The 230,686-nt window shown below is 73.7% G+C and carries 206 protein-coding genes and 1 other RNA gene (2 of these 207 cut by a window edge); 112 read left to right on the top strand and 95 right to left on the bottom strand.

Annotated elements, in window-relative coordinates:
* From O7602_RS06305 to O7602_RS06320, 4 genes are all read right to left on the bottom strand, one after another.
* On the bottom strand, positions 1–649 hold the 5' portion of the coding sequence (locus O7602_RS06305; RefSeq protein ID WP_281587274.1) for an aminoglycoside phosphotransferase family protein. It extends 317 nt beyond the left edge of the window; only the first 649 of its 966 coding nucleotides appear in the window; it begins with the start codon at positions 647–649; the stop codon falls past the left edge of the window.
* A 39-nt stretch (positions 650–688) separates the two neighbouring features.
* Positions 689–1,168 (bottom strand): hypothetical protein, encoded by a 480-nt coding sequence (locus tag O7602_RS06310; protein ID WP_281587275.1) that lies wholly within the window; start codon positions 1,166–1,168, stop codon positions 689–691.
* A gap of 182 nt (positions 1,169–1,350) precedes the next feature.
* Complete coding sequence (locus O7602_RS06315; protein ID WP_281590152.1) at positions 1,351–3,198, bottom strand: glycoside hydrolase family 15 protein; 1,848 nt, start codon at positions 3,196–3,198, stop codon at positions 1,351–1,353.
* A gap of 54 nt (positions 3,199–3,252) precedes the next feature.
* Positions 3,253–4,236, bottom strand: coding sequence for an NAD(P)/FAD-dependent oxidoreductase (locus O7602_RS06320; RefSeq protein ID WP_281587276.1), 984 nt, complete (start codon positions 4,234–4,236; stop codon positions 3,253–3,255).
* A 79-nt stretch (positions 4,237–4,315) separates the two neighbouring features.
* Between O7602_RS06320 and O7602_RS06325 the strand changes: the two genes are divergently transcribed.
* The 3 genes from O7602_RS06325 (at position 4,316) to O7602_RS06335 (ending at position 7,044) form a co-directional block, all read left to right on the top strand.
* Positions 4,316–4,894, top strand: coding sequence for an XRE family transcriptional regulator (locus O7602_RS06325; protein WP_281587277.1), 579 nt, complete (start codon positions 4,316–4,318; stop codon positions 4,892–4,894).
* 44 nt (positions 4,895–4,938) lie between these two features.
* On the top strand, positions 4,939–5,724 hold the full coding sequence (locus tag O7602_RS06330) for an alpha/beta fold hydrolase (RefSeq protein ID WP_281587278.1): 786 nt from the start codon (positions 4,939–4,941) through the stop codon (positions 5,722–5,724).
* A 93-nt stretch (positions 5,725–5,817) separates the two neighbouring features.
* The gene (locus tag O7602_RS06335; protein ID WP_281587279.1) at positions 5,818–7,044 is read left to right on the top strand and encodes an ROK family transcriptional regulator; all 1,227 of its coding nucleotides are present in this window, start codon (positions 5,818–5,820) and stop codon (positions 7,042–7,044) included.
* A gap of 357 nt (positions 7,045–7,401) precedes the next feature.
* On the opposite strand, the gene O7602_RS06340 is transcribed toward O7602_RS06335, so the two are convergent.
* Positions 7,402–7,851, bottom strand: a complete 450-nt coding sequence (locus O7602_RS06340) for a GNAT family N-acetyltransferase (RefSeq protein ID WP_281587280.1) — start codon at positions 7,849–7,851, stop codon at positions 7,402–7,404.
* A gap of 11 nt (positions 7,852–7,862) precedes the next feature.
* On the bottom strand, positions 7,863–8,198 hold the full coding sequence (locus tag O7602_RS06345; protein ID WP_281587281.1) for a hypothetical protein: 336 nt from the start codon (positions 8,196–8,198) through the stop codon (positions 7,863–7,865).
* Between the two features lie 216 nt (positions 8,199–8,414).
* Here O7602_RS06345 and O7602_RS06350 point away from each other — a divergent pair, with 216 nt between their 5' ends.
* Together O7602_RS06350 and O7602_RS06355 are read left to right on the top strand one after the other, a co-directional pair.
* Positions 8,415–9,215, top strand: coding sequence for a helix-turn-helix transcriptional regulator (locus O7602_RS06350; protein WP_281587282.1), 801 nt, complete (start codon positions 8,415–8,417; stop codon positions 9,213–9,215).
* Complete coding sequence (locus tag O7602_RS06355; RefSeq protein WP_281587283.1) at positions 9,206–9,400, top strand: DUF397 domain-containing protein; 195 nt, start codon at positions 9,206–9,208, stop codon at positions 9,398–9,400. The genes O7602_RS06350 and O7602_RS06355 overlap by 10 nt, the downstream gene beginning before the upstream one ends.
* A gap of 151 nt (positions 9,401–9,551) precedes the next feature.
* Here the strand turns inward: O7602_RS06355 and O7602_RS06360 are convergent, their stop codons facing one another.
* Positions 9,552–10,490: a phosphotransferase gene (locus O7602_RS06360; RefSeq protein WP_281587284.1), complete on the bottom strand. Its 939-nt coding sequence runs from the start codon at positions 10,488–10,490 to the stop codon at positions 9,552–9,554.
* Positions 10,491–10,706: 216 nt separating this feature from the next.
* On the opposite strand from O7602_RS06360, the gene O7602_RS06365 reads away from it, so the two are divergent.
* Positions 10,707–11,852, top strand: a complete 1,146-nt coding sequence (locus O7602_RS06365) for a polysaccharide pyruvyl transferase family protein (protein WP_281587285.1) — start codon at positions 10,707–10,709, stop codon at positions 11,850–11,852.
* A gap of 64 nt (positions 11,853–11,916) precedes the next feature.
* Here the strand turns inward: O7602_RS06365 and O7602_RS06370 are convergent, their stop codons facing one another.
* Positions 11,917–12,123: a hypothetical protein gene (locus O7602_RS06370; RefSeq protein ID WP_281587286.1), complete on the bottom strand. Its 207-nt coding sequence runs from the start codon at positions 12,121–12,123 to the stop codon at positions 11,917–11,919.
* Positions 12,124–12,206: 83 nt separating this feature from the next.
* Here O7602_RS06370 and O7602_RS06375 point away from each other — a divergent pair, with 83 nt between their 5' ends.
* A complete protein-coding gene (locus tag O7602_RS06375; RefSeq protein WP_281587287.1) occupies positions 12,207–12,728 on the top strand; it encodes a DinB family protein in 522 nt (173 codons plus the stop codon).
* Positions 12,729–12,731: 3 nt separating this feature from the next.
* Here the strand turns inward: O7602_RS06375 and O7602_RS06380 are convergent, their stop codons facing one another.
* Positions 12,732–13,007 (bottom strand): PfkB family carbohydrate kinase, encoded by a 276-nt coding sequence (locus O7602_RS06380; protein WP_281587288.1) that lies wholly within the window; start codon positions 13,005–13,007, stop codon positions 12,732–12,734.
* Positions 13,008–13,072: 65 nt separating this feature from the next.
* On the opposite strand from O7602_RS06380, the gene O7602_RS06385 reads away from it, so the two are divergent.
* Together O7602_RS06385 and O7602_RS06390 are read left to right on the top strand one after the other, a co-directional pair.
* Positions 13,073–16,363, top strand: coding sequence for a DEAD/DEAH box helicase (locus tag O7602_RS06385; protein ID WP_281587289.1), 3,291 nt, complete (start codon positions 13,073–13,075; stop codon positions 16,361–16,363).
* Entirely contained in the window at positions 16,360–17,382 is a 1,023-nt protein-coding gene (locus O7602_RS06390; RefSeq protein WP_281587290.1) for an SWIM zinc finger family protein, read from the top strand. The genes O7602_RS06385 and O7602_RS06390 overlap by 4 nt, the downstream gene beginning before the upstream one ends.
* A 51-nt stretch (positions 17,383–17,433) precedes the next feature.
* On the opposite strand, the gene O7602_RS06395 is transcribed toward O7602_RS06390, so the two are convergent.
* Complete coding sequence (locus O7602_RS06395) at positions 17,434–17,691, bottom strand: DUF3040 domain-containing protein (RefSeq protein WP_281587291.1); 258 nt, start codon at positions 17,689–17,691, stop codon at positions 17,434–17,436.
* Between the two features lie 502 nt (positions 17,692–18,193).
* On the opposite strand from O7602_RS06395, the gene O7602_RS06400 reads away from it, so the two are divergent.
* From O7602_RS06400 to O7602_RS06420, 5 genes are all read left to right on the top strand, one after another.
* Positions 18,194–20,266 (top strand): DUF1800 domain-containing protein, encoded by a 2,073-nt coding sequence (locus tag O7602_RS06400; RefSeq protein ID WP_281587292.1) that lies wholly within the window; start codon positions 18,194–18,196, stop codon positions 20,264–20,266.
* Positions 20,267–20,280: 14 nt separating this feature from the next.
* A complete protein-coding gene (locus tag O7602_RS06405) occupies positions 20,281–21,654 on the top strand; it encodes a DUF1501 domain-containing protein (protein ID WP_281590154.1) in 1,374 nt (457 codons plus the stop codon).
* Entirely contained in the window at positions 21,651–23,066 is a 1,416-nt protein-coding gene (locus tag O7602_RS06410) for a ferredoxin reductase family protein (protein WP_281587293.1), read from the top strand. The genes O7602_RS06405 and O7602_RS06410 overlap by 4 nt, the downstream gene beginning before the upstream one ends.
* Positions 23,067–23,079: 13 nt before the next feature.
* Positions 23,080–23,679 (top strand): FMN-binding protein, encoded by a 600-nt coding sequence (locus O7602_RS06415; protein WP_281587294.1) that lies wholly within the window; start codon positions 23,080–23,082, stop codon positions 23,677–23,679.
* 91 nt (positions 23,680–23,770) lie between these two features.
* A complete protein-coding gene (locus tag O7602_RS06420) occupies positions 23,771–24,499 on the top strand; it encodes an FAD:protein FMN transferase (RefSeq protein WP_281590157.1) in 729 nt (242 codons plus the stop codon).
* Positions 24,500–24,939: 440 nt separating this feature from the next.
* On the opposite strand, the gene O7602_RS06425 is transcribed toward O7602_RS06420, so the two are convergent.
* Complete coding sequence (locus tag O7602_RS06425; RefSeq protein ID WP_281587295.1) at positions 24,940–25,620, bottom strand: bifunctional DNA primase/polymerase; 681 nt, start codon at positions 25,618–25,620, stop codon at positions 24,940–24,942.
* A gap of 225 nt (positions 25,621–25,845) precedes the next feature.
* Between O7602_RS06425 and O7602_RS06430 the strand changes: the two genes are divergently transcribed.
* The 7 genes from O7602_RS06430 to O7602_RS06460 all read left to right on the top strand — a co-directional run bounded on the left by O7602_RS06430 (position 25,846) and on the right by O7602_RS06460 (position 32,656).
* Entirely contained in the window at positions 25,846–27,075 is a 1,230-nt protein-coding gene (locus O7602_RS06430) for a helix-turn-helix domain-containing protein (protein WP_281587296.1), read from the top strand.
* A gap of 16 nt (positions 27,076–27,091) precedes the next feature.
* Complete coding sequence (locus O7602_RS06435) at positions 27,092–27,673, top strand: flavoprotein (protein WP_281587297.1); 582 nt, start codon at positions 27,092–27,094, stop codon at positions 27,671–27,673.
* 102 nt (positions 27,674–27,775) lie between these two features.
* Positions 27,776–28,666 (top strand): Nif3-like dinuclear metal center hexameric protein, encoded by an 891-nt coding sequence (locus O7602_RS06440; RefSeq protein ID WP_281587298.1) that lies wholly within the window; start codon positions 27,776–27,778, stop codon positions 28,664–28,666.
* On the top strand, positions 28,663–29,400 hold the full coding sequence (locus O7602_RS06445; protein WP_281587299.1) for a C4-type zinc ribbon domain-containing protein: 738 nt from the start codon (positions 28,663–28,665) through the stop codon (positions 29,398–29,400). Before O7602_RS06440 ends, O7602_RS06445 begins: the two co-directional genes overlap by 4 nt.
* Before the next feature lie 5 nt (positions 29,401–29,405).
* Positions 29,406–30,635 (top strand): bifunctional RNase H/acid phosphatase, encoded by a 1,230-nt coding sequence (locus O7602_RS06450; RefSeq protein WP_281587300.1) that lies wholly within the window; start codon positions 29,406–29,408, stop codon positions 30,633–30,635.
* Positions 30,636–30,764: 129 nt separating this feature from the next.
* On the top strand, positions 30,765–31,010 hold the full coding sequence (locus O7602_RS06455; protein ID WP_281587301.1) for a DUF3311 domain-containing protein: 246 nt from the start codon (positions 30,765–30,767) through the stop codon (positions 31,008–31,010).
* The gene (locus O7602_RS06460; protein ID WP_281587302.1) at positions 31,010–32,656 is read left to right on the top strand and encodes a sodium:solute symporter; all 1,647 of its coding nucleotides are present in this window, start codon (positions 31,010–31,012) and stop codon (positions 32,654–32,656) included. Before O7602_RS06455 ends, O7602_RS06460 begins: the two co-directional genes overlap by 1 nt.
* 59 nt (positions 32,657–32,715) lie before the next feature.
* Here O7602_RS06460 and O7602_RS06465 read toward each other — a convergent pair whose 3' ends face one another.
* Positions 32,716–33,189 (bottom strand): MarR family transcriptional regulator, encoded by a 474-nt coding sequence (locus O7602_RS06465; RefSeq protein WP_281587303.1) that lies wholly within the window; start codon positions 33,187–33,189, stop codon positions 32,716–32,718.
* 56 nt (positions 33,190–33,245) lie between these two features.
* On the opposite strand from O7602_RS06465, the gene O7602_RS06470 reads away from it, so the two are divergent.
* Positions 33,246–34,469 (top strand): MFS transporter, encoded by a 1,224-nt coding sequence (locus tag O7602_RS06470; RefSeq protein ID WP_281587304.1) that lies wholly within the window; start codon positions 33,246–33,248, stop codon positions 34,467–34,469.
* Between the two features lies 1 nt (position 34,470).
* Here O7602_RS06470 and O7602_RS06475 read toward each other — a convergent pair whose 3' ends face one another.
* Positions 34,471–35,232 (bottom strand): sulfite exporter TauE/SafE family protein, encoded by a 762-nt coding sequence (locus O7602_RS06475; RefSeq protein WP_281587305.1) that lies wholly within the window; start codon positions 35,230–35,232, stop codon positions 34,471–34,473.
* 189 nt (positions 35,233–35,421) lie between these two features.
* Here O7602_RS06475 and rnpB point away from each other — a divergent pair.
* Positions 35,422–35,831, top strand: an RNA gene (gene rnpB / locus O7602_RS06480) — RNase P RNA component class A.
* 418 nt (positions 35,832–36,249) lie between these two features.
* Complete coding sequence (locus O7602_RS06485; protein ID WP_281587306.1) at positions 36,250–37,206, top strand: threonine/serine dehydratase; 957 nt, start codon at positions 36,250–36,252, stop codon at positions 37,204–37,206.
* Between the two features lie 44 nt (positions 37,207–37,250).
* On the opposite strand, the gene sigJ is transcribed toward O7602_RS06485, so the two are convergent.
* Positions 37,251–38,156 (bottom strand): RNA polymerase sigma factor SigJ, encoded by a 906-nt coding sequence (sigJ, locus tag O7602_RS06490; protein ID WP_281587307.1) that lies wholly within the window; start codon positions 38,154–38,156, stop codon positions 37,251–37,253.
* Positions 38,157–38,303: 147 nt separating this feature from the next.
* On the opposite strand from sigJ, the gene wrbA reads away from it, so the two are divergent.
* Positions 38,304–38,912: an NAD(P)H:quinone oxidoreductase gene (gene wrbA, locus O7602_RS06495; protein WP_281587308.1), complete on the top strand. Its 609-nt coding sequence runs from the start codon at positions 38,304–38,306 to the stop codon at positions 38,910–38,912.
* Between the two features lie 36 nt (positions 38,913–38,948).
* Here the strand turns inward: wrbA and O7602_RS06500 are convergent, their stop codons facing one another.
* Positions 38,949–39,410, bottom strand: a complete 462-nt coding sequence (locus O7602_RS06500; RefSeq protein WP_281587309.1) for an Lrp/AsnC family transcriptional regulator — start codon at positions 39,408–39,410, stop codon at positions 38,949–38,951.
* Between the two features lie 97 nt (positions 39,411–39,507).
* On the opposite strand from O7602_RS06500, the gene O7602_RS06505 reads away from it, so the two are divergent.
* On the top strand, positions 39,508–40,140 hold the full coding sequence (locus O7602_RS06505) for a LysE family translocator (RefSeq protein ID WP_281587310.1): 633 nt from the start codon (positions 39,508–39,510) through the stop codon (positions 40,138–40,140).
* Between the two features lie 140 nt (positions 40,141–40,280).
* Here O7602_RS06505 and O7602_RS06510 read toward each other — a convergent pair whose 3' ends face one another.
* Together O7602_RS06510 and O7602_RS06515 are read right to left on the bottom strand one after the other, a co-directional pair.
* The gene (locus O7602_RS06510; protein ID WP_281587311.1) at positions 40,281–40,766 is read right to left on the bottom strand and encodes a roadblock/LC7 domain-containing protein; all 486 of its coding nucleotides are present in this window, start codon (positions 40,764–40,766) and stop codon (positions 40,281–40,283) included.
* Complete coding sequence (locus O7602_RS06515) at positions 40,763–41,134, bottom strand: hypothetical protein (RefSeq protein ID WP_281587312.1); 372 nt, start codon at positions 41,132–41,134, stop codon at positions 40,763–40,765. The genes O7602_RS06510 and O7602_RS06515 overlap by 4 nt, the downstream gene beginning before the upstream one ends.
* Positions 41,135–41,404: 270 nt before the next feature.
* On the opposite strand from O7602_RS06515, the gene O7602_RS06520 reads away from it, so the two are divergent.
* Both O7602_RS06520 and O7602_RS06525 read left to right on the top strand, forming a co-directional pair.
* Positions 41,405–41,734, top strand: a complete 330-nt coding sequence (locus O7602_RS06520) for a helix-turn-helix transcriptional regulator (RefSeq protein ID WP_281587313.1) — start codon at positions 41,405–41,407, stop codon at positions 41,732–41,734.
* Positions 41,728–42,693: a hypothetical protein gene (locus tag O7602_RS06525; RefSeq protein ID WP_281587314.1), complete on the top strand. Its 966-nt coding sequence runs from the start codon at positions 41,728–41,730 to the stop codon at positions 42,691–42,693. The genes O7602_RS06520 and O7602_RS06525 overlap by 7 nt, the downstream gene beginning before the upstream one ends.
* Positions 42,694–42,709: 16 nt before the next feature.
* Here the strand turns inward: O7602_RS06525 and O7602_RS06530 are convergent, their stop codons facing one another.
* Entirely contained in the window at positions 42,710–43,930 is a 1,221-nt protein-coding gene (locus O7602_RS06530; protein ID WP_281587315.1) for a M48 family metallopeptidase, read from the bottom strand.
* A gap of 226 nt (positions 43,931–44,156) precedes the next feature.
* Between O7602_RS06530 and O7602_RS06535 the strand changes: the two genes are divergently transcribed.
* From O7602_RS06535 to npdG, 4 genes are all read left to right on the top strand, one after another.
* Positions 44,157–44,360, top strand: coding sequence for a hypothetical protein (locus O7602_RS06535; RefSeq protein ID WP_281587316.1), 204 nt, complete (start codon positions 44,157–44,159; stop codon positions 44,358–44,360).
* Positions 44,361–44,437: 77 nt separating this feature from the next.
* A complete protein-coding gene (locus O7602_RS06540) occupies positions 44,438–45,085 on the top strand; it encodes a histone (protein WP_281587317.1) in 648 nt (215 codons plus the stop codon).
* A 203-nt stretch (positions 45,086–45,288) separates the two neighbouring features.
* Complete coding sequence (locus O7602_RS06545) at positions 45,289–46,725, top strand: RNB domain-containing ribonuclease (protein ID WP_281587318.1); 1,437 nt, start codon at positions 45,289–45,291, stop codon at positions 46,723–46,725.
* Positions 46,726–46,907: 182 nt separating this feature from the next.
* Positions 46,908–47,621 (top strand): NADPH-dependent F420 reductase, encoded by a 714-nt coding sequence (npdG, locus tag O7602_RS06550; protein ID WP_281587319.1) that lies wholly within the window; start codon positions 46,908–46,910, stop codon positions 47,619–47,621.
* A 103-nt stretch (positions 47,622–47,724) separates the two neighbouring features.
* Here the strand turns inward: npdG and panB are convergent, their stop codons facing one another.
* Both panB and O7602_RS06560 read right to left on the bottom strand, forming a co-directional pair.
* Entirely contained in the window at positions 47,725–48,570 is an 846-nt protein-coding gene (gene panB / locus O7602_RS06555) for a 3-methyl-2-oxobutanoate hydroxymethyltransferase (protein WP_281587320.1), read from the bottom strand.
* Positions 48,571–48,702: 132 nt separating this feature from the next.
* Positions 48,703–50,463, bottom strand: a complete 1,761-nt coding sequence (locus O7602_RS06560; RefSeq protein WP_281587321.1) for an NAD+ synthase — start codon at positions 50,461–50,463, stop codon at positions 48,703–48,705.
* Positions 50,464–50,693: 230 nt separating this feature from the next.
* Here O7602_RS06560 and glnA (O7602_RS06565) point away from each other — a divergent pair, with 230 nt between their 5' ends.
* The 4 genes from glnA (O7602_RS06565) (at position 50,694) to O7602_RS06580 (ending at position 56,573) form a co-directional block, all read left to right on the top strand.
* The gene (gene glnA, locus O7602_RS06565; RefSeq protein WP_281587322.1) at positions 50,694–52,043 is read left to right on the top strand and encodes a type I glutamate--ammonia ligase; all 1,350 of its coding nucleotides are present in this window, start codon (positions 50,694–50,696) and stop codon (positions 52,041–52,043) included.
* Between the two features lie 36 nt (positions 52,044–52,079).
* Entirely contained in the window at positions 52,080–52,772 is a 693-nt protein-coding gene (locus O7602_RS06570) for a YafY family protein (RefSeq protein WP_281587323.1), read from the top strand.
* Positions 52,773–52,839: 67 nt separating this feature from the next.
* Positions 52,840–56,163: a hypothetical protein gene (locus O7602_RS06575; protein WP_281587324.1), complete on the top strand. Its 3,324-nt coding sequence runs from the start codon at positions 52,840–52,842 to the stop codon at positions 56,161–56,163.
* A 38-nt stretch (positions 56,164–56,201) separates the two neighbouring features.
* Positions 56,202–56,573 (top strand): VOC family protein, encoded by a 372-nt coding sequence (locus O7602_RS06580; RefSeq protein ID WP_281587325.1) that lies wholly within the window; start codon positions 56,202–56,204, stop codon positions 56,571–56,573.
* Positions 56,574–56,782: 209 nt separating this feature from the next.
* Here the strand turns inward: O7602_RS06580 and O7602_RS06585 are convergent, their stop codons facing one another.
* Complete coding sequence (locus O7602_RS06585) at positions 56,783–57,343, bottom strand: hypothetical protein (RefSeq protein WP_281587326.1); 561 nt, start codon at positions 57,341–57,343, stop codon at positions 56,783–56,785.
* A gap of 181 nt (positions 57,344–57,524) precedes the next feature.
* On the opposite strand from O7602_RS06585, the gene O7602_RS06590 reads away from it, so the two are divergent.
* The gene (locus O7602_RS06590) at positions 57,525–58,415 is read left to right on the top strand and encodes a virginiamycin B lyase (protein ID WP_281587327.1); all 891 of its coding nucleotides are present in this window, start codon (positions 57,525–57,527) and stop codon (positions 58,413–58,415) included.
* 85 nt (positions 58,416–58,500) lie between these two features.
* Here O7602_RS06590 and O7602_RS06595 read toward each other — a convergent pair whose 3' ends face one another.
* Positions 58,501–59,430 carry an LD-carboxypeptidase gene (locus O7602_RS06595; RefSeq protein WP_281587328.1) on the bottom strand — a complete coding sequence of 310 codons (930 nt, stop codon included), beginning with the start codon at positions 59,428–59,430 and terminating at the stop codon, positions 58,501–58,503.
* A 66-nt stretch (positions 59,431–59,496) separates the two neighbouring features.
* On the opposite strand from O7602_RS06595, the gene O7602_RS06600 reads away from it, so the two are divergent.
* Together O7602_RS06600 and O7602_RS06605 are read left to right on the top strand one after the other, a co-directional pair.
* Complete coding sequence (locus O7602_RS06600) at positions 59,497–60,264, top strand: type 1 glutamine amidotransferase (protein ID WP_281587329.1); 768 nt, start codon at positions 59,497–59,499, stop codon at positions 60,262–60,264.
* Position 60,265: 1 nt separating this feature from the next.
* Positions 60,266–63,289: a bifunctional [glutamine synthetase] adenylyltransferase/[glutamine synthetase]-adenylyl-L-tyrosine phosphorylase gene (locus O7602_RS06605; protein ID WP_281587330.1), complete on the top strand. Its 3,024-nt coding sequence runs from the start codon at positions 60,266–60,268 to the stop codon at positions 63,287–63,289.
* A gap of 63 nt (positions 63,290–63,352) precedes the next feature.
* On the opposite strand, the gene O7602_RS06610 is transcribed toward O7602_RS06605, so the two are convergent.
* Positions 63,353–65,029 carry a hypothetical protein gene (locus O7602_RS06610; RefSeq protein ID WP_281590158.1) on the bottom strand — a complete coding sequence of 559 codons (1,677 nt, stop codon included), beginning with the start codon at positions 65,027–65,029 and terminating at the stop codon, positions 63,353–63,355.
* A 252-nt stretch (positions 65,030–65,281) separates the two neighbouring features.
* Between O7602_RS06610 and mptB (O7602_RS06615) the strand changes: the two genes are divergently transcribed.
* Together mptB (O7602_RS06615) and mptB (O7602_RS06620) are read left to right on the top strand one after the other, a co-directional pair.
* Positions 65,282–66,685 (top strand): polyprenol phosphomannose-dependent alpha 1,6 mannosyltransferase MptB, encoded by a 1,404-nt coding sequence (gene mptB, locus O7602_RS06615; protein WP_281590160.1) that lies wholly within the window; start codon positions 65,282–65,284, stop codon positions 66,683–66,685.
* Between the two features lie 11 nt (positions 66,686–66,696).
* On the top strand, positions 66,697–68,193 hold the full coding sequence (gene mptB / locus O7602_RS06620; RefSeq protein ID WP_281587331.1) for a polyprenol phosphomannose-dependent alpha 1,6 mannosyltransferase MptB: 1,497 nt from the start codon (positions 66,697–66,699) through the stop codon (positions 68,191–68,193).
* A gap of 117 nt (positions 68,194–68,310) precedes the next feature.
* On the opposite strand, the gene glnA (O7602_RS06625) is transcribed toward mptB (O7602_RS06620), so the two are convergent.
* Positions 68,311–69,735 (bottom strand): type I glutamate--ammonia ligase, encoded by a 1,425-nt coding sequence (gene glnA / locus O7602_RS06625; protein ID WP_281587332.1) that lies wholly within the window; start codon positions 69,733–69,735, stop codon positions 68,311–68,313.
* Between the two features lie 193 nt (positions 69,736–69,928).
* On the opposite strand from glnA (O7602_RS06625), the gene O7602_RS06630 reads away from it, so the two are divergent.
* Positions 69,929–70,330, top strand: coding sequence for an RDD family protein (locus O7602_RS06630; protein ID WP_348651313.1), 402 nt, complete (start codon positions 69,929–69,931; stop codon positions 70,328–70,330).
* 65 nt (positions 70,331–70,395) lie between these two features.
* Here O7602_RS06630 and O7602_RS06635 read toward each other — a convergent pair whose 3' ends face one another.
* The 3 genes from O7602_RS06635 to lipA all read right to left on the bottom strand — a co-directional run bounded on the left by O7602_RS06635 (position 70,396) and on the right by lipA (position 74,022).
* Positions 70,396–71,085, bottom strand: coding sequence for a DUF4191 domain-containing protein (locus O7602_RS06635; RefSeq protein ID WP_281587333.1), 690 nt, complete (start codon positions 71,083–71,085; stop codon positions 70,396–70,398).
* Between the two features lie 112 nt (positions 71,086–71,197).
* Entirely contained in the window at positions 71,198–72,916 is a 1,719-nt protein-coding gene (locus tag O7602_RS06640; protein ID WP_281587334.1) for a DUF423 domain-containing protein, read from the bottom strand.
* A 59-nt stretch (positions 72,917–72,975) separates the two neighbouring features.
* The gene (gene lipA / locus O7602_RS06645; RefSeq protein ID WP_281587335.1) at positions 72,976–74,022 is read right to left on the bottom strand and encodes a lipoyl synthase; all 1,047 of its coding nucleotides are present in this window, start codon (positions 74,020–74,022) and stop codon (positions 72,976–72,978) included.
* Positions 74,023–74,470: 448 nt separating this feature from the next.
* Between lipA and aspS the strand changes: the two genes are divergently transcribed.
* Positions 74,471–75,757, top strand: a complete 1,287-nt coding sequence (aspS, locus tag O7602_RS06650; protein WP_281587336.1) for an aspartate--tRNA(Asn) ligase — start codon at positions 74,471–74,473, stop codon at positions 75,755–75,757.
* A gap of 51 nt (positions 75,758–75,808) precedes the next feature.
* Here aspS and O7602_RS06655 read toward each other — a convergent pair whose 3' ends face one another.
* From O7602_RS06655 to O7602_RS06665, 3 genes are all read right to left on the bottom strand, one after another.
* Positions 75,809–76,414 carry a lytic polysaccharide monooxygenase gene (locus O7602_RS06655; protein ID WP_281587337.1) on the bottom strand — a complete coding sequence of 202 codons (606 nt, stop codon included), beginning with the start codon at positions 76,412–76,414 and terminating at the stop codon, positions 75,809–75,811.
* Between the two features lie 188 nt (positions 76,415–76,602).
* Positions 76,603–77,244 (bottom strand): lipoyl(octanoyl) transferase LipB, encoded by a 642-nt coding sequence (gene lipB / locus O7602_RS06660; RefSeq protein WP_281587338.1) that lies wholly within the window; start codon positions 77,242–77,244, stop codon positions 76,603–76,605.
* Positions 77,245–77,369: 125 nt separating this feature from the next.
* Positions 77,370–79,214, bottom strand: coding sequence for a DUF2079 domain-containing protein (locus O7602_RS06665; RefSeq protein ID WP_281587339.1), 1,845 nt, complete (start codon positions 79,212–79,214; stop codon positions 77,370–77,372).
* A 145-nt stretch (positions 79,215–79,359) separates the two neighbouring features.
* On the opposite strand from O7602_RS06665, the gene O7602_RS06670 reads away from it, so the two are divergent.
* The gene (locus tag O7602_RS06670; RefSeq protein ID WP_281587340.1) at positions 79,360–80,601 is read left to right on the top strand and encodes a PHB depolymerase family esterase; all 1,242 of its coding nucleotides are present in this window, start codon (positions 79,360–79,362) and stop codon (positions 80,599–80,601) included.
* A gap of 70 nt (positions 80,602–80,671) precedes the next feature.
* On the opposite strand, the gene O7602_RS06675 is transcribed toward O7602_RS06670, so the two are convergent.
* From O7602_RS06675 to O7602_RS06685, 3 genes are all read right to left on the bottom strand, one after another.
* On the bottom strand, positions 80,672–81,571 hold the full coding sequence (locus tag O7602_RS06675; protein ID WP_281587341.1) for a TIGR01777 family oxidoreductase: 900 nt from the start codon (positions 81,569–81,571) through the stop codon (positions 80,672–80,674).
* Positions 81,572–81,664: 93 nt separating this feature from the next.
* Positions 81,665–82,087, bottom strand: coding sequence for a type II toxin-antitoxin system VapC family toxin (locus O7602_RS06680; RefSeq protein WP_281587342.1), 423 nt, complete (start codon positions 82,085–82,087; stop codon positions 81,665–81,667).
* Positions 82,077–82,346: a type II toxin-antitoxin system prevent-host-death family antitoxin gene (locus O7602_RS06685; RefSeq protein ID WP_281587343.1), complete on the bottom strand. Its 270-nt coding sequence runs from the start codon at positions 82,344–82,346 to the stop codon at positions 82,077–82,079. The genes O7602_RS06680 and O7602_RS06685 overlap by 11 nt, the downstream gene beginning before the upstream one ends.
* Before the next feature lie 36 nt (positions 82,347–82,382).
* On the opposite strand from O7602_RS06685, the gene O7602_RS06690 reads away from it, so the two are divergent.
* Positions 82,383–82,778 carry a hypothetical protein gene (locus O7602_RS06690; protein ID WP_281587344.1) on the top strand — a complete coding sequence of 132 codons (396 nt, stop codon included), beginning with the start codon at positions 82,383–82,385 and terminating at the stop codon, positions 82,776–82,778.
* Between the two features lie 22 nt (positions 82,779–82,800).
* Here O7602_RS06690 and O7602_RS06695 read toward each other — a convergent pair whose 3' ends face one another.
* The 6 genes from O7602_RS06695 to lpdA form a co-directional block, all read right to left on the bottom strand.
* Complete coding sequence (locus O7602_RS06695) at positions 82,801–83,325, bottom strand: DinB family protein (protein ID WP_281587345.1); 525 nt, start codon at positions 83,323–83,325, stop codon at positions 82,801–82,803.
* Positions 83,322–84,332, bottom strand: a complete 1,011-nt coding sequence (locus O7602_RS06700) for an aldo/keto reductase (RefSeq protein ID WP_281587346.1) — start codon at positions 84,330–84,332, stop codon at positions 83,322–83,324. The genes O7602_RS06695 and O7602_RS06700 overlap by 4 nt, the downstream gene beginning before the upstream one ends.
* A 111-nt stretch (positions 84,333–84,443) precedes the next feature.
* Positions 84,444–85,322 (bottom strand): oxidoreductase, encoded by an 879-nt coding sequence (locus O7602_RS06705; RefSeq protein WP_281587347.1) that lies wholly within the window; start codon positions 85,320–85,322, stop codon positions 84,444–84,446.
* A gap of 86 nt (positions 85,323–85,408) precedes the next feature.
* Positions 85,409–86,743, bottom strand: coding sequence for a low temperature requirement protein A (locus tag O7602_RS06710; protein WP_281587348.1), 1,335 nt, complete (start codon positions 86,741–86,743; stop codon positions 85,409–85,411).
* 91 nt (positions 86,744–86,834) lie between these two features.
* Positions 86,835–88,682 (bottom strand): 2-oxoglutarate dehydrogenase, E2 component, dihydrolipoamide succinyltransferase, encoded by a 1,848-nt coding sequence (gene sucB, locus O7602_RS06715; RefSeq protein ID WP_281587349.1) that lies wholly within the window; start codon positions 88,680–88,682, stop codon positions 86,835–86,837.
* 66 nt (positions 88,683–88,748) lie between these two features.
* A complete protein-coding gene (lpdA, locus tag O7602_RS06720; RefSeq protein WP_281587350.1) occupies positions 88,749–90,140 on the bottom strand; it encodes a dihydrolipoyl dehydrogenase in 1,392 nt (463 codons plus the stop codon).
* A 178-nt stretch (positions 90,141–90,318) separates the two neighbouring features.
* On the opposite strand from lpdA, the gene O7602_RS06725 reads away from it, so the two are divergent.
* Positions 90,319–90,648 carry a hypothetical protein gene (locus O7602_RS06725; RefSeq protein WP_281587351.1) on the top strand — a complete coding sequence of 110 codons (330 nt, stop codon included), beginning with the start codon at positions 90,319–90,321 and terminating at the stop codon, positions 90,646–90,648.
* A gap of 76 nt (positions 90,649–90,724) precedes the next feature.
* On the opposite strand, the gene O7602_RS06730 is transcribed toward O7602_RS06725, so the two are convergent.
* Positions 90,725–92,293 (bottom strand): leucyl aminopeptidase, encoded by a 1,569-nt coding sequence (locus O7602_RS06730; RefSeq protein WP_281587352.1) that lies wholly within the window; start codon positions 92,291–92,293, stop codon positions 90,725–90,727.
* A gap of 165 nt (positions 92,294–92,458) precedes the next feature.
* On the opposite strand from O7602_RS06730, the gene gcvT reads away from it, so the two are divergent.
* Positions 92,459–93,583: a glycine cleavage system aminomethyltransferase GcvT gene (gene gcvT, locus O7602_RS06735; RefSeq protein ID WP_281587353.1), complete on the top strand. Its 1,125-nt coding sequence runs from the start codon at positions 92,459–92,461 to the stop codon at positions 93,581–93,583.
* A gap of 10 nt (positions 93,584–93,593) precedes the next feature.
* Here gcvT and O7602_RS06740 read toward each other — a convergent pair whose 3' ends face one another.
* The 4 genes from O7602_RS06740 to O7602_RS06755 form a co-directional block, all read right to left on the bottom strand.
* Positions 93,594–94,886, bottom strand: a complete 1,293-nt coding sequence (locus O7602_RS06740) for a DUF2314 domain-containing protein (RefSeq protein WP_281587354.1) — start codon at positions 94,884–94,886, stop codon at positions 93,594–93,596.
* Between the two features lie 61 nt (positions 94,887–94,947).
* Positions 94,948–95,721, bottom strand: coding sequence for an adenosylcobinamide-GDP ribazoletransferase (locus O7602_RS06745; protein WP_281587355.1), 774 nt, complete (start codon positions 95,719–95,721; stop codon positions 94,948–94,950).
* A complete protein-coding gene (locus tag O7602_RS06750; RefSeq protein WP_281587356.1) occupies positions 95,711–97,867 on the bottom strand; it encodes a bifunctional adenosylcobinamide kinase/adenosylcobinamide-phosphate guanylyltransferase in 2,157 nt (718 codons plus the stop codon). Before O7602_RS06750 ends, O7602_RS06745 begins: the two co-directional genes overlap by 11 nt.
* A gap of 186 nt (positions 97,868–98,053) precedes the next feature.
* Complete coding sequence (locus O7602_RS06755; RefSeq protein WP_281587357.1) at positions 98,054–99,733, bottom strand: serine/threonine protein kinase; 1,680 nt, start codon at positions 99,731–99,733, stop codon at positions 98,054–98,056.
* Positions 99,734–99,846: 113 nt separating this feature from the next.
* Here O7602_RS06755 and O7602_RS06760 point away from each other — a divergent pair, with 113 nt between their 5' ends.
* Together O7602_RS06760 and O7602_RS06765 are read left to right on the top strand one after the other, a co-directional pair.
* Entirely contained in the window at positions 99,847–100,047 is a 201-nt protein-coding gene (locus tag O7602_RS06760) for a hypothetical protein (RefSeq protein ID WP_281587358.1), read from the top strand.
* Positions 100,044–100,841: a site-2 protease family protein gene (locus O7602_RS06765; RefSeq protein WP_281587359.1), complete on the top strand. Its 798-nt coding sequence runs from the start codon at positions 100,044–100,046 to the stop codon at positions 100,839–100,841. The genes O7602_RS06760 and O7602_RS06765 overlap by 4 nt, the downstream gene beginning before the upstream one ends.
* A gap of 48 nt (positions 100,842–100,889) precedes the next feature.
* Here the strand turns inward: O7602_RS06765 and O7602_RS06770 are convergent, their stop codons facing one another.
* The gene (locus O7602_RS06770) at positions 100,890–101,888 is read right to left on the bottom strand and encodes an aldo/keto reductase family protein (RefSeq protein WP_281587360.1); all 999 of its coding nucleotides are present in this window, start codon (positions 101,886–101,888) and stop codon (positions 100,890–100,892) included.
* A 104-nt stretch (positions 101,889–101,992) separates the two neighbouring features.
* Positions 101,993–103,300, bottom strand: a complete 1,308-nt coding sequence (locus O7602_RS06775) for a WG repeat-containing protein (protein ID WP_281587361.1) — start codon at positions 103,298–103,300, stop codon at positions 101,993–101,995.
* 3,555 nt (positions 103,301–106,855) lie between these two features.
* On the opposite strand from O7602_RS06775, the gene O7602_RS06780 reads away from it, so the two are divergent.
* The 3 genes from O7602_RS06780 to O7602_RS06790 are packed head-to-tail and all read left to right on the top strand — an operon-like array spanning position 106,856 to position 109,522.
* Positions 106,856–107,707: an ABC-2 family transporter protein gene (locus O7602_RS06780; RefSeq protein ID WP_348651327.1), complete on the top strand. Its 852-nt coding sequence runs from the start codon at positions 106,856–106,858 to the stop codon at positions 107,705–107,707.
* Entirely contained in the window at positions 107,700–108,539 is an 840-nt protein-coding gene (locus O7602_RS06785) for an ABC-2 family transporter protein (protein ID WP_281587363.1), read from the top strand. The genes O7602_RS06780 and O7602_RS06785 overlap by 8 nt, the downstream gene beginning before the upstream one ends.
* A complete protein-coding gene (locus tag O7602_RS06790) occupies positions 108,536–109,522 on the top strand; it encodes an ATP-binding cassette domain-containing protein (RefSeq protein ID WP_281587364.1) in 987 nt (328 codons plus the stop codon). Before O7602_RS06785 ends, O7602_RS06790 begins: the two co-directional genes overlap by 4 nt.
* A 25-nt stretch (positions 109,523–109,547) precedes the next feature.
* Here O7602_RS06790 and O7602_RS06795 read toward each other — a convergent pair whose 3' ends face one another.
* The 3 genes from O7602_RS06795 to nadA all read right to left on the bottom strand — a co-directional run bounded on the left by O7602_RS06795 (position 109,548) and on the right by nadA (position 112,969).
* Positions 109,548–110,156, bottom strand: coding sequence for a DUF3043 domain-containing protein (locus tag O7602_RS06795; protein ID WP_281587365.1), 609 nt, complete (start codon positions 110,154–110,156; stop codon positions 109,548–109,550).
* 68 nt (positions 110,157–110,224) lie between these two features.
* Entirely contained in the window at positions 110,225–111,628 is a 1,404-nt protein-coding gene (murA, locus tag O7602_RS06800) for a UDP-N-acetylglucosamine 1-carboxyvinyltransferase (RefSeq protein ID WP_281587366.1), read from the bottom strand.
* A gap of 165 nt (positions 111,629–111,793) precedes the next feature.
* On the bottom strand, positions 111,794–112,969 hold the full coding sequence (gene nadA / locus O7602_RS06805) for a quinolinate synthase NadA (RefSeq protein WP_281587367.1): 1,176 nt from the start codon (positions 112,967–112,969) through the stop codon (positions 111,794–111,796).
* 43 nt (positions 112,970–113,012) lie between these two features.
* Here nadA and O7602_RS06810 point away from each other — a divergent pair, with 43 nt between their 5' ends.
* From O7602_RS06810 to O7602_RS06825, 4 genes are all read left to right on the top strand, one after another.
* On the top strand, positions 113,013–114,170 hold the full coding sequence (locus O7602_RS06810; RefSeq protein WP_281587368.1) for a glycerate kinase: 1,158 nt from the start codon (positions 113,013–113,015) through the stop codon (positions 114,168–114,170).
* Between the two features lie 136 nt (positions 114,171–114,306).
* On the top strand, positions 114,307–114,678 hold the full coding sequence (gene erpA / locus O7602_RS06815; RefSeq protein WP_281587369.1) for an iron-sulfur cluster insertion protein ErpA: 372 nt from the start codon (positions 114,307–114,309) through the stop codon (positions 114,676–114,678).
* Positions 114,679–114,864: 186 nt separating this feature from the next.
* Positions 114,865–115,839: a carbohydrate kinase family protein gene (locus O7602_RS06820; RefSeq protein WP_281587370.1), complete on the top strand. Its 975-nt coding sequence runs from the start codon at positions 114,865–114,867 to the stop codon at positions 115,837–115,839.
* Positions 115,836–116,348, top strand: coding sequence for an ATP-binding protein (locus O7602_RS06825; RefSeq protein WP_281587371.1), 513 nt, complete (start codon positions 115,836–115,838; stop codon positions 116,346–116,348). Before O7602_RS06820 ends, O7602_RS06825 begins: the two co-directional genes overlap by 4 nt.
* A gap of 42 nt (positions 116,349–116,390) precedes the next feature.
* Here the strand turns inward: O7602_RS06825 and O7602_RS06830 are convergent, their stop codons facing one another.
* Positions 116,391–116,633 (bottom strand): sulfurtransferase TusA family protein, encoded by a 243-nt coding sequence (locus O7602_RS06830; RefSeq protein ID WP_281590165.1) that lies wholly within the window; start codon positions 116,631–116,633, stop codon positions 116,391–116,393.
* A 5-nt stretch (positions 116,634–116,638) separates the two neighbouring features.
* A complete protein-coding gene (locus O7602_RS06835) occupies positions 116,639–117,790 on the bottom strand; it encodes an aminotransferase class V-fold PLP-dependent enzyme (protein WP_281587372.1) in 1,152 nt (383 codons plus the stop codon).
* Positions 117,791–117,959: 169 nt separating this feature from the next.
* On the opposite strand from O7602_RS06835, the gene coxB reads away from it, so the two are divergent.
* The gene (gene coxB / locus O7602_RS06840) at positions 117,960–118,928 is read left to right on the top strand and encodes a cytochrome c oxidase subunit II (protein ID WP_281587373.1); all 969 of its coding nucleotides are present in this window, start codon (positions 117,960–117,962) and stop codon (positions 118,926–118,928) included.
* Between the two features lie 10 nt (positions 118,929–118,938).
* Positions 118,939–119,364 carry a cytochrome c oxidase subunit 4 gene (locus O7602_RS06845; RefSeq protein ID WP_281587374.1) on the top strand — a complete coding sequence of 142 codons (426 nt, stop codon included), beginning with the start codon at positions 118,939–118,941 and terminating at the stop codon, positions 119,362–119,364.
* Positions 119,365–120,124: 760 nt separating this feature from the next.
* Here O7602_RS06845 and O7602_RS06850 read toward each other — a convergent pair.
* The 4 genes from O7602_RS06850 to O7602_RS06865 form a co-directional block, all read right to left on the bottom strand.
* Positions 120,125–120,322 carry a hypothetical protein gene (locus tag O7602_RS06850; protein ID WP_281587375.1) on the bottom strand — a complete coding sequence of 66 codons (198 nt, stop codon included), beginning with the start codon at positions 120,320–120,322 and terminating at the stop codon, positions 120,125–120,127.
* Positions 120,323–120,441: 119 nt separating this feature from the next.
* Positions 120,442–121,488 (bottom strand): anthranilate phosphoribosyltransferase, encoded by a 1,047-nt coding sequence (gene trpD / locus O7602_RS06855; RefSeq protein ID WP_281587376.1) that lies wholly within the window; start codon positions 121,486–121,488, stop codon positions 120,442–120,444.
* A 91-nt stretch (positions 121,489–121,579) separates the two neighbouring features.
* Entirely contained in the window at positions 121,580–121,978 is a 399-nt protein-coding gene (locus O7602_RS06860) for a hypothetical protein (RefSeq protein ID WP_281587377.1), read from the bottom strand.
* A 53-nt stretch (positions 121,979–122,031) separates the two neighbouring features.
* Positions 122,032–122,976, bottom strand: coding sequence for a cytochrome c oxidase assembly protein (locus O7602_RS06865; RefSeq protein WP_281590167.1), 945 nt, complete (start codon positions 122,974–122,976; stop codon positions 122,032–122,034).
* A gap of 126 nt (positions 122,977–123,102) precedes the next feature.
* Here O7602_RS06865 and O7602_RS06870 point away from each other — a divergent pair, with 126 nt between their 5' ends.
* The 5 genes from O7602_RS06870 (at position 123,103) to O7602_RS06890 (ending at position 128,284) form a co-directional block, all read left to right on the top strand.
* Positions 123,103–123,702 (top strand): heme-copper oxidase subunit III, encoded by a 600-nt coding sequence (locus O7602_RS06870; RefSeq protein WP_091059316.1) that lies wholly within the window; start codon positions 123,103–123,105, stop codon positions 123,700–123,702.
* A gap of 72 nt (positions 123,703–123,774) precedes the next feature.
* Positions 123,775–124,608, top strand: a complete 834-nt coding sequence (locus O7602_RS06875; RefSeq protein WP_281587378.1) for a c-type cytochrome — start codon at positions 123,775–123,777, stop codon at positions 124,606–124,608.
* A gap of 67 nt (positions 124,609–124,675) precedes the next feature.
* The gene (locus tag O7602_RS06880; RefSeq protein ID WP_281587379.1) at positions 124,676–125,764 is read left to right on the top strand and encodes a Rieske 2Fe-2S domain-containing protein; all 1,089 of its coding nucleotides are present in this window, start codon (positions 124,676–124,678) and stop codon (positions 125,762–125,764) included.
* A complete protein-coding gene (locus O7602_RS06885; protein WP_281587380.1) occupies positions 125,761–127,392 on the top strand; it encodes a cytochrome b N-terminal domain-containing protein in 1,632 nt (543 codons plus the stop codon). Before O7602_RS06880 ends, O7602_RS06885 begins: the two co-directional genes overlap by 4 nt.
* A 217-nt stretch (positions 127,393–127,609) precedes the next feature.
* Positions 127,610–128,284: a DUF4142 domain-containing protein gene (locus O7602_RS06890; protein WP_281587381.1), complete on the top strand. Its 675-nt coding sequence runs from the start codon at positions 127,610–127,612 to the stop codon at positions 128,282–128,284.
* Between the two features lie 62 nt (positions 128,285–128,346).
* On the opposite strand, the gene O7602_RS06895 is transcribed toward O7602_RS06890, so the two are convergent.
* From O7602_RS06895 to O7602_RS06915, 5 genes are all read right to left on the bottom strand, one after another.
* Positions 128,347–128,634: an Lrp/AsnC ligand binding domain-containing protein gene (locus O7602_RS06895; protein WP_281587382.1), complete on the bottom strand. Its 288-nt coding sequence runs from the start codon at positions 128,632–128,634 to the stop codon at positions 128,347–128,349.
* A gap of 50 nt (positions 128,635–128,684) precedes the next feature.
* Positions 128,685–129,533 carry a sugar phosphate nucleotidyltransferase gene (locus O7602_RS06900; RefSeq protein ID WP_281590169.1) on the bottom strand — a complete coding sequence of 283 codons (849 nt, stop codon included), beginning with the start codon at positions 129,531–129,533 and terminating at the stop codon, positions 128,685–128,687.
* Positions 129,534–129,706: 173 nt separating this feature from the next.
* Positions 129,707–130,243, bottom strand: coding sequence for an NUDIX domain-containing protein (locus tag O7602_RS06905; protein ID WP_281587383.1), 537 nt, complete (start codon positions 130,241–130,243; stop codon positions 129,707–129,709).
* 50 nt (positions 130,244–130,293) lie between these two features.
* Positions 130,294–132,081 carry a RelA/SpoT family protein gene (locus O7602_RS06910; protein WP_281590171.1) on the bottom strand — a complete coding sequence of 596 codons (1,788 nt, stop codon included), beginning with the start codon at positions 132,079–132,081 and terminating at the stop codon, positions 130,294–130,296.
* 128 nt (positions 132,082–132,209) lie between these two features.
* Complete coding sequence (locus O7602_RS06915) at positions 132,210–133,967, bottom strand: DEDD exonuclease domain-containing protein (protein WP_281587384.1); 1,758 nt, start codon at positions 133,965–133,967, stop codon at positions 132,210–132,212.
* A 126-nt stretch (positions 133,968–134,093) separates the two neighbouring features.
* Here O7602_RS06915 and O7602_RS06920 point away from each other — a divergent pair, with 126 nt between their 5' ends.
* The 4 genes from O7602_RS06920 to O7602_RS06935 all read left to right on the top strand — a co-directional run bounded on the left by O7602_RS06920 (position 134,094) and on the right by O7602_RS06935 (position 138,846).
* On the top strand, positions 134,094–135,497 hold the full coding sequence (locus O7602_RS06920; protein WP_281587385.1) for an NYN domain-containing protein: 1,404 nt from the start codon (positions 134,094–134,096) through the stop codon (positions 135,495–135,497).
* 402 nt (positions 135,498–135,899) lie between these two features.
* A complete protein-coding gene (locus O7602_RS06925; protein WP_281590173.1) occupies positions 135,900–136,133 on the top strand; it encodes a hypothetical protein in 234 nt (77 codons plus the stop codon).
* Positions 136,134–136,465: 332 nt separating this feature from the next.
* On the top strand, positions 136,466–137,725 hold the full coding sequence (locus O7602_RS06930) for a M48 family metallopeptidase (protein WP_281587386.1): 1,260 nt from the start codon (positions 136,466–136,468) through the stop codon (positions 137,723–137,725).
* Positions 137,722–138,846, top strand: coding sequence for a glycosyltransferase family 4 protein (locus O7602_RS06935; RefSeq protein WP_281587387.1), 1,125 nt, complete (start codon positions 137,722–137,724; stop codon positions 138,844–138,846). Before O7602_RS06930 ends, O7602_RS06935 begins: the two co-directional genes overlap by 4 nt.
* A gap of 226 nt (positions 138,847–139,072) precedes the next feature.
* On the opposite strand, the gene O7602_RS06940 is transcribed toward O7602_RS06935, so the two are convergent.
* Complete coding sequence (locus O7602_RS06940; protein ID WP_281587388.1) at positions 139,073–141,199, bottom strand: MMPL family transporter; 2,127 nt, start codon at positions 141,197–141,199, stop codon at positions 139,073–139,075.
* 149 nt (positions 141,200–141,348) lie between these two features.
* On the opposite strand from O7602_RS06940, the gene O7602_RS06945 reads away from it, so the two are divergent.
* Together O7602_RS06945 and O7602_RS06950 are read left to right on the top strand one after the other, a co-directional pair.
* Complete coding sequence (locus O7602_RS06945) at positions 141,349–142,653, top strand: sensor histidine kinase (RefSeq protein ID WP_281587389.1); 1,305 nt, start codon at positions 141,349–141,351, stop codon at positions 142,651–142,653.
* On the top strand, positions 142,605–143,273 hold the full coding sequence (locus O7602_RS06950; RefSeq protein ID WP_281587390.1) for a response regulator transcription factor: 669 nt from the start codon (positions 142,605–142,607) through the stop codon (positions 143,271–143,273). The genes O7602_RS06945 and O7602_RS06950 overlap by 49 nt, the downstream gene beginning before the upstream one ends.
* Positions 143,274–143,391: 118 nt before the next feature.
* Here O7602_RS06950 and O7602_RS06955 read toward each other — a convergent pair whose 3' ends face one another.
* The 5 genes from O7602_RS06955 to O7602_RS06975 all read right to left on the bottom strand — a co-directional run bounded on the left by O7602_RS06955 (position 143,392) and on the right by O7602_RS06975 (position 150,330).
* Positions 143,392–145,044 carry a bifunctional diguanylate cyclase/phosphodiesterase gene (locus tag O7602_RS06955; RefSeq protein WP_281590175.1) on the bottom strand — a complete coding sequence of 551 codons (1,653 nt, stop codon included), beginning with the start codon at positions 145,042–145,044 and terminating at the stop codon, positions 143,392–143,394.
* A gap of 85 nt (positions 145,045–145,129) precedes the next feature.
* Positions 145,130–145,942 carry an SAM-dependent methyltransferase gene (locus tag O7602_RS06960; RefSeq protein WP_281587391.1) on the bottom strand — a complete coding sequence of 271 codons (813 nt, stop codon included), beginning with the start codon at positions 145,940–145,942 and terminating at the stop codon, positions 145,130–145,132.
* A gap of 194 nt (positions 145,943–146,136) precedes the next feature.
* Entirely contained in the window at positions 146,137–146,805 is a 669-nt protein-coding gene (locus O7602_RS06965; protein ID WP_007072219.1) for a response regulator transcription factor, read from the bottom strand.
* Positions 146,806–146,812: 7 nt separating this feature from the next.
* Entirely contained in the window at positions 146,813–148,507 is a 1,695-nt protein-coding gene (locus O7602_RS06970; RefSeq protein WP_281587392.1) for a GAF domain-containing sensor histidine kinase, read from the bottom strand.
* Between the two features lie 14 nt (positions 148,508–148,521).
* Positions 148,522–150,330 (bottom strand): long-chain fatty acid--CoA ligase, encoded by a 1,809-nt coding sequence (locus tag O7602_RS06975; RefSeq protein ID WP_281587393.1) that lies wholly within the window; start codon positions 150,328–150,330, stop codon positions 148,522–148,524.
* Between the two features lie 95 nt (positions 150,331–150,425).
* Here O7602_RS06975 and O7602_RS06980 point away from each other — a divergent pair, with 95 nt between their 5' ends.
* From O7602_RS06980 to O7602_RS07005, 6 genes are all read left to right on the top strand, one after another.
* Complete coding sequence (locus O7602_RS06980; RefSeq protein WP_281587394.1) at positions 150,426–150,881, top strand: SRPBCC family protein; 456 nt, start codon at positions 150,426–150,428, stop codon at positions 150,879–150,881.
* A 42-nt stretch (positions 150,882–150,923) separates the two neighbouring features.
* The gene (locus O7602_RS06985) at positions 150,924–151,556 is read left to right on the top strand and encodes a hypothetical protein (RefSeq protein ID WP_281587395.1); all 633 of its coding nucleotides are present in this window, start codon (positions 150,924–150,926) and stop codon (positions 151,554–151,556) included.
* A 73-nt stretch (positions 151,557–151,629) separates the two neighbouring features.
* Positions 151,630–152,577, top strand: coding sequence for an ROK family glucokinase (locus tag O7602_RS06990; RefSeq protein ID WP_281587396.1), 948 nt, complete (start codon positions 151,630–151,632; stop codon positions 152,575–152,577).
* Position 152,578: 1 nt separating this feature from the next.
* Entirely contained in the window at positions 152,579–153,280 is a 702-nt protein-coding gene (locus O7602_RS06995) for an endonuclease/exonuclease/phosphatase family protein (RefSeq protein WP_281587397.1), read from the top strand.
* A 460-nt stretch (positions 153,281–153,740) separates the two neighbouring features.
* Positions 153,741–155,153 (top strand): NAD(P)-binding domain-containing protein, encoded by a 1,413-nt coding sequence (locus O7602_RS07000; RefSeq protein WP_281587398.1) that lies wholly within the window; start codon positions 153,741–153,743, stop codon positions 155,151–155,153.
* A complete protein-coding gene (locus O7602_RS07005; RefSeq protein ID WP_281587399.1) occupies positions 155,150–155,974 on the top strand; it encodes an alpha/beta fold hydrolase in 825 nt (274 codons plus the stop codon). Before O7602_RS07000 ends, O7602_RS07005 begins: the two co-directional genes overlap by 4 nt.
* Positions 155,975–155,989: 15 nt before the next feature.
* Here the strand turns inward: O7602_RS07005 and O7602_RS07010 are convergent, their stop codons facing one another.
* The 3 genes from O7602_RS07010 to O7602_RS07020 all read right to left on the bottom strand — a co-directional run bounded on the left by O7602_RS07010 (position 155,990) and on the right by O7602_RS07020 (position 162,154).
* Positions 155,990–157,408: a trehalose-6-phosphate synthase gene (locus O7602_RS07010; RefSeq protein ID WP_281587400.1), complete on the bottom strand. Its 1,419-nt coding sequence runs from the start codon at positions 157,406–157,408 to the stop codon at positions 155,990–155,992.
* Between the two features lie 162 nt (positions 157,409–157,570).
* The gene (locus O7602_RS07015; RefSeq protein WP_281587401.1) at positions 157,571–158,404 is read right to left on the bottom strand and encodes a DUF308 domain-containing protein; all 834 of its coding nucleotides are present in this window, start codon (positions 158,402–158,404) and stop codon (positions 157,571–157,573) included.
* A gap of 267 nt (positions 158,405–158,671) precedes the next feature.
* Positions 158,672–162,154 (bottom strand): adenylate/guanylate cyclase domain-containing protein, encoded by a 3,483-nt coding sequence (locus tag O7602_RS07020; RefSeq protein ID WP_281590176.1) that lies wholly within the window; start codon positions 162,152–162,154, stop codon positions 158,672–158,674.
* 185 nt (positions 162,155–162,339) lie between these two features.
* Here O7602_RS07020 and O7602_RS07025 point away from each other — a divergent pair, with 185 nt between their 5' ends.
* A complete protein-coding gene (locus tag O7602_RS07025) occupies positions 162,340–162,543 on the top strand; it encodes a hypothetical protein (RefSeq protein ID WP_281587402.1) in 204 nt (67 codons plus the stop codon).
* 66 nt (positions 162,544–162,609) lie between these two features.
* On the opposite strand, the gene O7602_RS07030 is transcribed toward O7602_RS07025, so the two are convergent.
* Positions 162,610–163,302, bottom strand: coding sequence for a Crp/Fnr family transcriptional regulator (locus tag O7602_RS07030; protein WP_091059444.1), 693 nt, complete (start codon positions 163,300–163,302; stop codon positions 162,610–162,612).
* Positions 163,303–163,548: 246 nt separating this feature from the next.
* On the opposite strand from O7602_RS07030, the gene O7602_RS07035 reads away from it, so the two are divergent.
* The 4 genes from O7602_RS07035 (at position 163,549) to proC (ending at position 166,735) form a co-directional block, all read left to right on the top strand.
* On the top strand, positions 163,549–164,046 hold the full coding sequence (locus O7602_RS07035; RefSeq protein ID WP_281587403.1) for a polyadenylate-specific 3'-exoribonuclease AS: 498 nt from the start codon (positions 163,549–163,551) through the stop codon (positions 164,044–164,046).
* Between the two features lie 82 nt (positions 164,047–164,128).
* Positions 164,129–164,632 carry a pyridoxamine 5'-phosphate oxidase family protein gene (locus tag O7602_RS07040; protein ID WP_281587404.1) on the top strand — a complete coding sequence of 168 codons (504 nt, stop codon included), beginning with the start codon at positions 164,129–164,131 and terminating at the stop codon, positions 164,630–164,632.
* A gap of 179 nt (positions 164,633–164,811) precedes the next feature.
* Positions 164,812–165,840 (top strand): 6-phosphofructokinase, encoded by a 1,029-nt coding sequence (locus tag O7602_RS07045; protein WP_281590178.1) that lies wholly within the window; start codon positions 164,812–164,814, stop codon positions 165,838–165,840.
* A 136-nt stretch (positions 165,841–165,976) separates the two neighbouring features.
* Positions 165,977–166,735 carry a pyrroline-5-carboxylate reductase gene (proC, locus tag O7602_RS07050; protein ID WP_281590180.1) on the top strand — a complete coding sequence of 253 codons (759 nt, stop codon included), beginning with the start codon at positions 165,977–165,979 and terminating at the stop codon, positions 166,733–166,735.
* Positions 166,736–166,796: 61 nt separating this feature from the next.
* Here the strand turns inward: proC and O7602_RS07055 are convergent, their stop codons facing one another.
* The 4 genes from O7602_RS07055 to O7602_RS07070 form a co-directional block, all read right to left on the bottom strand.
* Positions 166,797–167,516, bottom strand: a complete 720-nt coding sequence (locus O7602_RS07055; protein ID WP_281587405.1) for a 5-formyltetrahydrofolate cyclo-ligase — start codon at positions 167,514–167,516, stop codon at positions 166,797–166,799.
* Between the two features lie 9 nt (positions 167,517–167,525).
* Entirely contained in the window at positions 167,526–167,990 is a 465-nt protein-coding gene (locus tag O7602_RS07060) for a hypothetical protein (RefSeq protein WP_281587406.1), read from the bottom strand.
* Between the two features lie 65 nt (positions 167,991–168,055).
* Positions 168,056–168,877, bottom strand: a complete 822-nt coding sequence (locus O7602_RS07065) for an inositol monophosphatase family protein (protein ID WP_281587407.1) — start codon at positions 168,875–168,877, stop codon at positions 168,056–168,058.
* A complete protein-coding gene (locus O7602_RS07070; RefSeq protein ID WP_281587408.1) occupies positions 168,853–169,704 on the bottom strand; it encodes a DUF5919 domain-containing protein in 852 nt (283 codons plus the stop codon). Before O7602_RS07070 ends, O7602_RS07065 begins: the two co-directional genes overlap by 25 nt.
* 266 nt (positions 169,705–169,970) lie before the next feature.
* Between O7602_RS07070 and O7602_RS07075 the strand changes: the two genes are divergently transcribed.
* The 4 genes from O7602_RS07075 to O7602_RS07090 are packed head-to-tail and all read left to right on the top strand — an operon-like array spanning position 169,971 to position 171,966.
* Positions 169,971–170,306 carry a hypothetical protein gene (locus tag O7602_RS07075; RefSeq protein WP_281587409.1) on the top strand — a complete coding sequence of 112 codons (336 nt, stop codon included), beginning with the start codon at positions 169,971–169,973 and terminating at the stop codon, positions 170,304–170,306.
* Positions 170,303–170,854 (top strand): hypothetical protein, encoded by a 552-nt coding sequence (locus O7602_RS07080; RefSeq protein WP_281587410.1) that lies wholly within the window; start codon positions 170,303–170,305, stop codon positions 170,852–170,854. Before O7602_RS07075 ends, O7602_RS07080 begins: the two co-directional genes overlap by 4 nt.
* A 46-nt stretch (positions 170,855–170,900) precedes the next feature.
* Positions 170,901–171,392 carry a helix-turn-helix domain-containing protein gene (locus tag O7602_RS07085; RefSeq protein WP_281587411.1) on the top strand — a complete coding sequence of 164 codons (492 nt, stop codon included), beginning with the start codon at positions 170,901–170,903 and terminating at the stop codon, positions 171,390–171,392.
* Between the two features lie 10 nt (positions 171,393–171,402).
* Positions 171,403–171,966 carry a PIN domain-containing protein gene (locus O7602_RS07090; RefSeq protein ID WP_281587412.1) on the top strand — a complete coding sequence of 188 codons (564 nt, stop codon included), beginning with the start codon at positions 171,403–171,405 and terminating at the stop codon, positions 171,964–171,966.
* A 10-nt stretch (positions 171,967–171,976) separates the two neighbouring features.
* Here O7602_RS07090 and O7602_RS07095 read toward each other — a convergent pair whose 3' ends face one another.
* Positions 171,977–172,810, bottom strand: a complete 834-nt coding sequence (locus O7602_RS07095) for an exonuclease domain-containing protein (RefSeq protein WP_281587413.1) — start codon at positions 172,808–172,810, stop codon at positions 171,977–171,979.
* 321 nt (positions 172,811–173,131) lie between these two features.
* Between O7602_RS07095 and O7602_RS07100 the strand changes: the two genes are divergently transcribed.
* Together O7602_RS07100 and O7602_RS07105 are read left to right on the top strand one after the other, a co-directional pair.
* Positions 173,132–173,482: a DUF2203 domain-containing protein gene (locus O7602_RS07100; protein WP_281587414.1), complete on the top strand. Its 351-nt coding sequence runs from the start codon at positions 173,132–173,134 to the stop codon at positions 173,480–173,482.
* Positions 173,483–173,766: 284 nt separating this feature from the next.
* Positions 173,767–174,573 (top strand): SGNH/GDSL hydrolase family protein, encoded by an 807-nt coding sequence (locus O7602_RS07105; RefSeq protein ID WP_281587415.1) that lies wholly within the window; start codon positions 173,767–173,769, stop codon positions 174,571–174,573.
* 61 nt (positions 174,574–174,634) lie between these two features.
* Here the strand turns inward: O7602_RS07105 and O7602_RS07110 are convergent, their stop codons facing one another.
* Positions 174,635–175,123: a glutathione peroxidase gene (locus tag O7602_RS07110; RefSeq protein ID WP_281587416.1), complete on the bottom strand. Its 489-nt coding sequence runs from the start codon at positions 175,121–175,123 to the stop codon at positions 174,635–174,637.
* Positions 175,124–175,267: 144 nt separating this feature from the next.
* On the opposite strand from O7602_RS07110, the gene O7602_RS07115 reads away from it, so the two are divergent.
* The 4 genes from O7602_RS07115 (at position 175,268) to O7602_RS07130 (ending at position 180,117) form a co-directional block, all read left to right on the top strand.
* A complete protein-coding gene (locus O7602_RS07115; protein WP_281587417.1) occupies positions 175,268–176,911 on the top strand; it encodes a glycosyl hydrolase family 18 protein in 1,644 nt (547 codons plus the stop codon).
* Between the two features lie 207 nt (positions 176,912–177,118).
* Positions 177,119–177,604, top strand: a complete 486-nt coding sequence (locus tag O7602_RS07120) for a hypothetical protein (protein ID WP_281587418.1) — start codon at positions 177,119–177,121, stop codon at positions 177,602–177,604.
* 79 nt (positions 177,605–177,683) lie between these two features.
* Complete coding sequence (locus tag O7602_RS07125; protein ID WP_281587419.1) at positions 177,684–179,090, top strand: 3-deoxy-7-phosphoheptulonate synthase class II; 1,407 nt, start codon at positions 177,684–177,686, stop codon at positions 179,088–179,090.
* Positions 179,083–180,117, top strand: coding sequence for a GntG family PLP-dependent aldolase (locus O7602_RS07130; protein ID WP_281587420.1), 1,035 nt, complete (start codon positions 179,083–179,085; stop codon positions 180,115–180,117). Before O7602_RS07125 ends, O7602_RS07130 begins: the two co-directional genes overlap by 8 nt.
* 257 nt (positions 180,118–180,374) lie before the next feature.
* On the opposite strand, the gene O7602_RS07135 is transcribed toward O7602_RS07130, so the two are convergent.
* Entirely contained in the window at positions 180,375–181,253 is an 879-nt protein-coding gene (locus tag O7602_RS07135) for a deoxyribonuclease IV (RefSeq protein ID WP_281587421.1), read from the bottom strand.
* A gap of 114 nt (positions 181,254–181,367) precedes the next feature.
* Positions 181,368–183,353 carry a Stk1 family PASTA domain-containing Ser/Thr kinase gene (gene pknB / locus O7602_RS07140; protein ID WP_281587422.1) on the bottom strand — a complete coding sequence of 662 codons (1,986 nt, stop codon included), beginning with the start codon at positions 183,351–183,353 and terminating at the stop codon, positions 181,368–181,370.
* 143 nt (positions 183,354–183,496) lie between these two features.
* Here pknB and O7602_RS07145 point away from each other — a divergent pair, with 143 nt between their 5' ends.
* On the top strand, positions 183,497–183,877 hold the full coding sequence (locus O7602_RS07145; RefSeq protein ID WP_281587423.1) for an Rv2175c family DNA-binding protein: 381 nt from the start codon (positions 183,497–183,499) through the stop codon (positions 183,875–183,877).
* 161 nt (positions 183,878–184,038) lie between these two features.
* Here the strand turns inward: O7602_RS07145 and O7602_RS07150 are convergent, their stop codons facing one another.
* Entirely contained in the window at positions 184,039–185,121 is a 1,083-nt protein-coding gene (locus O7602_RS07150; protein WP_281587424.1) for a polyprenyl synthetase family protein, read from the bottom strand.
* Between the two features lie 900 nt (positions 185,122–186,021).
* Between O7602_RS07150 and metF the strand changes: the two genes are divergently transcribed.
* Positions 186,022–186,939 carry a methylenetetrahydrofolate reductase [NAD(P)H] gene (gene metF / locus O7602_RS07155; RefSeq protein ID WP_281587425.1) on the top strand — a complete coding sequence of 306 codons (918 nt, stop codon included), beginning with the start codon at positions 186,022–186,024 and terminating at the stop codon, positions 186,937–186,939.
* 44 nt (positions 186,940–186,983) lie between these two features.
* Positions 186,984–187,673, top strand: a complete 690-nt coding sequence (locus tag O7602_RS07160; protein WP_281587426.1) for a CDP-alcohol phosphatidyltransferase family protein — start codon at positions 186,984–186,986, stop codon at positions 187,671–187,673.
* A 64-nt stretch (positions 187,674–187,737) separates the two neighbouring features.
* On the opposite strand, the gene crtI is transcribed toward O7602_RS07160, so the two are convergent.
* From crtI to O7602_RS07210, 10 genes are all read right to left on the bottom strand, one after another.
* Positions 187,738–189,225 carry a phytoene desaturase family protein gene (crtI, locus tag O7602_RS07165; RefSeq protein WP_281587427.1) on the bottom strand — a complete coding sequence of 496 codons (1,488 nt, stop codon included), beginning with the start codon at positions 189,223–189,225 and terminating at the stop codon, positions 187,738–187,740.
* Between the two features lie 12 nt (positions 189,226–189,237).
* Positions 189,238–190,365, bottom strand: a complete 1,128-nt coding sequence (locus tag O7602_RS07170; protein ID WP_281587428.1) for a glycosyltransferase family 2 protein — start codon at positions 190,363–190,365, stop codon at positions 189,238–189,240.
* Positions 190,362–191,204: a carotenoid biosynthesis protein gene (locus O7602_RS07175; protein WP_281590182.1), complete on the bottom strand. Its 843-nt coding sequence runs from the start codon at positions 191,202–191,204 to the stop codon at positions 190,362–190,364. The genes O7602_RS07170 and O7602_RS07175 overlap by 4 nt, the downstream gene beginning before the upstream one ends.
* 56 nt (positions 191,205–191,260) lie before the next feature.
* A complete protein-coding gene (locus O7602_RS07180; protein WP_281587429.1) occupies positions 191,261–191,815 on the bottom strand; it encodes a GNAT family N-acetyltransferase in 555 nt (184 codons plus the stop codon).
* Positions 191,812–192,543 carry a monooxygenase gene (locus O7602_RS07185; RefSeq protein WP_281587430.1) on the bottom strand — a complete coding sequence of 244 codons (732 nt, stop codon included), beginning with the start codon at positions 192,541–192,543 and terminating at the stop codon, positions 191,812–191,814. The genes O7602_RS07180 and O7602_RS07185 overlap by 4 nt, the downstream gene beginning before the upstream one ends.
* On the bottom strand, positions 192,540–193,028 hold the full coding sequence (locus O7602_RS07190; protein ID WP_281587431.1) for a YbaK/EbsC family protein: 489 nt from the start codon (positions 193,026–193,028) through the stop codon (positions 192,540–192,542). Before O7602_RS07190 ends, O7602_RS07185 begins: the two co-directional genes overlap by 4 nt.
* Before the next feature lie 263 nt (positions 193,029–193,291).
* The gene (locus O7602_RS07195) at positions 193,292–194,062 is read right to left on the bottom strand and encodes a TetR/AcrR family transcriptional regulator (protein ID WP_281587432.1); all 771 of its coding nucleotides are present in this window, start codon (positions 194,060–194,062) and stop codon (positions 193,292–193,294) included.
* Between the two features lie 36 nt (positions 194,063–194,098).
* Positions 194,099–194,896: an FAD:protein FMN transferase gene (locus O7602_RS07200; RefSeq protein WP_281587433.1), complete on the bottom strand. Its 798-nt coding sequence runs from the start codon at positions 194,894–194,896 to the stop codon at positions 194,099–194,101.
* Positions 194,893–195,411 carry an FMN-binding protein gene (locus O7602_RS07205; protein WP_281587434.1) on the bottom strand — a complete coding sequence of 173 codons (519 nt, stop codon included), beginning with the start codon at positions 195,409–195,411 and terminating at the stop codon, positions 194,893–194,895. Before O7602_RS07205 ends, O7602_RS07200 begins: the two co-directional genes overlap by 4 nt.
* 20 nt (positions 195,412–195,431) lie before the next feature.
* Complete coding sequence (locus O7602_RS07210) at positions 195,432–196,829, bottom strand: ferredoxin reductase family protein (protein ID WP_281587435.1); 1,398 nt, start codon at positions 196,827–196,829, stop codon at positions 195,432–195,434.
* 544 nt (positions 196,830–197,373) lie between these two features.
* Here O7602_RS07210 and O7602_RS07215 point away from each other — a divergent pair.
* The 9 genes from O7602_RS07215 (at position 197,374) to O7602_RS07255 (ending at position 208,315) form a co-directional block, all read left to right on the top strand.
* Positions 197,374–197,862 (top strand): SAV_6107 family HEPN domain-containing protein, encoded by a 489-nt coding sequence (locus O7602_RS07215; protein WP_281587436.1) that lies wholly within the window; start codon positions 197,374–197,376, stop codon positions 197,860–197,862.
* Between the two features lie 169 nt (positions 197,863–198,031).
* Positions 198,032–198,787 (top strand): hypothetical protein, encoded by a 756-nt coding sequence (locus O7602_RS07220; RefSeq protein ID WP_281587437.1) that lies wholly within the window; start codon positions 198,032–198,034, stop codon positions 198,785–198,787.
* 162 nt (positions 198,788–198,949) lie between these two features.
* Positions 198,950–200,638: a DNA polymerase Y family protein gene (locus O7602_RS07225; RefSeq protein ID WP_281587438.1), complete on the top strand. Its 1,689-nt coding sequence runs from the start codon at positions 198,950–198,952 to the stop codon at positions 200,636–200,638.
* Between the two features lie 132 nt (positions 200,639–200,770).
* The gene (locus O7602_RS07230; RefSeq protein WP_281587439.1) at positions 200,771–204,151 is read left to right on the top strand and encodes an error-prone DNA polymerase; all 3,381 of its coding nucleotides are present in this window, start codon (positions 200,771–200,773) and stop codon (positions 204,149–204,151) included.
* Between the two features lie 97 nt (positions 204,152–204,248).
* Positions 204,249–204,431, top strand: a complete 183-nt coding sequence (locus O7602_RS07235; RefSeq protein ID WP_281587440.1) for a hypothetical protein — start codon at positions 204,249–204,251, stop codon at positions 204,429–204,431.
* A gap of 150 nt (positions 204,432–204,581) precedes the next feature.
* Complete coding sequence (locus tag O7602_RS07240; protein WP_281587441.1) at positions 204,582–205,331, top strand: methyltransferase domain-containing protein; 750 nt, start codon at positions 204,582–204,584, stop codon at positions 205,329–205,331.
* Complete coding sequence (locus O7602_RS07245) at positions 205,328–206,491, top strand: nucleotide pyrophosphatase/phosphodiesterase family protein (protein WP_281587442.1); 1,164 nt, start codon at positions 205,328–205,330, stop codon at positions 206,489–206,491. The genes O7602_RS07240 and O7602_RS07245 overlap by 4 nt, the downstream gene beginning before the upstream one ends.
* A 41-nt stretch (positions 206,492–206,532) precedes the next feature.
* Positions 206,533–207,795 (top strand): DNA polymerase IV, encoded by a 1,263-nt coding sequence (locus O7602_RS07250; RefSeq protein ID WP_281587443.1) that lies wholly within the window; start codon positions 206,533–206,535, stop codon positions 207,793–207,795.
* A gap of 115 nt (positions 207,796–207,910) precedes the next feature.
* Positions 207,911–208,315 carry a DUF3040 domain-containing protein gene (locus tag O7602_RS07255; protein ID WP_281587444.1) on the top strand — a complete coding sequence of 135 codons (405 nt, stop codon included), beginning with the start codon at positions 207,911–207,913 and terminating at the stop codon, positions 208,313–208,315.
* Positions 208,316–208,437: 122 nt separating this feature from the next.
* On the opposite strand, the gene O7602_RS07260 is transcribed toward O7602_RS07255, so the two are convergent.
* The 3 genes from O7602_RS07260 to O7602_RS07270 are packed head-to-tail and all read right to left on the bottom strand — an operon-like array spanning position 208,438 to position 213,259.
* Positions 208,438–210,891 (bottom strand): DUF3488 and transglutaminase-like domain-containing protein, encoded by a 2,454-nt coding sequence (locus O7602_RS07260; RefSeq protein ID WP_281587445.1) that lies wholly within the window; start codon positions 210,889–210,891, stop codon positions 208,438–208,440.
* 15 nt (positions 210,892–210,906) lie between these two features.
* Positions 210,907–212,205, bottom strand: coding sequence for a DUF58 domain-containing protein (locus tag O7602_RS07265; RefSeq protein WP_281587446.1), 1,299 nt, complete (start codon positions 212,203–212,205; stop codon positions 210,907–210,909).
* Position 212,206: 1 nt separating this feature from the next.
* Entirely contained in the window at positions 212,207–213,259 is a 1,053-nt protein-coding gene (locus O7602_RS07270) for a MoxR family ATPase (RefSeq protein WP_281587447.1), read from the bottom strand.
* A 350-nt stretch (positions 213,260–213,609) separates the two neighbouring features.
* On the opposite strand from O7602_RS07270, the gene leuS reads away from it, so the two are divergent.
* Positions 213,610–216,450, top strand: coding sequence for a leucine--tRNA ligase (leuS, locus tag O7602_RS07275; RefSeq protein ID WP_281587448.1), 2,841 nt, complete (start codon positions 213,610–213,612; stop codon positions 216,448–216,450).
* Positions 216,451–216,848: 398 nt separating this feature from the next.
* Here the strand turns inward: leuS and O7602_RS07280 are convergent, their stop codons facing one another.
* The 3 genes from O7602_RS07280 to O7602_RS07290 are packed head-to-tail and all read right to left on the bottom strand — an operon-like array spanning position 216,849 to position 219,521.
* A complete protein-coding gene (locus tag O7602_RS07280; RefSeq protein WP_281587449.1) occupies positions 216,849–217,565 on the bottom strand; it encodes a VTT domain-containing protein in 717 nt (238 codons plus the stop codon).
* Positions 217,562–218,284 (bottom strand): glutamine amidotransferase, encoded by a 723-nt coding sequence (locus O7602_RS07285; protein ID WP_281587450.1) that lies wholly within the window; start codon positions 218,282–218,284, stop codon positions 217,562–217,564. The genes O7602_RS07280 and O7602_RS07285 overlap by 4 nt, the downstream gene beginning before the upstream one ends.
* Positions 218,274–219,521, bottom strand: a complete 1,248-nt coding sequence (locus tag O7602_RS07290; RefSeq protein ID WP_281590184.1) for a MurT ligase domain-containing protein — start codon at positions 219,519–219,521, stop codon at positions 218,274–218,276. Before O7602_RS07290 ends, O7602_RS07285 begins: the two co-directional genes overlap by 11 nt.
* Positions 219,522–219,877: 356 nt before the next feature.
* Between O7602_RS07290 and mraZ the strand changes: the two genes are divergently transcribed.
* The 9 genes from mraZ to murG all read left to right on the top strand — a co-directional run.
* Entirely contained in the window at positions 219,878–220,309 is a 432-nt protein-coding gene (gene mraZ, locus O7602_RS07295) for a division/cell wall cluster transcriptional repressor MraZ (RefSeq protein WP_073831045.1), read from the top strand.
* A 205-nt stretch (positions 220,310–220,514) separates the two neighbouring features.
* Positions 220,515–221,573: a 16S rRNA (cytosine(1402)-N(4))-methyltransferase RsmH gene (gene rsmH / locus O7602_RS07300; protein ID WP_348651314.1), complete on the top strand. Its 1,059-nt coding sequence runs from the start codon at positions 220,515–220,517 to the stop codon at positions 221,571–221,573.
* Entirely contained in the window at positions 221,570–222,148 is a 579-nt protein-coding gene (locus O7602_RS07305) for a hypothetical protein (RefSeq protein WP_281587451.1), read from the top strand. The genes rsmH and O7602_RS07305 overlap by 4 nt, the downstream gene beginning before the upstream one ends.
* Before the next feature lie 3 nt (positions 222,149–222,151).
* The gene (locus O7602_RS07310) at positions 222,152–224,377 is read left to right on the top strand and encodes a penicillin-binding protein 2 (RefSeq protein ID WP_281587452.1); all 2,226 of its coding nucleotides are present in this window, start codon (positions 222,152–222,154) and stop codon (positions 224,375–224,377) included.
* Between the two features lie 52 nt (positions 224,378–224,429).
* A complete protein-coding gene (locus O7602_RS07315) occupies positions 224,430–225,992 on the top strand; it encodes a UDP-N-acetylmuramoyl-L-alanyl-D-glutamate--2,6-diaminopimelate ligase (RefSeq protein WP_281587453.1) in 1,563 nt (520 codons plus the stop codon).
* Entirely contained in the window at positions 225,989–227,395 is a 1,407-nt protein-coding gene (murF, locus tag O7602_RS07320; protein WP_281587454.1) for a UDP-N-acetylmuramoyl-tripeptide--D-alanyl-D-alanine ligase, read from the top strand. The genes O7602_RS07315 and murF overlap by 4 nt, the downstream gene beginning before the upstream one ends.
* Positions 227,392–228,519 (top strand): phospho-N-acetylmuramoyl-pentapeptide-transferase, encoded by a 1,128-nt coding sequence (gene mraY / locus O7602_RS07325; RefSeq protein ID WP_281587455.1) that lies wholly within the window; start codon positions 227,392–227,394, stop codon positions 228,517–228,519. Before murF ends, mraY begins: the two co-directional genes overlap by 4 nt.
* A 231-nt stretch (positions 228,520–228,750) precedes the next feature.
* On the top strand, positions 228,751–230,166 hold the full coding sequence (locus O7602_RS07330) for a putative peptidoglycan glycosyltransferase FtsW (RefSeq protein ID WP_281590186.1): 1,416 nt from the start codon (positions 228,751–228,753) through the stop codon (positions 230,164–230,166).
* Positions 230,166–230,686, top strand: the start of a protein-coding gene (gene murG / locus O7602_RS07335; RefSeq protein WP_281587456.1) for an undecaprenyldiphospho-muramoylpentapeptide beta-N-acetylglucosaminyltransferase. The gene runs 586 nt beyond the window's last position; the window shows 521 of its 1,107 coding nt (coding positions 1–521); the start codon lies at positions 230,166–230,168; its stop codon lies beyond the right edge, outside the window. Before O7602_RS07330 ends, murG begins: the two co-directional genes overlap by 1 nt.

Here is a 230,686-nt window from a genome sequence, read left to right on the forward strand (position 1 = left end):
CGTCGCCGTCGGCGATCAGGTTGCCGGGGTGGATGTCGGCGTGGCAGATGACGTGCGGGGCCGGCGGCACGCTCGCGGCCAGCTCGTCGACCGTCTCCGCCAGCCGGTGCAGCGGATCGCCGTACCGGTGCCAGAACGCGCCGAGGGTCGCGCTCGTCGCGGCCTGCCCGCCCAGTGTCCGCAGCCGCTGCCCGGCCCGCGACCGGTAGGTCTCGACCGGCAGGACGGCGGCGATCTCGGGGCTGGGCGGGACCGCGTGCAGGTGGGCGAGGAACTCGCCGTACTCGATCCACTGGCGGTCGGTGAGACCGCGACCCCAGAGGCTGCCGCCGTCGCGGTACGGGTAGAGCAGGAGCTGGTAGTCGCCGAACCGGTGGGCGGTTCCGCCGCCGGCCAGGTCCACCGGCGCCACGACCTGCCGGACGCCGCGGGTGCGGAGGAAGCCGGGCAGCCGGACGGCGGCGGAGGTGAACTCGCCGCGCCGCAGTTTCAGGAACCACCGCCCGCCGTCGGACGTGTCCACCCGGTAGGCCCATGCCTGCCCGTCCAGCCCGACCGGGAGGAACACGAGGTCGGCGACGTCCACGGCCCAGGCGTCGGCCACCTCGGCCGCGAGGAGCCGCTCGTCCACGCCCGGCTTGTCGATCATTGCCGGAGCGTCCCAGGTCATGGCTTCTTCGGCAAGGCATCAGGCGAGCGGGTCGACGACGCGGACGCCGTGGTCGCGCAGCGCCGCCTCGATCCGCTCGCGGCTCTCCGGGTCGGGCTGCCGCCACAGCCAGACCTGCCCGACCATGACCGCGCTGTTCGGGCCGGGCACGTCCCACCGGCCGCCGTCCGGGTACACGGCGAGCGCGAGCCGGCCGAAGCCGGGACGGGCGAGCCCGGCCTGGTGGATCTCGGACCACCGGTAGCTCCGGGTGACAGTGCCCCGATGTCGGACCAGCAGCCCGGTGGCGTCGGCGAGCAGCGCGCCGTCCCGGTGCAGCCAGGCCGAGACGACGGTGGCGGCGGTCGTCCCGATGAAGACGATGAGGGAAGCGGCGTGCAGCCGGACGCCGATCGCGACCGCCACGGCGAGCAGGCCGAGCGGTACGAGCACCGCCGGCCACCACCGGGACGCGAACAACACCACCGGCTCCGCGCCGGCCCCCCGTTCCTCCGCCACAACGCTCTGGTGCCCACATCGGCGGTGATCGACACCACTACGCCGACATGGCGGCATCGGACCGACCGGGACCCCGCCACCTCACCGGAATGGAGTCGATCAAGCGCCCGAGCCCGAGCCGGAGCCCGAGCCCGAACCGGAGCCCGAGCCGGAGCCCGAGCCCGAGCCCGAGGCGAGCCGGGCTACTGGCGGCGGCGGGCGTCGGCCTCGGCGTCGATCAGGTCGTTCAGCGCCAGCGCCGAGTTGATCAGGGAGAGGTGGCTGAACGCCTGCGGGTAGTTGCCGATCTGCTCACCCGTCGCGGCGATCTCCTCGGCGTACAGGCCGAGGTGGTTGCTGAACGTGATCATCTTCTCGAAGGTGAGGCGGGCGTCGTCCAGGCGTCCGGTGCGGGCCAGCGCCTCGACGTACCAGAAGGTGCACATGTTGAAGGTGCCCTCGTGGCCGGGGAGGCCGTCGGGGGAGTGCACCGGGTCGTAGCGGTGGACCAGGCTGTCCGAGACCAGGTCCCGTTCGATCGACGCCAGGGTGGAGCGCCACAGCGGGTCGCTCGGCGTGACGAAGCCGACCGACGGCATGGCCAGCAGCGCGGCGTCGAGCACGTTCTCGTCGTACGCCTGCACGAAGCTTTCGCGTTCCCGGTGGTAACCACGGGCCATGACCTGGTTGTAGATCCGGTTCCGCTGCTCGATCCAGCAGCTCATGTCTCCGGGGCGGCCGGTGCGGGTGGCCAGCCGGATGGCCCGGTCAAGCGCCACCCAGGACATCACCCGGCCGAAGGTGTAGTTGCGGGGGTGGTGCCGGCTCTCCCAGATGCCGGCGTCGCGCTGGTCCCAGTTGTGGCAGAGCCAGTCGACCATCCGGACGGTGCTCTTCCACACCTGGTGGGACACCCGGATGCCCTGCTCGTCGGCGAGGTGCATGGCGTAGAGCGCCTCGCCGTGGATGTCGAGCTGGAGTTGGTCGGCCGCGCCGTTGCCGATCCGCACCGGGCGGGAGCCGCGGTAGCCCTCCAGGTGGTCGAGCACCTCCTCGTGCAGGTCGGAGGAGCCGTCCACCCGATACATGATCTTCAACGGGTCCTGGTGGTCGCCGGCCTCGCGGATCCGCTCGTCGAGCCAGTTCATGTAGCTGCTGACCTCGTCGGTGAAGCCGAGGCCGAGCAGCGCGTGCACGGAGAACGAGGTGTCGCGTACCCAGGTGTAGCGGTAGTCCCAGTTGCGCGTGCCGCCGACCAGCTCGGGCAGCGCGGCGGTGGGCGCGGCGATCATCGCGCCGGTCGGCGCGTACGTCATGAGCTTCAGCGTGATGGCGGAGCGTTCGACCATCTCCCGCCACCGGCCGGTGTAGCGGGAGCGTTCGACCCAGCGCCGCCAGTAGTCCCGGGTCCACTCGAACATCCCCTGGACCTCTTCCGGGGAGATGATCCGTGGTTCCGTGCCGGCCGTCTCCAGGACCACCCCGCCGGTGTCGCCCTCGTTGAGCGTGCCGTACGCGACCAGGTCGTCGTCGTCCAGGCGGATGTCGCCGCCCTGGGCGATGAGCTGCCGCACCGGGTCGACCGGGTTGAACGTGAGGGTCTCCGACGGGCTGCGGAAGACGTACCCGTTGCGGTGGCGTTCGAGCTGGTGCTTCTGCCGGGCGTAGTCGAACCGGGGCCGGCACTCGACTTTGAAGCGCATGCTGCCCCGGACCATGTTGACCATGCGGACCAGGCGGTGCGCGTCGGTGATCCGCTCGCCGGTGACCGGCATGAAGTCCATCACCTCGGCGACGCCGTCCGCGCTGATGAACCGTGTGATCAGGATCGGGGTGCCGGGCAGGTAGAGCTGCTTGGTGACGTACCTGACGTCGTGCGGGGCGATCCGGAAGTAGCCGCCCTTCTCCCGGTCCAGCAGCGCGGCGAAGATGCTCGGCGAGTCGAAGCGCGGCGCGCAGAACCAGTCGATCGTGCCGTCGCAGGTCACCAGCGCGGCGGTTTGCAGGTCGCCGATGAGCCCGTGATCCTCGATCGCCGGATAGCTCTCCACGTCGCCCCCCGCGCTCGACTGCCTCCTGCGCATTCCAACCTAGGGGAAGAATTGTCAGGTTAGGGCCGTTTCGCGCGGTCGGTCGCCCCCGCGACGTGCCTCGACCGCCGCGCGCGTCTCCGCGGCCACCAGATCCGCGTTGATCATCGCGGCCGTCCGGGCGCCGGCCGCCGCCGCGGCGCCGACCTGCGCCGACAGGTCGGTCACGTTGCCCGCCACCCACACCCCGGGAACCTCGGTACGCCCCGCCGGGTCGGCCGGCACGTACTCGCCCGACCCGCTCTCGTGCGGCACCGCGCGCAACCCCAGCGCCGCCAGGAACCCGGCCCGCGCCACCATCCGGGGCGCGACGGTCAGCACCTCGCGGGCGACCGTGCGACCGTCGCGCAGGCGTACCCCGGTCAGCCGGTCCCCGACCACCTCGACGGCCGCGACCTCGCCCTCGACCACCGGCACGCCGCGCGCGGCGAGCTGCTCGGCCTGCTCGTCGGTGAGCGGCGGCGCGGCGTGGCGGAAGAGGACCACGTCGTCGCTCCACTGCCGGAACAGCAGCGTCTGGTGCACCGACATCGGGCCGCTGCCGATCACCCCGATCGGCCGGTCGCGCACCTCCCACCCGTGGCAGTACGGGCAGTGCACCAGGTCCCGGCCCCAGCGCTCGCGCAGCCCGGGCACCTCCGGCAGCTCGTCCACCAGACCGGTGGCCACCAGCACCTGGCCGGCGCGCACCCGGCGGCTGTCGGCGAGCGTCACGTCGAACCCGTCGCCGTCGCGGCGTACCGCCTCGACCTCGCCGGTGAGCAGGTGCCCGCCGTAGCGGCGGACCTCGTCCCGCCCGCGCGCCAGCAGCTCGGCCGGCGGCACGCCGTCGAGGGCCAGCAGCGCGTGCACCCCGTCGGCCGGCGCGTTGCGCGGGTTGCCCCCGTCGACCACCAGCACCGACCGGCGGGCCCGGGCCAGCATCAGCGCCCCGCTCAGCCCGGCCGCGCCGCCGCCGATCACCAACACCTCGTAGCCGTCTTCCCTCAGTTCGGTCATCGTGACCACCTCCGAGCCAAGCGTGCGACGGTCCCTGGCAAAACCGCAAGCCTTGTTGCCGTTGTGGCAAACTGGGGGCATGGATGACGACCTCGACCAGGCCCTCGACGCGGTCGGCCCCCGGCTGCGCGCCCTGCGCCGCGAGCGGGAGACCACGCTCGCCGACCTCTCCGCCGCCACCGGCATCTCGGTCAGCACGCTGTCCCGGCTGGAGTCCGGTGGCCGCCGGCCCACGCTCGAGCTGCTCCTCCCGCTGGCCAAAGCGCACGGCGTCACCCTCGACGAGCTGGTCGGCGCGCCACCCACCGGCGATCCGCGCATCCACCTGCGGCCGGTCGCCGCGTTCGGGATGACCATGCTGCCGCTCACCCGACGGCCCGGCGGCATCCAGGCGTACAAGCTGATCATCCCGGCCGGCGGCCGGGCCGAACCCGAGCCGAAGACCCACGAGGGGTACGAGTGGGTCTACGTGCTCAACGGACGGCTGCGCCTGGTGCTCGGCGAACACGACCTGGTGCTCGCCCCCGGCGAGGCGGCCGAGTTCGACACCCGGGTGCCGCACTGGTTCGGCCGCGCCGACGACCAGGGGGTGGAGTTCCTCAGCCTCTTCGGCAGCCAGGGCGAGCGCGCCCACCTGCGCGCCCGCCCCCGCGGCTGAGCGAACGCACCCGCCGACGCGGCCCGCGGCGGCACGATCAGGCGGTGAGCTATGCGGACGTACGCGGGCTGCGGATCTGGTACGAGGAGCACGGCGCCGGCAAGCCGCTGGTGCTGCTGCACGGCTCCTACGGCTCGACGGAGACGTTCGCGGCGGTCCGGCCCGCGCTCGCCACCCGCCGCCGGCTGATCGCGGTCGACCTCCAGGGCCACGGCCGCACCGCCGACGTGGCCCGGCCGCTGCGCCACGAGTCGATGGCCGACGACCTGGCCGCGCTGCTGGACCACCTCGACCTGCCCGAGGTCGACCTGCTCGGCTACTCGCTCGGCGGCGGGGTGGCCCTGCGTACCGCCATCCAGCACCCCACGCTTGTCCGCCGCCTGGTCCTGGTCTCCACGCCGTTCCGGCGGCGGGGCTGGCACCCGGAGCCGCTGGCCGCGATGTCCGCCCACGACGAGCGCGCCGCCGAACGGATGCGCGGCACCCCGGCCCACGAACGGTACGCGCGGGTCGCGCCCCGGCCGCAGGACTGGCCCACGCTCTGGGCGCGCAGCGGTGAGCTGCTGCGCCGCGACTACGACTGGTCGGCCGAGGTGGCCGCGCTGCCGATGCCGGTGCTGCTGGTCTTCGCCGACGCCGACGCGATCCCGGTGCGCCACATGGCCGACTTCTTCGCCCTGCTCGGCGGCGGCCGGCGGGACACGGACGACCGCCCAGCGTCCCGGCTGGCCATACTGCCCGGCCTGACCCACGCCGACGTGGTCACGTCGCCCGCCCTGCCGGCGGCGGTCCTGCCGTTCCTCACCCACAGCGCACGGGCTCCCGGCTGAGCCGCCACCCGCGCCGGATCGACCGTGCGTGCCGTCGGAACGGTGCGGTCTATCCTCGGATGACACGAGACGTGTCCGCTGACGAGGTGGTCGATGCTGAAGGATCTGGCCGCGGACCGGCAGGCGCAGGGGGACACCCGTCGCCGCAACCTCGGCGCGCTGCTCCGCCGGGTCCACCTCGGCGGCCCGGCCTCCCGCGTCGAGCTGGCCGACCGGATGGGCGTCAACCGCAGCACGGTCCTGGCCCTCACCTCTGAACTCGCGGCGGCCGGCCTGGTCCGGGAGGTGCCCGCCACGGCGAGCGGCCGGGCGGGGCGTCCGTCCTTCGTGGTCCGGCCGGAGTCGGACACCGTCTACGTCCTGGCCTTCGACATCGCGGTCGACCGGCTCGTGGCCGCCCGCGTCGCCCTCGGCGGGGCGGTGTCGGCCCGGCTGGAGGCGACCCGGCCGCGGGCGGGCGTCGACCTCGACTCGGTGGTTTCCGTGCTCGCCGGTTTCGGGCGGGAGCTGCACCGGGACGCGCCGCCGGGGGCGGTGTGCGTGGGCATCGGAGCGTCCTACTGCGGGATGATCCGGCCGGGCGACGGGATGGTCCGGTTCGGGCCGGACCTGGGCTGGGTGGATCAGGCGTTCGGCGCCGAGCTGGCCCGGCGGCTGGACCTGGGCCTGCCGGTGCTGGTCGGCAACGAGGCCCACCTCGGCGCGATGGCGGAACACCAGCGCGGCGCCGGCGTCGGTGCGCAGAACCTGATCTACCTGCACGGCGACGTCGGCGTCGGCGGCGGGATCATCGTCGGCGGGGAGCTGCTCGGCGGCGACGGCGGGTACGGCTCCGAGGTGGGGCACATGCTCGTCAACCCGTACCAGGGTCGGCCCTGCGGCTGCGGCTCCCGGGGCTGCCTGGAGGCCGAGGTCGGCGAGCGGGCGCTGCTCGACGAAGCCGGCCGCCCGGCCGACCACCGGGGACGCGACGCGGTCCGGGCCGTGGTCGCCGCCGCCGAGCAGGGCGACGCCGCCGCCCGGGCGGCCCTGCGGCACATCGGTGACTGGCTGGGCATCGGGGTGGCCAACCTGATCAACCTGTTCAACCCCGGTGTGGTGATCTTCGGGGGCACGCTGTGCGAGGTGTTCCCCGGCGCGGCCACCCAGGTGCGCAGCCGGATCGCGGCGAACGTGCTGCCTGTCTCGCGGGACAAGGCCCGGCTTGCCGTCTCGGCGCTGGGCTACGACGCCACCCTGATCGGGGCGGCCGAACTGGGCTTCTCCCCGCTGCTGACCGACCCGCTCGGCATCCCGGCCCTGGCACCGCCCCGCCGGTAGCCCACACCCGCTCGCGCCCCCGTGCCCGCTCGTGCCCCCGTGCCCGCTCGTGCCCCCGTGCCCGCTCGCGCCCCCGTGCCCGCTCGTACTCCGTGCCCCTCCGCCCGCTTCCCTCTCGCCTGTCGGGATAGATCTCTCGATAGGTGAGAGCGTAGAGATCTTGGTAGCAAAGTGCCCCTGTGGGGGCCGTTCCGTACCAAGATCTCCGACCCGCACCCGCACCCGCACCCGCACCCGCGAGCTGCGTCGATCATGGAGTTGTGGTCGTGGACGAAACGGTCGAAGGTGGCATTCCCTGGCACCGCAACTCCATGACCGGCGTGATCGCCGAGGAGGGGCGGGCGGGGCGGGGGGAGTTCAGAGGTAGCGGCGGTAGCCGGTGGCGGACGGCGTGAAGCCGGCGCTCTCGTAGAAGCGGTGCGCCTCGACGCGGCGTCGGTTCGAGACCAGTTGGACCTTGTAACAGTTGGCGGACCGGGCGCTGTCGACGGCGGACCGCATCAGCGCGCCGGCCACCCCCCGACGCCGGGCCGCCTCGTCGACGACCACGTTCTCCACCAGCATGAACGGCCGCGCCCCGTGGGTCAGGTTCGGCACGACCAGGGTGTCCACCGTGCCGACCAGTCGCGGACCGAGGAAGGCCAGCAGCAGCGTCCGGCCCGGTTGGGCGTGCAGATCCCGCCACGCGCCGGCCAGAGCGTCCGGGTCGGGGCGGTCGTCCGAAGGGGCCAACTGCCACAGCAGGTCGAAGATCCGGTCGGGGTCGTCGTCCGGCGTCGCCGGACGTACCGTCAGCTCGGCGGGCACGGTGGTCGAGCCTAGGCCGGTCCGACCACACCCCGGCGGTACGGGCCCCAACCGACGAACCTGTCGAACAGCTCGCGGGGCGTGGGCCCCGCGTGCGGGTCGAGCCGGAACAGGTCGTGGGTGGCCTCGTGATAGAGCCCGGACAGATAGACGGCCAGGTCGACGGGGCGGTCGGCGTACTCGGCCGTGAGCAGCAGCCGCGCCTGAGCGCAGGGCCACGGCGAGCCGCAGGCGCGGCAGAGCCAGAGCGGTCGGATCGGCAGGTGCGCCGGTTGGCCCGGCGGGCAGGCGCGAGGCCGGTCCGGGTGCGGCCCGAGCCGGGGTACGGGAAACGCGGCCACGTTCATCACGACCTTCCTTCGAGGCGGAGGGTGGGCCGCCCCGGCATCGGGGGGACATCGGGGCGGCCCGGTGGCGGCCGAGCGGGAATCGGACCACCGGATGACAGTCTGTAGAGGACGGCACTACGGTGGGAAGCCGCCACGTCGTTCCTGGTAGCGGCTGGGTGGGCTCGGGGCTGGGCCCGGGCGGGCGTGGGAGTTTTCGACGCGAAAGGGGAAAGCGTGGGTGGGTCGTGGTGGGACTTCATCGCCGGCGAGCTGCGCCAGGCGCGCGTGCGGGCCGGGCTCAGCCAGGAGGAACTGGCCCGGCGGATCAACTACTCCCCGTCGCACGTGTCGGGGGTGGAGACCGGTCAGCGCCCGCCGAAGATCGATTACCTGACCGCGATGGATCAGGCGCTGGAGACGGGCGGCCTGTTCCTCCGCATGCTCCGCCACGCCTCGGCTGCTGATGCGACGCCGCCATGGCTACGCGCCTGGGTGGACAGCGAAGGAGAGGCGACTCTGCTGCGGTGGTATGAACCGGCTTACGTGCCGGGCATCCTGCAGACCGAGGCTTACGCTCGGATGACGCTTGCGGAGAGCCTGCTCACCGAGGAGGAGATCGACAAACGGGTGGTCTCCCGGCTGGGCAGACAGGGGATCCTGACCCGCGCCCATCCCTGCCCGCTCATCGCCGTGCTGGACATCATGGTGTTGCGACGGCCGCTGGTGGAGCACACCGAACTGATGGGACAGCAGCTCGCCCACCTGGTGAAGATGGCGGCACTGCCCAGCGTGCAGATCCTGGTGGTGCCCGAGGAAGCTGGCCTCTACCCTGCCTTGCAGGGCGGTTTCATTCTGGCCACCTTGAGTGACGGATCAGTGTTGGCTCACCTCGATCACCAGGTTCGGGCGCAGGTCGTCAACCAGAGTGATGACCTTGCTAGCCTGCAGCGGAAGTGGGAGGCCGTCCGTGGCGAGGCACTGTCCCGCAGAGAGTCCTTCGACCTGATCAAGGAGGCCGCCGGCTCATGGATCTGACGGATGCGCGCTGGCGCAAGTCAGCCCGCTCGGGCTCGAACGGCGGCTCGTGCGTCGAGGTGGCCGACAACCTGCCCGGTGTCGTCGGCGTGCGGGACAGCAAGGACCCGTCCGGCCCGGCGCTCACCTTCGCTCCGGCGTCCTGGCGCGTCTTCGTCGCGTATACGAAAGCGGCCGGACGCTGACCTTCGGCCCGGTGTCCTGACGTCGCGTATACGAAAGCGCCCGGCGCTGGGCTTCGGGCCGGCGTCCTGACGCGTCGCGCACCCGAAGCGGCGCGACGCTCACCTTCGCGTCCTGGCGCGCTTTCGTCGCGTACACGAAGCGGGTTTGACCTCATCGACCCAGTCGGCGGGCGAGCCACGGCAACAGCGCGTCGGCCTGTAGGCGCTGGAACGCCCGGACGGTCGGGATGCCCGGCGGCGGCGGCTGCCGGGCGCCGTCGAGGAAGAAGCCGGTGAAGCCGGCCAGCGCCCCGGTCAGGTCGGCCGGGTCGACGCGCGCGGTGAGCGGCCGGGTGGCCAGTAGGGCGTCCGGGTCGTGGCCGCCGTGCACCTGGACGTTGACGACGGCGAGCAGGGTGTCCAACCAGGCCGGCCCGCGGCAGGCCCAGGGCCAGTCGACCACGGTGACCCGGCCGTCCGGGCCGAGCAGCAGGTTGTCCGCGCGGACGTCGAGGTGGCAGAGGGTGTCGCCGGCCAGGGCGGCCAGGCCCCGGTCGGCGGCGGCGCACAGCTCGGACAGGTGCGCCCGGGCCCACGGGTCGAGGTCGGCCGGCGGGTCGGCGGCGATCCGGCGCCAGCCGGCGAAGTCGTGGGCGAGCGACTCGGTCGCGGTGGCGGTGGCGACGGCGGGGGCCGGGGTGAGCGTGGCCGCCATCGACTCCAGGGTGGACAGTACGGCGGCCAGCTCGCCGGTGTCCCACGGGGTGACCGGGTGCCGGCCCTCGACGTCGGCGTAGACGAGCGCGATCCAGTCGCCGTCGTCGTGGCTGCCGAGCAGCCGGGGCGTCGGCGCGTGCGCGGGCAGCGCGGCGGCGATCCGGGCCTCGGCCCGGTGCATGGTCGGGCTGCGGTCGTTCTGCGCCGGGCTGACCGCCTTGACGAAGGCCCGCCCGCCGCGCGCGGTGCGGACCCGGTCGGCGGTGCCTGGGGAGAAGCCGCCCGGCTGCGACTCCGCCGCCACCACCCGGTCGTCGAGGATGGCCTCGACCGCGGTACGGACGTGTGCCGGCAACTCGTGCCAGCGGACGCGGATCTTCGACTGACTGCTCACCGTCCCACCGTGCGTGTCGCGCGCCCACCGGGCAACCGGGTTAGGCGGGGGCCCCTATTAACGCCTCGCGGTGAGAGGGGGCCCCTTCTCTACCGGAGGCGTTAACAAGGGCCCCCGCCTAACCCGCGCACTTTGGGGGTTGAAGGGTGCTTTGGCGGGGTTACCTGACCGGGAACGCGGGAACGCCACCGCGACGCCCCGGGGAAGGAGCCACGGATGCGGGAACGCACCGGACTGACCATCGGCGTGCTCGGCTCGTACGGCGGACGCAACCTCGGCGACGAGGCGATCCTCACGGGTCTCCTGGCCGATCTGCGCCAACACGAGCCGAACGCGCGGATCATCGTGTTCTCCCGCAACCCGGCGCACACCGCGCTGGCGCACCCCGACGTCGAGGCGGTGCCGTGGGAGGGCGTCAGCCGGGTCGACTCCTCGCAGGTGCTCCACCAGCTCGACCTGCTCATCCTCGGCGGTGGCGGGATCCTCTACGACAAGGAGGCCCGGCGCTACCTGCGGGTGGTCCGGGTCGCCCAGGAGCGGGGTCTGCCGCTGCTCACGTACGCGGTCGGGGTCGGCCCGCTCACCGACGGGGTGGACACCGGCATGGTGCGCGAGACCCTGGCGCAGGCGGTCGAGGTGACCGTCCGCGACCAGGAGTCGCGGATGGTGCTGGAGGAGGCCGGTCTGGTCAACCCGATCACCGTCACCGGTGACCCGGCGTTCCTGCTCACGCCGGAGGAGTTCCCCGCGCAGTGGCTGCGCGAGGAGGGCGTGCCGGCGGGCTCCCGGCTGGTCGGGTTGAGCGTGCGGGAGCCGGGGCGGGCCGCGGAACGCCTCGACGTCGACGGCTACCACCGGCTGCTCGCCCAGATCGGCGACTTCCTGGTGCACCGCATCGACGCGCATGTGCTGTTCGTCCCGATGGAACGCGACGACATCCGACACTCGCACGGGGTGTTGTCCCACATGATCGCCGCGGACCGGGGGCGGATCCTGCACGGCGACTACCGTCCGGCGCAGATCCTCGGCCTGATGCGCCACTTCGACCTCGCGGTCGGTATGCGGCTGCACTTCCTGATCTTCGCGGCGATGATGAACACGCCGTTCCTGCCGCTGCCGTACGCCGGAAAGGTCTTCGACCTGGCCCAGCGGCTCGGCGTGCCGGCGCTGCGCGGCATGGAGCGGGAGGTGGAGGGCCCGCTGCTGGCCGAGGTGGACCGGCTCTGGGACGAGCGGGCGGCCCGGGCCGGCGAGACCGCCCGCCGGGTGGCGGAGGTGTGCGACCAGGCGCGCGGCACCTCGCAGGTGACGCGGAGCGTGCTGGACAGCATCCGGGCCCGCACGCTGACCCCGACCGCCTGAGCCTTCCGACCGCCCAGCGGCCCGGGCGGCCCAGCGGCCGAGGCGGCTCGGTGGCCCGGCGCGGTCAGGCCGCCGGGCCGCGCCAGCTGTAGACCCACTCGTGCTCCGGCCGGTCCCCGGACTCCAACTCGTAGATCTGCGCCTCGGCCAGCCCACCCGGCCCCAGGTGGTGGTGGGTCAGCGGCGGGCGGCCGTTGGCGTCCAGCTCGACCGTGACGGTTTCGCCGTCGGCCGCGCCGCCGACCAGTGGGATGTGCACCGAGGAAGCCATACGACCATCCTGCCCCGGGCGGAGGGCACGCGCAGCGGATAGCGGGGCAGCGGGCGGCCCGGTCCGGCGACTAGGGTCCGGAGATGGCGACCCCGACGATCGATCCGACGCTCGGCCCGGTCCTCGCCCGCACGGGCGACGAACGGGCGATCCTCGACGCGTTCCTCGACTTCCACCGCGCCACCGTGCTGCGCAAGGCGCGCGGTCTCACCGACGCCGACGCCGCCCGGCGGCTGGTGCCCTCGCTGACCACCCTGGCCGGGCTGCTCAAACACCTCGCCCTGGTCGAGGGCAACTGGTTCGCCCGGCTGTTCGCGCCGGAGCCGGGCGACGTCTACCTCACCTCCCAGGCCGACGCCGACGCCAGCTACACGCTCGGTCCCGACGACACCGTCGAGGCGCTCGCCGCGGCGTACGAAGCGGCCTGCGCCCGGTCCCGGGCCATCGCCGCCCGCTTCGACCTCGACCACGTGGTGCCGCACCCGCAGCTCGGCGAGGTGTCGCTGCGCTGGGTGCTCGTGCACCTGATCGAGGAGACCGCCCGGCACGCCGGGCACGCCGACATCCTGCGCGAGCTGACCGACGGCGAGACCGGCGCGATCTGAGAGTCAGTCGCGGGGCAGTAGCCCGTCCGGATATTCCATCCCGTCGTGGGCGCACGCGGCGGCGGCCACCCGGGCGGCGTACCGGGCCGCGTCCCGCGTGCCGGCGCCGCGCAGCCGGGCGGCGATCAGCCCGGCGGCGAAGGCGTCCCCGGCGCCGGTGTTGCCGATCCGCAGATCGACCGGGGGCACGGTCAGCGAGTCTGCGGCGGGCAGCGGCAGCGCGGGCACCCGGGCGCGGACGTCCACGCCCAGCCCGCCGAGCACGAGAAGGTCGACCATGGCGCCGACGATATCCACGCCCGGCCGCCTATCCTTGCCCCGGGCGTCGTCGAGGGGGAGAGCACGTGCTGGTCATCCACGGGCTGTGGCTGCCCGGCGCCGGGCTCGCCCTGTGGGCCGAGGACAGCACGCTGCCGCCCCGGGCGCCCCGCCGGCCCGGCCGCGTCCCGCGCGAACGGCCGCACCCCTTCGCCGCCGACCACGCCACGCTGGCCGCCGCGCTCGACGCGACGTCCGGTCAGCCGGTCTCCGTACTGCTCGGCCTGCCCACCCGCGCCGGCTCGCCGGTGGACTCGCCGGAGCTGGTCCGGACCGCCGTCGCGGACCCGGCCCGCGGTCCGGTCACCCGCGCCGGTTGGCGGGTCCCCGCCCTGGCGTACGCCCCGGACGACGCCTACGCGCTGCTGCGCGCGCCCCGCCCGGACCCGATCGGGGCGAGCCTGCGGCACCTGGCCGAGTTGGCCGACTTCGCCGCCGACCTGGTGACCCGTGGCCGCCTGCTCCCCACCCTGCTCGGTAAGGCGGGGGCCCCGCTTAACGCCTCCGGTATAGGAGGGGGCCCCGCTTATCACTCGGCGGCGGACGGGCGAGGGCGGCGGGCGGCGGGCGAGGCCGGCGCGGTGGCCGCTCACTCGCCTGCCTCCCGGCGGAGGCGGCGGACGGTGGACGAGGCCACCGCGCTGGCGCTCTGGCGGCCGTTGCTCACCGGCACGGACGCGGCCTGGGCCCGCGACCTGGCGCTGGCCCTGCCCCCGGCGGCCCGCGCCGCCCGCGAGTGGCAGCCGGCGGCTTCGGGTGCATCTGTTGTTGCCCAGGCGACAACAGACGCACCCAAACCGCCGGGCAGCGCGGGTGCCACGCATCTGCTAGGGGCGACCGGGCGGGCGGACGGCGTCGGGGCGGGTGAGCTGGTGGCGGAGGCGCTCGACGCGCTTGTCGACGCCGCCGCCCGGGTGGCCCTGGCCGACACCCGGCTGTCCCGGGGGATGCGCCCCGTCGGCGCGGTGCCGGGCTGGTTGGCCGCGCTCACCGGCCCGCAGCGTGTCGTCACCGCCGACCCGGCCGCGCTGGCGACGCTTGGCGCCGAGTTGGACGCCTGGCAGCGCGATGCCGCAGGTGGTGCGGTACGGGCCACGTTCCGCCTGGTCGAGCCGGCCGCCGACCCGGTCGCCGAACTGGTCGAGGGCGGCGCCTGGCAGGTGGAGTTCGGCCTGCACCCGGCCGACGAGCCGGGGCTCGTGGTCGACGCCGGGCACATCTGGCAGCGGCCCGCACCGGCGCTCGCCGCCCGCGGGGTGGATCCGCAGGAGACGCTCCTGGCCGAGCTGGGCCGCGCCAGCCGACTGTGGCCGGAGGTGGACGCCGCCCTGCGTACCGCCGCGCCTGAAGGAATGGAGCTGGACGCCGACGGCGCGCACCGGTTCCTGCGCGAGGGCGCGCCGGTGTTGCACGCGGCCGGTTTCGGGGTGCTGCTGCCGTCCTGGTGGCGGCGCTCGTCGTCGCGCCTGGGCGCGCGGCTGCGGGCGCGCAGCCGCAGCGCCCCGGGCGCGGTCGCCGCGACCGCCGGCACGTTGGGGCTGGACGCGCTCGTCGACTACCGCTGGGAGGTGGCCCTCGGCGACCAGCCGCTTACCGCCGAGGAGTTGGCCTCGCTCGCCGACCTGAAGTCGCCGCTGGTGCGGCTGCGCGGCCGGTGGGTCGAGCTGGATCCGCAGCGGCTGGAGGCCGGGCTGCGGCTGCTCCGCTCGTCGGGCGAGCTGACCGTGGCGGACCTGCTGCGGATGGGACTCTCCGGCGAGGAGCGTGACGGCGCGGAACGCGGCGGTGAGCTGCCGGTGCTCGACGTGGTCGCCGACGGGGCGCTCGGTGAGCTGCTCGCCGGGGAGGCGGAGCGGCGGCTCACCCCGGCCGACCCGCCGCCGGGCTTCATCGGGACGCTGCGGCCGTACCAGCGGCGCGGGCTGGCCTGGCTGGCCTTCCTCCAGTCGCTCGGCCTGGGCGGGATCCTCGCCGACGACATGGGGCTGGGCAAGACCGTGCAGTTGCTCGCGTTGCTCGCCGGTGACCCGCCGGAAGCCGGGCCCACGCTGCTGGTGTGCCCGATGTCGCTCGTCGGCAACTGGCAGCGGGAGGCCGCGACGTTCGCGCCGGAGCTGCGGCTGCACGTGCACCACGGCGCCGAGCGCGCCCGGGGCGACGAGTTCACCGCCGCCGTCGCAGCGGCGAACCTGGTGCTCACCACCTACTCGGTGGCCGCCCGGGACGCCGTCGACCTGGCCGGCGTCGACTGGCACCGGGTGGTGGTGGACGAGGCACAGGCGATCAAGAACGCCGCGACCCGCCAGGCCGAGGCGGTCCGGTCACTGCCCGCGCGGCACCGGGTCGCAGTCACGGGTACGCCGGTGGAGAACCGCCTCGCCGACCTCTGGTCCATCATGCAGTTCGCCAACCCGGGGCTGCTCGGCCCGGCCGCCACGTTCCGCAAGCGGTTCGCCGAACCGATCGAGCGGCACGGCGACGCCGAGGTCGCCGAACGGCTGCGCCGGGTCACCGGCCCGTTCGTGCTGCGCCGGCTCAAGACCGACCCGTCGATCATCACCGACCTGCCGGAGAAGCTGGAGATGGAGGTGCTCTGCAACCTCACCGCCGAGCAGGCCGCTCTCTACCGGGCCGTGGTCGACGACATGATGGCGAAGATCGAGTCCAGTGACGGGATCGAGCGCCGGGGGCTGGTGCTGGCCACCATGACCCGGCTCAAGCAGGTCTGCAACCACCCGGCCCAACTGCTGCACGACGGCTCCGCCCTGGCCGGGCGCTCGGGCAAGCTGGAACGCCTCGACGAGATCGTCGACGAGGTGCTCGCGGCGGGCGAGAAGGCGCTGCTGTTCAGCCAGTACGCCGAATTCGGCGGGATGCTGCGCGGGCACCTCTCGGCGCGTACCGGAAGGGAGGTGGTGTTCTTGCACGGCGGCGTCGGCAAGGCCGAGCGGGACGCCATGGTGGCGCGGTTCCAGTCCCCGGACGGGCCGCCGCTGTTCGTGCTCTCGCTGAAGGCCGGCGGCACCGGGCTCACCCTGACCGCGGCCAACCACGTGGTGCACGTGGACCGCTGGTGGAACCCGGCGGTCGAGGACCAGGCCACCGACCGGGCGTTCCGCATCGGCCAGCGCCGGCGGGTGCAGGTACGCAAGTTCGTCTGCGCCGGCACGGTGGAGGAGAAGGTGGCCGCCATGATCGCCGAGAAGCGGAGCCTGGCCCGGTCGGTGGTGGGCAGCGGTGAGCAGTGGGTGACCGAGCTGTCCACCGACACGCTGCGCGAACTGTTCACGTTGGAGTCGGGGGCGGTGGTCGAGTGACCACGGGACGCTTCGAGGACTTCGGGCCGCCGCGGCGGGTCGAAGGTGGACTGCGGGCGCGCAGCACCCGGGGCGCGATCGGGCAGTCCTGGTGGTCCCGGCGTTTCCTGGAGGTGCTGGAGTCGTTCGCGCTCGGCTCCCGGCTGACCCGTGGCCGGGCGTACGCGCGCCGGGGCCAGGTGCTCCGGCTGGACGTCTCGCCGGGGCTGGTCACCGCCGAGGTGCAGGGGTCCCGGCCGCGCCCGTACCCGGTGCGGATCGGGCTTCCGGCGTACCCGGAGAAGGTCTGGCGGCGGGTGGAGGCGGAGCTGGCGGGGCAGGCGTTCTTCAGCGCCCGGCTGCTCGCCGGTGACCTGCCGGCGGAGTTGGAGGAGCTGTTCGACGCGGCGGGCGCGCCGCTGTTCCCGGCCGACGTCGACGAGCTGGCGCAGCGGTGCGGTTGTCCCGACTTCGCGGTGCCGTGCAAGCATCTGGCGGCGACCTTCTACCTGCTGGCCGAGGCGTTCGACGCCGACCCGTTCCAGTTGCTGCACTGGCGCGGCCGGTCCCGCGGCGACCTGCTCGACCGGCTGCGTACGCTGCGCGGTGTCCGCCCCGGCGGCACGGTTCCGGCCGCGCCGCCCGGGACCTCGGCGGACCTGGCCGCGCCGGCCGGTGTCGCGGCGGCCGGTACCGCGGCGGCCGGGACTGCGGCGGCCGGTGTCGCGCCGGCCGGGACTGCGGCGGCGGCCGGCGACGCGGCGGAGCTGGCTTCGGTTGGTGGGCCGCCGGTCGCGGCGTCGCCGGTGGCCGGCGCCGGGCGGGTGCTGGCCGGGCTGCCGGCGGTCGACCCGGCGGCGGAGGTGGACCGGTTCTGGCTCGCCCCGGTGCCGCTGCCCGACCGTCCGCCCACCCTGGACACCGGCTCGGAGTTGCTGCTGCGGCAGTTGCCCCCGCCCGGCCCGGAGATCGGCGGTCCGGGCCTGGCCGAGCGGCTGCGCCGGGCGTACCGGGAGTTCGGGCGCCTGCCGAACGGTTAAGCGGGGGCCCCTCCTATACCGGAGGCGTTAAGCGGGGGCCCCTCCTTACGCTCACATCAGGCGGCGGCGGAAGCGCCACATCACGGCGGCGTTGGCGACCAGCACCATGGCGCAGATCGCCCCGGCCAACCGCCCGGCAAGCACGGTCATCGCCGGCAGCGAGGCCCACAGCACGATTGTCAGCAGCATCATGTACCGGCCCCGGCGGCCCCGGACCCGGTTGTCCAACCGGGCGAAGAACCGCGGATCGCTCTCCCGTAGCTGGCGGGTGATCTGTGCGAACCTGCGCTGATCCTCTTGGCTGAGCATGGCGATGCCTTCCCCTCACGGCTTCAGCGGTTCGGCGGCATACCCGAATTCCCGCCCTCTCACGCCCCCCGCCCCGCGCGGCATGCGCCCTGTTTCACGGAAAGAGTGGCCATCCGCGCGCGGACAGGCACTCTTTCCGTGAATGGCCGGGGAGGGGGAGTGCGGGGCGGAGGGGTAGGAGGGGCTTAGCGGCGTCTTAAGTTTGTCTGAGGGCTTGAACGTGGGTGGGATGGGCGATGCGGGGCTGAACCGCGCGTTCGGGCGGTCGGCGGGCAGGTCGGCCCTGCTCCGGGGGGTGCCGGCCGGAGTGTGGGCCCGGGGTGGGCCGCCCCGGGGCCTGAGCACCGTCTTAAGTGCGCCCACGAGCCGGTCGGGGTCGCCTTGAGCTGCGGCGGAGGCGTGGCTACTTTCCCGTAACAACTCTCCGGCAACCGTCGCCGCCCCTCCCACCCAACCCCCGGGTGGCAGGCGTGCCGGCGCTCGAAGAAAACGGGATAGGTACATGGCCGACCTGAACGTGCCACCGCGTCGACCCCGGGACGACCGCGGCTGGGACGGATACCAGCACCCCCACCCGGACGGGTACCGCGACCTGCACCCTGCCGCGCCGTACGCCGGCGGTCACCCCGCCCCGGCGCCGCAGCCCGCCCCGGGTCCGCAGTGGGTCGGACCGAACGGCTTCGCCCAGCCCGCCGGCGGGTACGTGCCGGCGGCCGGCGGGCCCGGCTACACCCAGCCCGCCGGCGGGTACGTACCGCCGGCCGGCCCGGGACTGCCCCACTTCGACGACGACGAGGACGACGCCCCGCGTCGCGGCCGGCGTCGTGCCCTCGCCACGCTCGGCGGTGCGGCGGTGGTCGCCGGTGGCGCGGCCCTGGCCCTGTCCCCGCAGCTTCGTGGCCTGTTCACCGACGGCGCGGCGGCCGGTGACGCCACCGGCACGGTGACCACCGACGGCACCCAGGCCCGGCCCAGCGGCCAGCAGCCCAGCACGGTGCGCACCTACACCGAGCAGAACGAGAGCTACATGGGCTCCCGGGCGGGCGCGGCGCTCAAGCGCAACGCCCCGACCGGCGGCCGGCTCTTCGGCGGCCCGGCGGCAGCCGCCGCGGCGACCGAGGTGACCGTGAAGACGGTGCTCGCGAAGGACCCGATCCGGCACCTCGCCAGCCGGGCCACGTTCGGCCCAACGCCGAAGGTGATCGCCGACATCAAGAAGCTCGGCATCGACGACTGGCTGCGTCAGCAGTTGGAGCCGGAGAAGATCGCCCCGACGAAGGGCGAGCTGAAGCTGTCCGAGCTGCCCTCGCTCAAGCTCAGCCCGACGCAGCTCCGCGACCAGCGGGACCAGCTCAACGAGCGCGGCGTCGACCCGGCGCGGGAGACGGTGGACGCCACCATCGCCCGGCAGATCTGGTCCGACCGCCAGCTCTTCGAGGTGATGGTCGACTTCTGGAACGACTTCCTGCACGTGGCGGCCGACTTCGACGGCGGCGAGGTCTACCGCAACGCGTTCGACCGGGACGTCATCCGCAAGCACGCGCTCGGCAGCTACCCGGACATGCTGGTCGCCGCGAACAAGCACCCGGCGCTGCTGCTCTATCTGAACCAGGTCGACTCGCGCAAGGACGCGATCAACGAGAACCTGGCCCGGGAGAACCTGGAGCTGTACTCGGTCGGCGTCGACGGCGGCTACACCGAGAAGGACGTGCGGCAGGCCGCCATGCTCCAGACCGGGCGCGGCGTCGCCGACGGCAAGTACATGTTCTTCGGCGACCGGCACTACGTGGGCAAGGTGAAGATCCTCGGGTTCACCCACGCCAACAACTCGAACGACCCGAAGGTCGCCGACAAGGTGATCGACTCCTACATCAGGTACATCGCGCTGCACCCGTCCACCGCGAAGTACGTGGCGCAGAACCTGGCCACCCGGTTCGTCTCCGACACCCCGCCGAAGTCGATCGTGGACCGGCTGGCCAAGGCGTACACCACGAACAAGGGCAACATCCGGCCGGTGCTGGCGACGCTGTTCAGCTCCTCGGAGTTCTGGGCCGCGGTCGGCCAGAAGGTGCGCCGCCCGATGGAGTACCTGGTGGCCACGTACCGGTCGCTCGGTGTCGGGCCGGACGCGACGGCCGGGTTCGAGGGCGACAAGCGGCGCACGCCGTTCGCCCAGGGCCTGCGGCAGATCCAGGACAAGCTGCGCGAGCTGGGCCACTACCCGATGGGCAAGCCCACCCCGGACGGCTACGCCGACGTCTACCTGGCGTGGACCTCGGCCGGCACCATGGTCGACGGCTGGAACGAAGCAGGCGACCTGCTCGGCGGCTGGCGCAAGCAGTTCACCTACGTCAAGCCGGAGAAGCTGGTGGCGAAGCCGCCGACGACCGCCGGGGCGTACGTGGACGCGCTGGCCCAGAAGCTCGTGCACCAGAAGCTCAGCGCCAAGGAGAAGAAGCTCGTGCTCGCCGTGGCCGGGGTGTCCGAGGGCGCCAAGGTCGACGCCACCTTCGACGGGGCCATCGCCGCGGTCGCGCGGACGATCCTCGCGTCCCCCCAGCACCACCTCCGGTGAGGCATTCGATGGAGATGACCGTGAACCCGTACCCCCTGCACCCCGAATGCCCCGACCTGCGGCGGCTGGCCGACCACCCGGCCGAAGCGCTGCTGCGCGCGGAGGCGGACATCGTCGCGGCCGAGAGCGCGGCCGAGACTGACCGGTACCGCCGGCTGGAGGAGGTCGAGGAGGCCCAGCAGGACGGCCGGGGCGTCACCCGGCGTACCTTCGTGGCCGGCGCCGCGGCGACCGCGACCGCGCTCGCCACCGCGCAGTTCGTCACCACCTCCGCGTCGTTCGCGGCGACCAAGACCGGCACCCTGATCCACGTCTTCCTCTACGGCGGGCTGGACGGGCTGAGCCTGGTCGCGCCGGCCAGCGACCCGGTGCTCGGCAAAGCCCGCCCGGACCTGCTGCTCGGCAACGATTCGCTGGCCCTGGACCGTGGGTTCAAGCTGACGAGCGCGTTCGCCCCGCTGGAGAAGTGGCTCAAGGCCGGGCAGCTCGGCTTCGTGCCGGCGGTGTCCGACCCGCGGCTGTCCCGCAGCCACTTCCAGGCCGCCGACGCCTGCAACCTGGGCGGCCTGCCCGGCGAGACCGGCGGCCGGGGCTGGCTGGACAGCCTGGTCGACGCGCTCGGCAAGGGCACCGCGTTCCGCAGCGTCGGCATCGGCAGCACGCTGCCCCGGTCGCTCGTCGGCGTGAACGGCGCGCTCGCCCTCAACAGCGTCGGCGAGCTGCGGCTCAACGGCGCCGACAAGTACCGCGCGGCCACCGAGAAGGCCATCCGCGGCCTGTTCACCGGGATCAACCACCCGGTGGAGGACGCGGTCATCGAGGGCATGGGCGCGCTCGCCACCGCGCAGAAGCTCGCCGCGAAGCCGTACGCCGCCGCGGCCGGCGTCAAGTACGAGGGCGTCGGCAACGCGTTCAAGCAACTCGCCCAGCTCATCAAGGGCGGGGCGAACGTGCGGGTGGCGACCGTCGGCATGGGCGGCTACGACACCCACGAAAACCAGGGCACCGCCCAGGGCGGCCAGCTCTGGCGGCGGCTCAACGAGCTGGCCAACGCCATGGCGGCGTTCTTCACCGACCTGGGCGACCAGGCGTCCGACGTGACGATCATGGTGTCCAGCGAGTTCGGCCGGCGGGTCGCCTCGAACAGCGGCGGCACCGACCACGGGCACGGCGGTGTGGTCACCGTGCTGTCCGGGCGCAAGCTCACCGGCTCGCTGCTCGGCACCTGGAACGGGTTGGACAAGTTGGACAGCGGCGACGTGCCGGAGTACAACAACATGTTCAACGTCTACGGATCGGTGGCCCAGGGCCGCTTCGGCCTCACCGCCGCCCAGGTGGACAAGGTCTTCCCCCGGCAGAAGTTCACCCCGATCAAGATGTACGCGTGACATACCAGGACACCCACGCCGCCGGCCGTCGTACCGGGCATCCCGCCCCGTACGGCGGCCGTCCGGCTGCTCCCGTACCACCGGGCCGGCCGCGCCGCGGACCCGGCGGCCGGCGGGTCCTGACGGCGGCCTTCTGGCTCGGCCTGGTCGCCGCCGTGCTGCCGTGGTGGCTGGACACCCCGGCCGGCTCGCTCGCCGACACCGCCGACCTGCTCACCGCCGGCGGCCGGATCACCGGCCTGATCGCCGGCTACCTGCTGCTGGTGCAGGTGCTGGCGATGAGCCGGCTCGGCGTGCTGGAACGCACGCTCGGCGGCGAGCGGATCTCCCGACTGCACCGGGACGTCGGCGCGACGCTGCTGGTGGCGGTGCTCACCCACATGTCCCTGCTGGTGGTGGGCTACGCCCGGCAGGAACGCAACTCCGTGTACGGCGAGGTCGGCGCGCTGCTGACCGACTACGAGGACATGCTCTCCGCGTTCGCGGCAGCAGGCGTCCTGGTGCTCGTCGGGTTCACCGCGGTCCGCGGCGTGCGCCGCCGGCTGCCCTACGAACTCTGGTACGTCCTGCACCTGACCAGCTATCTCGCGCTGCTGCTCGGCTACGCGCACCAGTTCAGCAACGGCGCCCAGCTCTACGAGCCCGGCCCGGTGCGCATCGGCTGGATCGGCGCGTACCTGCTGGTGGTGGCCGCGCTGCTGTGGGGCCGGGTGATCGCGCCGCTGGCGTTCAACCTGCGGCACCGGCTGCGGGTGGCGGACGTGGTGGCGGAGAGCCCGGACACCATCTCGATCTACCTGACCGGGCACCGGCTCAACCAGATCGACCTGCTCGGCGGCCAGTACTTCCGCTGGCGTTTCCTCAACCCCGGCTGCTGGATGGAGTCGCACCCGTTCTCGGTCTCCGCGGCGGCCAACGGCCGGTGGCTGCGGCTCACCGTGAAGGTCGTCGGCAAGCACACCGCCGAGCTGCGGGACCTTACCCCGGGCACCCGGGCCTGGGCCGAGGGCCCGTTCGGCACGGTCACCGCCGCGCACCGCACCCGCGAGCGGGCCCTGCTCATCGCCGGTGGCAGCGGCATCGCGCCGTTGCGGGCGATGCTTGAGGAACTGCCGCCGGGCGCGGCGCTGATCTACCGCGCACGCCAGCCCGCCGACGTGCTGCTGCACCGGGAGCTGGACTGGCTCGCCCAGGCCCGGCAGACCTCGGTCTGGTACGTCATCGGCCGCCGCGACGACCCCGGGCCGCGCCAGGTGATGAACCCAGAAGGGCTGCGCCGGCTGGTGCCGGACCTGATCCGGCGCGACGTCTACCTGTGCGGGCCGAGCGGCCTGGTCGACGAGTCCGTCAGGGTGTTGCGGGCGGCGGGCGTGCCCCGCCGCCAGATCCACCTCACCGCGTTCGAGCTGTAGGAAGGCATCCACCATGCGTCGCGCGCTCCTCGCGATCACCGGACTGGCCGCCGGCACCACCGCGCTGGTGGTGCTCAAGGGCGGCCCGGGCGCCGGGCCGGCCACCGCCGGTGACGTGCCGGCCGCGCTTGCCCCGGCCACCCCGGGCGGTACGCCCGCGCCCGGCGGCGCCACCGCCGCGCCCAGCGTCTCCGCGTCGCCCGGCTCGTCGACGAAGCCGTCCGCGAAGCCGAGCGCCACCCTCTCGGCCGAACGGAAGCCGGCCAGCCGAGGCGGCACCCGGACCAGCACCGCGCCGGCCGCGCCGAAAACCACCACCAAGGCCCCGAAGCCCACCACGCGCACGGTCACCGGGTCGTCGGTCAGCTACGAGTACGGCTCGCTCCAGGTCCGGATCACGCTCAGCGGCAGCCGGATCGTCGACGCCACCGCGACGGGCATGCCGCTCGGCGGGCAGTCCGGTCAGCGCAGCGACGACGTGCAGGCCCGCTACAGCGGCAGCTCCGGCGAGGTGGTGGCCAAGCAGAGCGCCAACCTGAGCACCGTCTCCGGCGCCACCTACACCAGCACCGCCTACAAGCAGTCGCTCCAGGCCGCGATCGACAAGGCGTGACGGTTTGACCGCCGCCGCCGCTGCCGCCGCTGCCGACGGCGGCGGTGGCGCTGCCGCTGCTCGGCCCGGCCTGCGCCGGGTCGAGCACATCATGGGTACGGCGATCAGCCTCGACCTGGCCGACGACCTGCCCGCCGCCACCCTGCGCGAGCTGGCCGCGCACACGTTCGACTGGATGCGCGAGGTCGACGCGCGGTTCAGCACCTACCGGGACGACAGCGAGGTGCGCCGGCTGGACCGGGGCGAGCTGCCGCTGGCCGAGGCGTCCGCCGACCTGCGGGCCGTGCTGGAACGCTGCGCCGACCTGTGGACGGCCACCGACGGCTACTTCGACGCGTACGCGACCGGCCGGCTGGACCCGTCCGGTTACGTGAAGGGCTGGGCGGCGCAGGTCGCCTCGGACCGGCTGGTGGCAGCCGGCGCCCCGAACCACTGCGTGAACGCCGGCGGCGACGTCCGGGTACGCGGCCACTCGGCCACCGGTGCGCCCTGGCGGATCGGCGTGCGCCATCCCTGGGAGCCGGCGGCCACCTGCCTGGTGCTGACCGGCACCGACCTCGCGGTCGCCACCTCCGGGGTGTACGAGCGCGGGCACCACGTGCTCGACCCGCGCCGGGGCTCGCCCGCGGTCGGCCTGCGTTCGGTCACCGTGGTCGGTCCGGACCTGGGCGAGGCGGACGCGTACGCGACGGCCGCCGTCGCGATGGGCGCCCCCACCGGCCTCACCTACCTGGACGGCTTGCCCGCCCCGTGGCAGCACGCCGCGATCACGGACGACTCCCGCCTCCACCACTCCCGCACCCTCCCCGTAACCCCGTAACCCCTCACCCACCCACCCCACCCTTCCCGGCGGTGATCAAGGAGTTTGTGTCGGGTGTGGTCGGTATGGGTGACGCAAACTCCTTGATCAGCGGGGTGGGGCGGGAGCGGGGTGCAGTCAGCGGAGAGGGCGGTGGAGGATGGCGGGGCGGGGGCCTGGCGGGCGGGAGCCGCCTGGGGGGCGGGCGCCCCGGGGGCGGGTGAAGCCCCAGGGGTGCGGGCGGCGGCGGTGCCGTGGTGGTTCGGTGCCGCCGGTGTGGCGGGCCGCGTCGTCCTTGGACATCCTCAAACCCCCGCTCTGGCGCGTACGCGCCTCGCCAGACACAACGAGGCCGGTGCCGGGGAGGTCGCTGTCGGGCAACCGTCTCCGGCGGCGACCGGCCGCGAGCCGGCGACCGGCTGCGGGCCAGTGACCGGCCGCGAGCCGGCGACCGGCGTGGGTCAGCGACCGCGCCGGGGCAGTGGCAGGTGGCCGGGGAGCAGTTCCGGAGTGAGCGTGACCCCGGCCGCCCGCAACGCCTCGATCAGCGCGTTCTGCACCAGGTAGGAGTCGGGGAGCTGCCAGCGGGCCTGCTCCGGGGCGACCGCCCAGCGCACCGTCCCCTCCGGCAGCCGGGTCGGCGGGGCCGGGATCCACGACCCGGTGCCGTGCCGCACCACGTGGAAGCAGTGCTCCAGCTCCGGCCGCAGCGGGTCGCCGGGGCGGACCAGGAACATCCACCTCCCGGTCGGGGTGACAAGCACCGGCCCGCGTACGCCGAAGCCCGCCGGGTGGGTGGCGACCGTCGCCAGCACCCGCCGGCCCAGGTGGGCGGCGACCTCCAGCACGTCGAACGCGCGTCCGGTGGGCAGCAGCACCCCGTGCGGACGGTTGCGCCACCAGGTGGCCACCCGGGCCGGGTCGGCGCTCGCCCCGTGGTCCCAGTCCTCAAGCGCCGGATGGCAGCCGACGGTGGGACAGCCGGCCCGGCCGCAGACGAAGCGGCGGTTGGCCAGGCAGGCGCCGGGCGTGACCGGCCAGCCGTGCAGCGCGTACCGGACGGCGACCCGGCGCAGTCGCACTCGCTCCAGCGGTGTCAGGTGAGCGACGCGCGGTCGGACGTTCCCCCACATGTGTGCCATCCCCTCTCGTCCCACCGAACCGTCCACCGCCACATCGTCGAGAACCGCAATACGTCGAAAACCGTCACTGCCGTAACCCACGGTCGTTGAGTTGACGAACGGCTGGTGCAACTTGCACGAAAACTATGAGGACTGGCCGGACGGCTGACGTACAACCTGTGCGACCAGGGAAAACCTGGTGGACATCGGGTTGGCTGCCGGCGCCGACCGGGGGAGGAAGCACGGATGGACGAACTACCCATAGGCCGGCGCGTGGCCTACTGGCGGAGCCGCCGCAAGATGTCCCAGCAGGTCTTCGCGGACCGGCTCGGCAAGTCGAAGAGTTGGGTGGACAAGGTGGAGCGCGGCGTCCGCCGGCTGGACAAGTTCTCCGTGCTCTACGAGATCGCCGACATCCTCCGGATCGACGTGCAACTGCTGCACGGCAAGGACCCGGAGCGGCGCACCGACGCGCTCAACTGCATCGACCAGGTCGAGGTGGAGGAGATCCGCGCCGCCCTGGAGCGCTACGACTCGTTGAGCGCCTACTTCGACGCGGCGCCCTTCCCGCCGCCGCTCGCCGACATGCGCAAGGCGGTCAACCACGCCTGGCTCACCTACCAGTACGGCCGCTACGGCATGCTCACCCGGGCGCTGCCCAAGCTGCTGCGCGACGCGCAGGCCGCCGACGCCGTGTACGGCGGTGACGACCAGGGCCGCGAGGCCGCGCACCTGCTCGCGCAGGTTTACCAGATCGCCTCCTCGGTGCTGCGCAAGCTGGGCGAGTGCAACCTGGCCTGGCTGGCCGCCGACCGCTCGATGGCGGTGGCCCAGCGGGCCGACGACCCCCTGCTCGCCGGCATCGCCACCACCCGGGTCTGCAACGCCCTGGTCGCGATGGGCCGCCCCCGCCCGGCGCTGGAACTCAACGTGCGGATCGCCGACCGGCTCGCGTCCGGCGGCGACCAGGCCGACGATCCCAAGCGCCTCTCGGTCTACGGCATGCTGCTGCTCCAGGGCGCGATGGCCGCCGCCCGGATCGGTGACTCGGCGACCGTGGACGACCTGCTCAGCGGCGCCGCGGAGGCGGCCGTCCTGGTCGGCGGCGACCACAACCACTACTGGACGTCGTTCGGCCCGACCAACCTGGAGCTGCACCGGGCCGCCGCGGCGGTCGAGCTGGGTGACGGCGGGCGGGCGGTGGAGACGCACCAGCAGCTGAACGAGCACGCGTTCAACGCGCTGCTGCCCGAGCGGCGCGCGCACCACCTGCTCGACCTGGCCCGGGGCTACGCCCAGATCGGTGACGTCGCCAGCGCCGGCGACATGCTGTTGCAGGGCGACCGGCTCGCGCCCTCGGAGATCCGCTGCCGGCCCATCGCCCACGAGTTGATGTCGGACGTGCTGCGTCGCACACGGGGTGCGCCCCCTCTGCCGATCGCGGAGTTGGCTGAGCACATGGGAGTCGGAGTATGAGCGCGGGTCGGGTCCGATGAGCGGTCCGTACACCAGCAACGGGCACCGCGGGGTGCTCTACGTCATCGCCTGCGGTTCGCCGCTGGCCCGTCACGTCGGCCGGCTGGTCGACCTCGCCCAGTCGGACGGCTGGATGGTCTGCGTGGTCACCACGCCGGACGGCGCGAAGTTCGTCGACCGTACGGCGTTGGCCCGGCAGACCGGCAACCCGGTCCGTACGCACTACAAGAACCCGGGTGACCTGGACGTGCTGCCCCCGGCGGACGCCATGCTGGTCTGCCCGGCGACGGTCAACACGGTCAACAAGTGGGCGGCCGGCATCACCGACACCCTCGCGCTCGGGTTGCTGGTCGAGGCGCAGGGGCTCGGGGTGCCGATCGCGGCCGTCCCGTTCACGAACTCGGCGATGGCCGCGCACCCGGCGTTCCGGGCCAGCCTGGCCCGGCTCGCCGAGTGGGGGGTCCGGATGGTCTTCGGCGACGACGTCGTACGCCTGCATCCGCCCGGGACCGGCGAGCGGCACCTGGACGCCTTCCCCTGGGCGGCCGGCCTGGACGCCCTGCGCGAAGCGGTCGCGCCCGTCGCGCCGGTCGCCTGAGGTGTAAGCCGGGGCCCCTTGTTAACGCATTCGGTTGTGCCGGGGCCCCCGCTTAACCGCCGTGGACGTGCCGACCGCCGGACGCCGGTAAGCTGGCCGGCCGTGAGCACAACCGGATCGCCGCCCACGGTCGCCGACGTGGTGGCCGCCCTGGACCGCCGCTATCCGCCCGCCTGGGCCGAGGAATGGGACCGGGTCGGTCTGGTGCTGGGCGAGCCCGACCGCCCGGTGCGGCGGGTCGCCTGCGTGATCGACGTGGTCCCGGAGACGGTGGAGGAGGCGCTCGCCGCCGGCGCCGACCTGATCGTCGCGCACCACCCGCTGCTGCTGCGTGGCGTCTCCTCGGTGGCCGCCACCACGTACAAGGGGCGGATCGTGCACCGGCTGATCAAGGCGGACGTAGCGCTGTACGTGGCGCACACGAACGCCGACGTGGCCGCCCCAGGCGTGTCCGACGCGCTGGCCGCCCGGTTCGGGCTGACCGGGCTGCGCCCACTGCACCCACCCCGCCCCGCCTCACCCGCCGACGGGTCGGGCCAGGGTGCCGCCGACGGGTCGGGTCGGGGCATCGGCCGGATCGGCGAGCTGCCCGTGCCGATGACCCTGGCCGAGTTGACCCGGCTGGCCGCCGCCGTGCTCCCCGTCACCGCCTGGGGTGTTCGCGCCGCGGGGGATCCCGGGCGTATGGTTCGTACCCTCGCCGTCAGCGGCGGCTCGGGGGACGGCTTCCTCGCCGAGGCGGCTGCGGCCGGGGTGGACGCGTTCCTCACCTCGGACCTGCGCCACCACCCGGCCGGCGAACACCTCGCCGCCGGCGGCCCGGCCCTGCTGGACGCCGCCCACTGGGCGACCGAACGGCCGTGGCTGGACGACCTGGCCGCCCACCTGGCCGACGAGCTGGGCGTCGAGACCGTGGTGTCCGACCTGGACACCGACCCGTGGACCGTGCACGCCGCCGCGCCCCGACCGGACGACAAGGAGCCCCGACCGTGAAGGCTGACCCGAAGGTGCAGCGTCGCCTGCTCGACCTGCAGGCCATCGACACCACGCTGGCCCAGCTCGCGCACCGCCGCCGGAGCCTGCCGGAACGGGCTGAGCTGGAGGCGCTCGCGCGCGAGCTGTCGGCGCTGGAGGACGAGCGGGTCCGCGCCCAGGTGGCCGTCGACGACCTGGACCGGGACATCGCCCGGCTGGAGAAGGACGTCGACCAGGTGCGGGCACGCAAGAGCAAGGACGAGGCCCGGCTCGCCTCGGGCAGCGGCCCGGCCCGGGAGCTGGAGGCGCTCCAGCACGAGCTGGTCTCGCTCAACCGCCGGCAGAGCGACCTGGAGGACGCCGAGCTGGAGCTGATGGAGCAGCGGGAGACCGCGCAGGGCGTACTCGACGGCATCGAGGGACGGATCGCCGAGGCCCGGGAGCGCCGGACGGCGGCCGAGCAGCGCCGCGACGACGCGCTCGCCGAGATCGCCAAGGAGGAGGAGTTCAAACGGACCTCCCGCCAGCCGCTCGCCGGTGACCTGCCGGCGGACCTGGTCACCCTCTACGACAAGATCCGCGAGGACACCGGGCTGGGCGCCGCGCTGCTCACCGCCGGTCGCTGCGGCGGCTGCCGGCTGGAGCTCTCCGGCGCCGACCTGGCCCGGATCCGCAAGGCGGACCCGGACGACGTGGTCCGCTGCGAGGAGTGCCGGCGGATCATGGTCCGGACCAACGAGTCGGGACTGTAGCCGTCGTGGCGGTGCGCGCGGTCGTGATCGAGGCCGACGGCGGCTCCCGGGGCAATCCGGGCCCGGCCGGCTACGGCGCGGTGGTCCGGGACCCGGAGACCGGTGAGGTGCTCGCCGAACGCTCGGCGGGGATCGGTACGGCCACCAACAACGTGGCGGAGTACCGCGGCCTGATCGCCGGGCTGGAGGCCGCCGCCGAGCTGGGCGCGGCCGAGGTCGAGGCGCGGATGGACTCCAAGCTGGTGGTCGAGCAGATGTGCGGCCGGTGGCAGATCAAGCACCCCGGGCTGCGCCCGCTCGCTGCCCAGGCCGCCGGGCTGGTCGGCCGGTTCGCCGCGGTCCGCTTCACCTGGATCCCCCGGGAACGCAACCGGCACGCCGACGCCCTGGCGAACGCCGCCATGGACGCCGCCGCGGCCGGCGCCGCCGCGCCGACCGGAACCGCGCGGACCGGGACCGCGACTGTCGGTGGCGCGCCGACCGCCGGGACCGCGCCGACCGGGACCGCCACCGTCGGGACTGCGCCGAGCGGCCAGCAGGCGGCCGTCGCGAAGGCCACCGGCACCGACCCGGCCACCACCCCCGCCTCCTGGGAGCCGCGCCCGACCGAGGAGGGCACCCGGCTGATCCTGGTGCGGCACGGCGAGACCGAGCGCACCGTGCAGAAGCGCTACTCCGGCCGGGGCGACGTGCCGCTCACCGAGCGGGGCCGCGCCCAGGCCCGGGCCACCGCCGCCCGGGTGGCCGAGCTGGCGCCGTCTGTCGCGGCCGTGGTCAGCTCGCCGCTGTGCCGGTGTACGGCGACCGCGGAAGCCGTCGCCGCGCGGGTCGGCAACCCGCCGGTACGCACCGACGACGACCTGATCGAGTGTGACTTCGGCGTCTGGGAGGGGCACACCTTCGCCGAGGTACGCGAGGGCTGGGCGGGCGAGTTGGACGCCTGGCTCGCCTCCACCCGGGTTTCGCCGCCGGAGGGCGAGTCGTTCACGGCGGTCGCTGAACGCACCGGCCGGGCGGTGGACCGGCTGCGGTCGGCGTACCCGGGGGAGACTGTCGTGGTCGTCTCGCACGTCTCGCCGATCAAGCTGGTGTTGCGCGACGCGCTCGCGGCCGGCGACGCATTCCTGCACCGGCTCTACCTGGACACCGCGGGCGTCTCGGTGCTCGACCTGTATCCGGACGGCGGCGTCGCGGTCCGCTCGGTCAACGACACCTCCCACCTCGGCGATCTCTGACGGTACGCCGCCGTTCGGCGCATCCGGGCCACCGTTCGGCGCATCGACATCGATGTCTTGAACGTGACCGCGGTCACAGGGTCGTAGCCTCCGGCCGTCACATGGCTACGACTTGCCGGAGGGTGTCATATGGCCGCACCGGAACCGGAGGCGCTTGACACGGCGCGTTCCCGGGCGAAGGACAAGAGTCCCTGGAACTGGTTGCTCCTCATCCCGATCGTGGTGCCGCTCATCCCGGCCCTGTTCAACGCCGACTCGCCCCGGCTGTTCGGGTTCCCGCGCTTCTACTGGCTGCAACTGGCCTGGATCCTGCTCGGCGTCGGCACCACCACGCTCGTCTACCAGATGACGAAGAAGAAGCGGGGTGACCACTGATGTGGCGTGACCACCTCACCGAGATCATCGTCTTCTCCGTGCTGTTCCTGCTGGTGAGCGCCATGGGTTTCGTGGCGGCCCGGTGGCGCCGGCCGCAGGACATGGGCCACCTCGACGAGTGGGGGCTGGGCGGGCGCAGCTTCGGTGGCTGGATCACCTGGTTCCTGGTCGGCGGTGACCTCTACACCGCGTACACGTTCGTGGCGGTGCCGGCGCTGATCTTCGGGGCCGGCGCGGCCGGGTTCTTCGCCGTGCCGTACACGATCGTCATCTACCCGTTGGTGTTCCTGGTGCTGTGCCGGCTCTGGTCGGTGTCGCACCGGCACGGCTTCGTCACCCCGGCCGACTTCGTCCGTAACCGGTTCGGCTCGCCGGTCCTGGCGCTGCTGGTCGCGATCACCGGCATCGTCGCCACCATGCCGTACATCGCGTTGCAGTTGGTCGGCATCGAGGCGGTGCTCAAGACCATGGGCGTCACCGGCGACAGCGCGGTGGCCCGGCACCTGCCGATCATCATCGCGTTCGCGATCCTGGCGGCGTACACCTACCAGTCCGGGCTGCGCGCGCCGGCGCTCATCGCGTTCGTCAAGGACTCACTGATCTACGTGGTGATCCTGGTGGCGGTCGTCTATCTGCCCTACAAGCTGGGCGGATGGGGCAGCATCTTCGACGCCGCCGACGCGAAGTTCCAGGCCAGTCCGGCGCCGGGCGACGGCATCCTGCTCAACGCCAACAACCAGCTCCAGTACGTGACGCTGGCGTTCGGCTCGGCGCTGGCGCTGTTCCTGTACCCGCACAGCATCACCGGCGTGCTCGCCAGCCGGAACCGCGACGTGATCAAGCGGAACATGTCGGCGCTGCCGGCGTACAGCCTGCTCTTGGGGTTGATCGCGCTGCTCGGCTACATGGCGATCGCGGCGGACGTGAAGCCGCTGCCCGGCGCGAAGGCCGGCAGCGTGGACGGCAACACGGTGGTGCCGCTGCTGTTCGACAACCAGTTCCCGGACTGGTTCGCGGGCGTGGCGTACGCGGCGATCGGCATCGGCGCGCTGGTGCCGGCGGCGATCATGTCGATCGCGGCGGCGAACCTGTTCACCCGCAACATCTACAAGGAGTATCTGAAGCGGGACGCCACCCCGGCGCAGGAGGCGAACGTCTCGAAGATCACCTCGCTCGTGGTGAAGGTCGGCGCGGTGGCGTGCATCGTCTTCCTCGATCCGCAGTTCTCCATCGACCTCCAGCTCATCGGCGGCGTGATCATCCTGCAGACGCTGCCGGCGGTGGCGCTGGGTCTCTACACCCGCTGGTTCCACCGGGACGCGCTGATCGCCGGCTGGGTGGCCGGCATGGGCCTGGGCATGTGGATGCTCTACCAGGTCGGCAACCCGGCGACCGGCAAGAAGCACTTCGCCGGCTCGGCGTTCCCGCTCTCCGACTTCGGCTTCGACACCAAGAAGACGATCTACGTGGGGATCGTGGCGGTGCTGGTGAACCTGGTGGTGGCCGCGCTCGGCACGCTTGCGTTGCGGGCGGCGAAGGTGGCGGACGGGCCGGACGGCACCACGCCTGACGACTACTTCGCCGATGAGGGGACGCCGCGGGCCTCCGCCGAGCGCGCGGACTCCGCGCCGGAACCGGTGGCGTAGAAGGAGGGGCCCCCGCTTAACGCATTCTGCATAGGCGGGGGCCCCGCTTAACAACCGCCTCAGCGGCGGCGGTTGCGGGCGTCGAGCGCCTCGTTCAGGCGGTGCAGCAACTCCGCCAGGGTGTCGCGGTCGGCGTCGGACCAGGCGGCGAGCATCTCGCCGTAGAGCCGGGTGCGGGCGGCCTGCACGGCCGCCATCCGCTGAAGCCCGGCCGGCGTCGCGGAGATCACCGTGCCGCGCCCGTCGACCGGGTCGGGGGTACGCGCGATCAGCCCGTCCCGCTGAAGCGCGGAGACCTGCCGGGTGACCGTGGACCCGTCCAGGTTCAGCCGGGCGGCGAGCGCGGAGACGTTCTGCGGGCCGGCGTCGTCGAGGTGCCGCAGGATCACGTACGCGGCGCGGTCGAGCAGCCGGTGCTCGACGGAGCCGGTGCCGCGCCGGGTGGCCTCGCCCAGCCGCATCAACAACGCCACCTCGGTCTCGATCCGACCGAGTGTGATCTCTTTCGCGCCAACGTCGGCGTCATCGCTCATAGCTGTATGATACAAGGAAATTACCTGTACGATACAGCTATCTGGGAGGTTGCGGAGTGGATCGGCGATCCGAGCCCAACCGCAGTGCCATCTACGCCACCACGCTCGTGGCGTTCCTCGCCATCGCCGGCATCGCCGTGGTGGACCCCATCCTGCCCGCCATCGGCGAGGCCATCGGCGTCACCGCCTGGCAGGTCGAACTGCTCTTCACCGCGTACATCGCGGTGATGGCCGTCGGCATGATCCCGGCCACCCTGGCCAGCGGGAAGTTCGGCTTCAAACCGGTCCTCATCACCGGCGTCTCGGTGGTCGGCCTCGCCGCCATCGGAGCCTCGTTCAGCAACGACATCGTCCAACTCTCCGTGCTGCGCGGCGTCTGGGGACTCGGCAACGCGATGTTCTTCGCCACCGCCATGGTCGTGCTCGTCAACCTCGCCAACGACCGGGAATGGGTGGTCGGCCTCTTCGAGACCGCCCTCGGCCTCGGCTTCGCCGTCGGCCCGCTGATCGGCGGCCTGCTCGGCGAGGTGAGCTGGCGGCTGCCGTTCTTCGTCTGCGGCGTGTTCATGGTGCTCGCGCTCGCCGTCGCCTCCCGCAAGCTCCGCGAACCCACGAACAAGCAGGCACCGGTACGCGTCGGCCAGATCTTCGCCACCTACCGCAAACCCGCGTTCATCACGCTCTGCGTGGTCACCGCCGCCTACAACTTCGTCTTCTTCGTGGTCCTCGGCTACACGCCGCTGTTCCTGCACCTCGACGTCATCCCGCTGGGCCTCGCGTTCACCGGCTGGGGCCTCGGCCTGGCCGCCGGCATCCTGCTGATCGGCCACCGGCTCGCGCACCGCATCGGCGCCGTGCAGACCGTCGGCGTGGCGATCCTCGGCCTGCTGCTCTGCATGGTCCTGTTCGCCACCTCCACCGGCACCGCCATGGCGCTCGTCGTCCTGGTCGTCGCCGGCCTGTTCATGGGCCTGGCCAACGCCAACCTCACCGACCTGGCGCTCGGCCTCGGCTCCGCCGACCGCCGCGTCGCCACCGGCGCGTTCAACCTGGTCCGCTGGGGCGCCGCCGCGCCCGCGCCGATCATCTCCGGCAAGCTCGCCGAACACGGCCTCGCGCTGCCGTTCTGGGTCGGCTTCGGAGTGCTCGCCGTAGGCGTGCTCGTCTACCTCGCCTTCGGCCACCTGATGGCGGCCGGCTACGGCGAACGGCTGATCTGGAACCGGGCCGCCCGCACCGCCGAACACGCCCCGGAGGAGCCGGTGGGGGAGGCGTACTGACTCAGGTCAGCGCGCGCCACAGCAGGTAGAGGCCGATCGTCGTACCGAACACCACGATGACCGTCTTCAACACCACCGCTGGCAGTCGGCGGGCCAGCCGGGCGCCCGCGTACCCACCGATCAGGGTGGCCGGCGCGACCACCGCGACGGCCACCCACTGCACCGGGCCGAACAGGGCGAACACCACGAGCGTGGTCAACCCCACCACGGCCGAGAGCAGGTTCTTCACCGCCGTGACCCGGGCCAACGTGGCATCCAGCACCAGGGCCAGCCCGGCCACCAGCATCACCCCGAGCGCCGCGCCGAAATAGCCGCCGTACACCGTGCCGACCAGGACCATGGTCTGCACGGTGACGGTACGGCGGCGCGGGCTCATCCGCGCCGGATGGCCGACCAGCCGGCGCAGTGGATCCTGGAACGCCAGCACCGCCGTCGCGCCGAGCACCAGGAACGGCACCACCAGCTCGAACGCGCGGGCCGGCGTGGCCAGCAGCAGCACGCACCCGAGCACCGTGCCCACCGCCGCGGTCGGCAGCAGCGACCACAACGCCCGCCCGCGCGGCAGATCCGCCCGGCTGCCGGCAACGCTCGCCGCGTACCCCGGGAAGACCGCAACCGAGTTCGAGACGTTGGCCGCCACCGGCGGCAGGCCGGTCGCGATCAACGCCGGGAACGTGATCAGGGAGCCGCCGCCGGCGACCGCGTTCACCGTGCCCGCGGCCACGCCGGCGACGAGCAGCAGCGCGACGTCCGAGAGATCCATGATCCCCCGAGGCTAGTACGACGATGGCCTCGGTGCCGCCCTCGCTCGCGGCCTACTTCGCCAGGTCGGCGAGGTGGCGGCATCCCCGACCGTCGGATACCGCCACCTCGCCGAGCTGGCGTTGGGTCCCTGACCACCGGGGTGGAAATGGGTGCGGCGGGCACGTCGTTAGGATGAGGGCGCGACGGACGAGTCGACCGGGCGGTCGCGTCGGCGGGCCCTGCGGCCCGTCGCCGAGGAACGTCCGGACTCCACAGGGCAGGGTGGTTGCTAACGGCAACCCGGGGCGACCCGCGGGACAGTGCCACAGAAAACAAACCGCCGGCCCGTACGGGACGGTAAGGGTGAAACGGTGGGGTAAGAGCCCACCAGCACCCCGGGTGACCGGGGTGGCTCGGTAAACCCCACCCGGAGCAAGGCCAAGAAAGGGCCGTCACCGCAAGATGACGACCCGCGCAGACGCTTGAGGGCTGCCCGCCCGATGTCTGCGGGTAGGCCGCTGGAGCCTGCCGGCGACGGCAGGCCGAGATGGATGGCCGCCGCCGGCGCGCCTACGGGCGTGCCGGGCACAAAATCCGGCGTACAGGTCGACTCGTCCGTCGCCCACCAGCTCAGCGCTTTGATCACGGCTGCCCAAGTGGTAGGCAGCCACCCGCGTCGACTGCGAAATTCGCTGTCGGGTCGTCGGAGCGCGGTGATAGAAAGCCGCGCGCTCCCGGGCGGAAGCTGTTCGATCTCGTGCAACACCTGGGCATGAGCCGCCGCAAATCAGCCGCCACCGTCGCGGCAGGGCCCGCAGACGCACTTCCGGAGAAGTCGGCCTGGGACGACGGCGCGGGTGCGCCTCGGGAACGCGAGGCTTTGGGTGCACTTGTTGTCGCCAGGGCAACCAGAAACGCACCCAAAGCCGCCGCTCACGGCCACCACCCCCGCCACCAGCTCAGCCTGCCAGCTCAGCGCCGTGATCAAGGCGCGTGCCGATGGTCGCTCGACCTGCGGTGTGGCTACGCTTCGCTGATGATCGCGCTTGCGGACATCGAGGCGGCAGCCGACCGGATCGCCGGTCACGTGGTCCACACGCCGACCGTGCCCAGCCCCGGCCTGTCCGAGCTGCTCGGCGTACCCGTCACCGCCAAGCTGGAGCTGCTGCAACGTACCGGATCGTTCAAAGCTCGGGGCGCGGCGGCGAAGCTGCTCGTCCTGGACGACGCCGAGCGGGCGGCGGGTGTGGTGGCCGTGAGCGGCGGCAACCACGGCATCGCGGTCGCGGTGATGGCGGGTGCCCTGGGCGTGGCGGCGACCGTGGTGATGCCTTCGACGGCGCCGGCGCGTGCCGTCGAGGTGGCCCGCGCGGCCGGCGCCGACGTCCGGTTGACCGACGGCATGTCGGAGGCGTTCGCGCTGATGAACCGGCTGCGGGAGGACGGCCTGACCCTGCTGCACCCGTTCGACGACCCGGTGGTGCTCGCCGGGCAGGGCACGGTCGGGTTGGAGTTCGCCGACGACGCCGGTGAGTTGACCGACGTGCTGGTCAGCATCGGCGGCGGGGCGTTGATCTCCGGGGTGGCGGCGGCGCTGCGGGCACGCCGGCCGGGGGTACGGATCTGGGGTGTGGAGACCGAGGGTGCGCAGGCGATGTCGCAGGCCCTGGCCAAGGGTGGGCCGGTCGAGGTGCCGCTGTCGTCGATCGTCACCACGCTCAGCGCGCCTACCGTCTCGCAGCTCACCTACGACCATGTGACGGCGCTGGTGAGTGACGTCCTCGTGGTCTCCGACGCGGAGGCGGTGCGGGGGACGGTGGAGTTGGCCGAGCACGCGAAGGTGTGGGCCGAGCCGGCCGCCGGATGCCTGCTGCCGGCGGCACGCCTCGTCCGCGACCGCGTGGGTGACGGCGCCCGGTTGGGCCTGGTGCTCTGCGGCGGCAATGCGACGGTCGCCGACGTGGCGGCGTGGACAGGGCGCCTCGGCGTCTGACATGGGTGGACCAGGCCGGCGGCGTCTCGTGACGCTCGTCAGGGTCAGGCGGTCGTCCAGGCGCGGAGCTTGTCGGGGTTGAGGATCGTCCAGATGCTCCTGATCCGGTCACCCGCGATGTCGAACGCCAGCACCGCCCCGACGACGCCGTCCACCTGCGCCACCAGGCCGGGCTGGCCGTTGACCGTACGCTCCAGGATCGTGACGCCGGCTGCCGTGCGGGCGCGACCGGCGAAGAACCGGGCGATCTGCTCGGCCCCCTCGACCGGGCGGAGTTCGGCTCGGACGCGTCCGCCGCCGTCGCCGGTCGCGGTGGCGTCGGGGGCCAGCAGGCCGATGAGCGCGTCGATGTCGCTCGCCTCCCACGCCTGCTTGAAGGCCCGGACGATGCCGACCTGCGTGGCATCCGGCACCCCGGGGGTCTGGGCCTCGCGGACGCGGCGGCGGGCGGACGAGGCCAACTGGCGGCACGCCCCCGGCGTACGGCCGACGACCTCGGCCACCTCGGCGAAGGAGTAACGGAACACGTCGTGCAGGACGAACGCGACGCGTTCGGCGGGGGTCGTCGATTCGAGCACCACCAGGAAGGCCATGCCGATCGACTCGTCGAGGGTGACCTGGTCGACCGGGTCACCGTCCGCCCGGCCGCAAGTCCACTCCGCGCGGTCGGGCAGCGGCTCCGGGATCCATTGCCCCACGTAGCGTTCCCGCCGGGCACGCGCCGAGCGGAGCAGGTCGAGGCAGATCCGGCCGGCGACCGTGGTCAGCCAGGCGCCGGGCGCCTCGATCGCTTCCCGCCGCCCGGGCGTCAGGGCAAACCAGCGGGCGTACGTCTCCTGCACGACGTCCTCGGCGTCGGTGAGGGACCCGAGCATCCGGTACGCGAGATTGATGAGCTGACGCCGCTCGCTCAGGGCCGGATCGAGCCCTGGCCCGGTGGGTTTGGTCACGCTGCCGCCGGCTCCCTCGTCCCGCCGCTCCGACCGAGGCGTCGGGCTGCGACATCGACGCGCCGCCTGACGTTCGGCGGGGCTGTTCCGTCGTATCGGTGAACCGAACACTATCGCTTGACAGAACGCCGACGGGGGAGAGAGATCATGGAAGCAGTGCGTCTCGCGATCATCTACTACAGCGCCACCGGCACCGTCCACACCCTGGCCAGGGCCGCCGTCGAGGGCGCGGAGAGGGCCGGCGCGGACGTACGCCTGCGCAGGGTGGCCGAGACCGCCCCGGCCGAGGCGATCAACGCCAGGGCGGAGTGGGCGCAGCACGTCCGGGACACCGCCGACGTCGACGTGGCCGAAGGCGACGACCTGGACTGGGCCGACGCGGTCCTGTTCGGCACCCCCACCCGCTTCGGCAACGTGTCGAGCCAGCTCAAGGCGTTCATCGACACGCTCGGTCCGCTGTGGTTCCACGGCAAGCTCGCCGACAAGGTCTATTCGGCCTTCACCGCCTCCAACACGCTCCACGGCGGGCAGGAGTCGACCATCCTGTCGTTGTCGAACGTCTTCTACCACTGGGGCGGGATCATCGTGCCCCCCGGCTACACCGACCCGATCCAGTTCCGGTCGGGCAATCCCTACGGCACGTCCCACGTGGCCGGCGACGGGCCGCCCGGCGACATCACCCTCCAGGCGGCCCGCCACCAGGCTCGGCGCGTGGTCGACACGGCAGCCGCGCTGAAGGCCGGCCGCCCCACCTGACCCGGTCCGGTAATCGGGATGCCGCGCGCCGTCGCCCTAGCCGAGATGGGTCGGGTAGGGCCGGTCGAGCACGAAGCTTTTCATGACGAGAGTGGAGTTCAACCGCTGGACGCCGGGAAGCGCCGACAACACGTCGTCTTCGAGCCGCGCGTACGCATCCAGGTCGGCTGTCCGCACGCGCAGCAGGTAGTCCGGGTCGCCGAACAGGCGCTGGGCCAACAGGACGTTCGGGACGGCCGCGACACCCTCCTCGAAGGCGAGCAGGGTGGCGCGGTCCTCCTGCCTCATGGTGACGAACACCAGGGCCTCGAAGCCCAGCCCCAACTGCTTCGGGTCCACGATCGCCCGGTAGCCCACGATCGCCCCGGACGCTTCCAGGTCGCGCACCCGGCGATGGGTCGGAGACACCGTCAACCCGATTCGGGTGGCCAGGTCGGTCAGGCTCAGCCGCCCATCTCGCTGCAGCTCAGCAATAATCTTCCGATCCAGCGCGTCCATGATCGAGATTCTTCCACGCGCGGTGGTGTGCACCGCAAAAGAGAGAAACACATTCTGTCGACGGGCAGATAGGTTTCCCCCGTCAAAGGGAGGAATCGTGGAACTCGCCGCCGTGCTGGCCTTCTCGGCCATCGCGTTCACGCTCGTCGTCGTCCCGGGTCCCGACTGGGCGTTCGTGCTCGCCGCCGGAGCACGCGACCATGTCGTCGCGCCTGCCGTGGGTGGCCTCATGACCGGCTACGCGCTCATCACGATCCTGGTCGTGGTCGGCGTCGGTCCGCTCGTCGCCACCCTGCCCGTCGCCCTGACCGGGCTCACCGTGGCCGGGGCCGGCTACCTGGTCCACCTCGGCGTCCGCACCTTGCGGGGAAGCGGGCGCATCGATCCCGTCGACGCGTACGCCGCAGCGGCGTCGTCCCCCGGCCGTCACTTCGTGCGGGGGGTCGGCGTGAGCGCCTTGAACCCCAAGGGACTCCTGATCTTCCTGTCGATCCTGCCGCAGTTCACCAGGACCGCCGGCGGGTGGCCGGCGCCGGCGCAGCTCGCGACCCTGGGCGGCATCTTCGTCCTCATCGTCGCCCTGTTCTATCTTCCTCTCGGTCATGCCGCCGATCGGGTGCTCGGCGCCCGGCCCCGCATCGCTCGGATCACGACCGGCGTCGCCGGCGCGGCCATGGTCCTGATGGGAGCGGCGCTGCTCATCGAGCGGATCGTGGAGACGATCTCGTAGGGTCGACGGGCGCCTGGCGTGGGGGATTCCGGGCCCGGCTTCGGCCCCGTGGTGGCGCGGGGCTTCCCGCAAGGCACTGGGACGAGGTGACGCGCCGGTCACGCCGTACCCCCTCGGGGGCCGGCGCGACCGGCGGCGCGTCAGGGCGCGGTCGGGGTGACGCCGTCGAGGAGTTCGGCCAGGCGGGCCGCGGTGGTCGGTGCGTGCAGGTGCAGGCGGGCCACGTTGATGCTGTCCGTGCCGACCACGGCGAGCAGCGCCTGCTTGCTCACCGCGTAGACGCTGAGGTAGCCGCTCTCGTTGCGGACCGTGGACTGCTGGAAGTCGCCCTGGCCCAGCCGGGACCCGACCTGGCGGCCCAGCCCGAACATGGTGGCGGCGAGCGCCGCCAGGTCGTCGGGGCTGGCGTCGTTCTGGAGGTTGTGCGTGATGAGCAGGCCGTCGACGCCGCCGAGGACGCAGCCGTGCACACCGGGGATCTGGAGCCGCAGCGCGGACAGTTCCTGCCCGATGGCCGGGTACGGCAGCGCCGGGTTGCCGGCCAGTGAGGGTGGCAGGGTGCGCGGCGGGGGCAGGGTGCCCGTGCGGCCCGGGGTGCGGCGTGGGAGGTCTTCCACCCGGGTCACAGCTCCAGGCTCTCCTCGATCGCGCGCAGTTGGTGCCGGGCCATCGCCAGGTTGGCCCGGCTCTTGCTCACCATGAGGTAGAGGAACAGCCCCTTGCCGGTGCGGTCGCTCAGCGGCCGGATCAGGTGGTACTGGCTGCCGAGCGTGATCAGGATGTCCTCGATCTCGTCGTTGAGCTTCAGCATCTCGATGGTGCGCATCTTGGCGCGTACCACGTCGGTGTTGCCGGCGGCGGCGACGGTCAGGTCGACCTCGCCGTTGCCACCGGCGACGCCGAGTGTCATGCCACTTGTGTAGTCGACGAGCGCGACGCCGATCGCGCCGTCGATGCTCATCGCGTTCTTCAACGCGACGTCGAGGTTGCCCACGGTTTCTCCCCCAGGTGTCGTCCGGGTGGGCCGGTCGCCGCGCGGGTTGTCGTGCGGGCTGACAGCCGGCGCCTCCCGTGAATATGCTGCGTAGAGGCTTGCACACCGAGGTCCGGGCCGCATCCGGCCGGCTGGTGATCCACCTGTGCGGTCCCGTCCCACCGGCCGCCGGTCCCATAAGTGGGACTCGCCGGCCGATGGTCGATCGTGGAGCTTCCTGCTAAACGGGTACGCCCGGGACCCTATATAGAGATGCGATATAGTGCGGTGATGCGGCTGACGATACCCGTGATCAAAGTGCTCTCGGCGCTGCTCGCCGAGCCCGACGCGCCCCGCTACGGCCTCGACCTGATGCGGCTCACCGGCCTGCCCAGCGGGACGCTCTATCCGGTGCTGCACCGCCTCCAGGCGGCCGACTGGCTCGCCGCCGACTGGGAGGACGTCGACCCGATCGCCGCCGGCCGGCCCGCCCGCCGCTACTACCGCCTCACCGGCGAGGGCATCCGATCCGCCCGGCTGGCCCTGGCCGAGCTGCGCGCCCTCGCCCCCGCCGAACGCCCCCACGAGGGCGCCGGCCCGGCCGGGGCGCCGGCGTGGTGACCGGGCGACTCGCCGCTCTCCTGCTGCGCGCGGCGGCACGCCGCTGGCCCGCCGAACTGCGGGCCGAGCTTGGCCGGGAGTGGGCCGCCGAGCTGCACGAACTGGCCCGCACGGGCCGGCGGTGGACGATGCTCCGCTTCGCCGCCAGCCTGGCGACCAGTCGGGCCGCCACGCCGATCGTCGACCGGACCGCGGTGCCGGCGCGCCTGTGGCGTACCGCCGGGGTCCTGCTGCTCGCGCCGCCGGCCTGCGTCGCGGTCCTCGTGCTCGCCGCGGTGGTGATGAACGCGACCTACGGGTGGTTGTCCTTCGCCGCGGTGTGGCCCACCGCGGCGCAGATGCCGATCTGGTCCGCCGTCGTGGCCGGGCTCGGGATGCTGCTCGCGCTCGTCGTCACCCGGACCGCACGCCGGACCGTACGCGTCGGGGCGCTGCCCACGGCACTCGGCGTGGTGGTGCCGATCGCCGTGACGCTTGCCGTGGTGCTCGGCTGGTTCGCCAGCCGGGCCGAGAGCGGCCTGGCGGAGATGGCGCCCGGGCTGCTCCTCTGGCTGGCGCTGCTGGTGCCGGCCCTCTGGGCCGCCGGAGCGTTGGCCCGCCGCGGGCGGACGCGGTCGGCCTGGCTGGTCGGCCTGCTGGGCGCGCTTGTCGCGGCCGACGCGGCGGTGGTCCTCACGGTGATGTCCACCATCCCGGCGACCGCGCCCACCGCCGACCTGCCGCCGGACGCCGTCGACCGGAGCTCCGCGCCGCTGTGGCTCTTCACCTGCTGGACCGACTCGTCGTTCGGGCTGCCCCGCCCGACCGAGTGGGAACGGTTCCTCATCACCGACCGGGTGCTCGTCGAGCCGATGTTCTACCTGGCCTGCACGCCCTACGCGGTGGCCTACGCCGTCGCGGTGGCGCGTCCGGCAAGGGCAGTCGCGTCGGCGGCGGAGCCCGCGCCGGTGTCCGCCTGAGGCTCGCCTCCCCGGCTCAGGCCGACCAGCTCAACGCCCGACCGGCCCGCTCGTAGTGCCGGGCCAGCTCCGCATCGATCCGCGCGACCCGCTCCTCGGTCAGCTCCACCGCCGGCTCCCACGAGGTGCGCGCCGCCAACATCCGATGCCGCAGCCCGGCCGGCGGGTGGGAGGCGAACAGCGAGGCGTCCTCGCGGATGGTGAGCTGGCGCTCCAACGGCAGCCGGTCGGCCGCGCCGACGAGGGACCGGCTCGTCCCCGCCCGCCAGGTCCCCGGACCGTGTCCGCCGCGCACCGCGTTGCGGACCACGGTCGCCACCGACTCGGCGCGGAGCAGCACGTCGAGCAGGCGGGTCGCACCGGCCGTGCCGCCGGCCCGGGCGGCCATCTCGTCGGCCAGGTACTCGGCCCGCTGGCTGTCCCGCAACGCGGTGGCGACAAGCACCACGTGACCGGCGAACAGCAGGCGGGACAGCGTCCACGACACCAGCCGGCCCAGCCACTCGCCGACCATCACCAGCAATCCCTCGGCCCGGGTGTCGCCCCGCGGCCGGAACAGGTCGGCGGCGTTGCCGAGCATGGTCAGTGCCGGCTGGGTCACCGGGCCGCGACGGAGGTCGCCGTTGACGAAGTGGCCGAGCTCGTGGCCCAGCAACGCGACCCGCGCCGGCCCGTCCAGCGCGCCCCACAACGGCAGCCCGAGGGCGAGCACGCGCCGCCGGCGAAGGCCCACCGACATCGCGTACGCGTTGATGTCGCCGTCGACGCCGACCACGTGCGGCGTCGGCGCGCCGATGGCGGCCGCCACCTCACCGACCAGGGCGTGCAGTTCCGGCGCCTCGGCCGGGGTGAGCACCTCCAGGTCCGGGTCGATCCGGCCGAACCGGGGCCGCAGCGCCACCGCCAGCGCGATCAGCGCCACCCCGACCAGCACCGCGAAGTTCGGGAACGGGTACGCGAACAGCAGCCACACCCCGGCCACCGCCAGTCCGGCCACGCCGAGCAGCAACAGCAGGGAGATGCCGACGGTGAGCGCGCCGGCGAGCGAGCGCCCGGTCGACTCCAGCGGCCGGCCGACGAGTGTGGCGTACTGCTGGCGGGTGAGCCGTGCGGCGAGGCGGTGGGTCCGCCGGTCGACCCAGGCCCAGCCGAACTCGGGCGGTCGGCGGTCCGCGTCGTAGGCGTCGAGGTTCCAGTCGCATCCGGCGCACCAGGGCAACGCTCCGTCCAGCGACACCGGCGTCCCGCCGCATCGCGGACATGCCCCCGTGCCCGTCGTCGTGGTGATCACGAGCGGTCATCCTCGCCGCTCCGGAGCACCCGCGGTACCGGCCGTTCGGACGACGACGGCTCTTCTCCTGTTTCCCGCCGTCATCGCCCCGAACAGGTCTAATGTGGAGAACGCGGCGACTATTTGTGGCGTTCCGGTGGCGGCCGGGCGTTTCCCGGTGCACAGTGATCGCATGAGCGACGACGGAAGTGGTGGGCACTACTACTGGTGCACACGACACCACCGGGTCGAGACCGATGCCGACGTGTGCCCCGCGAAGCACGTTCTCGGACCGTACGCCTCAGCCGCCGACGCGGAGAACGCCCTGCAGAAGGTGCAGGAGCGGAACGAAGCGTGGGAGGCCGAGGACGCCCGTTGGGCCGGGGAGGGCCGATAGACGGCGCGGGACGGACCGCGTCGAGGTGATCCGTGCTCCGCGAGGGCGAGAGCACGTCCCCAGGAAAGGGAACCGAGATGGCCGTAGCACAGCAGGCCACCCGCCCGGCCGCGAAACGGACGACCGCGAAGAAGACCACCGCGGGTAGGACGACGACGGTCACCAAGGCGTCGCCGAACGCCTCGGGCGCCGGCACCGGACGGACGCCGGCCAGAAAGGCGGCCGCGAAGAAAGCGGCCACCAAGAAGGTCGTGTCGGCGGCGCGCAAGGCGCCGGCGTCGAAGACCACCGCCAAGAGCGCACCCGCCAAGAAGTCCACGGCGGCGAAGAAGACGGCGGCGAAGAAGACCACGGCCGCGAAGAAGGCGCCCGCGAAGAAGGCCACGGCGAAGAAGACCACCGCGGCCAGGAAGAGCACCGCGGCGAAGAGGACCACGGCGGCGAAGAAGGCACCGGCGAAGAAGACCACCGGGGCCCGGAAGGTCACCTCGGCGGCGAAGAAGACCACCGCGGCGAAGAAGGCACCGGCGAAGAAGACCACGGCCTCGACGCGTCCCACGGCGCGTAAGGCGGCGGCCAAGAAAGCGCCCGCGCGCAAGACCACGACGGCGCGCAAGACCACCAGCGCCGCGAAGAAGACCACCGCGGCCAAGAAGGCGCCCGCCCGCAAGACCACCACCGCGCGCAAAACCACCGCGCGCAAGGCGCCGGCCCGCCGGGCCTGAGCGTTAGGAAGGGGCCCCGGTTAACGCATTCGGTAGAGGAGGGGCCCCTTCCTAACACGGTCGCCTCCGGCCCGACCGCCGTCGCCGCGTGCGCGGCGACGACCCCCGTATGCGGCGTCGCCCGGCGAACGTCGGGAACCCGCCACGCGCGGGGTCGCCGTGCCGATGAGCGGAACGTGCCGAGCGCTGTCAGGATTGGCCGCGTGGTGATCCGACGCGTACTGGCCCCCCGCATCGACTTCGGCGCGCTGCGCCGCGAGCTGGGACTGCCCGAGAGCTTCCCGGCCGCGGCCCAGCGCGAGGCCGACACGGCGGCCACCGCGCCGCTGCCGGCCGTCGCCGACCGGACCGACATCCCGTTCGTCACCGTCGACCCGGCGACCTCCCGCGACCTCGACCAGGCCATGCACCTCACCCGCCGTCCCGGTGGCGGCTACCGGGTGCGGTACGCGATAGCCGACGTGCTCACCCACGTACGCCCCGGCGGGGACCTGGAGGCGGAGACCTGGCGGCGCGGGCAGACCGTCTACCTGCCCGACGGCAACGTGCCGCTGCACCCGCACACGCTCAGCGAGGGCGCGGCCAGCCTGCTGCCCGACGTCGACCGGGCCGCCGTACTCTGGACCATCGACCTGGACCCCGACGGCGGCACCGTCGCGGTCAGCCTCGAACGAGCGCGGGTACGCAGCCGCGCCAAGCTCGACTACGGCGGCGTGCAACGCGACGCCGACGCCGGCCGCCTGCCCGAACCGATCGCCCTGCTGCCCGAGATCGGCGCGCTGCTCACCGCCCGCGGGCTGGACCGAGGCGCGATCAACCTGCCGCTGCCCGAGCAGGACGTCGAACCCGACGGCGACGGGTGGCGACTGGTGCTGCGCGGCCCCGCCGCGATGGAGGAGCACAACGCCCAGATCTCACTGCTGACCGGCATGGCCGCCGCCGACATCATGCTCGCCGGCCGGATCGGCCTGCTGCGGACGATGCCCCGGCCCAAGCCGGAGGCGGTGGGGCGGCTGCACCTGGCCGCCGACCCGCTCGGCGTGCCCTGGCCGGAAGGCACACCGGTCGGCCGGGTGCTCGCCGGGCTGGACGCGTCGCAACCCCGGTCCGCCGCCTTCGTCGACCAGGCCGCCGAGCTGATGCGCGGCGCCGCGTACACCGCCTTCGACGGCGCGGCGCCCGAGCAGCCGGAGCACGGCGGGGTGGCCGCCGCGTACGCGCACGTCACGGCGCCGCTGCGCCGGCTCGCCGACAGGTACGCCACCGAGGCCTGCCTGGCCCTGCACGACGGCCGCGAGGTGCCCGCGTACGTCCGGGAGGCGTTGCCGAAGCTGCCGGAGGTGATGGCGACGACCGACCGGGTGGCCGGCGCGGCCACCCGCGGCGCGGTGGAACTGGCCGAGGCGGTGCTGCTGGCGCACCGGGTGGGGGAGACGTTCGAGGCGGCGGTGCTGGACGTGGACGAGCCGCGCCCAGCGGGCAACGGCCGCCCCGGTCGGCCGCCCGGTGGCACGGTCGCGGTGGACGAGCCGCCGGTGCGGGCCCGCTGCACGGGCGAGCTGCCGCTCGGCGAGCGCGTGCGGGTCCGGCTGACCGTCGCCGACCCGGCCGAACGCCGGGTCGCCTTCGAGCGGGCCTGACCGGGCCTGGCCTGAGCGGGCTTGCCTGGCCTGACCGGGGCATCGGCTCGCGCTCGCGCCTGGTTGCGCCGGGCGTTGGCGTCCGGACGCCCCGGCCCGGGGCGTCGACCGGGTGGCCCGGCGCGGGGATTCTCACAGCGCCTCGACGCGCCACGCCGGCCGCGTTTTGCGAGGATGACCGCATGGCTTACGACGTGACCACGCTGCCCGACGTATCCGGGCTGACCATCGGCATCATCGGTGGCACCGGCGACCAGGGGCGGGGTCTCGCCTACCGGTTCGCCCGGGCCGGGCAGACCGTCCTGATCGGCTCCCGTGCCGCCGACCGGGCCGCCCAGGCCGCCGCCGAGATCGCCGCGTGGCCCGGCGTTCCGGCCGGCGCCTCGGTCTCCGGTGCCTCGGTCTCCGGCGCCGACAACGACGAGGTCGCCCGGCGCAGCGACGTGGTGATCGTCGCGGTGCCGTGGGACGGGCACGCCGCCACCGTCGCCGCGCTCGCCGGGCCGCTGGCCGGCAAGATCGTCGTGGACTGCGTCAACCCGCTCGGCTTCGACAAGCAGGGCCCGTACGCGCTGGCCGTGGCCGAGGGCAGCGCCGTGCAGCAGGCCGCCGCGCTGCTGCCCGACTCCCGGGTGTGCGCCGCGTTCAACCACGTCAGCGCGCCGTTGCTGGCCGACCCGGAGGTCGACCGGATCGACCTGGACGTGCTGATCTGCACCGAGGACCGGGATCTGGTCGGCGTGGTCGCCGCGCTGGCCGCCCGGATCCCCGGCATGCGGGGCATCTACGCCGGACGGCTGCGCAACGCCCACCAGATCGAGGCGTTCACCGCGAACCTGATCGCGATCAACAAGCGGTACAAGGCGCACGCCGGCATCCGGGTGACGGATCTCTGAGCGCCCCCGCCCCGCGGTTAGGCGGGGGCCCCGCTTAACGTCGGGTGTTAAGCGGGGGCCCCGCCTCTACCGAAAGCGTTAAGCGGGGCCCCCGCCTTACATCTCAGAAGGTGTGCTCGGGGGCGGGGAAGTCGCCGCCGCGTACCTCGTCGGCGAAGCGGCGGGTGGCGTCGGTGAGCGTGCCGGCCAGGTCGGCGTAGCGCTTGACGAAGCGCGGCGCCCGGCCGGCGCGCAACCCGGCCATGTCCTGCCAGACCAGCACCTGGCCGTCGGTGTCCGGGCCGGCGCCGATGCCGACAGTGGGGATGGGCAGCTCACCGGTGACCCGCTTGGCCACCTCGCCGGGCACCATCTCCAGCACCACCGCGAACGCGCCCGCCTCGGTCACCGCCCGGGCGTCGGCGAGCACCTCCTCGGCGGTGTCGCCCCGGCCCTGCACCCGGTAGCCGCCGAGGGTGTGCTCGCTCTGCGGGGTGAAACCGATGTGCGCCATCACCGGGATGCCGGCGCCGACGATCGCCTCGATCTGGGCGGCGCAGCGCCGGCCGCCCTCCAGCTTCACCGCGTGGCAGCCGCCGTCCTTCATGAACCGCACGGCGGTACGCAGCGCCTGCGCCGGCCCCTCCTCGTACGAGCCGAACGGCAGGTCACCGACGATCAGCGAGTGCTTCGTGGCCCGTACCACGGCGCGGACCAGCGGCAGCAGCTCCTCGACGGTCACCGGCAGCGTGGTCTCGTAGCCGAAGACGTTGTTCGCCGCCGAGTCGCCGACCAGCAGCACCGGGATGCCCGCCTGGTCGAAGATCGAGGCGGTGTACTGGTCGTACGAGGTGAGCATCGCCCACCGCTCGCCGCGCTCCTTGGCGGCGATCAGGTCGCGGGTGCGGATCCGCCGGGTGGCCGGCCCGCCGTAGAGGGCGGTCACCTCGGTCGGGGTGGACTCCACCATGACAATCTCCTTCCTCGAGGCCGCGCACGCGGTCCCCGGGTTCCCCGCGATCGTCGCACCGGCCGACCGGCCGCGGGCAGGTCGGAGTGGAGGAATTCACTCCCGGCCGCCGACGGGCCGGGGAGGAGTGCCTCAGCCGTCCTCGCGCCAACGGTTGGTGATCGGCAGCCGCCGGTCCCGTCCGAACGCCTTCATGGAGATCTTGGTGCCGGGCGCGGACTGCCGCCGCTTGTACTCGGCGGTATCCACCATCCGCAGCACCTTGTCGACGACCGCCGGGTCGTGGCCGGACTCGATCAGGCCGTCGCGGCCCAGGTCGCCGTCGACGTAGCCGATCAGGATCGGGTCGAGCACGTCGTAGTCGGGCAGCGTGTCGCTGTCGAGCTGGCCGGGGCTCAGCTCGGCCGACGGCGGCTTGCCGATCGAGTTCTCCGGGATCGGCGGCGTCTCACCGCGCCGCGCCGCGTCCGCGTTGCGCCACTTCGCCAGCCGCCAGACGAGCGTCTTCCACACGTCCTTGACCGGGTTGTAGCCGCCCACCGAGTCGCCGTAGAGCGTCGAGTAGCCCACCGCCAGCTCGCTCTTGTTGCCGGTGGTGAGCACCAGGTGGCCCTCCTGGTTCGACAGCGCCATGAGGATCACGCCGCGTACCCGGGCCTGGAGGTTCTCCACCGCCACGCCGGACAGCGACATGTTGGACAGGAACGTGTCGACCATCGGCTGGATCGGCTCGATCCGGTAGTCCAGGCCGGTGCGTTTGGCCAACTCCTCGGCGTCGGTGCGGGAGTGCTCGGAGGAGTGCTGGCTGGGCATCGAGACGCCGACCACCCGCTGCGGGCCGAGCGCGTCCACCGCGAGGGCCGCCGCGACCGCCGAGTCGATGCCGCCGGAGAGGCCGAGCACCACCGAGGGGAAGCGGTTCTTGTCGACGTAGTCGCGCAGGCCCAGCACCAGCGCCTGCCACACCTCGGCCTCGTCGGCGACCGGCTCGATGATCCCGCCGGTCGCCGCCGGTCCGGCCGGCGCGGGCGGGATCGCCGGCACCTCGCGGCGGACCAGCCGCATCCCGTCGGCCAGGTCGGACGCGCCGCCGGTCGCCTCCGGCGCCGCCGGCAGCGTCACGTCGTGCACCAGCAGGTGCTCCACGAACTGCGGCGCGCGGGCCAGCAGCGTGCCGTCCGCCTCGACGATCAGCGAGTCGCCGTCGTAGACCAGCTCGTCCTGGCCGCCGACCATGTTCACGTACGCGACGGCGGCGCCCGCCTCGGCGGCGCGCCGGCGCACCAGCGGCAGCCGGGCGTCGTCCTTGTTCAGCTCGTACGGCGAGCCGTTGATGCTGAGCACCAGCCCGACGCCGGCCTGCCGGGCCACCGCGAACGGGCCACCGGCCTGCCACAGGTCCTCGCAGATGGTCAGCGCCACGTCGACCCCGCCGAGACGCACCACGGTCAGGGTGTCGCCGGGGACGAAGTAGCGGTCCTCGTCGAACACCCCGTAGTTGGGCAGGTGGTGTTTGAAGTAGGTGGCCACCACCTCGCCGCGGTGCAGCAGCGCGGCGGCGTTGCGGGCCCCCCGGCCCGGCTCGGCGTCGGCGCTGACCTGCGGCGGACCGTCCGCGTCCAGGTAGCCGACAAGCACCGGCAGGTCACCGAGGCCGTCGCCGGCCAGGTCGGCGGCGAGCCGGTGCAGCGTCGCCCGGGACGCGGCGACGAAGGACCGGCGGAAGACCAGGTCCTCGACCGGGTAACCGGTCACCATCAGCTCGGGGAAGAGGACGAGCTGGGCGCCGGCGTCGGCGGCCTTGCGGGTCCACGCGCGGACCCGGTCGGCGTTACCGGTGAGGTCGCCGACCGTCGGGTTGACCTGGCACAGAGCGAGACGCAGGGTGGGCATGTCCCCATCTTCCCCCAGTCGTCCCGGTCGAATCCGGCCGGTCGCGGGAGACCCCGGCCACTCACGGTCGGCTGACCGGCCGGCTGACCTGCCGGCGTCTCTGGGGGCGGGACACGGCAGGACGACCCGGCGGGGAAGGGCGTAACGTCGGCGTAACGAGCCCGGGGAAGACTGAGCGGTCAGCCGGGCCGACCCGACCGGTGGAAGACGTACATGTCAGAGGGGTGGCTGTGGACCGTCAGCAGGAGTTCGTCCTCCGTACGCTGGAGGAGCGGGACATCCGTTTCGTCCGGCTGTGGTTCACCGACGTGCTCGGTACGCTGAAGAGCGTCTCGGTGGCCCCGGCGGAGCTGGAGGCAGCCTTCGAAGAGGGCATCGGCTTCGACGGCTCCGCGATCGAGGGCTTCGCCCGGGTCTTCGAGTCGGACATGGTGGCCATGCCCGATCCGACCACGTTCCAGGTGTTCCCGTTCGAGGGTGGGGTCAGCGGCGAGAGCGCCCGGATGTTCTGCGACATCCTGCTGCCCGACGGCAGCCCCTCCTGGGCCGACCCGCGGCACGTGCTGCGCCGGATGCTCTCCCGGGCGGCCGACAAGGGCTTCACCTTCTACACCCACCCGGAGATCGAGTTCTTCCTGCTGGAGAACGGCCCGCAGGACGGTTCGGTGCCCACCCCGGTCGACACCGGCGGCTACTTCGAGCACACCACCCACGCGGTGGCGCGTGACTTCCGCCGCCAGGGGGTGCTGGCGCTGGAACGGATCGGCATCTCGGTGGAGTTCAGCCACCACGAGGTCGCCCCCGGCCAGCAGGAGATCGACCTGCGCTACGCCGACGCCCTCACCACCGCCGACAACATCATGACGTTCCGGCACGTGGTGAAGGAGGTCGCGCTCTCCACCGGCGTGCAGGCCAGCTTCATGCCGAAGCCGTTCACCGACCAGCCGGGCAGCGGCATGCACACCCACCTGTCGCTGTTCGAGGGGGAGCGCAACGCCTTCCACGACGGCGGTGACCCGATGAAGCTGTCCAAGGTCGCCAAGTCGTTCATCGCCGGGCTGCTCACCCACGCCCGCGAATACACCGCGGTCACCAACCAGTGGGTCAACTCGTACAAGCGGCTGTTCCCGCAGGCGCTGCCGGACCGGATCACCGAGAGCCCGGCGTACGTCTGCTGGGGTCACCTCAACCGGTCCGCGCTGGTCCGCGTCCCCGCCTACGGCAAGCCGAACTCGGCCCGGGTCGAGGTCCGGTCGCTGGACTCGGCGACCAACCCCTACCTGGCGTTCGCGGTCCTGCTCGGCGCCGGCCTGAAGGGCATCGAGGAGGGCTACGAGCTGCCCCCGGGCGCCGAGGACGACGTCTGGTCGCTGAGCAGCGCCGAGCGGCGTGCCATGGGCTACGAGGCACTGCCGGAGAACCTGTCCGAGGCGATCGACGTGATGGCCGGCTCGGAACTGGTCGCCGAGGTGCTCGGCGAGCACGTCTTCGACTTCTTCCTGCGCAACAAGCGGGCCGAGTGGGAGCAGTACCGCCGCGAGGTCACCCCCTACGAGCGGCAGCGCTACCTGTCGCTCTAGGTAACGGTGTCGTACCCCCGGGCTAGCGTCCCGGGGGTGAACCGCACCGACCGTCTCTACGCTTTGGTGGAGGAGCTGCGCGCGGTGTCGCCGCGCCCGCGCAGCGCCCGCTGGCTGGCCCGGCGGTTCGAGGTCAGCACCCGCACCGTCGAGCGCGACATCGCCGCGCTCCAGGGCGCCGGAGTGCCGATCTGGGCCGAGCCGGGCCGCACCGGCGGCTACGCCGTCGACCGGGCCCGCACGCTGCCGCCGGTCAACCTGACCCCGACCGAGGCGGTGGCGATGGCGGTGGCGCTGCACCGGCTGGGCGGCTCCCCGTTCGCCCCGGCCGCCGGCGCCGCGCTGCGCAAGCTGGTCGCGGTGATGCCGCCGGCCGCGGTGGCCGAGGCGCACCGGCTCGCCGGCCGCGTGCATCTGGTCGGCGACGGGCCGGGCACGCCGGTCCCGGCCGCCGTCGCCGACGCGGTCGCCGCCGGGCGCGTGCTGCGCCTGCGGTACGCCGACCGGGGCGGAACGGATTCGCTACGCGACGTGGAGCCGCTGGCCTACCTGGGCAACTCGACGCACTGGTATCTGGTCGGCTGGTGCCGGCTGCGCGACGGGGTGCGCTGCTTCCGCACCGACCGGATCCGCGCGGTGCACCCGCTGGCCGAGCCGGTGACCCGGGAGCTGCGTCCCGACGACATCGACATCCCGGTCGACCGGGTGCGCCCGCTGACCCTGGTCTGAAACCCGACAGCGCTTCCGTTCCGGATGGGGGAGGCTGGCGGGTCCGCCGTCCCGGGGAGGAACGCGCGTGCCCGACACGCTCAGTTACGCCGATGCCATCCGTCTGCTCGGCGGCGAGAAGAGCAAGGTCGTCGACTGGTTCGACAAGCTGACCGGCGGGGTGCTGCTGGCCGCGTCGGTGCCGGTGCCGGCGTTGCTCGGCATCTTCGACGCCAAGGCGGAGTTCGTCCGGCTCGGCCACGAGCTGGTGCGCGCCGCGTCCGAGAAGCGCTCCGGGCTGTCCCGGTACGGGCGGACGCAGCGGCTGGAGGCGGCCCACGCGGTGATCGCGGTGACCGCGTTCTTCGAGGCGCTGAACGAGATCGATCTCCCGTTCGTCGTCGGGAAGGTCGGCATCACCGCGGCCGAGCAGTTGACGCTGGCCGGTGCCAGCACGGCGCACGGCGACTACCTCGTCGATCATCTCTTCACCATTCCCGCGCCGTTGCCCGGTCCGCACCTTCCATACCCCGCGCTCCGCGAGGCGCTCGTCCAGTACTACGAAGAGCTGACCGGGCGGCTCGTGTACTTCCTGGACGGACTCGCCGGCCTGACCGGGATCAGGTGGAGTCCCTCCACCCGCCGGGCACTGCTGGGGTTGCCCGAGGCCGCCGTGGACCGGCACCGGGACCTGCTCACCCGGCTGGCCGGCGACTTCCCGGAAGTGTCGCTCTGGCTCGGCCTGCACGAGCACGAGGCGACCCGGACGGAGGTCCGTCGACTGTCGCTGGGGCTGGCCGACCTGCGGCGGGCTCTGACCGAGTTCTCCACCGGCCGTGCCCCGGACGGGCACCGGGCGGCGCTCGCCGCCGCCTACCGCTCCGAGCTGCGCCGGCCGGTGGTCCCCTCCGGCGACGTGCCGGCCAACCTGACCGTGCCGACGCTCGGCGAGGCGTACGTGCCGCCCCTGTGCCGGATCGCCGCGCTGAGCCCGTTCGCGCGGCCCGCCGACGAGACCTGGTGGGCCGAGCAGCCGGTACGGGAGGATCTGTGGCAGGCCCTCGTCGTACACCTGACCGGACCGGGCGCGACGCAGGCGCCGCTGCTGGTCCTCGGGCAGCCCGGGTCCGGCAAGTCGGTGCTCACTCGGGTCGTCGCCGCCCAGCTACCGGCGGCGGACTTCCTCGTGGTGCGGGTGGTGCTGCGGGAGGTGTACGCGGCCGGTGACCTACAGGACCAGATCGAGCAGGCGATCCGCGACGACACCGGGGAGCGCCTCGACTGGCCCGGGTTGGCCCGCTCGGCCGGGGACGCCCTGCCGGTGGTGCTGCTGGACGGCTTCGACGAACTGCTCCAGGCCACCGGTGTCAGCCACACCGACTATCTGCGCCGGGTGGCCGCCTTCCAGCGTCGTGAGGCGGGCCAGGGGCGGCCGGTGGCGGTGCTGATCACCAGCCGCACCACCGTGGCAGACCGGGCGCAGCCCCCGCCCGGAACGGTGGCCGTGCGGCTGGAACCGTTCGACGAGCCGCGGGTCGAGTCCTGGGTGCGGACCTGGAACCAGGCCAACTCCGCCATGTTTCGCGGGCCGGATGCCCGGCCGCTCGATCCGGTCAGCGTGTTGTCCCACCGTGAGCTGGCCGAACAGCCGCTGCTGCTGTTGATGCTCGCGCTTTACGACGCCGAGGGCCACGACCTGCGCCAAGCCGGGGAGCTGCGCCGCGGCGAACTGTACGAGCGGCTGCTGCAACGGTTCGCCCGGCGGGAGGTGACCAAGCATCGCGCGGGACTGCTCGGCCCGGACCTCGACCGGGTGGTCGACGAGGAGCTGCGCCGTCTCGCCGTGGTGGCGTTCGCGATGTTCAACCGGGGCGCCCAGTGGGTGACGGCCGAGGAGTTGGGGGCCGACCTGGTGGCGTTGCCCATCGCCGGCATGACGGAGAGCCGGCCGGATGGTCTGCGGAGTCCGCTGCCGGCGGCGGACGTGGTGCTGGGCCGGTTCTTCTTCGTCCACCGGGCGCGGGCCGTCGACGAGGAGCGGCACCGTGAGACGTACGAGTTCCTGCACGCGACGTTCGGTGAGTTCCTCGTCGCGCGGCTCACCGCGCAGGCGGTGGCCGACATGGTGGCCCGCGAGTCCGCCGCCAGCCTGTCCTGGGGCGGCGAGCCGGTCACCGACGACCTGCTGCACGCGCTGCTGTCGCACGGGGTGCTGAGCAGCCGGGCGACTGTCCTCGGTTTTCTCGACGAACGAGTGTCCGGCTGGGACGAGGCGCAGCGGGGCAGGTCCGCCCAGCTGCTGCTGCGGTTGTTCCGGGGCGCGGCTTACCACGCCGGGCCCCGCCGTTTCGACGGCTACCGGCCCCGGCGCCTGCGGACGGCCGCCCGTCATGCCGCCTACAGCGCCAACCTGCTGCTGCTCGTCCTGTCGGCGGTGGGGGAGGTGACCGGACGCGAGTTGTTCGGAGAACCGGCCGTCGTGGTGGACGAGTGGCGTGCCCAGGTCGGGCTGTGGCGGTCGCAGCTCGGCGCCGACGACTGGGACGGTCTCGCCGACCTGCTGGCGCTGGAGCGGACAGGGAGTGGCCCGAACCGCGACGTCCGGGTCTGGGCAGACAGCCGGTTCGCGGTGCCGCCCGAACCGGACCTCGGCTGGGTATCGGGTCTGCCGGTAGGCTCGGGCTACCGCATGCCGGTCGAGCTGCTGGTGCGTCTGCGGCGCGCCGCGCATCTGAGTTGCGACCGGGGCGAGGCGCTGTTGGTGCACACGGTGGAACCGGTGATCGATCAGCTGCACACCGCGCTCACGACCTACCAGGTCCCGGCGGACGGCACCGCGTTCTCGGCCGCCCGGGCGCTGCTCACCGCCTGGCTGTTGCCACTGCGTCCGGCGAGTCAGCGGCAGCGGCAGGACGTGTACATGCGCTGCGTACGGCTGACGGGGGACGCGGCGGGTCTGGTCGAGGACTGGGACCGGGCAGCTTTTCTGCGCCTGCTGCTGGACCGGGTGGCCGAGGACAACGAGGTGTCCCCGGAGGTGGTGGCGGAGGTGCTGCTGGAGTGTCGCGCGACGTTGGTCCAGGATTCCGGGGTCGCCACCGCGATGTTGCGGTGCGTCGAACGGGTGGCGGGCGTCGACGAGACGGTGGACGCCAGGCTCGCCATGGTGGTCGGCCAGGTGGTCAGCGCGCAGGCCGTCCCGCCCGCCGAGGCGGCGTTGGAGGTGCTGGCGCGGCTGCGGGAGCGAGGCGTCGACTCCGGGTCATCGACGATGCTGGCCAAGGTCGTCGCCGCCCGCGGGACATGGCCGGACCGGGCGGCCCGGCGGGCACCGTCGCCGGAAAATCCGCCCGGCGCGCCGGAGAAACGCCGACAGGACGCTGTCGCGGACCTGCCCGACGCTGGATCCTGACGACGTCGGCCGACCGGCCGGCGCGGTGAGGAGGCAGCATGTCCAGCACGCCCGTGACCTGGTTCGAGATCGGCTCCGACCGGCCGGACGAGGCGCAGCGCTTCTACGCCGACCTGTTCGGCTGGAGCTTCGAGGAGCAGGGTGGCCCGGGTCGGTCGTACCGGCAGACCGGGGCGGGCGGTGCGCGGGGGATCGGCGGCGCGATCCGGGGGACCGACTCCGGCGCCGACAATTACGCGATCTTCTACGCCCAGGTGACCGACGTGGCGGAGAGCTGCCGGCAGGCGGAGAAGGCCGGCGGCACGGTGGTGGCGTCGCCGGTGACCACCCCGACCGGTCTGACCCACGCCCGGCTGCGTGACCCGTCCGGCAACCTGCTCGGCGTCTTCACCCCGCCGGCCGGCGGCTGAGCGCGCTTCGGGTGCGGTTGTGGTCGCCCAGACGATAACAACCGCACCCGAACCCCAGCCCCGCTGATCCGTCGCGCGCCGGGTTGTTAAGCGGGGGCCCCGCCTATACCGAATGCGTTAAGCGGGGGCCCCGCCTTACCAGCGAGGGTGGCCCCGCCGGGCCGGCCAGGAGGGAATGAGGCCGGCGAGGGGTGGCGGGGCCACCCAGGTCACGCGCCGGCCGTGCCGGCCTCCCCGTCCGAGCCGCTCGTGCCGTTCTGGCCGGTCTCGCCGTCCTGACCGTGCCAGCCGCGGTGGCCGGCGCCGGGCTTCCCGCCGGGACCGCCCGGCATCCCGGCCGGGCCGGGGAACACGCCGGCCTCGGCGGCCTTCAACACGGCGTCGGCCTGCTCCTGGGTCAGCTTGCCGTCCTTGACGGCCTGGTCCAGCCGCTCCTTCAGGGCGGCCTGCCGGTCCTCCGTCGACGGCGGCTTCGGCCGCTCCGGACGGTCGGCCTGCCGCTCCGGGCGGTCGGCCTGGCGCTGCTCGCGCAGCTTCTCCAGCGCGGCGGTGACCTTGTCGGCCGGCACGCCCAACTCCTTGGCGAGCGCGTCGGCGAACTCGGACTGCCGGTCGGCGCGGTGGTCGGCGCGGTTGTCGGTGCTGGCGCTCGGGGCGGGGCTCGGGCTGTTGTCGTCGGCGAGCGCCACCGTCGGGGCGGCGATCCCGACGCCGAGCACTCCGGCGGCGGCCAGGCCGACCAGCAGGCGCTTCCGTGTCGTGCGGATCATGCGGGTCTCCTTCGCGGTGGTGGTGCGATGACGTCACCGACAGTGACCGCCGGAGCTGGAGGGAACCCGTGGTGAACCTGTCAGCGAGCTGGCAGTTGGCGCCCGGGACCGGGACAAATGTGGTTGCGCGCTCACCGCGACGGTGGGAAGGCTGGGCGGATTCCCGACGAGAGGTCACTCCATGACACAGCCCGTCATCCGCGAGGTCGCGCTCACCGGGCCGGGCTCCGGCCCGTACTCGATCACGGTCGGTCCGGACGGCGCGCTCTGGCTGACGTTGGCCGGCTCCGGCGGCGTCGCCCGACTGGGGCTCGACGGTGAGGTGCGGACCTACCGCACCGACCCGCCGGAGAGCCGGCCTCTGATCATCACCACCGGCCCGGACGGCGCGCTCTGGTACACCCGCTCCGGCGACCACCGGCTCGGCCGGATCACCGTCGACGGCCGGGCCGACTCGGTGGCGCTCCTGCCCGGCTGCGCCCCGTGCGGCCTGGTCGCCGGCCCGGACGGCGCGCTCTGGTACGCCGGCATGGGCGACGACACGGTCGGCCGGGTCACCGTGGACGGGGAGGTCCGCACGTTCCCGCTGCCGGTCGCCAAGGGCTTCCCGTCGATGCTGACCGCCGGGCCGGACGACGCGCTCTGGCTCACGCTCAACCAGGCGAACGCGATCGCCCGGGTCGACCTGGACGGCTCCGTGACGCTGCATCCGCTGCCGACCGAGGCCGCCGGGCCGGTCGGCATCACGCGCGGCGGCGACGGGGCGCTCTGGTTCGTCGAGATCGCCGCCGGACAGGTCGGCCGGATCACCCCGGACGGGCGCGTCGACGAGTTCCCGCTGCCGGACCGGACGGCCCGCCCGCACGCCATCGTCGCCGACCCGGCCGGCGGCTGCTGGTTCACCGAGTGGGCCGCGAACCGCATCGCCCACGTCACCCCGGACGGCACGTTCACCCACCACCCCCTGCCCACCCCCGCGTCCGAACCCCACGGCCTCACGGTCACCCCGGACGGCGCAATCTGGACCGCCCTGGAAACCGGCGCGGTCGCCCACCTCACCCCACTCGCCTGACCTCGGTGATCATGAAGTTGGCGGCGGCGCAGAGATCCACAACCGCCGCTAACTTCATGATCGACGGCCGGGGGAAGCAGGGGTGTCAGCGGACGGCGGGGGTTACCGTCAGGGTGGCTGCGGTGGTGTCCAGGACGGCGGGGGTGCCCACCGGGACGGTGAGCTGAGATGGGCCGTGGCCGATGGGGAGGCCGCCCAGGACCGGGACGCCGAGGTCGCCCAAGCGGTCGGTGAGCACGTCGACCACCGTGGTGTCCCAGCCGTCGGCGCACTCGGTGAACTGGCCGACCGCCACCCCGGCCACGCCGGCCAGGGCGCCGCAGCGACGCATGTGGGTCAGCATCCGGTCGACCTTGTAGGGCGGCTCCTGCACCTCCTCCACCAGCAGGATCGCCCCGGTCAGGTCCGGCATGTCCGGGGTGCCGATCGACGCGGTGATCAGGCACAGGTTGCCGCCGAGCAGCCGGCCCTCGGCCCGGCCGGGCACCCGTACCGGGTACGTCTCCTCCGCCTCGACCGCCGCCACCGTCACCGGCGCGGTGGTCGTCAGCGCGGCGTGCAGCGACTCCGCCGAGCGGAGCGGGGTGCGCTCGTCCCGCCAGGCGGCGCCGGGACCGTGCACCCCGGCCAGCCGGGCGCCCCGCCAGAGCGCGAACTGCAACGCGGTGATGTCGGAGAAGCCGGCCACCACCTTCGGGTCACGGCGTACCGCCGCCATGTCGATCGCGTCGACCACCCGCTGCGCGCCGTACCCGCCCCGGGTGCAGATCACGCCGCGGATCTCCGGGTCGGCGAACGCGAGGTTCAGGTCGTCGGCCCGCTGCGCGTCGTCGCCGGCCAGATAACCCCGCCGGGCGTACGCGTTCGGCGCGGGCACCGGGCGCAAGCCCCAACCGGTGAGCAGCTCCATGCCGCGGGCCACCCGCTCGGGACGGGTCGGCCCGGAGGGCGACACCAGCATCACCGCGTCCCCGGGACGCAGGGCCGGTGGGCGCAGGCAGTCGTCGGTGGGCACGTCCGCGAGCCTAGTGCCGCCGAGCCGCGCCGCCCGCGTTCGGGCGTACCGGCTAGCCTCGACGTCGTGGCGACCGCGCTGGTGATCGAGAACGACCCGACCGACGACCTCCGCCGCCTCGGCGAGTGGCTCACCGAGGGGGACCTGGAGCTGCGCGTCCTGCGTCCGCACGCGGGCGACGCGCTCCCCGCCGACCTGGAGGGGTACGCCGCGCTCGTGGTGCTCGGCGGCGAACAGCAGGCCCACCCGCTGGCCGACGGCAGCCCCGGCGCACCCTGGTTCCCGGCGGTGGAGGGGCTGCTGCGCAAGGCGGTCCGCCGGCGGGTGCCCACGCTGGCCATCTGCCTGGGCGCGCAGCTGCTCGCCACCGCGCACGCCGGCCAGGTCGACCGCAGCCCGTCCGGGCCGGAGGTCGGGCCGACAGTGGTGGGCCGGCGCGACGCCGCCGAGACCGACCCGCTGTTCCGCTACGTGCCGCTGATGCCGGACGTGCTCCAGTGGCACGCCGACGAGATCACCGAGTTGCCGCACGGCGCGACGCTGCTCGCCGCGTCCACCCGCCACCCGCACCAGGCGTTCCGCCTCGGCGACCGGGCGTGGGGGCTCCAGTTCCACATCGAGTGCGACACCGCGATGATCACCGACTGGTCCCGCGACTCGGCGATGCTGGCCGAGCTGGGCTACGACCCGGAGCTGGTGGTGGCCGCGTGCGACCGGGCGATGGCCGACGTCGAGGAGACCTGGCAACCGTTCGCGATCCGGTTCGCCGCGCTCGCGCTCGGCGAACTGGGCGACGACAACCCGCGCCGCAGCCTGCCGCTGCTCGGGGCCTGAGGTGACCCGGCCGGCCCGCGGGCGCCTGGCCCGCTACGGTTTCGCCGAGGGCGCCGGCGGGGCGCGCGCGGTCGACCTGCTCGGCCCGGACGGGCTCGGCCTGTGGCGGCCGGACACCCAGGAACCGGCCGACGACCGGGCCGCCGAGCTGCTCACCGCGCTGTCCCGGGCCGCCGACCCGGACCTGGCGCTGCGCCAGCTGCACCGGCTCGTCGAGGCCGAGCGGCGGTTCGGTGACGAGACCGCGGTCCGCGACGCCCTGGCCGGCGACCCCGGCCTGCGCCGCCGCCTGATCGCGGTGCTCGGCGCCTCCTCGGCGCTCGGCGACCACCTGGTGGCGAACCCCGGGCAGTGGGCGGTGCTGGCCACCGAACCGGACGGGCTCGCCCCGACCGCGGACGGCCGGCTCGACCTGACCGCCGCCGCCAAGCTGACCACGCTCACCGGCGCGGTGCCGCTGCTGCGACACGCGTACCGCTTGGCGTTGCTGCGGATCGCGGCGGCCGACCTGACCGGCGGGCGTGGCCTGGAGCAGACCATGGCGGCGTTGTCCCGGCTCGCCGACGCCACCATGGCCACCGCCTACGACATCGCCGTCGACGAACTGCCCGAGGGGACGGTGCCGCCCCGGCTGGCGGTGGTGGCGATGGGCAAGTGCGGTGGCGACGAACTCAACTACGTATCCGACGTGGACGTCATCTTCGTCGCCGCCGGTGACGACGACCTGACCGCCGCCACCCAGGTCGCCACCCGGCTGATCGGTGTCTGCGGGCTGGTCGCCTGGCCGGTCGACGCCGCGCTGCGTCCGGAGGGCAACCGGGGCCCGCTGGTCCGGACGCTCGCCAGCCACCTCGCCTACTACCGACGCTGGGCCCGCACCTGGGAGTTCCAGGCGCTGCTCAAGGCCCGCCCGGCCGCCGGCGACCCGGAGGTGGCCCGGGAGTGGGTCGACGCGCTCGCCCCGCTGGTCTGGACCGCGGCCGAGCGGCCGGAGGCGGTCGAGGACGTCCGGTCCATGCGCCGCAAGATCCTCGACAACGTCCCGCCGAAGGAGCTGGAACGCGAGATCAAACGCGGGCCGGGCGGGCTGCGCGACATCGAGTTCGCCGTCCAACTGCTCCAGCTCGTGCACGGCCGCGGCGACGAGTCGCTGCGCGTAGCGGGCACCGTGCCGGCGCTGCGCGCCCTGGTCGCCGGCGGCTACGTCGGCCGGGCCGACGGCGAGGCGCTCCTGCGCGGCTACCGCTTCCTGCGCGCCGTCGAGCACCGGCTCCAGCTCCAGGCCCTGCGCCGCACCCACACCGTGCCGACCGAGCCGGCCGCGCTGCGGTGGCTCGCCGCCGCGCTCGGCTACGTGGCCACCCCGGGCCGCAGCGCCGTGGAGGAGTTCCGCGCCGAGTGGGTCACCCACGCCGCCGAGGTACGCCGGCTGCACGCCAAGCTGCTCTACCGGCCGCTGCTGGAGTCGGTGGCCCGGGTGCCGGCCGAAGGGCTGCGGCTCACCCCGCAGGCCGCCCGGCACCGCCTGGAGGTGCTCGGCTTCGCCGACCCGGCCGGGGCGCTGCGCCACCTCCAGGCGCTCACCGGCGGCGTCAGCCGCACCGCCGCGATCCAGCGCACGCTGCTGCCGGTGCTGCTCGACGAGTTCGCCGACGCCCCCGAGCCGGACCGCGGGCTGCTCAACTACCGGCAGGTCTCCGACAAGCTCGGCAGCACCCCGTGGTACCTGCGCCTGCTGCGCGACTCCGGCCCGGTGGCCCGCCGGTTGGCCCGGGTGCTCTCCTCCTCCCGCTACGCCGCCGACCTGCTGGCCCGCGAGCCCGAGGCGCTGCGGCTGCTGGCCGAGGACAGCGAGCTGACCCCTCGCCCCCGGGAGACGCTCGTCGAGGGGTTCGTCGCCGCCGCGGCCCGGCACGACGACCCGGTCGAGGCCACCCGCGCGGTCCGCGCGCTGCGCCGCCGGGAACTGGTCCGGATCGCCGCCGCCGACGTGCTCAGCCGGGCCGGGTCGCTCGCCCCGCTCACCCCACGCCCGACCGGCGGCGGGGAACGCCGGCCCACCATGGTGGACGTGAGCGCGGTCGGCACCGCCCTCTCCCACGTCACCGACGCCACCCTGACCGCCGCGCTGCGCGCCGCCCGGGCCGCCCAGCCCGGCCCGCCGGGGCTGCGCTTCGCCGTGATCGGCATGGGCCGCCTCGGCGGGTACGAGTCGAACTACCTCTCCGACGCCGACGTGCTCTTCGTCTACGACCCGCCGCCCGGGGTGGAGGAGAGCGCGGCGAGTGCCGCCGCGCACGCGATCGCCGAGGAGTTGCGCCGGCTGCTCTCCGCGCCCGCCCCCGACCCGCCGCTCGGCGTCGACGCCGACCTGCGACCGGAGGGCCGGCAGGGGCCGCTCGTCCGCAGCCTGGCCGCGTACGCCCAGTACTACGCGCGCTGGTCGCGGGTGTGGGAGGCGCAGGCGCTGCTGCGGGCCCGGTTCGTCTGCGGCGACGCCGAGCTGGGCGCCGAGTTCGAGGAGATGATCGCCCCGGTGCGCTACCCGGCCGACGGGCTGACCCGCGAGCAGGTGGTGGAGATCCGCCGGATCAAGGCGCGGGTGGAGACCGAGCGGCTGCCCCGGGGCGCCGACCCGGCCACCCACACCAAGCTGGGCCGGGGCGGGCTCGCCGACGTGGAGTGGGCGGTGCAGCTCCTCCAGCTCCGGCACGCCGGCCGGCTGCCCGCGCTGCGCGGCACCCGTACCCTCGACGTCCTGGCCGCCGCCCGGGCCGCCGGCCTGCTCGACCCGGAGGACGCGGCCGAGCTGGCCGCCGGCTGGACGCTCGCCGCCCAGGTCCGCGACGCGCTGATGCTGGTGCGGGGCCGGGCCGGTGACCAACTGCCCCGGCACGGGGTGGAGCTGGCCGGCGTGGTGCGCCTGCTCGGCCACGAGGACCCGGGCGAGTTCCTCGACGACTATCTGCGCACCGCCCGCCACTCCCGCACCGTCGTCCAGCGCATCCTCGAAGCCCCCCTGTAAGGCGGGGGCCCCGCTTAACGCCTGCCGTATAGCAGGGGCCCCCGCTTAACACCGCCGGGGCGATCAGCTGGAGAGGGTGTAGGTGCCGGGGCGGGGGACCGTGACGGTGAGCCAGTCGCCGTCGGGGGAGAGTGTGGCGTCGCCGGTGACGGTCAGCCAGCGGTCGTGGCGGACCCGGATCGGGACCCGGCCGGGGGCGGACGCGCGGAACGTCACCGAGGCGCCGTCCTGCCGGACCAGCTCGCCGGGGGCGCCGACAAGCGGGGTGGGCGCGGCGACCGCGTACAGCCGCCAGTGCCGGTCCGACCAGACCTCGGTCAGGTACGGCTGACCGGCGGCCACCAGCTCCGCCTCCGGCCGCCCCACCCAGGACAGCTCGGCGTCGGGTACGGCGACGTACTGCACCGCGTTGTCGGACAGCCAGGCCCGGTAGCTGTCGGCGGTCAGCGGGACGCCGGTGCCGGGCGCGCCGGGCACGGTGGTGAAGAACAGCGGATTGCGGTCGATGTCGGCCTGCCGCAGCCAGCCCCGGGCCAGCGGCACCTCGCCGAGGCGGGCCGCCTCCCAGTAGTTACGGGTCGGCGGCACCTCCACCCGCCCGGTGAGCCCGCGCCGGCCCAGCTCCGCGCGCAGCGGCGCGAAGTACGCCGGGTCGGCCGTCGGATCGCCGGCGCTGCGCACGTCCGCCGTGACCACCGGCGGCTGCCACCAGCACACCACCGCCAGCAGCGCGGCCAGCGTGACCACCCCGAGGCCCCGCGGAAACCGTCCCGCGATCCGGCCATTCGCGGTCTGGCCAGCGCCGATCCGGGAATCCGTCCGGCCATCTACGGTCCGGTCAGCGCCGGTCCGGCCATCTGTGGTCCGGCCATCCGCGGTCCGGCCATCCGCGGTCCGGCCATCCGCGGTCCGGGCACCCGCGAGCCGGGCGGCGCGGAGTCGGGCGGCGTCCAGCCATGCGGGAGGCGTCGCGGCGGCGGCCAGCACCGGCAGCGCGAACATCACCACCAGGCGGGTGGCGTTCAAGCCGACCGGGGTGGGCAGCAGCGCCGCCGCCAGCACGCCGACCGCCGAGAGCAGCGCGCCCACCCGCACCGACCGGTACGCCACGAGCGCCGCCACCAGCAGGCTCGTCACCACGGCGTGGACCGTGTCGGCCCGGCTGATGTTCATCCAACCGCCCTCGCCGAACAGCAGTCCGGTCACGGCGAGGGGCGCGGCGGCCGGCACGGCGAGCAGCAGGCCGTCGGCCCATCGGCGGGTGAGCAGCAGCGCGACGCCGACGAGCCCGACGAACAGCCCGGCCACCGGACTGGCCGCCGAGGCGAGCAGCGCAGCCACGCCGACCGCCCCGGCCCGCAACGGGCCGGTCGGGCCGGCGGACAGCGGGCCGGTCGGGCCGGCGGACAGCGGGCCGGTCGGGCCAGCGGACAGCGGGCCGGTCGGGCCGGCGGACAGCGGGCCGGTCGGGCCGGCGGACAGCGGACCGGTCGCGCCGACCGCCCCGGCCCGCGTCGTGCGGGCGCGCAGGGTGAGGGCGAGCAGCGCGGCCAGGCCGAACGCGACGCCGAGGGCGTAGGTGACCCGACCGGAGACCAGGTTGCCGGCGATCGTGACCGCCCCGACCAGGCTGCCGAGCAGGGGCCGGGGCACCCGTACGCGGACCAGCAGCGCCGCGAACGCGGTGGCCGAGGCGAGCAGCGCGAGCGCGCCGGTGGGGCGTACCCCGAGCAGCGCCATCAGCGGCGGGGAGACGAGGCTGTAGCCCCACGGGTGCACCCCGCCGTACCAGCGCAGGTCGACCAGCGCCGGCCCGTGCGCGGCGAAGAAACCGGCGCGGGCGACCTGGGCGGACAGGTCCGAGCCGGTGGCCGGCAAGATCAGGTACAGCGCGGCGAGGACGAGCGCCGACGCGGCGGAGATCGCCACCACCCGACCGCCCCGCATGCCCACCTCCTGATCGCGGACCACCGTACTGGCAGCATGGCGAATGTGTCTCACCACCTCTCGCGCTGGACCGGCCTGGCGGGCTCGGTGCTGCTCGCCGTGGCCGCGTACCTCGGCGGCGCCCTGCCCGACGGCGAGCTGCGCCCCACCCCGGTCAGTATCTGGCAGGGCCCGGACGGGCCGCTGATCATCGCGTTGTGGCTGGTCGGCACAGCGCTGCTGGCCTGGGCGTGGTGGTCGCTGCGGGACCGGATCCCGTCCAGCCGGTGGGTGCTCGTCACGGTCGCGATCTGGCTGCTGCCGATGCTCGTCGCCCCGCCGCTCGGTAGCCGGGACGTGTACGCGTACGCCTGTCAGGGTGCCAGCTTCTCGGGCGGGATCAACCCGTACGAGCAGGGCGTGTCCGCGCTGCCCTGCCCGTGGCTGGACACCATCTCGTACATCTGGCGGGACACCCCGGCGCCGTACGGGCCGTTGTTCGTGCTGCTCGCCGGCGCGGTGGTCAAGGCCACCGGGTCGCTGTGGGGCGCTGTCGCGCTGTTCCGGGTGCTCGCCCTGGCCGGGGTGGCGCTGACCGCCTGGGCGCTGCCGGCGCTGGCCCGCCGCTGCGGGGTGCCGCCGCAGCGGGCGCTCTGGCTGGCGCTGGCCAGCCCGCTGGTGCCGGTGCACCTGGCCTCCGGGGCGCACAACGACGCGATGATGGTCGGCCTGCTCGTCGCCGGGCTGGCCGTGGTGGCGTCCCGACCGGGCCGGCCGGGTCCGCTGCTCGCCGGTGGGCTGCTGCTCGGCCTGGCCGCCGGCATCAAGGTCACCGCGCTTGTGGTGGTGCCGTTCGCGGCGCTGGCCGCGGTCGTCGGGCCGTACCGGATCCGGGCGCTGATCCGCGACGGCGGGTGGGTGGTCGGCGGCGCGTTGGCCGCGCTTGCCGCCGTCACCCTGGCCGCCGGTCTGGGCCTCGGCTTCATCAGCGGGCTGGAGCAGGGCGGGCTGGTGGTGGCCTGGACCTCGCCGCCGACTGCGGTCGGGCAGACCGTCGGCTATCTGCTGGCGCCGTTCGGGGTGCACGTCGACGCGCTGCCGGCGACCCGGGCGATCGGCATGGTGGTGCTTGTCGTGCTGCTGGTCTGGCTCTGGTTCCGGGCGTGGCGTCGGGGCGAGCCGTTCTGGCACGCGGCGCTGGCGCTTGTCGCCACGGTCGCGCTCGCGCCGCTGTTCCACCCGTGGTACTGGCTCTGGCCGCTGGCCGTGCTCGCCGCGACCGCCCGCCGGACCGGCTGGTTCTCGATCGTCACCCTGGTGTCGGCGTTCCTGGTGCTCGCCGACGGGACCGGTCTGCCCCGCTTCACCAAGATGCCCGGCGCGCCGTTGATGACGCTGTTCGTGATCGTGCTGGTCGTCCGGTTGGTACGGTCGGCTCGCAAGGTGCGGGAGCCGGTGGGGGCGGACTGAGGAGTGTGCCGGTGGGCGAGCCCGACGCGCCGGTCCGACCGGTCGCCGCCGACCTCGCCCGGTACGCCGGTCTCGCCGGTGCGGCGCTGCTCACCGTCGCCGGCTGGCTGGGTGGGGCACGGCCCGGCGCCCCACCCCGGACCACGCTCGCCGGTCTCTGGCAGGCCCCGCACGGGCCGGTAACGTTCGGCTGCTGGCTGGTGGGGACGGTGCTGCTGGTGGGCGCCTGGTGGTCGCTGCGCTGGGGCGCCCCGTCGAGCCGGTGGGCGTACCTGACCGCCGGGCTCTGGGCGCTGCCGCTGCTGGCCGCGCCGCCGCTTGGCAGCCGCGACGTCTACTCGTACGTCTGCCAGGGCTGGACCTGGACGGAGGGTGCCAGCCCGTACCGGGTGGGGGTCGCCGCGGCCGGCTGCCCGTGGACCGACTCGGTGTCGCCGATCTGGCGGGACACCCCGGCGCCGTACGGGCCGTTCTTCGTCCTGCTGGCCGGCTTGGCGGTGCTCGCCGGCGGCGGTCTGGTCGGGGCGATCGTGCTGCTCCGGGTGGTCGCGGTGGCCGGGGTGCTGCTCGTCGCGTACTGCCTGCCCGGCCTGGCCCGGGCCGCCGGGGTGCCGGCCCGGCGGGCGGTGTGGCTGGTGCTTGCGTGCCCGCTTGTCGGCGTGCACCTGGTGGCCGGCGCGCACAACGACGCGCTGGCGCTCGGCCTGATCCTGGCCGGGCTGCTGGTCCTGTGCGGGCGGCCGGGCCGGCTCCGCGCGCTGCTGGTGGCCGGGGTGCTGCTGGGCCTGGCGGTCGCGGTGAAGGCGACCGCCGTGGTGGTGCTCCCGTTCGCGGCGCTCGCCGCCGTGTCCGGCCGCCACACCTGGCGGGCCCTGGTGCGCGACGGTGGCCGGCTGGCCGTGGTGGTGCTCGGCACGTTGCTCGTCGTCTCGCTCGCCACCGGTCTCGGGTTGGGCTGGGTGGGCGGCCTCGGCCACAGCGCCGACTCCCAGCAGTGGACGTCGCCGCCGACCGCTGTCGGCTTCGTGGTGGACTACGCCGGTGGGCTGGCCGGCCGCCACCCGCACGCGGTGCCGGTGACCCGGGCGGTCGGGCTGGTGCTGCTGGCGGGGGCGCTCGTCGTGCTCTGGTGGCGGGCGTGGACGGCGCTGCGCCGGCGCGACGACCCCGGTCCGGAGGCGGCGGGTCCGGAGGCGACGGCCCGGACCCGGGTGGCGCTGCTCGGCGCCGGCCTGGCGCTCGCCGCCACCGTGCTGCTCGCCCCGGTCTTCCATCCCTGGTACGCGATCTGGCCGCTCGCCCTGCTCGCGGTGGCGGTGGCGTCGTTGGCCCGGACGGTCTGGTTCGTGGCGCCCTGCGCGGTGGCGTCGGGGCTCACGTTGCCGGACGGCACCAACCTGGCCCGGTTCACCAAGGCGCCCGGCGCGGTGCTGATGACCGTGCTTGTGGTGACCGTCCTGGCGGCCGGCGTCCGGGCCGGGCTGCGCCGCCGGCCCGCCACCCGCTGACCCGCCCTCCGACCTGCCCGACCCGGCGGGCGAATCGGCGGGCGACGAACGCCCGGGGAAACGGCCGGGCCGGCCCCGCCATCGCGGAGCCGGCCCGGCCGGTGCTGACGAGCGTGCTCAGCAGTCGTAGTACATGGCGAACTCGTGCGGGGTCGGGCGCAGGCGCACCGGGTCGACCTCGTTGGCCCGCTTCCAGTCGATCCAGGTGGAGATCAGGTCCGGCGTGAACACGCCGCCGTCGAGCAGGTAGTCGTGGTCGGCCTCGAGCGAGTCGAGCACGGCCGGCAGCGAGCCGGGGACCTGCTTGACGTCGCCCCACTCCTCCGGGGGCAGGTCGTAGAGATCCTTGTCGATCGGGGCCGGGGGCTCGATCTTGCTCTTGATGCCGTCCAGGCCGGCCATCATCATCGCGGAGAAGGCGAGGTAGACGTTGGCCGACGGGTCCGGGACGCGGAACTCGACGCGCTTGGCCTTGGGGTTGCTGCCGGTGACCGGGATGCGGGTGCAGGCGGAGCGGTTGCGCTGGGAGTAGACCAGGTTGACCGGCGCCTCGAAGCCCGGCACGAGTCGCCGGTAGGAGTTGATCGTGGGGTTGGTGAAGGCGAGCAGTGACGGGGCGTGGTGCAGGAGGCCGCCGATGTACCAGCGGGCGGTGTCGGAGAGGCCGGCGTAGCCGGTCTCGTCGTAGAACAGCGGCTCGCCGTTCAGCCAGAGGCTCTGGTGGGTGTGCATGCCGGAGCCGTTGTCACCGAAGAGCGGCTTGGGCATGAACGTGGCGGTCTTGCCGTTGGCCCACGCCTCGTTTTTCACGATGTACTTGAAGAGCTGGAGCTGGTCGCCGGCGTGCAGCAGGGTGGAGAACTTGTAGTTGATCTCCGCCTGGCCGGCGGTGCCGACCTCGTGGTGCGAGCGCTCCACGGTGAAGCCGGAGTCGACGAGCCGGCGCACGATCGAGTCGCGCAGGTCGGCGTAGTGGTCGACCGGCGGGACCGGGAAGTAGCCACCCTTGTACGCGGTCTTGTAGCCGCGGTTGCCGCCCTCTTCCTCGCGGCCGGTGTTCCAGGCGCCCTCGATCGAGTCGATGTAGTAGAACGACTGGTTGGCCGAGGTCTCGTGGCGGATGGAGTCGAAGATGTAGAACTCCGCCTCCGCGCCGAAGTAGGCGGTGTCCGCGATGCCGCTGGCGGCGAGGTACGCCTCGGCCTTCTTCGCCACGTTGCGGGGGTCGCGCGAGTATGCCTCGCGGGTGAACGGGTCGTGGATGAAGAAGTTCAGCGCGAGGGTCTTCTGCGCGCGGAACGGGTCGATGAAGGCGGTGGCCACGTCCGGGAGCAGGAGCATGTCCGACTCGTGGATGGCCTGGAAGCCGCGGATCGACGAGCCGTCGAACGCGAGGCCGTCGGTGAAGACGCTGTCGTCGAAGGACTCGACCGGCAGGTTGAAGTGCTGCATCACGCCGGGCAGGTCACAGAAACGTACGTCGACGAACTTCACGTCCTCGTTCTTGAGGTATCGCAGGAGTTCCTCGGGATTGGCGAACACACGTCCTCCTGGCAGGTCCACTCCGGTGGCTGACTTTTGGCGACGCTATGGCCGGCCGGTTGCCCGGGGGTGTCCCCCCTGTTTCCGCCGTGTTACGTCGCTCGCGGAGCGTCAGCGCCCGTACCGTCTAATGGCATTCGGGTGTATTGTCGGATTTTTCGGTGAGTGCGGAGGCGGCGTTACCCTGGCCGCTGTGACCGATACCGCCGCCGCACCGGTGCCGCCCGCCACCGATCCCGCCTTCACGCCTCCCGGCCTCGGCCGGCGCTTCGGTGCGCTCGTCATCGACTGGGTGCTCTGTCTACTGGTCGCTGGGTCCTTCGCCGACCCGGCCCGCGACGGCTGGCCGCCGGTCCTGGTGCTGATCCTGGAGTACGGCTTCTTCCTCGGCCTCTTCGCCCAGACCCCCGGCATGTACCTGACCCGGCTGCGCTGCGTGGCCTGGGCCGACGGCGGCCGGATCGGGCTCGCCCGGGCACTGCTGCGCGGGCTCCTGCTCGCCCTCGTCGTACCCGCCCTGATCATGGACCAGCACCGGCGCGGCCTGCACGACCGGCTCACCGGCGCGGTCGTCACCGACGCGCTCCGCCGCTGACCCACCCGACGGCAAAGGAGCCGGCTCCGCGGGGGACCGGCTCCTTCTTCCGCGTACGCCGAGAGTCAGCGCCCCCGCGTCTGCCGGAACGCGCCGCGCGGTGGCCGCATGTTCTTCGGCACCGCCCCCTTGGGCATCTGCGGTCGCGCGGTCAACGCCTTGAGCCGCTTGTCGAGGGCGTTCACGTCCTTCGGGGAGAGCGTGCGGGGCAGCCGCATCACGGTCATCCGCAGCTTGCGGACCGGCAGCTCACCCTCGCCCTGGCCGATCACGTAGTCGTGCAGCGGGGCCGAGCCGATCACCTTGGCCAGCCGGCGCTTCTCCTGGCCGAGCAGGCCCCGCACCCGCTGCGGGTTGCCCTCGGCCAGCAGGATCACGCCGGCGCGGCCCAGCACCAGGTGGATCATGTCCATCTGGGTGGTGGAGCTGACCGCCGGGGTGACCCGCCAGTCGCCGCGCATGCTCTCCATGATCTGCGCCGCCGCGCCCGGCTGCCCCTCGGCGGCATTCATCATCGCCTTGTTGGACCGTAGGTTGAGCACGACCAGCAGGGCGAGCAGCGCGAGCAGGATGCCGACCGGCAGCCAGATCCAGCCCCAGGCGATCACCGCGACCACGGTGAGCGCGAGCGGGATCAGCACCGCCGCCGCGGCCAGCGGCGCGAACCACTTGTCCTGCTTGGCGGTGAACTTGAACACCATCCCGATCTGCTTCAGCCGCTGGCCGAACGAGACCTTCTCCTGGGGCTTTGCCATGCCGCAGAGTCTAGTGGTCGGCGCTCAACCCGTTGATCCGTGGCTGCCTCTTCCCGCGCCGCACCCGGCCCGCTCCTCCCACGCCGCACCCGCGCCCGGCGTTCCGGCCCGCTCAGCGGCGGGGCAGGTAGATCCGCCAGCCGGCCACCGTGACCACGTCGAGCGCGCCCGGTTCGGGGCCGAGCCGCCGATCCAGCGTCGCGGCCAGCGGTGAGCCGTCCGGGGCCACCCAGGCCGCGTCCGGGTCCGCGGCCACCTCTTGCCGGTACGCCGGCAGCCGGTCGAAACCGGGGCGCAGGTGGTCGTCCACCACCGCGCAGACCACGTCCTCACCGGTGGCGAACGTGAGCCGGTTGCACGTCCAGTAGCCGCCCCGCACGTGCTGGACGCCGAGCGCGCCGAGCGTGTCGACGAGCGCCCGGTGCCGGTCGGCCTCGGCGTGCACGGCCGACGCCGCCCGGATCACGTCCACCGTGGCGGCCGTCCCGGTCCCGAGCACCCCCGCCAGCACCAGGGCCGCCCCCACCCCGACTGCCGTCGCCTTGATCGACTTCGGTTCGACGAAGTGGCAGTGTCCCGACCGGTCCGATACCGCCACCTCGCCGAGCTGGCGTCGCCTGCCGGGCCGGAGGGCGAGTCGGTCGGCGAGCGGGCGGGCGGCCTGCCACAGCGGCCAGAGCAGGGCGGGGACGGCGACCGCGAGGCAGGACAGGTAGCGGCCACTCTCGGTCGGCGTGCGCCCGGCCGCGTTGCTCGACGCGTACGCCGCCAGCACCGTCGCCGCGCCGACGAGCAGCGCCAACCGCACCCCCGCCGACACCCGGTCGGCCGCCGGACCGGCCCGACGGTTCGCGGGCAAGGCAGGCGGACCGACCCGGCGCAGCACCCGCCACGCGGCCAGCCCGGCGAGCAGCAGCAGGACGGGGAAGGCGAGCGCCCACCACAGTTGCCACGGGGCGCAGTGCCCCGGCGAGCAGAAGCCCATGGCCAGCGGCGGGCCGATGACCAGACCGCCGTGCAACCGATCGGCCCACCCCGCCGCCGCCCCCGAGCCGCTCGCCGCGAGCACCGCGGTGAGCGGGTTGCGGCCGTGCCGGAGATTGTCGAGCACCATCGGGGCCATGCCCAGCAGCAGCGCGCCGGCCAGCACCGCCCCGGCCCGCCCGGCCAGCTCCCGCCGCCGCCACGCCACCAGCAGCGCGCCGAGCGTCAGCACGTACGGCAGGATCAGCGGGTCCACCCAGAGCAGCACGCCGGCGACCAGCCCCCACGCCGCCCAGCGGGGCAGCCGCGCGCCCGGTCCGCCGGTGCACAGCCCGACCGTGAGCAGCGCCAGCGCCGCCCCGGCCGGGTTCAGCTCGGGATAGCCGCCGCCGGCGATGAGCTGGTTCTTCACCACCCGGTCCGCGCCCAGCGCGAGCACGGCGACGACGAGCAGGGCGTACCAGCGGTCGCCGCCGAGCCTGCGGGTGAGCCGCCAGGACAGCAGCAGGAAGAGCGCGTACAGGGCCAGGGTGGGCAGCCGCAGCGCGAGCACGGACGGCCCGGTGACCGCGATCAACGGCGCGGCCAGGTACGCCTCAAGCGTGCCCATGTACGCCTGGCCGTAGAACCAGACCGGGAAGTCGACACCCCGGGCGATGTGCAGGGCGGCCAGCCCCATGGTTGCCTCGTCGCTGTTGCTCGGCGGCGCGTCGGCGAGCAGCAGCGCCAGCCGGTAGGCGATCCCGGCGGACCCGACGAGCAGGGCCAGCAGCGTCGGCAGCCGGGGACGCCGGGGCGTACGCGGGCGCTCGGCCTCGCGTGGCTCCTCGCGTACCCCGGCGGTCATGCCTGGGATCATGGCATCCGGCGGGTGGCCGGCGGTGGGCGACGCGGTCGGACGCCGGCTCAGCCGGCGACGGCGACCTGCTCGCGGGCGGTGAGCGCCGCCTGGTAGAGGCGGCCGGCGCGGTAGGACGAGCGGACCAGCGGGCCGCTCATCACGCCGGCGAAGCCGATCTCCTCGGCCTCCTCGCGCAGCTCGACGAACTCCTCCGGCTTGACCCAGCGGGTGACCGGGTGGTGCCGGGGGGAGGGGCGCAGGTACTGCGTGATGGTGATCAGCTCGCAGCCGGCGGAGTGCAGGTCGCGCAGCGCCTGGGAAACCTCGGCGCGCTCCTCGCCCATACCGAGGATGAGGTTGCTCTTGGTGACCAGGCCGTCGGCGCGGGCCTGGCGGATCACGTCGAGGGACCGCTCGTAGCGGAACGCCGGGCGGATCCGCTTGAAGATGCGCGGCACGGTCTCCACGTTGTGCGCCAGCACCTCGGGTCGCGCGCCGAAGACCTCGGCGAGCTGCTCGGGCACCGCGTTGAAGTCGGGGATCAGCAGCTCGACGCCGCAACCGGAGCGCAGGGCGTGGATCTGCCGGACCGTCTCGGCGTAGAGCCAGGCGCCGCCGTCGGGCAGGTCGTCGCGGGCCACGCCGGTGATGGTCGCGTAGCGCAGGCCCATCGCGGCCACCGACTCGGCGACCCGGCGCGGCTCGTCGGCGTCGAACTCGGCCGGCTTGCCGGTGTCGATCTGGCAGAAGTCACAACGCCGGGTGCACTGGTCACCGCCGATGAGGAAGGTGGCCTCGCGGTCCTCCCAACACTCGTAGATGTTGGGGCAGCCGGCCTCCTGGCAGACCGTGTGCAGGCCCTCGCGCGAGACCAGCCCGCGCAACTCGGTGTATTCCGGGCCCATCTTGGCCTTGACCTTGATCCACGGCGGTTTGCGCTCGATCGGCGTCTCGGCGTTGCGCGCCTCGATCCGCAGCATGCGCCGCCCCTCCGGAGCGACAGTCGCGGTGGGCGCCGGCTGCTGAGTCGTCGGCGCGGAATGCTCGATCGTCACAAAATCGAGCCTACGCCGCTCGGCGGCGGTCGATGAACGTCGGGCGACCGCCGTCACCCCGGAAACGTTGTGACACCGGACACGACCAGCCAAAAAACCGGCGTCACACGCGGCGGTCGCGGTGCTAGCGTGCCCGGCAGAGCTGCGACGGAGCCGAGTAGCGGACCGACCCCGCCAGCCCAGAGAGCCGCCGATGCTGGAAAGGCGGTCTGGCGCCGGCCCGCGAAGACCCTCCCGAGCTGCGGGAAGAACAGCGCGTGTGGGTAAGGCGGGGCCCCTTCTTAACGCCTTTGGTAGAGGCGGGGCCCCCTATTAACACCCGCGCCCAGTAGAGCCCGCCCGGCTGGCCCCGGTGAAAAGGCGACGAACGAGGCTCCCGCTCCGGCGGGGGCGAAGGTGTGGTGGCACCGCGAGGACCCGCTCGCCCACACCTCCCGGGGCTGAGGCGATGCTTCGCCGCCCGAGGGCGGCGAAGGCGTTGCGATTGACCAAGGAGGTAACCACCATGCAACGCATCCTGTCCTCCCAGCTCCCCGCCCACGTCGGCGCGACCGTCCAACTCGCCGGCTGGGTCCACCGCCGCCGGCTGCTCAAGGCGGTGGCGTTCCTGATCGTCCGGGACGCCGCCGGGCTCGCCCAGGTGGTGGTCGCCGCGCCCGACGTGCGCGTGCAGGTCGAGGCGCTCACCGAGGAGACCGTCGTCGAGGTGGTCGGCACGGTGGTCGCGAACCCCACCGCGCCCGCCGGGGTCGAGGTCGTCGAGCCGACGGTACGACCGCTCGGCCCGCCCGCCGTACCGCCGCCGTTCGACCTGTACCGGCCGGTGCTCACCGCGAGCCTGCCCACCCAGCTCGACCACGCGCCGACCGCGTTGCGCCACCCGACCCGGTCCGCCGCGCTGCGGATCTCGGCGGCGGCCGTGGCCGGGTTCCGCGCCACGCTCGACCGGCAGCGCTTCGTCGAGGTGCACACGCCGAAGGTGGTCGGCTCGTCCACCGAGAGCGGCGCGAACGTCTTCGCGCTGGACTGGTTCGGCCGCCCCGCCTTCCTGGCCCAGTCGCCGCAGTTCTACAAGCAGCTCATGGTGGGGGTCTTCGAGCGGGTGTACGAGGTGGGGCCGGTGTTCCGCGCCGAGCCGCACGACACGGTCCGGCACCTGGCCCAGTACACCTCGCTCGACGTCGAACTGGGCTTCGTGACCGACCACCGGGACGTGATGGCGGTGCTGCGGGACACCCTCGCCGGGATGCTCGCGAGCGTCGTGGACCGGGCCGGCGGCGCGCTCGACACGCTCGGCGTGACCGTGCCGGAGGTGCCGGCCGAGATCCCGGCGGTGCACTTCATCGACGCGCTGACGATCGCCGGGGCGCCGGCCGACGAACCCGACCTGGCGCCGGCGCACGAGCGGGCGTTGGGGGAGTGGGCCCGAGCCGAGCACGGCAGCGACTTCCTGTTCGTCACCGGGTACCCGATGGCGAAACGGCCCTTCTACACCCACCCGGACCCGGCCCGCCCGGCGTACTCCAACGGCTTTGACCTGCTGTTCCGGGGGATGGAGCTGGTCACCGGCGGGCAGCGGCTGCACCGGTACGCCGACTACCTGGCCGCCCTGGCGGCGCGGGGTGAGGCGGTGGAGCCGTACGCCGGGTATGTGGATGCGTTCCGGCACGGGATGCCGCCGCACGGCGGGTTTGCGATCGGCCTGGAGCGGTTCGTGGCCCGGTTGACCGGCGCGGCGAACGTCCGGGAGGTGACCGCGTTCCCGCGCGACCTGCACCGCCTCACCCCTTGAAGCGGTCCGGCCCGGGACACGCGTGTCCCGGGCCGGAGTCGCGCGGTCGGATCAGGTGAAGTTCACGTCACTGCACCACATGTACGCCTGGTCGAGGTGGGATGCCTGCCAGATGACGAAGAGGATGTGGTGTCCGGTGTAGCCGGAGGTGGAGACGTTGAAGCTGATGTTCTGCGACGGCGCGTACCGACCGGTCTGCGTGATGTAGTCGAGGTTGCCCCAGCCCAGCGTCTGGGTGGTCGGGTTGAACCCCTGCTTGCTCACGTAGACCTTGAAGTAGTCGGCGCCGTGGCTGGCCTGGTCGTACAGCTGCACGGTGAAGTTGCGGCCGATGTTGCTGGTCTTCCACGCCCCGGGCCGGTTCAGGCTGTCGTTGCGGGACAGGGCGTTGCTGCACAGTTGGCCGTCGGGGGTGCGGGCCTGGAACTGCCCGCCGAGGCCATCGCGTAGGGCGCTCATCCAGTTCCACATGGTGTCGGCGTTGGCCTGGAACGCCTGCCAACACATCGGGTCCTGCTGCTGCATGGCCGGGTCGGTGTGGTGACTGCCCCAGGTCTGCCAGCACTTGTAGGCGCGGGTGGCCGGGCTGACGATCGTGCCGTGGGCCTGGGCCGCGCCGGGCACGGCGAGGATGCCGGCCAGCAGGGCGAGCGCCACGATCAGCGCGCGGACGGTTGATCGCGGTCGTCCGGATTGGTGGTGGGAACGCACGGTTACGTCCTCCTTCGGCGCATAGGATGGGAGTGGGAGCGCTTCCATACCCAGCGTCGCATTTACGACACCAAATATCAATGATTGTCTATATCTTTGTCCGAACTGAGGTGGATTCGCGCAGGTCAGGCGGGTCAGATCCGGGTCAGGGTCGGCAGGTGCCGCTCGACGACCGGCAGCACGTCGGCGACGGTGACCGGCCGGCCCAACTCGGCGGTGAGCGAGGTGACCCCGGCGTCGCGGATGCCGCAGGGCACGATCCGGTCGAAGAAGCCCAGGTCGCAGTCGCAGTTGACAGAGAATCCGTGCAGCGTGACACCGCGGGCGACCCGGATGCCGATGGCGGCCACCTTGCGCGCCGGCCCCCGGTCGTCCTCCGGCACCCACACGCCGCTGCGTCCCTCGACCCGGCCGGCGGCCAGCCCGAACTCGGCGCAGACGTCGATCAGCAACTGCTCGGTGCGGCGCACGTACGCCACCACGTCGACCGGGTCGGGCAGGCGCACGATCGGGTAGCCGACGAGCTGCCCCGGACCGTGCCAGGTGATCTTGCCGCCGCGGTCCACGTCCACCACCGGGGTGCCGTCCACCGGCCGGTCCCACGGCTCGGTCCGCTTGCCGGCGGTGTAGACGCTCGGGTGCTCCAGCAGCAGCACCGTGTCGCCCCGCTCGCCGGCCACCACGGCCTCGTGCAGCCGCCGTTGCTCGTCCCAGGCGGCCTGGTAGTCGAGCCGGCCGGCACGGACGGTGGTCAACCCGGAAGTCGTCACGCTCACCCGGCAAGCGTAGTCCCGCCGCCCGGCCCACCGACCCGTGACACTCGTCGCGTCCCGCCACCGGCGCCGGTCACGCCGCCGGCACCGCGGCAGCAGACCTCACGCCGTCGGCGCCGCGGAAGGCGTCACGCCGCCGGCACCCGCCACAGCCAGACGTCCTCGACCCGTTCCGGCGGGCCGAGCAGGGCGGTCGCGGTGCGGCGCAACGCCTCCTCGTCGACGTCGTACTTGGCGCCGTGCACCCGGTCGGCCAGCACCACCGCCCGTACCCCCCAGTAGCGCAGGTCGGCCCGGGACTCCGCGATGCTGCCCGCGGTGATGATCGGCACCAGCCCGGTGCTTCCGGCCTGGTCCATCAGGCTGTCGAAGGTGCGCGGCACCGGACCGATCCGGCCCCGGCCGTCCGGCCCGCCCGGGCCGAGGAAGAAGCCGGCCGGGATGCGGAACTCGCCCTGCCGGTGGGCCAGCGCGTACGCCTGCCAGCGCTGCCCGTCCGGATAGACGTCGACGGTCAGCGGCAGCGGGGTGAGGACCCCGTCGGGCGGGACGTAGCGCTTCCAGGCCCCGCCGGTGATGAACTCGGGGACCGGCTCGCGGACGCTCGTGAGCAGCGGGGTGGGCAGCAGCGGCAGCAGTGCGACGGCGAAGCCGACCACCCAGGCCGCGCCGGCCACCCGCCGCCGGGCCGGCCGGGCGCGCTCGTCCGGACGGGGCGTCGGGGCGCGCAGCGCGTCGATCGTGTACGCCAGCAGCAGGCCGATCACCGGCGCGACGACCAGGGCCAGTCGGGACGGCAACGCCGCGTTGACCACCGGCAGGTTGTCCAGCACCCCGAACGGCAGCAACTGGTCGGTGCGCCGGCCGTTCCACTTGACCGTCGGCCCCCAGGACAGCACCGCGAAGACCACCGCCGTCACGCCGAGCGCGAGCAGGGTGGCCCGGAACGCCCGGTCCGCGCGCCGCCACAACAGGACGAAGCAGGCGAGCGCGAGCAGCAGCAGCGGCACCCCGAAGAACGAGTTCTCCTCGGTCGGGTTGGGCGCCAGCGAGGTGCCGAACCCGGCCCAGCCGGCGAGCGACCGGCGCGGGTACGACAGGTACGCGGCGACGTCCTCGGAGTGGATCAGCGGGTCGAAGCCGGTGCCGTGGAACCGTTGCGGCCCGGCGAAGTGCAACCAGAGGGGGTACGCGAGCAGCACGCCGGCCACGAGCGCGGTCACCCCGAGCCCGGCCAGCATCCGGGGCAGCACGGCCCGCGCCTCCGCCCACCGGGCCGGGTGCGCCGCCCGGACCAGCAGGAACAGGGCGAGCGCCAGGGCGGTGAAGAACAGCCCCTCGGCGGCGATCGAGAAGGCGACCGCCACCAGGAGGCCGAGCACGATCCCGCCGGTGACCGCGCGGCCGGGCCGGCGCAGCCGGAACACGCCCCAGATGAGCAGCGGCACCAGCCAGCCGGCGGTCCAGTTCAGGTGCGCGTTGGCGTGCGACACCATGGCCGGGCAGTAGCCGATGAACAACGCGCCCACGCCGGCGGCCAGCCGGCTGCCGACCAGGTGCCGGCTGAGCAGCCAGTACCAGGCCACCGCCGTGGCGGCCAGGTTGAGCGTGAGGATGACCAGGAACGTCACGGGCGGTCCGACCAGGTACGTCAGCGGCGCGAAGACCGCCGCGTACACGGTGATCGAGGTGTTGACCGCGAGGTTCACCCCGTCCGGGACGTTGATCAGGTGGGTGAAGAACGGATTCTCGCCGTGGGTGAGCGCGTGCCCGCCGAACGCGAGCAGCCACTCGAACAGCGCCTGGTCGCTGGAGTTGACCGTGATCGTGCGGGTGTTCGGGTCCCGCCACATCCCGCTCGTCACCCAGAGCGCCAGCGCCAGCGCCGCGAGCGTCACCAGCAGGTCGGCGCGCCGGTCGCGGGCGGTGCGGGCGGGCGGCGGGGCGGTGACCGGGGACGGGGAGGACGGCACGCAGCGGACGTTACCAACCGGACCCGGGCACACCGCCCGGACGGTGAATGTGTGACCGACAGCCATTCCGGTGGATGAAACGCGGACGTAACGTCGCGGCAACTCGGAGAGTGACTCAGTTCACATTCCATGATCGGGAGGTCCCGTGTCCCGCTCCTCATCCCTCATCGCCCGCCTCGCCGGGGCGGCGGCCGGGGTCGTCCTCGCCGCCGCCGGCGTCCTGGTCGCCGCGCTGCCCGCGCAGGCCGCCTCGCTGACCCAGGTCGGCGGATTCGGCTCCAACCCCGGCAACCTGACCATGTACGCCTACCGTCCGGACGGCCTGCCCGGCAACGCGCCCGCCGTGGTCCTGCTGCACGGCTGCACCCAGAACGCCGCCACCTACTTCGCCAACTCCGGCTGGCAGAAGTACGCCGACCAGTGGAAGTTCGCGCTGATCGTGGCGCAGCAACCATCAGGCAACAACGCCAACTCCTGCTTCAACTTCTTCGAGACCGGGGACACCGCCCGCGGCCAGGGCGAGGCGCTGTCGATCAAGCAGATGGTCGACTACGCGAAGTCGAACTACGGCACCGACGCCGGCCGGGTCTACGTCAGCGGCCTCTCCGCCGGGGGCGCGATGAGCGCCGTCATGCTCGCCACCTACCCCGACGTGTTCGCCGCCGGCTCGATCATCGCCGGCATCCCGTACCGCTGCGCCACCAGCATGGTCAACGCGTTCAGCTGCATGAACCCGGGCGTGGACAAGACCCCCGCCCAGTGGGGGGACCTGGTCCGCGGTGCGTACGCCGGATATTCCGGAGCGCGCCCCCGGGTGGCCATCTGGCACGGCACCAGCGACTACACGGTGGCGACGGCGAACGCGACCGAGTCACGGGACCAGTGGACGAACGTGCTCGGCGTGTCGGCGACCCCGACCAGCACATCCTCGCTGCCGGGCGGCACCAGCCTGGAGGTCTACGGCAACGACCGGGTCCGCCTCTACCGGGTCGCCGGCATGGGCCACGGCACCCCGGTCGACCCGGGCTCGGCCGCCGACCAGTGCGGCACCGCCGGGGCGTACTTCCTGGACACCATCTGCTCGACGTACCGGGACGCGATCTTCTTCGGTCTCGGAGGCGGCGGCGTCACGCCGAGCCCGACCCCGACGGCGACCGCGACCGCGACCGCCTCACCCACCCCGACCGCGTCGCCCAGCACGTCCCCGACCACCGCGCCGGTCTGCGTCACCGCCAGCAACTACGCGCACGTCGCGGCCGGTCGGGCCTACCAGTCCGGCGGGTACGCCTACGCGCTTGGGAGCGGCCAGCGGATGGGCCTCTACAACGTCTTCTACACCACCACGCTGAAGCAGACCGCCCCCAGCTACTGGGTCATCAACTGCTGACGCCATGCAAGGAGGGGCCCCCGCTTAACGCATTCTGCATAGGCGGGGGCCCCGCTTAACGCCCACCGGCTCAGCCGGCGAGGGCGACGCGCAGCGCGCCCGGCAGGTCCGGGTGCGTCCAGGTGAAACCGGCCTTGCCGAGCACCCCGGGCAGCACCCGGGTGCTGGTGAGCGCCTCGTGCGCGAACCCGCCGAGCGCCACCTTCAACGCCAACGCCGGAATCGGCATGATCGCCGGCCGGTGCAGCAGGCGGGCCAGTTCGCGGGTGAACTCGGCGTTCGTGACAGGCGCCGGCCCGACCACGTTGACCGGACCGGCCACGTCGTCGCGGGCCAGCAGGAACGCCAGCGCGTCCAGCCAGTCCGGCATCGAGATCCACGGCAGCCACTGCCGGCCATTGCCCAGCTTGCCGCCGACACCCAGCCGGAACGGCAGCAGTTGCGGCTTGAGCAGGCCGCCGTCGCGGTGCAGCGGCAGCCCGGTGCGCAGCCGCACCACACGTACCCCGGCGTCCTCGGCCGGTCGGGTCGCGGCCTCCCAGACCCGGCAGACGTCGGCCAGGAACCCCTCACCCGCCGGCGCGTCCTCCTCCACGACGCGGTCACCGGTGTTGCCGTACCAGCCGACCGCGGACGAGTTGAGCAGTGCCGCCGGCCGATCCACGGCCGGCAGGCCGGCGACCGTGATGGCGAGGGTGGTGGTGCTGTCCACCCGGCTGGTCCGGATCAGCTTCCGGTAGTCGTCGTTCCAACGCTTGTCGCCCACCCCCGCGCCGGCCAGGTTCACCACCGCGTCCGCGTCCGCGACCACCTGCGGGTCGAGCTGCGCGGCGGACGGATTCCACCGCCGTTCGTCCGGGGTGCGCGGCGCGCGGCGGACCAGACGGGTGACCTGATGGCCGTCCGCGGTGAGCCGGTCGACCAGTCGGGTGCCGAGGAAACCGGACGCGCCGGCCATGAGGATCCGCATGCTCACATCTTCGGGTACGCGGCGCGATCCGGATGCGTGGAGCGAAATCACTCACTCGTCACGCACGCACGGCTCTCTCCCGCCGGCGGGAGATCAGTCGATCGGTCTGGCGACCGTGCGAACGGTGATCAGATCGTCGAGCCCGACGAAGTCGGCCGGGTTGGTGGTGTAAAGGGGTAGGGCAGTGGTGTGCGCGACGGAGGCAATCATGAGGTCAGCGACCCGGCGTCGGGTGCCCCGTCCGGCAGCCCGCACGGCGGCGGAGACCAGGCCGAAGGCTCGTGCCGCCTCCGCGTCGAACGGAAGCGGCTCGAACGTCGACTCCACGTGCTGCAACACGCTCATGCGACGGGCCCGTTCGCGGGGATCGTCAGTGTGATGCGGGCCGGCTGAGAGTTCCGCCAAGGTGACTGCCGTGATCACCATTTCGTCGGGTAGCTCCGCCGCGCCCAACCTGCTCAGATGGATGACGATGTTCGTGTCGATCAAGCCGCGCTGGACACTGTCACCAGTCACGATTCAACAGATCCTGGTCGAACGTGGCATCGAGATCAGCGCGGAGACGAGCCTCGTCAAGCCGGGGGGCGCTGGCGAAGGCCGCAAGCACCTCGGCGCGAGGCACGAAGGTGCGCCGTCGGATCGGGATCAGCCGCCCGATCGGCGTTCCGTTGCGGGTGATCGTGAAGGACTCGCCGCGCTCAACTCCGCGCATGATGGCGCCGGAGTCGTTTCGCAGCTCGCGTTGGGTGATCTCCCGATGGGCATGCTCAGGCATGTCGTCAGCGTAACGAAAAGTGCTACGGTGTGCTACGTGCTGCGCCGTGTGAACACCCGATCTGATCCCGCGCTGCACGAGGTCGGCAGCCGCGCACGCACACAACCGCCGCCGCCCGCGATCGTGTTCGACGCGCTCACCGACCCCGACCGGGATCCCGCCCGCCCCTGGCTGGTGCTACTCGACGACGAGCAGCGGCCCCGGGTGCTGGAGGCCGCGTACCCGGAGTTGGTCGTCTGGTCGTCGCTCTGGCCCCGCCGGCCGGACGCCCGGGTGCGGTTCGAGCTTGCGTCCGACGGCCGGGCCGGCAGCCTCGTGCGTTGGCGGCTGCTGGCGGCCGAACCGCTGCCCGACGGCTCGCTCCTCGGCCACCTGCGCAAGCGGCTCAACCAACTGGTCAACGCCGACCTCCGCTACACCTTCGGCCAGTAGGCGTACGCGAGGCCGGTCGCCCTCATTCCCCGGTGCGGCCGTCGATGGCCTCGCGCATGATGTCGGCCTGGCCCAGGTGCCGGGCGTACTCGTCGATCATGTGGGTGAGCACCCACCGCAGCGATCGTTCGGCTCCGGTGCCCGGGGTGCGGCCGACCGTGTCCAGCGAGCGGGTGGCCGCGATCCGCCGGGACGCGGCCACCTCCTCCCGCCAGAGCGCGAACGTGCCCGGGCCGGTGGCGTCGGCGACGTCGTGGAACGGCGCGTCGAAGTCGTCGGTCAGGTCGAACAGGTCACCGGGGGAGGTGCCGGCGATTACGGCCTGGAAGTACCAGCGTTCGACAGTCGCCAGGTGACGGACCAGGCCGAGCAGCGACAACGCGGACGACGGCACCGGCCGCGACCGTAGCTGCTCGTCGGACAGGCCGTCGCACTTGCGCACCAGGGCATCCCGCTGGAAGTCCAGGAACGCGTCGAGCAGGGTCCGTTCGTCTGCCGTCGGCGGCAGGGCGAAGCGCCGGTCGGACGCCTTCGGCGCGACACTCACGCGGTCGCCGGAGCGGTGCGCAGGTCCGCGAGGAGGCGCTCCACCTCGGCGAACGCCGCCTGCGGCAGAGGCCCGTACGCAAGCGCGCCCAGGTTCTCCTCGGCCTGGCCGACGGTGCGGCAGCCGGGGATGGGCAGGGTCTGCGGGCTGCGGGCGAGCAGCCAACCCAGCGCGCCCTGGGCGAGGGTGCGGCCGTCGGCGGTGAGCGTCTCGCGGACCCGGGCCACCCGGTCGGCCCACTCGGCGCGCGGCACCCCACCGGCGAACCAGGTCAGCCACTCGGGCGCCACCCCGCGCACGTCGTCGCCGCCCCGGGCGGCCGGCGCGTCCTGGTACTTGGCGGTGAGCAGGCCCATCGCCAGCGGCCCCCGGTTGAGGCTGGCCAGGTCGAACTCCTCGCAGACCGCGAGCATCGCCGCGTTGTCCCGCAGCACCGACTGGTCGTGCTGGATCGCCGTGCAGTGCGGAGCCGCCTCCGCGAACGCCCGCGCCGACGCCGGGTCGTCGGTGCTCCAGCCGTACGCCCGGATCTTGCCCTCGGTGACCAGGCCCTCAAGCGTCTCCACCAGGTCCAACGCCTGCGGCACCGGCAGGCCGCCCAGGTGCAGCTGGTAGAGGTCGACGTGGTCGGTGCCGAGCCGGCGCAGCGAACCTTCCAGGCTGCGACGCGCGTAGTCGGGAGTGCCGTCCTCACCGGCGGCCTGCCGGGTCTCCTCGTCCGTGGGGTAGCCGAACTTGGTGGCGATCACCGCCTGCTCCCGGCGACCGGCGAGCGCGCGGCCGAGCACCCGCTCGCTGTGCCCCGCCCCGTAGTTGCTGGAGGTGTCGAAGAGGGTCGCGCCCAGGTCGAGCGCCCGGTGGACGGTGCGGACCGACTCGTCGTCGTCCACCTCGCCCCAGCCGAGCGGCTGCTCACCGGCCCAGAGCGGGCCGCCGATCGCCCAGCAGCCCATGCCGATGGCGCTGACCTCGATGCCGCTGCGGCCCAACCGTCGTGTCGTCGTCATGATCCCAGTGTCCTATCTAGAGTGCGCTCGAAGTCCAGTCGTTTCCGGCGAACGTAAGGAGGGGCCCCCGCTTAACGCATTTGGTAGAGGCGGGGGCCCCGCTTAACAACGTCAGACGGCGTCGAGGAGCGCCAGGGCCTCGGGGGAGAGGCGGAGCGCGGCGGCGGCGACGTTCTGCTCCAGGTGCGCCGGGTCGCCGGTGCCGGGGATGGCGAGCACGTTCGGGCCACGGCTCAGCACCCAGGCCAGCCGGACCTGGGCCGCGCTGACGCCGTGCTCCCGCGCCACCGCCAGCACCTCCGGGTGCTCCTCGCCGGTCGCCCCGGCCTCCCGCCCGCTGGTGACGATGGAGAAGAACGGCACGAACGCGGTGCCGTGCGCGGCGCAGTCCCGGATCAGCTCGTCGTGGCTCCGGCGGTAGCCGAGACCGTACGAGTTCTGCACGCACACCACCGGCGCGATGGTCCGCGCCTCGGCGACCTGGTGCGCGCGTACCGCGGAGACGCCGAGGTGCCGGATCAGCCCGGCGTCGACCAGCTCGGTGAGCGCGCCGAAGTGCTCGGCCAGCGGCTCCGGCCCGTGCACCCGGAGGTTCACCACGTCGAGGTGGTCCCGGCCGAGCTGGCGCAGGTTCTCCTCGACCTGGCCGCGCAGTTGCTCCGGCCGCGCCATCGGCAGCCACCCGCCGGACGGGTCCTTGCCCGGCCCGACCTTGCTGACGATGACCAGATCCTCCGGGTACGGCGACAATGCCCGGTTGATCAGCTCGTTGGCCGAGCGCAGCGGCGAGAAGTAGAACGCGGCCGTGTCGATGTGGTTGACGCCCAGCTCGACCGCGCGGCGCAGCACGGCGACGGCCCGGTCCCGGTCGCTGGGGCCGCCGTCGGCGTTCGCGGTCAGTCGCATCGCGCCGAGGCCGATCCGGTTGACGGTCCGGTCGCCGAGCTGCCAGGTGCCGGCCGCGCCGGCGGAAACGGTGTCGATGGTCATGCGGGTCCCCGTTCCTCGCGAAAGCCCCACGGTGGGGCCGGGAGGTGACACGCGGCGCCCGGGCAGCCGGTTCAACGCCGCGCCTGTCACTCGCCCTCGTCGCGGTCGTCGGGCTGCTCGTGCCAGCGGGCCCGCCAGGCCGCCTCGTGCGCCTCGTGGCTGGCCCGTTCCTCGAAGACCAGCTTGCGCAGCGCACGTCGGCCCGCATCGAAGACGATCACCTCGGCCGCCACCATACCCACCGTGATGACGGTCAGCAGCCCCATCGCGACCAGGCCCGGCACCCGCTGCGCGACGGGGACGGCCGCGCCGAGCAGCAGCACCGCCGCAACCCGGGTCCAGCTCAGCGTGCGGAGCGTCCGGGCCTGGAACAGCATGTTGCCGCAGATGTAGGCGGCCACCCCGCCGAAGAGCAGCGGTACGGCCGGCCCGTGCGCGGACTCGCTCGGGGGTACGTCGGGACTGGCGATGTCGTGCACGATCATTTCGGCGCCGAGCGCGAACAGGATGATGCCCGCGATCATCGGCAGGAACAGGTACGCGTACGCGTCCCGGGCCATCGCCACCCGCGGCCCGTCCCGGGCGGCGTGCAACGCGATCCGGGCGGCCGGCCCGACCATGTCGTAGTGCGCCCACCAGAGCGCGGCGGTGAAGAAGATGCCGAGCACCGCCGCCACCACGGCCGGCCAGGTGGGCGGCTGCCCGAGCAGGTTGCTGCCGACGCCGACCGAGATGACCGACTCACCGAGCGCGATGATCAGGATGAGGTCGTACCGCTCCGTCCAGTGCTCGGCGGAGGCGACGCCCCAGCCCCAGGTGCCGGCCAGGAGGCCGGTGCCGTACTGGAGCAGGACGACGGTCGCCCACAACCCGTCGCGGACCACGGCCGCCGACGTGAGACCGTCGATCTTCGGCGGTACCAGCGCGGCGACCAGCAGCAGCGCGGTGCTGCCGATCACCTCCGGGCCGAACCGGATCAGTTGCCGGCGTTCGTCCGGGCTGTCCCGCACCGCGTGCCGGTAGAGCAGCAGGTGCACCAGCCGCAGCACGGTGTAACTGATCGCGGCGACGATCGGCCCGGCGTCGTTGCCGCGGGGGTCGCGGAACGCGTTCGGCAGCGACAACGCGAACGTGAACAACGCGGCCATGCCGACCGTCATCAGCACCGGGACGAAACCCTCGCCGAGCCGAACCCGGGTGGCCACCACGCTGTGCACCACCCACGACCACCAGAGCACGGCGAGGACCAGCAGGGCGTGCAGCAGGGCGCCGCCGCTCACCTGGAGCGCGGTGGCCCGGGTGATGATGAAGAACGAGAAGACGAAGACCAGGTCGAAGAAGATCTCGAACCGGTCGACCCGGGCGCCCGGGGCCACCGGCACCGCCGGCCCGAGGCGCCCCCGCCACCCGTACCCGCCCACCGGCCGAGTCTGTCAGCGCGCGGCCGGCGGCGGGCCGGAAACAACGAAGGGGTACGCGGCGGTCGCCGCGTACCCCTTCGCGTGTCGTGCGTCAGAGGCCGAGCTCGGCCTCGAAGTTGCCGCCCTCCAGCCGCTCCTTGACCGCGGTCAGGAAGCGGGCGGCGTCGGCGCCGTCGATCAGCCGGTGGTCGTACGACATGGCCAGGTAGACCATCGACCGGACCGCGATGACCTCACCCAGATCCGGGTCGTTGACCACGACCGGCCGCTTCACCACCGCGCCCGTGCCGAGCATCGCCGACTGCGGCGACGGCACGATCGGGGTGTCGAAGAGCGCGCCCCGGCTGCCGGTGTTGGTGAGCGTGAAGGTCGCGCCGGCCATCTCGTCCGGCGTGATCTTGTTGGCCCGGGTGCGCTCGGCCAGGTCGGCGATCCGCTTGGCGATGCCGCCCATGTTGAGGTCACCGGCGTTGTGGATGACCGGCACGAGCAGCCCGCGCTCGGTGTCCACCGCGATGCCGAGGTGCTCGGCCGCCGGGTAGGTGATCGTGCCGCCGTCCAGGTCCATGCTGGCCTGGATGATCGGGTGGGTCTGGAGCGCCTCGACGGCGGCGAGCGCGAAGAACGGCAGGAAGGACAGCTTCACGCCGTGCTTGGCCTGGAACGAGTCCTTGGCCCGGGTGCGCAGCTTGGCGACCTTCGTGACGTCGACCTCGACGACGGTGGTCAGCTGCGCCGTCTCGTGCAGCGACTGCTGCATCCGCTTGGCGATGGTCGCCCGGATCCGCGGCAGCTTCTCCGTGGTGCCCCGCTTGCTGCTCGGCTGCGGCTTGGCGGCCGGCTGGGCCGGTGCCTGCGCCTGGGCGGCGGGCGCCGCCGGCTCGGCCTTGGCGGCCTTCGCCTTCTCGGCCGCCTCCAGCACGTCCTGCTTGCGGATCCGGCCACCCACGCCGGTGCCGTTGACCGAGCCCAGGTTCACGCCGTGCTCGGCGGCGAGCTTGCGGACCAGCGGCGTCACGTAGCCGGCGGCTTCCTCGCCGCCACCCTGAGCCGGGGCGGTCGGCCGCTGCGGCGCGGCGGCCGGCGCGGACGGCTGGGCCGCCTGCTCGGCCTTGGCCGGCTCGGCGGCCTGCTCCGCCTCGGCGGACGGCTCGTTGTAGGACATGCCCGGGGTCGGCTCCTGGACCTTCGGCTCGGGCTTCGGCTCCGCCTTGGGCTCCGGCTCGGGCTTCGCCTCCGCCTTGGGCTCGGGCTTCGGCTCGGGCTTCGCCTCGGCGGGCGCCGCGCCGGCCGCGCCGACGATCGCCAGTACGCCGCCGACCTCGGCGGTCTCGTCCTCGGGGACCTTGATCTCCAGCACGGTGCCGGCGACCGGGGACGGGATCTCGGTGTCCACCTTGTCGGTGGAGACCTCCAGCAGCGGCTCGTCCACCTCGACGGTCTCGCCGACCTGCTTGAGCCAGCGGGTGACCGTACCCTCGGTGACGCTCTCGCCGAGCGCCGGCATGGTCACCGGCGTACCCTCGCCGGACGACGCGGCGGGCTGGGCCGGCTCCTCGACGGCCGGCTGCTCCGCCTCGGCCCCGGGCTCCGCGGCGGCCTGCGCGGCCTGCTCCGGCTCCGGGCCGGTGCCCTCGGCGGCGGCCGTCGGCTCGGTGGCCGGCTCGGCCTCCTCCTTCGGGGCGGCGCCCGCGTCCTCGCCCTCGCCGGCGATGACCGCCAGCTCGCTGCCGACCTCGGCGGTCTCGTCCTCACCGACGACGATCCGGCTCAGCACGCCCGCCGCGGGCGACGGGATCTCGGTGTCGACCTTGTCGGTCGACACCTCCAGCAGGGGCTCGTCGACCTCGACGGTGTCACCCTCCTGCTTGAGCCAGCGCGTGACGGTGCCCTCGGTGACGCTCTCGCCGAGCCGGGGCATGGTGACCGATACCGGCATGTTCTCCAGACTCCTTCATTCCCCTGGTGGGATCATCGCCCGTCGCCGGACGCCGCGGTTGTCGTGTCAGGCGTGCGCGTGCAGCGGCTTGCCGGCCAGGGCCAGGTGCGCCTCGCCCAGGGCCTCGTTCTGGGTCGGGTGGGCGTGCACCAGCTGCGCCACCTCGGCCGGGTACGCCTCCCAGTTGTAGATGAGCTGCGCCTCGCCGATCAGCTCACCGACCCGGGCGCCGACCATGTGCACACCGACGACCGGGCCGTCGTCCACCCGGACCAGCTTCACGTGGCCGGCGGTCTTGAGGATCTGGCTCTTGCCGTTGCCGCCGAGGTTGTAGTTGTAGGTCTTGACCTTGTCGGCACCGTACTGCTCCTTGGCCTTCGCCTCGGTCAGGCCGACCGAGGCGAGCTCCGGGTCGCAGTAGGTGACGCGCGGGATGCCTGCTTCGTCGATCACGGCGGGGGTCTTCCCGGCGATCTCCTCGGCGACGAAGATGCCCTGCTGGAAGCCGCGGTGCGCGAGCTGGAGGCCGGGCACGATGTCACCGACCGCGTAGACGTTCGGCACGCTTGTGCGCAGCCGCTCGTCGGTCAGCACGTAGCCGCGGTCCATCTTGACGCCCTGCTCCTCGTACCCGAGGTCGGCGGTGTTCGGGCCGCGACCGACGGCGACCAGCAGCAGCTCGGCCTCGACCGCGTCGCCACCCTGGATGGTCAGCTTGACGCCCTTGTCGGTCTTCTCGACCTTCTCGAACGGCTTGCCGACCTTGAAGTTGATCTTCCGCTTGCGGAACGCCCGCTCCAGCGCCTTCGACGACTCCTCGTCCTCGGCCGCGACCAACCGGGGCAGCGCCTCGACGATTGTCACGTCGACCCCGAAGGACTTCCAGACGCTCGCGAACTCGACGCCGATCACGCCGCCGCCGAGCACGATCGCCGACGACGGGACCCGGTCCAGGGTCAGCGCGTGGTCGCTGGTGATGATCCGCTCGCCGTCGACCTCCAGGCCGGGCAGGCTCTTCGCGTACGAGCCGGAGGCCAGCACGATGTTGCGACCGGTGTAACGCTTGCCGTCGACCTCGACCACGTTCTTGCCGACCAGCTTGCCGTGGCCCTCGACGATGGTGATCGCCTTGTTGCTCTTGAGCATCCCCTGCAGGCCCTTGAACAGGCGGGCGACCACGCCGTCCTTGTACGAGTTGACCGCCGCCATGTCGATGCCCACCAGCTCGGCCTTCACGCCGAACTGCTCGGACTCGCGGGTCTGGTCGGCGACCTCGGCGGCGTGCAGCAACGCCTTGGTGGGGATGCAGCCGTTGTGCAGGCAGGTGCCGCCGAGCTTGCCCTTCTCGATGAGCGCGACGGAGAGATCCAGCTGGGCGGCACGCAGCGCCGCCGCGTAGCCGCCGCTACCACCTCCGAGGATGACGATGTCGAAGGTCGTGTCGTTCGGCTCGCTCACATCCAACTCCCAGGTCGCGTCACTGCATCGGGGGTTACGGCGGGGTAACAGGCACACCCCACCTCGGTCATCTTGTCACCACCGACGGCCGAGCGCGTACCGAGGTGCCCAACGACACGTCGGCGACACGTACGCTTGGCACCGTCTTCGATGACGTTCCGGGGGAGGAGTGGGTCCGGTGGCGCTGTTCCGACGACGCAAGCGGGTGGCCGCGGTGAGCCGCGACCGCGCTGCCGAACGCGCCGATCTGGACCACCTTGAGAACTTCGTCCGCACCCGGCGGGGCGTCGAGGCATTCCTCGAACCGCGGACCACTGTCACCGAGACCACAGTCATCCTGATCGCCGACGACGGCGAGTGGACGCGGCGGCGGGTCGGCAGCCCGGAGGACGCCCGTCGCTGGGCGCACAAGACCGCCATCCCGATCTACGACGTCCGCCTGATGGGCTACCCCCAGCGGATGCGCGACTACAACGAGCGCCGCAAGCGCCGCCCCGAGCTCTTCTGAGCGCCGCCGGCCGCCAGGTGTTAAAAGGGGCCCCCGCCTATGCGGAATGCGTTAAGCGGGGGCCCCTCCTTACCCCTCAGCCGTTGGCGGCTACGTCGTCCACCAGCGCTAGCAGGGTTCGCACCGGCACGCCGGTGCCGCCCTTCGTCAGGTAGCCGGTGGGCTCGCCCGAGTGGTAGCCGGGGCCGGCGATGTCGATGTGCGCCCAGGCCACCTCGTCGGCGACGAACTCGCGCAGGAAGACCCCGCCCTGGAGCATGTGCCCGGCCCGGTCCATGCCGGCGTTGACCTGGGAGATGTCGGCCACGTCGGACTCCATGCCCTTGCGCACGTCGTCCGGCAGCGGCATCGGCCAGGCCGGCTCGCCGGTCGCGTCGCCGGCCACCCGCACCCGCTCGCACAGCTCCGGGCTGCCCATCACGCCGGCGATCCGCTTGCCCAGCGAGATCACCTGGCCGCCGGTGAGCGTCGACGTCTCGAACAGGTAGTCGGTGCCGTCGGAGCAGGCCCGGGCGATGGCGTCGGCCAGGACCATCCGGCCCTCGGCGTCGGTGTTGAGCACCTCGACCTTCTTGCCGTTGAACATGGTGATCACGTCGCCCGGCCGGTAGCTGGTGCCCGACGGCATGTTCTCCGCCATCGGGAGGTAGCCGGTGACCGTCACAGACGGCTTGAGCGCCGCCACCGCCAGCATGGCCGCGCCGACCGCCGCCGCGCCGGCCATGTCCGACTTCATCTCCCACATGCCCTGCGCCGGCTTGATCGAGATGCCGCCGGTGTCGAACGTGATGCCCTTGCCGACAAGCGCGACCCGCTTGCCGTTGCCGCCGCCGGCCGGCGTGTACGTGAGCTTCACCAGCCGCGGCGGCGCCTCCGAGCCCTGGCCGACGGCGATGATGCCGCCGTAGCCACCGGCGGCCAGCGCCGCCTCGTCCAGCACCTCGACGTCGAGCCCGGCCTCCCGGGCGGCGGTCGCCACCGCGTCGGCGAACGCCGGCGGGCGCAACTCGTTCGGGGCGGTGTTGACCCAGTCCCGGCTGGTCCGCACCGCGCCGGCCACCGCCTGCGCCCGGGCCACCTCGGCCTGGGCGGTCGCGTCGGCGGCGTCCGGCACCGCGACCAGCACCTCCGCCACCGGCTCCCGGCGGGTCGGCTGCGGCTTGGTCTTGTAACCGGCGAACCGGTAACCGCCGAGCAGCGCGCCCTCGGCGACCGCGCGCAGCGCGGCCGGGGCATCGGCGTCGTCGGGCAACGGCAGGGCGAGGGCGACCCGCGGCGAGCCGGCCAGCGCCCGCACCGCCGCGCCGGCGGCCCGGCGCAGGGACTCGGGGGCGGGCGCGGCGCCGGCGGGCTCCGGGCCTAGCCCGACGGCGACGACCACCGGGGCGGTCACCGTGCCGAGCGTGGCCAGCTTGATCACCTCGCCCGGGCCACCTGTCGCGCCGAGCAGGGCCAGCGTCTCGGTCAGCTTTCCGTCGAACGCGGCGGCGATGCTCTCCGCGCCGCTGGCCAGCAGCAGGGCGGCGGCGGGTGAGCCGTCGCCCGGTTCGGTGGTCTGGCTGTGCACGCCGATCACGATCGCGTCGACGGCGAGTTCGGCGGGGTCGGTGTCGACCAGGCTGAGGGTGGTACGGGGCGATGTCACGAAAGCTACTCCGGGCGGGCCGGGCCGGCCGCGTCGTCGCGTACCGGCGATGAAGGTCTCTCCGGCGGCAACCTACCCGCCGGAAGCGTGGCTGTCCCGCCGATGCGCTCCGACGGGATCCCGCCGATGCTAACCACCAGGGGCCCGGCCGGTAAGTTGCCACCCATGACCGAGGTGACCCCCGCCGCCGCCGAGACCCGGCTGCGCCGTTCCCCGCTGCACGAGCGACACACCGCGCTCGGCGCGAAACTCGCCCCCTTCGGCGGCTGGCAGATGCCGCTCGAGTACGCCGGTGGCGGCGTGCTCAAGGAGCACACGGCCGTGCGTACCGGGGCGGGTGTCTTCGACGTCTCGCACCTGGGCAAGATCCGGGTCGCCGGGCCCGGCGCGGCGGACTTCGTCAACGCCTGCCTGACCAACGACCTCGGCCGGATCGCGCCCGGCCAGGCCCAGTACACGCTCTGCTGCGACGACGCCACCGGCGGCGTGGTGGACGACATCATCGCCTACCTGCACGCCGACGACGACGTCTTCCTGGTGCCGAACGCGGCGAACACCGCCGAGGTGGCCCGCCGGTTGCGCGCCGCCGCGCCGGCCGACGTGACCGTCACCGACGAGCACGAGGCGTACGCGGTGCTCGCCGTCCAGGGGCCCGGCTCGGCGGACCTGCTCACCGGGCTCGGCCTGCCCACCGGGCACGACTACATGAGCTTCTCCGCCGCCACGCTGGGCGGCGTCGAGCTGACCGTCTGCCGCACCGGCTACACCGGCGAGCTGGGCTACGAGCTGGTAGTACCCGCCGAACACGCGGTCGCGGTCTGGGACGCGCTCTTCGCCGCCGGGCCCGACGTGCGCGCCTGCGGCCTGGCCGCGCGGGACACGCTGCGCACCGAGATGGGATACCCGCTGCACGGGCAGGATCTCTCCCCGGAGATCACCCCGGTGCAGGGCCGCTCCGGCTGGGCGGTGGGCTGGGACAAGCCGGCCTTCTGGGGCCGGGACGTGCTGCGCGCCGAGAAGGCCGCCGGCCCGGCCCGTACGCTGCGCGGCCTCGCCGCGGTGGATCGGGCCATCCCGCGCCCCGGCATGACCGTGTACGCCGGTGACCGGCAGGTCGGCGTGGTCACCAGCGGCACGTTCAGCCCGACGCTCAAGCACGGCATCGCGCTCGCCCTGGTCGACACCGACCCGAAGCTGCCCGACGGCGAGGAACTGGCGGTGGACATCCGCGGTCGCCGCGCCCGGATGCGCCTGACCAGGCCGCCGTTCGTCAAGCCCTCGGTCCGCTGAGACGCCCGGGTCAGTCCTCGCGCAGGCGTTCGCCGGCGTCCAGGACGGCCTGGGTCCAGCCGCCCTCCAGCACGCCGGTGCCGTCCAGGACGGCCCAGTCGACCACGTCGGACGCCTCGACCACGACCGGCGAGCCGATCCGTACGCTCGGGTCGCTGTTGGCGTCGGTGGCGCTCGCGCCGACGATCCGTTCCGGGGCGTCCCACGAGGTGACGCCGGCCCAGACGTACTCCGGGCCGTCGTCGCCGGGCAGACCGTACTTGACCACGAGCTGGCTCTCCGAAGGCAGCCCGCCGGCGAGGAACCGGGCCCGGATGTCGCCGAGCGCGGCCCGGGCGGTCGCGACCGCCCGGCTCATCGCGTCACCGGTGCGGGCGTACCGGACGTCGGGCTGGATGCCGTCGAACAGTGTCGCGCAGGCGGCGGCGAAGTAGCGGCCCGGCGGCCCGGGATGCCCGGGCGGCGGGTTGAGGCTGAGGAACGAGTCGGCGTCCGGGTCGGTGGCCGGGTCCAGCTCCAGGCGCAGCAGCACCGGCGCCGTCGCGCCGTGCTGCTCCGGGTTGCCGTACGCCACCGCGATGTCGTGCCCGGTCACCGTGGCCAGCACCGGGAGCTGCACGAACGCCGGCACCTCCTCGCCGGTCAGCCCGTCGGTCCAGTCCCGCAGCAGCCGCCGGGCCGCCCCGGTCATCACCGCGCCCCAGGCCCGGGTGAGGTGGTCCGGCACGCCCTGGGCCTGTAACTCCAGCAGCCCGAAGCGGCGCAGCCCCTTGGTGGTGAACCAGAGCCCGTCGGCGTCGGAGGAGTAGGGCACCAGCACCCAGTCGACGAGCCGGATCCGGCCGTGCTCGTCCGGGAGGGAGCGCAGCGCGGTCGCCGGGTCGAGGAACTGGAGCCCGAACACGTCCACCACGTCCCCGCCGACCGTCTCGGCGACCGCCGCGGCGACCGCCCGGGCCGCCCACTCGTGCGCCGGCGGCCAGCCCGGCCGGTATTCGGCCTGCACCACCACCAGGTGGGTGGCGGCGGCCAGCCGGGCGAGTTGCTCCTCGGTGGCGCCGAACGCGGCGAGCAGGTCCGGCGGCAGCTCGGGGAACTCGTCGACGGTGCGCGTGTCCACGCTCATCAGGGGGCTGTCGAGCATCTGCCGGGCCAGCCCGTACACCGGGGCGGCGAGCCGGCCGGCCAGCCCCTCCACCGCCGTCTTCGGACTCACCCGGGGCAGCCCGTCGATCGGCACCAGGTAGGTCGCGTCGAGCGACTCCGGCACCGGTACGGGCAGGAAGTCGTCCGTGATGAGCATGCCGTCTCCCTCGACCCGCCGGTGCACTCACCCGAACGCTACCCGCCCGACCGGGCACGGTTCAGGCGGTCAGCACCAGTCCCAGGTAGGACAGCGTGGTGACGACCTCGACCAGGGCGCCGAGGACGTCGCCGGTGATGCCGCCGAAGCGGCGTACCAGGTGCCGCAGGAGCCCGGCCGCGACGGCGAGCGCGCCGAGCACGGCGAGCGGCCCCTGCCACGGGCGGCCCGGCACCGCGGGCGCGGCAAGCAGCGTCACGGCGAGCGCGCCGACCGCCAGGGCGCCCCACCCGACCGTGCCGGCCACCAGCGCGCCCAGCCCGTCCGGCCGGGCCGCCGGCACCCCGCGGCGACACGCCAGGCCGGCGGCGAGCCGCCCGGCCGCGGTGGCCGCGACCACCCCGGCGAGCGCCGCCGGCGCGTCCCGCCCGGCCAGCTCCGCCAGCACGGCGGTCTGGAGCAGGAGTACGACGACGAGCGCGACCACCCCGAACGGCCCGACGTCCGGCTGCTTCATGATCGCCAGCGCGGCCGGCCCCCGCCGGTACGAGCCGAGCGCGTCCACGGTGTCGGCCAGCCCGTCCAGGTGCAGGCCGCGGGTCAGCAGCGCGCCCAGCCCGACCGTGACCCCGGCGGCGACCAGGGGCGGCGCCAGCGCCCCGGCCAGCAGCAGCGCCCCGCCGAGCGCCGCGCCGAGCAGCGCGCCGACGGCCGGGGCCAGCGCCATCGCGTTGCCGGCCGTGACCCGGTCGACCCGGCCGGTGCGGACCGGCGCGGTGGTGAACGTGGTGAGCGCCAGCCGGACGCCGTCGGCGAGCCGGGGCTCAGTCGGCACGTCGGCCGGGCGTGACCGGCTCGTCGGACCCGATCGTGGTCGGACCCGGCCCGGCCGGCGCCGGCTCGCCGAACGCCGGCTCGCCGAACGCCGGCTCGCCGAACGCCGGCTCGCCGAACGCCGGCTCGCCGGACTCGGGTTCGCCGGACTCGGGCTCGCCGAACGCCGGTTCGGCGGGCTCCGGCGCGTACGCCGGGGTGGACGGCTCGGGCTCGGCGTAGCTCTCGTCCTCGGCGCCGCCCAGCGACGGGTGCACCGGCAGGGTGGCGGCGAGCGTGAGCGCCGCGCGCAGCAGCGGCAGGGCGGCCAGCGCGCCCGCCCCCTCGCCCAGGTCGAGGCGCAGATCCAGCAACGGCGTCAGGCCGAGCACGTCGGCGGCGAGCCGCACGCCGGGACGGCCGCCGTGGTCGGGCAGCAGGCACCAGTGCCGCGCCTGCCCGGCGAGGTCCCGGCTGACCATGCCGGCGGCGGTGCCGACCGGACCGTCGAGCAGCACCGGAACCCGCCGGGCGGTCGCGCCGAGCAGCACGCCGGTGGCCATCGCGATGTCGCCGCCGCCCAGCTCGGCCAGGACGTCCTTGGCCTCCCGGGGGGAGCGCCGGGTGCGGTGCAGCGCGTCCCGGACGGCCGCGCAGCGGACCATCCAGGCGTTGTCGTCGATCTCGCCCTGCTCGGTCACCACGCGGCCGAGCACCGCCGGCGGCTCCGCGCCGGCGGTGGCCGCCAGCACCGCCGCGGCGGCTGCCTCGGCGCCGGCCCCGCAGGCCGCCAGCACCAACAGTTGTACGCCCGCGTCGGCGGCCTGCTCGGCCAGCCGCCAGCCGTAGCGCAGTGCCGCCTCGACCTGGTCCTCGGGAAGCGCCGGCCCGTCCTCGAACGGTGCCGACGTGGGCGCCTCGACGACCTGGAGGCTCGCGCCGTTCTCGGCGGCCAGCCGGGCCAGCGCGCCCCGGCCGGCGCGGGCCTGCCGGGCGCGGCGGGCCGACTCGCCGGCCACCGTGCCGGCCGACGCCCCACCGGAGTGGTCGCCGTGCAGCAGCAGCACCCGCACGCTGTCCCACGGGCGCGGGGTCGAGGTGCCCTGGGTGGCGGCGGCGAAGCCGACCACCTGCTCCAGCACGCCGAGACCGGCGCCGGGCAGGTCCAGGGTGGCCAGCCGGTCGACCGCCTGCGGGCCGGTGTAGTCGTCGGGCATCGGCAGTTCCATGCCCGGCTGGATGACCAGGCCGGTGGCGATCATCGGCAGCGCCATGGTGGGCGCCGCCCAGTCGCCGGCGTCGGCCGTGTCGGCCTGCGCCGGGGCCGGCGTCGGGCTCGCGGTGGGGGTGAGCACCTCTGGCAGCGGCGCGTCCGCTACGTCGCCCTCCGGTCGATGCTCGGTGGACGCGGTTGGCTGGTCAAGCCCGGGCCACGCCGGGACGTCCGCCCCAGCGGGTCCGGCCGGGACGCCGAGGACGACCTGGTCCGGTGCGCCCTGGCCCTGGTCCGGTGCGCCCTGGTCCGGCGGAGCGTGCTGTGCCGGCGGGGTCGGTACGGGCTGTGCCGGTGCGGCGTGGGCGTGCTGTGTCGGCTTGGCCTGGACCGGCGGTGCCGGTGCGGCGGCGGGCTTGAGCCAGGCGGTCTGCCCGGCCACCACGAGCGCGACCGCGTCGCAGGCGTCGGCCACCGCCCGGTTGGTCGCGCCCAGCGCGTCGGTGAATGCCCGGCCCAGCGGGGTGGTGGGCACCAGGGACAGGCCCACCTCCGGGCTGACCAGCACCAGCCGCGCCTCGCTCGCCCGCACCGCCGCGGCCAGCTCGGCGATGGTGGCGGTGTCGTCGGCCGGCTGGTGCGCCGGGTCGAGCAGCACGGTGACCCAGCCGCCCAGGTCGTCCACGAGCAGCGTGTCGTTCGGGCCGGCGGCGCCGATCACCTCGACCAGCCGGCCCGGGTCCGCCGCGGTCTCCTCGGTGGTCCAGCTCCCCGGCCGCCGGGCCCGGTGCGTCGCGAGGCGGGCCGCCCACTCGGTGTCGTCGGGCTCCCCGGCGGGGGCGGTCGCCACGTAGCGGACCATGGGCGCGTCGGCGACCAGGGACTCGGCGAACCCGGACTTGCCGGAGCGGATACCGCCGAGCACCAGGAGGGTGTGCCACCCGTCAACGGACATGCCCGTACCTTAGTTCGCCCGCTCCGGGTCCGGGCACCTCGCCCCAGGGCTCGCGACCCCGCAAGATCCACTCCAGGTCGGCGAGGTGGGGGCATCGGTGTGCCGTTGACCCCGCCACGTCGACGGAGTGGAGTGGATCTTGCGATTGGCGGGCCATCGTGCGACCGCGGTCGTTCGGCCGGAACCTCAGCCGCAGTGCTCGAAGGCGCTGCCGTAGGACGCGCCGCCGGTCGAGCCGCCCCACTTCACGCAGACGCCGGCGGCGGTGGCGCGCACCGGGCCGGCGTAGTAGCTGTACCCGCCGCTCTCGGTCTGCCGGCCCTTGCCCTTGACCTGCAGGTACGTGCTGACGGTGGTGACCTGCCCGACGCCGGCGTCCTTGAGCGTCACCACGCAGTTGGCCCCGGCCGCGGTGCTGTAGAGCAGGTAGACCCGCCCCTGCCGGACCCCGTCCCTGGTCAGGGTGGCCGAGTCGATCACCCGGTAGCCGCCGCCGCACACCTGGACGGCGGTGTACGGGTTCGGCTGCGGGGCCGCCGTCGGGTCCCCGGTCGGCGTGGGCGCACCGGTGCTCGGCTCGCCTCCGGCCGGTTCGCCGGCCGGCGGCGCGGCCCGGCCCGGGGTGGCCGACGGCGACCGGCTGGGCCGCCCGATGCGGCTCGCGCCCGGAGTCGCCGGTCCGGCGCCGCTCGGGGACACCGGCGTCACGGAGCCGGGGACCGCGGACTCACCCGCGAGCACGGTCGGCTCCGCCCCCGGCGACGGGTCGTCGGGGGAGCGGAGCGCCGCCACGACCACGGCCGTCAGCACCGCGACCACCACCAGGCCGCCGGCCCCGACAAGCGCCATCGACCGCCGCCCGGGTCGCGCCGGCTCCCTCCGCGTCCCGGGTCCGCCGTCCGGCCCGGGCGGGACATTCGTGCCGAGCGCCGCTTCGCCGGCCCCGGCCGCCGTACGGTCGTCCGCCTCGGACGCCGACGGTCCCGGGCCGCTCACCGCCCACGGCGGGCGCGGCGGGGCCGGTACGCCCGCGAGGGTGGCGTCCCGGGCGTCCCGCGCGCCCTCGGCCAGGGTCACCGCGGTCGGGAAGCGGTCGCGCGGGCTCTTCGCCAGCGCCCGCGCGATCACCTCGACCACCGCCGGGGGTGTGGCCGGCGGCAGCGGCGCCGGCTCGTCCTGCACGTGCCGCATCGCCACCTGGATCGGGTGGTCACCGTGGAAGGGCGGCCGGCCGGCCAGGCAGTAGTACGCGACCGCGCCGAGCGCGTAGACGTCGGTGGCGGGCGAGACGGGCTGGCCGGACGCCTGCTCCGGGGACATGTACGAGGCGGTGCCGAGCACCATGTGGGCGGCGGTGAGGCCGGCCATGGTGTGGGCCCGGGCCAGGCCGAAGTCGACGAGCACCACCGTGCCGTCCCGCTTGACCAGCAGGTTTCCCGGCTTCACGTCGCGGTGCACGATGCCGGCGAGGTGGGCGGCGTGCAGCGCCTGCGCGGCCTGTGCCACCACCGACATGGTGGACGCCGGGTCGAGCCGGCCGGCCTGCCGCACCCAACTCGTCAGCGGGCGCCCGTCCACGTACTCCATCACCAGGTAGCTGACCCGGCTGTCGTCGGCGAGCGTGGCGGAGCCGAAGTCGTGGACCTGCACGATGCCGGGGTGGCGCAGCGCGGCGAGCATCCGGGCCTCGGCGTGGAAGCGGGTGGTGAACTCCGGATCGGCGAGCAGCGAGGGCAGCATCACCTTCACCGCGACGACGCGACCGAGCAGCGTGTCCGTGCACTTCCACACGGTGCCCATGCCGCCGGTGGCGACGCGCTCGTCCAGTCGGTAGCGGTCGCTGAGCACCACTCCTGAAGTCAGCACCGCGTCACCGTACCGGCCCCGTCGATATGGCGGCGGGCCGTCGCGCGGACGGCCGACTAGGCTTGCGGGGGTTTGGCGTCCCACGGGACGACGGCGGCGAGGGGAGACGCGGCATGGCGTGGAGCTGGCGGTACGAGGGCACGAACGGCGAGACGGTCGACGGGCCGGGTGAGTCGTTCACGAGTCAGGCGGACGCCGAGTCGTGGATCGGTCAGACCTGGCGGGAGCTCGCGACGTCCGGCGTCACCTCCGTCGCCCTGGTCGAGGACGACCGGGTGGAATACCGGATGAGCCTGCAGCCCCCGGCCGAATGACCGGCTACGACCGCCCGGGCGACCCGCTGGTCCTCGGCGTGCCCCGGGCGGCGTTCCGGCCGAGCCCGATCTTCCTGGCCCTGGTCGCGCTCTTCGTGGCCGGCGGGGTGATGACCTGGAACGGGTACGGCAACGTCCGGTTCGACGTCTTCCTCTTCGTGGTCGCCGGCTGGCTGGTCTCGCTCTGCCTGCACGAGTACGCGCACGCCGTGATCGCGTACCGGTCCGGCGACCGGGACATCGCGCACCGGGGCTACCTGACGCTCAACCCGCTGAAATACACCAGCCCACTGCTGTCGATCGTGTTGCCGGTGGTGGTGCTGCTGCTCGGCGGCATCGGCCTGCCCGGCGGCGCGGTCTGGGTGGACCGGCACGCCATTCCCGGCCGGCTGCGGCACACCCTGGTCAGCCTGGCCGGGCCGGCCACGAATGTGCTGTTCACGCTGCTGTTGATCGCGGCCGTGAACTGGGGGCCGTCGCTGGGCGGGCCGCTGGAGTTCTGGGCCGGCGTCGGGCTGCTGGCGTTCCTCCAGCTCATGGCGAGCGTGCTCAACCTGCTGCCGGTGCCGGGCCTGGACGGCGGCAACATGATCCAGCCCTGGCTCAGTCCCGCCTACCGGCGGATGTACGACCTGTTCGCCCCGTACGGATTCATCCTGCTCTTCGCGCTGCTCTGGAGCCCGCGGATCGGCGGCGCGTTCTTCACCGGGGTCTTCGCGGTCGGCGACGCGCTCGGCCTGCCGCGTGACTTCTATCAGATCGGGTTCTACCTGATCCGCTTCTGGCAGGGCTGACCGTGGTCGTCCCCGGGCCGGCGCACGCCGGCCCGGGGACGCCGGGCGTCAGGGACGCTGCGCCGGGCTCACGGTCTTCGCCGGGTCCCGCTCGGTGACCGGCTCGACGATCTCGTCGATCGCCTTGAGCAGGCCGGCGTCGAGCTTCACACCGGCCGCCTTCACGTTGTCGTGCACCTGCTCGGGCCGGGACGCTCCGATGATCGCCGAGGCGACGTTCGGGTTCTGGAGCACCCAGGCGACGGCGAGCTGCGGCATGGTCAGCCCGGCCTGCTCGGCGATCGGCTTGAGCTGCTGCACCCGGGTGAGCACGTCGTCGGTGAGCCATTTGGCGATGAAGTCCGCGCCGGACTTCTCGTCGGTGGCCCGGGAGCCGGCCGGCGGCGGCTGGCCGGGCAGGTATTTCCCGGAGAGCACGCCCTGGGCCATCGGCGACCAGACGATCTGGCCGACGCCCAGCTCCTCGCTGGCCGGGATCACCTCGGTCTCGATGACCCGCCACAGCATCGAATATTGTGGCTGGTTGGAGATCAGCGGGATGCGCAGCTCGCGGGCGAGCGCATGCGCCTCGCGCAGCTGCGACGCGGTCCACTCGGAGACGCCGATGTAGTGCGCCTTGCCGGCGCGCACCACGTCGGCGAACGCCTCCATCGTCTCCTCCAGCGGCGTGCTGACGTCGTAACGGTGGGCCTGGTAGAGGTCGACGTGGTCGGTCTGGAGGCGGCGCAGCGAGCCGTCGATCGACTCCATGATGTGCTTGCGGGACAGGCCGCGGTCGTTGCGGCCCGGGCCGGTCGGCCAGTAGACCTTGGTGAAGATCTCCAGCCCGTCACGGCGCTCGCCCTTGAGTGCCCGGCCGAGCACCGACTCGGCCCGGGTGCCGGCGTAGACGTCGGCGGTGTCGAAGGTGGTGATGCCGCTGTCGAGGGCGGCCCGCACGCAGGCGACCGCGGCCTCCTCCTCGACCTGTGAGCCGTGGGTGATCCAGTTGCCGTACGAGATCTCGCTGACCATCAGGCCGGAGCGGCCCAGGTGTCGGAATTCCATCCCTCGACCCTAGCCCCGCGCGGACGCCGGCGCCGTGCGGCGCTCAGCGCCCTGCCGCCGCGACAGCGCACGACGTGCGCCTGCCCGGTCGGCGTGAACCGGGCTCAGAGCACCGGCGAGGTGTCGGCGAGCAGCCGGTCGATCTCCGCGGCCACCGCGGCGTGGCCCGGGTGCACCGGGTCGATCAGCGGCTCGCCACGCCGGTCCAGCGCGCCCCAGCGGCCCGAGCCGGTGGTGACCAGGAACGCCACCGGGTGCACCACGACCGCCGGATACGCGGGCGCCACAAGCATCCGGCCGGCGCGGTCCACCACACCCCGGCGGCCGGACACCTCGACCACGGCCAGTCCGTCGGCGGTGAAACCGTCAAGCAGCCGGCCGTCGGCCAGCGGCGTGCCGAGGCCGTGGTAGCGGGTCGGCAGCACGACCTCGCCGTCCCGGTTGACCGCGCCCCATCCGCCGTTGCGCCGCACCGCGGCCAGGCCGTTGCGGAACGGCCGGACCTCCTCGTACCCGGGCGGGACCTTGACGATGTTCATCCGGTCGACGGCCATCCACCGACCCTTGCCGTCCATGGAGACCCACGACAGGCCCTCGGCGAAGCCGCCCGCCGCCCGGTAGCCGTTGTTCGCCTCGATCAGCGCTGCCCCGGTGGTGTCGATCAACGCCCAGCGGGACGCCTCCGGGCGACGCACCCAGGCCAGCCCCTCCTGGAACGGCTGCACCTCGGCGTACCGGTGCGCGATCACCATCTCGCCGTCGGCGTCCGCGTACCCCCAGAGCCGCTCGGAGTCGTCGAACGTCGCCACCGGGTACCGCGGGGTGCCGAGCACCTCCGCCCGGCCGCGCGGCGGCGGCCCGAAGCCGTCGCCGGCGGCCCGCGCCGCGACCGCGTCCAGCGCCACCTCGGTCCGCGCGTTCATCGCCGTGTCCTCGCCCTGGCGCAGGTCCAGCGCCCGCTCGAAGTGCAGGCACGCCTCGGTCAGCCGGCCCTGGTCATAGCAGGAACGCGCGGCGTGCTCGTGCAGCAACGCGCGCAACCGGTCGGGCAGTTCCGGTGAGTTCGCCTCGGCGAAGAGCCGGTCGGCCTCCGCGTGCTCGCCCCGCCAACGCAGCACCTCGGCGAGGCGCGCGCGGGCCAGCGAGGTCCGCCGCAACTCGCCGGTGGCCTCCGCGTACGTCAGGGCCAGCCGCGCGTCGGCGACCGCGTCGTCGTGGTCGCCGAGGATCCGGGACGCCACCGAGCGCAGACCCAGCAGCCGGGCCCGGCTGCGATTGTCGAGCGCGGTGCCGAGCTTGCCGGCGAGGCCGTCCCGGATCCGGCTCAGCTCCGCCGGGTCGGGCGCCTCCTCGCGCAGCGTCTCCGGGTGCAGCCGCCAGTCGACGGCGGCCAGGGCCTGCTCCGGATCCACCGGAGGCGCCGGGGCCGGTTCGTCGTCCGTCCGGGCGTCGGCCGGATGCCCCGATTCCGGGGTACACGGGCGCGGCGGCCCGTCCTTCGCATCCGATTCGGCCGGCTCGCCGGCGACCGAATGATCTTCGGGTACGTCGGTGCTGGTCGAGCTTGCTTCGGGCCTCGCGTCGTTGGCCCCGCCCGTGTCACCGTCATCGACGCCACCCGGGCCCCCATTCGGCGGGGAGGCGCCGGCCGGGCCGTTCTCCGTCCGTGCCGCACCAGCGGGATCTGTCCCGCTCGGAGCGGCGGGAGCGCTTTCGGTGAGGGCTGTGCTGCTGGTCGACTCCGTCGTGCTCGGGATCGGGCCGCCCGGATCCGCCTCGGACCGGACCTCACCGCGGTGGCCCGCCGCCGGTGCCGAACCGGTGGGCCCGCCGTCGGCAGGCGTCGGCGGCGGCGCGGCGGCGGCGGCGGCCCGGACGTCACCGCCCGGCGTCGGTACGGGCCCGTCGAACTCGGGGCGGGGGACGGAGGGTGCTGCCGGGGGCGTGGTGGGAGACGGTGTCGCGTCCGTCGCGTCCGTCGTGTTCGCCGTGTTCGCCGTGACGGACGCGTCCGCCGTGGCCGGCGGTGCGGAATCCGCGGACGGCTCGTCGTCGCTCACCGTGCGGGCCGCGCGGGCTGCCGAGCCGTCCGGAGGCGTCATGGCGACGGCGGAGGGCTGGGATGCCGTGGTGGCGGGCGGTGGTGGCGACGGTGTCCCGTCCGAGGGTGCGGACGGTTCGGGCGTCCGGGGCTCGGCCGGCTGGCGCGCACTCGGCACGACGACCCCTGTTGCCCCCGTGCGTGCGGCGGGCCCGGACAACTCTGGGGTGGCGGGGTGGCCGGCGGGATCCGTGGCGGTGACGTGGCGGCCGGTCGTGTCCGCTGAGTCGTCCCCGTAACCGAGTTCGTGGCGACGGTCGTCGGACCGTCCCGGCTCGGCGGCTGCGCCCGGGCCGGCTGCGCCCGGTTCAGCCGCTGTCTGACCGAGTTGGTCGTCGGAAGTGACCGGACGGGCCGACGTGGCCGGCTCGACCACGTCGGTCGACCGGGCGTCGTCCCGGTCGGACCGGTCGCCCGGCTGGCCGGTCTCGTCCCACTGCTCGCCCGGCTGGCCGGCGTCGAGGCGGTCCAGGTCGTCCGATCGGGTCGGCGGGCGGTCCAAGCCGTCCGATCGGGTCGGCGGGCGGTCCAGGTCGTCCGATCGGGTCGGCGGGGACACGACGGCGGGCGCGTCGTCGCCCGGAGCCGTGGCGGCGGTGTCCCTTTCCTCGGCCGCCGCCGGTTGGCTCGGCCGGAACCACGCCTCCAGGCCGCCGTCCGCCGCCCGCGATGTCCGGCGTGACTCGTCCACGGCCGGCGGGGTGCCGGTACCGACCGGTGTGACCGGCGGTGTCGGCGTGACCGGCGGGGTCGGTGTGACCGGCGGGGTCGGTGTGACCGGCGGGGTCGGTGTGACCGGCGGGGTCGACGCGACCGGCGGTGTCGAGGTGACCGGCGGTGTCGATGTGACCGGTGTGTCCCGCGGTGCGGATCGAACCGGTGCGGCGGACGTGGCCTGTGGGGGCGGCGCGACATGCGGGGTCCGGACCTCCGCGGAGCCCGCAACGGCGGGCCGGACCGGGTCCGTCCCGGGTGTCCGGGCCGGAAGGCCGGGGTAGGCGGGCGGCGCGGGGCGGCGGACCTCGTCGTGTCGACCCGGCACCGGGGGGACCGGCCGTCGCGGCTCGTCCGGTCGGGCCGGCGGTACGGGAGGGGCAGGCGCGTCGCCGCCACGGGCGCGCTGGGGTTCGTCGGGTCGGGCCCGCCACTGCTCCGGGCGGAGCCGGTGAGCGGGGGGCGCGGCGGAGTCCGACCGTCGCCCGTCCGGCTCCGGCTGCCGCCGGCGGGGTTCGGGACGTACGTCGGTCGTGGGCGGCCGAACGACTTCCGACTCGGCGCGTGGGCCGGCGTGTTCGGGGCGTGGGCTGAGGTGTTCGGGGCGTGGGCCGGCGTGTTCGGGGCGGGCGGCGGCTGGCCGGGCGTCGCGCGAATCCGGACGGGCCCGGCCGACGCCGTCTCGGCCGACGCCGTCTCGGCCGACGCCGTCTCGGCCGACGCCGTCTCGGCCGATGCCGTCTCGGCCGATGCCGTCCCGGTCGGGGCGGTGACCGTCGGCGCGGTGACCGTCCGGGCGGTGACCGTCGAGGCGCGGAACATCGGCCGGCTGGGTCGGGCGGCCGTCCTCGATTGGACGGCGGCGCTCGTCGGGCCGGTACGCGGCCGGCTCGGCGGGTCGCCGCCGCTCGATCACCGGCCACTCGCCCTGCGGCGGCCAGGTCCGGTCGTGCGGGCCGTCCCGCCGCTGGTCGACCGGGCGCGGTGCGGCGTACCGGTCGCTCTCGGCGCGTTGCGGGGCACTGCCGTGCCCGGTGGTCGGACGCGGGGTCTCGGTGTGCGCGGCCGGCTCCCGGCCCGGCCGGCCGTCCTCCCGGCGGCCGGTGGCCGGCTCGCGCCGATCGGTGTGGGGACGCGGGCCCGGGTCGCGCCAGCCGTCCCGGCGGGGCTCGCCGCGGGGGGCCCCGCCGCGTTCCGCCGGGGCCGCGTCCTGATCGCGCCGGTCGGTCGGCGGCGCGTACCCCGTCGGAGGAGTCCCGGCGGGCGGCCGACCGAAGGCCCGCCGCTCCGGGCGGTCGTCGGGAGCGGGGTCCTGCCAGCTGTCGACGTACGGCCCGTGCGGCTCGTCCGGGGTGAGTTCGCGGGACCCGTCCGAACCATGCTCGTGCCGCCAGTCGGCGGCGGGGGTGCGACGCGGGTCGGGCGACGGGCTCCACTGGACGCGGGAGGCGGACTCGCGCCCGCTCGTCGGGGCGTGGCGGTCGTCCGCCGCCCGGCGGCGCTCGGACCAGCCCGGGGCGGATCGTGAGGTCTCGTTCGGTTCCGGCGCCCAGCCCGGCTCGATCGAACCGGACCGGTACGACGCCGCCGCCGGGCGCGCCCAATGCTGGTCGAGACGCTCGGGCGGGGCCTGCCGGCCGTGCGGATGCCGGTCGTCGGGCCGGGGCCTCCGACGATCCGGGCCGGCGGGGCTGATCGGGTACGTCTCGCGCGAATCGGCCGGGCTGACCGGATAGGTGCCGACGTCCGACGCCGGGCTGATCGGGTGCGGGCTCGCCGGGCTGACCGGATAGGTGTCGTCGGGAGCAGGGCTGACCGGGCGTACCTCGGCCCGCCCGACCACGGCCTGGCGGCGTGGTGGGGGAGTCAGGTGTTCGAGGCCGATGTCGCCCGGGTAGCGCTGCCCGGGAAACTGCGGCTCCCACTCGTGGGTGGGCTCGAGCGCCCAGGCCGGTTCCGCCGGCTCGCGCCAGCTGCCCCAGCCACTCATCGGCAGCCCCTCCCGCGGCTCGCGCGGCGCGGCCCCGGAACCGGCTCGCGTCGCTCGCTCACGGCGGTGTCACCTCGTTGGAAATTGTCGCGCTCGGGCGGCGGACGTGCCGGTAGAGTCGCTCGGTCCGGCATGTCCTGGCTGCGGAAGGAGGGTAACGGCGTGGGCTCGGTCACCGCCACTGTGCCAGCTCCCCCGGCCGCACACGTTACCCCATGGTTTCGGACATTCGGCGCGATAGTGGCGGCTGGTTTCCGTCGGCACGCCACCTACCGCCAAGTGGCCGTGGCCGGCCTCGTCACCAACACCGTGTTCGGCTTCCTGCGCTGCTACATCTTCCTCGCCGCCGCCGGCGCGACCGGCACCGTGGCCGGCTACGACCGGGCCCAACTCGGCACGTTCGTCTGGGCCGGGCAGGGGCTGCTGGCGGTCATCGCCATCTGGGGCTGGACCGAGCTGGCCGACCGGATCCGCTCCGGCGAGGTGGCCGCCGACCTTTTGCGGCCGGTGCACCCGGTCACCAGCTACCTCGCCATCGACCTGGGGCGGGCCGGGTTCGCCGCGCTCGCCCGGCTGGTGCCCCCGCTGGTGATCGGTCCGATCTTCTTCGCGGTCCACGTGCCCCGGCACCTGGCGACGGTGCCGCTGTTCCTGGTCTCCGTCCTGCTCGCGGTGGTGGTCTGCTTCGGCTGCCGCTACCTGGTCAACGCCACCGCCTACTGGTTGCAGGACGTGCGGGGCCCGATGATCCTCTGGACGCTCGGTTCGGGCGCGCTCGCCGGCCTCTACTTCCCGCTCGGTTTCCTGCCCGGCGGGTTGGAGGCGACCCTGCGGTACGCCACCCCGTTCCCCAGCCTCCTCCAGGTCCCCCTGGACGTGCTCGTCGAGCGGGAGCCGCTGTCGACCGGCCTCGGCCTGGTCGGGGTGCAACTCGGCTGGGCGGTGCTGCTGCTGGCGCTCTGCCGGCTGGTCCAGCGGCGCGCCGAGCGCCGCCTGGTGGTCCAGGGTGGCTGAGCACGCCGGTGCGTCCAGGGTGGCCGGGCGCCAGGGGGTGCTGCGGGCGTACCGGGTGTTGCTCGGCGCGCAGGCGCGTTCGCAGGCGGCATACCGGACGTCGTTCGTGGTCGACCTGGTCGGCAACGTGGGCGCGACCGTGTTCGACGTGGTCACCGTCCTGGTCATCTTCGGGGTGACCCGCGAGCTGGGCGGCTTCACGCTGCGCGAGACGCTCGTCGTGGTCGGGCTCTCGTCGTGCGGGTTCGCCGCCGCCGACCTGCTGGTCGGCAACATCGAGCGGCTACCCACCTACGTCCGCACCGGCCTCTTCGACGCGGTGCTGGTCCGCCCGCTCGCCGCGCTGCCCCAACTGCTGCTGATGGACCTGCCGCTGCGGAAGGCGTCCCGGGCGGTGTTCGGGCTGGCCGTGCTGGTGTTCGCGCTCGCCTCGGCCGGGATCGACTGGACCCCGGGCCGGGTCGCGTTGGCCGTGGTCGCCCCGCCGGCTGCGGTGGTCTTCTTCGCCTCGGTCTTCGTCACCACCGCCACGGTGTCGTTCTACTGGGTCGACTCCGGCGAGCTGGCCAACTCGGTGACCTACGGTGGGCGTGACTTCACCTCGTACCCGATCACCGTCTACGGCGGCTGGTTCCGCGCGCTGTTCGCGTACGGGATGGGGTTCGCGTTCGTCAGTTACCACCCGGCGCTGGCGCTGCTCGGTCGCGCCGACCCGCTCGGCCTGCCGCCCTGGGTGGGCTGGGCTTCGCCGGGCGTCGCGGTGGTCGCGGCGGCGGTCGCCGCCCTGGCCTGGCGGGTCGGGATCCGTCACTACCGGAGTACGGGGTCATGAGCGTCATCGAGATGGACGGGCTGCGCAAGGAGTTCACGGTCCGGGTCCGGGCCGGGCGGCTGCGCCGCGAGAAGCGGAGCTTGACCGCCGTCGACGGCGTCGACCTGCGGGTGGAGCGCGGCGAGATGCTCGGCTACATCGGCCCGAACGGCGCCGGGAAGTCGACCACGCTGAAGATGCTCACCGGCGTGCTGACGCCGTCGGCCGGGCGGGCGCGGGTCTGCGGGCTGCGGCCGGTGGCTGACCGGACCCGGCTGGCGCTGCGCATCGGGGTGGTCTTCGGGCAGCGGTCCCAGCTCTGGTGGGACCTGCCGCTGCGGGACTCGTTCGACCTGCTGCGGCACATCTACCGGGTGCCGGCCGGCGAGCACGCCGCCCGGCTGACCCGCTGCCGGAGCCTGCTCGACCTGGACGAGTTCCTGGACATCCCGGTCCGGCAGCTCTCCCTCGGCCAGCGAATGCGCGGCGAGTTGACCGCCGCGCTGCTGCACGGCCCGGAGGTGCTCTTCCTGGACGAGCCGACGATCGGGCTGGACGTGGTCAGCAAACAGGCGGTCCGCGGTTTCCTGGCCGACCTGGGCGGGGTCGGTGACACCACCCTCGTGCTCACCACGCACGACCTGGCCGACATCGAACGGCTCTGCCGGCGGCTGGTGGTGATCGACCACGGGCGGGTGGTGCACGACGGCTCGATCGCCGAGCTGCACCACCGGCACGGCTCGCGCCGGATGGTCGTCGCCGAGTTGGAGTCCGCGTTGCCCGAGCCGCCGGTGCTGCCCGGCGCGCCGCTGCTGCGGACGGAGGCGGACGGGCGGCGGCTGGTCTTCGCGCTGGAACAGGCGAGCGTCGCCGAGGTGGTGGCGGCGCTCGCCGGCCTGACCACGTTGCGCGACATCTCGATCGTCGAGCCGGACATCGAGGAGGTCGTCGCCCGCCTCTACCGCAGTGAAAGGAGGGGGCCCCTGTTAACGCCTGGCGTATAGGAGGGGGCCCTTCTTAACACTCCGCTCAGACCTGGTCGCCGATGGCGACCCGGGGGGCGGGAGCGCGCATCTTGCGGAACGTGATCGACCGCATGATCGCGTAGAAGTAGAGCGAGCCCAGCTTCTCGGTGCTTCTGGGGAAGCGCTCGCGGACCAGCTTCTTGATCTTCCGGGTGATCAGCACCGAGTCGATCAGCACGCCGAGGGCCAGCGCGCCCCACAGCAGGTTGGACAGCAGCCGCACGATCGGCGGCATGGCCTGGTTGGACCCGACCAGCACGATCAGCGCGCCGCCGAAGAACCAGGTGCCGACCGTACGCCGGGAGTCGACCACGTTGCGGGCCAGCAGGCGCTCCGGGCCCCGGTCACGCGGGCCGCCCTCGCGCCGGAACTCGGCGGCGGACTCGGCGCGTGCCGTGCGGCGCTGCTCCCGGGCCTCCTCCTTGGTCAGCGGGCGGGCCGGGGCGGTCGGCCGGCGGCCGGCGGCCGGGCGCTTCGGGGTGGTCACCCCGAGCTCCTTCTTGCTCGGCGTGTAGCCCCGAGGACGGGCGGCGGCGGACTCCTCGTCGGTCGTCACCGGGGTGACGGACTCCTCGACGAGGTCGGCGGGCTTGCGACGAAACAGCGACGGCACGCCGGCAAGGGTAGCCAAACGGTCGGGCCCGGCGCACATCGCGGTGCGCCGGGCCCGGGAAGACACGGTCAGGGGCGCTCGACGTGCGCGCCGAGGTCGGCCAGTTTCGCCTCGAAGTCCTCGTAGCCCCGGTTGATCAGGTCCACGCCGTACACCCGGGAGGTGCCCTCGGCGGCCAGGGCCGCGATGAGGTGGCTGAACCCGGCCCGCAGGTCCGGGATGATCAGGTCGGCCGCGTGCAGCTTGCTCGGGCCGGCGATCACCGCGGAGTGCTTGAAGTTGCGCCGGCCGAAGCGGCACGGGGTGCCGCCGAGGCAGTCCCGGTAGACCTGGATGTTGGCGCCCATCGTGTTCAACGCCTCGGTGTAGCCGAGCCGCTGCTCGTAGACCGTCTCGTGGACGATCGACAGGCCCCGGGCCTGGGTGAGCGCGACCACGAGCGGCTGCTGCCAGTCGGTCATGAAACCGGGGTGCACGTCGGTCTCCAGGGCCACCGCGTTCAGCTCACCGCCCGGGTGCCAGAACCGGATGCCGCCCTCCTGGCCCGGATCGCCGAGCTTCGGCGGCCGGGCGTCGGTGACCTCGTACTCGCCGCCGACCGACCGGAAGATGTTCAGGAAGGTCATCATGTCGGCCTGCTGCGCGCCGAGCACCTCGACGTGGCCGCGGGTCGCCAGCGCCGCCGCCGCCCAGCTCGCCGCCTCGATCCGGTCCGGGATCGGCCGGTGGGTGTAGCCGTGCAGCTGCTTGACGCCCTGGATCTCGATCACCCGGTCGGTGTGGACCTTGATGATCGCGCCCATCTTCTGCAGGATGCAGATCAGGTCGATGATCTCCGGCTCGACGGCCGCGTTGCGCAGCTCGGTGACGCCCTCGGCCATCACGGCGGTGAGCAGCACCTGCTCGGTGGCGCCCACGCTCGGGTACGGCAGCGCGAACTTGGTGCCGTGCAGCCCGTTCGGCGCGGACAGGTGCAGGCCCTCGGGGGTCTTGTCGACAGTCGCGCCGAACTCGCGCAGCGCCTGGAGGTGGAAGTCGATCGGGCGGGGGCCGATGTGGCAGCCGCCCAGGTCGGGGATGAAGGCGTGGCCGAGGCGGTGCAGCAGCGGGCCGCAGAACAGGATCGGGATCCGGCTGGACCCGGCGTGCACGTTGATCTGATCGGTGCTGGCGCTCTCGACGTTCGACGGGTCGAAGACCAGCTCGCCGTCCTCCGTGCCGTCGGTCACCTTCACCCCGTGCAGGCCGAGCAGCCCGCGGACCACCTCGACGTCGCGGATCCGCGGCACGTCGAACAGCCGGCTGGGTGTGTCGCCGAGCAGGGCGGCGACCATCGCCTTGGACACGAGGTTCTTCGCGCCGCGCACGCGGATCCGCCCTTCGAGCGGAGTGCCTCCGTGTACGACCAGGACGTCGTCGGTCAACGCAACCTCCAGCGCGTTGGGTACTGCCGTGTAGGTGAGGGTCTGCAATGTTTCTCGCTACCCGGATCGCGGCCGTCGGAAAACTGGCCCGCGTGTGTCGTCGCCCCGGCAGCATAGCCCTCCGTGACGAAAATGGAATCGGTCACATCACCAGCGGGGGCACGAACCGGTGCTTCCGGTGCACATACGTGCCAGTCAGGTTACCGACGGTGATCAAGCGCCCGGCAGGGCGAGCATCTGGTCCAGCGCCGCCCGGGCGTGTCCGGCGGTGTCGGGATCGACCGTGATCTGGTTGGCCACCCGGCCGGCGACCAGTTCCTCAAGCGCCCAGACCAGGTGCGGCAGGTCGATCCGGTTCATGGTCGAGCAGTAGCAGACCGCCCGGTCGAGAAACATGACCTGCTTGTCCGGGTGGGCCAGCGCCAGCCGGCGGACCAGGTTCAGCTCGGTGCCCACGGCCCACGCCGAGCCGGCCGGGGCCGCCTCGATGGTCTTGATGATGAACTCGGTCGACCCCACCAGATCGGCGGCGGTGACGACCTCGTGCCGGCACTCCGGGTGCACCAGGACGTTGACGCCGGGCACCCGCGCCCGCACGTCGTTGACGCTGTCGAGGGTGAAGCGGCCGTGCACCGAGCAGTGCCCCCGCCACAGGATCATCTTCGCGTCGCGCACCTGCTCCGGGGTGAGCCCGCCGCCCGGCTTGTGCGGGTCGTAGAGCACACAGTCGTCGAGCGAGAAGCCCATCTCCAGCACCGCCGTGTTGCGGCCCAGGTGCTGGTCGGGCAGGAACAGCACCTTGCGGCCCTGCTCGAACGCCCAGTCCAGGGCCCGCTTGGCGTTGGACGAGGTGCAGACCACCCCGCCGTGCCGGCCGACGAAGCCCTTGATGTCGGCGGAGGAGTTCATGTACGTCACCGGGACGGTGTCCGCCGCGACGCCCAGGTCGGTCAACGTGTCCCAGGCGGTCTCGACCTGCGACAGGACCGCCATGTCGGCCATCGAGCAGCCGGCGGCCAGGTCGGGCAGGATCACCTTCTGCGCGTCCGAGGTGAGGATGTCCGCGCTCTCTGCCATGAAGTGCACGCCGCAGAAGACGATGTATTCCGCGTCCGGGCGGGCCGCCGCCTCCCGGGCCAGCTTGAACGAGTCGCCCGTCACGTCGGCGAACTGGATCACCTCGTCGCGCTGGTAGTGGTGGCCCAGCACGAACACCTTCGTGCCGAGCGCGGCCTTCGCCGCCGCCGCGCGGGCCACCAGGTCGGGGTCGCTCGGCGCGGGGAGGTCACCCGGACACTCCACGCCACGCTCGGTGGCGGGGTCGCTGCCGCGGCCGAGGAGCAGCAGCGCAGTGGCGGTGTTGGAGGGCTCAACCCAGGTCGACGTCACGCCCCCATGGTCCCACAGCCCGGCCGCCGCGCAGCCGCCCGCGATGTGGCCTGCCACACTGCTCGGCATGCGCGTGCTGCTCTGCCCGGACAAGTTCGCCGGCACGCTGTCGGCCCCCGAGGTGGCCGCCTCGGTGGCCGAGGGCTGGCGAAGCGTCGCACCCGGTGACGAACTGCTGGTGAAGCCACTCGCCGACGGCGGCCCCGGCTTCGTCGCGGTGCTCGCCGGGGCGCTCGGCGGGCGGCGGATCCCGGTGCCCACGGTCGACCCGCTCGGCCGGCCCGCCGCCGGTGAGATCCTCCTCACCGACGACGGGGTGGGGTACGTGGAGAGCGCGCAGGCGTGCGGCCTGCACCTGCTGTCCGCAACGGAACGCGACCCGAAGGCGACCACCTCGTACGGGCTGGGGCTGCTGGTCACCGCCGCGGTCGAGGTGGGCGCGCGGACCGTGGTGATCGGGCTGGGCGGCTCCGCCACCAACGACGGCGGCGCCGGGATGCTCGTCCCGCTCGGCGTCACCGGCCTCGACGCCGCCGGCCGGGCGCTGCCGTACGGCGGGGCGGCGCTGGCCGGGGTGGCCGCGCTCGACGGCGTACCCCGGTTGCGTGGCGCGGCGCTCGTCGCCGCCACCGACGTGGACAACCCGCTGCTCGGCCTGCACGGCGCCAGCAACGTCTTCGGGCCGCAGAAGGGCGCCGACCGGGCGGACGTGCTGCTGCTGGACGCCGCGCTGGAACGGTGGGCGGACGTTCTCGCCGAGCTGCCCGACTGCCCGCCGGGGCTCGGCGCGCTGCCCGGCGGTGGCGCGGCCGGCGGTCTCGGCGCGGCGGTGCTGGCGCTCGGCGGCCGGTGTGAATCGGGCATCGGGCTGGTCACCCGGGCGGTCGGCCTGGACGCCGCGCTTGACGCCGCCGACCTGGTGGTCACCGGGGAGGGTTCCTTCGATCACCAGTCGCTGCGCTGCAAGGTGGTCGCCGGGGTGGCCGGGTCCGCCCGCGACCGCGGCGTGCCCTGTGTGGTGCTGGCGGGACGGGTGAGCACCGGCCGGCGGGAGGCCGCCGCGGCCGGCGTCACCGAGGCGTACAGCCTGGTCGAGCACTTCGGCGGCGAGGAACGCGGGGGAGTGGCGGCGGCGATGGAACGGCCCGCCGAGGGGCTGCGGGCGCTCGGCGCCCGCCTGGCCGGCCAGTGGAGCCGCTGACCGGTTCCGCTGGTCACGCCACCGGGTGGGCGCGCCGGCCGCGGCGTACGATCGGAGACGGACCACCGGGAATACTGGCGGACGTGCGGCGTTGGCCAGTACGTCCGGACCTCATACCGCGCAGGGAGACTTCCACGTGACCACGCCAGCGCAGACCGAGTCGACCGAGGCCACGCCGGCCCCCAGCACCGTCGTCCTGACCGACGTCGCGGCGCAGAAGGTCAAGGCCCTGATCGAGCAGGAGGGCCGCGACGACCTGCGGCTCCGGGTCGCCGTGCAGCCGGGTGGCTGCTCCGGCCTGCGGTACCAGCTCTTCTTCGACGAGCGGTCGCTCGACGGTGACGTCGTCACCGACTTCGGCGGTGTCGAGGTCGTCGTCGACCGGATGAGCGCCCCCTACCTGACCGGCGCCACCATCGACTTCGCCGACCGGATCGACGCCCAGGGCTTCACCATCGACAACCCGAACGCCGGCAACTCCTGCGCCTGCGGCGACTCGTTCAGCTGAGTCGACACCGCCGACGCCTGACCTGACGGCGGGGCCGTCCTCCCGGGGACGGCCCCGCCGTTTTGTCATGGCCGGCCGGTGTCCGGACGGTGTCGTCCGGTTGTGCACCCGGCGACCGACCGCCGTTCGGACATTCGGAGCGCCCGGTAGGCTGACCGCGCCGTGCTCCCGACCACGAGGGTTGACATGAAGATCGCCGTAACCGGCTCGATCGCGACCGACCACCTCATGAGCTTCCCCGGCCGCTTCGCCGACCAGCTCATCGCCGACCAGCTCGACAAGGTCTCGCTGTCCTTCCTCGTCGACGAGTTGGTGCTGCGGCGCGGTGGCACGGCCGCCAACATCGCGTTCGGCATGGCCCAGCTCGGGCTGCGGCCGGTGCTGCTCGGCGCCGTCGGCGCGGACTTCGCCGACTACCGCTCCTGGCTGGAGCGGCACGGCGTCGACTGCGACTCGGTGCACGTCAGCGACGTGGCGCACACGGCCCGCTTCGTCTGCACCACCGACACCGACATGTGCCAGATCGCCTCCTTCTACGCCGGGGCGATGAGCGAGGCCCGCAACATCGAGCTGCGCCCGGTGGCGCAGCGCCTCGGCGGTCTCGACCTGGTGCTGGTGAGCGCCAACGACCCGGCGGCCATGATCCGGCACTCCGGCGAGTGCCGGGACCGGGGTTACCCGTTCGTCGCCGACCCGTCGCAGCAGCTCGCCCGGATGGACGGCGCGGACGTGCTCGGTCTGGTCGACGGCGCGGAATACCTGATGACCAACGAGTACGAGAAGTCGCTGCTGCTGAGCAAGGCCGGCCTGACCGACGAGCAACTGCTGGACCGGGTGAAGGTGCGGGTCACCACGCTCGGCAAGCAGGGCGTGGAGATCGCCGGCCGGGAGATCGGCGTCGTCCGGGTGCCGATCGCGCGGGAGATCCAGGCGGTCGACCCGACCGGCGTGGGCGACGGCTTCCGCGCCGGTTTCTTCGCCGCGCTCGGCTGGGGGGTCGGGCTGGAGCGCGCGGCCCAGGTCGGTTGCCTGCTCGCCACCCTGGTGCTGGAGAACTTCGGCGGTCAGGAGTACGAGGTCCGCCGGGACCTGTTCGTGAAGCGGCTCGCCGAGTCGTACGGGGACGCGGCCGCCGAGGACGTCCGGCCGCACCTGCGGTGAGCGAGGCGGTCGGGCCGGTGCTCGTCGTCTTCGCCGGGCTGCCCGGTGTGGGCAAGAGCACGCTGGCCGCCCAGGTCGGCGTCGCGCTGCGCGCCCCGGTCCTGCCGGTCGACCCGGTCGAGCGGGCCCTGGCCCGGCACGGCCCGGTCGGTGACGGGCTCGGGATGGCCGCGTACGACGCGGTCGCCGGGCTCGCCGAGGTGCAGCTCGGCCTGGGGTTGAGTGTGGTGATCGATGCGGTGAACCCGGTGGCCGGTGCCCGTGGCCTCTGGCACGACCTGGCCGAGCGGGCCGGCGTGCCGCTGCGGTTGATCGAGGTGCACTGCGGGGACGAGGCGGAGCACCGGCGCCGGATCGAGGCCCGCCCGCCCGCCGAGCACGGGACCGTGACCTGGGAGCAGACGCTTGTGCGCCGGGCCGAATACGAGCCGCTGATCGGCCCACGTCTGGTGGTCGACACCGCCGTGGCGACCGACCCCCTCCCCGGCATCCTCGCGTACCTCACCTGACCGCCGCCGTGTTAACCGGGGCCCCTTCCTCTACCGCAGGCGTTAAGCGGGGGCCCCGCCTTGCACCCGCACGTCGTAGGCGGGGCCGGCGTTCGGGTGGGCGGCGAGGAACTCGTGGCCGCGCATCCGGCAGAAGGCCGGGATGTCCACCGCCGCGGCCGGGTCGTCGGCCAGCACCCGGACCACCGACCCGGTTGGCAGGCCGGGCAGCCGCCGGGCGAGGTTGATCACGGGCAGCGGGCAGCGCTGGCCACGGCAGTCGAGCACCTCGTCCGGCTCGCTCACCGCGCTCACAGGTTCGTCACCCCCGCCTCGGCCCGCAGGTCCGCGACGATCCCGGGCAGCTCGGCCAGGAACCGCTCCACGTCCGCCTCGGTGGTCTCCCGGTGCAGCGACACCCGCACGTTGCCGTGCGACAGCACCCCCATCGCCTCCAGCACGTGCGACGGGCGCAGCGTCGACGAGGTGCAGGACGAGCCGGAGGAGACCGCGAAGCCGCGCCGGTCCAGCGCGTGCAGCAGCGCCTCACCGTCCACGTACAGGCAGGAGAACGTCACCAGGTGCGGGAGCCGGTCCACCGGGTCGCCGACCACCTCCACGTCCGGCACCTCCGCCGCCACCCGGGCCCGGATCCGGTCCACCAACGGCGTCAACCGGGCCGCCTCGGTGGCGGCGTCGGCCGCCGCCGCGCGCAGGCTCGCCGCCGCGGCCACCACCGCCGGCAGGTTCACCACCCCCGGGGTACGCCCCGACTCCCGCTCGTCGGCCGGGTACGGCGACTCCCACCGGGTGCCCTTGCGCACCACGAGCAGGCCGACGCCGGGCGGCCCACCCCACTTGTGCGCGCTGCCGGTGAGCACCGACCAGCCCGACGGCAGCGGCGCCCGGCCGACGAGCTGCGCCGCGTCCACGTACAGCGGCACCCCCGCCTCGGCGCAGAGTTCCGCCGCGGCCGGCACCGGCTGCACCGTGCCCACCTCGTGGCTGGCCCCGATCAGCGCCGCGAGGGCCACCCCGGGCGCGGCCACCGCCGCCGCCCAGGCGTCCAGGTCCAGCCGGCCGGACCGGTCCACCGGTACGGAGACCGCCGCGCCGCCGCCGGCGACGTGCCGCGCCGCGGCGTGCAGCACCGCCGAGTGTTCGATCGCCGAGTGCGCGAGCGTCGTACCGGCCCGGCGTCGCCCGGCCAGGCCACCCAGCACGGCGGCGTGCGCGGCGGCCGTACCGCTGGGGGTGAAGGACAGCTCGTCGGCGCGGACGCCGAGGGTCTGCGCGGCGGCCTCCCGGGCGGCGTCGAGGAGCTGGCGGGCCCGGCGGGCCGGCGCGTAGAGCCGGGCCGGGTCCGCCCAGCCGTCGTCCAGGGCGGCCAGCATCGCCTGCCGCGCGACCGGGTGGAGCGGTGCGGCGGTGGCGGCGTCCAGGTAGACCGGCGAGTCACTCATGACGCTCCACGCTATCGCCCGGGTACGCCCAAGATCCCCCGATGGGGGCGGACAGTGACCCCAACACGGTCAGGCCGGTCATGGTCGAGTAATCTGCGACCGTCGGTGACGCCTTTGCCGTCGGTGTCAGGGAAACAACCGCCGCGGCGCGCTAGGGAGGCAGGACCAGGTGGTCGCAAGGAGTTCGGAGGTACGGCCGTCGGCCGTACGGCACAGCGCTTCCCCGGGGGCCGGTGGGCGTCGGCGTGGTGCTGGGCGGATCGCCGGGCTCGGTCTCGGCGGAGCGGCGCTGCTTGTCGCGCTCACCGGCTGTGACGTCGGCAAGACCTTCGGCGGCTTCGGCTGGCCGCAGGGTGGCATCACGCCCGAGTCGAACCGGATGTACGACCTGTGGATCGCCTCCTGCATCGCGGCGCTCGCGGTCGGCGTGTTCGTCTGGGGCCTGATCTTCTGGTGCGTGATCCGCTACCGCAAGCGCGGCAACGAGCTGCCGGTGCAGACCCGTTACAACCTGCCGATGGAGTTCCTCTACACCATCGCGCCGATCCTCGTGGTCTCCGTGCTCTTCTACTACACGGCGGTCGTGCAGACCGATGTGGTGAACGAGTCGAAGAACCCCGACGTCACCGTCGAGGTCGTCGCCTTCAAGTGGAACTGGCAGTTCAACTACCGCGACGGACAGGGCCGCGACGCCAACACCGTCGCCTCGGTGCTGGGCACCAGCGAGGTCATCCCGGTGCTGGTGCTGCCGAGCGGCCGGTCGATCCGGTTCGAGGAGCAGAGCCGCGACGTCATCCACTCGTTCTGGGTGCCGGAGCTGCTGTTCAAGCGCGACGTGATGCCGGGCAACATCCGGAACTCCTTCGAGGTCTCCAGCATCGACCAGGAGGGCGCGTTCGTCGGCCGCTGCGCCGAGCTGTGCGGCAGCTACCACGCGTTCATGAACTTCGAGCTGCGGGTCGTCTCGCCGGACAAGTACGAGCAGTTCCTGGCCGCCAAGAAGGGCGGCAGCTCGACCCAGGACGCGCTCAAGGCGATCGGCGTGGACGAGTACGCCACCACCACGAAGCCCTTCGACACGCGGCGCAACACCGCCAACTTCAACCCGTCCGACGCGACGGCCGGCGCGGGAAGCTGAGGGGTCCGGCATGAAGACCGAGTGGAAGATCTTTCTGACCATCGCCGGGTTCCTCCTCGGCGCCACCATCCTCTACGGCGCGTGGACGCACGGCGAGGGCGGCAACGTCGAGTGGGTCGGCACCGTCGCCCTGCTGCTGTCCTTCCTGCTGTGCGCGATGTGCGGCGGCTTCTTCTGGTTCGTCTCCCGCCGGATCGACCTGCGTCCGGAAGACCGGCCGGACGGCGAGATCGCCGACGGCGCCGGTGAGATCGGCTTCTTCAGCCCGGGCAGCTACTGGCCGTTCGGCCTGGCCCTGGCCGCCGCGATCGCCGGCCTGGGGCTCGTGTTCTGGCAGTTCTGGCTGCTGGGGCTGGGCCTGGTAGCGGTGGTCTTCGCCGCGTGCGGGCTCCTCTTCGAGTACTACTCCGGCACCCGCCGCACCGCCGAGCACTGACCCCTCTCCGACCGTCGCAGGCCCGCGTCCCCCACCGGGGCCGCGGGCCTGCCGCTTCCCCTCCCCCCTCTTGCCCCACCCCCCCCCCGCCCACGCGGCTGCCTCCCCCCAGCCCCTATCCTTCCCCGGGCGCGCCTGCCCCCGTTGATCATGAGGTTGGCGGCGACAATCCGGACAACCGATGCCGCCAACCTCATGATCGACGGGCCTGGTCATCGATCCGCGGCCTACCGTCCTCTGCTCGGCGCCCGTCGCCTGGTCACGGGTTGCCGACTGCGAGGTCGGTCGTCGGTAGCGGCGCGACCTCTTGGCCGTCGGCCTGGAGCCACCAGGGGTGGCGCGGGGTCGACAACGGTGGGGCGATGCACCGGGTGGACGGATCGGATTCGACGCGAGGGGTCGGCGTCGATCAGAGATCTTGGTACGAAACGGCCCCTCCAGGGGCCGTTTCGTACCAAGATCTACGCGGGTTCTCGGTAGGCGGGACGTGCATCTTGGAGAGTGGTCCCGGGTGGGGAGTGAGCGCGGGCGGAGCCTGTGCTGCGCCGGTGGAGACCGCGCTCTGCTCGGCGGCATCAGCCCGCTGTCTGCGCTTGTCGGCCGTCCGCTCGGGGAGAGGGAGCGCCCGCCTCCGGACGGACCTGCCCGGATTGCGGTCGCTCGCCCTGCCCGGCGGTCGGTCGCCGGTCCGGCGGCGTGGCGGTGGGGGAGGGCCAGGCTGCGGCGTCGACCGGCGGGTGCGGCGGGGTGGCGGGGTGGGTCAGGCGGCGTGGCGGTGAGAGGGGCGTGGCGCGCGCCGGCGGGCCGGGCGGAACGCGATCATGGCGACCAGCATGGCCGCCCCGCAGCCCGTGCACACCAGCTCGGGGCAGTCGGCGCCGTGCCCGTCGCCGCAGAACGGCGTCTCGAACAGCACGACGCCCTCACAGCTGTCGCAGTAGAGTTCGCGGTCCGACACGGGCGTCTCCTCTCGCTCCGGCCGGCCGAGGCGGGGAGCCATCGCCCCAACAGAACCATCGACCGAAAGCGGAAAATTACTCCCCTGTAGTTTGGCACGCGGGTATGACAGGGACCCGTTCAGGCGGCGCGCGCGACGTCCAGCCAGCGGTCCAGCACGGCTGCGGCGGCACCCGAGTCGACCGACTCGGCGGCCCGGCCGAGGTTGGCGCGCAGCGCCTCGTGCAGGTCACCGTCGAGTGGACCCTGGGTCGCCAGTGCCGCCGCGGCGTTCACCAGCACGGCGTCCCGCACCGGGCCGGTCTCGCCGGCCAGCAGCCGCCGGACCACGTCGGCGTTGTGGACCGCGTCTCCGCCCCGCAGGTCCGCCAGGGTGGCCCGGGGCACCCCGAGCTCCGTCGCGTCCAGCAGCACCTCCCGGACGGCGCCCTGCTGGGCGACCCAGACGCGGGTCGGGGCGCCGGTGCTGAACTCGTCCAGCCCGTCCTCGCCGCGCAGCACGACCGCCGAGTCGCCGCGGGCCGCGAAGACGGCCGCCATCACAGGTGCCATCCGCCGGTCGAAGCAGCCGACCGCAGCCGCGCGGGGCCGTGCCGGGTTGGTCAGCGGACCGAGAAAGTTGAACGCCGTGGGGATGCCGATCTCCCGCCGTACCGGGCCGGTGTGCCGCATGCCCGGGTGGAACCGGGCGGCGAAGCAGAAACCGATGCCGGCCTCGGTGACGCAGCGGGCCACCTGCTCCGGCGTCAGGTCGAGGGGCACCCCGAGCTGCTCCAGCACGTCCGCGGTGCCGCAGGAGGAGGAGGCGGCCCGGTTGCCGTGCTTGACCACGCGTACCCCGGCGCCGGCGGCCACGAGCGCCGCCATGGTGGAGATGTTGACCGTGTGGGCGAGGTCCCCGCCGGTGCCCACCACGTCGAGCGCGGTGGCGCGGACGTCCTCGGGCAGGCGCACCGGCACCGCGCGGGTCAGCATCGTCTCGACCAGGCCGCCCAACTCGGACGGTGTCTCGCCTTTGGTGCGCAACGCCACGACGAAGCCGGCGATCTGGGCCGGGGTGGCCGAGCCGGCCATGATCTCGCCCATCGCCCAGGCGGTGTCGGCGGTGGAGAGCTCCTCGCCGCGCAGCAGCGCGTTGAGCAGAAGCGGCCAGGTCCGTTCGCCCATGGCGGGCCTCCCGAGCGGCGTGAGTGAAGCAGTGGGGCGCGCCACGGCCGCGTCGCCGTGGCGTCGAGTGGATTGGTGCCGCGGGGGTGGATCAGGCCGCGGCGTGGGTGCGGCCCAGCAGCTCGGCCACGGTGCTGCCGGCGGTCACCGGGTCCAGCGGGTGGGTCAGCGTGGCGTCGACCTCGGCGTACGCGGCCAGCCACCGGTCGGCGGCGCGGGCCAGCACGACGCAGGTCGGCGGCGCGTCGTCCCGGTCGTCCTTGATCTGCCGGGCGATGCCGATGCCGCCGCCGGGGCTCGCCTCACCGTCGAGCAGGAGCAGGTCGATCTCGTAGTCGTCGACCAGCCGGACGCAGCCGGCGTAGTCGGCGGCCTCGACGAACTCGATCTCGATGCCGGGTGCCGGGCGGGTGCCGACGGCGAGCCGCATCCGGTCCCGGACCTTCGGGTCGTCGCTGTAGAGCAGGACGGTGCAAAGACGATCGCTCATCGTGACGTGGCTCCCACCTCGTAGCTGCCCGCTGATCGTAGCGGTCGTCACAGTCAGCCCGTGGGCCCGGCCCCGGCGCTCGCCTCGGCAGCGCGTTCGCGGGCCTCCTGGCGGTCGAGCTCGCGGTCGAGCCGGCGGGCCTCGCGCTCGGACTGTTTGATCCACTGCACCACGAGCACGGCGAGCATGGTGACGCTGACGAACTCGCCGCCGGCCCAGAGGATGCCACCGGCGACCACCTGGTCGTTGCGGGGGTCGGACCAGGCCAGGTTCAGCGACGGGTACCAGTCGCCGCCGAGCAGCGTGGCGCTCTGCATGATGGTGAGCCCGAGCACGGTGTGGAACGGCACGGACAGCAGCATGAGCAGCGCGCGGGCCGGGTAGGGCCAGCGGCCGGGTAGCGGGTCCAGGCCGAGCAGCGGCCAGAAGAAGACGCAGCCGGTCAGGATGAAGTGGGCGTGCACCAGCTCGTGCGCCCACTCGTGCCGCAGGGTGAACTCGTAGAGGTTGGTGAAGTAGAGCACGAACGGGTTCGCCACGAAGATGGCGAACGCCACGAGCGGGAAGGTGTAGATCCGGGCCACCCGGCTGTGCACGACCGCGAGCAGCCGCTTGCGGGGTCGCACCGGCAGCGTGCGCAGCGCCAGCGTCACCGGGGCGCCGAGGGCCAGGAAGATCGGCGCGACCATGGCCAGCACCATGTGCTGCACCATGTGCACGGAGAGCAGTGCGGTGTCGTACGCGCCGAGCCCGCTGACCGTGACCAGGGCGATGCCGCCCAGCCCAGGGCCGAGGAACGCCACCGTGCGGAGCACCGGCCAGCGGTCGCCGCGCAGCCGCAGCCGGTGCACCCCGTAGAGGTAGAGCCCGGCGGCGAGCACCAGGCCGAGGGTGAGCCAGCTCTCCAGCCGCGTCTCGGTGAGCACCCGGGCCACGGTGAACGGCGGCGGGGCGGCCTCGCCTCCGGCGGCCAGGGTCGCCGAGGTGGCGGCCAGGATCTGATCGACGTGCAGCACGCTTTTCAGCGTAGGTCAGGCGAAGCGGACGACCACGATCGGGCCACCGTGGGTGCGGGTTTGCCACCCCGCTGATCGTCGGTCCCGGTCAAGGGCAATAATGACCGCGTGACTGCGGCCCCAGCCATTGACAAGAGCCGGATCCATTCTCTGACGCGGCCCAACATGGTCAGCGTCGGGACGATCGTCTGGCTCTCCAGCGAACTCATGTTCTTCGCGGCGCTGTTCGCGATGTACTTCTCGATCCGCGCGGCGGCGCCGGAGCAGTGGGAGAAGCACACCGAGGTTCTGAACATCCCGTACGCGACCACCTTCACGGTGATCCTCGTGCTTTCCTCGGTGACCTGCCAGCTCGGTGTCTTCGCGGCCGAGAAGGGCGACGTCCACGCCCTGCGCCGGTGGTTCACGATCACCTTCGTGATGGGTCTGATCTTCGTGCTCGGCCAGGCGAACGAGTACCGGACCCTGGTGCACGAGGGCGTCAAGATCAACGAAGACGGTTACGGCTCGATGTTCTACCTGACCACGGGCTTCCACGGTCTGCACGTGACCGGCGGTCTGATCGCCTTCATCATCTTCATGGTCCGGACCACCATGGGCCGGTTCACCCCGGCCCAGGCCACCTCGGCGATCGTCGTGTCCTACTACTGGCACTTCGTCGACGTCGTGTGGATCGGGCTGTACGCCATGATCTACTGGCTTCAGTGATCTTGGCGCGTCACGAACCGCGCCGCTGCTCCGTCCCCTGAGACAAGGTCCAACCGGTTAAGGACACAGGTCATGACTTCTGACAACGACCGCCGACGCGGTCTGCTCGCGCGACTGCGCGGGCGGCCCGTAGCGCGCAGCAGGGGCCGCCGCCGGCTGGGCGCCGCGGTCCGGCTGGCCGCCGCGCTGATGCTTGCCGGCGGCGCCTACACCGTTTTCGCCCCGGGCGTGCAGGCGCAGGACAACCCGCCCCTGACCGCCGCCGCCAACGAGGGCAAGGCGCTGTTCGACGTGAGCTGTGTGACCTGTCACGGTCGCAACGCCCAGGGCGTCGAGGGTAGGGGGCCGAGCCTGATCGGCGTCGGGTCGGCGTCGGTCGAGTTCCAGGTCGGCAGCGGTCGCATGCCGATGGCCCGGCAGGAGGCCCAGGCCATGCGCAAGCCTCCGCAGTTCACCGACGAGCAGGTGCGCCAGCTCGGCCAGTACATCCAGGAGCTCGGCGGCGGCCCGCAGGTGCCGTCGGGCAACCTGCGTGACGGCGCCAACATGTCCACCGGCGGCGAGCTGTTCCGGATCAACTGCTCGCAGTGCCACGCGTTCGGCGGCGGCGGCGGCGCCCTTTCCTCGGGCAAGTACGCGCCGAGCCTGAAGCCGGCAAGCGACCGGCAGATCTACGCCGCCATGCTGAGCGGCCCGCAGAACATGCCGGTGTTCGGCGACAACCAGATCACGCCGGAGGAGAAGGCGGACATCATCGCCTACATCCAGGAGACGCTGAAGAGCGACCAGGACCAGGGCGGGTTCAACCTGGGCCGGTACGGCCCGTCGACCGAGGGCCTGGCGATCTTCCTGGTCGGCATCGTCGCGCTGGTCTTCACCAGCCTGTGGATCGCGGGCAAGTCGTGACCCGGCCGAACATCTGTATCATTGCCCTGGTGCCGGCCACCGGCGCCACGCGTAGCGAGGTGACGGCATGAGCACCCACACCGAGCACCAGGCCCCGCAGGGCCGGGAGCCGGTCGACGTGAACGACCCCCGGCTCTCCCGGTTCGACGTCGTCCTGGAGGGCGCCCGTCGGGACGACATCGAGATCGTCCACTACGAGGAGCAGGTGGTCCCGGGCAGCCGGGCGGAGCGCCGGCTGACCCGTACGGTCGCCCTGATGTTCCTGCTGACCGGCGTCGCCGCCACCGCCTTCCTGGTGATCTACATCTGGTGGCCGTGGCAGTGGGAGGCCGGCCGGGGCGGCGACAAGCTCTACACCCCGCTGCTCGGCCTGACCCTCGGCCTGGCTCTCCTCGGCATCGGCTTCGGCATCCTCACCTGGGGCAAGAAGCTGCTGCCCAAGGAGGTCTCGATCCAGGACCGGCACGACCAGGCCGCCAACCCGCAGGATCGCAAGATCACCGGCGAGACGATGCTCTACCTGGCCGACGAGCTCGGCGTGAAGCGTCGTCCGCTGCTCGGCATCTCGCTGCTCGCCGGCCTCGCGCCGGTCGGCGCGGTCGCCGCGGCGCCGCTCATCGGCGGTCTGATCGAGCAGCCGCACAAGGACAACCAGATGTTCACCACCGGCTTCGCGCCGGCCGAGGGCGGCGAGAAGATCCGGCTGATCCGCGAGGACGGCCGGCCGATCCGCCCGGCGGACGTCAGCGTCGGCGGCCAGCTCACCGTGTTCCCGGGCATCGAGGGCGGGGTCAGCAACAAGCACGCCGACTCGCCGACCCTGCTGATCCACCTGCGCGAGGACGACGCGCAGAAGTCGCGCGCCGCCAACGAGCGCAAGGGTCGCGGCGACTTCATGTGGGGCAACTTCGTCGCATACTCCAAGATCTGCACCCACGCCGGATGCCCGGCGAGCCTCTACGAGCAGCAGACCAACCGCCTGCTCTGCCCCTGCCACCAGTCCCAGTTCCTCATCACCGACAACGCCAAGCCGATCTTCGGCCCGGCGAACCGGCCGCTGCCGCAGCTGCCGATCGAGGTGGACGAGGAGGGCTTCTTCGTGGCGAGGTCCGACTACACCGAGACCATCGGTCCCGACTTCTGGGAGCGGCCATGAAGCGCCGAAAGTTCGATGCGGCCGCGCTGCCGGCCAAGACCGCCGGGGCGGTGGACGACCGGTTCCAGGTCGCCACGCCGCTGCGCCGGCTGCTGAACAAGGTCTTCCCCGACCACTGGTCCTTCCTGCTCGGCGAGATCGCGCTCTTCTCGTTCGTGATCCTGCTGCTGACCGGTGTGTTCCTGACCTTCTTCTACGAGCCGGCGATGACCGAGGTGACCTACGACGGCAGCTACGCGCCGTTGCGGGGCACCCCGATGTCCGCCGCGTACGCCTCCAGCCTGGACATCTCGTTCGATGTCCGGGGTGGCCTGATCATGCGGCAGATGCACCACTGGTCGGCGCTGCTGTTCATGGCCGCGATCGTGGTGCACATGCTCCGGATCTTCTTCACCGGCGCCTTCCGCAAGCCGCGTGAGGCCAACTGGATCATCGGCTCGCTGCTGTTCTGGGTGGGCTTCCTGGCCGGCTTCACCGGCTACTCGCTGCCGGACGACGGCCTGTCCGGCACCGGTCTGCGGATCGCCTCCGGCATCATCCTGTCGATCCCGGTGATCGGCTCCTGGGTCAGCTCGTCGATCTTCGGCGGGGAGTTCCCCGGCACGATCATCATCAGCCGCTTCTTCATCGCCCACGTGCTGCTCATCCCGGGTCTGCTGGTGGCGCTGATCAGCGTGCACCTGGGCCTGGTGTTCAAGCAGAAGCACACCCAGTGGCCCGGCCCCGGCCGGACCAACGACAACGTGGTCGGCGAGCGGATGTTCCCGCGCTACGCGCTCAAGCAGGGCGGCTTCTTCATGGTCGTCTTCGGCGTGGTCGCGCTGATGGGCGGTCTCTTCCAGATCAACCCGATCTGGTACTTCGGCCCGTACGAGGCGTGGGTGGTCTCGGCGGCCAGCCAGCCCGACTGGTACGTCATGTTCCTCGACGGCTCGACCCGACTCATGCCGGGTTGGGAGATCAGCATTCCGATCGGCGACGGGTACGTCATCCCGCCGTTGTTCTGGCCGACGGTCGTGCTCCCGGGCATCCTGGTGGGCCTGTCGACGATGTACCCGTTCCTGGAGGCACGCCGCCTCAAGGACTACCGGCACCACAACCTGCTCCAGCGGCCCCGGGACGTGCCGGCACGGACCGCGGTCGGCGCCATGGCGGTCGCCTTCTACGTGGTGTTGACGCTCTCCGGCGCCAACGACGTGATCGCCGACAAGTTCCACATCAGTTTGAACGCGATGACGTGGGCCGGGCGGGTGGGCCTGCTGGTGATCCCGCCGCTTGCCTACTACGTCACCTACCGGCTCTGCCTGGGTCTCCAGCAGCACGACCGGGAGGTGCTGGCCCACGGCGTGGAGACCGGCATCATCAAGCGGCTGCCCGACGGCCGGTTCGTCGAGGTCCACCAGCCGCTCACGTCGGCCGACGGGCACGACGGCCACGCGCCGGCGCTCGACTACGCCGGCTGGGTGGTGCCGAAGAAGATGAACCGGCTCGGTGCCCTCGGGCCGGCGATCCGGGGCTTCTTCTACCCGATCGAGAAGCCGGCCGAGGCGCCCGTCTCGCCGGGTCACCCCCCGGTGGAGCCCCGCGGAGAGCGGGAGCAGATCAGCAGCGGCGAGGGCCGACGCTGACGCACGCGGAAACGGACGTGGCGCCCGCCGGGGGATCCGGTGGGCGCCACGCTCATTTCCGCCCAGCCGTTAAGGCGGGGGCCCCGCTTAACGCTTTCGGAGGTGGCGGGGCCCCCGCTTAACACTCACCGCCCCCGACCCAGACGGGTGGAATCGCAGGAATAACCCCGGTCAGCCGGGTATCCGTGCGGTCCGACGTCTCATGGGGGAGGAACGCATGTGGGGAATCAAACGCCTGGGCCTGCTGGCCGCGCTGGTGGTGGTGGGACTGGCGCCGGCCGCGGCGACGCAGGCGGCGGCGCAGCCGTCGACGCAGGACACCCAGTATCTGCAGGCGTTGCACCAGGTCAACCTGTTCGAGATCACCGCCGGTAACCTGGCCCAGCAGAAGGGCCACAACCAGCAGGTCAAGGACCTGGGCAAGATGTTCGTCACGGACCACACCCAGCTGGACCAGACCGTGAAGTCGACCGCCCAGCAGCTCAACGTGCAGTTGCCGGCGGACCCGACGGCCGACCAGCAGAAGGTCCTCGACAAGCTGAACGGCCTCAACGGGGCCCAGTTCGACAAGGCGTGGGTGACCGCCCAGCTCGCCGGCCACGTCCAGGCGATCCAGGCCACCCAGACCGAGATCTCACAGGGCTCCGAGCAGTCCGTGGTGCAGATCGCCCAGGACGCGCTGCCGGTCCTCCAGGCGCACTACGACGCGCTGGTGGCCCTGGCCCAGACCCTGGGCGTCCCGGTGCCGCAGACCAGCGGCAGCGGCACGCCCAGCCCGGGCGGCACCGAGTCGCCGGGAACGGGCGGCACCGAGTCGCCGGCTCCGGGCGGCACCGGGACCGAGGAGCCCGCTCCGGGCACCACGGAGACCCCGGCGCCCGCGCAGAGCTGACCAGCCGCGACGGCCGACGGTGGCCGGTCCGCCCGCACCCGGGCGGGCCGGCCACCCGCGCGTCAGTCGGTGTTTTCGAGCCCGATCGCGAACGCCGCCTCCAGGTCGTGCTGCGAGTAGGCGCGGAACGCGATGTGCGACTCGGTGTTCAGCACGCCGGGCACCTTGGAGATGCTGCCGGCGATGACCTGGGCAATCTGCTCGAACTCGCGGACCCGGACCATGGCGATCAGGTCGACGTGCCCGGCCACCGAGTAGACCTCGCTGACGCCGGGCAGGTTGGCCAGGTTCTCGGCCACCTCGGGGATGGAGTCGGTGGCGCAGTCGATCAGCACGATCGCGGTGATCACGGGACGTTTCTCCGTTCGTCGGCGACGAGGCCCATGCTAGTGCGGTGCGGTCACCGCGCGGCCGGGACGGTCAGGTCGGCACCGGCCCGGATCACGCCGTGGAGGCGTTCCCCGGCGGCGACCGTCGCACCCGGCCAGATCACCGACCGGTCCACCGTGCCGTGCACCCGCGCGCCCGCGCCGACCACCGAGCGGGTGACCGGCCCGTCCACCGTCGCAGCCGGGTCGACCAGCCCGTCCGGCCCGGCGGCGTGCAGGTTCGCGGCCAGGTAGTCGGCCGGCGTGCCGGTGTCGTAGAACGTCCCCCGGTAGGGGACCACGGTCAGCGCGCCGGCCGCCTCCGCCGGCCGCCACACCGCCCGGACCAGATCACCGAACTCCGGCGGCAGGTCGCGGACCAGCCGCCAGGGCAACAGCGAGAACCCGACGAAGCGGTGGCCGGCGAAGGTGCCGGGGGCGTCCGGGTCGTCCGCCGGCTGACCGAGCAGGCGTACGCTCCGCCCGTCCCAGCCGTCGAGCAGCGCGGCCACGTCCGCACCGGGCGGGGCCGCCGGATCGGCGAGGTACGCGTCGGCGTTGCCGACAAGCACGCCCCGCCCCGCGATCCAGTCCCGTAACCGGCCCACGCCGCCCGCGGTGCCCAGCGGATCGCCGGGCTCGACCGACAGGTGCGCCCGGTCGCCGACCCGGGCGACCACCTGACCGCCCAGGTGGCAGGCGTTCACCGCGACCCGGTCCGGGCCGGTCAGCCCGAGCCCGGCCAGTCGGGCCAGCGCCCGGTCGAGCAGCGGCACGTTCGCGACCGGGCAGAGCGCCTTCGGCACCCGCTCGGTCAGCGGGCGCAGCCGGGTGCCCTCGCCGGCCGCCAGCACCACCGCGCACACCTCGACGGCCGCCAACGGTCCGCTGCTCACCGGGCCTTCGGTCACGCCGCCGTCCGCTGTGGGGCCACCAGCCGTCCGGCTGTCCAGCGCCGGGCCGTCCGACGCGCGGTCGTCCGACGCGCGGCCGTCCGACGTGCGGCCGTCGGAGGCGCGGTCGTTCGAGGCGCGGTCGTCCGCAGCCGGGGTGGTCACGAGGCGGGCGGCGTCGGCGGGACCTCGCCGGCGCGCGGGCCGATGCCGTAGTGGGCGAGCAGGTTGGCGGTGGCGCGGCTGAGCCGGGGCAGGTCGTCCAACGGGTGCCAGGCGGCCTCGAGGACCTCCGCCCCGTCCACCGTCAGCTCGGTGCGCGACGCCGGCACCTCCGCCTCGAAGACCATGTCGACCCAGCCCTTGGCGTGCACCACCGCGTTCGGCACGGCCGGCCGGAGCAGGTCGGGGGAGAGCCGGACGCCGGACTCCTCGTGCAACTCCCGGGCGGCGCCGGCCACCGGCGCCTCACCGCGTTGCAGCAGGCCGGCCGGCAGGGTCCAGCTGTAGCCGGGCGGCTGGCGCAGCAGCAGGATCCGACCCGCGCCGTCGGCCTCGGTGTCCCGGACCAGCGTGACCGCGCCCACGATGTACTTCGGGACGGCCAGCCGGACCAGCCGCCGCCGCAACGGGACCGGGAGCCGGTAGAAAACCCGGTAGCCGAGGGCCCGTCCGGTGGCACGCGCGCGGGGGATCATGCCGTCCAGGCTAGTGGCCGGCGGGTCGGGGCGGGCGAATGCCCCTCGTGTCACTGCCGATGGTCGACCAGGTCGATCAGCTGTCGGACCACCGTGTCGGGCTCGACCGAGCGGTCGAAGACGGCCACCAGCAGCGTCTCCAGGTCGGGATAACCCAGCTCCTCGGAGAGCCGCAGCAGCGGCAGGTCGCTGGCGAGGCCCCGGTTGTGCGTACGCAGCGCCAGGCCGATCGAGGCCCGGCCGAGGCGGACCTTGTCGGCGATCGAGATGCCCGGCTCGGTGTGCTCGGCGAACCACCTGTTGATCTGCATCTGCGCGTGCGGCGACTTGACGAAGCCCAGCCACTCCCGGCGCGGCCCGCGCGGGGCCACGTCGGCCTCGAAGCCGCTCTCGGCGTCGCTTTCGGTGAAGATCTCCACCACGTCGCCCTCCTCCAGCTCGGAGGAGAGCGGGGCCAACCGGCCGTTGATCCGGGCGGCGAGGCAATGGTCGCCGCGTTCGGTGCCCAGCTCGTACGCGAGGTCGACCGGGGTGGCGCCGGCCGGCAGCACGACCTGCCGGCCGTCGGCGACCACCTGGATTTGCGCCTCGGCCAGGTCGCAGCGCAGCGACGCCATGAACTGGGTCGGGTCGACGGTCCCCTGCTCCCAGTCGAGCACCCGGCGCAGCCAGGCCAACTCGTCCGCCCGGGCGGCGGCCCGGTCCGCCGCCGCCGGGAAGCGGTAGTGCGCGGCCACGCCGTACTCCGCGGAGCGGTGCATCTCGGTGGTGCGGATCAGCACCTCCACCGTACGGTCCTGCGGGCCGCAGACGCTCGTGTGCAACGACCGGTAGAGGTTGTTCTTCGGGGAGGCGATGAAGTCCTTGAAGCGGCCCGGCACCGGACGCCAGAGCCCGTGCACGGCGCCGAGCGCGGCATAGCAGTCGGTCGGCGGGCCGTCCACCACGATGGCGATGCGAGGCAGGTCGAAGGGGGCGGTGTGGTCGCCGGCGACGGTGTCCTTCCAGATCGAGTAGAGGTGCCGGGGGCGGGGGGAGACCTCGGCGTCCACCCGGCTGCGGCGTAGCGCCACCCGGGTGCGGGCCACCACGTCGGCCAGGTAGGCGTCCCAGCCCGGCCGGTCGTGCACGAACCGGGCGATCCGCGCGTGCTCCTCGGGCCGCAGGTGCAGCAGCACCACGTCGTCCAGCTCGCGTTTGAGGGTCTGGATGCCCAGCCGGTCGCAGAGCGGGACCAGCACCTCAAGCGTCTTGCGGGCGATCCGCTCGCGGGAGGCGGCGGAGCGAACCCCGAGCGTGCGCATGTTGTGCAGCCGGTCGGCGAGCTTGATGACGAGCACCCGTACGTCCTTGCCCGCCGCCACGATCATCTTGCGGACGGTCTCCGCCTCGGCGGCCGTGCCGTAGAACGCCTTGTCGAACTTGGTCACCCCGTCGACCAGGTGGGCCACCTCGCGGCCGAAGTCCTCCTGGAGCGCCTGGAGGGTGTAGCGGGTGTCCTCCACCGTGTCGTGCAGCAGCGCCGCGACCAGGGTGGTGGTGTCCATGCCGAGGTCGGCGCAGATCTGTGCCACCGCGAACGGGTGGGTGATGTAGGGCTCGCCGCTCTTGCGGAACTGACCACGGTGCATGTTGTCGGCGATCGTGTACGCCCGGCGCAGCACCGAGGCGTCGGCGCTGGGGTGGATGCCGCGGTGCGCGCGGACCAGGGCGGTGACCGGGTCGCCGTCGGCGGTGGGCCAGGTGAGCAGCGAGCGCAACCGGCGGGTGAGCGGCAGCTCTCCCTGGGTCGGAAGGGAGCCGCCCAGGGCGGCGCCGTGTCCGGCGTCGACGTCCACCTGGGACACCTCCTCACCCCGGCCCTCGGTCGCCGGGGCCGGCGACCGGGAGCAGGCCCGCGAAATCGGGCAGGTCTGCACTTCTTTAACAGACTAAGGGAGCGGACGTAGTCCGATCGGTCACTTGGTCATGAGCGTTCGGTCGAGAGTTTGTGGGATCCGCCGTTCTCGGCCTTGGCCAGCAGGTCGCGGAAACGCCCCGCGCCGGCCACCGGCGAGGCCCAGCCGGCGGTCGTCTCGACCAACCGGGTCTCCGGGCGCTCCAACCAGGACAGGATCCGTTCGGTCTCCTCGGCGGTGGCGGCCGGCACCGGACCGTGCCCGGGCAGCACGGTCTCGGCGGTGGCCCGGATCGCCGTGATGGTCGGTCGCGGGTGGACACCGGGCGGGGACACCCCGGCCCCGGCCAGCCGACCGTGCCGGACCAGGGCCAGCTCCCAGCCGCCCCGGGCAGCCGGCCGGGCGGCGGCCAGCTCGGCGATCCCGGTCAGCGCGGCCAGGCGCTGCATGCGGACCGCCGCCCGCAGCACCGCGGCCAGCCGGGCGCGGACCACCGCCGCCTCCTCGTAGCGGTGGGCGGTGGCGAGCACCTCGATCCGGGCGAGCAGGGCGTCGACCACCACGGCGGGATCGTCCCGGGTGGCGGTGCGGAACGGGGCGGCGGCCCGGCGGTCGTACTCCTCCGGGGTGATCCGGTGCTCGCAGGGCGCCGGGCAGCGACCCAGCTCGGCCAGCGCGCAGGCCGGCATGGTGGTGCGGCGGGAGAGCCGGTGGGTGCACTGCCGCAGCGGCACCGCGTCGTGGAAGCCGGCGGCGGCCAGCTCGGCGGCCTGCTTCGAGCGGAACGGGCCGAGGTAGGCCGCGTCGGTGGGCCCGAGGTCACGCACGACCGACAACCGGGGGTACGCCTCGTCGGTGAGCTTCAGCCAGACCTGGCGCTCCGGATATTTCGACCGGCGATTGTACGGCGGGGCGTGCGCGGCGATCAGCCGCAGCTCGCGGACCTCGGCCTCCAACGAGTGGGCGCACTCGACCGCCTCCACCCGCTCGGCGGCGGCGAGCATCTCGGAGATCCGGGCCCGCTTCTCGGCGGCGGTGAAGTAGCTGCGTACCCGGGTGGCGATGTCGACGGACGTGCCGACGTAGAGCGGACGGTCGTCGGCGGCCCGGAAGATGTAGACGCCCGGAACCTTCGGCAGCCCGTCGGCGAGGTGCCGCTTGCGGCGCTGGGTCGGGGTGACCGCGCGGGCGAACTCGATCGCCTCGCCGACGGTGTCGACCCGGTGCCCGCCCAGCCGGCCGATCAACCCGTGCAGCACGTCGACGGTGGCCTTGGCGTCGTCGAGCGCCCGGTGGGTGGGCTGGACGGCGGTGCGGAAGTAGGCGGCGAGCGTGCCCAGCTTGCGGTTGGGCACCTCGTCGCGGGTGAGCACCCGCCGGGCCAGCGCGGCGGTGTCCAGCACCCGCGGACTGGGCCAGCGGTAGCCGTGCCGGGCGCAGGCGGCCTTGAGGAAGCCCACGTCGTAGGGGGCGTTGTGGGCGACGAGCACGGCGTCGGTGAGGAACTCCAGGAAGCTCGGCAGCACCTGCTCGATCGGCGGGGCCGGCAGCAGCATGGCCTGGGTGATCCCGGTCAGCACGGTGATGAACGGCGGGATCGGCACGCCCGGGTTGACGAGCGTGGCGAGCACGCCCAGCTCCTCGCCGCCGCGGACCTTCACGGCGCCGATCTCGGTGATCCCGCCGCCGTCCGGCGCGCCGCCCGTGGTCTCCAGGTCGACCACCACGAAGGTGGTCGCGTAGAGCGGCAGCGCGGGATCGACCCCGCCGCCCGCCTCCCGGTCCAGCCCGGCCAGCGCCTCCTGGACGTACTCCGCACCCGTCACCCGCGGGACGGTAACGGCACGGTCCGACACTCCCGTCACTGCCGCCCCACCGTTACCACGGGGGTACGATGAGAGATCGGCTCACTCACCGGGCGGTGGGCCCGTTCGGGGTGGGAGACTTGCCACATGCCCCTCGCCGAGCCGCACGACGACCGCTCCTCCGTGGCGGAGCCGGTGGCCGGCGTGCCCGAGGCCGGTGCGGATGCGTCGACGGTCGAGCCCGAGCCCGAGCCCACCCTCCCCGAGCCGGTCCGGCAGCGGATCGTCGCACTGACCGCGGCCGTGCTGCCCGGGCTGCCCGCCGACGAGGTGCCGGTGCCGCTGCGGCGGATCGCCAAGTTCGCGCCGAACCGTCGCGCCCGGCTCGGCGCCCCGGTGATCGCCGCCCAGCTCACCGCCGATCCGCTGTTCCGGCAGCGGGTCACCGCCCGGGTGCTCGCCGACGCCGGCGACCTCGGGGCGGCGGTGGTGGAGGGCACCGCGCCGGCCGCCGCCGACCCGGTCGAGGTGGCCGCCCTCGCCTACCTGGCCCGGCCGCGGGGCTGGCGGGAGCTGATCGAGGCCAGCGGCGCGGCGGTGCGGGCCGAGGCGGACAGCGCGGTCGTGGCCGAGCTGGTCCGGGAGGCCGAACAGCGGGCCGGCCGGGCCGAGCACGACCGGGCGGTGGCCCGGGTCGAGGCCGAGAAACTCCGCGACGAGCTGGCCCGGGTCCGCGAGGAGTTGGGGCAGCTCCGCGAGGAGGCCCGCCAGTTGGCCCGTACCCTGCGGGAGACCCAGGCCCGGGAGCGCAAGGCCACCGAGATGCTTGCCACCGAGCGGGGCCGGGCGGCCCGCGCGGCGGCCGACGCGGACGCCGAGCTGCGCCGCGCCCGGGCCCGGCTGGCCGAGGCGGAGGCCGCGGCCGGGGTGGCCCGGGCCAGCGCCAAGGAGGCCCGTTCGGTCGACGACGCCCGGCTGTGGCTGCTGCTGGAGACGATCGGCCAGGCGGCCGTCGGGCTGCGCCGGGAGCTGGCCCTGGACCCGGTGGACACGCTCCCGGCGGACTTCGTCGCCGACGCCTACGCCGACCAGCCGGGGGTCGCGCCGGCCGGCGCGTCGACGCGGGCCCGCGACACCGACGACCCGGCCCGGCTGGACCAGCTCCTCGCCCTGCCCCGGGCGCACCTGGTGGTGGACGGCTACAACGTCACCAAACGTGGCTTCGGCGAGATGTCGCTGGAACAGCAGCGCAAGCGGTTGATCACCGGGCTGGGCGGGATCGCCGCGCAGACCGGGGACGAGGTGACCGTGGTCTTCGACGGCGCCGAGCGGATCCACGGGCTGCCGCCGGCGCCGCGCGGCGTACGGGTGCTCTTCTCCCGCAAGGGCGAGACCGCCGACGAGCTGATCCGCCGGCTGGTCCGCGCCGAGCCGGCCGGCCGGCCGGTGGTGGTGGTCTCGTCCGACCGCGAGGTCGCCGACGGGGTACGCCGGCACGGCGCGTACCCGCTCGGCGCCGACTCCCTGGTGCGGCGGCTAGCCCGGTCCTGACCCACGTCGCCTCACCGGGCCGTCGCACGCTCGCGTTCTCACGCGCCTTGGATCTTGGTACGAGACCGCCCCTCTGAGGGCCGCTCCGACCAAGATTCAGACGGCGACCCGGCCGCAAACGGGGAGCCCTGGGTTGACGTGTGGCGCGTGTTCGACTTCGGGTCGGTGCGCGTCGCGTGGCTGGGTTGTCGCGTGGCCCGTGATCGACTCCATCTCGGCGAAGTGGCGGGGTCGAGGGCGGTCTGATCGCGCCACTTCGGCGCAGTGGTGACTGGATGATCGTTTTCCTGGTGGCTGCTGCCTCGTTGTCCGGTTCTGTCGTACCCCGCGCTTAGCCTTTCGGTGACCGACGGTGGTGGTCTCTTCCCCGACCGCCACCGGCGACCGCGTCAGGAGGCGTTCATGCTCATCGACTGCGACGGCTGCGGCATCCGCGGCGCCGGCTGCTCCGGCTGCCTGGTCACCGCGCTGCTCGACCCCGACTCGCCGACGGCCGACCTGGGTCCGGCCGAGCACCGCGCGATCGAGGTCTTCGCCCGTGCCGGCTTCGACGTCGAGGTGCTGCCACTGACGGCCGCACCCGCACCCGCACCCGCACCCGCGCCCCGCCGCGCCGCCCGCCGCCGGGTGGCCTAGGCCCGCCCACACGCGCACCGCCGGGTCGTCCGGGCTCGTGCGCGCGTCGTCGTCGGGTCGCCCGGGGCCGCGCTGGCCCGGCGTGTCGGGCTCCTACCGTCGGGTCGCCCGGGGCAGCGTTCGCCCGGGGCGGCGTTCGCCCGGGGCGGCGTTCGCCCGGCGTGTCGGGCTCCCGCCGCCGGGTCGTCCGAGCCGCTCGCGCCCGTCGTCCCGCCCGCTGTCGGGTCCGCTCGGGCACCGCGGCCCTCCGCCGGGAGCGGGCAATAGGATGGGCGGTCACAGCGGGAGGGGAGCGGCATGACGCGGACGGGTCGCGACGGCGGTGTGGGGTGGTGACCCCGCGCGGCTGGGCGCTGCTGACCCTGGCCGGCCTGGCGGTGGCGCTGGTCGTGGCCGTGGCGCTGCTGGTGCCGTGGAGCCGCCCGCCGGCACCCCGCGCCGACCAGCTCGCCGCGTTGCGGGCGCTCCCCGTCGAGCAGGTGGCCCGCGGCCGGGCGTTCCACGGCGCGCTGCGCCCCGCCGGCTGGTCGGCCCTCGCGCTCGGGCTGGTGGTGGCGCTGCTGCTCGGGCTCACCCCGCTGGGCGGGCGCCTGGTCGAGCTGGCCGGCCGGCCCTTCGGCGGGCACTGGGTCGCCCAGGCGGTGCTCGGCGGGCTTGGCGTCGTGTTCCTCGCCGACCTGCTCACGCTCCCGTTCTCGGCCTGGCGGCACACCGTGCTGGTGCGCTACGGGCTGAGCACCCAGGGCTGGGGCGGCTGGACGGTCGACCTGCTCAAGTCGTACGCGGTCAGCGCGGTCATCGGCGCGCTCGTGCTGCTCGGCTTCTACTCGGTGGTCCGGCTCGCCCCCCGCTGGTGGTGGGCGTTCGGCGCGGCCGGAGCCGCCGCCCTGGTGGTGGTCCTGTCGTTCGTGCTGCCGGTGCTGGTCGAGCCGGTGTTCAACAAGTTCACCCCGATGGAGCCCGGCCCGCTGCGCACGGAGCTGACCGCCATGGCCGCCCGGGACGGCGTCCCGGTCCGCGACGTGCTTGTCGCCGACGCCTCCCGGCGGACGCGGGCGGTGAACGCCTACGTCTCCGGGCTCGGGCCGACCCGACGGGTGGTGGTCTACGACACCCTGCTGCGCGAGGCCGAGCCGGCGGAGGTGACGAGCGTGGTCGCGCACGAGCTGGGGCACGCCAAGGACCGGGACGTGTGGACCGGCACCCTGATCGGCGCGCTCGGCGCCGCCGCCGCCGTGGTGGCGCTCTACCTGGTCGGCTCCTGGACGCCGCTGCTGCGCCTGGCCGGCGTCGACTCGATCGCCCAACCGCGGGCGTTCCCGCTGCTGATCGCGCTGGTCACGGTCGCCGGCCTGCTCGCCACCCCGGTGCAGGCGCTTGTCTCCCGCCGGGTCGAGGCCCGGGCCGACGCGCACGCGCTGGCGCTCACCGGCGACCCGGCGACCTTCGAGGCGATGCAGCGCCGGCTGGCCGGGGTCAACCTGGGCGACCCCGATCCGCCGCGCTGGGAACACCTGTGGTCGGCCTCCCACCCGTCCACCGTGGAGCGGATGGCCGCCGCCCGCGCGTACGCCCGGGAGCACGCTCGATGAGCCGCACCCTGCTGATCACCAACGACTTCCCGCCCCGCCCGGGCGGCATCCAGTCCTTCGTGCACAACCTCGCGGTGCGCCAGCCTCCCGGGTCGGTGGTGGTCTACGCGTCGAGCTGGCGGGGGGCGGAGAAGTTCGACGCCGACCAGCCGTTCGAGGTGGTCCGGGAACGCACCAAGGTGCTGCTGCCCACGCCGTTGGTGGCTCACCGGGCGGCCCGGCTGGCCCGGGCGTACGACTGCGACACGGTGTGGTTCGGCGCGGCGGCCCCGCTGGGGTTGCTGGCGCCGGGGCTGCGCCGGCGGGCGGGGATCCGGCGGGCCGTGGCCCTCACCCACGGCCACGAGGTCGGGTGGGCCGCGCTGCCCGGGGCGCGGACGGCGCTGCGCCGGATCGGCCGGGGCGTCGACGTCACCACCTACCTCGGTGAATACACCCGGGTCCGGCTGGCCCGTGCCCTGGACGGGTTGACCGAGCTGCGTCGGCTCGCGCCCGGTGTCGACGTGGAGACCTACCACCCCGACGTCGACGGCGGCGCGGTCCGGGCGCGTCTCGGGCTCGCCGACCGGCCGGTGGTGGTGTGCGTATCGCGGCTGGTGCCGCGCAAAGGTCAGGACACGCTGATCCGGGCGTTTCCCGAGATCCGCCGCCGGGTGCCGGACGCCGCGCTGCTGGTGGTCGGCGGCGGACCCTACCGGGCGGCGCTCGCGAAGCTGGCCCGGCAGACCGGGGTGGAACGGGACGTCGTGTTCACCGGCTCGGTGCCGGCGGCCGACCTGCCCGCGCACTACGCGGCCGGCGACGTCTATGCGATGCCCTGCCGCACCCGCAACCGCGGCCTGGACGTGGAGGGCCTCGGCATCGTCTACCTGGAGGCCAGCGCGACCGGGCTACCGGTGGTGGCGGGCGACTCCGGCGGGGCGCCGGACGCCGTCCGCGAGGGCGAGACCGGGTACGTCGTCCCCGGCCGGGACGTCGCCCAGCTCACCGACCGGGTGGCCACCCTGCTCGCCGACCGGGACCTGGCTCGTCAGTTCGGCGCGGCCGGCCGCGCCTGGGTCGAGCGGGAGTGGCGCTGGGAGACCCAGGCCGAGCGGATGGCCGCCCTGCTCGCCGGCTGACGACGCCGAGCGAGCCACCCGCCCAAGCCTGATGTCCTGACCACCCCCGGGCGGGCCGCGTCCGCCTGCTCACATCCGGGCGCGTCCGCCCGCCCACGCCCGGGCGCGTCCGCCCGCCCACGTCCGGGCGCGCCGTCCGCCCGCCCCCCGAGCGCGCCGTCCCTCGTCCCTAGGACGAGGTCGTGGCGCTCCGGGCGGACGGCGCATGTGTATCGACAGCGACGTGTTAAACGGGGGCCCTTTCTCTACCGGAGGCGTTAAGCGGGGCCCCCTGCTCACGCCCGGCAGGGCGGTGGGCGAGCCGGCCCGGCCACCAGGTGCGGACGCCCAGGTCCAGGGTCAGCGCCGGGATCAGCAGGCTGCGCACCAGGAACGTGTCGAGCAGGATGCCGACCCCCACGATCACCCCCGTCTGCACCGACGGCACCAGCGGCAGCACCAGCAGTGCGCCGAAGGTGGCCGCCAGCACGACGCCGGCGCTGGTGATCACACCGCCGGTGACGGTGAGCGCCCGCAGCACGCCGGCCCGGTGCCCGATCAGCGCCGTCTCCTCCCGGGCCCGGGTCATCAGGAAGATCGTGTAGTCCACGCCGAGGGCGACCAGGAACAGGAACGCCTGGAGGGGAATCCCGACGAACAGGTGCGGGTGGCCCAGTGCCCCGAGCAGCAGCCCGGCCGCGCCCATGGCCGCCGCGTACGTCAGGATCACGCTCGCCATCAGCAGCAGCGGGGCGACAAGCGCCCGGAGCAGGAGCACCAGGATCACCAGGACCACGGCGAGCACCAGCGGGATGACCACCCGGTTGTCCCGGTCCACCGTGCGTCGCTCGTCGATCAGCATTGCGGTGCGCCCGCCGACGAGCGCCTCCGCGCCGGGTACGGCGTGCACGGCGTCCCGCAGCCGGGTCACCGTGTCCCGGGCCGCGGCGCTGTCCGGCGCGTCGGTGAGGACCGTGGTGACCCGGACCCAGCGCCCGTCGTCGGACCGCTGTGGCTCGTTGACGTCGGAGACGCCCGGCACCCTGCCGACGGCGGCCACCACCCGGTCCGCCGTGTCGGCGGCGGCCACCACCTCGACCGGCGCGGCCGACCCGCCCGGATAGTGGTCGGCGATCAGCCGCTGCCCGGTGACCGAGCCGACCTCAGTGGTGAAGGACTCGTCGTCGGGCAGGCCGAGGCTGAGGTTGCCGATGCCGAGCGTCAGCACGAGCAGGGCGGCGGTGGTGCCCACCCAGACCAGCCGTGGCCGGCGGCCGACCGGACCGGCGATCCGCCGCCACACCCCGTGGTCGGCGGCGCGGTCGTCGGCGTCCGCGCCGGGGGCGTACCGGGGCACGAACGGCCAGAACACCCACCGGCCGAGCAGCACCAGGAGCGCCGGCAGGAGCGTGGTCATCGCGAGCAGCGCGGCGACGATGCCCACCGCGCCGACCGGGCCCAGCCCACGGGTCGCCGGCAGGTCCGCCGCGAGCAGGCAGAGCAGACCCAGCGCGACCGTCGCCGCGGAGGCGCAGATCGCGCCGTACGAGCGGCGCAGCGCCGTCGCCATCGCGGCGTGCCGGTCGGCGTGCCGGCGCAACTCCTCCCGGTAGCGGGCGATGAGCAGCAGGGCGTAGTCCACCCCGACGCCGAAGACGAGCACGGTCAGGATGGTCTGGCTCTGGAAGTCCACGGCCAGCCCGGCGTGCCGCGCCAGCAGGTAGACGGTGCCGGCGGCGAGCTGGTTGGCGACCCCCACCGCGATCAACGGCACCAGCCACAGCACCGGACTGCGATAGGTGACCAGCAGGAGGAGGGCGACGGTGACCGCGGTGGCCAGCAACAGCGCGCCGTCCATCCCCCCGAACGCGTCGAAGACGTCGCTCTCGGCGGCGGCGTCGCCGGTCAGCGCGGTCCGTAGACCCGACGGCACGTCCTCGGCCAGTCGCTCCTTCATGGCGCTCACTGCGTCGGCGCGCCGATCCTCGTCGACGCTCACCGGGAGCGAGAACAGCAGTGCCCGGCCGTCCGCGCTCGGCACCGGCGGGGACACCACGCCCCCCTCGGCGTACCCGGCGAAGGCGGCCCGGTCGGCGTCGGCCCGGGCCCGGTCGGCGGCGGTGAGGCCGCCGTCGCGGACGTACACGGCGATGGCCAGTTGCCGCCGGGAGTCGGGGAACGCGGCCTCGACCCGCTGTGCGGCCCGGCTGCTCTCGACGCCGGCCGGCAGCGCGCCGAGCGTCGAGTTGTCCTGTGCCTCGCCCAGCTTCACGGCGAGTGGGCCGGCGACCGAGAGCAGCACCAACCAGAGGACGAGGACGGCATACTTGCCACGGCGTCCGGCCGGTGGGCCGGCCGTTCGGTGCGGGAACATCGGGTTTCCTCTCGTTCGTCGCCCGGGTGTACCGCCGGGCTCCCTAGATCCTGTGAACCGGCGGGCCCGCGGTCAGGGGTGCCGACCCGCCTCCTCGGGTGGTGCCAGCACCACCGGAATCCGGGCGGCCGTGCCGGAGAATGACGTTCGTGGACGCTTCGGCACGCGTACGACTCCGGGTCTGGTTGCGGCCCGGCGTGATCACCGTCGTCCAGGGGCTGCTGATCGCGCTGCTGTCGTTGGGCACGCACGTGGCGCTGTTCGTGCTGTCCGTGGTCGCGCTGGGCCTGATCCCGGTCTTCGGCGTCGGTTTCGCGCTCTTCCCGGTGGTCACCGCCGGGGTCCGGCTCTGCGCCGGGTTGCACCGCCGGCTGGCCCGCTGGGGTGGCATGGAGCTGGCCACGCCTTACCTCCCGGCGCCGGACGGCGCGCGATTCGGCACCTGGCGGCGGTTCCGCTGGGTGGTGTCCGACCCGGCGACCTGGCGGGACCTGGCCTGGCTACTGCCGGGCGCGATCACCGGCGCGGTCTGCCTGGTCGCGTTCGCCCTGCCGGCGTACGGCCTGGAAGGGCTGGTCGGTCTGCCGATGGTGTTGCACACCGCCGGCCTCTGGTACGGCTACGGTCCGTTCTGGCCGATCGACAACACCGTCCAGGCTCTGCTCTGTTTCCCGACCGGCGCGCTGCTGCTGATCGCCGGCGTGGCCGCCGGGCGGTGGCTGGTCTGGTTGCACGTCCGGTTCGCGGGCCTCTTCCTGCCGCCGACCCGCGGCGCCGAGTTGGCGCTGCGGGTGCGGCAGCTCACCGTCACCCGGGCCGAGGCGGTGGACGCGCAGGCCGCCGAGCTGCGCCGGATCGAACGGGACCTGCACGACGGCGCGCAGGCCCGGCTGGTCGCGTTGAGCATGAGCATCGGCCTGGCCGAGCAGCTGGTGGGCGACGACCCGGCGGCGGTCCGCCGGTTGCTCGCCGAGGCCCGGGAGACAAGTGGCCAGGCCCTGGCCGAGCTGCGCGGCCTGGTCCGCGGCATCCACCCGCCGGTGCTCGCCGAACGCGGCCTTCCCGGCGCGGTACGGGCACTGGCGCTCGCCGTGCCGCTGCCGGTGGAGGTCACCGTCGACCTGCCGGGCCGGCCGGCGGCCCCGGTCGAGTCGGCGGCATACTTCGCGGTCGCCGAGGCGCTGGCGAACGTGGGCAAGCACAGCGGGGCGACCCGGGCGTGGGTGGAGCTGCGGTACACCGCCGGGCGGCTGATCATGGTGGTCGGTGACGACGGCCGCGGCGGGGCGACGTCGGGGGCGGGCGGAGGGTTGGCCGGTACGGGCCGACGGCTGGCCGCCTTCGATGGCACGATGGCGGTGACCAGTCCGGCAGGTGGGCCCACCGTCATCAGCATGGAGTTGCCGTGCGAGTTGTCATCGCCGAGGACCTCGCCCTCCTCCGGGACGGGCTGACCCGGATCCTGGAGGCGTTCGGCTGCCAGGTGGTGGCGGCCGTCGACAACGGACCGTCGGTGCTGCCCGCGTTGACCACGCACCGGCCGGACGTCGCGGTGATCGACGTACGACTGCCGCCGACGTTCACCGACGAGGGGTTGCAGGCGGCCGTGCGGGCCCGCGCCGAGTTGCCCGGGCTGCCGGTGCTCGTGCTGTCCCAGCACGTCGAGCAGCTCTATGCGCGGGAGCTGCTCGCCGACCGGCGGGGCGGGGTGGGCTACCTGCTCAAGGACCGGGTGTCGCACGTGGATCAGTTCGTCGACGCGGTGCGCCGGGTCGCGGCCGGCGGCACCGTGATGGACCCGGAGGTGGTCGCCCAACTGCTGGCCCGCCGGGCCGGCGCCGAGCCGCTCGGTGAGCTGACCGCGCGCGAGCGGGAGGTGCTCGGGCTGATGGCCGAGGGTCGGTCGAACGCGGCCATCGCCGCCCGGCTCTTCGTCACCGCGAAGGCCGTCGACAAGCACATCAACAACATCTTCAGCAAGTTGCGGATGCCGCAGTCCGGGGACGACAACCGGCGGGTGCTGGCCGTGCTGGCCTACCTGGACGGTTCCGACACCCGCCGCCCAGCCGGCTGACCACACCGCCCGCCGCCCGCTGCGCTGCCCGCTGCCCGCCGCCCGCTGCCCGCTGCGCGGTGCGCGGCGTTAAGCGGGGGCCCCTGCTATACCGGAGGCGTTAAGCGGGGGCCCCTCCTTACCTCCGGGGGGCGGGGCCGGGGCGGCCGAAGTGCCAGCCCTGTCCGGCGTCGCAGCCGATGTCGCGCAACCGGTCCGCCTGGTCGGCCGTCTCCACCCCCTCGGCGGTGACGGTGAGGTCGAGGGCGTGCGCCAGCGAGACCAGCGAAGCGAGGATCCGCTCGTCGGTGCCCCGGCCCGGGTCACCGGCCGGTGCCCGCAGCCCGGTCACGAACTCGCCGGCCACCTTGAGCTCGTTCACCGGCAGGTCCCGCAGGTAGGCGAGGTTGCAGTAGCCGGTGCCGAAGTCGTCGATGGCCACCCGGACGCCGAGGTCACCGAGCACCCGCAGGGCCCGGACCGGCTCGACCACGGTGCTCATCATGGTGCTTTCGGTGATCTCCAGTTGCAGCCGTTCCGGGGGCAGGCCGGTGCGGCCGAGCACGCCCTGCACCTCGGGCACGAGGTCGGGCCGGTGGAGCTGACGCACGGCCAGGTTGACGCTGACGAACGGGGCGTCCGCACCCGCAGTCGACCAGGTGCCGGCCTCGCGGCACGCCTCGGCCAGCACCCAGCTCCCCAACCGCACGATCAGCCCGGTCTCCTCGGCCAGCGGGATGAAGCTGTCCGGCCGGAGGATCCCCAGCTCCGGGTGGCGCCAGCGCACCAACGCCTCCATGCCGAGGACCCGGCCGTCACGCAACGAGGTCAGCGGCTGGTAGTCCAGGTAGAACTCGCCCCGGTCGAGGGCGGCGGGAATCGCCGCGGACAGCGCGTACCGGGCCAGCTCGCGGCGGTTGCGGTCGGCGTCGAACAGTGCCCAGCGGGCCCCACCGGCGGCCTTGGCCCAGTGCAGCGTGCTGTCCGCCGCGCGCATCAGCTCCATCGGCGAGGTGCCGGCCACCGGGCGCTCCACGATGCCGACGCTCGCCGACACGGTCAGCTCGTGCCCGTCGACGAGCGCCGGCTCACGGATCGCGTCCAGCGCCGCCTCGGCGACCTTCACCGCGTCGTCGGTGCCGGCGGTGCGCTCCACCAGGATCACGAACTCGTCGCCGCCGAGGCGGGCCACCAGATGCCCGCCGAGCGCCCCGCGTAACCGGTGCGCCACCGTGACCAGCAGCGAGTCGCCGATCTGGTGGCCGAGGGAGTCGTTCACCACTTTGAAGCGGTCCAGGTCGAGGAAGCAGACGCCGACCCGGTCGGCGCCCCGGCCGGGCGTGGCGATCGCGGCGGTCAGCCGCTCGGTGAACAGGGTGCGGTTCGGCAGGTCGGTAAGCGGGTCGTGGGTGGCCTGGTGCCGGAACCGGGCCTCGCTGTCCCGCAGCGCCCGTTCGGCCTGCGCCCGGGCCATCATGGCGGCCCGTCGGATGGACTCCTGCTCGTCGAGCGTGCGGTCGCGCAGCGCCCGGGCGTACCCGGTGGCGACGGTGGCGAGCAACCGGGCCATCCGGTCCTCGGCGTCGTCGATGTCCAGGTCGAGGTCGCGGACCAGCCGGAGCTGGATCACCTCGACGGTGCGGCCGAGTCCTTCGGCGGAGGTGATGTGCGACTGCACCAGCTCCGCGCCCACCTGATGGCCGATCCGCAGGTCGAACGGGTCGGCGCGCATCGCCTCCGCCAGCCGCTCGGTGAGCCGTTGCAGCACCTCCTCCAGCTGGGCCTGGGTCATCGGCAGGTAGCTGGTCCCGGAGACCGCTTTGGCCCAGGCCCGGGCGAACACGCCGGGGCGGCGCCCGGCGGCCCCTGTCACGTCCTCAGCCACCGAGCCGCCCGACCCCGCCCATGAAGACCGCCCGCTCGGCGTTCTCCGCCTGGTCGGGGGCGTCCGGCCGCCACTGCGGCACCCACACCACACCCGGGTCGACCAGCTCGAAGCCGGCGAAGAGCGCGGTCAGCTCGGCCCGGCCCCGGATGAACAGTTGGCTGTCGGTGCGCCGGTAGACCCGCTCCGCCTCGGCCCGCTCGCCGGTGCCGGCCCGGCCGTCGTCGCTGGCCTGGGAGAGCACCAGGTGGCTGCCGGGCGCCAGCGCCGCGCGCAGCGTCCGCAGGATCTCCTCCGGGCGGTCGGAGTCGGGGATGAAGTGCAACACCGCCACGATCAGCACCGCGACCGGCTGGGAGAGGTCGAGCAGCCGGGTGACGTCCGGGTGGTCGAGGATCGCGGCCGGGCGGCGCAGGTCCTCCCGCACCACGACGGCCCGCTCGTTGCCGGCCAGGATCTCCTGGCTGTGCGCCACCGCGACCGGGTCCACGTCGACGTAGACCACCCGGGACTCCGGATCAACCCGTTGGGCGATCTCGTGCACGTTGCCCACGGTCGGGATGCCGGAGCCGATGTCCAGGAACTGGCGCACCCCGGCGTCGAGCAGGTGGTGCACGGCACGGCGCAGGAAGGCGCGGTTGGCCTGGGCCATCAGCGGGGCCTCGGGCACCGCCTCCACCATCGCCCGGGCGGCGGCCCGGTCGGCCGCGAAGTTGTGCGAGCCGCCCAGGTAGTAGTCGTACATGCGGGCCACGCTCGGGCGCTCGATGTCGATCGTCTCCGGTGCCCAGTCCGGCCGCTGCATGTCCCTGCCCCTTGGGTGTCGGCGACGCGCGGCGTCACCGCCGCGCGGATCACCGGGTATTCTGCCCGCCCACCGTCGCGGTGCAAAGACCACAGTCGCTCCGCGTCCGGCCGCTCACCGTACGCGGTCGCCCCGCCCGGACGTGCGGCGGGGCCCGCGTCCGGCGTACGGACGGGGCCCCGCGGCGACGGACGTCAGAACTTCGGCGCGTCCGGGGCCTCCAGCAGCCCCAGCCGCAGCGCGGTCATCAGCGCCTGGGCCCGGTTTGCGGCGCCCAGCTTCTCGTAGAGCTTGGAGATGTGGGTCTTGGCGGTCGACTCGCTGACGAAGAGCTGCTTGGCGATGCCGGCCACGCTCATGCCGTCGGCGAGCAGCCGCAGCACCTGGCCCTCCCGGGGGGAGAGCTGCGGGCCGGACGGCGCCAGCCGGCGCTTCATCGCCTCGGCCAGGTCGGCCGCGGTGAACGCGCTGGGGGAGGAGGCGGCGTGCCGGGCGGCGGCCACCACCTCGTCGGCCGGGGCGGTCTTCGGCACGAACGCGCTCGCGCCCGCCTCCAGGGCGCCGAAGAGCTGGTCGTCACCGGCATACATGGTGAGCACGACGATGCCCATCGACGCGCTGGACTTGCGCAGCGCACGGGTGGCCTCCAGGCCGCTGCCGTCGGGCAGGCGCAGGTCCATGATCACCACGTCCGGCTGGAGCGCGCCGGCCTGGCGCACGCCTTCCGCGGCCGTGGCGGCCTCGCCCACGACTTCGAACTGCCGGTCCCGCTCGAAGGCGTGCCGCAGACCCTTGCGGATGAGGTCGTGATCGTCGACAAGGAGGACCTTGGTACGGGTGGCCGGTGTCGGGCTAGTGGTCATCCTCGGGTTACTCCCCTTCTGCTGCTGCGGCGCTGCCGCGCACCTTATCGCGCCGGGGCGACGAACCGAGTAGCACCGCCACGGTTGTGCCGCTGGGTTGCCGCGGCCTGATCTCCAACCGGCCTCGGATACGTTCCGCCCTCTCCGCCATGATCGCAAGACCATAGTGCCCCTCGGGCCGCTGGTCACCGATGCCGTGACCGTCATCCGACACTTCGATCCGGGCGTACGGGGGATCAACCTCACACGTGACCCAGAGGTTCGAGGCGCCGGCGTGCTTTCGCGCGTTCGTCACCGCCTCCTGCGCGATGCGCAGCAACTCGGCCTCGGTGGCGGCCGGCAGCCGGGCGGTCGACTCGTCCAGGGAGAGGTTCACCCGCAGTCCGCCGGAGGCGCCGACGGTGCGGGCGTACTCGGCGATGGCGGCGGCCAGGCCGCCGTGCCGGTCCACCTCGCTGCGCAGCTCGAACAGGCTGAGCCGCAGCTCCTGGATCACCCGGGTGACCTCCTGGCGCAGCGTGCGCAGCGAGTCGGCGGTCTCCTCGGCGTCGTCGTGCACGGTGGCCAGGGCGTTGTCGATGCCGTAACCGACCATGACCAGCTCCTGGGCGACCCCGTCGTGGATCTCCCGGGCCAGCCGCTGCCGCTCCTCGTTGGTGGCGAGCGAGCGCACCTCGTCGAAGAGCAGAGCGGCCTCCAGCCGCAGCGCGGCCGGGCCGGTGAGCGCCGTCACCCGGGACACCACGGGCGGCGGGTACGCGGCGCCGGCGTCCGCCTCGATGACCACCAGGCCGACCGTGCGCACGCCGGCGACGAGCGGCACGATCAGGGCGGACACCTCGCCGGAGCGCCGGGACCGGGCCTGCGAGCGGGCCGAGACGGTCGGTTGCTGGCTGGCCCAGGCGTCGGCGATGGCCGAGTCGGCGTCGAGCGTGGTCTCCCAGTCGACCCGGTCCGCGCCGATCTGCGCGAGCACCACCAGCCGGCCGCCGCCGCTGGCGGACAGCACCGCGCCGCGGTCGGTCTTCGCCACCATCCGCAGCTCCTCCAGCAGGTGCTCGGAGATGCCCCCCGGGTCGAGCGTGGCGCCGGGCAGCTGGCGGGCGACCGTCCGCAGCTGGGTCAGCAGGCGGGTCGCCTCGGCGTACGGCTGGGGTTTGCTCTCGCCGCGGACCCGCATCACCCGCTGGAGCGTGCCGGCGGTGTAGAGGCCGAGGGCGGCGAGGATCAGCCACTGGGCGCAGACCGCGAGGTAGCCGACCTGGCCGAGCTGCGGCTCACCGCCGACCTCGGTGAACGCGGCGCTCGCGAGCAGCGTCGCCGCGGCCACCACGAGCAGCGCGGCACCCTCGCGGAACCGGCGGCGCAGCGCGGTGACGGTGACCGGCACGGCGAGGTACGGCAGGACCGCCGACGCGCCCAGCCCGCCGGTCACGCCGGTGAGCTGGGTGTCGGCGGCGACCTGGCTGGCGGCCAGCCCGAGCACCACCACCTCGGCGAAGCGGCTGATCGGGGCCAGCAGCCGGTGCTGCGGGGCCAGTACGCCGGGCAGCCCGGCGACGCCGAGCAGGGCGATCCACCAGAGTTGGGCGGGTTCGCGGGTGGCGAGCAGGGTCAGGGCGGCGACGAGCGCGAGGAGGACCGCGCGGGCCGCAGCCGCGAGGAGCTGCGTCTGCGGCTGTCCGGATGTGGAGGCGGGCACCTGACGGATGGTAGTCAGCGCCGGTAGATCTCCGCGATCTCCGTGGCGTACGTCTTGTGCACGACCTGCCGTTTGACCTTCAGCGACGGGGTCAGCTCGCCGGTCGCCTCGGTGAAGTCCTGCGGCAGGATCCGGAACACCTTGATCGCCTCGGCCTTGGAGACGGTCTGGTTGGCCTGGTCGACCGCGGTCTGGATCTCGGCCCGCAGCGTCTCGTCGTCGCGCAGGTCGGCCGCGGTGGTGGTCTCCGGGCGCCCGTGCCCGGCCAGCCACTTCGGCAGCGCCTCCTCGTCGATGGTGACGAGCGCCGCGATGAACGGCTGGCGGTCGCCGACCACCACGCACTGGCTGATCAGCGGGTGCGCCCGCACCTGGTCCTCGAGCACCGCCGGGGCGACGTTCTTGCCGCCGGCGGTCACGATGATCTCCTTCTTCCGGCCGGTGATGCTGAGGTAGCCGTCCTCGTCGAGCTGGCCCAGGTCGCCGGTGCGGAACCAGCCGTCGGTGGTGAGCGCCTCGGCGGTGGCCGTCTCGTTGTGCCAGTAGCCCTGGAAGACGATGTCGCCGGAGATCAGGATCTCGCCGTCGTCCTCGATCCGGACGGTGACGCCTGGTAGCGGCCGGCCGACCGTGCCGATCCGGGTGCCGGTGGGCAGGTTGGCGGCGGCTGCCGGCGCGGTCTCGGTGAGGCCGTATCCCTCGCAGATGGTCACCCCGACGCCGCGGAAGAAGTGCCCGAGCCGGGCGCCGAGCGGCGCGCCGCCGGAGATGGCGTCGCGGCACCGGCCGCCGAGCGCCGCGCGCAGCTTGCCGTAGACCAGCCGGTCGAAGAGGGCGTGCTGGGCACGTAGCGCCAGCCCCGGCCCGCCGGGAAGCTCCTGGGCCTCGCTCCAGGCGATGGCGACCTTCTCCGCCCGGTCGAAGATCGCGCCCTTGCCGTCGGCCTCGGCCTTCTGCCGGGCGCCGTTGTAGACCTTCTCGAAGACCCGGGGTACGGAGAGCGCGAACGTCGGTTTGAACTCCTGGAGCTCACCGACCAGGTCCTTGGTGTCCGCGCAGTGCGCCATGGTGGCCCGGGCCTGCACCACGCCGACCTGGATGAGCCGGGCGAACGCGTGCGCCAGCGGCAGGAAGAGCAGGGTGGAGGCGCCCTCCCGGAACAGGTTCGGCAGCACCGGCACCGCGTTGGCGATGTCGGCGTAGATGTTGCGGTGGGTCAGCACGCAGCCCTTGGGGCGGCCGGTGGTGCCGCTGGTGTAGATGATCGTGGCGATGTCGTCGGCCTTGAGCATCGAGCGGCGTACCTCGATCTCGGCCGGGTCCACCGACTCGCCGGAGGTGACCAGTCGGGTCACCGCGTCCAGCTCGATCTGCCAGATCTCGCGCAGCTCGGGCAGCCGGTCCCGGACGCCGGCGACCAGGGTCGCGTGTGCGGTGCTCTCCACCACCACGGCCACGGCGCCGGAGTCGCCGAGGATCCAGGCGGCCTGCTCGGCGCTCGACGTCTCGTAGATCGGCACGGTGACCGCGCCGGCGGCCCAGATCGCGTAGTCGAGCAGGGTCCACTCGTAGCGGGTGCGGCTCATCAGGCCGACCCGGTCGCCGGGGGAGACGCCGGCCGCGACCAGGCCCCGCGCCACCGCGACCACCTCGTCCCGGAACTGCCGGCAGGTCACCTCGGTGCGGGACGGCGCTCCGGCGTCGCCGGCGACCCGGACGAACTGCACGGTGTCCGGGGCGACCTCGGCGTTGTCCCAGACCGGGTCGGTCAGGTTGGCCGCGTCGCCGACGGTGACGATCGGCGGGACGGAGAACTCGCGCACCTGCACTCCCTCGTGCTCGCGCCGGCGGGCCGGCGTGGTCGGCTCAGTCGAAACCTACCCGCCCGCGCGGGTGGGCGGCCGGGTAGCCTCCCCCCATGGCGGACTCCTCCACCCAGTCGATCACCATCGGCGCGTCACCGGACCGGGTGGCGGCGGTCATCTGTGACTTCCCCCGCTACCCGGAGTGGACCGAGGCGGTGCGCGCGGCCGAGGTGGTCGAGGAGTACGAGGACGGCTACGCCAGCCAGGTCCGGTTCACGCTCGACGCGGGCGTGCTGGCCGACGAGTACGTGCTCGCCTACGAGTACGCCGAGGACATCTCCCGGATCGAGTGGCACCTGGTCGCGCCGTCGAAGATGCAGCGGTCCCAGCACGGGTCGTACGACCTGGTGGGCAACCCGGACGGGACGACCACGGTGACCTACACGCTCGAGGTGGAGCTGTCGGTGGGGATGCTCGGCATGTTCCGCCGCAAGGCCGAAAAAATGATCATGGACGCGGCGTTGAAGCAGCTCAAGCGCCGGGTAGAAACACCCGGTGCGGCAGACTGATTCCGTTCGCCGTCCCGGTCGTCACGCTTGAGGAGCCGCGCCATGGGCACCACCGATCCGGGCTCGGCCCGGGAAGAGGCCGAGCGCCTCGTCGTCAGTCTGCTGGCCGCCGCGCGGCTGGCCACCACCCCGTCCGGCCCCGGGGGCCCGCTCGGTGGGATCCTCTCGGGTGTCCTCGGTCACACGGCCGGGGGCAACGCCTCCGGCGGAGCCGCCGGTTTCGCCACCGGGTCGCCGGAATGCTGCGTCTGCCCGGTCTGCCGCGGGATCGCCGCGTTGCGCGACCCGAGTCCGGAGTTCGCCGAGCGGCTCGCCACCGGCGCCGGTGACCTCGCGGCCGGCGTGGCAAGCGTGCTGCGGGCCTTCGCACCTGGCGAACCGGCCGAACGGCCCGAACCGGCGGAGCCGGCCGGACCGGACGGACGCGACGAGCCGGCGGCGACCACGACGCCCGCGGGTGCCGGTGGTCCCGCGCCGGCCGGCGCGGGTGACCACGTGTGGCGCGAGGCGACCCGTACCGGGCATGATTCTCAGCCGGCGCCCGAGCAGGACGTATGGTCCGCCGCCACTCGGGACGAGCCGGCGGCGAGCCGGCCGCCGGCCGGTCGTCCCGTGGTGCCCGCCTCGCGGGCGTCCGGGGAGGCGGGCGCGGACGCACCAGGCGACGGGGCCTGACCACCGGACATCCCGGGTACGCACGGCCGGTTCGGCCGGTGCCGGGGCAGCACAGCAGAGGGGAGTGGCGGCGGTGACGCTGACCATCGGAGTCGACGTCGGTGGCACGAAGGTGGCCGGCGGTGTCGTGGACGACACCGGCGCGGTACTCGTGCAGACGCGACGGGACACCCCCGCCGACGACGTGGCCAAGACCCGCGACGTCATCATCGAGGTGGTCACCGAGCTGTCCGCCGGCCGTACCGTCGAGGCGGTCGGGATCGGCGCGGCCGGCTGGATCGACGCGGCCCGCTCCACCGTCCTCTTCGCCCCGAACCTGGCCTGGCGGGACGAGCCGCTGCGCTCCTACGTCAGCAACGCCACCGGCCTGCCGGTGATCGTGGAGAACGACGGGAACGTGGCCGCCTGGGCGGAGTTCCGCTACGGCGCGGCGCGCGACGCCGACGACTCGATGGTCATGTTCACCATCGGCACCGGGGTCGGCGGCGGCATCGTGCTCGGTGGCGAGTTGGTCCGCGGCGCCAACGGCATCGCGGCCGAGCTGGGGCACATGCTCACCGTGCCGGACGGCCACCAGTGCGGCTGCGGCCGGTTGGGCTGCATCGAGCAGTACGCCAGTGGCAGCGCCCTGGTCCGCTTCGCCCGGGCCGCCGCCCGGCAGGAGCCGCACCGGGCCACCGCGTTGCTGGAGCTGGCCGACGGTGAGGCCGAGGCGATCACCGGCCCGATGGTGACCGCCGCGGCCAAGGGTGGCGACCCGGTCTCCACCGAGGCGTTCGCCCAGGTCGGCCGCTGGCTCGGCACCAGCCTCGCCGACATGGCGCAGATCCTCGACCCGCAGGTGCTCGTGGTCGGCGGCGGTGTGATCGACGCCGGTGACCTGCTGCTCGGCCCGACCCGGCGCTCGTTCACGGAGGCGCTGGCCCAGCGCAGCCGCCTGCCGGTGGCCGAGGTGCGTCCGGCCGAACTGGGCAACACCGCGGGCGTGATCGGCGCCGCCGACCTGGCTCGGCGGGTCTGACGTGCCGGGTCCGGGAGTTCCGCTGCGGGTGCTGTCGTACAACGTGCACAGCCAGCGCGACGACACCGCCGCGCTGGCCGAGGTGGTCCGGCAGGCCGCGCCGGACGTGGTGATCGTCCAGGAGGGACCGCGCCGGTTCCGGTGGCGGCAGAAGTGCGCCACGCTCGCCGACTCGTTCGGCCTGGTGTTCGCCGCCGGCGGCCTGCCGTCGCTGGGGAACGTGTTGTTGACAAGCCTGCGCGTCCGGGTCACCGACACCCGGTGCGAGCGCTACCCGCTGACCCCGGGCCGGCACCTGCGCGGGGCCGCGTACGCGCGGTGCCGGGTGGGCGGCGTCGACTTCCTGCTGGCCGGCTCGCACCTGTCCACCGATCCGGCGGAGCGGCCCGCGCAGGCGGCGGCGTTCAAGCGGGCGCTCGCCGCGTCCACGCTGCCGGTGGTGGCCGGCGCGGACCTCAACGAAGGGCCGGACGGGCCGGCCTGGCGGACCGTGGCCGACGGGCTGACCGACACGGCGGTCGCCGCCGACCGGGCCGACCGGCACACGTTCTCCTGCGCCGACCCGCGCCGTCGCATCGACGCGCTCTTCGTCGACCCGCGGATCAGCGTGGTCGACTACGACGTGGTCGACACGCCGACGACCCGCAGGGCCAGCGACCACTTCCCGGTCCTGGTCGACCTGTTGCTGCCCGCCGCCGACTGACCCCACGACGGTCGGCCGGTGCCCGACGGGCGCGAGCCGCGTGGTGGCCGCGCGGTACGGGCTGCGGTGGTGCGGGCCGTGCGGCGCGGCCGGTCCGGGTGGTTACGGAACGTGAGATACCGGTGGGTGAGGCAGGGGGATCGCTGGCGCCTTTGCTCTGCAGCCCCATACGCATCAGATACCCACGGTCACTGCGGGGGCGAGGTGTGACCCGAAGCTCCATCCGGGACCGCCCAGGTCATTGTCGCGCTGCGTCGGTGGCTGCAGAGCAAAGGCGGGAGAGGGGCACTGCGTCGGCCCGGCCCTGTCCTCACTCTGAGTGAATCGGCGGACGGTGACCGAGCGTGAAGATGCGCTCCGGGCGGACGGTGTCGACACTCGGGTGGCTGGACAACGGAGGGCATTGTCGGCAGGATTTCGCACCGACCCGGCACGCGTGCCGTACGAAGGAGAATTCGCGGTGTCCTCCCCCACCGACCCCACCGATCTCGGTCGCCCCGATCTCGGTCGCCCCGATCCGGTCTCCGACCGGGGCGACACGGTCTGCGTCATCGGCGCCGGCGCCAGCGGGCTGACCGCGGTGAAGAACCTTCGCGAGGCCGGCTTCGGCGTGGACTGCTACGAACGCGAGACAGGCGTCGGCGGGGCGTGGAACTGGCGGCACGACCGCAGCCCGGTGTACGCCAGCACGCACCTCATCTCGTCCCGGCCGTTCACCCAGTTCCCGGACTTCCCGATGCCCGACGACTGGCCGGACTACCCGCACCACAGCCAGTTGCTGTCCTACTTCGAGCGCTACGCCGACCACTTCGACCTGCGACAGTACGTCTGGTTCGGCACCGAGGTGGTCCGGGTCGAGCCGGTCGAGGGGGACCGGTGGGACGTGACCACCCGCAGCACCGGCGGCTACGGCCCCGAGCGCACCTCCAGGTACGCCGCCGTGGTGCTGGCCAACGGCCACAACTGGTCGCCGAAGCTGCCCCGGTACGAGGGGTTGGCGGAGTTCCGCGGTGAGGTCATGCACGCGTCCTCCTACAAGGACCCGGCCCAGCTACGCGGCAAGCGGGTGCTCGTGGTCGGCGCCGGCAACACCGGCTGCGACATCGCGGTCGAGGCCGCCCAGCAGGCGTCGCACTGCTGGCACTCCACCCGACGCGGCTACTGGTACGCCCCGAAGTTCGTCCTCGGCCGCCCGGCCGACCAGGTCAACGACACGCTGCTGGCGCTGCGGGTGCCGTTGCGGGTGCGGCAGTGGCTCTATCACATGACGTTGCGGCTGACCGTCGGCGACCTGACCCGGTTCGGCCTGCCGAAGCCCGATCACCGGGTCTACGAGACGCACCCGATCGCCAACAGCCAACTCGTCTACTACGTCGGGCACGGGGAGATCACCCCGGTGCCCGACGTGGCCCGGTTCGACGACCGCACGGTCGAGCTGACCGACGGCCGGCGGATCGACCCGGAGCTGGTGGTGTTCGCCACCGGCTATCTGCCGCGCTTCGAGTTCATGCAGGGCCGGGTGCTCGGCGACGAGGACGGCTCCGGGCGGCCCCGGCTGTGGTTGAACGCCTTCACCGCCGGCCACCCCACGCTGGCCGTGGTCGGCCTGGTCCAGCCGGACTCCGGCATCTTCGCCATCTCGCACTGGCAGAGCGCCCTCTTCGCCCGGCTGCTCACGCTGCGCGCCACCCGCCCCGACCGGGTCGCCGCGTTCGACCGCCGGGTCCGCGCCGGCCTCGGTGAGCGGTACTCGGCGAAGGTCAAGGACAGTACCCGGCACTGGTTCGAGGTCGGGCACGCCGACTACCTGCGCGCGCTGCAACGGGCGTGGTACGAGCTGGAGGCAGGCGTGAACGGAGGGCAGCCCCGGTGACCAGCGAGCGGGTGCGGGTGGTCCGGGCCTGGGAGTGGGCGCGGCCGGAGCGGCCGGTGCGCCGCGAGGTGCTGGCCGCGGTGCCCGAGCAGGAGGAGGCAAAGCCGCCGCTGCTGTTCGTGCCCGGCTTCGGGCACGGCGCGTGGGCGTTCGCCGAACACTGGCTCGGCCACGCCGCCGGGCGGGGCTTCCCGGCGTACGCGCTGAGCCTGCGCGGGCACGGCGGCAGTGAGCCGGCGCCGGAGGCGACGCTGCGTGCGTACACCCATGACGTGACGCAGGTGGCGGCGAGCCTGCCGCGGCAGGCGGTGCTGGTGGGGCACGGCGCCGGCGCCCGGGTGGTGGCACACGCGCTGGCCCGCTATCCGGCGCGGGCCGCGGTGCTTGTCGCGCCGGTGCTCGGCGGCTGGTCGACGTTCGGCGCGGCGCTGCGCCGCAACCCGGTCGGCACGCTGCCGGCGGTCTTCGGGGCCGGGCTGCGGCTGAACCGGCGTCAGCTGTTCAGCCGGGAACTGTCCGACGCCGACGCTCGCCGGCACCTGGCCCGGCTGGGCCGGGCCGGCCGCCGGGCGCAGTGGCAGCTGCTCACCGGCCGGTCGCCGGAGCCGGCGGTGGGCCGACCGCCGGTGCTGGTGCTCGGCAGCCCCGACGACCGGGTGTTGCCGGCGAGCGCGTTGACCCGGGCGGCGCGCCGCCACGCCTCGGCCCCGCTGCTCTTCCCCGGCATGGGTCACGACCTGATGCTCGACGCCCGCTGGCGGGAACCGATCGACGCGATCCTGGACTGGCTGGACAAGGACCCGGCGCCCACCCTCGGGTGAGCGCCGGGCGGTGGCTCAGCGGGAGACGGAGCGGCGGCCGACGAGCGACCCGCTCTCCTCGAGCGCGCTCAGGTAGGACGCCGCCCACGCGTGGATGTCGTTGTGGGCCAGGTGCTCCCGCATCGCGCGCATCCGGGCCGACACGTCCTCCGGTCCGGCCCGCAGCGCGGCGAGCAGCCCCTGCTTGAGCCCGTCCAGGTCGTGCGGGTTGACCAGGAAGGCATGCTCCATCTCGGCCGCCGCGCCGGCGAACTCGCTGAGCAGCAACGCCCCGGTGCCGTCGACCCGGGCCGCCACGTACTCCTTGGCCACCAGGTTCATCCCGTCGCGCAGCGGGGTCACCGCCATCACGTCGGCGACCCGGTAGAGCGCGACCAGCTCGGCCCGGTCGAAGGGCTGGGTGAGGTAGTGGATCGCGGGTTCGCCGACCCGGCCGAACTCGCCGTTGATCCGGCCCACCTGGTGCTCCACCCGGTCGCGCAGGATCTGATATTGCGCCACCCGGTCCCGGCTGGGCACCGCCACCTGCACCAGCACGGTGTCCCGCACCTTGACGTCGCCGCTCGCCAACAGCTCGCGGTAGGCCTTCAGCCGCTGCTCGATGCCCTTGGTGTAGTCCATCCGGTCGACGCTGAGGATCACCTTCTCGGGCCGGCCGAGGTCCTGCCGCAGTCGGTTGGCCCGCTCGGCGACCTCGGGCCGGGCGGCGAGCGCGGCCATCTCGGCGGTGTCGATGGCGACCGGGAAGGCGCCGATGCGCACCACCCGGTCGTCGACCCCGATCCGCCGGTCGGTCGCGGACAGGCCGAGCACCTTGGTGGCGAGCTGGGCGAAGTTGTGCGCCGCCTGAGCCCGCTGGAAGCCGATCAGGTCGGCGCCGAGCATCCCACGCAGCAGCTCGGACCGGCGGGGAAGCTGCATGAACAGCTCCGGCGGCGGGAACGGCACGTGCAGGAAGAAGCCGATCCGCAGGTCGGGGCGGAGCGCGCGGAGCTGGCCCGGCACGAGTTGCAGGTGGTAGTCCTGCACCCAGACCAGCCCGCCCGGCTCGGCCGCCTCGGCGGCGGCCTCGGCGAAGCGCTGATTGACCCGCTGGTACGCCTCCCACCAGCGGCGATGATATTCGGGCTGCTCCACGGCGTCGTGGTAGAGCGGCCAGAGGGTGGCGTTGGCGAAACCTTCGTAGTGGTCGCGGAAGTCCTCCGCGCTGAGCGCGACGCTGCGCATCCGGACCCCGTCCACGTCGGGCAGGTCGGGCGCCGGACCGGTGCCGCCGGCCCAGCCCACCCACGTGGCGGGCGTGTGCCGGAGCAGCGGGTGCAGGGCGCTCACCAGCCCGCCCGGGCTGCGGCGCCACTCGAAGGCGCCGTCCGGCGCCACACTGTCGTCGATGGGGAGGCGGTTGGCCACCACCACCAGGGGGCTCTGTCGCATCTCGGGCAATCCGCTCAGCAGGGGTGCCGGCGACCGGAGCGGAGCGCGAACCGGACAGCCGGTGCGGGACGGTGACGTTCAGCGGTATTCCTACTGACCGTAAGTTACACCCCTGTTACCCGATCGGCTCGGGCGAGCGGCGTCCCGCAATCCGGGCACCGCTCAGACGACGGCGCCGTCGTCCGGATCCTGGTCGTCCCGGTCGCCCGGGCGCAACCGCCAGATGAGCATCACGAAACCGGCGAGGATGCCGGTGAAGCCGAGCAGGGTCACCACCGACGGGTCGACGAGCGACATCACGGTGGGGGAGAGGAACAGCAGGAAGCCGAGGACGATGGAGAGCACGCCCAGCACCGCGTATTTCGAGAATCGCGGCAGCGGGGGCGGCGGGGGCGGGGTGTAGTGCTCCTCCGCGTCGTCCGGCAGGTCGGCGCCGAACGTGTCCAGGCCGTCCAGCAGGGAGGGCTCGTCGTGCCGGTCGCGGCTCACCGAGATGCCGGAGACGTCCGCCGCGTAGGGCAGCCGGCGCACGTCGGTGGCGGTCGGACCGGCCGGCTCCTCGGCGCGGCCGGCGGCGGCGCCACCCGGCGCGGCCGGGTCGTCGACGTCCTCGGCGGCCGGCCAGGGGTGGCTGCCGGCGGTCGGCGTGGTGTGGAAGCCCGCCACGATCCTGGCCCACTCGGCCTCGATGTCGGGCTCGTCGGTGCGGGCCGGCTCGCCACCACCCTCGTCGGCGAGCTGGGTGAGGTAGTCCCGGGCGGTCCTCAGGTGCGATCGGTCGACGTAGAGCCGGTCGACCGGGCGGGCCGGGACCGTGGTGGTGCGGGTGACCGGATTGAGGTCGGCGGAGGGTTGAAGGTAGGCGGCGATGCCACCGGCGGCGAGCACGTCGAGCAGGTGCTCACCGACGCGCGGATCGACGTCGCCCGCGACCGCGTACTCGGCCGCGTCGAGCCCGTTGTCCCGCCGTCCTCGGCGAGGCCCGCCCCCTGACACCGGACACCCCCTTCACCACGGCCTGACGTCGTGTCCTGAATCCTGACACGCCGGGACCCGGTTCCGGGAGTGCGTTGTGGCGCGGCGTACGGGTTCCTGCCCACTTCCCGGCCGATTCGGCGGGTCCCCGCCCCACCTGGGCGGACCCGGCGCGGTAAGGAACGCCGGTGGATCTCACCCGTACCCCACCGCCGCAGCCGGCCCCGGAGCGCGAAAAGTCACCTTCTCCGCGAAAGCCGAAAACCTGTCGTAACGGATCCGGACCGCTCAGCCGGCCGCCGCGATGCGGAGCAGGCCGACGGCGGCGTGCCGCTCCGCGAAGGCGCGTACCCGGGCCAGCGTCGCCGCCGCGGCCGGCGGGTCCGTCTCGGTCAACGGCCGCACCGCCAGGGCGGACGCGAGGAGATGGTCGGTGACGTCGCTCATGTCCGCGTAGTCCTGCGCCGCGGCGGTGAACAACCGGCCCGCCCGGGCGGCGTCGCCGTCACGGTGGGCAAGCGCCGCGTCGGCCGACCGGCCGGCCGCCCGCGCCCAGCGGGTCGCCCGTGGGGCCCGGGCCAGCAGGTCGCGCACCAGGACCGCCGCGTCGCCGCCGAGCAGGCCGGCGACGTGACCGACCGCCGGCACCCACTCGGCGAACGGGATCATCCGGGTCCGCCGCCAGTCCTCGTCCAGCTCGGCGAGCAGCGCGAGCGCCTCGTCCCGGCGACCCTGCACCGCCCGGCAGAGCGCGGCGTGCGCCACGGTGGACCGCAGCACCCGGTGGAAGCCGCTGCGCCGGGCCGCGACAAGCGCCTGGTCCACCAGGTCCGGCGCGTCGTCGGCGGCGGTCGGGATGTCGGCGGCCGGGCCGTCGCCGAGCGCCCGGATCCAGCCGGAGATCGCCACGACGTGCAGGTCCCACTCGTCGGTCGGGCGCCGGGTCGACCCCTCGGCCATCCGCAGCGCCGCGGTCCAGTCCCCGCTGTAGTAGGACCGGGTCCACTGGTCGCTGAAAGTCACCGTGAGGCCGTGCAGGCCGGCCAGGTCCAGCGACCGCTGCTCGGCGACCAGCCGGGCCGAGCCGGCCAGGTCGCCCTCCTCCTGCAACGCCCAGGCCAGGTTGTGCACCGCCCGACGGCGGCTGGTGAGCCGCTCCACCCGGCACTCCTCGGTGACCTCGGCCAGCTCGGCGTACGCCTCCTCGGCGCCCGCCTGGTAGCGGGCCACCGCCAGGGTGATCCGGGCGTTCGCCCGCGCCTCCCGCAGCTCCAGCCGTTCGGCCAGCTCGGCGGCGCTGCTCGCGGCGACGCAGGCCGGCTCGGTCTGCGCGTCGAACATGTGCGCCCGGGCCAGCTCCAGCAGCGCGCCGACCTTGTCCTCGCTGTCCGGCAGCTCCGCGTGCAGCCGGATCGCCCGGTCCAGGCAGCGCAACGTCTCCGACCGGTCGGCCCGGGCCCACGCCGCCGTGGCCAGCAGGCGCCACGCCGTCGCCGCGCCGGGGAGATCGCCGGCGTCGGCCAGCCGGCCGGCCAGGCCGGTGAGTCGTGCCGTGCCGCCGTCGACCAGGAACCCGTCGCGGTCCCGATAGAACGCCAGCTCGGCCTGGAACAGCTCCAGCGCCGGGTCCGGCCCGCAGTCGACGCTCAGCGCGCGCCCGACAAGCGTGGCCGCGGTCTCCAGCGCGTGCAGCTCGTACGCCCGGCGGGCGGCCCGGTGCAGCGCCGACCGGGTGGCGGCGGCGTGCGGGGCCTGGTCGAGCCCCACCGTGCGGGCGATCTCGTGCGCCGCCCACCTGTGGTTGGCCAGGACCTCGGCCAGGTCGTGCTGCCGGCCGTCGGCGAGCTGCTCCAGCCAGTCGGCGGCGCCCTGGTGCCGGGCCACCCGCTCCGCCCGCGGCAACCGCTGGTAGCAGACGTCCCGGACCAGCACGTGCCGGAACCGGTATTCGGACTGACCGGGCATGGTCGAGCTGGGCAGCTCGAAGACCAGGTCACGCCGCTGGAGGCGATGCAGCGCCCGCTCCACCCACTCCACCGGCCGGCCCAGGGCCAGCGCCACCGGCGCCGCCCAGAACTGCACGCCGACCACGGAGGCGGCCTGAAGCACCGTGCGGTCGGCCGGGTCGAGCAGGTCCAGCCGGTTGGCGATGACCGCCTGGACGGTGCGGGGCATCCCGGCGCCGCCCGTCGGGTCGAGCAGCGCCACGCTCGCCGTACGCTCGGCCAGGCCGCCGTCGAGCAGCATCCGGGCGTACTCCTGGGCGTAGAGCGGGTTGCCGTCGGCGAACTCGATGAGCGGCGCGCGGGCCTCGCTGGGCAGCGTGGCCTGACCGAGCAGCAGCGAGTAGAGGGTGTCGATGTCCCCGTCGTGCATCGGTGGCACCGAGATGGACATCGCGCCGCTGATCGTGCCGGTCCAGGCCGGGTGCCGCTCGCGCAGCTCCGGCCGGGCGGTCGCGACGACGAGCAGCGGCACGTTGCGGGCCGCCGCGCCGAGCTGTTCGACGAAGGAGAGCATCGCCTCGTCCGCCCAGTGCATGTCCTCGAAGACGAGCACGGTGGGGCCGGTCGCGGCCAGCGCGAGCAGGAAACGCCGCCACGCCGCCTCGGTCTCGGCCGAGGTGAGCCGCTCGCCGGGTACGCCGACCAGGGGCCCCAGCGCCTCGGCCAGCCGGACCGCGTGCGGGTCGGCGAGCCGGCCCAGCCGGTCGCGGAGCCGCTCCCGGCTGGCGGCCGGGTCGTCGGCGCCGACCAGCCCCGCCCAGCCCCGCACGATGTCGGCCAGGGCGGCGTAGGTGACGTTCTCGCCGAACGGCGGGCACTGACCGGTCAGCCAGGTGACCCGCGCGCCGGGCAGGTTGGCCGCGTGCCGGGCCAGCTCGCGCAGCAGCCGGCTCTTGCCCACCCCGGCCGGACCGAAGACGGTCAGGAGCTGGGAGGTGCGCTCGGTGACGGTGCGGTGCAGCGCGCTGACCAGCAGACCGCGCTCGTGGTCCCGGTTGACCATCGGGGTCAGCTCGGGGCCCTGCCGGTCACGCCGGGGCCGGGCCCGGACGGCCAGCCAGATGCGGCTCACCGCCGACCGGCCACGCAACGTGACCGGCGGCCGGTCGGCGTACTCCATCTCGCGCCGGGTGGCCGCCCAGGTGCTCTCGTCGACCACCACGCCGCCCACCGGGGCCAGCGCCTGCAACCGGCTCGCGGTGTTGACCACGTCACCGGTGACGAAGGCCTGGCCGCCGTCGCGCGCCGCGGCCAGGTCGACAAGCGCCTCGCCGGTGGCGATGCCCACCCGGAAGCCGAGCGGCGGATGCGGCCCGGCCGGCTGCCGGGCCAGACTCCGCTGCAGCTCCAACCCGGCGCGTACGCAGCGCAGCGCGTCGTTGTCGGTGGCCACCGGCGCGCCGAACAACGCCATCACCGCGTCGCCGATGTATTTCTCCACCACGCCGCCGTACTGGTGCACCAGCCGGCGCACCGTGGCGAAGTATGCCTGTTGCAGGCCGCGGGCCTGCTCCGGGTCGGCCCGTTCGGCGTACGTGGTGAAGTCGGCGATGTCGATGAAGAGCACGCTCACCTGCCGGCGGTCCTCCTGCACCGCGACCGCGTGGTCGCGCAGCGGCTGGCCGCAGTTGGTGCAGAAGTTGGCGCCGGCGTCGTTGGCGTGGCCGCAGCCCGGGCAGGCCGCCGCGAGCGGCCGGCCGCACCCGCCGCAGAAGCGGTCGTCCGGCCCGGCGGTCCGGGTGCAGTGTCCACAGGTGAGGTCGATGTCCGGCTCCGTACGCGTGAGGTACCCAGTGTGCCGCGCCGCCGCCCCAGTCGGGTACCCGACGGGTCGACGGGACGATGCGGCTGTTCGGCCGGGTCTAGTCTCCTCTAGCAGGAAGTCCCGTCGACAGGGAGAGCGCCGTGCACGTCCGGCTTTCCGCCCCATGGATCGATCCACGAGGGACGGTGTGGGCCTCGGGCGACACGGTCGACGTGGACGCCGTCACACTCGCCGAACTGGAGGAAAAAGGCATGGTGGAGCAGCCCGCAGGCAGCGGATCGACCGAGACCACGACCACGACGACCACCACGACACCGTCGAAGAAGACCGACCCGTCGAAGATCGGCCCCGGCCCGAGCGCGCCGCCGGCCGACAGCAAGGACAAGTGACACGACGGACCGGTGACACCCGGCGGGGCCTGGCGGGACGACCGCCGGGCCCCGTCGTCGTACCGCTCAGCGGTCGCTCATGCCGGCGCGGCGGCGCAGCGCGGCCACGTCGGTGACCACGATGCGGCGCCCTTCGGTACGCAGCCAGCCGCGGCTGGCGAACGAGCCGATGGCCTGGTTGACGCTCTGCCGGGAGCCGCCGGCCATCTCGGCGAGCTGACTCTGGTTGAGCTCGATCGTGATCATCGGGGCCTGGCTCTCGCCGGCCAGCCGCACGAGCGTCTTGGCCACCCGGCCGGGCAGGTCGAGAAAGACGTGGTCGGCGTTCTGCTCGGTGAGCCGGCGGATCAGCTGGCCGAGGGAGCGCATCACCGCGTCGAGGATGCGCGGGTTGGAGTGCACCAGCTCCATGAAGGCGGGGCGGGACAGCGCCAGCGCCGCGCAGTCCTCGATGGCCTCCGCCGAGGCCGACCGGGTCGAGGCGTCCAGCAGCGAGACCTCGCCCAGCACGTCCGGTGGTCGGATCACCGACAGCACGGCCCGTTCGCCGGTGGGGGCGGTGCGGAACACCGCCACCGCGCCGCGGCGCAGCACGATCAGCGACTCGCCGGGATCGTTCTCGACGAAGAGCAACTGCCCCTTGCGGTAGGTGCGGGGCACGGCCGCAGCGATGACCCGCTGCCGCACCTCCGGCTCCAGCCCGGCGAACATCTCCACGCCCGTGAGCGCGTCACCCGGCTCCGGCAGGCGAGACTCCACGGCTCAACTCCTCCCCGGTCAGAAGTCACCACTCGCACACCGGGTGAAGCTGTCAGTCCCGGTATTAGGCAGCTCAACCGGTTCGGCGCCCGACGGCGGTACACATCAGATCATGACGGCCCGGTAGCGTGCTGTACACCCCCGGAGACACTTCCGTGACCATGGCGGCTCGCGACCGGTGCGGCGCCGACCTCGGCGGACGCCCCGACGGCGGCCCGGCGGGGCCGATGGGCGAGGATGGGCGCGATGGTCTACCGCTATTTCTACGACTGCGAATTCATCGAGGACGGCCGCACCGTCGACCTGGTGTCGATCGGCGTCGTCGACGAGTACGGCCGCGAGTTCTACGCGGTCTCCACCGAGTTCGACGACTCCCGCGCCGTGCCCTGGGTGCGGCGCAACGTGCTGGACAAGCTCCCCTCGCCGGCCGACCGGGCCTGGCGGTCCCGGGAGCGGATCCGGGACGACCTGCACGAGTTCCTGCTCGCGCCGGTGCGGGACCGCCCGGGCGAGCAGGTGGAGCTGTGGGCCTGGTACGCCGCGTACGACCACGTGGTGCTGGCCCAGCTCTGGGGCGCCATGCCGGCGCTGCCCCGGGAGATCCCCCGGTTCACCAAGGAACTGCGCCAGCTCTGGGACGACCGGGGGCGGCCCCGGCTGCCGGACGCCGAGGCCGACCGGCACGACGCGCTCGTCGACGCCCGGCACAACCTGGCCCGCTGGCGGGCGATGACCGCGCGTTAGCGCAGGCCCGGCTAGGGCGGCAGGTTTGACCCGTTCTGCCCGGGGCATCGGAGGCGGCATCACGCCGATCCGAGGAGGGCCCATGAGCAACGAGCCGACAAACGCCGCCGACGCCCGGCGCAAGGTCACCGAGCTGATCCGGGACGCTCGGATCTGCCTGCTCACCACCAGCGCCGTGGACGGCCGGCTGGTCAGCCGGCCGATGGGGTTGCAGGAGGCGGACTTCGACGGCGACCTGTGGTTCTTCGCCTACGCCGACTCCGCGAAGATCCGCCAGATCAGGGTGAACCCGCAGGTCAACGTGGGTTTCTCCGACCAGAGGCACAACGCCTGGGTGTCGGTGGCCGGCACCGCCACCGAGGAGTGGGACGACGCCCGCGCGAAGGAGTTGTGGAGCCCGGTGCTCAAGGCGTGGTTCCCGGACGGGCTCCAGACGCCGGGGATCACCCTGATCAGGGTGCACGCCGGCTCGGCCGAGTACTGGGACTCGCCGGGCAGCACGGTGGTCAACCTGCTCGGCTTCGCCAAGGCGGCGGTGACCGGCAAGCCGCCGAAGGCGGGTGAGAACCAGGAGGTCGGCTACTGACCGGTAAGCCGACCATCGGTCGGAAACGGCCCGGGGCGCGGTGCCGGCCCGCACCAGCGGCGACTACAGTTCGCACGGACGGCCCGCCCCGGGCCGGCAACGGCGCCGATGGTCTGATCTGACACATATCCTGGGGCTTATCCGGGCTTCACCCGATGTCTCAGGAGGATGAGCGGATCATGCGTATCGGCGTGCTCACCGGCGGGGGCGACTGCCCTGGTCTCAACGCGGTGATTCGGGCGGTGGTCCGAAAGGGCGTCGCCACCTACGGTCACGAGTTCGTGGGCTTCCGGGACGGCTGGAAGGGCCCGCTCGAGGGTCTGTCCAAGCCGCTGGGCATCGCGGAGGTGCGGGGCATCCTGCCGCGCGGTGGCACCATCCTCGGCTCGTCCCGGACCAACCCGTTCAAGATCGACAACGGGGTGGAGCGGATCAAGGAGAACCTCGCCGCGCAGGGCGTGGACGCCCTGATCGCGATCGGCGGCGAGGACACCCTGGGCGTCGCCACCAAGCTGCACGAGCTGGGCGTCAACGTCGTCGGCGTGCCGAAGACGATCGACAACGACCTGGGCGCCACCGACTACACGTTCGGCTTCGACACCGCGGTCAACATCGCGATGGAGGCGATCGACCGGCTGCACACCACCGCCGAGAGCCACCACCGCACGCTCGTCGTCGAGGTGATGGGCCGGCACGCCGGCTGGATCGCCCTGCACGCCGGCCTCGCCGGCGGCGCCAACGTGATCCTGCTGCCCGAGCGGCAGTTCGACGTCGAGCAGGTCGCCGGGTACGTCGAGAAGCGCTTCCAGCACCAGTACGCCCCGATCGTGGTGGTCGCCGAGGGCGCCCAGCCGCTGGACGGCCAGATGGTGCTGCACAACCAGGAGCTCGACTCGTTCGGCCACGTCCGCCTCGGCGGCATCGGCCAGTGGCTCGCCGAGCAGCTGGAGGCGAAGACCGGCAAGGAGGCCCGCACCGTGGTGCTCGGCCACATCCAGCGCGGCGGCACGCCGACCGCGTTCGACCGGGTGCTCGCCACCCGCCTCGGCCTCCAGGCCATCGACGCCGCGCACGAGGGCGACTGGGGCAAGATGGTCGCGATGCAGAGCACGGACATCGTCCGCGTCCCGCTGGCCGACGCCACCCGCGAGCTGAAGACGGTGCCGCTGGAGCGCTACACCGAGGCCGAGGTCTTCTTCGGCAGCTGAGATGTAAGGAGGGGCCCCCGCTTAACGCCTTCTGCATAGGCGGGGGCCCCGCTTAACAGGTGTCGGAGTCGGACGAGGAGGCGTGGTGGGCGGGAACACGGTAGCGGTGATCGGCGCGGGCAAGATCGGCGAGCTGATGCTCTCCGGTCTGCTCCGCTCCGGCTGGCCGGTGGAGCGGCTGCTCGCCACCGCCCGGCGTCCGGCCCGCGCGCAGGAACTGACCGACCGCTACGGCGTACGGGTGGTGGACAACCTCACCGCGGTGGCCGAGGCCGACGTGCTCGCCGTGTCGGTGAAGCCGCAGGACGCCGCCGCGCTGCTCGACGAGATCGGCCCCAAGGTCCCCGCCGACAAGTTGGTCATCTCGCTCTGTGCCGGGCTGCCCACCAGCTTCTTCAACCGGCGGCTGCCCGAGGGCACCCCGGTGATCCGGGTGATGACCAACACCCCGGCGCTCGTCGACCAGGCGATGAGCGCCATCTCGCCCGGCGCGCACGCCACCGGCGCGCACCTGGCCCTGGCGGAGGAGATGTTCTCCCCGCTCGGCGCCACGCTCCGGGTGCCCGAGTCGCAGCAGGACGCGGTCACCGCGCTCTCCGGCTCCGGCCCCGCCTACTTCTACCTGCTGGTCGAGGCCATGATCGACGCCGGCATCCTGCTCGGCCTGCCGCGCCAGGTGGCGCACGAGCTGATCGTGCAGACCGCGATCGGCTCGGCGGTGATGCTGCGCGACTCCGGCGAACACCCGGTGAAGCTGCGCGAGGCGGTCACCTCGCCCGCCGGCACCACCATCTCCGCGATCCGCGAGCTGGAAAACCATGGGGTACGCGCGGCGATGCTGGCGGCGCTGGAGGCGGCCCGCGACCGGGCCCGGGAGTTGGCCGCCCAGGTCTGAGGCGAGTGCGCCTCGGCTGTTCGGTGCTGGTTGCCGCCAAAATCTACAGCGCCAGCTGTCCTCACTTCGGCGTCGAGGACGCCCTGAGTAGCGGAATAGCCTCGATCTTTTTCGCGCTAAGGCTGTCCCAGTAGATGCCGGTCGGGCGCTGCCGTCGTTGGCACTCGATCACCTCATCCGGGGTGATGATCAGATCGAGGCCGACATCGTGTGACGACTCGGGGAGCGGCCCGTCAACGATCTGCAACGGGTGGACCGTCGTCGCGACGATGGTGGACGGGCCGACCAAGCCAGCCTCAGTGAGCAGGGCAACTTCGATGTCCGAGTAGCCGGCGCCCTTTCCGATCCGCACGCCGTCACGGTTGACCGCGACGCTGCCGCACACCACCAGGTCGACCGGCCGCATCTCGCTGATCTCCACCTTCGGCGCATGTTCCGCTGCGCCGCCGCCAGTCGCGACGTCGGCGGGAGCCGCGTTCAGGTTGGTGGAGTCGAGCAGATAGAACGGTCGAACGTCGGCGATCTTCGGCACGGCCATGTAGAGGAGCTTGCCGTCGGCAAGTGCTCGCAGTCTCACCGGCAACTGGGCCTTGTCCGGGTTGGACTTGATGACGCTGGCCCTACGCCATGAGTCATGCTGCGCAAGCCGCTCGGCGGCCCGCTCGGCACCGATGAAGTTGGGGATACGGCCGTGGGCGCCGGGAGGAAGCGCCTGGCCGGCCTGCTCCAGTCGTGCCCAGACGGCTTCGCGTGCCTCGCGCTTCACTTGTTCAATCTCCACGTGGCCTCCTCAGCACGACATCAGCGCGAGCGTCCGATCCATGATCTCCTGGACGATCGGCCGGTCGCGCCATGGTCGCAGCTCTCGGCCGGCGGCGAACAGGACATTGACCGCGCCGCCGCCGCGAGTTTCCTCTACTACGTCGATCACCTGGTGCAGCGTCTCGGTGGCACCGTTCAGGTCGTGCTGCCGAAGGCGAGCCAACGCGAGATTTCCGAGGACGATGGCATACGACTTCCGGCGCTTCTGAATGCCAGAGGGAACGCCTTCGAGCAAGGATTGAGCTCGCTGCGGCTCACCCAGGTGGAGGTAGCAGGAGCCAGCCAGTCGGTTGAGCTGTCCGGCTGAGGCTGACGCATTTGGCTCGTCGCGGTCCGCGCGGCCCAGGTGGCTCTCGGCTTGGCTGAGGGCTCGTTCGCAGGCCGAGCGCTCGCCCATCATCGCGTTTGCCTCACCGACATGCAGCAGGGCCATGGCGGACAAGGCGTGGTCCCCGCAGTGAGAGGCGAGTTGGGCGGCGTGAGTCGCTTGAGTGAGCCTTACGGCGTGCCGGTTGTCCCGGTGACCTGAAGATGCGGCAACATCTGACCGACCAGACCCGGGGTGATCGCGAGGGTGGTCAGCGAGTCGGCGGTGTAGTCGGCTCCACTGGTGTCCAGGACCACGGCCCCCGCCTCTCGGACGATGGCCACCCCGGCTGTCATGTCCCAGGGGTGGTTGGAGAGGGTGATGGCGGCGTCGATCTTTCCCTCCGCCAACCAGACGAGGTCCACCGCCGCTGATCCGCTCATCCGCACGCGCTGCACCGTCTCGGCGAGCCGTGCCATCAGCGCCAACCGGGTCCGATTCTTGTGCGCGGCATCCGAACCGGTGGCGAAGTCGCCCATCCCGACGATGGCCTCGCTCAGACGTTTCGTGCCGCGTGCCTTGATCGGCTGGCCGTTCACGAACGCGCCACAGCCCTCGGCAGCCCAGTATCGAGCGTCGAGGAAGGGCAGGTCGACGACGCCGAGGACCGGACGTACGCCGTGGAGCAGACCGAGGGAGATGCCGCACAGGGGGAGACCGCGAACGAAGTTGACCGTGCCGTCGACCGGGTCGAGCGTCCATTGGCACTCGCCGGTGCCGCTGACCCCTTCCTCTTCGCCGAGGAAGGCGATGCCCGGCGTGGCGTCGCGCAGGAACGCGCGAAGGTCTCGCTCGATCGCGTAGTCGATCTCCGAGACGAGGTCGCGGTCGCCCTTGCTGGTCGAGGCGACCGGCACCTGGCGTTGCATGAAGGAGGCTGCCCGGTCGACCGCGTCGAGGGCGATCGGCAGCAGGTCACGATACGCGGTCACAGCGGTCGGCTCCGCTCCCACTGAGAGCCGAAGACCTGCTCGTACACCGGATAGAGCCCTGTCGTGGCGTCCTGCCGCCGCATCACGAAGGTCGGCGAGTCGACCCCTCGACTCGTCGGCAGGTATGCCTGGGCAAGGCAGAGATCGTCAACGAAGAGGAGGTTGAACCGAAGTGTCTCGTCATAGATGCCGACCTCGACGCTGCCGTGCAGCTCGTCGGGCAACCGGCTACGCATCCGCAACATCGTCTCGATGTTGAGCTTCGTCAGTGCCGCGAGCTGACCCGCTGGGAAGCCTTCCTCGTGCTCCCTGGCTCGGATCGCGGAGCCGTCCGGGTCCAGGAACAGGCAGCGGACCTGTGCGCCCTCTTCGATGAGTCGATGCCAGCGGTGGTCCGGACAGTGCTGGCACAGCAGGTTCAGGGAGAGACCCATGGCTCGAACGACACGGGCACCCGCCAGGATGCGATCCGCGGGCAGTTGCGCAGCGAGTTCGGCTCGATTGCGGTAGACCGCCGTGACGTCCGCAATCGGTTCGACGCGTGCGGCAGGAACAACGTGCGAATTGCCTGTCTCCACTGCCTCGCCGTCGTACCGCAGCTTGATGGTGTCGGCCGACCTCAACCCCGAGCGGAACCGCCGACGCACTTCGCCGTCCGCCCGCGTGAGCGCGGTGTCGAGGGCGGCCTGCATCTCCGGCCGGGGCTGCACCCCCTCCCGGCCCGCCTCCCACTTGGACACCGTGCGTTCACTGACACCGAGGTGCTCGGCGAAGTCGCGGATCGTCATCCGCAGGGCATGACGCAGCTTTCGGGTTTCCCGTCCGCTCCACTTCTGCACGGTCGTCATCGGCTCGCCTTCGATCGCTTCGAGACCGCCGTGCAGCAGCTTAGCGGCTTGAGTGCAGAACTGGTGCAGCGCAAGTGCAGAGCGTGGTCGTACCGAAGAATCATCGGGCTGACCAGGGTGGACGTATGGCCCGGGGCGGGTGCTTGCTCCGGCGGGGCGCGGCCCTCAGCGTGTCCGCCGTCCCCGCCCGCCCCGGTGCCCCTCCACTTCGCGATCTCGACGGAAGGACTCCTGATGGAGACGATCCCGGGCACCTGGCGGCGGGCATGAGCGGGCTCGGGGCGTACCCCGTTGAAGCGCGCGTCGCGGTGGTCCGCTGGCTGCGGTTGGTGGCGGCGGACGCCGAGCTGGCGCCGTACCTCATCGGGGTTGATCGGGTCCGGCTCGCCGGGCATCTGGCGCTGACCCTCACGGTGGCGCTCGGCGGGCCGGCGGGCGACATCGCCCGGCCGGTGGCCGGGGCGTGGCGCGGCCTGGGCCTGACCGAGGAGCAGCACCGCCGCGTGGTCGACTATCTGGCCGGGGTGCTGTGGGCGCTGGATGTGCCGGCCGGCACGGTGGATGCGGCCCGGCGGGCCTTCGCGGACGAGGCCGCCGGATGACCGCCGCCCTGGCCGCGTCGTGGTCCATCGTGCTGCGGTACGCCGACGCGGCGGCCGACCACTTCTGGCGCGAAGTCGGGGGGTGGTTGCCGCAGCGGGAGGTGGCCGTGTTCCTCGCCGCCTTCGGGCGGCTGGCCAGCGGTGGCGACGACCCGGCTTCGCGGGCGGATCTGCTGCTGGTGGCGGGAGGCACCGGGCTCGCGCCGCTGCGCGCCCTGGCCGAGCAGGTCGCCGCCGTTCCGGCCGGGCGGCGGGTGATCATGGTCGTCGGCTCGCGTGCCTTCGCCGATCTCTATGACGCGATCAGCCTGGACAAGCTCCAGTGCGCGCACGACTGGCTGAACGTGGTGCCGGCGTTCTCGCATGATCCGTGTGCGGAGCCGGGGGAGCGGGGCGACGCGCTCACCGTGGCGCTGGACCATTACCGGCCCGGCCAGGAGGTCTACGTGTGCGGACCGCCGCCGATGGTGGCCGGGTCGCGGCTGCGGCTACTCGCCGCCGGTGTCCCGGCCGGTCGGATCCATCTGCCGAACGACTCTGTGAGCTGACACTATCGTTTTTTTCGCTTTAACGGGTATCGTGGTGAGGGATTCGATGACGCCGGAGGATCTTGTGACGGTTGTACCCGCAGGCGGATCGGCGCCCAACGGTGACGAGCTGCGGCGCTTTGCCCGGCGATCGCTCCGGGGGCGGCGGCTGCAACTGATCGTTGACGGCGGAGAACCGGTCGACGTGCCGCCCGTGGTGGGCGAGGCCCTCGCCGAAGTCGTGTCGATCCTAGGTCGGGGGCGGCCGGTGCGGGTGATGGCGGAGAACGTCGAGCTGTCGACCGGGGAAGCCGCCGCGATCCTGGGTGTGACCCGCCCGACGGTGGTCAAGCTGATGAACGACGGCATTCTGCCCTACACCCGCCCCAACTCCAGCCGCCGGGTCGCGTTGCACGACGTGCTGGCCTACAAAGAACGTCGGTCGAGAGTGCGCCGTGAGGCGCTGGACGAGTTGACCGCGGACGCGATCGACATGGGCGTCTACGACGAAGCGATTCGGCGTGGCCGCCAGCCGTCGGACAACCAGCCGGACGAGTGACCGCCCACTGATGATCGTCGCCGTGCTGGACGCCTGCGTCCTCGTGCCGAGTGTGCTTGCCGATACCCTGCTGCGCTGCGCCGAGCAGGAGCTGTACCGCCCGCACTGGACTCGGGCGATCCTCGACGAGGTCCGGCGGAACCTGCCGCCGTCGGTGCTCGGTGTCAAGGCCGAACGCAGGGTCGAGGTCATGCGAGAACACTTCCCTACTGCGATGGTTTCGGGCTATGAGCACCTCATCGACGAGATGACCAATGACCGCAAGGATCGCCACGTGCTAGCCGCTGCCGTCACCGCCGATGCGGAGGTGATCGTCACCGCCAACCTCCGCGACTTCCCGGACCACGCCCTCGCACCGTACGCGATCGAGGCGCTGCATCCGGACGACTTCCTTTGCCTGCTGTACGACGATGACCCGGAACGGCTCACGGACATCGTCGTACAGCAGGCAGAGGGCACCGGCAGAGGCGGACGGCCGAAGCTCAGTGTGGACGACATTCTGAGCGGCCTCGCCGGATGCCGAGCGATTCGGTTCGCGCACCGGGTCTCTCGTCAACTGGCCGAAGGTCGTTAAAAGTGGCGGCCTATCGGCGTCGCTTAGTTTCCAGCGGCCATTCCAGGCTGACCGTCTCGTCGCGGCCCTGCTGGTCGAAGTAATCCTGAAGCTTCCGCTTCTGCGCGGCGTACCAGGTGATCTGCGCTCGGTGAAGGTCGTCGGGCAGCATCCGGGCGATGCGTTCGTGTCGGGCCGCGATCGACACCGCCATCTCGACGGCGGCGCGGGCATCGCTCGCGGCGTCGTGGGCGGAGCCGAGGTTCACCTCGTAGTACTGGCACAGGTCGCCGAGTTGCCGGCCACCGTACCGGTGAGGTTCGACCTCCTGGTGCAGGATCGACGGGTCGATGATGACGACGCGGCGCCAGTCCAGCGACGGAAGGGCGTGCCGGGCCAGCTCGGAATGCAACGTCGTGACGTCGTAGTGGGCGCAGAAGGCGACGAGCGGAGTCCCGTCGGCAATCACCTTCTCGATGGCCGTTCCCAGCTCGACCAGCGCTTCCCGGGGCGGCCTCCCGGCGCTGCGGACCATCTCGTCGGTAATCCCATGGATCTCGGTGGTGCGGGGCGGGATGGGCACACCCGGGTTGATGAGCCACCGCGTCGTCGTGCCATCGGAGTACGTGAGCGCGGCGGAGACGATGCGGGCGTCCATCGGCTCGTCCCCGGTGGTCTCGACGTCGAAGCCCACCACCGGCATGTCGTGCCAACCGCGGTGGGCTCCTCGCGGCGGCGCCATCTCGACCGGCGCGCAGTGATCGTGGTAGGTGGTCCAGCCGGCTCCGAGCCTGATCGCCTGCCCAGCCCCGGCCTCCACTCGCCGTCGGCACGTGCCACAACTGCCGGGAAACTTGTTGATCACGAATACTCCTGGTTTGGTCATGCGGATGCACCGATACGTGCCGACGCCGGGGAATGAGCGGCGGAGGGCCGCGCGCCCCAAGATCCTGAGTCATTGGTCGCGCTGCCGGCACCCACCAGCCGGGGTCATCTGATGACCTTTGTGGACTGTGTGGGACAGACCTTCGTCAGTTCCGTCTGGCGGGCGGTCTCCTGCCGACAGCGACGCGGGCATCTCCGGTGACGGCTAGGCGACATCCGTTGGTCAGGCGTCTCGCCCTGCGGGGAACAGGTCGGGCTCGACAACGCGACGGATACCGAACGTGTGCCCCATACTGGCCCGGTGTTCACTCTCGCCCAGGCGCGACACCTCGTGGCCACCCTCAAGCCCCGTGTCGATGAGCTGATCCGGTGTCGGGCCGACCTCGCCGAGTTGCGGGTCGACCTGGCCGACCACGGCGCCAGCGTGCTCGGCGGGCTCGCCGAGGTGAAGGCGCTGGAGGCCCGGCTGCACGCTGTGGTCGAGGAGTTCCACCAGCACGACATCGAGGTCAAGGGCATCGCCCCGGTGCTGCTCGACTTCCCCGGCGAACGGGACGGCCGGGCGGTGCTCTGGTGCTGGCTGGAGGGGGACACCGACGTCCGCTGGTACCACCGGGTCGAGTGCGGCTTCGCCGGCCGCCGTCCGGTGTGAGCGGTCGCGCCGACGAGTTGAGCGGGCCCGGCGAGTCGTTCCCGGCGAGCGGTGCGGCGGGCGTCTGCCGGTAGGCGCGCGGCGGGGTCGCGACGACCACCGGGTCCCGGAGTGTCTCCGGGGCCGGTGAGGTGCTTGAGCACCACCTCGTAGCCGGGGGCCACCGCAGCCTTTTGTATGGACAAGTCTCTATGGACGAGTGTCGCGAATCGACAAGCTTCCATGGTTAGTGATCTTATTGATATCTATCTCTCACCACCACTTCCCACCCCCAGGAGTGCGACGTGCGGAGATCCCGTCTTGCCACCCTCGCCCTGACCTTGGCCGCCTCGATCGGGGTCACCCTGACCCTGGCCGCCGCGCCCGCCCAGGCCGCCCCGTCCGACCGGTACGTCGCGCTCGGCGACTCGTACGCCTCCGGTGTCGGCGCCGGCAGCTACACCTCCGAGAGCGGCAACTGCCTGCGCAGCAGCAACGCCTATCCGGCCCTCTACAACGCCAACATCCGGCCCGCCTCGTACCGCTCGGTCGCCTGCTCCGGCGCGACCACCGCGGACGTCATCAGCGGCCAGCTCTCCGCGCTCTCCTCGACCACCACGCTCGTCAGCGTCACCATCGGCGGCAACGACGTCGGCTTCGCCAGCATCATGAGCACCTGCGTGCTCCAGGGCGAGTCGCAGTGCGTGGCGGCGGTGAACTCGGCCATGACCACCGCCCGGGCCCAACTGCCCGGCCGGCTCGCCAACGTCTACAACGGCATCCGGGGTCGGGCCCCCTCGGCCCGCGTCGTGGTGGTCGGCTATCCGGTCTTCTACCAGCTCGGCACCGTCTGCGTCGGGCTCACCGCCACCTCGCGCGCAAAGATCAACGAGGGCATCAACCTGGTCGACGACATCACCCGGACGGCCGCCACCTCCGCCGGCTTCACGTTCGCCGACGTGCGGTCCGCCTTCGTCGGCCACCAGCTGTGCAGCTACGGGGAGAAGTGGCTGCACGCGTTGAACGTGCTGAACCTGACCGTCTCCTACCACCCGACGACGGCCGGGCAGTCCGGCGGCTACTACCCGGTCTTCCGGTCCGCCGCCGGCTGACCGGAGCACTCGGCCGTGAGCGGCGCGCCTCCGGCCGGAGGCGCGCCGCCGCGTCGTACCCTCAGGCCGGCAGCACCTTCTCGATCGCCGCCCGCAGCTCGGGGTCGTCCGGCGTGACCTGCGGGGCGAACCGGGCGGCCACGCCGCCGTCCGGCGCGACCAGGAACTTTTCGAAGTTCCACCGTACGTCGCCGGTGTGCCCCTCGGCGTCCGGCGTGGACACCAGCGCGGCGTAGAGCGGGTGCCGGTCCGGGCCGTTGACGTCGACCTTCTCGGTGAGCGGGAAGGTCACGCCGTAGTTCACCTGGCAGAACTCCTCGATCTCGGCGGCGCTGCCCGGCTCCTGGCCGGCGAACTGGTTGCACGGCACCCCGAGCACGGTCAACCCGCGCCCGGCGTACGCGTCGGCGAGCGCCTGAAGGCCCGCGTACTGGGGGGTGAGGCCGCAGCGGGAGGCCACGTTCACCACCAGCAGGGCTTGGCCGCGATAGCGGCCGAGGTCGGCCGGGCCGCCGGTGAGGGCGTCGATCTGCACGTCGAAAACGGTCATGGGACGAGGCTACGGGCCGACGCCCGGCTCACCCCGCGCCACCCGCGAAATCGACGCCGCTGCATCTTGACGAACTGATGACGGCGTGAGTAGCGTCTCACCAATCAATTTGGAAAGTTTCCTAACTGTTTGGGGAGACGCCGTATGAAGAGATCGCTCCGCCGGGCCGTGTGGGCCACCGGCGCCGTGGTCGCGCTCGCGGCCGCCGCGGTGCCGATGACCACCGCCTCGGCCGCCGGCAGCGTCACCGCCACGTTCACCAAGGTGCAGGACTGGGGGACCGGTCACGAGGGACGGGTGACCGTCACCAACGGCACCAGCGCCAGCGTGAACACCTGGCGCATCGAGTTCGACCTGCCGTCGGGCACCACGATCGGCACCTTCTGGGACGCCGACGTGACCCGCAGCGGCAACCACTACGTCGCGGTCAACAAGAGCTGGGCCGGGCCGCTCGCCCCGGGCGCCAGCTTCAACTGGGGCTACAACGGCACCGGCGCGTACAAGGGTCCGTCGAACTGCACCGTCAACGGCGGCGCCTGCGCCGGCGGCGGCACCCCGACCACCGCGCCGCCGACCACGACGGCGCCCACCACCAAGCCGCCCACGACGACGGCGCCGCCCACCACGAAGCCGCCGACCACGACGGCGCCGCCCACCACCACGCCGCCCACCGGCGGCAAGAAGGTGGTCGGCTACTTCGCCGAGTGGGGCGTCTACGGCCGTAACTACCACGTCAAGAACATCCACACCAGCGGCTCCGCCGCGAAGCTGACCCACATCCTGTACGCCTTCGGCAACACCACCGGCGGGCGGTGCAGCATCGGCGACAGCTACGCCGACTACGACAAGGCGTACACCGCGGCGGACAGCGTCGACGGCGTCGCCGACACCTGGGACCAGCCGCTGCGCGGCAGCTTCAACCAACTGCGCAAGCTGAAGAAGATGTACCCGAACCTGAAGGTGCTCTGGTCCTTCGGCGGCTGGACCTGGTCGGCCGGCTTCACCCAGGCCGCGCAGAACCCGGCCGCGTTCGCCGACTCCTGCTACTCGCTGGTCAAGGACCCGCGCTGGGCGGACGTCTTCGACGGCATCGACATCGACTGGGAGTACCCGAACGCCTGCGGCCTCCAGTGCGACGCCAGCGGCCCGAACGCGTTCAAGAACGTGGTCTCGGCGCTGCGGAGCAAGTTCGGCTCCAGCTTCCTGGTCACCGCGGCGATCACCGCCGACGGCAGCAACGGCGGCAAGATCGACGCGACCGACTACGCCGGCGCGGCGTCGAACCTCAACTGGCTGATGCCGATGACGTACGACTACTTCGGCGCCTTCGCCGCCCAGGGGCCGACCGCGCCGCACTCCCCGCTCTACTCGTACTCCGGGATCCCGCAGCAGGGCTTCTGGTCGGACGCGGCGATCCAGAAACTCAAGTCCAAGGGCGTGCCGTCCAACAAGCTGCTGCTCGGCATCGGCTTCTACGGACGCGGCTGGACCGGCGTGACCCAGACCGCTCCCGGCGGCAGCGCCACCGGCGCGGCGCCGGGCACCTACGAGGCGGGCATCGAGGACTACAAGGTCCTCAAGAACACCTGCCCGGCCACCGCCACGGTCGGCGGCACGGCCTACGCCAAGTGCGGCAGCAACTGGTGGAGCTACGACACCCCGTCCACCATCGGCGGGAAGATGAGCTACGCCAACAGCCAGGGCCTCGGTGGCGCGTTCTTCTGGGAGCTCTCCGGTGACACCAGCAACGGTGAGCTGATCGGCGCCATCAAGGGCGGTCTCGGCTGAGCCGAGGTCGACGCACCACCCCTCGGCCCGGCCGAGGGTCGACGCACCACCCACCCGGCGGGGAGGGGCCGCACCGGCCCCTCCCCGCCCGCGTGCCACCCTGGTCGAACGGGGGCGATCGGAGCGAGGATGGGGAGGTCGCCGGCCGCCGCGCGGGCCGGTGTGGCACACTCGCCGACCAACGGTACGCGCTGAGAAGGAGGGTCGATGGCTCCCCAGCACCGCACCCCGCTGGCCGCACTTGCCGTGCTCGCGCTCCTGCCGATCGGCCTGGCCGGCTGCGGCGTGGGCGACGGCAACGGCGGCCCTGCCGCACCCACCGGCCGGGCCCCGGCGGAGGAGGCCGCAGCCAAGAGCCGGGAGCGGGTGCAGGCATACCTGGACGCGCTGGCCGCGCGGGACGCCGACGCCGGCCGCAGCCAGCTCTGCGCGCCCATGCAGGCCGCCTTCGACGCCGCCGCCACCGGCCCGAACGGCGACTTCGCCGACCATTTCACGGTGCCGCAGGCGGCCATCACCGACGTCCGCACCGGCTCGAAGGGCCAGGAGGTGAGCGCCGTGATCACGGTGGCCGCCGGCTCCCGAAAGGCCGACCGCGCGCTGCTGTTCACGGTCACCCGCACCGGCGCGGACTGGTGCATCGCCGGCGAGGCGCCGGGCGGCAACTCGCCCCCGCCGAGCGGCACGCCCTGACCCGGCCGCCGGTCTCCCACCCACCGGAACCGTCCCCCTCGGGAAGACGTGCCCGGACGATCGCCGTACGCTCTCGGGTATGCGCCAAGAGTGGCATCAGCTGAGTCACCCCGCCGTGGGCAGCCCCGGTCTGCAGACCAGCCGCCCGACCGCCGACTCCGCCGAGGACGTGGCCCTCGGCCTCGACCGCTGGCGGGAGCTGCCACGTGCGCAGACCCCGCCCTGGACCGATCCGGCGCAGGTCACCGAGGTGTGCACGGTGCTGGACACGGTGCCGTCGGTGGTCGCGCCCTACGAGGTCGACCAGCTGCGGCAGCGGCTGGCCATGGTCTGCGAGGGCAAGGCGTTCCTGCTCCAGGGCGGTGACTGCGCGGAGACCTTCGTCGACAACACCGAGAGCCACCTGCTGGCGAACGCCCGCACCCTGCTCCAGATGGCGATCGTGCTCACCTACGGCGCGTCGCTGCCGGTGGTCAAGGTGGCCCGGGTCGCCGGCCAGTACACCAAACCCCGGTCCCTGCCCACCGACGCGCGCGGCCTGCCCGCCTACCGCGGCGACATGATCAACTCGCTGGAGACCACGCCGGAGGCGCGGGTCGCCGACCCGCAACGCATGATCCGGGCGTACGCCAACTCGGCCGCCGCGATGAACATGCTCCGGGCGTACCTGGCCGGTGGGCTGGCCGACCTGCACGCGGTGCACGACTGGAACAAGGACTTCGTCCGGCGGTCCCCGGCCGGCGAGCGCTACGAGGCGATCGCCCGGGAGATCGACCGGGCGCTGGCGCTCATCCGCGCCTGCGGGATGACCGACGACGAGGCGCTGCGCACGGTCACGCTCTACTGCTCCCACGAGGCCCTGGCCCTGGAGTACGACCGGGCGCTGACCCGGATCTCCGACCGCAAGGCGTACGGCCTGTCCGGGCACTTCCTCTGGATCGGCGAGCGGACCCGGCAGATCGACGGCGCGCACATCGACTTCATCTCCCGGATCGCCAACCCGATCGGCGTCAAGCTCGGCCCCACCACCTCCCCGGACGAGGCGATCGAGCTCTGCGAGAAGCTCAACCCGGACAATGTGCCCGGCCGGCTCACCCTGATCAGCCGGATGGGCAACCACCGGGTCCGGGACGCGCTGCCGCCCATCGTCGCCAAGGTCACCGCCGCCGGCGCCAAGGTCGTCTGGCAGTGCGACCCGATGCACGGCAACACCCACGAGTCCTCCAACGGCTACAAGACCCGACACTTCGACCGGATCGTCGACGAGGTGCTCGGCTACTTCGAGGTGCACCGCGGCCTGGAGACCCACCCGGGCGGCCTGCACGTCGAGCTGACCGGTGAGGACGTCACCGAGTGTCTCGGCGGCGCCCAGGGCATCGAGGACCTCGACCTGCCCGGCCGGTACGAGACCGCCTGCGACCCGCGACTGAACACCCAGCAGTCGCTGGAGCTGGCCTTCCTGGTCGCGGAGATGCTCCGTGGCTGACGCGTTGATCGACCTTCGGACGGACACCGTGACCCGGCCGACCCCGGGGATGCGCGAGGCCATGGCCACCGCCGAGGTGGGCGACGACGTCTACGGTGAGGACCCGACCGTCGTCGCGCTCGAAGCCGAGGTGGCCGCCCGGTTCGGGCACGAGGCGGCGCTGTTCGCCCCGAGCGGCTCGATGGCCAACCAGCTCGCCCTGCAACTGCTCGTCCCACCCGGCGACGAACTGCTCTGCGACGCCGACGCGCACGTGGTCACGTACGAGGTGGGCGCCGCGGCGGCGTACGGCGGAATCTCGTCGCGGACCTGGCCGGCGGTGGGCGCGGAGATCGACCCCGACGTGGTCGTGGGGATGATCCGGCCGGACGGCTACTTCGCGGTGCCCACCCGGGCGATCGCGGTGGAGCAGACCCACAACCGGGGTGGCGGCGGGGTGATCCCGCTGTCCACGCTGCGCCGGCTGCGCGCGGTCGCCGACGAACACGGGCTCGCCCTGCACTGCGACGGCGCCCGGATCTGGCACGCGCACGTGGCCGACGGGGTGCCGCTGGCCGAGTACGGCGCGCTCTTCGACACGCTGTCGGTCTGCCTCTCCAAGGGCCTCGGCGCGCCGGTCGGATCGCTGGTGCTGGGCAGCGCCGAGAAGATCGCCCGGGCCCGGTTCCTGCGCAAGCGGATGGGCGGCGGCATGCGGCAGGTCGGCATCCTCGCCGCAGCCGGCCGGTACGCGCTGGCGCACCACGTCGATCGGCTCGCCGACGACCACGCCAAGGCCGCCCGGCTGGCCGAAGCGGTCGCACCGCACGGGGTGCTCGCGACCGGCGTGCGGACCAACATCGTGCCGCTGGACCTGACCAAGCACCCGCTCGACGCGCACGCCCTCGCGGCTGCCGCCCGGGCGGAGGGCCTGCTGATCTCGGTGCTCGCCCCGCGTACCGCCCGGCTGGTCACCCATCTGGACGTCACCGACGCCCAGACCGACCGCGCCGCCGAGATCCTCACCACCATCCTGCGCGCCGCCTGACCCCCACCCCTCCCACCCCTCCCACTACCCGGCCGGGCCAGGCCGGGGCCGAGCCTGGGCCGAGCCTGGGCCGGGCCGGGCCGGGGCCGAGCCTGGGCCGGGCCGGGGCCGAGCCTGGGCCGGGTTGATCATGAAGTTGGCGGCGCGAATTGTCCGATTCGATGCCGTCAACTTCATGATCAAACCGGAGTGGCCGGAGTGGCCGGAGTGGCCGGAGTGGCCGGAGTGGCCGGGGCGGGGCCGGACGGGGAGTGGTGTCAGGGGTGAAGACGTCTGAGGGTGGCGATGTCGGCGGCGTGGCCGACGTGCTTCTCGGTCGGGGTCTCCACCAGCACCGGGACACCGGCGGTCGCGGGGTGACGCATCAGTTCGGCGAACGCCGGCTCGCCGATGCTGCCCTTGCCGATGTTCTCGTGCCGGTCCCGGGTGGAGCCGCACAGGTCCTTCGAGTCGTTGGCGTGCACCAGTCGTAGCCGGTCGGCGCCGACGGTGGCGACGAGCGTGTCCAGCGCGGCGGTCATGCCGCCCTCGGCGGCCAGGTCGTGCCCGGCCGCCCAGGCGTGACAGGTGTCGAAGCAGACGCCGAGCATGGGGTGCCGGTCGACCGCGTCCAGGTAGGGGCCGAGGTGCTCGACCCGGGAGGCCAGCGACCGGCCGCCCCCGGCGCTCGGCTCGACAAGCAGCATCGGCCCGCCGACGGCGGCCGACTCGTCCAGCAGCGGCAGCAGCGAGGCCCGGACCTGCCGGAAGGCCGCCTCCGCGTGCCCCTCGTCGACCGAGCTGCCGGCGTGGAACACCACGCCCTCGGCGCCGATGGCCCGGCCCCGGCGCAGCGCGTGGGCAAGCGTCTCCGCCGAGCGGGCGACCGTGGCCGGGGTGGGGGAGCCGAGGTTGACCAGCAGCGAGGCGTGGATGAAGACGGGCAGGCCACGTTCGCCGCAGCCGTCGCGGAACAGGCTGTCCTGGGTCGGGTCGCCCGCCGGCAGCGCCCAGCCGCGTGAATTGGAGACGTAGACCTGCACCACCTCCGAGCCGGCTGCCTCCGCGTACGGCAGCGCGGCGCGGGCCAGTCCGCCGGAGGTGGGCGTGTGCGAGCCCACCCGGCGGCGGTCGCCGACCCCGTGCGCCGGGCTCACGGGTCCATCTTCGTTCGCGACTGCGGGGCTCGCAAGGCCGGCTCACTCCTCGCGCTCACGGGTCCGTCTTCGTTCGCGACTGCGGGGCTCGCAAGGCCGGCTCACTCCTCGCGCTCACAGGCAGGTCACCGTGACCGTGGTGCCCGGCGGCACCGGAGTGTTCTCGGGCGGGTTCTGGAGCTTGACGGTGCCGTTCGGGTTGAGCTGGACGTTGACCGGGAACCCCTGGCTCTCCAGCGTCTGCTTGGCCTGCTGGCACGGCATGTCGATCACCCGGGGGACGGTCACCTGGGGCGGGCCCTTGCTGATCTCCAGCTTGACCTTGGCGCCCTTCTCCACGCCGGTGCCGTCGGCCGGGCTCTGGCCGAGGATCTCGTCCTTCGGCTTGTCGGATTCCTTGAAGTTCTCCTCCGCCTTCAGCCCGAGCTGCCCGAGGATGCCCCGCGCCTCGTTGAGGCTCTTGCCGACCAGGTTGGGCACGGTCACCGGGGCACGACCCTTGCTGAGGATCAGCGTCACCTTCGACCCGGGCTTGACCACCGTGCCCACCTTCGGGTCGGTGGCCAGCACCACGCCCGCGGGCAGCGCGTCGTCGTACCGGGAGGAGCCCTTGGCCGGCGCCAGCTTGGCATCGGTCAGCTCGGCCTGGGCCAGCTCGTAGTCCTTGCCCACCACGTCCGGCACCGGCAGCCGCTCCGGGCCGAGCGACAGCGTCAGGGTGATGGTGCCGCCCTTGACGATCCGGGCGGCCGACCCCGGCGTCTGCCCGAGCACGGTGTCCTTGGGCACCTTCTCGTCGTAGCGGGGATCGGCGTAGCGCAGCGTGAACCCGCCGCGCTGGGCCTGCGCCTCCGCGTCGGCCTTGGTCAGGCTCACCAGTTGCGGCGCGACCGTGTATCGGCCCACCCCGAACCACCAGCCACCGCCGGCGGCCACCAGGCCGAGCACCACGACCACCGCGGCGACCGCCAGCCGGCCGCGCGGTGAGCCCATGACCCGGGTACGCAGGGCGGCCAGCCGGGCGCCCGGCCCCTCCGGCTCTTCGGCGCGGCGTCGGTGCGGGCGCTGCCCACCACCGCCCTCGGGCAGCCGGGCCCAGGCCGGCCGCTCGGCCGGGCGGAGCGCGGCCACCACCTGCGTCGGCTGGCTCAGCACCGACGTGTCGTCGCCGATCTGGCGCAGTACGGCGGTGTGCGCGTGCGGATTGCCCAGCTGTTCGTGGGCCGTCTGAACCTCGGTCAGCAGCGCTCCGGCGTCGGCCGGACGGGCCGCCGGATCACGCCGGGTGGCGTGGGCGACGAGCGCGTCGAGGGCCGGCGGCAACGCCGGGACCAGGGTGGACGGCGCCGGCACGTCGCGGTCGACGTGCTGCCAGGCGACCTCCACCGGACGGTCACCGTCGTAGGGCACCCGGCCGGTGAGCATCTCGAACAGCACGATGCCGGCGGAGTAGACGTCGGTGCGCGGATCCGCGTGGCCCTGGGTGACCAGCTCCGGCGCCACGTACGCCACGGTCGCCATGAGCTGGTTGCCGTTCTCCTCCTCGGCGCTGGCCTCGACGGCGCGGGCCAGCCCGAAGTCGGCCACCTTGACCACGCTGTCGACCAGGTCGCCTCGGCCGCCGGCGGGCGCCTCGGCGACCAGCACGTTCTCCGGCTTGACGTCGCGGTGCACGAGCCCGGCCCGGTGCGCGGCGGCGATCGCGGCGAGCATCTGCTCGGCGATCGCGAGCGCCTCCTCCGGGTCGAGCCGTCGCCGCTCGGCGAGCACGTCGCGCAGCGTGCGGCCGCGGACGTACTCCATCACCAGATAGGGAAGGCCGGCGTGGATGCCCTGGTCGTAGACCGCGACCACGTTCGGGTGGGTGAGCCGGGCGATGGTCTTGGCCTCGTCGGTGAAACGCTCGACGAAGCCGGCCGTCCGGGCCCGCGCCTGGGGCGCCTGGGTCGGATGAATGATCTTGACCGCCACCGTGCGTTCCAGGCGCTCGTCGGTGGCGGTGTAGACGGTCGCCATGCCGCCACGGGCCACGCGACCGCGGATGCGGTAGCGCCCGTCGATAAGCGAGCCAAGCAACGTGTCGGCGACCTGTGTGTCCATCGGCAGGCAGTCTATGTGTCGGAGCGGCAAAGGATGAACAGGATGCTACCGCCGGGTTCCGACACCGGTGGGCCACCACGCTCCACCGGCGGGTCCGGGGGTGCCGTGCACCCGGCGCGGCGGGCACGTGGCAGGGTGGTCGGGTGACCGATTCCGTACCCGCCGAGGCCGGCGCCGACCTGCCCGGACCGGCCGACCCGGCCGGCTGGCTGACCCTGCCGGACGTGGCCGAGCGCCTCGACCTGTCGATCAGCAAGGTGCACCAGATGATCCGGGACCGCGAGCTGCTCGCGGTGCGCCGCGACGGCGTCCGCCGGATCCCGGCCGACCTGGTGGCCAACCACAACGTGCTCAAGCACCTACCCGGCGTGCTCAACCTGCTCGCCGACGCCGGTTACGACGACGACGAGGCGCTGCGCTGGCTGTACCGGGAGGACCCGAGCCTGCCCGGCACCCCGGCCGCCGCGCTCGCCGGTGACCTGGCCCGCGAGGTCAAGCGCCGAGCACAGGCCACCGCCTTCTGACCCACCCCCACCCCCGCCCCGGTCTCCCCGCCCGCTGATCATGAAGTTGACGGCACGATTGGAGATCAACTCAGCCGCCAACTTCATGATCGACCGGTCGCGGGAGGGCGGGGCGGGGGCGTGCGTGGGCGGGGTGGGGGCGTGCGTGGGCGGGGTGGGGGTCAGTCGGTGCGGCGGGTGGCGGCGATGGCCAGGTCGACCAGGGCCTGGCGGGCCTCGGTGTCCAGGTCGACGGCGGTCAACGCGGCCAGCGCGCCCTCGGTGAGCGTGGCGATCCGGCGCTCGGTGCGCTCCAACGCGCCGCTCGCGGTGATCAGCTCGCGCAGCCGGGTCACCCCGGCGGCGTCCAGATCCGACGTGCCGAGGCCGCCCAGCAGCAGCTCCCGGCCGGCCGGGTCGAGCGTCTCCAGGGCCGCCGCCACCAGGTACGTCCGCTTGCCCTCGCGCAGGTCGTCGCCGGCCGGCTTGCCGGTGCGCGCCGGGTCGCCGAACACGCCCAGCACGTCGTCGCGGAGCTGGAACGCCTCACCCAGCGGCAGCCCGTACGCCGAGTAGGCCGCGTGCACCTCGGCCGGCGCGCCGGCCAGCGCGGCGCCCAGCAGCAGCGGACGCTCGACGGTGTACTTCGCCGACTTGTACCGGGCCACCTTCCCGGCCCGGTCGAGCGAGGTGTCGCCGGTGGCCTGGGTCAGCACGTCCAGGTACTGCCCGACGGTCACCTCGGTGCGCATCTCGTCGAAGACCGGTCGGGCCCGCGCCACCGTCGCCGGGGCCAGGCCGGCGGAGTGCAGCAACTCGTCGGACCACACCAGGCAGAGATCGCCCAGCAGGATCGCGGCGGCGTCGCCGAAGGAGCCGGCGTCGCCGCCCCACCCGGCGTCACGGTGCCGGGCGGCGAACCGCCGGTGCACCGCAGGCTCGCCCCGCCGGGTGTCCGACCGGTCCATCAGATCATCGTGAATCAGCGCGCTGGCCTGCACGAACTCCAACGCGGCCAGGGTGGCGACGACCTGGTCGGAATCGATCCCGCCGGCACCCCGGTAACCCCAGTAGCCGAAGGCCGGCCGCAGCCGCTTGCCGCCACCGAGCACGAACGCCTCGATCGCCTCGGCGACCGGCAGCAGGCCGTCGTCGACGGCGGTCAGCCGGGCGCGCTGGCCGGCGAGGAACTCGGTGAGCGCCTTGTCGATCCGCTGGCGCAGGCCGGCGCGGTCGACCGGGGAGACGGGAGCAGCGTGGGTCACGCCACGACGCTAGTCGGTCCCGGCCGGACACGCCCCGTCGCCGCCCCCGGCGCGCCGTCCGCCCCGGAACGGCCCGCGTCGGCCTCGCCTCGGGACCACACCGACGCGGGGAGCGGCCGGCGCGGGTGGGTGGCCGCGGGTGACCCGGATCGGCGTCGGCCGGCCGGCCCGGACGCCCCGCGGCCCTGGTGACGGCGACGGCGGCCGGGACGGGCGTCCTCGCGGCCCGGGTGAGGGCGTGGACGGACCCGGTGGCCGGGACGGGCGTCCTCGCGGCCCGGGTGAGGGCGTGGACGGGCCCGGTGGCCGGGTCGGGCAGCCCCGCGACCCGAGCGGGTCCGGCGGTCGGCCCGGTTGAGCGACCGGCCTGCCTGCGGCGCAGCCGACGACTGCGTGCGGTGGCGTCGGCGATCAGCTCGACCGGCGTCCCGAGGACCCGCGCCAACCAGGCGGACCAGAAGTCGCCGGGGAGCCGGAGCTGGCGTTCCCACCGGGATATCTCGTGTCGGGTGAGGGTGGGCACGCCGGAGGCGGCGCACAGCTCGGCGGCGACCCGCCGCTGGCTCCAGCCACGGGCAGCGCGCAGCTCGGCCAGGAGCGGCCCGAGCGGGCGGGCGACGGACGGCGCGGGCGACATCATCGGGACCTCCGGAGCGGGGACGCGGGCGGTGACGCCCGGCCGTGCGCGCCGGCGCGTCGCTGTCGTGGCGACCCCCGCGCGGGACCCCGGGGCCGGCCGTCGGCCGCCCCACCGCGCTGGCGTCGTTTCTACCCCGGAGGTACGACGTCCCGGCCGGACCGCGTCGTCGTTTCCGATCCCGGGGTACGACGTCCCGGCCGGACCGCTCGCGGGCTGGGAACGGTCTCGGCGTGCCGCCCCGGTGCGGCTACAGTCGGTCTGTGGCGCTCGGTCTTCCCTCGGTCCTCCCCAACCCGCAGCCGGCGATCGGGGAGTTGATCCGTGACGGCCGCCCGACCTTCTCGTTCGAGTTCTTCCCGCCGAAGACCGCCGCCGGGGAGAAGCTGCTCTGGCAGGCGATCCGGGAGTTGGAGTCGCTGCGTCCCTCGTTCGTCTCGATCACGTACGGCGCGGGCGGCTCGACCCGGGACACCACGGTCGCGGTGACCGAGCGGATCGCCACCGAGACCACCCTGCTGCCGATGGCGCACCTCACCGCGGTCAACCACTCGGTCGCCGAGCTGCGGCACGTGATCGGCCGGCTGGCCTCGGTCGGGGTGCGTAACGTGCTGGCCGTGCGGGGTGACCCGCCGGGTGACCCGGGCGGCGAGTGGATCACGCATCCCGAGGGCGTCCGCTACGCCGAGGATCTGGTCCGGCTGGTGCGGGACAGCGGAGACTTCAGCGTCGGGGTGGCCGCCTTCCCGTACAAGCATCCGCGCTCGCCGGACGTGGCCAGCGACACCGCGCACTTCGTCCGCAAGTGCCGGGCCGGCGCGGAGTTCGCGATCACCCAGATGTTCTTCGACGCCGACGACTACCTGCGGCTGCGGGACCGGGTCGCCGCCGCCGGCTGCGACACCCCGATCCTCGCCGGGGTGATGCCGGTGACCCAGATCGGCACCATCGCGCGCTCGGTGCAGCTCTCCGGCGCGCCGTTCCCGACCGCGCTCGCCGAGCGGTTCGAGCGGGTGGCCGACGACCCCGGGGCGGTCCACCGGCTCGGCGTCGAGCAGGCCGGCGAGATGTGCGCGAAGCTGTTGGACGAGGGCGTGCCCGGGATCCACTTCATCACGCTCAACCGGTCCACCGCGACCCGCGAGGTGTGGCAGTTCCTGCGGGCCGACGCGCGGGTGTGACCACCCGCCACACGACACCCGCGCCGCCCTTCTACGGTTGACCGGTGGTGGGCACACAGCTGAACTGGGACCAGTACGCGACCGCGTGGGCGCGGCTGCACGGTGGGTTCGATCCCCGTAGCGCCGCGCCCGTGGTGCGCGCCTGGCTGCGCTTCGCGTACCACGTGGGTTTCGTCCTGGGTCGGCTGCGGGTCGGCCCGACCGCGGTGACCGTGTTCGGGGTGCTGCTCTGCTTCTGCGTACCCCTGCTCGTGGGTCGGGCCGGCGACGGGCCGTTCCTGGGCGCGTTGTTCGTGCTGCTGGCCGCCGTGGCGGACAGCGTCGACGGCGCGGTGGCGGTGGCCACCGGACGGACCACCCGGCTGGGCTACGTCTACGACTCGGTCGCCGACCGGCTCGGCGAGGTGGCGTGGCTGATCGCGTTCTGGCTGCTCGGCGCGCCCGGCGCGTTGGTCGCCGCGGCCGGCGGCCTGTCCTGGTTGCACGAGTACGTGCGGGCCCGGTCCGTGTCGGCGGGGATGCGCGAGATCGGCGCGGTGACCGTGGGGGAGCGGCCCACCCGGGTGTGCGTGGCCCTGGTCGGGCTGCTGGTCGCCGGGCTCACCGGCCTGATCGACGTCGACCTGACCGCCGGCACCGTCACCATGGCCACCACGGTGTGGGTGCTGCTCGCCGGCTTCGGCCTCGGCCAGTTGCTCTCCGCGGTCCGCCGCGCGCTCGTCGACGCCGGCTGACCCGCCCGACGGGTGTTAAGCGGGGGCCCCGCCTCTACCGAAAACGTTAAGCGGGGGCCCCGCCTTACCACCCCGGCCCGACGGCGGCGGCGACGATCTCCGCGGAGAGGGTCACCATGGGCAGGCCGCCACCGGGGTGGGTGGACCCGCCGACCAGCCACAGCCCGGCGGCCGGGCCCCGGTTGGCCGGGCGCAGCAGCCCGCCCGCGGTGCCGTAGATCGCCCCGCCCGGCGCGCCGGTGGCCGCGTCCAGGTCGGCCGGGGTGCGGACCTCCGAGAACACCAGCCGGTCCCGCACGTCCACGCCCCGCTCGGCAAGCACGTCGAGGATCCGCCCCGCGTACGCCTCGGCCAGCCCCGGCCGCCGCCAGTCCACCGCGTCCGCGGCGGTGCCGTGCCGGGGCGCGTTGACCAGCACGAACCACGCCTCGTGGCCGTCCGGCCGGACCGCCGGGTCGTCGGCCACGGTGACGAACACGGTCGGGTCGGACGCCGGACGGGCCCGCACGCCGCGACCGGGGTCACCGAAGACGGCGTCGAACTCGGCGTCGTAGTCGCGGGGGAAGAAGACGTTGTGGTGGGCCAGCCCGGAGTCACCGCGTACGCCCAGCAGCAGCACGAAACCGGCCAGGCTGCGGTCGGTGAGCGCGGCCAGCCGGCGCGGGTTCGGCAGCAGGTCCCGGTAGACGGTGAGCGCGTCGGTGTTGGCCACCACCACGTCGGCCGGGACCGGCGCGGCCGACCCGGCGACGCGTACCCCGTGCACCCGGCCGCCGGCGGCGTCGATCCGGGTGACCGCCGCGTCGGTGCGCACCACCACGCCGAGGTCGAGGCAGCGGGACAGCAGCGCGTCGGCGAGCGTGCCCAGCCCGCCGCGCAGATACCAGCCGCCGTACGCCAGCTCGGCGTAGGGGACGGCGACGAGCGCGGCCGGGGCGCGGCGCGGGTCGGCGCCGGTGTAGGTGGCGTACCTGTCGAGCAGCATCCGCAGCCGCGGGTCGGACAGGTGCCTGCGGCCCAGCCCGCGCAGCGTGCGGCCGGGGGCGATGGCGGCGAGGTCGCCCAGCCGCCAGGCCAGCGCGGCCAGGTCGCGCGGCGAGTCCACGGTGCGGCGCAGGATGTCCCGGTGCGAGGCCGTCCACACCCGCTCGGCGCGGCGCCACAGCCGCTGCCAGTCGGCGGCGGAGCGGTCGCCGAACGCGGCGCCGATCCGGGCGGCGAACTCGTCCGGGTCGGCGCAGGAGTCAAGCGCGGGGCCGCCGCCGGGGAAGACGTGCCGCACGATCGGGTCCAGCGGCACCAGGTCGAGGTATTCGTCCAGTTTCGCGCCGGTGGCCTCGAACAGGTCGTGGAAGACCTGCGGCAGGGTGAGCAGGCTCGGCCCGGTGTCGAAGCGCCACGACCCCTCCGCGGTGTGGTGCGCGTACCGGCCGAGCTTGCCGCCGACCGTGCCGGCCCGTTCCAGGACGGTGACCTCGTGCCCGGTGACCGCGAGCCGGGCGGCGACGGCGAGGCCGCCCACGCCGGCGCCGATGACCACGATGCGCGCCATGGCGTGCCCCTCCTAGATGACCGGGCGACCCCGCCAGGTGAGCCGGCGTCGCTTCCGCAGATGGTACGACCGGACGGTCAGCCAACCGAGGACCACGACCGACACGGGGTGCGCCAGCGCGTCGGGCCAGGCCCGCCCGCCGGTGGCGCGGGCGCTGACCACCCGCCCGGCCGCCCCGGCCAGGTAGGCGCCGAACGCCGCGCCGGCCACCACCGGGGCGCCGGCCGCCAGCGCCCCGGCCGCCAGCAGCGGCGGCGCGGTGTAGAGCAGGAGCAGCAGCGCCAACACGACGGCCGCGGCGCTCGGGTGCCCGAACGTGGCCCACAGCGACTTGGTGTAGCCGTCGCGCAGTTGCGGCCAGTCGTCGTACATCCGGCAGGACGCCAGCCGGGAGCCGTCGGCCAGGGCGATCCGGCCGCCGGCCCGCTTCACCGCCCGGGCCAGCTCGATGTCCTCCAGCACCTTGTCGGCCACCGCCGCGTGCCCACCGGCCCGCAGGTAGCCGGCCCGGTCCACGACCAGGAACTGCCCGCCCGCCGCCGCGAGGGACGGCCGCCGCGAGCGTTCCATCGCCCGCAGCGGCAGGAACGTCAGCCACAACCACTGCAACAACGGCTGCACCAGCCGGTCCGCCGCCGTCCGCGCCACGATCCGGGGGTACGGCGACAGCAGCGTCACGCCCGCCGCGCGCAGCTCGGTCACCGCCGCCGCGACCGCGTACGGGGTGAGCACCACGTCGGCGTCGACGAAGGCCAGCACCGTCGGGCCCGGGTCGACGCGGGTGGCGAGCTGCCAGCAGGCGTGCGGCTTGCCCAGCCAGCCGGGCGGCGGGGCGACGCCGGTGAGCAGCGTGACCCGCGGGTCGGCGCCGGCCACCGCGCGGACCACGTCGGCGGTGCCGTCGCCGGAGCCGTCGTCGAGCACCACGATCCGCAGCCCGGGTACGCCGCGCTGGGCGAGCAGCGCGCGCAGGCACGGGGTGACCCGGTCGGCCTCGTCGCGCAGCGGCAGCAGCACCGCCACCGCCTCGGTCACCTCGGCCGGGCCGGCGGCCGGGCGGCGCAGCCAGGCGACCGCGTTGACGAGCGTGTGCCCGGTGAGCGCGGCGACGGCCACCACGAGCGCGAGGGCGGCGGTCATGCCGGCGCGTCGACCCGGGGCGGGGGAGCGTCGGCGCCGGCGCGGTCGCGGCGACCGCGCCACAGCACCACCGCCAGCGGCACCGCCGCCACCGCCATCCCGGCCGCGCCCCACAACGCGGACGCGGGCAGCCGGAGGAAGACCGCGTGCGCCAGCACGCTTGAGGCGTACGTCCAGAGGTAGAGCGCGAACATCGGGGCGTCGCGGCGGTCGACCCGGTCGACGGACGGCCCGGCGAGCGGGCGCAGCGCGGCGGCCAGCAGCACCGCGAAGCCCAGCCAGCCGAGGTAGTTGCTGACCGGGATGCCGGGCAACCCGGGCAGCGCCGGGCCGCCGCCGAGCCAGGTCCAGTACCCCTCGGCGACCATCTGCGGATCGAGGAACAGATCCCACGCAGCCAACCCCACCGCCGCGAGCGCAAGGCGGGGGCCCCGCTTAACGTTTTTGGTAGAGGCGGGGCCCCCGCTTAACACCTGGGTGATCCGGACCGCGGTGAGCCACGCCGGCCACGCCATCCACGTCCACGCCAGCGGGATGATCAGCGGCACGCCGGCCAGCTTCGGGCCCAGCTCGCCGGAGTAGTCGTAGCTGCCGAACGGGAACCCGGTGGCCACCCCGAGCGCCTCGACCGCGAACCCGCCGCCGGTGGCGACCGCGACGAGCGCGGCGGCGGCCCGGGCGCCGCGGGTGAGCAGCGCGTGGCCAACCGAGAGCAGCCAGCCGAGCAGCACGGTGGCCACGGTCAGCCCGGCCCGGGTGGCGCCGCCGGTGAGCGGGTAGCAGATCTGGGCGAGGACCAGCACGGCCAGCAGCGCCCAGGGCAGCCGGGCGCCTCTGATCGTGCCGCCTTCCGGTCGCGACCGCGGGGCCCGCAGGCCCGGTTCGCTCCTCGCGCTCACGTCCGGTCCGGCGCGGGCAGCGGCAGATCCCGGCCGAGCACGCCGAACGGCCGCTCGTCACCGGGGAAGTGGAAGTGACGCAGCACGTCGACGAAGCCGAACCGGCGGTAGAGCCGCCAGGCCCGCGACGCCTGCTCGTCCGCCTCCGGGGTGGACAGCAGCGTGGTGTCGCCCTCGGCCATGGTGAGCAGCGCCCGGAGCTGGCGGGCGCCCAGGCCGTGCCCCTGCGCCGGCGGCCGGACGTGCAGCTCGACCACCTCGAACGGGTGGCCCAGCCAGCGCTGCCGGGCCTCCGCCTTCAACGCCCGGTGCACCTGGTCGTGCCACCACTGGCCGGTGGCGCCGAGATAGCCGTACCCGAAGCCGGCCAGGTGCCCCTCCGAGGTGAGGCTGGCGACGGCGCGGAACCCGGGCCGTCGGACGTGGGTGGCGATGTAGCCGCGCCGGGCCTCCAACAGGTCGGCGCGGTAACCCATCGCCTCGCCGTAGACGGCCACCACGTCGTCCAGCCGCCGGACCAGGTCGTCCGGCGTCCAGCGCACCAGCCTCATGCGTTCCCTCTCGCCGAGTCGGGGTCGCCCTCGGCGGCGACCCAGCCGAGCACCGTACGGTCGCCGACCACGTCGCCCACCGCGAACCGCGCGAACAGTTCCTCCGCGTACCAGCCCTCGGTGGGGGTGCGGGTGATCGCGGCGCGGTGCTCGGGGGAACGGTACGCGAACGCGACCAGGTCCGTCGGATCACGCCACACGCTCACCGTGCCCTGCCAGCCCAGCGGCGCCTCGCCGACCCCCAGCCGGGCGAGCAGGCCGGGCGCGGCGTGCAGCTCGGCGGCGACCGGCGGGATCGCCCGCCAGAACGTGGCCGCCCGGCGGGGCCGCAGCCGGGCCCGGGTCAGCGCCAGCACCGGCCCGGTGACCCGCCCGCCGGTCGGCGTGCCGAACGGCTCGTGCCCGGACCACCGGCCCCGGCTGGTCAGCGGGCGCAGGTCCAACCGGACGGCAGCGTGGGCGATCCGGGCCCAGGAGCGGGCGACCGGGGAGGCGTCGAAGCCGGCCGCCGCGCCGGGGGAGTCCCAGACCACGAGCGCGGCCCAGCGGGTCAGGTCGGCGTCGCCCGGCCCGAAGCCGGTGCCGGTCCCGGTGCCGAGCAGCTTGGCGAAGCGGACGCCGGGCAGCCGGCGCAGCCGCGCCGGGTGGGTCGCCATCCGGGCCAGCGCCCCGGGCAGGGACCGCCGGGGTACGCGCCACACGTGCAGCGTGACCAGGTCGGGGTTCACGCCACCTCGGCCGGGGCGCCGCCGGTGATCCGCAGCAGTTCCGCGTACGTGGTGGGGAACACCGCCTGCGGTACGCCGCCGGCCGCCCACACCTCGTCGTACCCGGCGAGGGCGGTGTCGACGACGGTGCGCAACGGCCCGGGATGGCCGACCGGGGCGACCCCGCCGATCACCTGCCCGGTGTGTCGCTTGACGAAGTCCGGGCTGGCCCGGCGCAGATGGGTCACGCCCAGCGTGGCGGCCAGACCGGCGGTGTCCACCCGGTGCGCGCCGGAGGTGAGCACGAGCAGTGGCGCGTCGTCGGCGTCGAAGACAAGCGAGTTGGCGATGGCGCCGACGTCGACACCGAGCGCCCCGGCCGCCGCGGCGGCGGTGTGCACCGCCTCCGGCAGCAGACGAACGACGCTGGCCCGGTCGGACCCGTCGAGCGCCCCCGCCCCGTCGAGCGCCAGTTGCACCGCCCGCACATTCGGATGTGGCTGCATGCCCCCCATTCTCCCCCCACCCCTCTCCCACCCCACCCCACCCCGCCCCCGCCCTCGCCCTGGCGATCATGAAGTTGACGGCGATGTGGATCTCTGTCGGGGCCGTCAACTTCATGATCGCCGCGCCTCGGCCCGAGGGCGTCTCTTGTGGGCTTGATCAAGGAGTTTGCGTCGAGGTTCGACCTCGGTGATGACGCAAACTCCTTGATCACCCGGTTGGCGCGGCCCGCCTCAGCGGCCCGGCCGGCCCCCTCACTCACTGGTCAACGGGTTGCGCGGGTGGTGATGAGGGCTTCGATGCCGTCGAGGATGCGGGTGAGGCCGAAGTCCAGGGTGGGGTCGGGGGAGAATGCGGTGGGGGCGGGGGGATCGGTCAGGGCGGCGACCAGGGCGGGGAAGCGGGTCTCGCGACCGCGTACCAGCGCGGCGAACGCCGCCTCCCGGCCGGAGTCGGGTGGCAGGCCGGCCAGGTTGCGGGCGTGCCCGACCAGCAGCGCCGCCACGTCGAGCCGCTCGTGGGCGGTGAGCCCGGTGCCGGCGAGCGCGGCGACGACGCGTTCCACCCAGGACAGCTCGTTCGGCCCGGGCAGCCGGGCGCCCACGGCCGCCGCCTCGGCCCAGGGGTGCCGGCGGAACCGTTCGACCAGCCGCCGGGTCCAGTCGTCGAGCTGCACGCGCCACCCGTCGCCGGCCGGCGACGGAATGCCGGGTGCGGTCCGTCCGGCGTCCGAGCCGGCGTCCGCGTCCGAGCCGGCGTCGACCGGTGGCGGCTCGCCCAGCGCCGCGTCCAGCATCAGGGCGACCAACTCGGCCCGGCCCGGCACATAGCGGTAGAGCGCCATCTTGGTGACGCCCAGCGTCTCGGCGACCCGCTGCATGGTCAACCCGTCGAGCCCTTCGGCGTCGGCGACGGCGATGCCGGCGCGGGCCACGGCGGCCGGCGACAGGGTGGGGCGCGGCCCGCGCCGAGGCCCGGCCGGCATACCCCAGAGCAGCTCGAACAGCCGCTTCTTGTCCACCTCGCCGGCCCGCACGGTTGCCCTCCCACCTCCGGCGGCCCGGGTCCGCCGTCAGGCAGAGGATACGGTGGCCCGCCCGGGCCAGCCCGGGGTCGCCCGGACCCGGCCGTCGGCGGTCACCAGCAGGGCCGCGTACCCGTCCAGGGTGGCCAGCCAGTCCGGCGCGTCCGCGCCGCCGGCGACGGCCGCGGTCGCGTACACGTCGGCCCAGAGCAGGTCCGGGCCGACCACGGTGACCGACCGGACGGCCTGGGCCGGCCGGCCCGCGCGCGGGTCGGTGATGTGCGTGCCGCGCCGCGCGGTGCCGGAGGTGGCGACCGCGCCGCCGGTCCGCTCGACCACGTCGAGCATCCGCTCCGGCCGGTCCGGGTCCTCGATCCCGATCCGCCAGGCCGGCCGGTCCGGCGCGGCCCGCAGCAGTACGTCCCCGCCCGCGTTGAGGCACAGGTCGTGGCCGTCCAGGTCGGTCAGGTGCCGGGCGGCCCGTTCCACCGCCCAGCCCTTGACCAGGCCGGACGGGTCGAACCCGAGGCCACCGAGCGGCAGCGGCAGCCGGCGGGCGTCGAACCGTCCGCCGGTACGCGCGCGGGCCGCCTCGCAGAGCCCGGCCACCTCGCGTACCAGCGGGTCGGCGGTGGCCGCCGGGCCGGGCGGCGCGCCCCGGAGGCGGCCCAGCACGCTGTCCGGACGGTAGGTGCTGAACACCGTGTCGGCGGCGCGCAGCTCGGCGAAGACCCGCGCCACCCGTTCCTCGACCGCCCGGGTACGCACCCGCGGGCCGCGCAGGTGCACGCTGATCGGCAGCCCCATCACCTGCTCCACCCAGGCCCGCCGGTCCGGCCCGCTCACCGCAGGTGCGCCGCGTCGATGGCGGACTGGAGCGACTCCCGGTAGCCGTCGCTGGTGACGGTGGCGCCGGAGACGCTGTCGATCCGGGCGCTCTGCGCGGTCAGGGCCTCCTGCCGCAGGATCGGCACCGCGTAGTCGTTGATCTCCCGGTCCCGCCGGTTGCCGTCGGGCACCCGGACGGCCGTCACGTCGGTGATCTTCCCGCCGGAGACGGTGATCCGCACCTGCACCGGCCCCCATCGGGTCTGCGCCACCGATCCGGTCGCCGTGCCGCTCGCACCGCCGCCGATGCTGCCGCCGTCGGACCCGGTGCCGCCGTCGGACCCGGTGCCGCCCTCGGGCCCGGTGCCGCCGCCGGCGGGGTCGGAGCTGCCGCTCCACGAGCTGCCGCCCGGGTCGCCGCCGGTGGCGACCGCGCTGGTCTCCCCGCCCGCGCCCATGGTGCTGGTCCGGTAGCTGAACAGCAGCACCAGCGCGGTCACGGTGGACAGCAGCCAGATGGTGATCCGTCGCACGGATCCTCCCTTCGCGCCCGTCACCAGGCGAAGCGTTCGTGATGGACGTGCGCGTCGGGCACCCCGGCCGCGCGGGTCGCGGCGCGGACGGCGTCGACCCAGCCGTCCGGCCCGCAGAGGAAGACGTCGTGCCCGGCCACGTCGGGGGAGAGCCGGCGCAGCGCCTCGGCGTCGGCCAGCCCCTCGGCGTACGCGGGCAGCCAGGACGGCCGCGCCGCCCGCGGGCCGACCAGGTGGTGCACGACCAGCCCGCGCTCGGCGGCCAGCCGGTCCAGCTCGTCGCGGAAGGCCAGGTCATCAGCGGTACGCGCGCGGTAGGCGAGCACCGCCTGGCCGGGCGCGTACGGCAGCTCCCAGAGCAACGCCAGCAGCGGGGTGAGGCCGACGCCGCAGGCCAGCATGGTGAGCCCGCCGCCGCGCCAGTGCTGTCCGGTGAGCCGCCCGTACGGCCCCTCGATCAGCACCCGGGTGCCGGGGCGCAGGGCGGCCACCCGGGCACTGCCGTCGCCCAGGTCCTTGACCGTGATCCGCATCAGGTCCCCGTGCGGCGGCGCGGACAGCGAGTACGGGTGGGCGCGGGACCAGCCGGGGCCGTCCAGGAACCGCCAGAGCAGGAACTGCCCGGCCCGTACCGGCAGCCGGTGCAGGTCCCGCCCGCGCAGCCAGACCGAGGTGATCCCGGGCGCCTCGGGCACCACCGCGGCCACCTCGACCCGGTGCCGCAGCGAGCGCCAGGCCGGCACGCCGAGCCGCCAGATCAGCACGCTGGCCAGGGCCAGCAGGTAGACCGTCCACCAGTAGGCGCGGGCGAGCGGCGAGGCGAGGAAGTCGGCGCCGGTCCAGAGCTGGTGCGGCAGCGCCAGCGCGACCCCCAGGTAGGCGTAGAGGTGCAGCAGGTGCCAGGACTCGTAGCGCAGCCGCCGCCGGGCCGCGCGGACCGAGGTCACCACCACCAGCGCCAGCAGCGCCAGCGCCGCGGTGGCCAGCAACATTCCGGGGTACGTGAGGACCAGGTCCCAGGTCTCGGCGAGCACTCCCTGACGGGCGGTGCCGGCGTACCCGAGGACGGTCAGCAGCACGTGCGCCAGGAGCAGGTGGAACGAGACGAAGCCGGCGAGTCGGTGCCAGCGGGCGATCCGGTCCTGGCCGAAGCGGCGCTCGAACAGCGGCACCCGGGCCATCAGCACCACCTGGATCAGCATCAGGTCGGCGCTGACCAGACCGGCGAGCCGGCCGAGCGAGGTGAGCCCGGTGGCCGCGCCGGCCAGCAGCTCCTGCACCCCGCGGTCGGCGGTCCACAGGGCGGTGACGACCAGCAGGCTGAGCACCGCGAGACTGCCGGCGACGTCGGCCCACCAGGTGGGAGCGGCCGGCGGGACGGGGCGTACGGCCGGTCGGCCGGCCACGCCGGCGGTCACCGGAAGATCTTTTCGGTACGGCGGACGCTCATGGGGTAAACCGTGGGCCGGTGAGTTCCGGTTCTCCTTTGCCGGGGCTGTGCCCCGGCTGAGAATCGCGTCGCCCACCCGGCGTGTCTCCGGTGCGTCACACGTTGCGTTTTTGTCGGCGGGGAGGTGTACTGTCAGGGCAGTTAGAACGAGTGTTCGATTCGGTCGCGGTTGATCCAGTCCCCGCGCGATCGGGTCGCACACCGTCAGCAAGCTCCGGAAGCGGTGTTTCGCGGCACCGGCTTCCGGAAGGTGCGGCTCCGCGGGCCGCACCGGGCTTCGGACGTCGCGAGTCCGAGCCCATCTGGCAGGTCGTCGCCCGCCGCCCACGACCCCCGGGTGGCGGGCGACGGACCCGCCGGCACGCCGGCCGGGTGTGGGTGTGGGGAAGCGTCCCCACCCGGCCGGCCGCCAACACCGGTGCGTCTTCCTCCGCACCGACCGCTCCGGGCGACCGGGCGACGGTTCCCCGTCGCGCGACCGCCCGCCCCGGCCACACGCGGAGGAGAGACCCATGCCGACCAGTCCGGCCCAGGCGCCCACGGTGCCCGCGCACGTGCTGCCGCACCGCACCCCCGCTCAGCTGCTCGTGGTGGCCCGCGACGGGTTGGCCGAGGCCGCCCGCACCCGCCCCGACGGCCTCCGGTATGCCGCCGCCCACCTCGCGGCGCTGCGCGCCGCCGCTGCCGTGCTCGCCGCCCGCGCCCGCCCCGCGCCGACCCGGCGCAACCGGGTCACCAGTGTCTGGGTGCTGCTCGCCACCGTCGCCCCCGAGCTGGACGAGTGGGCCGCCCTCTTCGCCGCCGGCGCGAGCAAGCGGGCCGCCGCCGAGGCCGGCATCCCCCGGGTGGTCACCGCCCGGGAGGCCGACGACCTGCTCCGCGGCGCCGAACAGTTCGTGACCGTGGTGGAGTCCGCGCTCGGCCTGGCGCACCAACCGGCGCTCGACGGCCTGCACCGGCCCCTGGCTGCCGTGCCGCGTCGCGGGACGGCCGCCGCCTGAGTCGTGGCGCCCGGCCGCCATCGGCGGGACCCGGGTGGCCGGGCGCCGCTCCCCACGGCACGCGCGTGCCGACCGCAGATCCACCGCATCACACGATCCACAGCACTGCTGATCCACAGCGCCACCCACGGGCCGGGCCCGGGGCAGAACACGACGGGGGGTTGGTCCGATGGCGGGCCGCATGGTGGTCGGTTCCGCCGCCCTGGCCGAGCTGGTGCGTCCGGCGAGCACGCCCGACCCGGCCGGCGGCCACCGGGTGCTTCCCGTCCGGGCCGAGCTGACCGGGTTGCTGCCCAACCGCGGGCTGCGGCGCGGCAGCACCGTCGCGGTCGGCGTCGGCCGGCCCCGGCACAGCGGCGCCACCTCGCTGATCCTCGCCCTGCTCGCCGAGGCGTCCCGGGCCGGCTCGTGGTGCGCCGTGGTCGGCGTACCCACCTTCGGGGCCGGTGCGGCGGCGGAGGCCGGGATCGCGCTGGACCGGCTCGCCCTCGTGCCCGACCCGGGGCCGGAGTGGCCCACCGTCGTGGCCGCGCTCATCGACGGGATCGACGTGGTGGTCACCGCCGTGCCGACCTCGGTCTCCGCCTCGGTCTCCGCCCGGCTGGCCGCCCGGGCCCGGCAGCGGGGCAGCGTGCTGGTCCCGTACGGCCGGTGGGACGGCGCGGACGTGACGCTCCAGGTGGTTCGCGGCGTCTGGCAGGGGCTCGGGCCGGGCCGCGGTCGGTTGCGCCGCCGCGAGGTGACCGTCTCGGCCCGCGGTCGGGGCGCTGCCGCCCGGCCCAAGGAGATCAAGGTGTGGTTGCCCGGCGACGAACTGACCCGGGTGATCCCGCGCTCGACCGGGCCCGCCGTCCCACCCACCGTCCCGGCCCGCCGGCTGCGCGTGGTGACCCCGGTGGGAGGTTCGCGTGAGCGTGAGGAGTGAGCCGGGTTTGCGAGCCCCGCAGTCGCGAGCTGAGGTGGGCTCCGTGAGCGCGAGGAGTGAGCCGGGTTTGCGAGCCCCGCAGTCGCGAGCTGAGGTGGGCTCCGTGAGCGTGAGGAGTGAGCCGGGTTTGCGAGCCCCGCAGTCGCGAGCTGAGGTGAGCCCGTGAGCGGCGGCCCGCCGCGTGCCCTGCTGCTCTGGTGTCCGGACTGGCCCGTCCTGGCCGCCGAGATCGTCGACGGGGTGCCCGCCACCGACCCGGTCGTGGTGCTGCACGCCAACCGGGTGGTCGCCTGTTCCGAGCGGGCCCGGGCCGAGGGGATCCGGCGCGGGCTGCGCCGGCGGGAGGCGCAGGGACGCTGCCCCCGGCTCACCGTCGTCGACCACGACCCCGGCCGGGACGCGCGGGCGTTCGAGCCGGTGGTGGCCGCCGTCGAGGAGGTGGTCGCCGGGGTCGAGGTGATCCGACCCGGCGCGTGCGCCACCGCCGCCCGGGGGCCGAGCCGCTACCTCGGCGGCGAGGAGGCGGCGGCCGAGCGGATCGTCGAGCATGTGGCCCAGAGCTGCGCGGTGGAGAGCCAGGTCGGCATCGCCGACGGGGTCTTCGCGGCCGGGCTGGCGGCCCGGGAGGGGCAGATCGTGCCCGCCGGCGGCACCGCGGAGTTCCTGGCCGGCCGTCCGGTCGAGGCGCTCGGCCGGCCCGCCCTGGCCGACCTGCTGCGCCGGCTCGGCGTACGCACCCTCGGTGACTTCGCCGTGCTGCCCGCGGGGGACGTGCTGGCCCGGTTCGGTTTCGACGGGGCGTTGGCCCACCGGCTCGCCGCGGGGCGGGACGACCGTCCGCTGGTCGTCCGGCAGCCGCCCGCCGACCTGACTGTCACCGCCGAGTACGACGAGCCGATCGACCGGGTCGACGCCGCCGCGTTCGCCGCCCGGACGCTGGCCGAGAGCCTGCACGAGCGGCTGGCCGCGTACGGTCTGGCCTGCACCCGGATCGGCATCGAGGCGGTCACCGCGCACGGCCAGGAACTGCACCGGGTGTGGCGGCACGACGGCCTGCTCACCGCGGCGGCCATCGCCGATCGGGTCCGCTGGCAGCTCGACGGCTGGCTCTCCGGCAGCAACGGCCGGGGCGGGGCCCGCCCGACCCGGCCGACCGCCGGGATCATCCGGCTGCGGCTGGTGCCGGACGGCGTGCTCGCCCAGGCTGGTCTGCAACCCGGCCTGTGGGGTGAGGCCGGCGCGGAGCGGGAGCGGGCGCACCGCGCGTTGCACCGGGTGCAGGGCATCCTCGGCCCCGAGGCGGTGGTCACCGCCGTCCTCGGCGGCGGGCGCTCCCCGGCCGACCAGGTGCGCCTGGTCCCGTGGGGCGACGAGCGGGTGCCCGCCCGCCCCGGCCCACCACCGCTGCCGGCCCTTCCGCCGCCGGGCGTCACCCCACCCGTCCCGCCGGTCGGTTCCGCCGATTCGGGCGGGATGGCGGTGCGGGCCGGTCGCCGGGCCGGCCGGGTCAGGGTGGTGCCCGAGCCGCCGTGGCCGGGTCGGATCCCGCCGCCGGCACCGGCCGTGGTCCTGCCCGTCCCGCTGCCGGCCGAGGTGCACGACTCGGCGGGGGAACCGGTCGTGGTGAGCGCCCGACTGGCGGTCAGCGCGGCGCCGGCCCGGCTGACCGTGGGCACCGGCCGGCCGGCCGAGATCGCCGGATGGGCCGGTCCGTGGCCGGTGGACGAGCGCTGGTGGGCGCCGGCCGAGGCTCGCCGCCGGGCCCGGTTCCAGGTCTGCCTGGCCGACGGCACGGCCCTGCTGCTCGCGGTCGAGGGCGGGCAGTGGCTGGTGGAGGCCGTCTATGACTGAGCGGAGTGCCGCGCCGCGTTGGTATGCCCCCCTGCCGCGGCGGGCCGGCAGGGAAGATCTTGGAAGCTCGTGGCCCCTCGGGGGGCCGAAATCTTCCAAGATCTCGGCGGGCGCCGGGTGGGGGAGCGCGGCGTGAGCTTCCACAATCCGAGGATGCCCTGGTCGAAGCTGGAGCAGGTGCTCTCCGGGCGGGCCGAGGGTGGGCGGGCCGACGGCGGGCGGGCCGACGGTGAGCGCCACCTGCACGTGGTCGACCCGCTCGCGGTCGACGCCGACGGCGGTGACTCGCCGGCCTGGAGTCGCAAGCGCCAGGAATACCGGCCGCCGGAGCTGGCCCGCCCGGACGACGCGGTGCCCTACGCGGAGCTGCACGCGCACTCCAACTTCAGCTTCCTCGACGGGGCCAGCCACCCGGAGGAGATGGCCGAGGAGGCCGCCCGGCTGGGGCTCACCGCGCTCGCCGTCACCGACCACGACGGCTTCTACGGCGTGGTGCGCTTCGCCGAGGCGGCCCGCGCGCTGCGGCTGCCGACGATCTTCGGGGCGGAACTGTCCCTCGGGCTGCCCGGTCCGCAGAACGGCGAGCCCGACCCGCTCGGCCGGCATCTGCTGGTGCTCGCGCACGGGCATGAGGGGTACGCGCGTCTCGCCGCCACCGTCTCCCGGGCCCAGCTGCGCGGCGGGGAGAAGGGCCGCCCGGTCTACGGCGAGCTGGAGCAGATCGCCGAGGAGCTGCGCGACCACGTGCTGGTGCTCACCGGCTGCCGCAAGGGGCACGTGCCGGCCACGCTGCTCGCCGACGGGGTCGACGCGGCGGCCCGGGAGCTGGACCGGCTCACCGCGCTGTTCGGCGCGGAGACGGTGGCGGTGGAGCTGACCGACCACGGTCACCCGGTGGACGCCGACCGCAACGACGCGCTCGCCGACCTGGCCGCGGCGGCCGGGCTGCCCACGGTGGCCACCAACAACGTGCACTACGCCACCCCGGGTCGGCGTCGGCTGGCCACCACCGTGGCCGCGGTCCGGGCCCGGCGCAGCCTCGACGAGATCGACGGCTGGCTGCCCGCCGCGGCGACCGCCCACCTGCGCAGCGGCGCGGAGATGGCGGCGCGGTTCGCCGCGTACCCGGGGGCGGTGGCGCGGGCCGCCGAGTTCGGCGCGGAACTCGCGTTCGACCTGCACCTGGTCGCGCCGCAGCTGCCGGCGTACCCGGTGCCGGCCGGGCACACCGAGATGAGCTGGCTGCGCAAGCTGACCATGGACGGCGCCCGGGAGCGCTACGGCCCGCCCGAGGCGCACCCGGAGGCGTACGCGCAACTGGAGCACGAGCTGCGGATGATCGACGAGCTGGGCTTCCCCGGCTACTTCCTGGTGGTCTACGACATCGTCATGTTCTGCCGCGAGCAGGACATCTACTGCCAGGGCCGGGGGTCGGCGGCCAACTCGGCGGTCTGCTACGCGCTGCGCATCACCAACGTGGACGCGGTCCGGCACCGGCTGCTGTTCGAGCGCTTCCTCGCCCCGGAACGGGACGGACCGCCCGACATCGACGTGGACATCGAGTCCGACCGCCGGGAGGAGGTGATCCAGCACGTGTACGCCCGCTACGGCCGGGAGCACACCGCCCAGGTCGCCAACGTCATCTCGTACCGGCCGCGGTCGGCGGTGCGGGACGTGGCCAAGGCGTTCGGTTTCTCGCCCGGCCAGCAGGACGCCTGGAGCAAGCAGATCGACAGGTGGGGCTCGGTCGCCGCGGTCGACGTGGCGGACATCCCCGAGCAGGTGGTCGCGTACGCGAACGAGTTGCAGACGTTTCCCCGGCACCTGGGCATCCACTCCGGCGGCATGGTGATCTGCGACCGGCCGGTGATCGAGGTGTGCCCGGTGGAGTGGGGCCGGATGCCCGGCCGCAGCGTGCTTCAGTGGGACAAGGACGACTGCGCGGCCGTCGGCCTGGTCAAGTTCGACCTGCTCGGCCTCGGCATGCTGTCGGCGCTGCACTACGGCTACGACCTGATCGGAGCCAGCCTGGACCTGGGCGGGATGACGCTCGACGACCCCGAGGTCTACGACATGCTCTGCCGGGCCGACTCGGTGGGTGTGTTCCAGGTGGAGAGCCGGGCGCAGATGGCGACCCTGCCCCGGCTCCGGCCCCGCGAGTTCTACGACCTGGTGGTGGAGGTGGCGTTGATCCGTCCCGGCCCGATCCAGGGCGGCTCGGTGCACCCGTACATCAGGCGCAAGAACGGCCAGGAGCCGGTGACGTACGCGCACCCGCTGATGCGCAACGCGTTGGAGAAGACGCTCGGCGTGCCGCTGTTCCAGGAGCAGCTCATGCAGCTCGCCATCGACCTGGCCGGGTTCGACGCGGCCGGGGCCGACCAGTTGCGCCGGGCCATGGGGGCGAAACGCTCGGTGGAGCGGATGGCGCAGATCGCCGACCGGCTCTACGCCGGAATGGCCGAGCGGGGCATCACCGGTGAGCTGGCCGACGACGTCTACCGCAAGCTCACCGCGTTCGCCAGCTACGGCTTCCCGGAGAGCCACGCGATGAGCTTCGCCTACCTGGTGTACGCCAGCTCGTGGCTCAAGCGCTACCACCCGGGACCGTTCCTGGCCGCGCTGCTCAACGCCCAGCCGATGGGCTTCTACTCACCGCAGACGCTCGCCGAGGACGCCCGCCGGCACGGCGTGGAGGTGCGCCGGCCGGACATCAACGCCAGCGGCGCCAAGGCGGTGCTGGAGTCGACGCCGCAGACCCGGTGGGGCAGCCTGCCCGGGGAGCCGCCGCACGCCTGGGGGCTGGGCGGTCCGGCGGTCCGCCTCGGGTTGGGCAGCGTCCGTACCCTCGGCGAGGACGTGGCCGAGCGGATCGAGACGGAGCGGACGGCGCACGGGGCGTACCGGGACATGCCGGACCTGGCCCGCCGCGTCGGTCTCACCGCCGCGCAGCTGGAGGCGCTGGCCACCGCGGACGCCTTCGCCTGTTTCGGGTTGACCCGGCGGCAGGCCCTCTGGGCCGCCGGCGCGGCGGCGCAGGACCGGCCCGGCCGGCTGCCCGGCACGGTGACCGGCGCGGACCCGCCCACCCTGCCCGGCATGGCGGCGGTGGACCGACTGGTCGCCGACGTCTGGGCCACCGGCCTGTCCCCGGAGAGCCACCCGGCCCGGTTTATCCGGGACCGGCTCGACGCGCTGGGCGCGGTGCCGATCGCCCGGCTCGGTCAGGTGCCGCCGGGGCAGCGGATCCGGGTCGGTGGGATCGTCACCCACCGGCAGCGGCCGGCGACCGCCGGTGGGGTCACGTTCCTCAACCTGGAGGACGAGACCGGCATGCTCAATGTCACTTGCTCCCCGGGGTTGTGGCAGAGATACCGTCGAGTCGCCCGCACCAGCGGAGCACTTGTGGTGCGGGGCCGGTTGCAGCGGCACGAGGGCGTCACGAACCTCACCGCGGACCGGCTGGACGCGATCGAGCCGCCCGTCACGCCGGCGTCCCGGGATTTCCGTTGACCGTAGTGATCCACATTACGGTTTCCCGGGGCCGGACGCGGGAGACTCCCGGACACGGGTGGGCAGAGCGGCCCACCCGGGTATGGGGGATGACCAGATGACCTTTCAGCGCACGTACCCCGGTGGCGTGGCCAACGCCCGACGGACCCGCCTGGGCGCCGGGTGGGCGCCCACCCACGAGATCGAGCCGCGCGAGCACCAGGTGACCGACGGCCCGGTGGCCAACGCCCAGCGCTCCCGCGGCGCCGAGGAGGACCCGGCCGGCGGCGGCGAGTCCTGACCCCGGGCCGGGGGGGTGACCGGCCCTGATGGCCATGGCTGGTCCTACTGGCCATGGCCGCACGGCCCTCACTGCGTTCGGTGCGTTTGGCCATGGCTGGTCCTACTGGCCATGGCCGCACGGCCCTCACTGCGTTCGGTGCGTTTGGCCATGGCTAGGCTCGGCGGCGTGGAGCAGACCCGAACCCTCACCCCCCGCACCGCCGTGATCTGGACGGTGCTCCGGGCCGAGCTGGACCGGCGGGCCGGCGATCGACTCTCCGTGCTCGACGTCGGCGGCGGGACCGGCGGCTTCGCCGTGCCGCTCGCCGAGGCCGGCCACCAGGTCACCGTGGTCGACGCCAGTCCCGACGCGCTCGCCGCGCTGACCCGCCGGGCCGCCGAGGCCGGGGTCGCCGATCGGGTACGCGCCACGCAGGGCGACGCCGACGCGCTCGCCGGGCTTGTCGAACCGGCCGCGGTGGACCTGGTGCTCTGCCACTCCGTCCTGGAGGTGGTCGACGACCCGGAGCCGGTGACCGCGGCGCTGGCCGCCGCGCTGCGCCCGGGTGGCGCGGCGAGTGTGCTCGTCGCCGCGCGGGCCGCCGCCGTGCTCGGCCGGGCGATCAACGGTCAGCTCGACGCCGCCGTCGCGCTCGCCGCCGACCCGCAGGGCACCGCCGGCGGCCGGGACACCCTGCGCCGTCGCTACGACGCCGACGGCGCGGGCGCGCTGCTCACCGCCGCCGGGCTCGTCGTCGAGGAGATCCACGGCGTACGCGTGCTCGCCGACCTGCTCCCGGCGGCCGTGGCGGACGGTCAACCGGCCGCCCTGCTGGACCTGGAGTGCGCCCTGGCGGCGAAGCTGCCGTACCGGGACCTCGCCGCCCAGTTGCACCTGTTCGCCCGCCGCCCGGCATGACCGGCCCGGCGCCGGGTCCGCTCGACCGGGTCGCGCCCCGCTACGACGGTGGCAGCCTGGTCGACGTGCTGCCCAGCGCGCTGGCGCTGCTCGGGGTGCCCGGCGCGGTGGACCGGCTCGGCCTGGCCCCCCGGCTGGCCGGGGTACGCCGGATCGCCGTGCTCCTGGTCGACGGGCTCGGCTGGTACCAGATCCCCACCGCCGCCCGGTACGCGCCGACGCTGGCCGGGCTGGCCGCCGCCACCGGCGTCCCGCTCACCGCGGGTTTCCCGTCCACCACCCCGACCAGCCTGGTCGGCCTCGGCACCGGCGTGCCGCCGGGCGCGCACGGGGTGCTCGGCTTCACCGTCCGGGTGCCCGGCACCGACCGGGTGCTCACCCACGTCGACTGGGCCGGCGACCCCGACCCGTCCCGCTGGCAGCCGGTGCCCACCTGGTACGAGCGGGCCCGCGCGGCAGGCGTGGCGGTGACCGTGGTGAGCCGGCCCGAGTTCGCCGGCAGCGGTCTCACCCTGGCCGCCAACCGGGGCGGCGACTACCGGGGCGCGACCGGGATCGACGCGCTCGCCGCGCGGATGCTCACCGCGTTGGCTGCCGGCGCCGGTCCCACCCTGGTCTCCGGCTACCACCCCGACCTCGACCGGCACGGCCACCTCAGCGGCGTCGACTCCGTACCGTGGCGGACCGCCGCCGCCGAGGTGGACGCGTTGCTGGCCCGGCTGGTGGACGGGCTGCCGCCGGACGCCGCGCTGCTGGTCACCGCCGACCACGGCCAGCTCGAGGTGCCGGCCGGGCACCGGTTCGACCTGGACGCCGATCCCCGGCTGCGGGCCGGGGTGCGGGTGGTGGCCGGCGAGCCCCGGGTCCGCTACCTGCACACCGAGCCGGGCGCCGAGGCCGACGTGGTGGCCGCCTGGACGGCGGTGCTCGACGGCGCGGCGGACGTGCTGACCCGCGCCGAAGCGGTGGCCACCGGCTGGTTCGGGGCGGTGCCCGAGGCGCACCTGGCCCGGATCGGCGACGTGGTGGTGGTCTGCCGGGACACGTACGCGGTGGTCGCCACCCGCTCGGAGCCGCCGATGGCGTCGCGGCTGGTGGCGTACCACGGGGCGGACACCGCCGCGGAGATGACCGTCCCGCTGCTCGTGGTCCGGGGCTGACCGCCGGGTCGTTGTCGGACCGGCGGGTTAGCCTGCGGGGCATGGGGCGCAGCCAGTCATTGCCGCGGGGCGGCGGAGACCCGCGCTTCGGGCCGGACGCCGACGACACCGGCTGCCCGATCCTGCACGTCGACATGGACGCGTTCTTCGCCTCGGTCGAGGTGCGTCGCCGTCCCGAGCTGCGCGGTCGGCCGGTGGTGGTGGGTGGTGTCGGTCCGCGCGGGGTGGTCAGCTCGGCCAGCTACGAGGCCCGACAGTTCGGCGTACGCAGCGCCATGCCCATCGCCCGCGCCCGCGCGCTCTGCCCGGGCGCGGTCTACCTGCCGCCCGACTTCGGCGCCTACTCGGAGGCGTCCCGCGCGGTGATGCGGATCTTCCGGGACGTCACGCCGCTCGTCGAGCCGCTCTCGCTGGACGAGGCGTTCCTCGACGTGGCGGGCGCCCGGCGGCTGTTCGGCCCGCCGGCGGCGATCGCCGCGCTGATCCGTCGCCGGGTGGCCGAGGAACAGCGGCTGACGTGTTCGGTCGGCGTCGGGCCGAGCAAGTTCGTGGCGAAGCTCGGTTCCACCCGGGCCAAACCGGACGGCCTGCTCGTGGTGCCCGCCGACCAGGTGCTGGAGTTCCTGCACCCGCTGCCGGTGTCGGCGCTGTGGGGGGTGGGGGAGCGGTCGGCGGACGCGCTGCGCCGGCTCGGCCTGCGCACCGTGCGTGACCTGGCCGAGGCGCCGCCCGGCCTGCTGCGCCGGGCGGTGGGCGAGGCGTCCGCCACGCACCTGCACGAGCTGGCCTGGGGGCGGGACCCGCGCGGGGTGTCCCCGGAACAGGTGGAGAAGTCGATCGGCGCGGAGGTCACGTTCGACACCGACGTCACCGACCCGGTGGAGATCCGGCGGGCCCTGCTCGCCCTCGCCGACAAGGCCGGCACCCGGCTGCGGGCGGCCGGGCAGGTGGGGCGCACGGTGTCGCTGAAGGTCCGGTTCGCCGACTTCCGCACGGTGAGCCGCTCCCGCACCCTCGCCGTGCCGACCGACACGGCCCGCGAGATGTTCGACACGGCCTGGGCGCTCTGGGGCGTTCTCGCCCCGCGCGAGCCGGTTCGCCTGGTGGGCGTGCGGATGGAAGGGCTCGCCGTGGCGGAGGAGACACCACAGCAGCTCACCCTGGGTGCGCCGGAGCGCGGCTGGCGGGAGGCGGAGGCGGCGGCCGACGCGGCGGCTGCCCGTTTCGGGCGATCCGTCATAGGTCCGGCCAGTCTTCTCGGGCGGCGTGATAAGCACCGAGTCGAAAAACCGACCCGGCCGTAGGTCGTCCCGCTTTCCGACGCGCGAGCACCCTCGTAGACTTGCGGGTAAGCAGCCGGTTGGCTGCCACGGTCTGTCGGCCCGACCGGGCCGACCAACGTGACCGGGGAGGAGTGCCGTGCCGCTCTCGGAGCACGAGCAGCGGCTGTTCGAGCAGATCGAGCAGTCGCTTGCCGAGGATCCCAAGTTCGCCTCGGCTGTGCGCGCCAGCGACCCGCGTTTCCACGCGCGGCGTCGCGTGCTCGTCGCTGCCGGCGTGGTCGTCGTTGGTCTGGCCCTGTTGATTTACGGGGTCGTGATCAAGATTCCTGCGGTGGCCGTGGCGGGCTTCGTCGTCATGCTGGCCTCGTCGGGCTACGCGGTGCAGTCGCACCGCCGGTCCCAGACGCCCGACCTGCACGTGGTGGGCGGCACAACGACAAGCCGGCGTCGTCCCCGTGGCCGCAGCAGCGGCGGCCGTCGGGGCTCCTTCCTCGACCGGATGGAGGACCGTTGGCGGCAGCGCCCGGAGGGCCACCGCTGACCGCGATCCACCGCTGACCGAGGCGGGCCGCGACGGACGCCTGCCGGCGTGTGCCGGCAGGCGCACTCCCCGCGCGCCCTCCCGTCCCCTCCCCGTCCTCCCCTGATTCACTGGGGGGTGGGTCAGCGGGCCAGCAGGCGACGGGGATTCCAGCGCAGCAGCCGCTGCCGTACCTGACCGGTGGTGATGACCAAGCGGGCCGACCGCTCGGCCAGGGCGGTCCGCCACCGGATCAGCACCGACGGCGGCAGCACCGCCGCCAGCAGCCGGGTCCGCCGGCTCGCGCCGGCCGCGAGAGCCCCGCGTACCGTCCGCAGCGCCGGCTGCAACTCCGCGCCGGTCAGCGGGTCCCGGGCGTAGCGGGCCCGCTCCTCGGCGCGGCCCAGCAGTCGTACCCCGGTGGCCGCGCCCGCGTCCTCGACCAGCGCCTCCCGGGCCAACCGCTCCGCGGTCGCCCGCGGGGTCTCCGTGCCGTCCACCGGGACGTGGAAGTCGACAAGCGTGTCCAGCAACTCGTCCCAGACGGCGTGCGCGTCGGCGCGGGCCGCCTCGGCGTCCACCCCGACCACCACCTCGCGGGTCTCGCCCCGCTGCCCGGGCACGGTCACGGCGGTGGCCGCCGGCACGGTCGCCCGGACCCGGCGCCGGCGGCGAAGCGCCGAGCGGCGCAGGGCCGGTACGGCGAGCAACGCCAGCAGGGCGAGCGCCCCGGCCAGCCACCACGGCCAGACCGGCGCCCGCCGGGTCGGCCCGCTCTCGCCGAGCGCCAGACCCTGGTCGGCGTCCTTGTCCAGGCGGTCCGGCTCGTTCGGGCCGGCGGACGGGTCGACCCCACCGGGTGCGGCGCTGCTGCCGGGCGCGGGGGCGTTCTCCTCCGGGGCGTTCGTGTCCGGCGCCCAGGACGACCGGACCGCACCCGGGATGCTCGCCGCCGGGGTGGCGTCGAACGGCACCCAGCCGATGCCGCCGAAGTAGACCTCGGTCCAGGCGTGCAGGTTCTGGTTGGTGAGCACGTAGGTACCGCCGTCGACGTTGCTGCCGTTGGTGAACCCGACCGCCACCCGGGCCGGTACGCCGGCCTCCCGGACCAGCCAGGCCATCGCCGCGGCGTACTGCTGGCAGTAACCCACCTTGGTGGCGAGGAAGTCGGTGATGTCATCCCCGCTGCTGCCGTTGCGGGTGGACAGCGCGTAGGTGAAGCCGTTCTCCACCGAGAAGTAGTCGTAGACCGCCCGCACCTTGTCGTAGTCGGTCTGCTTGCCCTTGACCAACTGCTTGACCAGCCGCTCGACGGCCGGCACGGACGGCCTGGCGGTCTGCAGCGTCATGATCCGGCTGTCCGAGGGGAGGGACGGCGCGGCGCGCAGCGCCGACGGGCTGAACGTCGACCGCACGTAGTCGAAGGAGTAGCGCTTGCCCCGGGCGTTCTCCCGGTTGGAGAACACGACCTGCTGGTTCGGGTCGTACAGCCAGTAGTTGCTGAGGTCGTCGGTGTCGACCGGCTCGGCGTAGACCGGCAACAGCGGCATGTTCAGGTTCTTGGTCACCTCGACGGTGGCCCGGTAGCGCTGCTGCTCGACCCCGCGGGGCGCGCGCTCGCCCGGGTCGGGCAGGCCACGGGTGACCGCCCGGCCGGTGGGCACCCGCGCCTGGAAGCCGTTCGGCCGCAGGTCGTCCACCACGCCGAGGCGCAGATAGAACGGGTCGGGCTCGTTGGTGGTGACCTTGACCAGGTCGAACCGCTCGCTCTGGTTGAGCTGACCGCTGAGCGCGGCGAACAGGTCGACCCGGCCCGGGCTGCCGCCCTGACCGGGCCGGCCGTTGCCGTCGCCGTTGCCGGCGCCGACGGTGCTCATCAGGCCGCCGGTCATCCCCGGTACGGCCAGCGGCACCGCCACCGCCACCGCCACCCCGACCACGGCCAGCCGGCGGCCGGCCGCGGCCAACGGCGACGCCTCCCAGACGTCGACGTCACGCCCCTCGCCGGTGAACCGGCGACCGAACCGGCGCACCCGGTCGACGTTGTCGGTGACCAACAGCCACAGGTAGCCGGCGGCGCCCACCACGAACGGGGTGGCGGGGACGCTGTCCACGTAGACCGCCACCGGCACCGAGTAGATGGCCAGCATCGGCAGCCCGGCCAGCGCCGGCCGGCGCAGCCCGACCGCGAGCACGTCCACCACCACGGCCACCGCGCCGATGCCGAGCACGGCCAGGAAGAGCAGCGAGTCGACGTCGGGCACCTCGACGCCGTACGTGCGCATGTCCTCGAGCGAGGACGAGAGCAGGTCACCGAAGTGGACGAACGTGGCCGGGGTGGGCACGAACGCGAACACCTCGGTGCCACCCGGGAAGACCCACGTCAGGCCCAGGGTCAGGCCACCCAGCATGGCCAGCAGCTGACCCCACAGCGGGGCCCGGCCCAGCCGGCTCAGCGCCGCCGCGCCGGCCACCACGGAGACCACGATGGCCGCCTGGACCAGCCACGTCCAGCGTTCGAAGATCGCCGACAGCGGGGCCGCCGACAGCAGGGTCGCCGCCGCGGCGACGAAGCCGATGTTGCGGTGCGGGGTCACCTGACCACCTCTCGGTTATCGCATGCCGCCGGCGACCGTCTCGGCCAGCGCCGCCCGCAGGGCGAAGCCCTGGGAACCGCGGCCGGCCTGCGGCCACAGCGCCGGCAGCCGGTTGCCGTGCTCCACCCCGATCACCCGCCAGCCGCTCTGCAGCAGGGCGAGCGCGGAGCTGCCGTGTGCCCGCTCCGCCTCGGCCCGTGCCTTCGGCGGCAGGTTCAGCCAGGTGTTGCTGTCGAGCAGGAACGCCACGCAGGTGGCGCCGTTGCCACGCAGCCCGGCCAGCAGCTCCGCCTCGGCGTCGCCGAGCGTGCCGAGGAGCGCGATGATCAGGCCGCCGTCGGCCCGCTGCCGAACCTGCTGCACAAGCGTGGTGATCTCGCCCCGCCGGTCGAGGTGCACCTCGGCCAGGTGGTCGAGGAGCAACCCGTCGCCGCCGGCCTCGGTGGCGCCGACGTCGGTGCCGGCGCCGGTGACCAGGCGCAGCTTGTAGCCGGCCTGACGCAGGTGCACGGCGATGCTGGCGGCGGCGGAGACGGCCCACTCGAAGCTGGCCGTCGGGCCCTCGCCCCGGTGGCCGGCGGCCCGGGTGTCGAGCACCACGGTCGCCCGGCTCTCCCACGGCTGTTCCTCGCGGCGCACCATCAGCTCGCCGGTGCGGGCGGTCGACTTCCAGTGCACCCGGCGCAGGTCGTCGCCCATCCGGTATTCCCGGGTGGCGGCGTCGTCCTCGCCGTGCACCGCCACCGAACGCGCGCGGCTGTCGCCGCTGCCGGCGTACTCGCCCGGCAACCGCACCGCGGGCAGCGGGGTGACCTGCGGGATCACGGTGAGGTGGTCGGTGCTGGGGAAGGACCGGGTCAGCTCGCACAGCCCGAACGGGTCGGTCAGCCGGATCACCAGCGGACCCACGTCGTAGCGGCCCCGCACGTCGGCGCGGACCGTGTACGCCACGGAGCTGGCCTGGTGCGCGCCGAGTCGCTCCAGCACCACCCGGGGCCGGCTGCCCAACGCGTAGGGCAGCCGGTCCTCCAGCAGCAGCGTGCCGGTGGGCAGCCGGGACAGGTTCTGCAGCCGCAGCACCACCCGGGAACTGGCCCCGACCGGCACCCGGTGCGGTTCGAGCGTGCGGTTGCAGGCCAGCTTGTAGCGGCTGCGCCCGACGTACGCGGCCGCGAGCAGCGGCAGGACGGCGAGCAGGACGGCCACCCGGAGCAGGTCCTTCTCGCCGAGGATGCCGGCGGAGATCGCGGCGGCGACCGCCGCCGCCAGGAAGGAGCGGCCGCGGGTGGTCAGCCCGCGCAGGCCGTCACGCACGTCACGGCCTCCGCGGCTCGTACGGCCCGCGGCCGTTGCCGCTCCCGGGCCGGGTGTCGTACGGGGAACGCTGCCGGTCGTGCGGCAGCGGCAGGCGGTGCACCAGTTCGGCCACGATCGCGTCGGTGGTACGCCGGGCCAGCTGCGCGTCCGCGGTCGGGATGATGCGGTGCGCCAGCACCGGCACCGCCAGGGTCTGGAGGTCGTCCGGAAGGACGTAGTCGCGGCCCTCCAGGGCGGCCACCGCGCGGGCCGTGCGCAGCAGTTGCAGGGTGGCCCGCGGGGACGCGCCGAGTCGCAGGTCGGGCGCCTCGCGGGTGGCGGTCACCAGGTCGATGGCGTACTGCTTGACGGCGTCGGCGACGTGCACCTGACGGACGTGGCCGATCAGCCGGCGCATGGTGGCCGCGTCGGCGACCGGCCGCAGCGCCGGCAGCGGGTCGGTGGCGCCGTGCCCGTCGAGCATGGCCAGCTCGGCGCTCGGGTCCGGGTAGCCCATCGCGATGCGGGCGGTGAACCGGTCCCGCTGCGCCTCGGGCAGCGGGTAGGTCCCCTCCATCTCGATCGGGTTCTGCGTCGCGATCACCATGAACGGGGTCTGGAGCTGGTAGGTCACCCCGTCGACGGTGACCTGCCGTTCCTCCATGCACTCGAGCAGGGCCGACTGGGTCTTCGGCGAGGCCCGGTTGATCTCGTCGCCGACCACCAGGTTGGCGAAGACCGCGCCCGGGCGGAACTCGAAGTCGTGGGTCTCCTGGTTGTAGACGCTCACACCGGTGACGTCGCTGGGCAGGAGGTCGGGGGTGAACTGGATGCGGCGGACCGAGCAGTCGATGGAGCGGGCCATCGCCTTGGCGAGCTTGGTCTTGCCGACGCCGGGAACGTCTTCGATGAGGAGGTGGCCCTCGGCCAGCAGCACCGCCAGGGCGAGCCGGACGGTGGCCGTCTTGCCCGCGATGACCTGCTCGATGTTGGCCACGACGGCTTCGCTGGCGGCACGGAACTCGTCGTGCGGCAGCAGACCGCCCACCTCGTCCCAGGTCTGTTGTGTCACGGGCCTCCTCCTCGTCGCCGGAACGGCAGCTCTGTATAGAGCACCTGGACCCGCCGTTGGGTTCGCGACGCCGAGCCTCGTCTGCCGCACGCATCTCACTGGCCTCTCAGGCTAACCATGTTTCTCGTCAACGCCGACTCCCGCAGGTGGTCGGTCGGTTACACCCGGAATATTCGCCGGACGGGGGATCGGGGTACACTGCCGGGCATGGCCGGAGTGTTCCTGCTTCTTACCGAGCCGTGCTGATGCGCTGAACGCGCGACAGCACGGCCGCCCCTCCTGTGCGAGGGGCTTTTTTGTGCCCGCAGCAGACCTCCCACCACCCGAGACGAACGCGCCGAGGAGACGCCATGAGTGAGGCAGCCGCACCGGCCACCGACATCCCCCCGTTCCGGTACACCGCCGCCCTGGCCGACGAGATCGAGCACCGCTGGCAGGAGACCTGGGCGCGGGAGGGCACCTTCCACGCGCCGAACCCGACCGGCCCGCTGGCCGATCCGGACCACCCCCGCGCGGGCGCCGAGAAGCTGTACGTGCTGGACATGTTCCCCTACCCGTCGGGCGCCGGCCTGCACGTCGGCCACCCGCTGGGCTACATCGGCACCGACTGCTACGCCCGCTACCAGCGGATGTCCGGGCGCAACGTGCTGCACGCGATGGGCTTCGACGCGTTCGGCCTGCCCGCCGAGCAGTACGCGGTGCAGACCGGCACCCACCCCCGCGCCACCACCGTGCAGAACATCGAGCGGTACCGGGCGCAGCTGCGCCGGCTGGGGCTGGGCCACGACGAGCGGCGGTCGGTGGCGACCATCGACACCGACTTCTACCGCTGGACCCAGTGGATCTTCCTGCAGGTCTTCAACTCCTGGTACGACACGGACGCGAAGAAGGCCCGGCCGGTCGCCGAGCTGATCGCCGAGTTCGAGGGCGGGAACCGGCCCACCCCGGACGGCCGCCCGTGGGCCGAGCTGACCGTGGCCGAGCGCCGCCGCGTCGTCGACGACCACCGGCTGGCGTACGTCTCGGAGGCGCCGGTGAACTGGTGCCCGGGCCTGGGCACCGTGCTGGCCAACGAGGAGGTCACCGCCGACGGCCGCTCCGAGCGCGGCAACTTCCCGGTCTTCAAGCGCAACCTGAAGCAGTGGATGATGCGGATCACCGCGTACGGCGACCGGCTGCTGGACGACCTGGACACGCTGGACTGGCCGGAGCCGATCAAGTTGCAGCAGCGCAACTGGATCGGCCGGTCCACCGGCGCGCACATCGACTTCCCGACCGACGCCGCCCCGGTCCGGGTGTTCACCACCCGCCCGGACACGATCTTCGGCGCCACCTACATGGTGCTGGCGCCCGAGCACGAGCTGGTCGACGTGCTGGCGCCGGCCGCCTGGCCGGAGGGGACGAAGGACGCCTGGACCGGTGGGCACGGCAGCCCGCGCGAGGCCGTCGAGGCGTACCGCAAGGCCGCCGCGGCCAAGACGGACGTCGAGCGGCAGGCGGACAGCAAGGAGAAGACGGGCGTCTTCGTCGGCGCGTACGCGACGAACCCGGTGACCGGCGGGCGAATCCCGATCTTCATCGCCGACTACGTGCTGGCCGGCTACGGCACCGGCGCGATCATGGCGGTGCCCGCCCAGGACGAGCGGGACTGGGCCTTCGCCGAGGTCTTCGACCTGCCGATCGTGCGCACCGTGGCCCCGCCGGAGGGCTTCGACGGCAAGGCGTTCACCGGCGACGGCCCGGCGGTCAACAGCGCGGCGCCGGAGCGGGGCATCGACCTGGACGGCCTGGGGGTGGCCGACGCCAAGGCGCGGATCATCGAGTGGCTGGAGGCGAACGGGCACGGCGCGGGCGCGGTCACCTGGCGACTGCGCGACTGGCTGTTCTCCCGGCAGCGCTACTGGGGCGAGCCGTTCCCGATCGTCTACGACGAGACCGGGGCGCCGATCGCGCTGCCGGAGTCGATGCTGCCGGTCGAACTGCCCGAGGTGGACGACTTCTCGCCGAAGACGTTCGACCCGGAGGACGCCGCCAGCAACCCGGAGACCCCGCTGTCGCGGCGACGCGACTGGGTGGAGGTGGAGTTGGACCTGGGTGACGGGCCGAAGCGCTACACCCGGGAGACGAACGTGATGCCGCAGTGGGCCGGCTCCTGCTGGTACGAGCTGCGTTACCTGGACCCGACCGACTCGCGGCGGTTTGCCGACCCGGCGAACGAGGCGTACTGGATGGGCCCGCAGCGACCCGGCGACTGCGGCGGCACCGACCTGTACGTCGGCGGCCAGGAGCATGCCGTGCTGCACCTGCTGTACGCCCGCTTCTGGCACAAGGTGCTGTTCGACCTGGGGCACGTCTCGTCGTTCGAGCCGTTCCGCAAGCTGTTCAACCAGGGCATGATCCAGGCGTACGCGTTCGTCGACCCGCGCGGCGCCTACGTGCCCGCCGAGGAGGTCGTCGAGGTCGACGGCCGGTGGTTCCACGGCGAGAACGAGGTCCGGCGCGAGTACGGCAAAATGGGCAAGTCGCTGAAGAACGTGGTCACCCCGGACGACATGTGCGCGGCGTACGGCGCCGACACGTTCCGGGTGTACGAGATGTCGATGGGTCCGCTGGAGGTGTCCCGCCCGTGGGAGACCCGGGCGGTGGTCGGCTCCTACCGTTTCCTGCAGCGGGTCTGGCGCACCGTCGTCGACGAGCAGACCGGCGGGCCTCGCGTCACCGACGCCCCCGCCGACGAGGCGACCCGGCGGCTGCTGCACAAGGTCGTCGACGGGGTCCGCGCCGACATGGACGGGATCCGATTCAACACCGCCATCGCCAAACTGATCGAGCTGACCAACGGCCTGACCCGGCTGGCCGAGACGCCGCGTGAGGTGGCCGAGCCGCTGGTGCTGATGGTCGCCCCGTTCGCCCCGCACGTCGCCGAGGAACTGTGGCGCCGGCTGGGCCACGACACCTCACTGGCGTACGCGGACTTCCCGGTGGCCGATCCGGCGCTGCTGGTGGCCGAGTCGGTGACCTACCCGGTGCAGGTCAACGGCAAGGTGCGCGGCCGGGTGGAGGTGCCGGCCGACGCGCCCGAGGACGCGGTCCGCGCGGCGGCGCTGGAGGCGGTGGCCGGCGCGCTGGCCGGCAAGGAGCCGCGCAAGGTGATCGTGGTGAAGGGACGGATGGTCTCGGTCGTCGCCTGACCTCGCCGTCTTCGAGGCTCGGTCCGGCTGGTATGGCCGGGGCGGCGGCCGAGCCGTCGAGGGCTGACGGACGGCTGCGGCGACGAGGACTGGACGGACCGGCCGGGTCGGAAAGGGGTCTGCGGCGCCTACAAACTTGATGACGTGAATGACTCGCTCCTCCGCGATGGCAATCCACGTCCGTGCGGAGGCAGCCTGGCGTCCGTGCGGAGGCAACCACGCGCGTCCGCGCGGCTGAGTCATCTATGCCATCAAGTTTGTAGGCAACAGAGGAGGCAGGTCCGGACCGGACCGGAACGTGACATCGCGGGACTCAGCGGTGCGGCGAAGTGGGGGAAAGGTGGTCAGGCCGAGCGCGGCCTCGACCGCCGGTCAGCCGCTCGCCGGTGCCCGGCAGGTCAGGTCGGGCCGAGGCGGCGTTGCCGTTCGGCCCGCCACCAGCGGTGGATGATCAGCACGCTGGCGATCAGGCCGAGGCTGGCCGGGGCCGCCGCGTACCAGTTGATCGAACCGGGGCTGCTCACCGCCGCGCCGATCGCGGCGTAACCGATGGCGGTGGGCGCGGAGGCGATCACGCTGCCGGCGAGGAACGGCAGCACCCGGGCGCCGGTGGTGCCGTAGCCGTAGCTGACCAGCCCGAAACCGGCGATCGGCAGCAGCCGTACGGTGATCACCCCGAACACGCTCTGCCGGGCGAACCAGCCGTCGAGCCGGGCCAGCCGGCCGCGCACCCGCTCGGCCACGAACTCACGGCCCAGCAGGCGGCCGACCGCGAAGCCGAGCGCCGCCGCGAGCAGCGCCGCGCCCAGCGCGTACGCGGCGCCCAGCACCGGACCGAAGATGGCGCCGGACGCCAGCGTGACGAACGTCCGGGGCACCAGGGCCACCAGCAGCAGCGCGCCGCCGACCACGGCCGCGACCGGGGCGTACCCGCCGAGCGCGTCGGCGAGCCGGGGCAGGTCGGCCGCGTCCGGCCGGGGCGCCAGCAGCAGCGTCACCGCGAAGCCGGCGAGCAGCAGGAGCAACAGCCCGAACCGGCGTGCCGACGGCTGCCCGAGCAGCCCGGCGAGCCGGCGGACCACCGGTCGCCGCCCCGGTGGGGCGGCGCCGGTCATGCCCGGGCGGCGGCGGCGACCGCGGCGCGCCGCTCGGACCGGAGCCGGTCGGCCCAGGTGTCGTCGAGCGCGGGGAGCTGGTGGATGCCGGTCGCCCAGCGCAGCAGCAGGTCGGCCAGGTCGGGGTTGCGCGCGAGCGCCGGGCCGTGGGAATAGGTGCCGAGCAGCTTGCCCCGCCAGGCGCCCTCGGTGGCGCCGTCGTTGCCGACCCCGGCGGTGACCCGGGCCAGCGGCGACACGCCGGGGCCGAGGTGGGTGCGCCCGCCGTGGTTCTCGAAGCCGGTCAGGTGCGGGATGCCCAGCCGCGGGTCGACCTCGCCGGCCAGTTCGCCGACCGCCCGGGTCGGACCCCGGTCGGAGGAGAGGTCGAGCAGTTCCAGGCCGGCGCACCTGGTGCCCTTGGCGAAGAAGGAGGTGCCGAGCAGTTGGTAGCCGGCGCAGACGCCGAACACCACCGAGCCCTGGGCCACCGCCCGGTGCAGGCCGCCGTCGGCGTGCAGGCGCTGGGCGCCGAGCGCCTGCGGGCCGTCCTCGCCGCCGCCGATCAGGTAGATGTCGGCGGTGGCGGGCAGCCGCTGGTCGGAGCGGACCTCAAGCACCTCGACCGGCATGCCGCGCAGCTGGGCCCGGCGGGCCAGGATCAGCGCGTTGCCCCGGTCGCCGTAGGTGGACAGCAGGTCGGGGTAGACCCAGACGATGCGCAGGCTCTCAGTTGACACGGTCCAGCTCCGCTCGGATGTCCTGGAAGGCGGTGTAGTTGGCGATGACCTCCAGCCGGCCGGGCGGCACCGCGCGGACCGCCTCGTCGAACGTGCGCACGTGCCGGAACGGCACGCCGTTGACGTCGAGCCGCACCGCGAGGTCGTACGCCCGGTCGCCGGTGATCAGCACCTGCCGGCCGGCCAGCGGCGAGAAGTCGACGTCGAACAGCCACGAGGTGTCCAGTCCGTCGGGGTCGCGCGCGTTGATGGAGAGCAGTGTCGGCGCGACGTCGGCCATGTCGAACGCCTCCAGCCAGCTCGCCGGGTTCTTGGCCAGCAGCAGCCGGATGTTGCGCCCGTCCCGCTGCACCTGGGCGTACCGGCCGGCCACCGAGGCGACCGTGCCGAGTCGGGAGACCGCGTCCACCGGGCGTACGCCGAATTCGGCGGCGACCGCCAGCGCGGTGGCCGCGTTGCCGAGGTTGACCTTGCCGGGGAGTTGGAGCTGGATCTTGTGCCAGGCGCCGGTGGGGTCGAGCACGCCGTCGTCCTCGACCGTCCACTGCGGTTCGGGGCGGCGCAGCGGGCACCCGGTGCACCACCACTGCCCGCCGGAACGCTGGATGGTGGAGCCGCACTCGGGGCAGACCCACGAGTCGTCGTGCCAGCGCTGGCCGGCGCTGAACCAGGTGACGTGCGGCGGCACGTGGCCCTGGGCCGGGTCGGCCGGCGGGGTGGCGGCCCAGACCACCATCGGGTCGTCGGCGTTGGCGACCACCCGCACGTCCGGGTGCCGGACCAGGGCGGCGCGCCAGAGCTGCGCCATCATGGCGACCTCCTTGGCCCGGTCGAGCTGGTCGCGGGAGAGGTTGAGCAGCGCCACCACGTGCGGTTCGGTCGCCTCCAGCACCTGGGCGAGGTAGTGCTCGTCCACCTCCAGCACGGCGTAGGGCGTGCTGCCGGCCTTGGCCAGCGCCGAGGTGTGCCCGGTCGGCATGTTGGCGCCGAAGGCGTTGGAGGCGACCCGACCCAGCACGCCTACCGCGGCGGCGGTGAGCCGGGTGGTGGTGGTCTTGCCGTTGGTGCCGGACACCAGGGCGATGGCCCGCCCGGCCGAGAGGTGGGCGAGCAGGTCCGGGTCGATCTTGAGGCCGATCCAGCCGCCGATCACCGAGCCGTCGCCACGGCCCGCGGCCCGCGACAGCGCCGCGGCGGTGCGCGACACGGAGCTTGCCACCTTTGCCCGCATGGGCATCTTCGCGTCCGTCACGCGAGCGAGGTTACCGGACCACGGACGCCGCCAGATCGCCGCCGACGGTGAACCGTTCGGCCGGGGACGACACGGTGGACGGCCGGAGCGCGCTCGCCCGGACGGTGGCGGTCGATGTCGGGTAACGGACCGTCGGCGGGGGGCGTGCACCCCCTCCACTCCGCCCCACCCGCATTGACGTGCGGTTTTACGCGCCGGATCGCCGCGCCGAGCGGGCGATTCTGGTTGCAGGTGGAGGGAAGTGGAGTAGAGTGGGGCGCGATGGTGAGGCCGGGAGGGCCACACCGGCCCGGGGGGTCAGCGGCGCCGCGAACGCCGCTCAGGGCGAGGGGGTTGGGCCGATGTTCCTCGGCACCCACACTCCGCGCCTGGACGACAAAGGCCGGTTGATCCTGCCGGCCAAGTTCCGGGACGAGCTGGCGGGGGGTGTCGTGATCACCAAAGGGCAGGAGCGCTGCCTCTACGTCTTCCCGATGCCCGAGTTCCAGCGGATCGCCGACCAGTTGCGTGCGCAACCGATGACGAGCAAGGCGGCCCGGGCCTACAGCCGGGTCTTCTTCGCCAGCGCGCACGACGAGGTGCCGGACAAGCAGGGCCGGGTCACGATTCCCGGGCACCTGCGGTCCTACGCGGCCCTCGACCGGGATCTGGTCGTGATCGGGGCGAGCACCCGGGTGGAGATCTGGGACCGGGCGGCCTGGGAGGCCTACCTCGCGGAGAGCGAAGACGACTTCGCCGACATCGAGGAGGGGGTGCTGCCGGGCGGTCTGTAGGGCGTGACGGCGCCCGACGTACTGCGAGATCTCCAGCCGCTTTCGAGTTCCTGGCACCCCTTCCCCGGTGCCAGGCGCACGATCCGACACGGAGGGCCGCGGCCTCCGGCGGGCGGGGAGCGGATGGGGATCTGGCGGTATGGCGAGGCGTCGTGGCGACGACGGACACGTGGACGAAGACGGGTTTCGAGCAGTGGGGGTCGACATGGGGGAGCTACGCGGCACGCATGTGCCGGTGCTGCTCGAGCGGTGTCTCGAGCTGCTGGCCCCCGCGCTGGGCCGCCCCGGCCGGACCGTGCACGTCGACGCCACGCTCGGCCTGGCCGGGCACGCCGAGGCGGTGCTCACGGCACACCCGGACACGGTCCTGGTCGGCCTGGACCGGGACACCGAGGCGCTCGCCCACGCGCGGGTCCGCCTGGCCCGGTTCGCCGACCGGGTCCACCTGGAGCACGCCGTCTACGACGAGCTGCCCGAGGTGCTCGACCGGCTCGGCTACCCGGCGATCGACGGCGTGCTGTTCGATCTCGGCGTCTCGTCCCTGCAACTCGACGCGCCCGACCGCGGGTTCGCGTACGCGCAGGACGCGCCGCTGGACATGCGAATGGACCAGACCCGGGGGGTGACCGCCGAGGAGGTGGTCAACACCTACTCCCATCCGGATCTGGCCCGGCTGTTGCGGGTGTACGGCGAGGAGAAGTTCGCCGGGAAGGTCGCCTCGGCGATCATCCGGGAGCGCGAGCGGACCCGGATCACGTCGTCGGCCCGGCTGGCCGAGCTGGTGCGGGAGGCCATTCCCGCCCCAGCCCGACGAACGGGCGGACACCCCGCAAAGAGAACGTTTCAGGCTTTACGGATCGAGGTAAACAGAGAACTGGCAGCGCTGGAGACGGCGCTGCCGGCCGCTCTGGACAAGCTCACCGTGGGCGGCCGCATGGTGGTCCTGTCCTACCACTCGCTGGAGGACCGGCTCACCAAGCAGGCGCTCGCCGATCGGGTCCGCAGCAAGGGCCCGGTCGACCTCCCGGTCGAACTGCCCGGGTCGGGCCCGACGTTCCGGCTGTTGAGCCGGGGCGCCGAGCTTCCCGGGGAGGCGGAGGTGGCCGCGAATCCGCGGGCCGCCTCGGTGCGGCTGCGGGCCGCGGTTCGGCTCGATCCGGAGGCGACCCGGCAGGAGGGTACCGACCGCGAACGGTACCGCCGCCGGGTGAAGGCGATGCACCAACCGGGGAACGGCACGGACGAAGAGGGGGAGGGGACATGAACGTCGAGAAGCGCGACGGCCGGGGGGCCGTCGGGCAGCGCGCACCGCGGTCGGGGGGCCGGACCACGGCGCAGCGCACCACGCGAGACACGACGACGGCCGGTGGTCGGGAGGGGACCCGCGCCCGGGGGACGCGCGACTACCCGACCGAGGGCAGCGCCGCGCTGCGTCCGGCCGAACGCAGCCGGACCACCGCGCCGGCGGCGCCGCGGCTGCGGGTCGCCCCGCCGCCGCCGATCCGGGTGCCGCGGGCGCCCTTCGTCGGGCTGATCCTGGTGCTCGTCGTCGGCGGGGTGCTCGGCATCCTGGCGGTCAACACCAAGATCAATGAGAACGCCTTCCGACTGGAGCGGCTCCAGCAGCAGCAGGCCAAGCTCGACGTGGACGAGCAGGAGCTGAAGAAGGAGATCGCCGACCAGGAGGCGCCCGGCAACCTCACCGCCAACGCCCGCAAGCTGGGCCTGGTGGAGTCCGCGGACCCCGCGTACATCCGGCTGCCGGACGGGGAGACGATCGGCGTCCCGCACCCCGCGGAGGGTGGGACGGCGGGCGGCCAGCAGGGCAACGGAGGCTGAGCGATGCCGCCGAGATCGGACGAACCGCGCCGGGACCCCACGGGCTCCCGGCGCGGTTCGTCGCGTGGGGCCGAGCCGCGCGGGTCCGAGTCACGGGAGCCGGGCGTCGGGGGGATCTCCGACGCCCGCGCGTACACCCCGCGCGGGCGGACCATCCGCGAGGGTGGCGCGGAGCAACGGCGTACCCCCCGCAGCAGCCGGTCCGGCGACCCGTTCCGGCCGGCGTTGCAGGTCCTCGACGGCGGCCGGGTCACCCGCGCCGGCCGCCGGGAGCCGGCCGCGGCCGGCGAGAGCGCCCGGGCCGGCCGCCGCGCGCCGACGACCGGCGGTCGCGCCGGCGTGGTGCGGACCGTCTCCGCCCGCCCGGCCCGCGAGCCGTTCGAGGACGACGAGGAGGACCCGCCGCCGCGGCGCCGGCCCGGCCCGCGCCGGCCGGCGGCCCGCCGGCCGGTCCGCAAGCCGCGCCGCCCGCCCCGGCTGGGCGACCCGCGCCGGCGGCTGCGCCTGGCCACGGTGCTGGCGCTGGCGATGTTCGCCAGCATCGGCGTCCGCCTGGTCTACCTGCAGACCGCGAACGCCCCGGCGTACGCCGACGGCGGCCTGTCCAAGCGGGTCGCCACGGTCGAGCTGCCGGCGCCGCGCGGGGCCATCCTCGACCGCAACGGCCAGCCGCTGGCGCACAGCGTGGAGGCCCGGTACGTCTTCGCCGACCCGACCGAGGTCGAGGACCGGGACGCGACCGCGCGGGCGCTCTCCCCGCTGCTCGGCGTGCCCGCCTCGAAGCTGGCCGACCGGATGAAGCCGAGCAAGCTGCCCGGCACCGACAAAGACCTGGAGTTCGTCTACCTGGCCCGGGGGGTCGAGATCGGCACGGCCAAGCAGATCGTGGCGCTCGACCTGGCCGGCATCGGCGTGCATCGGGACGAGCGGCGCGAGGTGCCCGGCGGCGACCTGGCCGCCAACATGCTCGGCTTCGTCAGCCCGGACATGAACGGCCTGGAGGGGCTGGAGGCGAAGTACGACGACCTGCTGCGCGGCGTGGCCGGCAAACGGACCTACGAGGTGGGCCAGGGCGACCTGGCCGCGCCCATCCCGGGCGGCTACAGCCGGACCACCAAGCCCCAACCGGGCAGCTCGCTCCGGCTCACCATCGACCGGGACCTCCAGTTCATGACCCAGCGGATCCTGACCAAGCAGGTGGCCCAGGCCAGGGGCAGCGTCGCCGCCGCCGTGATCATGGACGTCCCGACCGGGGAGGTGCTGGCCCAGGCCAGCCAGCCCACGTACGACGCGGCCGACCCGACGAACGTCGACTCGCCGGCGGACCGGGACGACGCGGCCACCAGCTTCGTGGTGGACCCCGGCTCGATCCACAAGGCGATCACCTACGGCGCGGCGCTCCAGGAGGGCGTGATCACGCCGAACACCACGTTCCCGGTGGCCAACACCACCGTCCGGGGCGGCGTCACGTTCGAGGACACCCACCACGCGAACGGCCGCGTCATGAGCATCCCGGGAATGCTCGCCTTCTCGTCCAACATCGGCACCATCGAGATCGCCGACCGGTTGGGCAAGGAACGGCTGATCGACTACCAGAAGCGGTTCGGGCTGGGCCAGCCGACCGGCGAGGGCCTGCCCGGCGAGGCGTCCGGCCGGCTGCTCCCGGCCGAGGAGTGGAGCGGCTCGGCGTACGGGTCGGTGCCGATCGGGCACAGCGTGGACGCCACGCCGTTGCAGATGGCCGCCGCGTACAACGCCATCGCCAACAACGGGACGTACGTGCAGCCGCACCTGATCAAGGAGACGATCGGGCCGGACGACAAACGGACCCCGAGCGCGGCCCCGGCCTCCCACTCGGTGCTCAGCCCGGCCAACGCCGCCGCCCTGCGCCGGATGCTGGAGGCGGTCACCACCGTCGACGGCCCGGACGGGCGGGCCACCGGCCTGGCCGCCGCGGTGCCGGGCTACCGGGTGGCCGGCAAGACCGGCACCGGCCTGCGCTACGACAACGGCAAGCGGCAGCCGGGCGACGTCGGCTCGTTCATCGGGATGGCCCCGGCGGAGAATCCGCGGTACGTGGTGGCGGTCTTCGTCTGGAGCCCCGGCGGCGAGGGCGGGGCGGTCGCCGCGCCGGCGTTCCGCGAGATGATGGGCTTCACTCTCCGCCACTACCGGGTGCCGCCGTCGCGCACCGACAAGTCCCCGAAGTTCGAGGTCTTTCCGCGCTGAGCGGGCCCGGCGGGACATCATCGGTGAGTGGCGACGAACCACCGGGGCGGCTGTGCGGTCGGAACCGGACGACCGGGTAGGGTCTGACGCCGTGCCCGGCAATCCACGTCCCGCCACCGTGCTCCCCGTCCGGCTCGGCGACCTCGCCGCCCGCCTGTCGGTGACACCGCCGGAGGCCGCCGCCGACGTGCCCGTCACCGGGGTCACCCACGCCAGCCAGGAGGTCCGCCCCGGCGACCTGTACGCCGCCCTGCCCGGCGCCCGCCGGCACGGCGCGGAGTTCGCCGCCGCCGCGGCCGGCGCCGGCGCGGTGGCCGTGCTCACCGACCCGGCCGGGGCGCCGCTGGCCGCCGCCGCGGGCCTGCCGGTGCTCGTCGTCGACGACGCCCGGGGCGCGCTCGGCGACGTGGCCGCCACGGTCTACGGGGACCCCACCGCCGGGCTGACCGTGATCGGGGTGACCGGCACCGCCGGCAAGACCTCCACCAGCTACCTGATCGAATCCGGGCTGCGCGCCGCCGGGCACGTCACCGGCCTGGTCGGCACCGTGGAGACCCGCCTCGGCGACCTGGTGGTGGACAGCGTCCGGACCACCCCGGAGGCCACCGACCTGCACGCCATGCTCGCGGTGGCCCGCGAGCGCGGGGTGGACGCCGTGGTCATGGAGGTGTCCAGCCACGCGCTCGTCATGGGCCGGGTCGGCGGCGTCCGGTTCGACGTCGGCGGCTACACCAACTTCGGCTCCGACCACCTCGACTTCCACGCCGACGAGGCGGACTACTTCGCCGCCAAGGCCCGGCTCTTCGACGGCAGGTGCCGGGTCGAGGTGCTCAACCACGACGACCCGGCGCTGCGCCCGCTGCGCAAGCCCGCCACGGTCACCTACTCGGCGGCCGGTGACCCCTCCGCCACCTGGTGGGCCGACCAGGTCGACGGCGAGGGCTACGCGCAGCGCTTCACCCTGCACGGCCCGGAGGTGCCGGCGCTGCCCACCGGCGTGGCGCTGCCCGGCCGGCACAACGTGGCGAACGCGCTGCTGGCCGTCGCCACGCTCGTGGCCGCCGGCGTCGACCCGGTGACCGCGGCGCGCGGCGTGGCCGCCTGCGGCGGCGTGCCCGGCCGGTTGGAACTGGTGAGCGGCGACGCCCCGGTGCGCGGCGTGGTCGACTACGCGCACAAGGCGAACGCGATCGAGGCGGTGCTGACCGCGCTGCGCGACCTGACCGACGGTCGCCTGGTGTGCGTGCTTGGCGCCGGCGGCGACCGGGACCGCGGCAAGCGGCCGGTGATGGGCGACGCGGCGGCCCGGGGCGCCGACGTGGTGCTGGTGACCGACGACAACCCGCGTACCGAGGATCCGGCCACGATCCGGGCCGAGGTGCTGGCCGGCGCGTACGCCGCGGCCACCGCGGCGCGGATCATCGAGGTGCCCGGGCGGCGGGCGGCGATCGAGGAGGCGGTCCGGGTGGCCGAACCGGGTGACGTGGTGGCGGTGCTGGGCAAGGGCCAGGAACGCGGCCAGGAGGTCGGCGGCGAGGTGCTGCCGTTCGACGACCGGGTGGAGCTGGCGGCGGCGCTGCGCGCCCGCTTCGGCGACCTGGTGGGTCAGCGGTGATCCCGCTGACGCTGGCCGAGGTGGCCGCCGCGGTGGGTGGGCGGCTGGCCGACGCCGACCCGGGCGCCACGGTGACGTCGACGGTGGAGTTCGACTCCCGCAAGCTGACCCCGGGCGGGCTCTTCGTCGCGTTCCCCGGCGAGAAGGTGGACGGTCACGACTACGCGGCCGGCGCGGTGGCGGCCGGCGCGGTCGCGGTGCTCGGCACCCGGCAGGTGCCGGGCGTGCCGATGGTGCTCGTCGACGACGCGCTCGACGCGATGGGCCGGCTGGCCCGCGCGGTGGTCGACCGGCTGCCCGGGCTGACCGTGATCGGGTTGACCGGCTCCTCCGGCAAGACCACCACCAAGGACCTGATCGCCCAGTTGGCGGTCCGGCTCGGCCCGACCGTGGCGCCGCCCGGCTCGTTCAACAACGAGTTGGGGCACCCGTACACGGCGTTGCAGGCCACCCCGGAGACGCGCTACCTGGTGATGGAGAAGGGCGCCCGCGGGGTCGGTCACGTCCGCTACCTGTGCGACGTGGTGCCGCCGCGGATCTCGGTGGTGCTCAACGTCGGGGTGGCGCACCTCGGCGAGTTCGGCTCGGTGGAGACCATCGCGCTGGCCAAGGGGGAGCTGGTCGAGGCGCTGCCCGACGACGGGCTGGCGGTGCTGAACGCCGACGATCCCCGGGTCGACGCGATGGCCACCCGGACCTCCGCCCGCGTGGTCCGGTACGGCGAGTCGGCGCAGGCCGACGTGCGCGCGGTGGACGTGACGCTCGACGGCCGGGGTCGGCCCTCGTACACCCTGGTGACACCGGAGGGGAGCGCGCCGGTGCGGCTCGGGCTGACCGGCCGGCACCAGGTGTCCAACTCGCTCGCCGCCGCGGCGGTCGCCCGGGAGCTGGGGCTGCCCCTGGCCGACCTGGCCGCGGCCCTGGGCGAGCTGGGTCTGGTCTCCACCCGGCGGATGGACGTCTTCGAACGCCCCGACGGGGTGGTCGTGATCGACGACTCGTACAACGCCAACCCGGCCTCCACCGGCGTGGCGCTGCGCGCGTTGGCAAGCATGCGGGGCGAGGGGCGTACCGTCGCGGTGCTCGGCTACATGGCCGAGCTGGGCGACTTCGAACGGGAGGGACACCAGCAGGTCGGCCGGCTCGCGGCCGAGTTGGGAGTGGACCGGCTGCTCGTGGTGGGCGAGCCGGCGGCGCCGATCCACGAGGGCGCGACAGCGGTAGGCAACTGGGGAGGAGAGTCGGTGCTGCTCACCGATCAGGCGGCGGCCGTCGAGGTGCTGCGGAGCGAGCTGCGTCCAGGGGACGTGGTGCTGGTGAAGGGCTCCCGGTATCGGACCTGGGAAGTGGCCGACGCGCTGCGCGCGGACGCCCGGGAGGCGGCGGAGGGCGGCGCCGCATGAGGGCGGTCATCGTCGCCATCGGCGTCGCGTTCCTGATCTCGCTGTTCTGCACCCCGATCGCGATCAAGGTGTTCGCCCGGCTGAAGGCCGGCCAGCCGATCCGATCGAACCTCGGGCTGGCCAGCAACGAGGGCAAGAAGGGCACGCCGACGATGGGCGGCGTGGTCTTCATCCTGGCCACGGTCATCGCGTACGTTGCCGGGCACCTGGCCCTGACCACGCTGCCGGACGCGCAGATCGCGCAGGTCGAGCCGACCATCACGGCGCTGGTGCTGCTGGGACTGATGGTGTTCTCCGGCGCGGTCGGCTTCATCGACGACTTCCTCAAGGTCCGCAAGCGGCACAGCGGCGGTCTCAACAAGCGGGGCAAGCTGGCCGGGCAGATCCTCGTCGGCGCCGTGTTCGGCGCGGTGGCGGTCTACTTCCCGTCGAGCATGACCGACGTCAGCGGCAACGCGACCAACACCGAGACGGTGGGCAGCACCACGCTGAGCTTCATCCGGGACATCCCGGCGCTGGAGATCGGCAGGATCGGCGCGGTGATCGTCATCATCATGGTGGTGATGGCGGCGACGAACGGCGTCAACCTCACCGACGGGCTGGACGGCCTGGCCACCGGCGCCTCGGTGATGGTGCTCGCCGCGTACGCGCTCATCGCGTTCTGGCAGTACCGGCACTGGTGCGCGGACCCGAACTACACCGAGGCGTACTGCTACACGGTGCGCGACCCGCTGGAGATCGCGCTGATCGCCGGCGCGGCGGCCGGCGCGTGCGTCGGTTTCCTCTGGTGGAACACGTCGCCGGCGCGGATCTTCATGGGCGACACCGGCGCGCTCGGGCTGGGTGGCCTGATCGCCGGCATGGCGATGTCCACCCGGACGATCCTGCTGCTGCCGATCCTGGGCGGCCTCTTCGTGATCATCACGATGTCCGTGGTCATCCAGATCATCTCGTTCCGCACCACCGGCAAGCGGGTGTTCCGGATGTCGCCGCTCCAGCACCACTTCGAGCTGGCCGGCTGGAGCGAGGTCAACATCGTGGTCCGGTTCTGGATCATCGCCGGCATCGGCGTGGCCATCGCGTTGGGCCTGTTCTACAGCGAGTTCCTCGCCGCGGTCAGCTAGGTGTGAGGAGGGGCCCCTTTTTAACAGACGTCTGTTAAAAAGGGGCCCCTCCTTCAGATCCGACACGCCGACCGCGCGGTTGCGCCACGGGCGGGCGGGGCGAGCCGCCATGATGGGCGGGTGGGGGAGGGACGAGACATCCAGGTCAGCAGCGACCCGCCGGTCCGCCGTGCGCCCGCGGCGACGCCACCGGCCGATCCGCCGGCCGCGCGCTGGGATCCGGCGGGCGGCCTGGCCGCGCTGCGGGGCCTGCTGGCCCGGCCGTTGGCCTCCTACTACCTGCTGCTCTCCAGCGCCGGCCTGCTGCTGCTGATCGGCCTCACCATGGTCTTCTCGGCGACGAGCGTCCGGGACTACGCCGAGGGCGGTGACGCCGCCGCCTCGCTGACCAAGCAGACCGTGTTCGCGGTGATCGGCGTCGGCGCGTTCTGGGCCTGCCAGCGGCTGCCCGCGCGGACGTTCCGGGGGGTGAGCCGCCCCGCGCTCGGCGTGGCGGTGGCGCTGCTGCTCCTGCTCAACCTGCTGGTCGCCATGGAATCGCTGTTCGGGGTGGCGTCCATCGGGCCGTTGAAGGGCGAACTCCTCTCGCTCTCCCTCGGCCCGATCTCGCTCCAGCCGGCCGAGGTGGCCAAGTTCGCGCTGGTGCTGTGGGGCGCGCACGTGCTCGCCCGCAAGGGCGCCAAGCTGGGCTGGTGGCGGGAGTTGGCCACGCCGCTGTTCCCGGTGGTCGGCCTGCTCTTCGTGCTCGTCGGCTTCAACGACCTGGGCAGCATGCTGTGCCTGGTGGCGCTCGTGGTGGGTCTGCTCTGGGCGGCCGGCGTCCGGGGCCGGGTCTTCGCCGTGCTCTCCACGATCGGCCTGGCCGGTATCGGCCTGCTGGTCGCCGCCGCCTCGCTCGGCGCCGGCTCCGGCTCCCGGGACGCCGACAACTACCGGCTGGGCCGGCTCACCATGTGGCTGAACCCGCCGGATCCGCAGACCTGCATCGAGCTGAAGCTGGAGAACTGCTACCAGCCGATGATGGCCCGGTACGCGATCGGCAACGGCGGCTGGTTCGGCGTCGGCCTGGGTCAGAGCGTGTTCAAATGGGACTGGCTGCCCGAGGCGCACAACGACTTCATCTTCGCCATCATCGCGGAGGAGCTGGGCGTGGTGGGCTGCGCGGTGATCCTGGCGCTGTTCGCCGTGCTCGCCTACACCGGGATGCGGATCGCCCGCCGGGTGGAGGATCCGTTCCGCCGGCTCGCCGCCGCCGGGGTGACCGCCTGGCTGGTCGGGCAGGCCGGCATCAACATCGGCGGGGTCACCGGGCTGCTGCCGCTGACCGGCGTACCGCTGCCGTTCATCTCCGACGGCGGCAGCGCCCTGGTGGTGACGCTTGCCGCGATCGGCATGCTCGCCTCCTTCGCCCGCGCGGAGCCGGACGCGGCCCGGGCCCTGAACGCCCGTCCACCGGCCCGATGGGTCCGACTAGTGTGGGCCCCGTTGCCGCCGCTTCCCGGCCGGCGCCGCCGACCGGCGCCGCCACCGGCGGACCGAGGGTCCGTGCCCCGGTCCCGCCAGCGTCGGCGCGACGATCAGGCCGCGGCCCGCGGCGCCCGGTCCGACCGGGCGCGCGCCGGCTCGGCGAGCGAGAGGAGACGCTGATGGGTCCGCTGCGTTCGGTGGTGCTCTGCGGAGGGGGTACGGGCGGGCACATCTACCCGCTGCTCGCCTTCGCCGACTGCCTGCGCCGACACGACCCGAGCGTCCGGATCACCTGCCTGGGCACACCGAAGGGGCTGGAGAACGAGCTGATCCCGCCGGCCGGCTACGACCTGCGGCAGATCCCGGCCTACCAGCTGCCCCGGTCGGTGAACATGAGCCTGGTGCGCACCCCGGACCGGATGTGGAAGGCGGCCCGCGCCGCGGGCAAGGTGATCGACGAGGTGCAGGCCGACGTCGTGGTCGGTTTCGGCGGGTACGTCTCGGTGCCCGGCTACCTGGCCGCGTGGCGGCGCGACCTGCCGATCGTCATCCACGAGGTGAACGTGCCGCCGGGTGTGGCCAACCGGATGGGCATGAAGTTCACCAAGAACGTCGCGGTGGGTTTCCCGCACCAACCGGTGCAGGCCGAGGCGCTGCGCGACGCCCGGGTGGTCGGGGTTCCGCTGCGCCGCGGCATCGC

The organism is Micromonospora sp. WMMD1128, from assembly GCF_027497235.1.
In the GTDB taxonomy this organism is placed as follows: Bacteria; Actinomycetota; Actinomycetes; order Mycobacteriales; family Micromonosporaceae; genus Micromonospora.

What these genes read in the sequence shown, in the direction of transcription:
- O7602_RS06320 (WP_281587276.1), bottom strand. Translation starts at nt 4,236, where the DNA reads ATGACCGAACTGAGGGAAGACGGCTACGAGGTGTTGGTGATCGGCGGC.
- O7602_RS06325 (WP_281587277.1), top strand. Translation starts at nt 4,316, where the DNA reads ATGGATGACGACCTCGACCAGGCCCTCGACGCGGTCGGCCCCCGGCTG.
- O7602_RS06335 (WP_281587279.1), top strand. Translation starts at nt 5,818, where the DNA reads ATGCTGAAGGATCTGGCCGCGGACCGGCAGGCGCAGGGGGACACCCGT.
- O7602_RS06345 (WP_281587281.1), bottom strand. Translation starts at nt 8,198, where the DNA reads ATGAACGTGGCCGCGTTTCCCGTACCCCGGCTCGGGCCGCACCCGGAC.
- O7602_RS06355 (WP_281587283.1), top strand. Translation starts at nt 9,206, where the DNA reads ATGGATCTGACGGATGCGCGCTGGCGCAAGTCAGCCCGCTCGGGCTCG.
- O7602_RS06365 (WP_281587285.1), top strand. Translation starts at nt 10,707, where the DNA reads ATGCGGGAACGCACCGGACTGACCATCGGCGTGCTCGGCTCGTACGGC.
- O7602_RS06370 (WP_281587286.1), bottom strand. Translation starts at nt 12,123, where the DNA reads ATGGCTTCCTCGGTGCACATCCCACTGGTCGGCGGCGCGGCCGACGGC.
- O7602_RS06375 (WP_281587287.1), top strand. Translation starts at nt 12,207, where the DNA reads ATGGCGACCCCGACGATCGATCCGACGCTCGGCCCGGTCCTCGCCCGC.
- O7602_RS06380 (WP_281587288.1), bottom strand. Translation starts at nt 13,007, where the DNA reads ATGGTCGACCTTCTCGTGCTCGGCGGGCTGGGCGTGGACGTCCGCGCC.
- O7602_RS06395 (WP_281587291.1), bottom strand. Translation starts at nt 17,691, where the DNA reads ATGCTCAGCCAAGAGGATCAGCGCAGGTTCGCACAGATCACCCGCCAG.
- O7602_RS06400 (WP_281587292.1), top strand. Translation starts at nt 18,194, where the DNA reads ATGGCCGACCTGAACGTGCCACCGCGTCGACCCCGGGACGACCGCGGC.
- O7602_RS06405 (WP_281590154.1), top strand. Translation starts at nt 20,281, where the DNA reads ATGACCGTGAACCCGTACCCCCTGCACCCCGAATGCCCCGACCTGCGG.
- O7602_RS06415 (WP_281587294.1), top strand. Translation starts at nt 23,080, where the DNA reads ATGCGTCGCGCGCTCCTCGCGATCACCGGACTGGCCGCCGGCACCACC.
- O7602_RS06420 (WP_281590157.1), top strand. Translation starts at nt 23,771, where the DNA reads ATGGGTACGGCGATCAGCCTCGACCTGGCCGACGACCTGCCCGCCGCC.
- O7602_RS06425 (WP_281587295.1), bottom strand. Translation starts at nt 25,620, where the DNA reads ATGGCACACATGTGGGGGAACGTCCGACCGCGCGTCGCTCACCTGACA.
- O7602_RS06430 (WP_281587296.1), top strand. Translation starts at nt 25,846, where the DNA reads ATGGACGAACTACCCATAGGCCGGCGCGTGGCCTACTGGCGGAGCCGC.
- O7602_RS06435 (WP_281587297.1), top strand. Translation starts at nt 27,092, where the DNA reads ATGAGCGGTCCGTACACCAGCAACGGGCACCGCGGGGTGCTCTACGTC.
- O7602_RS06455 (WP_281587301.1), top strand. Translation starts at nt 30,765, where the DNA reads ATGGCCGCACCGGAACCGGAGGCGCTTGACACGGCGCGTTCCCGGGCG.
- O7602_RS06460 (WP_281587302.1), top strand. Translation starts at nt 31,010, where the DNA reads ATGTGGCGTGACCACCTCACCGAGATCATCGTCTTCTCCGTGCTGTTC.
- O7602_RS06465 (WP_281587303.1), bottom strand. Translation starts at nt 33,189, where the DNA reads ATGAGCGATGACGCCGACGTTGGCGCGAAAGAGATCACACTCGGTCGG.
- O7602_RS06475 (WP_281587305.1), bottom strand. Translation starts at nt 35,232, where the DNA reads ATGGATCTCTCGGACGTCGCGCTGCTGCTCGTCGCCGGCGTGGCCGCG.
- O7602_RS06485 (WP_281587306.1), top strand. Translation starts at nt 36,250, where the DNA reads ATGATCGCGCTTGCGGACATCGAGGCGGCAGCCGACCGGATCGCCGGT.
- wrbA (WP_281587308.1), top strand. Translation starts at nt 38,304, where the DNA reads ATGGAAGCAGTGCGTCTCGCGATCATCTACTACAGCGCCACCGGCACC.
- O7602_RS06500 (WP_281587309.1), bottom strand. Translation starts at nt 39,410, where the DNA reads ATGGACGCGCTGGATCGGAAGATTATTGCTGAGCTGCAGCGAGATGGG.
- O7602_RS06520 (WP_281587313.1), top strand. Translation starts at nt 41,405, where the DNA reads ATGCGGCTGACGATACCCGTGATCAAAGTGCTCTCGGCGCTGCTCGCC.
- O7602_RS06535 (WP_281587316.1), top strand. Translation starts at nt 44,157, where the DNA reads ATGAGCGACGACGGAAGTGGTGGGCACTACTACTGGTGCACACGACAC.
- O7602_RS06540 (WP_281587317.1), top strand. Translation starts at nt 44,438, where the DNA reads ATGGCCGTAGCACAGCAGGCCACCCGCCCGGCCGCGAAACGGACGACC.
- npdG (WP_281587319.1), top strand. Translation starts at nt 46,908, where the DNA reads ATGGCTTACGACGTGACCACGCTGCCCGACGTATCCGGGCTGACCATC.
- panB (WP_281587320.1), bottom strand. Translation starts at nt 48,570, where the DNA reads ATGGTGGAGTCCACCCCGACCGAGGTGACCGCCCTCTACGGCGGGCCG.
- O7602_RS06560 (WP_281587321.1), bottom strand. Translation starts at nt 50,463, where the DNA reads ATGCCCACCCTGCGTCTCGCTCTGTGCCAGGTCAACCCGACGGTCGGC.
- O7602_RS06580 (WP_281587325.1), top strand. Translation starts at nt 56,202, where the DNA reads ATGTCCAGCACGCCCGTGACCTGGTTCGAGATCGGCTCCGACCGGCCG.
- O7602_RS06585 (WP_281587326.1), bottom strand. Translation starts at nt 57,343, where the DNA reads ATGATCCGCACGACACGGAAGCGCCTGCTGGTCGGCCTGGCCGCCGCC.
- O7602_RS06590 (WP_281587327.1), top strand. Translation starts at nt 57,525, where the DNA reads ATGACACAGCCCGTCATCCGCGAGGTCGCGCTCACCGGGCCGGGCTCC.
- O7602_RS06610 (WP_281590158.1), bottom strand. Translation starts at nt 65,029, where the DNA reads ATGGCGCTGCTCGGGGTACGCCCCACCGGCGCGCTCGCGCTGCTCGCC.
- O7602_RS06635 (WP_281587333.1), bottom strand. Translation starts at nt 71,085, where the DNA reads ATGGCAAAGCCCCAGGAGAAGGTCTCGTTCGGCCAGCGGCTGAAGCAG.
- O7602_RS06640 (WP_281587334.1), bottom strand. Translation starts at nt 72,916, where the DNA reads ATGACCGCCGGGGTACGCGAGGAGCCACGCGAGGCCGAGCGCCCGCGT.
- aspS (WP_281587336.1), top strand. Translation starts at nt 74,471, where the DNA reads ATGCAACGCATCCTGTCCTCCCAGCTCCCCGCCCACGTCGGCGCGACC.
- O7602_RS06675 (WP_281587341.1), bottom strand. Translation starts at nt 81,571, where the DNA reads ATGCGGATCCTCATGGCCGGCGCGTCCGGTTTCCTCGGCACCCGACTG.
- O7602_RS06685 (WP_281587343.1), bottom strand. Translation starts at nt 82,346, where the DNA reads ATGCCTGAGCATGCCCATCGGGAGATCACCCAACGCGAGCTGCGAAAC.
- O7602_RS06700 (WP_281587346.1), bottom strand. Translation starts at nt 84,332, where the DNA reads ATGACGACGACACGACGGTTGGGCCGCAGCGGCATCGAGGTCAGCGCC.
- O7602_RS06705 (WP_281587347.1), bottom strand. Translation starts at nt 85,322, where the DNA reads ATGACCATCGACACCGTTTCCGCCGGCGCGGCCGGCACCTGGCAGCTC.
- sucB (WP_281587349.1), bottom strand. Translation starts at nt 88,682, where the DNA reads ATGCCGGTATCGGTCACCATGCCCCGGCTCGGCGAGAGCGTCACCGAG.
- gcvT (WP_281587353.1), top strand. Translation starts at nt 92,459, where the DNA reads ATGACCGAGGTGACCCCCGCCGCCGCCGAGACCCGGCTGCGCCGTTCC.
- O7602_RS06740 (WP_281587354.1), bottom strand. Translation starts at nt 94,886, where the DNA reads ATGCTCATCACGGACGACTTCCTGCCCGTACCGGTGCCGGAGTCGCTC.
- O7602_RS06750 (WP_281587356.1), bottom strand. Translation starts at nt 97,867, where the DNA reads ATGTCCGTTGACGGGTGGCACACCCTCCTGGTGCTCGGCGGTATCCGC.
- O7602_RS06760 (WP_281587358.1), top strand. Translation starts at nt 99,847, where the DNA reads ATGGCGTGGAGCTGGCGGTACGAGGGCACGAACGGCGAGACGGTCGAC.
- O7602_RS06765 (WP_281587359.1), top strand. Translation starts at nt 100,044, where the DNA reads ATGACCGGCTACGACCGCCCGGGCGACCCGCTGGTCCTCGGCGTGCCC.
- O7602_RS06770 (WP_281587360.1), bottom strand. Translation starts at nt 101,888, where the DNA reads ATGGAATTCCGACACCTGGGCCGCTCCGGCCTGATGGTCAGCGAGATC.
- O7602_RS06790 (WP_281587364.1), top strand. Translation starts at nt 108,536, where the DNA reads ATGAGCGTCATCGAGATGGACGGGCTGCGCAAGGAGTTCACGGTCCGG.
- O7602_RS06810 (WP_281587368.1), top strand. Translation starts at nt 113,013, where the DNA reads ATGTGGCCTGCCACACTGCTCGGCATGCGCGTGCTGCTCTGCCCGGAC.
- O7602_RS06820 (WP_281587370.1), top strand. Translation starts at nt 114,865, where the DNA reads ATGAAGATCGCCGTAACCGGCTCGATCGCGACCGACCACCTCATGAGC.
- O7602_RS06835 (WP_281587372.1), bottom strand. Translation starts at nt 117,790, where the DNA reads ATGAGTGACTCGCCGGTCTACCTGGACGCCGCCACCGCCGCACCGCTC.
- O7602_RS06845 (WP_281587374.1), top strand. Translation starts at nt 118,939, where the DNA reads ATGAAGACCGAGTGGAAGATCTTTCTGACCATCGCCGGGTTCCTCCTC.
- trpD (WP_281587376.1), bottom strand. Translation starts at nt 121,488, where the DNA reads ATGGGCGAACGGACCTGGCCGCTTCTGCTCAACGCGCTGCTGCGCGGC.
- O7602_RS06860 (WP_281587377.1), bottom strand. Translation starts at nt 121,978, where the DNA reads ATGAGCGATCGTCTTTGCACCGTCCTGCTCTACAGCGACGACCCGAAG.
- O7602_RS06875 (WP_281587378.1), top strand. Translation starts at nt 123,775, where the DNA reads ATGACTTCTGACAACGACCGCCGACGCGGTCTGCTCGCGCGACTGCGC.
- O7602_RS06880 (WP_281587379.1), top strand. Translation starts at nt 124,676, where the DNA reads ATGAGCACCCACACCGAGCACCAGGCCCCGCAGGGCCGGGAGCCGGTC.
- O7602_RS06885 (WP_281587380.1), top strand. Translation starts at nt 125,761, where the DNA reads ATGAAGCGCCGAAAGTTCGATGCGGCCGCGCTGCCGGCCAAGACCGCC.
- O7602_RS06890 (WP_281587381.1), top strand. Translation starts at nt 127,610, where the DNA reads ATGTGGGGAATCAAACGCCTGGGCCTGCTGGCCGCGCTGGTGGTGGTG.
- O7602_RS06905 (WP_281587383.1), bottom strand. Translation starts at nt 130,243, where the DNA reads ATGATCCCCCGCGCGCGTGCCACCGGACGGGCCCTCGGCTACCGGGTT.
- O7602_RS06920 (WP_281587385.1), top strand. Translation starts at nt 134,094, where the DNA reads ATGCCCCTCGCCGAGCCGCACGACGACCGCTCCTCCGTGGCGGAGCCG.
- O7602_RS06925 (WP_281590173.1), top strand. Translation starts at nt 135,900, where the DNA reads ATGCTCATCGACTGCGACGGCTGCGGCATCCGCGGCGCCGGCTGCTCC.
- O7602_RS06935 (WP_281587387.1), top strand. Translation starts at nt 137,722, where the DNA reads ATGAGCCGCACCCTGCTGATCACCAACGACTTCCCGCCCCGCCCGGGC.
- O7602_RS06940 (WP_281587388.1), bottom strand. Translation starts at nt 141,199, where the DNA reads ATGTTCCCGCACCGAACGGCCGGCCCACCGGCCGGACGCCGTGGCAAG.
- O7602_RS06955 (WP_281590175.1), bottom strand. Translation starts at nt 145,044, where the DNA reads ATGACCCAGGCCCAGCTGGAGGAGGTGCTGCAACGGCTCACCGAGCGG.
- O7602_RS06960 (WP_281587391.1), bottom strand. Translation starts at nt 145,942, where the DNA reads ATGCAGCGGCCGGACTGGGCACCGGAGACGATCGACATCGAGCGCCCG.
- O7602_RS06965 (WP_007072219.1), bottom strand. Translation starts at nt 146,805, where the DNA reads ATGACCACTAGCCCGACACCGGCCACCCGTACCAAGGTCCTCCTTGTC.
- O7602_RS06980 (WP_281587394.1), top strand. Translation starts at nt 150,426, where the DNA reads ATGGCGGACTCCTCCACCCAGTCGATCACCATCGGCGCGTCACCGGAC.
- O7602_RS06985 (WP_281587395.1), top strand. Translation starts at nt 150,924, where the DNA reads ATGGGCACCACCGATCCGGGCTCGGCCCGGGAAGAGGCCGAGCGCCTC.
- O7602_RS07010 (WP_281587400.1), bottom strand. Translation starts at nt 157,408, where the DNA reads ATGCGACAGAGCCCCCTGGTGGTGGTGGCCAACCGCCTCCCCATCGAC.
- O7602_RS07035 (WP_281587403.1), top strand. Translation starts at nt 163,549, where the DNA reads ATGGTCTACCGCTATTTCTACGACTGCGAATTCATCGAGGACGGCCGC.
- O7602_RS07040 (WP_281587404.1), top strand. Translation starts at nt 164,129, where the DNA reads ATGAGCAACGAGCCGACAAACGCCGCCGACGCCCGGCGCAAGGTCACC.
- O7602_RS07045 (WP_281590178.1), top strand. Translation starts at nt 164,812, where the DNA reads ATGCGTATCGGCGTGCTCACCGGCGGGGGCGACTGCCCTGGTCTCAAC.
- proC (WP_281590180.1), top strand. Translation starts at nt 165,977, where the DNA reads ATGCTCTCCGGTCTGCTCCGCTCCGGCTGGCCGGTGGAGCGGCTGCTC.
- O7602_RS07060 (WP_281587406.1), bottom strand. Translation starts at nt 167,990, where the DNA reads ATGGCCCTGCTGCATGTCGGTGAGGCAAACGCGATGATGGGCGAGCGC.
- O7602_RS07070 (WP_281587408.1), bottom strand. Translation starts at nt 169,704, where the DNA reads ATGACGACCGTGCAGAAGTGGAGCGGACGGGAAACCCGAAAGCTGCGT.
- O7602_RS07075 (WP_281587409.1), top strand. Translation starts at nt 169,971, where the DNA reads ATGAGCGGGCTCGGGGCGTACCCCGTTGAAGCGCGCGTCGCGGTGGTC.
- O7602_RS07080 (WP_281587410.1), top strand. Translation starts at nt 170,303, where the DNA reads ATGACCGCCGCCCTGGCCGCGTCGTGGTCCATCGTGCTGCGGTACGCC.
- O7602_RS07085 (WP_281587411.1), top strand. Translation starts at nt 170,901, where the DNA reads ATGACGCCGGAGGATCTTGTGACGGTTGTACCCGCAGGCGGATCGGCG.
- O7602_RS07090 (WP_281587412.1), top strand. Translation starts at nt 171,403, where the DNA reads ATGATCGTCGCCGTGCTGGACGCCTGCGTCCTCGTGCCGAGTGTGCTT.
- O7602_RS07110 (WP_281587416.1), bottom strand. Translation starts at nt 175,123, where the DNA reads ATGACCGTTTTCGACGTGCAGATCGACGCCCTCACCGGCGGCCCGGCC.
- O7602_RS07115 (WP_281587417.1), top strand. Translation starts at nt 175,268, where the DNA reads ATGAAGAGATCGCTCCGCCGGGCCGTGTGGGCCACCGGCGCCGTGGTC.
- O7602_RS07120 (WP_281587418.1), top strand. Translation starts at nt 177,119, where the DNA reads ATGGCTCCCCAGCACCGCACCCCGCTGGCCGCACTTGCCGTGCTCGCG.
- O7602_RS07125 (WP_281587419.1), top strand. Translation starts at nt 177,684, where the DNA reads ATGCGCCAAGAGTGGCATCAGCTGAGTCACCCCGCCGTGGGCAGCCCC.
- pknB (WP_281587422.1), bottom strand. Translation starts at nt 183,353, where the DNA reads ATGGACACACAGGTCGCCGACACGTTGCTTGGCTCGCTTATCGACGGG.
- crtI (WP_281587427.1), bottom strand. Translation starts at nt 189,225, where the DNA reads ATGGCGCGCATCGTGGTCATCGGCGCCGGCGTGGGCGGCCTCGCCGTC.
- O7602_RS07170 (WP_281587428.1), bottom strand. Translation starts at nt 190,365, where the DNA reads ATGACCGCCGCCCTCGCGCTCGTGGTGGCCGTCGCCGCGCTCACCGGG.
- O7602_RS07180 (WP_281587429.1), bottom strand. Translation starts at nt 191,815, where the DNA reads ATGAGGCTGGTGCGCTGGACGCCGGACGACCTGGTCCGGCGGCTGGAC.
- O7602_RS07190 (WP_281587431.1), bottom strand. Translation starts at nt 193,028, where the DNA reads ATGCAGCCACATCCGAATGTGCGGGCGGTGCAACTGGCGCTCGACGGG.
- O7602_RS07215 (WP_281587436.1), top strand. Translation starts at nt 197,374, where the DNA reads ATGCCGACCAGTCCGGCCCAGGCGCCCACGGTGCCCGCGCACGTGCTG.
- O7602_RS07220 (WP_281587437.1), top strand. Translation starts at nt 198,032, where the DNA reads ATGGCGGGCCGCATGGTGGTCGGTTCCGCCGCCCTGGCCGAGCTGGTG.
- O7602_RS07235 (WP_281587440.1), top strand. Translation starts at nt 204,249, where the DNA reads ATGACCTTTCAGCGCACGTACCCCGGTGGCGTGGCCAACGCCCGACGG.
- O7602_RS07240 (WP_281587441.1), top strand. Translation starts at nt 204,582, where the DNA reads ATGGCTAGGCTCGGCGGCGTGGAGCAGACCCGAACCCTCACCCCCCGC.
- O7602_RS07245 (WP_281587442.1), top strand. Translation starts at nt 205,328, where the DNA reads ATGACCGGCCCGGCGCCGGGTCCGCTCGACCGGGTCGCGCCCCGCTAC.
- O7602_RS07250 (WP_281587443.1), top strand. Translation starts at nt 206,533, where the DNA reads ATGGGGCGCAGCCAGTCATTGCCGCGGGGCGGCGGAGACCCGCGCTTC.
- leuS (WP_281587448.1), top strand. Translation starts at nt 213,610, where the DNA reads ATGAGTGAGGCAGCCGCACCGGCCACCGACATCCCCCCGTTCCGGTAC.
- O7602_RS07280 (WP_281587449.1), bottom strand. Translation starts at nt 217,565, where the DNA reads ATGACCGGCGCCGCCCCACCGGGGCGGCGACCGGTGGTCCGCCGGCTC.
- O7602_RS07290 (WP_281590184.1), bottom strand. Translation starts at nt 219,521, where the DNA reads ATGCCCATGCGGGCAAAGGTGGCAAGCTCCGTGTCGCGCACCGCCGCG.
- mraZ (WP_073831045.1), top strand. Translation starts at nt 219,878, where the DNA reads ATGTTCCTCGGCACCCACACTCCGCGCCTGGACGACAAAGGCCGGTTG.
- rsmH (WP_348651314.1), top strand. Translation starts at nt 220,515, where the DNA reads ATGGGGGAGCTACGCGGCACGCATGTGCCGGTGCTGCTCGAGCGGTGT.
- O7602_RS07305 (WP_281587451.1), top strand. Translation starts at nt 221,570, where the DNA reads ATGAACGTCGAGAAGCGCGACGGCCGGGGGGCCGTCGGGCAGCGCGCA.
- O7602_RS07310 (WP_281587452.1), top strand. Translation starts at nt 222,152, where the DNA reads ATGCCGCCGAGATCGGACGAACCGCGCCGGGACCCCACGGGCTCCCGG.
- mraY (WP_281587455.1), top strand. Translation starts at nt 227,392, where the DNA reads ATGAGGGCGGTCATCGTCGCCATCGGCGTCGCGTTCCTGATCTCGCTG.